Below are 229,195 nucleotides of genomic sequence, written 5' to 3'. Positions count from 1 at the left end.
GGAAATCCGCGGCCACGTCGCCGAGATCGGCCATGGTCTCCACGTCGAGCCAGATTTCCGGCACGGCGACCACGACATCCGCCTGGCCGAAACCCAGGCGGGCGCAGAACTCCACGCGTTGATCGGCGCCTGCCATCCCCTCGCGGACCAAGTCCTCGCCGGTGACGCCGAAATCCACCGCGCCGCTTGCGAGTTCCCGCGCAATCTCGGAGGCCGACAGGTAGGCGATCTCGACGCCGTCCATTCCTTCAATGCGGCCGCGATAGGAGCGGTCGTTGCCAACGGCGGAAATCGCAAGTCCGGCGCGATCGAAAATCGCGGCGGTGTCTTCCTTGATGCGGCCCTTGGACGGCAGGGCAATCGTAATGACGCTCATTGTTTCGCCCTCACAGCTTCGATCCGGTCGAGCCAGAGCGAGAAGCCGACGGCCGGGATATGATCCTTCGCCCCGAGCAGGGTCAGCAGCCGGTCGAAGCGGCCGCCGCCGGCCAGAACGGCGGGCGAGCCCGCTTCGGTCACCTCGAAGACGAGGCCGGTATAATAGTCGAGCGGACGGCCGAAGGCGGCGCGATAGGTCATGGCCGAAAGATCGGCGCCGGCATTGGCGAGCGCCGCCAGACGCGCGTCGAAAAGTGCTGCCGCCGGCCCGAGCTTCAGGCCTGCGGCATCGGCGAAGCCGGCAAGCGCCGCCGGCGCGTCGGCGAGCGGAAGCTGAAGCGTCAGGAATTCGCGCAGCAGCAGCAGCGCCGTGCCGTCGAGCCGGGTCTCGGCCAGTTCCAGCTTTTCCTTGAGTCGCCTCGCGATCTCGGCCGGCGAGCGGCTGGCATTGGTGGAATAGCCGGTTTCCTGCATGGTGCGGTCGATGCGCGACACCAGTTCCGCCTCGTTGCCGGAGGCAAGGAGCCCGGCGATCTCAGGATAGAGACCGGTGACCGGCTGCGGCCGGGCAAGCCGTTCCAGCAGCGCTTCGAGATGCGCCATGTCGCCGAAGGCATGGATCAGCCGTCGCTGCCAGCCGAACGGCAGGCCGAGCGCGCTCACCACCGCCTCGAATACCGCCTGGTCGCCCAGCGTCACCCCGAGTTTACGGCCGGGCAGCAGCGCCTTCAAGATGCCGATCGCGTCCCCGATGACGCGGGCATCGGCGCTGGCGATGTCCTTGTCGCCGAGGTCTTCAATGCCGGCCTGGTAGAATTCATAGGCGCCTTCACGGCGCTGACGGAACACCTCGCCGAGATAGGAATAACGCTTCGGCGTGCCGGTGGCCGTCTCGATATGGCGAAGGCAGACCGGAATGGTGAATTCCGGACGTAGGCAGAGGTTCGCGCCGGTCTCGCTCTCGGTCAAAAAGATGCGGCGGCGCAGGTCCTCGCCGGCCATGTCGAGAAAAGGTTCTGCCGGCTGGATGACCGGCGTGTTCACCCGCTCGGTGCGGCGAGCGGCGAATTCGGCGAGGAGATCGCCGGAAAACTCCGGCATGTCGATCAGGGGCATGGCTACAGCGCCCTTCTGCGATCCTCGGCCTGGGCGGCAAGGATTTCCTTCACCTTGGTGACGAGATCGGCCTCGGCAACCGTTTCCTGGGCCACGCGGGCCTCGCGCCAGGTCGCATTGTCCTCGATCTCGCCGGAAAGGCGCTTGCCCTCGATCAGGTCCTTGATCTGCACCACACCCTCGGCGCGCTCATCGCCACCCTGGATGAGGGCGATCGGGCAGCCGCGGCGGTCGGCATATTTCAGCTGGTTGCCGAACTTCTTCCAGTTGCCCTGGTACATTTCGGCACGGATGCCGGCATTGCGCAGGTCCTGCGTGAAGCGCTGGTAGCGGCCCATGCTTTCCACATCGCCGTCCATGACGGTGACCAGAACCGGCGCGACCGCCTCGTCCTGGCCGAGCTTGCCGAGGTTCTTCAGCGCCGTCATCAGACGGGAGACGCCGATCGAAAAACCGGTCGCCGGGACCGGCTGGCCCATGAAGCGCGAGACAAGCCCATCATAACGCCCGCCGCCGCCGACCGAGCCGAACACGACCTTCTCGCCCTTCTCGTTGGTCACGTCGAAGGTGAGCTCGGCTTCGAAGACCGGGCCGGTGTAATATTCGAGGCCGCGGACGACGGAGGGGTCGATGCGAACTCGTTTTGAGCCATAGCGAGCAGCACCTGCGAGCGTGGCTATAGTGTTGAGTTCTTCGATCCCTTCAAGCGCTGTGACGTTGTTTCCGGCGATGCTGCGAAGTCCTTCCACAGTATCCCAATTGTCTGTGAAATACTTCTTTCCACCGATTTCGTAAACTTGCATGTCCGAGAGATCGCGACCCGCTGCCGCCTCAACTGGAGTGCCGTGTATGGTACCTGCAGCTGTGAGTGAAACGAAGCGGGAGAGCCTGTCTATCTGCTCCGCGTCGAGCCCCGCGCCCTTGGTGAAGTCACCGGATTCATCCTTACGCCCCTCGCCCAAGAGCAGGCGCACTCCTTCGATCCCAAACTTGTCGAGCTTATCGATGGCGCGCAGCACGGCGAGGCGCTGGCCGGCTTTGTCGTCGCCGCCGAGGCCGATCGCCTCCAGAACGCCATCCAGAACCTTGCGGTTGTTGACGCGGATCACATAGTCGCCGCGCTTGATGCCCAGCGCTTCCATGGTGTCGGCCATCATCATGCACATTTCGGCATCGGCCTGGACGCCCGCCGCGCCGACCGTATCGGCATCGAACTGCATGAACTGGCGGAAGCGGCCAGGACCCGGCTTCTCGTTGCGGAAGACGTAGCCGGCACGATAGGTGCGGTAGGGAAGCTGGATCTCGTTGAAATTCTCCGCGACGTGGCGGGCGAGCGGCGCCGTCAGGTCATAACGCAGGCTCATCCACTGGTCGTCGTCGTCCTGCAGCGAAAACACGCCTTCGTTCGGGCGGTCGGCATCCGGCAGGAATTTTCCAAGCGCATCGGTATATTCGAACATCGGCGTCTCGACCGGGTCGAAACCGTAGCGCTCGTAGACCTCGCGAATCTTCTCGATCATCTCGTTGGTGGCATGGATATCGGCACTGGTGCGATCGACGAAGCCGCGCGGCAGGCGGGCTTTGAGTTTCTGCGGTTTTTGTCTCTTGTCGCTCATGATCGAAATTCCATTGCCGTCGGCCGGAAAGGCCGGATTTGTGAGCGGTTTCTTAGAGGATAGAGGCACCAGCGGCAAGGGCGGCGGCTGGTGAAGAATCATCCGGACTGATATCGAATGCGCCATGCTCCTCGAAGCCCTGCAATATGCCGCGACCTATGCGGTCACGCCGAAAGCGTTTCGTCCCTTCATCCGCTCCTCCGTCAGTCTCTGGTCGCGGGCCGGACGATGCGCGAAAGCCTGGGCGCCGCATGAGGAGAACTGCAAGGCCTTCATTCGGGAAACGATAGACAGCATGAAGCAGAAGCGGACCGCAGTCGTACTCGGCTCGGGCCTGCTGCGCGACGTGCCGATCAAAGAATTGTCGAGACAATTCGACACGGTCGTGCTGGTCGACCTCGTGCATCCGGCGAGCGTCAGAGCATGGCTGATTGCCGAGCGCTTCAAGAACATCCGGCTGATTTCCCGGGATCTCTCGGGGTTCGAGGATGCAGTTGCAGGCAAGCCGGTCGAGCCGCTCGCCTTCCTCAGGCAAGTGCCGTATCTCGACCTTGTCGTCTCGGCAAACATCCTGTCACAGATCGGGGTCGGGGCGAAACGGCGGCTGGAGAGGGAAAACCGGCCGGGCAAAGATGAAATCGTGAGAGCATTGATCCGTGCCCATCTCGATGGCCTGACCGCCCTGCCCTGCAGGACAGCGCTCCTGACCGACACCAGCTATCGCGTCACCGATCGCAAAGAAATCGTGCGCGAAGAGGCCGACCTGCTCTGCGGCGTGCCGGCGCCGACTGCGAAACGGAAATGGACCTGGCCGGTCGCGCCTTACGGCGAACTCAGCCGCGATTGCCAGGCGATCCATGAGGTCATCGCCCGGTCGTCATCATAGCGTGATCTTCACATGGTTGATTTCCATGCCGGCAATCTTAGATCTAAACCCATGTCGCGTATCGCCGCCGTTTTCATGTTCTTCGCCTGGCTCCTCTATGGGGCCATGCCCGCCATGGCGACGTCTTCGGTGCTCGTATCGGGAAAGCAGCCTGCTACGATCGCGCATGACCATTCGCAACATCGCGGCCATGGCCAGCACAAGCACGACAGGACGGTGGAAGCGGCCCAGACCGCGCATATGCACGGCGATACCACGCAACCCTGCCTGCATGGGGCAAAGGCCTGCGCGGCACCCTTCTGCGCCGTATGCGTGACGCTCCTGCCGAATGCTGCAACCGGCGATGCTGGCCGTATCATCCATGCCTATCCCGCGCCGGCCGTCGAACAGACACTCGTCTCGCCTGTTCCCGCGCCGCTGACACCCCCTCCCCGCGCCTGATCGAATATCGGATCACTTCATCTTCAATTTCCATCGGACACGGGAAAGGAAATACCATGTCTCAGAAAGCCATATTCATCGCCGCCGCTCTTGCGGTTCTGGTCTCAAGTCCGCTCGCAGCCCAGCAGATGATGGACCACTCCAACATGAAGAACATGCCGATGGCGGGTTCCGGCACAGCTGCCGAAACGCCTGCCACCAAGGGCTACGCGGCCGCCAACGAGAAGATGCACCAGGATATGGCGGTCGAATATTCCGGCGATGCGGATGTCGATTTCGTACGTAGCATGATCCCGCACCACCAGGGCGCGATCGACATGGCCAAGGTCGAGCTCGAACACGGCAAGGATCCGGAAATCCGCAAGCTCGCCGAAGCGGTCATCAAGGCGCAGGAGGCGGAAATCGCCGAAATGCAGGCCTGGCTGAAAGCACACGGCAAGTAACAACGTCTAACAACACCGCGCCGGGCGCGCCGAACCGCTTGCCCGGCGTCTTCTTTTTCGCCATATCAACGCATGGAGGCAATGGACCCATGCGCCCGATTACCGCGATCGGCTTCGATGCCGACGATACGCTCTGGCAGAACGAACAATATTACCGGCTGACGGAAGAGCATTTCCAGAAGCTGCTCGGCGATTTCGCCGAGGGGCCGCATATTTCCGAGCGCCTGCTCGAGGCGGAAAAACGCAACCTCGCCCAATACGGATTCGGCATCAAGGGTTTCACCTTGTCGATGATCGAGACGGCGATCGAGATCACCGACGGCAAGGTGCCCACCCGGACGATCGGCGAAATCCTCGATATCGGCCGCGGCCTCCTCAGCCATCCCGTCGAGACCCTGCCGCATGTGGAAGAGACGCTTGAGGCGCTGAACGGCGAATACCTTCTGGTGCTGATCACCAAGGGCGACCTTTTCGACCAGGAGCGCAAGCTCGCCCAATCCGGCCTCGGCGATTTCTTCGATGCGGTGGAGATCGTCAGCGACAAGAACGCCACGACCTATCGCCGCATCTTCTCCAAGGTGGCGGACGGGCCGGAACGGGCGATGATGGTCGGTAATTCGCTGAAGTCAGACATCGTGCCGGCGATCGCCGCCGGCTCCTACGGCGTCTTCGTGCCGCATGCGCTGACATGGACCCTGGAGCATGTGGACGCGCCGGTCGAAGCGCCGCGCTTCCGCCAGATCGAACATCTCGGCGAGCTTTCGGCGACACTCGCCAAAATCACGGGCGCTTGAACTTCAGCCGCAGGTCCTCGACCTCGCGCTGACAAAAACAGCCGTCGAGATGGTCGTTCACGAGGCCCATGGCCTGCATGAAGGCGTAAACGGTGGTCGGGCCGACGAAAGTCCAGCCGCGTTTCTTCAAGGCTTTCGACAATGTCACCGAGACCGGCGTGGTGGGATTGGCGCGCAGCGTTTCGAGATCCATCGCTTCGGGCCGCTCGTGGGAGCCCGGCTCGAAGCTCCAGAAGAATTTCGCGAGCGAACCGAATTCGTCACGCAATTCGATGGCGCGGGCGGCGTTATTGATCGTCGAGACGATCTTACCGCGGTGGCGGACGATGCCGGTATCGGCAAGCAGCCGTGCGACATCCTCCTCGCCGAAGCGCGCCACTTTCTCGAAGTCAAAGCCCGCAAAGGCGGCGCGGAAATTCTCGCGCTTCCTCAGGATGGTCAGCCAGGACAGGCCGGACTGGAAACCCTCGAGGCAGATTTTCTCGAACAGGCGGAAATCGTCGGTGACCGGACGACCCCATTCCTCGTCGTGGTAGCGGCGGTAGTCCTCCAGCCCGCCATGCCAGAAACAGCGGCCCCTGCCGTCGTCGCCGATGATGATTCCCGCCTTTTCCATTCCCGATTCCCTGCCGTTAACCGCTTTTGTCATCGCTTTAGCACTGGTCAACCATGTTTCCAAACCGGTCGGTAACCCTGCCAAAAGGTTTATGGGCTGCGTGCGTTTCGGTGCGCCACCCGTTTACCATTCGCTTTCACCTCGCGCCCACCATGAGCGCCAACGCGGGCGTTCTTTTTTCGAGAGATTCGCCCGGTCGGTGATTTGTAACGCGTGGACCCGATCATGAAGAAAACCCTGTTCCTGGCCTTTGGCCTTGCAGCCGCCCTGTGCGGCAATGCCTTCGCAAACGACCGATATCGCGAGCGCCCGCCCGTCATCGTCAGCCCCGATCTCGCGGCCCCATGGGTGATGCAGCTTGCGGGACCGAATGCCCGGCCGGTCGTCTATCCGCGTCAGGCGGCTCAGCCGCGTGTCATCTACCGGCAGCGCGAAGCGCGACCTGTGCAGCGGCGCGGCATCTTCGACCAGGGTCGTGCACAACCGGTCGCCATGCGGCCGCAACCGATCCGTGGCCGGATCGAACCTCAGTTCCTGCCGCAAATGGTCGCCTACGAGACCAGAGAGAAGCCCGGCACGATCGTCATCGACACGAATAACCGCTTCCTCTACCTCGTGACAGGCAACGGCCAGGCTCGCCGCTACGGCGTCGGCGTCGGCAAGCCGGGGTTCGAATGGGCCGGAGCGCATAGAATCACACGGAAGGCCGAATGGCCGAACTGGACGCCGCCGAAGGAGATGATCCAGCGCGAAGCCGCCAAGGGCCATTACCTGCCGGCGCGCATGGACGGCGGGCCGGAAAACCCGCTCGGCGCGCGTGCCATGTATCTCGGCTCGACCCTCTACCGTATCCACGGCACCAACGCCCCCTGGACGATCGGTAGCGCGGTTTCTTCCGGCTGCATCCGCATGCGCAACGAGGACGTCGTCGACCTCTACGAGCGCGTCAACGTCGGAACCAAAGTCATCGTGATGTGACCTCCTGACGGCGGAAAGTGAGGCGGCGAAGACACAGCCCAGCCGCCTTCTGGCCATCACATCTTCTTTATTCGACCTGCGGCGTCTTGCTTTGGCGATGGAGTCGGCTAGCCTCCCTCATCCTGAAATTGAAGAGGACGAGGGAATGAGGAGAGGCAGGATCCTCGCAATGGCCATGGGGATGGCCGGCGCGATTTTTTTCACCGCTCAGAATGCAAGTGCGATCGGGCCGGCCGCACTGCATGCCGAACGCCCGGCAAGCGACGTCACCCTGGTGGTGCAGCGCAAGGAACTGCCGGAGAAATACAAGCGCCGCGTGGTGCGATTCTCGACAACAGAAAAGCCCGGCACAATCATCGTCGATACCAACAACAAGTTCCTTTATTATATCGAGGGTCCCAATCGCGCGACCCGCTATGGCATCGGCGTGGGCCGCGACGGTTTCGGCTGGTCGGGGGTCGTGAATGTCGGCCGCAAGGCGGAATGGCCCTCCTGGACGCCGCCGGCGGAAATGCGTGCCCGCGAACGTCGTGCCGGTCGCATCCTGCCGGCCGTACAGGAAGGCGGTATCGACAACCCGCTCGGCGCCCGTGCACTCTATCTCTACAAAGGCGGTCGCGACACCATCTTCCGCATCCACGGCACCAATCAGCCGTGGACAATCGGTCTCAACATGTCGTCGGGTTGCATCCGCATGATGAACAAGGACGTGGAGCATCTCTACGCCCGCGCCGACATCGGCACCAGGGTCATCGTCATCGGCCCCGGCAACCGCCATGGCAAAGTGGATTACGAAGATCGCGGCATCGACATTTTCCGCACTATTTTCGGCGGCTGACAATTTGCCGACATCACAAAAAGGGCGGCTTGCCGCCCTTTTTTCATGCGCTCAGGTTTCGTTAACCATAACCCGCCTAGGTTCGTCGCCAACTGGTGCAAAAAAAGCACAGACCACCGCCGCTTCCGCAGCTAAAGTGCGTCGACAAAAGCCAATATCTTTTCTGCAGGCCGATTCATGCGCAAACTTCTTTCGCTTTCCCTGGTTTCCACGGCTCTGACCGCGGTCGCTGCTTTCGCACCGGCTCATGCAGCCGATCCCGCAGTCGCCGAAGCACCCTATGTCGCTCCGGTTCAGACAAGCAGCGGCGGCTGGGAAATCTCCGCCTACGGCGGCTACCAGTTCTCGCCCCACTCGGATGTCGATGTTTCCGACCAGGCCGACTTCACGGCCGGGTGGGATACGAAGCCGTTCAACATGCCGCCCTATTGGGGTATCCGCGGCACCTACTGGTTCGAAGGCGGCGCGCTCTCGAACTGGGGCGTCTCGCTCGACTATACCCATGCCAAGGTCTATGCCGACGACGAGACGTTCACCAAGTCCGGCGGCTGGACCGTTTTCGAATTCACCGACGGCCTCAATCTTCTGACGCTGAACGCGCTCTACAAGTTCCCGATCGAGGGCAGCAAGTGGACGCCCTATGTCGGCGCCGGCGTCGGCATCAACGTTCCGCATGTGGAAGTCACCCGCGCAAGCGGCCGCACGTTCGACTACCAGTTTGGCGGCGCGACCATCCAGGCCCAGGCCGGCGTCCGTTACCAGTTCACTGAGAACTGGTCCGCCTTCGCCGAATACAAGGGCAACTATTCCTGGATCGACGTGGATATCGACAGCGGCGCTTCGCTGCAGACCAATATCCTCACCCACGCGATCAACTTCGGCGTGTCCTACAAGTTCTGAGGTCTGAGACCTGCGAACTAGAAAGCCGGCGAAGTTGCCGGCTTTTTTATTTGAACAGACTTATTTCGTCGGCAGCTTTTCCGGCTTGGGGCCGCCATAGGCCCAATCGAGCAGTTCGACCGTGTGAAGGATCGGGATTTCCGTGCCGGTGGCGATCTGGGTGATGCAGCCGATATTGCCGGTGGCGATAACATCGGGTTTGGTGGCCTCGATGTTTCTCACCTTGCGCGCCTTCAACTGCGCCGATATCTCCGACTGCAGGATGTTATACGTGCCGGCAGAACCGCAGCAAAGATGCCCTTCCGCCGGATCACGAACAGTGAAGCCGGCCACCTTCAGGAGGTTCTTCGGAAGAGCCGTGATCTTCTGGCCGTGCTGCATCGAACAGGCCGAATGATAGGCAACGTTGAGCCGCTTCGGCTCCAGCTTCGGCAGATCGAGTGTCGCAAGATATTCGGTGATGTCCTTGGCAAGCGCCGACACCCTTGCCGCCTTTTCGGCGTAGGCCGGATCGAGGCGCAGCATATGACCGTAGTCCTTGATCGTCGTGCCGCAGCCCGATGCGGTGATGATGATGGCGTCGAGTCCACCCCTATCGATCTCGCGGGTCCAGACATCGACATTGCGGCGGGCGAAATCGAGCGCCTCATTTTCCCGGCCCATATGATGCACCAGTGCGCCGCAGCAGCCTTCTCCCTCCGGCACTACGACGTCGATGCCAAGCCGGGCCAGCAGCCGCAGCGTCGCATCATTGATGCCGGGATCGAGCACCGGCTGGGCGCAGCCGGATAGGATCGCGACACGGCCGCGTTTCTCCGCTTGCGCCGGATGCGTCCCTCGCCTTGTCGCGTCGGAAGCCTTCGCAGCAGCCTTCGGTGCAAGATCCAGCATGGCGCCGAGCGGCTTCAGGGCCGATACGCGCTTCAGCATCGGCGCAAGCGGGCGACCGAGCTTCGCGAGGATGAGGGCCGCGCGAAAACGCTGCGGATAAGGCAGAACGGCCGCAAGAAGGTTGCGGATCAGCCGATCAATCAACGGACGCCTGTAGGTATTCTCGATGTGGATGCGGGCATGATCGACTAGATGCATGTAATCGACGCCCGAGGGACAGGTGGTCACGCAGGCAAGACAGGAAAGACAGCGATCGATATGGGTAACGACTTCCTGATCGGCGGGCCGGCCGTTTTCCAGCATGTCCTTGATGAGGTAGATGCGCCCGCGCGGGCTGTCGAGTTCGTTGCCAAGCGTCACATAGGTGGGACAGGTGGCGGTGCAGAAGCCGCAATGCACGCAGCGGCGCAGGATCTTTTCAGATTCGGCCACATGCGGATCGGCAAGCTGTTCGGGCGTGAAGGAGGTTTGCATTAGAAAACACCTTCCCGGCAGGCCAGAGAGGGGTAAACAGGCACAGTTATCATTCTATCTCACCACCCCATCTTGCCCGCACTAAAAATACCGGCCGGATCGAGTTTCTGCTTTACGCGAGCCGAAAGCGCCGCCACCGCGTCCGGCAGCGGCTCGAAGGCCGGTGTCTCGGCCCGCACCGCATCGGAAGCGCGCATGAGCGTCGCATGGCCGCCGCCAAGTGCGCGGATATAACGACGCAATAACTCTGCCTCCGGATCGGCCTCCATGCGCATCCAGATCAACCCTCCCTGCCAGTCGTAGAAGGCATCGACGCCGGCTTCCAGCCGGAGTGCCGCGACAAGCTGATGACCCGCTGATGGCGCGACCGAAACGTGCCAGAGCGGCTTTTGCGTACCGTCGGCATAGGGGTGGACGTCGCGAATTTCGTGCCAGAGCTTTTGACTTTCCTCCATGCCGAGCCGCGTAATCGGGCCTAAGGCCTCCATGACGGCGGCGAGCTTTTCCGCACGCACGGAAACGGAAGCCAAAAGCCCTTCGAGGCGCAGCACGGTCGCTTCCCCTTCCGGCAGCGCGCCGCCGATGAATCGATCCCGGACGGTTTGCGGCAGATGCGCCGCACCCGAAACCTCGACCGGCAGCGCCATGGCCGCGGCCATGGCCTTCGCGGCTGCCGCATCGTCCAGTCCGGAAATGACGATCGTCTCCACCGCCTGCGGCACCGGCAGGACCCGGAAGGTCACCTCGGTCAGAAAACCCAGCGTGCCGTGCGAGCCGGCGAGCAGCTTCACCAGATCGAGGCCGGTGACGTTCTTCATCACCCGACCGCCGGCGCGGATCGCTTCTCCCTTGCCGTTGATGAAACGGATGCCGAGCAGGCTGTCGCGTGCCGCTCCCGCTACGAAGCGACGCGGCCCGGAGACGTTGGCAGCAAAGACGCCGCCAATTGTCGGCTCGCCGGTCGTGCCCATGATGCCGCGATGATCCATCGGCTCAAAGGCCATCATCTGCCTGTTTGCCGCGAGCACCGCCTCGATTTCTGCGACAGACGTGCCGGCTTTCGCCGTCATGACCATTTCCGCAGGCTCGTAATCGACGATACCGGACAGTCCCCGGGCGCTCAGCATCTCATCGCTCGAAACGGGGTTGCCGAATCCGCTCCGGGTATTGCCTCCGCAGAGCGCGAGCCTGGTGCCCTGAGCCGCGGCATTGCGGACAACATAGACCGCGTCCGTTTCGTTATGCGGTATCAGTGTCATGCGACGGGCCGCCCTTCCAGCGGAAAGACTTTCGACGGATTGAGGATCCAGTCTTCATCAAAGGCAGAGCGCACCGCCATCTGCTGGGCAAGCTCGGCATCCGAGTATTGATGCCGCATCAGGTCGCGCTTCTCGATGCCAACGCCGTGTTCGCCGGTCAGGCAACCGCCGGCGTCGACGCAGAGCTTAAGGATTTCGTTGCCGGCTTCTTCAGCTCTTGCCGCATCCTCCGGATCGTTGGCGTTGAACAGGATCAGCGGATGCATGTTGCCGTCGCCGGCATGGAAGACGTTGGCGACCCTCAGCCCGAACCGCTCAATGATCTCGGACGTCTTGTTGAGCACGTAGGAGAGTTTCCCAAGCGGCACGGTGCCATCCATGCAGATATAGTCGGCGATACGGCCGGTCGCACCGAAGGCCGATTTGCGGCCTTTCCAAATGAGTGCCGCTTCCATCGCCGACTGGCACTCGCGCACGGTTTTCACATCATGGCGGCGGGCAATCTCGACGATGCCTGCCAGCATCGTATCCATCTCGGCTTCAGAGCCCTCGACTTCGACGATCAGGAGCGCCCCAACATCAAGCGGGTAACCCGCCTGGGCGAATGCCTCGCAGATCTCGATCGCCGGCTTGTCCATGAATTCGATCGCAACCGGAATGATGCCCGCGCCGATGATGTCCGCCACGCAAGCACCCGCCGCCTCCGAAGTCTCGAAACCGAAGAGCACAGGCCGCGCACCTTCCGGCTTGGCGATCAACCTCACCGCGGCTTCCGTAACGATACCGAGCTGGCCTTCCGAACCGCAGACGAGACCGAGCAGATCGTAGCCCGCCGCGTCCAGATGCTTGCCGCCGAGCTCGATCACCGTGCCATCGACCAGTACCATCTTGACGCCGAGCAGGTTATTGGTCGTGACACCGTATTTCAGACAGTGCGCGCCGCCGGAGTTCATGCCTATATTGCCGCCGATTGTGCAGGCGAGCTGCGAGCTCGGGTCCGGCGCATAAAAGAAGCCGTCGACGCCGACGGTCTCGGAAATGCTCAAATTCGTGACACCCGCCTGCACAATGGCAGTGCGGTTGGCATAGTCCACTTCCAGGATGCGCGACATCCTGGACAAGCCGAGCACGACGGCATCCTCCTGCGGGATTGCCCCGCCCGAAAGCGAGGTGCCCGCACCGCGCGGCACGACCGGAATGCCATAACGATGACAATATCTCATGACGGCGGCCACTTGCGCCGTTGTCCTCGGCAGGACCACCGCCAGGGGCAGACGCCGATAAGAGATGAAGGCATCGGTCTCAAACGGAACCAACTCGCGCGGCTCATGCACGAGACAGTCTGCCGGCAGGAGATCGGTGAGATCGGCGATAATGGCCGCCCGCCGCGAAAGGACCGCCGGACGTGGCGGCAGAAAGCGAATAGCTTCGGACACGGAAACCTCCCTTTGCAATTCAAGCCGCCTGTTCTTTTCTCCCATCCTATTTCACGATCAGGCCGCTGCTTCAACTTTCTTCGTCGTATTTGTCGCAATCACGCCATGCAGATCCACGATGCCGTTATAAAGTGAACAGGTGTGCAATTTATCAGTTGACCTTAAACAAGGCGGGCCTGAAAATAATCTTCATATTAGCGAACCTTCCGCCATGATTCTTGTTCAAAACGGTTGTGCTCAGCTCGTTAAGCTCCGGGCAATCCCTATATTAGTAAAATGTCGTTCACTCGGAGGTATCGCAGAAATTGGGCTTTATGAATCAGGTTACCGGCAATCTTCGGTTGATGCTGCAGCGGCCGCCGCGGCAGCAGTATGCCGCGCTGTGCTACCGGATGAAGAAGAAGCAGGGACAGCTTGAAGTCCTCGTTGCCACAAGCCGCGATACCGGCCGCTGGGTCATCCCCAAGGGCTGGCCGATGACAGGCAAGAAAGCCTATCAGGTTGCCGAACGCGAAGCCTTCGAAGAGGTCGGCGTCAAGGGCAAGATAGGGAAGGAACCACTCGGCTACTATACCTATCGAAAGACGCTCACCAACGGTCTGAAGGTACCTGTCCAGGTACAAGTCCATGCGCTGGAAGTGACCGAATGCCTCAAGAGCTTTCCCGAAAAGGGTTCGCGAACCCTGGAATGGGTTTCCTGCGAGGAAGCCGCCAATCGCGTCAACGAGCCGGAACTGAAGATTCTCTTCCTGCAGTTCGCCGAAAAAATGCAGCCGCGCATTCCGCCGCTGCCGACCAAGGCGGCGAGCTAAGCTCCGCACTTTCCAATATTGCCTTCATGAGCCATTGCCATTAGGCGATGGGCTACGATTGCTTCGCGAGGTGGAGAATGGCCGGGCCACCGTTTTAAACCTCACGTATCACCCAGGGATGATTAAATGGGCCAAAGGCGGCCGCGTCTGGCGAAGCCGACGCTCGACAAGGATCTGGAAAAGTTATCCTCGGTGGAGGAAGCCGCGCGGCAGACGTCGCGCCGGCTTGCCGCACCGGGTACGGCACTGCTTTTCATCGTCCTCGTCGCAATCTTTGCCGCATCCTACGTGACGGGCAAGCCCGGTGCCGTGGTCGTCATCGCCGCATCCGGAATTGCCGCCTACATGGCGATGAATATCGGCGCCAACGATGTGACGAACAATATCGGCGCCGCGGTCGGCGCACGTGCGATGAGCATGGCCTTCGGCCTTGGCCTTGCCGCCGTCTTCGAGGTGGCTGGGGCGGTGATCGCGGGCCGGGGTGTCGCCAACACGGTCGCCAACAACATCATGCAAGGCAGCATGATAGCCAGCCCGGAAATCCTGATCTGGGCCATGATGGCGGCTCTGCTCTCCGCAGCCATCCTTATCAATGTCGCAACCTGGTTCGGCGCTCCGGTCTCCACCACGCATTCCATCGTCGGTGGCGTCATGGGCGCGGGAATAGCGGCCGCCGGCCTTTCGGCGATCAACTGGGGAACAATCGCCGGCATCACCGCCAGCTGGGTTTTCTTACCAATCCTCGGGGCGGTCGTCGCCGCAGCCCTGCTCTTCCTCATAAAGGAAACCATCATCTACCAGGAGGACAAGATAGCCTCAGCCAAGAAATGGGTGCCGGTGCTGATCGGCCTCATGACGGGGGCTTTCGCAGGTTTCCTCTCGCTGATCGGATTGGGCCAGCTCGTGCATGTATCGGTTCCGGTCGCAACACTGATTGCGGTGGCGACCGGCCTGGCTGCATGGCAGCTCCTGATCCCGGTGATTGCCCGGCAGGCCGAAGGGCTAGAAAACCGTAATCAATCACTCAGGAAACTTTTCCGCGTCCCCCTCGTCTTTTCCGCTGCGCTCATGTCTTTTGCGCACGGCGCCAATGACGTCTCCAACGCGATCGGGCCGCTTGCGGCCATTGTCGCGGCGGCGCAACGCGGCGTCACCGGAAGCGTCCACGTCCCGCTCTGGGAGCTGGTGATCGGCGGGCTCGGGATCTCTCTCGGGCTGCTGCTGTTCGGACCGAAACTGGTCAGGCTGGTCGGCACAGAGATCACTAGACTCAATCCGATGCGCGCCTATTGCGTGTCGCTCTCGACCGCGCTGACGGTGATCATCGCCTCGTGGGTCGGACTGCCGGTATCTTCGACGCATATTGCCGTGGGCGCTGTGTTCGGCGTCGGCTTCTTCCGCGAGTGGTATACGCGCTATTCCCGCCGTCGTCTCGACTATATACGGATGCGCTCCGGCAAGGAGCTCGACATGACCGAGCCCTTCGAACGCAATGACGAAGAGTTGAAACGGCGTTTTCTGGTGCGGCGCTCGCATCTGCTGACCATCGTCGCCGCATGGGTGATCACGCTTCCTGCCGCAGCCACCCTTGCGGCAATGCTCGCGACGGCTATGTTCGCGCTGTTTATCTGACCAGGACGGACGGAATATCCATGCGCGCCAACTTCCGCATGCAAAGGCTGTTCATCGACGCGCCGCTCGGGACTGGCGTCCGGCATGAAGTATCGGCCGAGCAGTTCAACTATCTCGCCAACGTGCTCAGAATGGCCGAAGGGGCGGAAATTCTCGTCTTCAACGGCCGTGACGGCGAATGGAAGGCGAAGCTCACCTTTCCGACGCGCAAGAGGATCATGCTGGAAGCGCTCGAACAGACCCGGCCGCAGCCGCCTGCGCCTGACCTGTATTACCTGTTCGCGCCGCTGAAGGTCGGCCGGCTGGACTATATCGTCCAGAAAGCGGTGGAGATGGGCGCGGGGCTCCTGCAACCCGTCATGACCCAGCACGTGCAGGGCAAGATCAACAGTCTGGACCGGCTTCAGGCAAATGTGATCGAGGCGGCGGAACAGTGCGGCATATTGTCGATCCCCGACGTGACACCGCCGAAGAAGCTCGGGGACCTTCTGGAAAAATGGCCGGCGGACCGCCGCATCATCTTCTGCGACGAGGGCGACGAAGGACAGAACCCGCTGCCGATTCTTTCCACCGTCAAGGAGGCGAAACTGGCGTTGCTGGTCGGCCCGGAAGGCGGATTTTCCGAGGAGGAAAGGACAGCGCTGCGGTCCTTGCCCTTCGTCACGGCCATCCCGCTCGGGCCGCGGATTTTACGCGCGGATACCGCAGCGGTGGCCGCGCTTGCGGTCATCCAGGCGGTGATCGGCGACTGGCGGTGACCCGCTTGACACAGTGGCTTTGAAATTCTGAATCTATCTTGAAAGAAATTCACTTGCACCGCACATCAATCCGGTCCAAGCAGCCGGCATTCGTACGATTTTGGCGTCCAGATCCGGCATTCCGAACAAGGTAATTTTCATGGCGCGTGACACCACCGACCAGACACCGCTCTCCTCGGTGTCCGAGCTTTCCGCCTACCTGGCCAAGGGACCGCGGGCGAAGGAAGACTTCCGCATCGGTACGGAGCACGAGAAATTCGCCTTTTTCCAGGCGGATCACCGCCCTGTTCCCTATTTTGGCGATGCCAGCATCTCCGCACTCCTGAAGGGCATGGAGGCGAAGCTCGGCTGGGAGCCGATCATGGATGGCGAGAACATCATCGGGCTCGGCGAGCATTCAGGCATGGGTGCCATCTCGATCGAACCGGGCGGCCAGTTCGAGCTTTCGGGCGCACCGCTCGAGACCATCCACCAGACCTGTCGCGAATCAAACCAGCATCTGGCCCTCCTCAAGGAGATCGCCGAACCGATGGGCATCCGCTTCCTCGGCATGGGCGGCAGCCCGAAATGGTCGTTTGCGGAAACGCCGCGCATGCCGAAATCTCGCTACGGGATCATGACGCGCTACATGCCGAAGGTCGGCTCGCAAGGCCTCGACATGATGTACCGCACCTGCACGATCCAGGTGAACCTCGACTTCTCCTCCGAAGAGGACATGGCCCGGAAGATGCGGGTTTCGATGAAGCTCCAGTCGATCGCGACCGCGCTTTTCGCCTCCTCCCCCTTTACCGAAGGAAAGCCGAACGGCCTGCTTTCCTGGCGCGGCGACATCTGGCGTGACACCGACAATCGGCGTGCCGGCATATTGCCTTTCGTCTTCAAGCCGGATTTCGGTTTCGCTGACTATGTCGAATGGGCGCTCGACGTGCCGATGTATTTCGTCGTCCGGGACGGCAGATATCACGACTGCACGCATGTCACCTTCCGCCAGTTCATGAACGGCGCCCTGAAAGGCGAAATCAGGGACTGGGAGCCCACGATGGGCGACTGGACCAACCATCTCTCCACTCTTTTCCCGGAGGTGCGGCTGAAGCGCTTCCTCGAAATGCGCGGTGCCGATGGCGGTCCTTGGCGGCGCATCTGCGCGCTGCCGGCCTTCTGGGTCGGCCTGCTTTACGACGACACCGCGCTTGCCGATGCCGAAGTTCTGACGCAAGACTGGACCGTCGAGGACGTCACCGCCATGCGTGATACGGTGCCAGCGAAGGCGCTCAAGGCCGAGATCAAGGGCAGACCTATTCTGGACGTCGCGCGCGAGGTCGTCGCCATTTCCAAGGCCGGCCTGAAGGCGCGCAACCGGCTGAACGGCGAAGGCCAGGACGAAAGCATATTTCTGCAGCCGATCGAGGAAGTGCTCGCTAAGAAGGCGACGATGGCTGAAGACATGCTGGCACTCTATCACGGTCGCTGGAACGGCTCCGTGGATCCTGTTTTCGAGGAATATCAGTATTGAGCAACTGAGACCGGTTCTAAAAACCGGTTTCCGCTTACACTTTTCCGGCTATAGTGTTCGTTACACGCAAGCGGAAAGGATTCTTCATGCTGCCACTGTTCGATATGATGCTCAGGGCTCAGAACGGCGAAGGCATGGAGGCAATCGCCAAACAATTCAATCTGGCGCAGGAGCAGGCGACCCAGGCCATGGCCGCGCTGATGCCCGCCTTCTCTTCCGGTCTCAAGCGCAGCGCGACCAACCCCTATGATCTCACCGCGCTGATGAGCAGTATGTTCTCGGGCTCCTATACCAAATATTTCGAGGACATGACGAAGGCCTTCACGCCCCAGGGCGTCGCGGACGGCAATGCGGTTCTCGAAAAAATCTTCGGCTCGAAGGAGGTTTCCCGCGCCATCGCCGCGCAGGCGGAGCAGTTCACCGGCATTGCGCAGGACACGTTCAAGAGGATGATGCCGGTCATGGCCGATACGCTGATGGGCGGGCTGTTCAAGCAGATGACAGGTCAGATGCCCGCCGCCAACGAGGCCTTTGCCGCCTCGCCGATCGGCCAGATGACGCAGCAATGGCTCGAAAGCATGGGGCTGCAGCCGAAGACCAAGCCTCAGGCGGCCATCAATCCTTTCGACAATCCCTTCACGCAGGCCATGCGTTCGATGTGGGGGCTGGACAAGCCGGAACAGCCGCAACCTCCAAGCAGCGGCAATCCGTTCGCCGACAACCCGTTCGCCAAGGCGTTCCAGGATATGATGGCCGGCGCTTTCCCGTCCCCGGCTCCGGCCGCGTCTGCACCCGAAAAGCCGAAAGAAAAGCCGGCGCCCGAGGCTAATCCCTATCGCGATGTTCTGAACAACATGTTCGACAGCGGGCTTGAAGTGCAGAAGACCTATCAGAAGAACATGGAGGCGATCTTCGCGACGCTCCGCAATGGGGCCAATGACAAGCCGGCGCCTGCCGAGACCACGCCTGGAAAGTAGCGCGCCTGTTCCCGCATGCCGTTGCCCCGAAACCGGCAACCGCTGTCGGGCGGCATGCGTACAAAAAAGCCCGGCGCGGATCGACCGGCCGGGCAAGAGGCAGGGCTATTGGCTATCACCCTGCGGGGAAAGTGTGAGATCAGCGGCTGGCGGACCTCGCAAAGCGGGTGCGTGCCCGTTCCCGGGCCGCGCGCGTCAGAAGGAGCGACGGATCCTCAAGAGCGCCGGACCGGTCGAGCGCCATCACCACATCATGCCGTGTGAGGCCGATATCGTTGAGCTGGCGGTCGTCGAGATCATGGAGGCAATTGGACGCCAGACGATTGCGAAAGGCACGCCATACGGATTGCACTCGCAGCATCGCAAGGGCCAGGCGGCCTTCGGGGATACGCCGTTCGCGGACGAGGTCGAGTTCGGTTCCGTATTTGGTCGTGCTCATCGGACTTTCCTTTCATCAGGCACGAGTTTGGCCGGCCCTTCCGCGGAGGTCCGACGGAAAGGCAGCCTTGGGAGAGCGCCCCAGGGAGAAGGCGCCGTATCGATCGTTGATTTGCGATCTTGTTATCGCTGAAAACCTATTGATCAGTCCAACGAATGTTTCTAATGATTAGCATCAAACACTCTGATGGATACCCCACCATGTCCGCTCCGCTTGATATCGACCAGTTGCATACATTCATTGCTATTGTGGATACCGGCAGTTTCACCAAAGCGGCGGACCGGGTGTTCAAGACCCAGTCGGCCGTTTCGATGCAGATGCGCCGGCTGGAGGAACGGATCGGAAAGCAGCTCTTCGCCAAGGACGGGCGCGGCAACCGGCTGACCGCCGAGGGCGAGAAGCTTTTGAACTATGCGCGGCGCATCATCCGGCTCAACAACGAGGCGATCGCCGCCTTCGACGACAATCGCCTGGAAGGCACGCTGCGCATCGGCACGCCGGACGACTATGCCGACCGCTACATGCCGGAAATCATCGGCCGTTTCGCCAAGACACATCCAAATGTCGAACTCTATATCGTCTGCGAGCCCTCGGTCAGCCTGGCTGAGAAGATGGCACGTGGCGAACTCGACATCGCGCTTGTGACGCACAACCCGCGCCAGCGGATTTCCGACGTGGTGCGGACCGAGCCGCTCTGCTGGGTGGGGTCGGCCAACCATCCCTTGAAGGACGATGCGCCGGTGCCGCTTGCCGTCGGGCGACGCGACTGTCTCTGGCGGCAGCTTGCCTGCTCGGCCCTCGATGCGGACGGCCGTGAATACCAGGTTCTATTCACAAGCTGGTCCTCGACGGTGGTCGCCGCTGCGGTACTTGCCGGCATGGCCGTTTCGGTGCTGCCGGAATCGGCGCTGCGTCCCGGCATGAAGGTGCTGACTGCCGCCGACGGCTTCCCCCCGCTGCCGCCAGTGCAGATCGGCCTCATGAAGCGGCCGGGCCTCTCTCCCTCGCTGATGAACGCCATCACCGACCATATCACCGCCTGCCTCGACAACATCTCGCCCGCAGTCATCCCCGATGACCTCGACGGCGAGGTGAAGACCTTCCCCCGCCTCGCCCGTGCAAGAGCGGGTCAAGCCATGACCGGGTGGTAACTGGCAGCAATCCGGCCTTGCTTTCCTGACAGGCTTCAAGCTAGATCACAGGTGTTCTCAGGGCGGGGCGGAATTCCCCACCGGCGGTATGCGGCGCAAGTCGTGAGCCCGCGAGCGCCTTCCAACGGAAGGGTCAGCAGATCAGGTGCGATGCCTGAGCCGACGGTCATAGTCCGGATGGAAGAGAACGGACGTACAGCACCCGCCATCGCGGGGGCTGATGACGTGCGTGATCGCCTTGGGTGACGTGTCGAGCCAAAGGAGATCACATGACACACACCCGCTTCGCTTTCGTCAAAGCAAACTGGCATTCGGAAATCGTGGAGAAGGCACTTGAGGGCTTTCTCGAACTCATCCCTCGCGAAGAGGTCGACATCTTCGATGTGCCAGGAGCCTTCGAACTACCTCTCGCCACACGCGATCTCGCGGCTACAGGCAGATATGCCGCCGTGATCGCTGCCGCGCTGGTCATCGACGGCGGCATCTACCGGCATGATTTCGTCGCAGCCGCGGTCGTCGATGGGTTGATGCGCGCCAGCCTCGACACCGACATTCCCATCTTGTCGGTATCGCTGACGCCGCACCATTTTCATGAAACCGAACACCACAGGGCTGTATTCACCGCTCATTTCCTGGAAAAGGGGCGCGAAGCCGCGCATGCCGCGATGATGATCGTGAAAACGCGCCAACGGATCGCAGCCTGACATCGGCCTATACCGAAAAGCCGGGACCGCCCCGGCTTTTCGTTGGTCCGGACTGCTCACTGTCCAACGTTCTCGAACTCCACGGTTGAATCTTTCATCCGATATCGATAACTCATGATCGCGCCCTTCAAAAAAAACGATCGGGAAAAGTTATCGTGCTGACTCTGCGCCAGATGCGCTATTTCGATGCGCTCGCCTCCACCCGGCATTTCGGCAGGGCAGCGGCGCAAGTGCATGTGAGCCAGCCGGCTCTTTCCACGCAGATCATGGAAATGGAGGAGCATCTCGGCAGCAAGCTCGTCGAGCGCAGCCGCTCGGGCGTACTCCTCACTCGCAAGGGGATGGAGGTGCTCCAACGCATTCGCATGATATTGACGGAGGTGGAGCGACTGGAGGAAGCGGCACGCGACAGCGGCGGCACTCTCGACGGGCTGGTGCGGATCGGCATCATCCCTACGGTTGCGCCCTATCTCGTGCCTCGACTGGTGCCTTATCTCAGGGAAAGCTATCCGGGCATCGAGATCGAACTCAAGGAGGCGATCACCGATCGCCTGGTTGCCGATCTCATCGATGGACGGCTGGATGCGGTCATTGCGGCCTTGCCGATCGACGCCGAGAATGTCGAAACAAAGGCGCTGTTCTCCGACCGCTTCTTCATGGCCATGACGAACAATGACCGCGAAGTCCTGATGTCGTCGCTCACCGAAAGCCAGGTGGATACGGAAAGGCTTCTGCTGTTGGAGGAGGGTCATTGCCTGCGCGACCAGGCGCTCGCGGTCTGCGGGACGGCGGGAAAACGCAGCCTTGTCAATTTCGGTGCAACCTCCATGGCAACGCTGCTTCAGATGGTATCGCACGACATGGGAATGACGCTGATCCCGGAAATGGCGATCCCCACGGAGACAACACGCAACGATCTCAGGATCGTACCATTCGCCGACCCGGCTCCTTCGCGCGAGATCGGGCTCATATGGCGGAAGTCGAGCGGCCGTGCCGAGGACATGGCCGCCCTGGGACAGGCGGTAACGCTCTGCGCTCCCGCAGGGGGTGTCAAGCCAGGTATTTCTTGAAGAAATCCACCGTGCGGCTCCAGGCGAGGTCCGCGGCCGCCTTGTCATAGCGGGCCGATGACGTGTCGTTGTTGAAGGCATGGTTGGCGCCCTCATATACGAAGATCTCGAAGGTTTTTCCGCCCTTCTCCAACGCCTCCCGGAAGGCGGGGATGCCTGCGTTGATGCGTTCGTCGAGCCCACCATAGTGCAGCATGAGCGGCGCCTTGATGGCCGGCACGTCTTCTGCTTTCGGCTGCGATCCGTAGTACGCAACACCGGCGTTGAGGCTCGGCGACTTCACGGCAAGATTATTGACGGCTCCACCACCCCAGCAGAAGCCGACGGCACCGACCTTGCCGTTCGCGCCGCTGATGCCGGCGAGATAGACGCGGCTTGCCTCGCCATTGGCCGCAACCCCGTCGGCGTCAAGCGACGAGAACATCTGACGCGCCTGATCCTCGTCGGCCGGCGTACCGCCCTGTGGCGACAGGAAATCGACGGCCAGCGCGTTGAAACCCTCAAGCGCCATGCGGCGTGCGACATCCCTGATATGGTTGTTGAGGCCGCGGTTCTCGTGAATGACAATCACTCCGCCCAATGGTCCGGAGGCATTCTTCGGGCGCACGAGATAGGCCTTCATCGTCGCGCCGCCGGCGCCCGGATAGGTAACCTCCTCGGCCGTCAACCGCTCGTCATCGGCAGGAATAATATCCGCCCTGGCGCTGTTGGCGGCAAGCATCGGCGCAACCGCCGCCGCGGCCGCACCTGAACCGGCAAGCTGTGTCAGCTTCTCCATGAAGCGGCGACGGTCGAGGGTGAGATGAGTATACTCATCATAGGCGTTGATCATCGCCTGGGTGATCTTCGGAACTTCATTGTCCATGGCGCTTTCCTCCTAGCGATCGCTCGGAGGAAAGCTAACGCCGGTCGACTGGCTTTCAGATAAAAAAACCTGTGATTTTCGCAGGATGGGCTACACTAGTTCGTGAGTACAAGTTGATCGCAACTGACCTTCTTCCGCTCTGTCAGTTCAGCGCCAGCCAGACGGCGAGCCAAATCCACATCGCCAGCAACGAGAAGAAACCGGCGATAAACAGCGGACGGCGATAACGCAGCCGGTTGCTGGTGAGATGCACATAGGTATGGACATAGCGGGAAAGAACAAAAATCCAGGAGAGAGCGACGGTGCCCCAATTGTCCGCGGTCGAGGCGTAGAGAGCGAGGCAGGCGCCGTGAAACAGGACCGGCAGCTCGAACTGGTTCTTGAGGTTGTTATGAACCAGCAGACTTTCAGGCGGTTCCTGGCGGTTCTCCCGAAACTGCCCTGCCTCGGCGCTGCCTGCCTTTACCGCTTCGGCGCGTTTCCTCGACAAGAGCCAATAAAGGAAGAATACCAGCGCGGCATGCGCGATCATCGGCCAAAGGGTGGCATTGGTGGAAAGCATCAGTCCTCCGGATCATCCGGGAGAAGCAATACAGTTCGTCTGCAGGAGACACAACGCCCCCTCGAAATGAGAATGGCGCCAGTTGGGCGCCATCCGTCTTCAGCCCCTTCGGCCGGAGTTTTACACGCCGGCCCCGGGATAATTCGGGCTCTCGCGGGTGATCGTCACGTCATGGGCATGGCTTTCGCGCAGGCCGGCCCCTGAAATACGCACGAAGGTGGCTCGCTCCTGGAATTCCTTGATCGTGGCGCCGCCGACATAACCCATAGCCGCCTTCAGACCGCCGCCAAGCTGATGCAGCACGCCGGAAACCGATCCCTTGTAGGGTACCTGACCCTCGATGCCTTCGGGCACGAGCTTCAGCGTGTCGCGGACTTCCGCCTGGAAATAACGATCGGCCGAGCCGCGCGCCATGGCGCCTACCGAACCCATGCCGCGATAGGATTTGAAGGACCGCCCCTGGTAGAGATAGACTTCGCCGGGGCTTTCATCCGTGCCGGCCAGCAGCGAACCGACCATAACCGCCGAGGCGCCTGCGGCGATCGCCTTCGCGACATCGCCGGAAAACTTGATGCCGCCATCGGCGATAACAGGAATATTCCGGTCGCGGGCGGCTTCGACAGCCGCCATGATGGCGGCAAGCTGCGGCACACCGACGCCTGCGACAATGCGCGTCGTGCAGATCGATCCCGGCCCGATGCCGACCTTCACCGCATCCGCGCCGGCATCTATCAGTGCTTTGGTGCCATCAGCGGTCGCGACGTTGCCGGCCATGATTCGCACCGAATTGGAGAGCGTCTTGACGCGGGTAACGGCATCGAGCACGCGCTGAGAATGACCATGGGCCGTATCGACCACGAGAAGGTCGACGCCGGCCTCAATCAGCCGTTCGGCGCGCTCGTAACCATCATCGCCGACGCTGATCGCGGCGGCGGCACGCAGCCGTCCCTGCGCATCCTTCGACGCGTTCGGATTGAGCTGCGACTTCTCGATGTCCTTGACGGTGATAAGCCCGACGCAGCGGCCCTCTCCATCGACGACCAGCAGCTTCTCGATGCGGTGCTTGTGGAGAAGGCGCTTGGCTTCCGTCTGATCGACGCTTTCCTTGACCGTGATGAGGTTCTCGCGGGTCATCAGCTCATAGATGCGCTGGGTGGGATCGGAAGCGAAGCGAACGTCGCGGTTGGTCAGGATGCCGACCAGCCGGCCCGCCGTGTGGCCGCCGGAACCACCGTTCTCGACCACCGGAATGCCGGAAATGCCATGCGCCTTCATAAGAGAAAGCGCCTCGGCAAGCGTCGCATCCGGGCCGATCGTCACCGGATTGACGACCATGCCGCTTTCGAACTTCTTGACCTGCCGGACTTCCTCGGCTTGTTCGATGGGGGTCAGGTTGCGGTGGATGACGCCGATGCCGCCCGCCTGCGCCATGGCGATCGCCAACCGGCTTTCGGTCACCGTATCCATGGCCGCCGACAGGATCGGCAGGTTGAGATCGATATCCTGAGCGATGGTCGTGGAGATGTTGGTCTGCCCCGGCATGACCTCGGAATGGCCGGGCTGCAGCAGCACGTCGTCAAAGGTGAGCGCGTCCGCGCCGGTGGCTGTTTCGATGATGCGTGCCATAACCAATTTCCTTCAGTTAATAGAAAATCGTCCCGGCGGGGGAGTGGCCGGAAGCGATCCTCACGGATGGGAAGTTGGCGAGGGCTCGTACCACGTCTTGGTGGCGATGGGAACAGCCTGCGAGGGCAAAAATGCCGACACCGGCATAATTTCATCGCCTCGTCATTCGTCACCAAGGGGCAGATGTCATTTGCGCGAAGCGCAACGCTCAAAAGCATGAAGGTGGTTGTTCTGCGAAGCAGCGCTCAGACGCTCGAACACGGCTGCGATATCGGCGTGGGACGAAACCGCCGGCAGAAGCTCTTTCCGATAGAGATCGCGATTGGCGATCTCCGCCTCCACGCCCATGCGACAGGCTTCCGCCAGTGTGGCCGGGACCTGAATCTTCACGGCAGCGGAGTTCAATTGATCGTTTCGCGGCACATCCAGGCCGTAAATGCGCATCAGGTCGGAAAGCATCGCCGAATGCGTCCTTTCCGATTCAACGATGTTGGAAAACGGCCGGACGCTTCCGAACCTGGCCATGACCGCCTCATAAAATGCCTCCGCATGATATTCGTCGGAGAGTGCGCGGATCAGAGCCTGCGAAGCGGCCTTGTCCAGCGTCGCAGCCGCGAGCGTGGGGCCGGGTGAAGCGATTGCCAGGGCAAGGCTTGCGACAATGGCGGGAATGTATTGCATGACAGTATTTCTCCTGAGTTGACGAGGAGAGACTGCCGTGAGTACAAAAACTTCCGCTTGACCTAAATCAACATTACAAAAATCTAATAATCCTACGATTTCTCAACAAAATATTCCCCCACACGACAGATGTGGGAGAAAGATCATCCATAGCAGAATTCCTGGGTCAAATATCGAACTGATAGCTCTTCGGTACGAAACGGTAGCCGGTCTCCCGCTTCTCGACGAAGCCCACCGCAGGGAACGGCATGTGATAGCCGAGGAAGGCAACCTTGTCGGTGGCGATCATATCGAAGACCTTCTTTCGAGAAGCAGCCGCCTCTGCCTTGTCCATATCGAAACGCACCTCCCAATCGGGACGTTCGAGCGACAGAATGTAATGATTAGCGGTATCGGCCGTCAGAACCAATCGCCTGCCTTCCGACTCGATGTTGAAGATCAGATGACCGGGCGTGTGCCCGGGCGCCAGCAAGGCCGTAATTCCGGAGACGACTTCCCTACCGTCCTGAAGGAAGGTCATCTTGTCCGCATGAGGCTTCACATTGGAAAGTACCGCCTTGTGATTGCCCTCAGCGGGCGTGCCGGCGCGGGCCGTGTCGGTCCAGAAATCGTATTCCGCCTGACCGGTAACATAGCGTGCCTTCGGAAAGGCCGGCTTGCCGTCTTCCATGATGCCGCCGATATGGTCGCCATGCATATGGGTGATGACGATGATCGAGATGTCCTCCGGCATATAGCCGGCGGCCGCAAGCCCCTCTACCAGGCGTCCGCCACCCTGAGCTCGCGCCGCCTTGCCGAGACCGGTGTCGAAAAGGATGACATCGCTGCCGGTATCGATCAGCGTCGGGGAGAAGCTGTTCACGAACTGGTCCTTCGGCAGGAAGTTCTGCGTAAGCAGTTCGCCCACAGTTTCCGGCGACTGGTCGGTCCCGAAGGTTTCGCCCGGATTGCCGGAGGGACGGGCGCCATCCTTGACCACCAGAACCTGAAAGCCGCCGACCTTGAACTGGTGAATATCTGGTGGCGTTACGCGATCGATCTCCAGCGGCTTGTTCTCCTGCGCGAAAACAGGGCTCCTGATGATCGCGGGGGAGGCGATAATTCCCAGGCCGGCGGTGCCAAGCAGCGCACGCCTGCCGATTTCAAAAGACGTCATGATCTTGTTCCCTCTTGTGCCATCGCAGAACCCGCCCCGAATCCGCGGATGGGGAAGAACATAACCGCCGTCTGCGACAGGGAAATCCGATCTCACGCAGACGTGACACAAAATGGCAAAAGGTGAGATTCTGCAATTGGCAGAGGGGATCAACAGGTTTACAGGGAGGCCGTTGCGCTGACCGCTGGCCCCCTCATGAACCGTATCATCCCGCTTATCCTTGCTGTCGCCCTCTTCATGGAGCAGATGGACTCGACCGTCATCGCGACGGCGCTTCCAGCAATCGCCGCCGACCTCAATGTCGGACCGATCACGCTCAAACTGGCCCTGACCTCCTATATGGTCGCACTCGCCATGTTCATTCCGATCAGCGGCTGGATGGCCGACCGCTTCGGTGCAAAAAAGATTTTCCGGCTGGCGATCCTCGTCTTCGTCATAGGCTCGATCTTCTGCGCGGTTTCATCCTCGCTGATCGAATTCGTGCTGTCGCGCTTCCTGCAGGGCATGGGCGGCGCGATGATGACGCCGGTCGGCCGGCTCGTGCTGCTGCGCACGACCAAGCGCAGCGAACTCGTCTCTGCCATGGCATTGCTGACCATTCCCGCGCTCATCGGACCACTCACCGGCCCGCCGATCGGCGGCTTCATCACCACCTATTTCACCTGGCACTGGATCTTCCTGATCAACGTGCCCGTCGGCCTTCTCGGCATATACCTCTCCACCATCTTCCTGCCGGAGGTGGAGGCCACCAATCCGCCGTCGATCGACTGGTGGGGCTTTCTGCTTACCTCGATCACCGCGGCGGGTACCGTCTTCGGGCTCTCCGTCATCAGCCTGCCGGCACTGCCTCCGGCTGTCGGCATCTCGGCCACAGCCATCGGGCTCGCCGCCGGCATCGCCTATTTTGCTCACGCGCGAAACCATCCGGCACCGATCCTCAACTTCAGGCTCTTCCAGAATGAAGCCTTCCGGGCCGCAAGCACCAGCGGCACCCTGTTCCGCATCTCGACAGGCGCCATTCCTTTCCTGATGCCGCTGATGCTGCAGCTCGGCTTCGGCCTCAACCCCTTCCAATCCGGCCTCATCACCTTCGCCGGGGCTCTCGGAGCGCTGATGGTGAAATTCGTCGCTCGCCGCGTGTTCGCACTCACGGGCTTCAAGGTGACGTTGATTGTTTCGGGCATTCTCGGCGCCGCCACGACCGCCGCCAACGGCTTCTTCACACCGGAAACGTCGCACGCGCTCATCGTCGCCTTCCTGCTGATGTCCGGCCTCTGCCGTTCCTTCTTCTTTACCGGCTCCAACGCACTCAGCTATTCGGAAATCAGCGACGAGCAGGCAAGCCAGGCGACGTCGATCGCCTCGGTACTGCAGCAGATCAGCCTCGCGCTCGGCGTCGCCTTCGCGGCCTTCATCCTCGAAGCATCGTCGGCCGTTTCCGGATCGCACCTCCAGCTTGCTGATTTCCACCTCGCCTTCTTCCTGGTGGCAGCCCTTTCGCTTCTTTCGATCGGACCGCTGCTGAGACTCGACCCGATGACGGGTGCGGCCGTTTCCGGCCATCGCTCCGGAAGGATGCAACCGGAAGCGGGCGAATAGATCAGGCTTGCTCGTCGGCGCCGGCGTTTTCCGCTTTGCGACCTTTGAAATGCTTGGCGAGCAGGAACATTTCCACCGATTCAGCGCGCGAGGCGGCGGGCTTCACATGGATGACCTGCCTGAAATTCCGCTTCAGCATGTCGAGCAGTTCGCGCTCCGTGCCACCCTGAAAGGTTTTTGCCAGGAAGTGGCCGCCCTCGCCCAGCACCTCGACCGCAAAATGCGCAGCCACTTCACAGAGATACATGGTGCGAAGATGATCCGTCTTCTGGTGGCCGGTCGTGGGCGCTGCCATATCGGAGATGACGAGGTCCGGCATGCCGCCGATTGCTTCCATCAGAAGCCGCGGAGCCTCGGGATCGAGGAAGTCGAGCTGCAGGACCTTCACACCCGGCAAAGGCGCCATTTCCAGGAAATCGATCGCCGCAACGCGGATATCCTCGTCCGTCGAACTGGTGACGTTTGCCGCGATCTGCGACCAGCTTCCGGGAGCGGCTCCAAGATCGATGATCCGGCGCGCGCCCTTCAGGATGTGATGCTTCTCGTCGATTTCCAGCAGCTTGAAAGCCGCGCGGGCGCGATAACCTTCCAGCTTGGCCCGCTGCACGTAAGGATCGTTGATATGTCGCTCGATCCAGCGGCGGGAAGAGGCCTTGAGCTTGCCCTTTTTGACCTTCTGGCCGAGTTTGCGGCCGGTGCGGTTGCCGGCGCCGGGAGATTTGGAGGGTGGTTTCGTCATCGCCTCGCCCCCGCTTCCTCATGTCCGCCGGTACCCGGCCTGCGCGGCCGCACGCGACGCCAGACGCCGTCATCCGCCATCATATCCGTCAACAGTCCCTCGCGCAGGCCGCGGTCGGCCACCCGCATGCGCGGGCTTGGCCAGCGGCGCCGGATCGCCTCGAGGATGGCACAACCGGCGAGCACCAGATCGGCGCGATCCGGTCCGATGCAAGGATTGGCCGCACGGCCGGCGAAATCCCAGGAAAGAAGCTTTGCCTGCATTGCGGTCACTTCCGCATCGGTCAGCCACAATCCGTCGACCTTGCGGCGGTCATAGCGCGGCAGATCGAGATGCACGCCTGCGAGTGTGGTCACCGTGCCTGACGTACCGATCAGGTGGAAATCTTCAGCGCCCGGACGGTACACCGGACCGAGCGACGGGCAATCGAAATTCGCCAGCATGCCTTCGACTTCCGCCACCATGGCCGAAAAGACTTCCGGCGTCACATCCCGCCCGCCGTGACGTTCCGACAGGGTAACAACACCCACCGGCAGGGATGTCCAATGGGTGATGTGGTTGGCGAGCCGGCTCGAACGATTGTTGCCGATGCGGATGACGGCGATCTCCGACGAGCCGCCGCCGATATCGAAGAGCACGACCGAGCGCGCTTCGCGGCCGACCAGCGACGAGCAGCCGGAAACCGCAAGCCGGGCCTCCGTTTCCCGATCGATGATTTCCAGCTCCAGCCCTGTTTCCACCGTCACCCGGGCGAGAAACTCCTCGCCATTCACGGCAGAGCGGCAAGCCTCGGTGGCGATCAGCCGCATCCGACGGACCGGTTTGTTGGCAAGCTTGGCAGCGCAGATGCGCAAGGCCTCGACTGCCCGATCCATGGCCTCCAGCGACAGCCTGCGGCTCGCTGCAAGCCCCTCGCCTAAGCGAACGATGCGCGAAAAGGCATCCACCACCCGGAACTGGCCGGGCCGTGTCGGCTGGGCGATCAGAAGGCGGCAATTGTTGGTGCCGAGATCCAGTGCAGCATAGAGATCATTGACATAGATAGGCCTGTCGCCCTGCGTATCCGGAGCGGAGGCCTCGCCCCCTGCTCTGCCTCGCATATCCCTGGCTTGTGTCGGCGCCGCTGCAGCAGGCGCCGACGCCCTTACGGCATTCGACACCGCCTTGGTGGGAGCAAGCGGGCGCCCTTGCGGGCCACGACCACCACGATTCTTCTTGCGCCGGTTGCGGGATTTGCCTGAAGGCGGGTGGGCTTCGCTTTGGCCGTGGGCACGCTCTCCCGATACCGGAAATCCGGAGGCATGCGACGCCTCCTGAGAGCCACCGGATTTTGCGCGCCGACGCTTGCGCTTGCGCGCTGGCGGGCCTGTTTCCTGAGTATGGGGACGTCCGGCAGACGCGGCCGAATCGACCGAGTCCAAATGACCGAGCGACGCCGCGTTACGGCGTTTGCCGCCCCGCTTCGCCTTCTTGCGCCGGGAGGATCGCCCCTCTCCATGCGCTGCCGCCGACGCCCCGCCTTCCGGCGGCTTTGCGCCGCTATCGGGGTCCATCACTGTTTAAGTCCATCTTGCCGCGCAAAGCCTCAAAAAGGTATGCCGCTGGCGTCTGATTGTTTCGTTGGCGCAAAGATAACAGCATGATGCGCTTTCGCCAACGGCTTTTTGCTGGCTGTCGCATAGCCTTCGATCCTCGTCTTTTTGGTGCCCGGCGAAGTCGGGCTTCGAAAGCCCGTTCTGGCGCTCAATTTTTTCGAAATCGGTATTTGCAATCCGGCCGCTTTTGTTTATAAGCGCCGCACACCAGCCGAGCCGCTTCATCGGCCGCTTCTGCTGGGGAATAGTTCAATGGTAGAACAGCGGACTCTGACTCCGTCGATCTTGGTTCGAATCCAGGTTCCCCAGCCAATTTAATTTCTTCGTTATTTTTCAAATGCTTAAAGGCTCACGCCTTACAGGAACCGGAACAGTCCTCCGCATCATTTCTCCGGATCATCTCCAAAATTGTAGCGTCGAATTCATCCATCGTATTCAAACGGCGGCCCTCCAGGTTCGGTACGGACGTCAGCGCCTCCGGCAACTTGCTCGGCCCTTAACGGCCTAGGAACCGTTCCGATCCGTTTCCCATCAACAGAAGCTCCCGGCGATGATGGCTGGCACGTGGACGGGAGTTTTGGCCCCGAAAGTCTGGATTTCATGGATTGGCGAGATATCGAGAGCCGAGAACATCCCTGACGTAGTATTGGTGCCACTGTCTCATTTCGGTCTAGCCGACGTGCGACCAATAGCGGTTTGGGATGCTTTCGCCGACGGTAGTTACATGACCGAGCTACATCGTTCAGATGGCTGACCAGGCCTGATGGCCGCTTCCGGCCGATGGTCGCATCCTATGCCATTCCTTTCGCGCCAGAAGCGGACTTTGCGACCGTCGCAAAAGTCGGGAAACAACGCCGGTTTCGCGAATTTTGCGAATCCGTTTTTAGCGGGTTGACTTAGAGTGCGCTCTAACCGGTAGCTTACCATGCGTCGTGACGAAAGAAGTGCGTTTATGAAGATTGGCGAACTGGCAAAGCGTTCGGGATTGTCGGCCTACACCATTCGTTACTATGAACGGATCGGTCTGCTCCCCCATGCCGACAGAGACCAATCGGGCCAACGTGACTATGACGCATCAATCCTGACCTGGATGGAATTTATCGATCGTCTCAAAACGACCGGAATGCCTATTAGGGAAATGCTGCGTTACGCGGCCTTGCGGGAGCGCGGCGTCGATACGGAAGCGGAGCGCGGCGTGTTGCTCGAACAGCACCGCGAGCGTGTACGTGCGCACGTGGCCAAACTAAAAGCCTGCCTTGAAGTCCTCGACACCAAGATTGCCGGATATGCCGGCAAGGAACAAAGGATGAAAGACAATGACGCACCAATCCACGAACGTCGGCGAAAGCCGGCTGGAACGCGGCAAGCGGGCACTCGCTGAAATCGATGGCGACGCCGGCCACAATGTAATTGCCGCTCTGGCTGACATCGCCCCCGACTTCGCAAACTACGTGTTCGAGTTTTCGTTTGGCGACATTTACAGCCGCCCCGGCCTTGATCTGCGCGCCCGTGAGATTGCGACCATCGCGGCACTGACGGCGATGGGAACAGCGACCCCACAATTGAAAGTTCATATTGAGGCGGGTCTGAATGTAGGGTTGACCAGGGACGAAATCACCGAAGTCATCATACAGATGGCGGTTTATGCCGGCTTTCCTGCGGCGCTCAACGGGCTGTTTGCAGCCAAGGAAGTCTTCGCCGCCCGGTTCCGTTAATATCGGGCAACATTGCCGCGGAAACCTTAGAATTTGTGATAGATTTCGCCATTGGTTTATACGGGAAATATCCTTGACAAACCGGCTCGCAAAAGTCGGCCCAAGTGGCCAACCTTTGCGGCGGTCGAATGACCGCTTCTGGGCCGAGGAACGAACCCGCTGCGCGGGAGGGCGTCTGCGGCTGATGTAGAGGAGTCGGGCTCGAGTTTTCGCCCGGATTGAACGTTGCCCAGCAAGGGCAGAGCATGACGAGCTTCTTCAACAAAGGAGCCTGACCATGCACAACCAACCGAGCTAGTGCTTCGCAACCATGTCTGCTGCATCCTGATGGTGACCGAGCGGGACGCCACAGATGTGGCGCTCAACCGCGTTTGGGCCTTCCATATTAAAATGCCTCGATATAAGCACCGAGGAATTGCCGACTGTGGATAGACACAACGGCGACAACGGCATAGATGCGCCTCACTCCAATGCTACCTATAATTGCAAAACTATCTTGCCCTAAAGCAAAAATTTGACACATGATCGTCGATACTGTAAGCAACACTTATCGATGCTTTGTTTGCCGATATTTTGTTTTTGCTGCGCCTCGCGCTTCTTGACGAACTTTCCATCTCAAAAGTCGAAACAACCGTCGTGCGTCGCCCGGCGGTAGGAACAATGTTGCTATGAAAGGGTTCGTCATGACCACTGGCACAGTTAAATGGTTCAACGCCACCAAAGGCTTCGGCTTCATCCAGCCTGACGACGGCAGTGCCGACGTCTTCGTTCACATCTCTGCCGTCGAGCGCGCCGGCATGCGTTCTATCGTCGAAGGCCAGAAGCTCAGCTTCGAACTGGAACGCGATCACAAGTCGGGCAAGATGTCCGCCGGCCAGCTACAGACCGCTTAGAGTTTTGGTTCGTCATGACCGCGGATGTACCGGCATGGCGGCAAAAGTTTGCGAGGGCCAGGCTATTGTCTGGCCTTTTCTGTTAACGGCATGGCCGGCGCGGATATCCGCGTGACTCCCGGCCGGTCTGTATACCGGCCTTTGACGGCCTGTTGACGAGGAAGACAAGATTGAGACACCCGAACGACAACAGCTTTGCGGAACGCCGCAAAACCGCGGCGGATGCCAGGCGGGAGCTTTTGGCGAAATTCGCGTCCGCTCCGAAACCGAGCGATCCCGTGATGCAGGAACGGCGCGCCGCGCGTGAAGCCGTTGTCGCAGCCCGGGAGGCACGCCGTGCCGAACGCGATGCCCTGAAGGCGGCGGAGAGCGAACGCATTCTGATGGAAGCGACGGCCTTGACGGCAGCCGCAGAAGCCCATGAGAAGGCCGAGGCGGAAGCCCGGCAGGCGGAAATCAACGATCGCATTTCTCGCGTCGTCGCCGATGAAGCCGCCCGCAAGGCGGAACGCGATCGCCGCTACGCGGCACGTAAGGCCCGTCAACGCTGACAGATGAAGGATGTGCCGGGAGCGGGCAGGTAAACCCCACTTCGATGGCGCTCACGCCGAGACCAAGAAAAGCGAATGGAATTCCATGAACGCCAATGCCCATGCAATTGACGCGGCTTCCGGAGACGATGCCGGTATCTGGCTGAAGATCCTTTCGAAATACCGGCAGCCGCATTCCGGGCGGAGCGTTTTCGAGCTCCTCGTGACGGTTTTCCCTTTTGCAGCCTTCTGGGCCGGGGCCTATATCTCCGTCTTCCAGGGGTTCTGGCCGGGTCTGATCCTTGTCCTGCCGGCTGCCGCCTTTTTGCTGCGCCTCTTCATGATCCAGCATGATTGCGGACATGGCTCGTTTTTTGGCCGCCGGCGTCTCGATACCTGGACCGGCCGTATCATCGGCGTGCTGACCCTGACGCCCTATGACTACTGGCGGCGGGCGCATGCCGGCCACCATGCCACGGCAGGAAACCTCGATGAACGGGGTGTCGGCGACATCACCACGCTGACTGTCGCCGAATATTATTCTCTTTCCCGGTCGAGACGTCTTGCCTATCGGCTCTATCGACACCCGCTCGTGATGTTCGGCGTCGGACCTGCATGGCTTTTTCTCCTCAAGCAGCGCCTGCCCTTCGGCATGATGAGCTCCGGGGTCATGCCATGGATGTCCACCATGGCAACGAACCTGGCGGTCGCAATTCTGACCGTCCTTATGATATGGGTCGTCGGGCTCATTCCGTTCCTGCTGATCCATCTGCCGGTCGTGCTTATCGCGGGAGCAGCCGGCGTGTGGCTTTTCTACGTCCAGCACCAGTTCGAGGAGACGCACTGGTCGAAGACAGCCGAATGGCAGTTTCCCGAGGCTGCGCTTCATGGCGCCTCCCATTACGACCTGCCGCCGGTGCTCCGCTGGATGACCGGAAATATCGGCGTTCACCACGTCCATCACCTGTCGAGCAGGATTCCCTATTACAGGCTGCCGGAGGTATTGCGCGACCATCCGGAACTGGGGGATATCGGCCGCATAACCCTGTGGCAGAGCCTGCAATGCGTCAGGCTCGTGCTCTGGGACGAAAGGAGCGGCAAGCTGGTTTCGTTCCGGGATGCCGCCAAGGTGGCCAGGCCGTCAGGTTGCGGCCTCAATCCCCGAACACAACCTTAATTAATTGCCGCCACATCTTGTTCTCACCACAGTTGAAGCCTATACGTATCTCATCGACTTTGCTTGTTGAGCTACGTTTCTGCACCGCAGGTGCCCGAGCTGATCTTCCCTCTCAAACTCGATTATGACCGCATTCGGCGATCGGCCGATTGCGAACACTTGTGATTGAAAGGAAGTCGGCATGAACGATGGTATCGTGAAATTCTTCAACACGGCAAAAGGCTTCGGCTTCATTCAGCCCTCCGATGGCTCAAAGGATGTGTTCGTTCACATCTCCGCCGTCGAACGCTCGGGCATGACCTACCTCAGTGAAGGCCAGAAGGTCAGCTATGACCTCGTGACGGACAAGCGCTCGGGCAAAAGCGCGGCCGAAAACCTTCAAACTGCCTAACCCACCAAGCTTCCGGTCTTTGACCATGGATGTACCGGCACAGATCGTCGAAGCCTTGGGAGGCCGGGTTCTCACCCGGCCTTTTGTTTTTCTTTCACGAAAGCGATTTTTATGAAAAAGACAGACGCGCAACAGCAATCGAAGAGAGCCGAACGCCAGGTGGCGAATACCAGCGGAGGCGGGCATCTCGGCGGCACGAATTTCGGCCAAGGTTATGATGCCAAGACATCGTCGGCGAAAGGCAAGCAGGACAAGGGCCGCAGAAATACCGGCAAGAACTGACCGGCTTCCCCGTCACCGATCGGAAGATGAGCCCGCCAGAAATGGCGGGCTTCTTTATCGGCGGATCTGCCCGATCCGTCGAAGCCGTATTCCCTGGCGCTATCACGGCGATAATCCGGGGAAACTTCGCATTGGCGCGACATTTGCCAGACAAACGGCCGCCCCGGCCTTTGTTAAGACTTAATTACGCTTCATCATCGGCAGTCGGCAACAACTGATACGGGCGTTGTCGTAAGGGCGGCCAAAGTGCCCTAGCCCCAATCAAGGAGGACGACATGTCTTCCAGATCCCGACATTTTCTGCACAACTCATATGACATGGTGGCTCCCAGAGCGGTGGCAGGCCTGAGTTTTGCCCTCATCATCTTCATGTTATCCGAGGGATGGCTATGGTGAGAGTTCAAACCAGCCGGCCGGGAGGAAAACCATGCTGCTGACAGCACGATGGATGCCGCCGGTGAAAATCGGAAATGCTTCGATCATCGGCCCGTTGGAGGCTCATCATTTCATGATGAAATCCTGGCCCCATGTAAAAGGGGCGCAGTTTGCGCTGGCGCATATGGCGATACTGGCAGCCCTGGACGGACGCCAGACGCCCCAGGAAGCCCGCGTCTCCTTTGATGGGGCTGTAAGGGAAGCCTGCCTGAATAAGACGCATACCATTTGAACATTTCAAAGACGGGCAGCTCCGCGACCCGTCATATTGGCGACGGCACCATATCAGCGATCAGTTATGGAGAACCCGTGGAATCGGACGTCATACGAATTGAATTTGGAACCCGCTGGAAAGTGCCGGTTTATGTTGCCATCGGAGATGAGCCGACCCGAAAGGTCAGTGGCCCTCAAGATGCCCTTCAATATCTGACCGACAATAGGGCCATCCAGACAGGGTTTCCTTATTGGAGAGCGCGCCATCGTTGTTACGATGCGTTGAAAGGCTTGATCACGCCTGAAGAAATGCGCGACGACTTCATCGCCGCATGCGCGCAGGCGGATTTTCGCCTGAGATAGCCGTAGCGTAACACTTGAATTCGCCGGGTGCGTGCGCGCTTTGCATTTCGGGTAGTCTTGGACCCTCGCAGGGCGGCTCCCGGAGACCGCAAGAGCTAGCCCAGATCCGCAGCTGTGAGCGTATAGGTCGTTCCGCGCTTGGGGTGATAAAGTCTCGTCGCGGCTTCCTGAATGTCGGGACGGGCCGCATCGAAGGCCCTGAGATAGTCAGTCTCCGACATTCCGGCCGACGTCTTTGCAAGCGCGGCCGCCTCCACAAAGAACCGAACCTCGAACATGCCATCATAGCCGAGAAAGCGCACCACCTTGCGCACATCGTCGAAGCTGCGGCTCCTGTTCGGAAATAGAAGGGTCATGACGGGCTCCGCTTCAAGAAATAGGGAACGCCGAAAGACCGGCGCTCTCGATGGATTACTTGTTCTTCAGAAGCCACATCTTGCCAGCCAGGGTAATCCCATGGGCGGCCTCTTGCGTCTTCCCGTCGGGATCGAGACTGCGCAGAAGTCCAAACTCCCGCAACGTGGCCAATGTCGACGATGTGAGAAACTTGATCTTTTGCGGTCGCTCCCGAAACCGGTCGTTCTTTGCATAGGTGACGGAGGCATCAAGGTGCGTCCATCGATCGCCCTCCCGCGGAAACAGGTCCCCTTCCTTGGCGAGTTTCAGGCCCCTGATCTGGGCGGGTGTAAGCGTGATCGTATTCACTGTTCAGTCCTTGCGTGGATAGAAAGATCTTTGAAAATAGTCGCCTATGGTCCCTCTGCCTGCGCTCGGAGAATTATGCGGACATAGCGGTCGGGCAAATCGCATCAGCACCGCGCCTCACGATTTCCGTCGCGCCAGCGGATATGCTTCGGCCTCGTAGAGCTTGCGCATCTGCATGCCATCGAAACGCGCTTCATCGATTTCCAGCACGGACCCTCGAAGAAGAGAGGCCGGCATATCCTCGATCGCAAAGCGAAGAGCTTCGGCGGCGGAATCGAACCTTTTGTAGCGGAGGCGACTCCTTCTGTTGATGGTCTTGCACGGGTAGAGCCCCGCACCTGCATTGTAGTCGAAAGCCGCCATAAGTCCTGTTCCTTGCGATCGGAGGGAGATGGAGATTTTGTCGAGGGCAATCGGGCTTCACCGCTCCTGCGGCATCAACGGAAGAACGAGGTCAGCCCGACGGTGTCCGTGGCGCGTTTTTGGAGACGCTGCTTCATCTCGGCGAGTTTCGTTTCCCGCTTCCGGAGAATTTGTCTGCTGCGAAAATCCTGCAGCTTCGCGGCATCGGATCCCTCTGCGGGATCTGGACGCTTGAACAGGCCTTCGGCGGCATGGCGGGTTGTCTTGATCATGATTGGCATCCTCAGTATGGCTGCCAGACGAGGGCGTCCGGCACAAACCTCTCCTCCAGCCGGGGGGCCAGAGTTCGCAACGTTCGCAAAATCAGGGTTTGCCAAGCAACCGGCGCAGCCGGGAGGATCAGGTAGCCGCAAGGCTGAAAACGTACCTTTTATATAGTGTTGCAGTGCGTCGCTTTCAAGATGCTGCACGAAGGGTCAAAGCCTTGCTTGCCAAAGGCAGAAATGAAGCTCAAGGTATTTTGTCGGCTGCAACTGGTCAGGGCGCTGCCGCCTGAGGGACGGATGTGCCCTAGCCCCGACAAGAGGAGGACGCGATGTCGTCCCGATCCTCGCATGCCAACTTCCTGCTTTATTTTCAGAAAATGCTCCTGAACGCAGACTGCGAAAGCGGGCGAAATCCAGGAAACCGTAAAGTTGGGATAGTCTCTGCCGCGGCTCGCAGGAGGCGGCACCTTCAGGGCCCGCCGCTCGTCGGTCCGATGATATCGCCCAGGCCTGCCGCTGCCCTGGAAACTCCGGAGAAAAAGCCGAAGCTTCGGTAGCCCCGCAATGCCCTTGGCTATTTCCCGCCCGTCCGCGTCGCTTCTCGGACCTTCGGTCTGAGATAGGCGGATACGGCCTATTGGAGACAAACTCATGCGCCAACCATCTTACAGGGCACTGGCCCTGACCATAGCTATCCTCCTGCTTTTTGCATCGATGCTCGGTTCCCAAGCGTTTGGCCAGTCCGCGAAGCCGATGCCTGAAAATGCTCAGGCGAGCCGCTACGGCTCCGGCTGGGACTGCAATCGTGGCTTTCGAAGGCAGGATGATGCCTGTTCTGAGGTGAAGCTTCCGGACAACGCCTTTCTGACGAACACCTCTTACGGCAAAGGCTGGGATTGCCACTACGGCTTTCTCGAAAAGGGTGATCAATGCCTCGCCGTTCAGGTTCCGGAGAATGCCTACCTCGACCCGTATTCCGGCGATCGCTGGAGATGCCTGCGTGGTTACCGTCAAAGCGACATGGGCTGCGACCTTATTAAAGTTCCGGAGAACGCATTCTTGTCGGACACGACCCAGGGATCCGGTTGGGAATGCGAGAGGGGTTATCGGACAACCCAACAGGCATGCATCAGGCTCGAAGTCCCCGCCCACGCCTATCTGACAACCGGCGGAGACGAGTGGAGGTGTGATAGAGGCTTTGAGAAGAAGGAGCAGGCGTGTGTCGCCGTCCGGGTTCCGGAGAACGCTATTTTCGTCGACGCATCCTATGGGCAGAAATGGAAATGCGACCGAGGCTTCGAAATGAGGGCCGATGAATGCTTACGGATCGAGCTTCCTGAGAACGCGCATCTCAACTCGACCGGCAATGGCTGGGACTGTAGTCGTCCCTATCGGCTGCGCGGCGGTGTCTGCGTCATGGATTGAAGAACAGTGGAGGCGCCCTACGGTGCCTCCACCGAATTCATTTGGATTTCTTCCCCAAGCCAAGACCGCTCTGAGCAAGCTTGACTTGTGCCCCTTGGGCCGCAGCCACTGGAGTTGCGCTCTTATCCTTCTTCGGTTTTCGAGCTTCCCGATTGCTGCGTATTTGACCCTTGGCCATTTTAGCCTCTCCTGTGCCGGTGGTATAGGATTGTTTCAGTTCGCGACGATGCATCTGTCGCCTCGATATCGATCGAGGCCTCGTTATAGCAGAGGTCGTGCTGTATCCCTGCGCTCGCCCAGATAGGCAACAATGCCCACGGATCGCGCCTTGCCAAAATCGGCTAAGCGGGACAGCGTTATGCCTGCTCCGGTGACGCCCGCCTGAAAGCCGCTGATGGCAACTTCCGCATGTCGAGCGCGCTCACCGGCTTCCTTGAGTTCGATATTCTCGCGGTATCCCGATCCACCAACCCGAACCAGATTACGCGCGATGTTCTTAGGATGAAGGATGGAAGACATGGCCTCCTCCTTTCATTGGGGCCAGGGTATGGATGCCCTGAAGCAGCAGCGCCCTTTAAACGGCTGCTGAAGTTCGGAGCATGCGCTTGTGTCCGGGCAAAAGCAACGGATAGCGCCCGACACGGAAGCTAAAAGCTCAAGCTCCAGCCGTCAAAGAGGTGTCCTGGTCGCCTTAGCGAAGCTAACACAGCTTGGCAGGCCTGCAGGCAAAAGCAGATATCCCCGGCAACTCATGGCCATGGAGAAACTTCGTCCCGACAAATGAAGCTCAATCAGTCATGCTCTCCGCGGCGCGCGGCATCTTTTGCATTGACAATGGTGCAGTACATTTCAGCCTGCTTTTCGGACAGGTCCACAAGAAACCACGTCGAGGGTTTTGCAGGCAGGCCTGTGAAGACATCATAGACGGTCCAACTACGATCTATTTCTTCACGAACGGCATACCGCACTGTTAGGTCTGCCATCCAATCCCCTTGAAGGATGGCAGCAGCCAGGACGGCATTTGCATCATCGATCATCCTCAAACTAGCATACAAGAAGTCGCGAGTCCTTCTCGTCGCGTTTCTTTTCGCGATTGGTTACGTTCCCGGTATTCCGGGAAAGATTTCTGCCGACCTGGGCATTCTGCGGGCCGAGCACGGCCACGCCAGACGTCTTGGGCTGAAAAGCATGCCTGTCGAGGGCACGAACCAGATAATATTTCTTCTCCTGTGATTATTCGAGATCAGCGTCGATGCGCGTGATGAGCCCATCTGCATTGACCGAGATGTCGAGGAGACCGATCTCGTGACCGAAGTCTCCGGTGAAATCGACCCGCACGCGGGCTTGGGTCTCGCTGATACTCTCGATCGAGAGGAAGCGGGTGACCGTGTGATAACCGATGAAGTATCGCGTGATGTAGTCGTGGATGCCTGGGTGGCCGTCAAAACGGTGGCCGGTCGACGGGTCGTCGATCACCGCTTCCGGGGTGAACAGGGTCAATGCCGCGTCGGGATCGAAGGCGTTGGTAGCGGCGATCAGCGCATCTGCCGTCTCGCGCAGTGTATCTGCGGTCATCGCATCAGCCCCCCTGCTGCCAGCTCTTGAAAACGAATTCGAGGCTGTAACCGTCCGGGTCCCTGACCTGCGCCGCATAGTAGCGGGGATCGTAGTGAAGCTGCGGCCCCGGTAGGTGGATTTCGGCCGCCCCGGCCGCCAAAGCCTCGGCATGCGCGGCATTCACGATTGTCTCGGAACCCGCGATAAAGCCGACATGCGCGGCGCTGGGCGCAACCGTGCCCTCTCTCAGCCAGAAGAACATTCTGCCTCTGGCACCGAAGCCCTTGAGGTCGGGATGCCCCGCCGGGCCTTGGCTGCCGTCATAGTCGTGGCGAGTGGTGAAACCGAGGATCGGGAGCACTCTCTCGTAAAAGACGACCGAGCGCCCGATATCGCTGACCGTGAGGAAGATATGATCGAGCATGAGAGCCTCCTCAGATGATGTAGCCGCCGCCGATTTCGATGTTCTGGGCATTGATCCAGCGGTTCTCGTCCGACAAGAGGCTCGCGACCATGCAACCGACATCGTCCGGTTCACCGACGCGACCGAGCGCGGTCTGCCCGGCGAGCAGTGCCTCGAATTCTTGGCTGAGGCCTCCGCCGAGTTCGGTGCGGATCGGTCCCGGCGCAACGGAGTTGGCGCGGATGCGGCGCTCGCCGAACTCCTTGGCCATGTAGCGGGTCAGCACTTCGAGGCCGCCCTTGAACGAGGCATAGGGCGCAACGCCGGCGGTGGCCACACGGCTGGTCGCGCTCGTCACGTTCACGATGTGACCGCCATCGGCCATAAGGGAAAGCAGTGCCTGCGTGAGGAAGAACGGCCCCTTGAGATGCACGCGGAACAGCCCGTCGAACTCTTCTTCCGTCACCGTCGCGATCGGGTTGTAGAGCCCGTATCCCGCATTGTTGACGAGAAAGTCGAAGGTCTGGGCTTTCCATGTCTTTGCCAGCGCTTCGCCCACTGCGTCGCGAAACCCGGAGAAGGTCGCGCTGTTGCTGACGTCCAGATCAAGAGCGAGGGCCTTGCCGCCGTCTACTTCGATCATGCTGACAACCTTCTCGGCGGCTGTCCTGTTGCTATTGTAAGTGAGGATGACGCCCATGCCGCGCTTGGCGCACTGGATCGCGATGCTGGCTCCAAGGCCGCGGCTTCCACCAGTGACGATGACAATGCTCATTTGGTGCTCCTTCGATCGGATAGCTGAGTGATAGCCGTCTGCCCTCGTGAGCGCTCGCACGATCCTCTTCGAATCTTGCCTATTTCTGCTTTGCCGTTGAATGCGAGCCGCCCGTGTGGAACAACAAACCCATGGACATACGACTTCAGGAACTGAAAAAATTGGCATCCCGGGCGGAGAACCGCCGCACCGAGACAGGCATTCCGCGCGTCGCCATGGTGCAGGGAGAAATCCCCGAACATAAGCTAGCCGCGGTCTACGATCCCATGGTCAATCTGATCCTGACGGGATCGAAGACCATGACGGTCGGCGACCGCACGTTTCGCTACGATCCCGCGACGTATTTCGTGATGTCGGTCGATCTGCCGGCGGTCGGCTCCGTGCACCCGTCGGATGATGGAGATCCCTATCTTGCCATTAGCCTGACGCTCGAGCCTGCGATCATCGCGAACCTGCTGGCGGAGCTGCCCAAACCTGCCGGAGGTGAGCTCTACAGCCCCGGCTTCTCCGTCGCGCCTGTGACGCCGGAACTGCTCGACGCCTGGCTGCGGATGCTGCGCCTGATGGAGCGTCCGAACGAGATCGCCGCTCTTGCTCCCGCCTATGAGCGGGAAATCCTCTTCCGGGTGCTGCAGGGGTCGCAGGGATGGATGCTGCGGGATATCGCGACGCCCGACACCGCTCTTTCGCAGATCGGCATTGCCATCCGATGGATCAGGGAGAACTTCGCCAAGCCGTTGCGCGTCGAGACCCTGGCGGAGATGGCGGCGCTGAGTGTTTCCGCCTTTCACCGTCACTTCAAGGCCGTGACCGCGCTCAGTCCGCTCCAGTACCAGAAGCACGTGCGGTTGCTGCACGCGCGATCCCTCCTCATCGCGGGCGAAGGCAACGCCACATCTATCGCGTTCGGTGTGGGTTACGAAAGCCCGACGCAGTTCAGCCGCGAGTACGCCCGGCAGTTCGGCCTGCCGCCGTCGAGAGACGCGGCGAGACTGCGCGAGAGAAATATTGCGGGTCCGATCATCGATTTCCATCACCGCGATTGACGACATTCTCAACGAAGTCCGCGAATGCCCGTGCCTTCGCACTCGCAAGCCTTCCCGTGGGAAATACGGCCCATAAGCCGACATCCGGAAGCTCCCAATCCTCCAGCACACGACGAACCGCTCCCGTATCAAGCTCGGGCCAAAACATCCAGTCGGAGGCGACCGCAAGTCCCATGTCAGCCAGAACGGCGGTCCGTATTCCTTCTGCGGCGCTGAAGCGGGCCCGACCGCTCACCACGACGGATGCCTCAGTCCCCTGCTTCCGGAAGGTCCAGTCATTGCCGAGCTGGGTGTAGACGACCGCCTGATGCCCAGCGAGATCCGCAGGTGTAGCAGGCACGCCATGTCGTTCGAGATAGGCCGGCGTCGCGATGACAGAACGGCGCCCGGAGGTGAGTCGCCGGGCGACCGCGGAGGAATCTGCAAGGTCGCCCATACGCAGCGCGACGTCGATGCCTTCCGAGATGAGATCGATGACGCGGTCGTCGAGGATCACGTCCACTTCAAGTCCTGGATGCGCTGCCATGAACTTCGGCAGGTGCGGCAGCACCATCAGCCTGGCAAAGGTCGTTGCCGCGCAGACTCGAAGGCGTCCCGAGAGGCCGGCACCGGCGCCTCTGGCCTCCAGTTCGGCCTCGTCGGCCTCCTGGAGCGCCGTCTTTGCGCGTTCGTAGAAGCGAACCCCGGCATCCGTCGGCGTCAAGCCGTGGGTGGAGCGGAGGAGAAGGCGGACCTGAAGCCGATCCTCCAACTGGGCGATCGTCTTCGAGATCGCGGGCTGGCCGACGCCGATCTGCCTCGCCGCGCTCGAAAACGAGCCCGTTTCCACAACCCGCACAAACGCGGTCATCGCCTGTAGCCTGTCCATACCTATTCCCCTTTGGAATAAGCATTATCGCCTCGACACCGCTGCCGCAATAGATTGGGAATGGTCATAACTCCCTCCAACGACAACACAGCCGATGGAGATGAACATGATCGAAGTGCATGCCTTCGCGACACCCAACAGCGTCAAGGTGCCGATTGCTCTGGAGGAGATGGGTCTTGAATACGATCTGAAGCCGGTCAACGTCCGCAAGGGCGAGCAGAGGCAAGCGGCGTTCCTCGCCCTCAATCCGAACGGCAAGGTGCCCGTCCTGGTCGATGACGCCGACGGCGAACGCCTCGTCCTGACGGAAAGTGCCGCGATCCTCGTCCATCTCGCGGAAACGACGGGCAAGCTGCTGCCGACGGATGCAACAGGCCGTGCTCGAGTCTTCGAGCAACTCTTCTTCCACGCCTCGGGCCTGAGCCCCTCCTTCGGCAATGCCGGATTCTTCAAGCGCTCGTCGCCGGAGCCGCAGCCTATCGCGGAAGCCCGCTTCACCGGCGAGGCCGAACGTATCCTCGCGCTGCTTGAGGAGAAGCTCTCTGGCCAGCCTTTCGTCGCGACCAACAGCTTCACCATCGCCGACATCGCCCATTTTGGCTGGCTCTGGCGTCGCCAGTTTCCCGGCCTGGTGCTCGACGGCCTGCCCAACCTGTCCCGCTGGTACGACACGGTCGCATCCCGTCCCGCCGTCCAGCGTGCCCTCTCCCGCATCGAGGCTCTTGTCCCTGCCGCATCCTCATCCCATCAAATAGGAGAATGACCATGTCGAACTTCGATAACTACAGATACGCCTTCCCGAATGCTCGTTTGACCCGCTCCGCAAACGGCATCCTCGAGGTCGTGCTGCACACCGACGGCGGCAAGCTCGTCTTCAACGGCCACACCCACGAGCAGTTCGTCGACCTCTTTCATCAGATCGGCTCCGATCCTGATAACCGCGTCGTCATCCTGACGGGTTCCGGCGACGCCTTCATGGACGCGATCAGCCCCGAGGGCTTCGATTTCTTCTCGCCGCGCGGTTACGACAAGATCTTCCGGGAGGGCAGGAAGGTCCTCATGAACATCCTCGACATCGAGGTGCCGATGATCACGGCGCTGAACGGACCGGTCCTGCTGCATTCGGAATATGCCCTGTTGACGGACATCATTCTCGCAACGCCCGAAACCGTCTTCCAGGACAAGCCGCATTTCGACTTCGGCATCGTGCCCGGCGACGGCGTGAACCTGCTCTGGCCGGAAGTGGTCGGAAGCGTCCGCGGTCGGCATTTCATTCTCACCCGGCAGATCCTCGATGCGCAGACCGCCAAGGACTGGGGCGCCGTCAACGAGATCGTGCCGGCCGACAGGCTGCTCGCCCGCGCCCATGAGATCGCCGAGGGGCTTGCAGCCCTGCCGCCGCTGACCAGCCGCTACACCCGCATCGCGCTGACCCAGAAGCTGCGCCGGATCATCGACGAAGGTGCCGGTTATGGCCTCGCGCTCGAAGGCATCAGCGCCGCCGAAGTCGCCCGCTCTCTGGCGGACAACGGCTGACCATTCCCGCGTCCGTCATTCATCCAAACCAAGATTATCAAGGAGATTCCATCATGACCCTGCAATCCAGGCTCGATGCCTTCAAGGCCGATTTCGAAGCCGGCAAACCGCCCTATAACGTGCCTTACTCCGTTATCGAAACCATGCGCCGCGCCACCGCAGAACTGATCGCCTCGGGTGCGGCCCAGCGTGCGCTGAAGGCCGGCGACAAGCTACCGGCCTTCACGCTCTCAGACCCGGAGGGCAACACGGTCTCGTCCGACGATCTCCTGTCGAAGGGACCGCTGGTCATCAGCTTTTACCGCGGTGTCTGGTGCCCCTATTGCAACATGGAACTGCAAGCGCTGCAGGAGGCGCTGCCGCAGTTCCAGGAACTCGGCGCAAGCCTGGTCGCGATCTCGCCACAGAATCCGGTCAACAGCCGCAAGTCCGTCCGGCAGAACAACCTCGCGTTCCCGATCTTGTCGGACCCGCACAACGATGTTGCAGCCGCCTTTGGCCTGCGCTTCGAGATGCAGGATTATCTGATCGAGCTCTACAAGTCGCTGAAGAACGACCTGCCCGCCTTCAACGGCGATCCGAGCTGGACCCTGCCGATGCCGGCCCGCTACGTCGTCGGCCAGAACGGAGTAATCCTCTACGCCGAGGTCAACCCGGACTACACCCGCCGTCCGGAACCTGAAGACATGCTGCCGGCGCTCCGGCGCGCCGCTTCGCTCTCCGCCTGATCGACATCCATTCAACAAGGCCTCGCTGCGGCAAGCGGCGAGGCCGAAAGGACATCCCATGAAAAGAACGTTTCTGATCACCGGGGCCAGCAAAGGCATCGGCCTTGCCCTATCAAAGTGCCTCGCGGATCACGGAGACGCCGTTATTGGTATCGCGCGCCATGCGTCCGAGGGTTTCCCAGGCGAGTTCCATCCTCTCGATCTTGCCGATGCGGCGTCCGGCGACAGGCTCGCGGCAATCGTCCGGGAAGCCAGGGTCGACGGCGTCGTTAACAATGTCGGCCTCGTTCGTGCGGCGCCCCTCGGCAACATCGCGGTCGCGACGCTTGAGGAAGTCATGCGTGTCAACCTCCACCCGGCGTTGTGCGCTACGCAGGCGGCACTTCCGGGCATGCGCTCGCGGGGATGGGGCCGGATCGTCAATATCTCCAGCCTTACGGTGCTTGGTAGCGTCGAGCGAACGAGCTATGCGGCTGCCAAGGCTGCTCTCGTTAGCTTCACCAGAAGCTGGGCGCTCGAGCTTGCCGCGACCGGCATCACAGTCAACGCCGTCTCGCCGGGGCCGACGGAAACCGAGCTGTTCCGGACAAACAACGCCCCCGGCAGCGCCGGTGAGGCGCGTTATCTTGCCGGTGTTCCGATGCGGCGGTTCGGCAAGCCCGAGGAGATCGCCGCCGCCATTGCCTTCCTCCTATCCGACGATGCTGCATTCATCACCGGGCAGTCCCTTCATGTCGACGGTGGAGCATCGATCGGGAAGGCGTCATTATAACCCAGATGTCAGTTTATAGCTAAGCCTTTGCAATTATTTGATAATCTAGCTTCCGATCTAATCCCGATCTTTATCTGCCTATGATCGTGAAAAACGCGTGTGACATCACATTTCGGTGTGTCGCGAGGATGTGTGTAACCAATCGCATCCCGCTTCCGTAAATGTACAGGAAAGCAGAGCTTGGCATCCGAGGCCATGCGCCTGTTCGGATCAGCCCACGCATCCGTTTCGGTTGAGGAGACCGTCATGCAACGCAGATCAAAAATGCCGAGGCTTGCCGGTGCAGCATCCGTTCTGGTGGTTCTGGCGTTTGGTATAGGCAGTGCCTTCGCGCAGGAAGGAATTGCCATCCCTGCGCCGGCGATCGACCATGCGCCAAACACAACCGACATGGAAACGGCGATCTTTGCCGGCGGCTGCTTCTGGGGCGTTCAGGGCGTGTTCCAGCATGTCGAAGGCGTCACGAATGCCGTTTCCGGCTATGCCGGAGGCACCAAGGAGACGGCCCATTACGAGATGGTCGGATATGGCAGGACGGGTCATGCGGAATCCGTCAAGGTGACCTTCGATCCGAAGAGAGTAAGCTACGGACATCTCCTGCAGATCTATTTCTCGGTGGCGCACGACCCGACCCAGATCGACCGGCAGGGACCGGATGTCGGCCCGCAATATCGCTCGGCCATCTTCCCGGTAAATGACGAACAGGCGCGCATTGCCAAGGCCTATATCGACCAGCTCGACAAGGCAAAACTCTACGATACGACAATCGCAACGACAATCGAACCGGACAAGGCCTTCTATCCAGCCGAAGACTATCACCAGGATTTTCTGGCCAACAACCCGACCTATCCCTATATCGTCTTCAACGATCTGCCGAAGCTTTCCAACCTCCGGAAACTGTTCCCGAAGGATTATCGCGCCGATCCTATTTTGGTCGCGGAAGCAGGTGTCGCGAATTAAGTGCCCAGAAGCGTCTGCCGCCAAGCTGGCAGGATGTGGTGTTCGGTGAGCTCCGCCAGGACAATGTCGGCTGGATCGAGCGGCGATATCCAGCGGATTTCCTCGATCTCAGCGGCTGGGGCAACCATCCTGTCGCCGCTTTCGACGACAAACACATCCGCCGATACGAGATGATCCGGCTCGTTGGCGGCCGTCGCTTCAAACCGTCCGAGCAACCGGAACTGTTCCGGGGAGGCCAGCAAACCGATTTCCTCTTCAAGTTCACGGGCCAGCGCGGCGGCCGGGCTTTCGTCCGGCTCCATCTTGCCGCCGGGCTGCATGAAGGCAGTCGTACCGCGCTTGCGAACGAGAAGTATCTTTCCGTCGGCACGGACGATCAGAGCGGCGGAGATCCGGATGATCCTCATGCGCTTCCCTGGGCGTCGAGGACGGCGAAATCCTCGTCGGACAGCACGATGTTCACCGCAGCGAGGTTTTCCTCCAGATGCTTCACCTTTGACGTGCCGGGAATCGGCAACATGACCGGGCTGCGCTTGAGCACCCAGGCAAGCGCGATCTGACTTGGCGCAGCATTATGCTTCTTCGCGAGCGTGCCGAGAACCGAGCCGGGCCTGGCGAGATTGCCGGCCGCCAGAGGATGCCATGGAATGAAGCCGATGCCGTGTTTTTCGCTGTATTCCAGCACGGCCTCGCTCTTGCGGTCGACGAGGTTGTACTGGTTCTGGACGGTCGCGACCTTGAAATATTTCGAGGCCTCCTCGATCTGGGCGACCGAGACTTCGCTGAGCCCCGCGTGACGGATCACTTTCGCATCGATCAGCGATTTGACCGCGTCGAACTGTTCAGCCGCGGGAACCTTCGGATCAATGCGGTGAAGCTGCCAGAGATCGATCTGCTCGACACCGAGCCGGCGCAGGCTTTTGTAAGCCTGCTGGATCAGGTATTCTGGACGGCCGAGCGGAATCCAGCGATCGGGGCCGATGCGGGTCAGGCCGCCCTTGGTGGCGACAACGATCTTGCCATACGGATGGAGCGCCTCCCGGATCAGTTCTTCCGAGACGTCGGGGCCGTAGGAATCCGCCGTGTCGATGAAATTTATGCCGAGTTCCGGCACGCGCTTCAGCGTGCGGATCGCCTCATTGCGATCGGCGGGTTCCCCCCAGATACCCCTGCCGGTAATGCGCATAGCGCCGAAGCCGAGCCGGTTGATCTCAAGCTCCCCGCCAATCCTGAACGTGCCGGACGTGGCCGCATTTAAATCAGACATGATTTCCATCTCCCTTTCCGGGTCCAATTTGCCAATCGACTTTTCATCGCCCGCAACTCATCGGGCCACCTTGAAAGAAACCGCTCCTTGAAGCTCAACCTTCCCGCACGGCTTCAGCCCGCCGTATGACGCCCGGCACGTAAAGGCAGGCGAGGATGATCAGGGCTGCAATAAGGAACATGACGACAAAGGTCAGGTGAAGGGCGTTCTGCAGCACCAGCCGGATCGACGATTGAGCGGCAAGCGCCGTCCCCGTGCCGTCCAGAAGGCCGCGCAACTGATCCGGCGTGACGGCATCGGCTCCGCCGGAATTGGCAAGACCGTAGCTCAGCACCGCGCCAAGGACCGCAGCTCCAAGCGTACTGCCGAGATTGCGCGCAAAGATGTTCGATGCCGTAGCACTTCCGCGCCCCGACCAGCCGACACTTTCCTGGATGATGACCAGCGAGCAGATGCTGATGAGGCCCATGCCGAAGCCCATGACGAGCGAGCCGGCGCCGGCTTGAATGGGCGAGCTGCCGGGCATCAACAGGACCAGCAGAAAGGCGCCTAAGGGAATACAGACGCTGCCGAAGATCATGATCCGGCGCAAGCCGAAACGCGGGAACAAGCGGGAGGCGAGCGTTGCCGCCGCCGGCCATCCTATCAGGAGCATGGTCAGCGCGAAGCCTGCCACGACCGCCGACCGGTTCAATACCGTCTGCACATACATAGGCAGGAAGGTCGTAAGTCCCATGATCGCCATGCTGGCGAGAAAGGTTGCCACATTGGCGGCAGCTATCGGCCTCTGCCGCCAGAGGTCGAGTGAAACCATCGGCGCTTCGGCACGACGCTCCTGCCTCAGGAAAAGCATAAGACTGACGACGAAGATCGCGACAGCGAGCATTGTATGTGCCGCTGTGGCTCCCTCGGCTTCCGTCAAAGCGATCATCAGGGCCGCGATGGAAACGGCAAAAAGACCCGCACCAAGGATGTCCACCGAAGCGCCGCGAGATCGTTTCTCCTCATGAAGGAAAACGACAAACCCGAGAGCCGCTGCAAGTCCGATCGGGACATTGATCCAGAATATCCAGGCCCAGGGCAGATTGTGGACGATGACGCTGCCCAGCAGAGGCCCAACCACCGCCGAAAGCGCCCAGACGCTGGCGAGATAACCCTGGACTTTGCCGCGTTCAGCCCCGGGAAAAAGATCCCCCACGACCGTCATCGTGACCGGTTGAATAGCGCCGGCGCCAATGCCCTGCAGCAGCCGGAAGGCGATCATCGAAGGCATGGACCAGGCGAAGCCCGCAAGGACCGAGGCGGCGAGAAAGATCGCGATGCCGAGCAGGATGATCGGCTTCCGGCCGTAGATGTCGGAGAGCTTGCCGAAGATCACCGTTGTCGCAGTCTGCGCCAGCAGGAAGGACGAGAAAACCCAGCTATAGAGATTCAACTGGCCAAGCTGGGCAGCGATCTGCGGCATGGCCGTTGAAACGATCGTCGCCTCGATGGCGATCATCGCCATGCTTGCCATCACGGCCGCGATGACAAGCGCCCGATTCGAGCCTGGGTGAGTCATGATGTCTTACCTGAGAACGCTGCTCGGCGAACACGATGGGAATGGACGTTCGGCGGTCGGATGGCCGTCGGTGCGGGATGGTTTTAAGTATCCCCATGGCGAGCCGCGTCAAGAGGCAAGATTTGACACTTGTCAAATCAGCGCCGCGCCGGAAACGCAGTAGCCGTGCGCTGTCACGGTCATGCCTCCGGCGGGCAGAGCCTGACATAGACTTCTTCCGGACTTGCCGCCCGGCGGATTGCCGCAACGGTCTCCTCCTCGCGCATGCGCCGGGCGATGCAGGAGAGGATGTTCAGGTGCTCCGGACGGCTTTCGGGATTCAGAAGCAGGAAGACGAGATCGACGGGCTGATCGTCCACCGCCTCGAAGTCTACCGGCCTCACCAGCCGCGCGAAGAGGCAGAAATGCCGGTCGATGCCTTTGACAACCGCATGCGGAATGGCAACACCGGCGCCGATGCCCGTCGAACCAAGGTTTTCCCGATTGATCAACACTTCGGAGATCTCGCTTGCGTCAAGCGAAAGCCTTCCGGCAGCGAGTTCGGAAAGCTGCTTGATCAGCATGCCCTTGGACGGCGCCCCAAGGTCGAGCACGATATTCCCCGGCAGGAGATAATCACGGAGTTTCATGGCAGTGTCCATCGATTGAGGCAGACGCCTATTGACCTTCCTGCAGCCGATAGCCGACCCCGGTCTCGGTGAGGATATACTGTGGCTGGTCGGGCGTCTTTTCGATCTTCTGACGAAGCTGGCGCACATAGACACGCAGATACTGCACGTCCGTCAGCCCGTCCCAGACATGTTCCAGCAGGAAACGGTGGGTCAGCACCTTGCCGGCATGCTGCACCAGGATGCGGAGGATGTCATACTCCTTCGGCGAGAGCTTGACTTCCTTGCCGGCCACCTTGACGATGCGCTTGACGAGATCGACGGAAAGATCGCCGGTCTTGAAAACAGGCTTCTCGCCCTGGCTCTGCAGGCGGTGGCGGAGCGCCACGCGGATGCGCGCGACGAGCTCGTTCATGCCGAAAGGCTTGGTGATGTAGTCGTCCGCGCCGAGTTCGAGCGCCTTGACGATGCCGCCCTCATCCGTGCGGCTCGAGAGGATGACGATCGGCAGGTCGAGCCCCTCCCCCCGCCACCTGGCGAGCAGATCATGGCCGGGTATGTCCGGCAGGCCGAGATCGAGGATGACCAGATCGGGCTTTTCGGTCCTGACAAGCTCCATCGCAACCTTGGCATTCATCGCCTCGCTGACGGAATATCCCTGTGTGGAAAGTCCGACGCGAAGCAGCTTGCGGATCGGCGGCTCATCCTCGACGATGAGTATATGCACAGCGGTATTGGTCATTCGTCTTCTCCCAGAAGGGGCATCTCGGCAGGCACCGGCATGCGGATCGTGAAGACCGCCCCCGAACGGTCGGACCGATTGGCCGCCCTGATGGTGCCGCCCATGGCCTCGATAAAGCCACGGCAGATGGAAAGACCGAGCCCGGTGCCGGCCCGGACGTGATCCCCCTTCCGGACACGATAAAAGCTGTCGAAGATACGCTCCACGTCGTTGGCCGGGATGCCGGGCCCTTCGTCCATGACGGACAGCAGGACTGCATCTCCATCCCGAAAGCCGCGGATATCGATCACGGTCTCATCGGGCGCATATTTGGCAGCGTTGTCGATGAGATTGAAGAGGACCTGCTCAAACAGAACCGGATCGATCTTCAGCATCGGCAGGTCGGCAGGAATGTTCACCTTCACCCTGTGCCGGGCGGCGATCTTCGCCGCCCGGCTGAGCGCCGTGCCGACGATGTCGCCCAGGAAATGGAAAGCGTAGTTCGGCTCCATGGCGCCCGAGCCGATGCGGGTCATGTCGAGCAGATTGGAGATGAAGCGGTTGAGCCGTTCCGACTCGTCCACGATGCTCGTCAACAATTCGGCCCGCGCCTCTTCCGGGATATCGGCTCCGAAATCCTTGAGCATGCCGGCGGAGCCCATGATCGCCGCAAGCGGGGTCTTCAGATCATGCGAGATCGACGTCAGAAGCGCGGTGCGCAGCCGGTCGGTCTCGGCCGCGAGCTTGGCCTTGTCGACATCCGAGACAAGCTGGACGCGCTCGATCGCCAACGCCGCCTGATCCGCCAATGCATCGAAGAGCCGCTGCTGCTCGGGTGTCAGGAGGGGGCCCTGCTTGTCGTTGTCGAGGCCGATGACCCCAACCGGCTCGCGGCCGGTCCGCATCGGCAGGTAGAGACGCTTGGCGCCGGGCAGCGTATCGGCGGCGCGGCCGGCAGGACGATTGTGCTCCCAGGCCCATTTGGCGGCGGCGATATCCGCATCCACCAGCGTGTCGTCCGGGGGATAACCGGCCTTCACGGCGATGGAGCCATTTTCCGGCAGCAGGATTACGACACGGACCTTCAGCATCGAGGCAATCTGGAAGGCCGTCGCCCAGAGTACATCGTCAAGCGTGCCCGTTCCCGCCAGTTTCTTCGAGAAGAGATAGAGGTCTTCGGTGGTTCGCGCCCTTTGCCGGGCGGCCGCGGCCTGCCGCTGCACGGCCGCCGTGAGGTTCGACGCGACAAGGGCGACACCAAGATAGAAGAACAAGGCGACCAGGCTTTCCGGGTCGCGCACGGTCAAGGTGTAGCGCGGCTCCAGGAAGAAGAAGTTGAAGGAAAGGGCACCGAGCAGAGAGGCGTACAGCCCCGGCCCCAAGCCGCCACGCACTGCGGCGGCCAGCACGGCCATCAGGAAAACCAGAGCCAGATTGCGGACGTCGAGCGTCTGGTCGAGGGCGATGCCGGCAATGATCGCCAGCCCTATGAAAACGGTGCTGTGAAGGTAGGGCTTGATGCGGAAGGCTTTGAGCGGCTGAGCGGTCTTCACCCCGCGCTGCGGCTCGCTCTCCTTCGCATCGCCGGAAATCACATGGACGCTGATATCGCCGGCGTAGCGGATCAGGTCATGGGTGACGGAGCCCTGCCAGAACTGCCGCCAGCGCGACTTGCTCGGCCGGCCGACGATGATATGCGTGAAATTGTTGGCATTCGCATAGGCAATGATCTCGCGCGAGCGATGGAGCGCCGGCAGTGTCACCGTCTCGGCGCCGAGCTGCTGGGCAAGCCGCATATTGGCGGCAAGCCTGTCCTTGTCCTCATCCGAGAGGTTGAGCGATTGCGGCGTTTCAAGATGCAGTGTCATCCAGGGCGCCCGCAGGCGATCGGCCTGACGGCGGGCATAGCGGACGAGGCTTGCGCCACCACGGCTGTGATCCAGGCAGACCAGCACCCGGTCGCCCGCCGCCCAGGGACCGGAAATCGCATGCGCCTGCATGTGGTTGAGCAACTGCTCATCGACCCGCTGGGCCGTACGGCGGAGTGCAAGCTCGCGGAGCGCCGTCAGGTTGCCGGGTGAAAAATAGTTCTCGATCGCCCGCCGAGCAGTCGTCGGCACATAGACCTTGCCGTCCTTCAGCCGCTTGATGAGGTCGTCGGGCGTAAGATCGATGATCTCGACATCGTCCGCCCGGTCGATGATCGAGTCGGGAACGGTTTCACGAACCCGAATGCGGGTGATCTGCGCCACGACATCGTTCAGGCTTTCAACATGCTGGATATTGAGTGTCGAATAGACGTCGATCCCCCGGGCGAGAATCTCCTGCACATCCATATAGCGCTTCGGATGTCGGCTGCCGGCGACATTCGTATGCGCCAGCTCGTCGACGAGGACCAGTTCCGGGCGCCTCGCCAGAATGGCGTCGATATCCATTTCCTCAAGGGACTGGCCGCGATAGTCGATCCGCTTTCGAGGTGTGGTCTCGAACCCCTCGACCAGCGCCTCGGTCTCCTGCCGGCCATGGGTTTCGACGACCCCGATCACCACATCGACGCCATCGGCCTTGCGGGCGCGGCCGGACATCAGCATTTCATAGGTCTTGCCGACGCCGGGCGCCGCGCCGAGAAATATCTTCAGACGCCCACGCCCCTCGCGCTCGGCATGCTCCAAAAGTGCATCCGGCGATGGCCTGTTCTCGATCTCACGACTGACGTCGGGCATCTACTACCTGTCTCCCGTCCGGGAAAGCGGCGGCCCTCCCTCAAGTGGCCACAACCATTTCAGTTTATGGGAGAGCCTCGTCAAGCGCCAAACTGAGCGCGAACACACGTGGTTGACACCATCCGGGTTCGGAGCCGTAGGCGAGACCGGAAAACGGCGCCTCGCGCTTTTCGACCCGGACATGTTCTTGAACGATGACACCTACGACAATATGCGGCGCGATCGCATATAGGTTCGAGAGCGCCGGCAGGGGAAAGAAATAAAAATCCTATAGGAATTTTACCTCATAGGAGCCTTGTTGATTTTTCATTTGCGCTGCAACATCGAGGGCGGCATGTTCGAAATCTTCGAACTATAAAAGAATGGGAATGGAAATCAGATCATGACAGCGGATGCGATCGTGCTGGGGGCCGGCATCATCGGCGTTTCAACGGCATTGCAATTGGCGCGGCGCGGTAAATCGGTGGTGCTCGTCGACCGGAAGGAACCGGGCCTGGAAACCTCTTACGGCAATGCCGGTCTCATCCAGCGCGAGGGTGTCGTGCCTTACGGCTTCCCGCAGCAGTTCGGCCTGATCCTGCGCTATGCATTGAACAATCGCATCGATGCGCATTACCACTGGAGCGCGCTGCCGTCCGTCTCGTCCTTCCTGGCAAAATACTGGTGGCACTCCAACCTGACGCGGCATCAGCTCATTGCGCGGGCTTATGCGCCCCTGATCGAACATTCGATCTCGACCCATAACGAATTGATCGAGGAAGCGGGGGCACAGGACCTGATCGCCAAGAACGGCTGGACGGAAGTTTTCCGAACCCGCGCGAAACATGATGGGGAGATCAGGGAAGCAGAACGGCTTAAGGCCGAATACGGCGTGGCATTCAGTGAGCTGTCGCCTTCCGAGATCGCGGCCCAAGAACCCAACCTTTCGAACGATTTCGTCGGCGGGCTGAAATGGGAAGATCCCTGGTCGGTCAGAGATCCGCTTGCGCTGACGCGCGCCTATGTGGCGCTCTTCGAAAAGCTCGGCGGACGGGTGCTGAAGGGTGACGCGAAGAGCCTGTCGAAGACAGCGACCGGCTGGCGCGTCGTTGCCGGAGACGGAACCGTTGAAGCGAAGGACGTTGTCGTGGCGCTCGGGCCTTGGTCGGACACCGTCACCAAGCCGCTCGGCTACAATTTCCTGGTGGGCGTCAAGCGCGGCTATCACATGCACTATGGCACAAAGGGCAATGCCAAGCTCAACGGCTGGACCATGGATGCCGAGCGCGGCTATTTCCTGGCTCCCATGAACCAGGGCATAAGGCTGACGACGGGAGCGGAATTTGCTCGACGCGACGCACCGAAAACGCCGGTCCAGGTGGAACGTGCCGAAGCGGTCGCCCGCACTGTCTTCCCGCTTGGCGAGCGCCTCGACAAGGAACCGTGGATGGGCGCCCGCCCCTGCACGCCGGACATGATGCCGGTGATCGGCAAGGCGCCGCGACACGAGGGCCTATGGTTCGCCTTCGGACACGCACATCACGGCCTCACTCTCGGGCCGGTGACGGGGCGGGTCATCGCCGAAGCAATTACAGGCGAGAAGACGCTGATCGACATTTCAGCCTATCGCCCGGAGCGTTTCAACGCCTAGCCCTGCTCAAGAGAGTGGGCTATCTGATATCGTATGGATGATATCAGCACCGCCCAGATCTTTTTCGAGAGCAATCCGGACATCGAGGTTCTCGAGGCCTTCGTCGTCGACGTGAATGGCGTGCCGCGCGGAAAGTGGATTCCGCGCGAGCGCGCGCTGGATGTGCTGGCCAAGGGCATGGCGATGCCGCGCTCGGTCTATGCGCTCGATGTCTGGGGCCGCGACGTGAACGCCGCCGGACTAGCCGAAGGTACGGGCGATCCGGACGGCATCTGCTTTCCAACCCCCGGGACACTTTCGCGTGTCACCTGGCTCCAGCGACCGACGGCACAGGTGCTGCTCGGCATGCGGGAGTCGGATGGCAGCGGATTTTACGGCGACCCACGCCAGGTATTGGCCAATGTGCTCACGGGATTTTCCAGGCTTGGGCTGACGCCGGTCGTTGCAACCGAACTCGAATTCTATCTGATCGACCCGGTACGCTCGGCGCTCGATCCGGTGCGCCCGCCCAATTCGCGCGAAGGCCGCTGGCACACGGGGCAGACACAAGTTCTCTCGATCTCCGAACTGCAGGATTTCGAAGAGGTCTTCCACGGAATTGCAGGCGCTGCCCGCGCGCAAGGCATCCCCGCCGATACTACACTGCGTGAAAACGGTCCCGGCCAATACGAGATCAACCTCAACCACGTGCCGGATGCGCTGAAAGCCGCCGATTACGCCGTTCTGCTGAAGCGTATCGTCAAGGGCGTGGCGCGTGCGAACGATCTCGATGCCACCTTCATGGCCAAGCCCTACGGCACCCAGGCGGGCAGCGGCATGCACGTGCATTTTTCGCTGATCGACGAAACAGGCCGCAACGTCTATGTCGATGAGGACGGGCCATCGGAAATGCTGCTCCATTCCGTCGGGGGGCTGTTGGAGAACATGGGCGAGAGCATGGCGATCTTCGCCCCGCATGCCAATTCCTATCGCAGGCTCAGGCCAAGCGAGCACGCGCCGACCTACGCCTCCTGGGGTTTCGACAACCGATCGGCGGCGGTGCGCGTCATCACCGCCTCGAAGCCCGCAACCCGCATCGAACATCGCGTCGCGGGAGCGGATACGAACCCCTATCTGGTGCTGGCGATGATCCTCAATGCAGCGCTTTCCGGCATCAAGGAAAAGCGCAATCCCGGCGGCGCGATTACCGGCGACAAGCATGCGATCAGCCACGAGCCGCTGCCGACCAATTGGGACTATGCGCTCCAGCAATTCTCCCGCTCGACTTTCGCCTATGCAACGCTCGGGCCGAAATACCGAGCGCTCTACACAGCCTGCAAGCAACAAGAAATTTCGGAATTTGCGCTGCGCGTTACCGACGTGGAATACGACGCCTATATCCGGACGGTGTGAGATGACCTTCAAGACGAGCGACAACCCTCGGCACACGGATTCCTGGTATGCCGCATCCGCGAAAGACAGGCGCATCCGCCCTCCCCTCGAAGGCGAGGTGGAGGCTGACGTCTGCGTGATTGGCGCCGGCTTCACCGGCATCTCGGCGGCACTCGAACTTGCCGAACGCGGATATTCCGTGGTTGTCCTGGAGGCCGAACGCATCGGCTTCGGCGCCTCCGGACGCAATGGCGGTCAGATCGTCAACGGCTACAGCCGCGACCTCGAAACCATCGCCGCACGCTACGGCCGCGACAAAGCCGTGAAGCTTGGCGAGATGTCGCTTGAAGGCGGCGAGATCATACGCGGACGCGTCACCACATACGGTATCGACTGCGATCTCGTGCATGGCGGCTTTTTTGCCGCCTTCACGGAAAAACAGATCCGGGAAATGGAAGCCCACAAGGCGCATTGGGAAGAGCACGGCCATACCGGGCTCGAAATGGTCTCGAAGGCAGATGTCGGCAAATACGTGAAGACCGAGCGTTATGCCGGCGGCATGATCGACAGGTTCGGCGGCCATATCCATCCGCTCAACCTCGTGCTCGGCGAGGCGGCGGCGGTCGAATCCCTTCACGGGCGCATTTTCGAAGGCTCGCGGGTGACCGGCGTCGACACGGGCGAAAAGCCGATAGTTCGAACTGACAGGGGCTCGGTCAGGGCGTCCTACGTGCTCGTCTGCGGCAATGCCTATCTGGCACCCCAGTTTCCGGAAATCAGTGGCCGGATGATGCCGGTCTCCAGCCAGGTCATGGCGACCGAGCCGCTCGAACCGACGCTGATCGAGCGCCTGCTGCCGGCCAACTACTGTGTCGAAGACGCAAATTATATTCTCGATTACTACCGCCGGACCTCGGACAACAGGCTGCTGTATGGCGGCGGCATCGGCTACGGCGGCCATGACCCGAAGGACCTGACCGGCGTCATCCGTCCCAACATGCTGAAGACCTTCCCGCAGTTGGCGGACGTAAAGATCGACTATGCCTGGAGCGGCAATTTCGCCCTGACGCTAACGCGTATCCCACATATGGGCCGGCTTTCCGACAAGATTTACTTCTCGCACGGCGATAGCGGCCATGGCGTCACGACCACGCATCTCCTGGGCAAAATCCTCGGCGAGGCGGTTGCAGGGCATGCGGAACGTTTCGATATATGGGCATCGCTGCCCAACCTGCCCTTCCCCGGCGGCCGGACGTTCCGCGTGCCGCTTACCGTGCTCGGCGCATGGTGGTACGGGCTTCGTGACCGGTTTGGTTTTTAATCGGAAAGATCAGGCGGTGGCGGGAAAGCTCCCGGTGAAATAGTAGGTCGTTTGGGTGCGAATGATGGACTTGAACTGCGTCATGATCTGCCTTGCCTCGCCGTCCGGCACCGAGAGAGCCAGACGGAGCGTCGCACCGGCCATGTGGAACATCACGAGCAGCGCGCGCGAATAGTTCTCCCGAAGAGCTTCGCTCACGAATTGCTCCGTCGCCTTGTAGAAGGCTTCCACCTGAAGGCGTGTTTCCGTTATATCCGGATTGCCAAGAGCCTTGTCCGCCTGGATGGCGTTCAGAAGGTCCTGGGTCGACGGTTCTCGACGGATCTTATAGTAATAGAGATCGAAGAGGCTCTCCGTCGCATCCAAGGCGTCTTCCGCCGTGGCGATCTTTTCGATCTGCTCAACCGCGAACGAACGCACTTCCTCGACATAACGCTCGTAGAGCATCACAATGATGGCGGATTTGTTCGGAAAATATTGATAGACCGACGCGATCGGCCCGCCGGAAAGAGCGGCGATTTCCTTCATGGTCACTGAATCGATGCCTTTCCGGCCGATCAGTTCCATGGATACCTTCAATATTTCATCTATACGCTCACGACTTCTTTCCTGCTTCGGTATCCGGCGAAGGGAGCCCCGCCTCGGCCCTTGCGTCGAATCTGGCATCCGCAAACCGTCTCCTCAAACACCTGCCACTCGATGCGTTCACGGAGACCCCGGCAATTTTCCGCGGTCCTCATGAAATTGCATAGACACAAAAAGTGTTTCTTCATACGGCGGCCGAAGAGCTTCGGATCATAAGCCACTAAATTTTTTTAAGAATACTTCCCTGCTGACGCCCAAGACATGGAGTCGAGAAAATGTGATCATGAATCGCATTATTGACGCGCATCATATCTTTGCGAGTTGGTCCAAAGCCTTGTCGACGATGGCGTCCAGACTTGCATCGATATCAACCGTCACCACTCCCGGCTCCCCTTTCGGGCTTTCCAAAGTCGCAAGCTGGCTCTGAAGCAGCGACGCAGGCATGAAATGGCCCGTGCGGGCGCCCATCCGCTCTTCGAGCACCTTCGGATCGCCAGTGAGGAAAACGAAACAGAGAGAGCCGCCACTCGCCTGCCTCAACCGGTCCCGATAGGCCCTCTTCAGCGACGAACATGTGGCCACGACACTTTCACTGCGGCTTCGTGCTTCGGCAAGTTCCTTGCCGACCAGATCGAGCCAGGGCCACCGGTCATCATCGGTGAGCGGAATGCCCTCAGCCATTTTCGCGACGTTCGCTGCGGGATGCAGCCGATCCCCCTCCACGAAGGTGCAATCAAGCCGCTTGGCGAGCAGTTCGCCGACCGAAGTCTTTCCCGATCCGCTGACGCCCATGACCACGATGGCTGTCGGTTCTTTCAAGCTCATGGATTGATGCACTCTTCTCATATTTCAGGATCAATAACGGATATCCGGCTTTGCCGATACGTCACAAGCCCCTGGCGTGCGAATTCCGCACTCTCAGCGCTGCCGGGCCTCCTTGCCGAGTACCAGAGGCATCAGCACCGAGAGGAACATCAACCGCAGGACATGGTGAGCACCGACATAGGTCGGGTCCGCGTGCAGCATTACCGCCATGGCCGCCATGGTTTCCAGCCCGCCAGGTGCGAAAGCGATCAAGGCAGCATCTAGCGGCACGCCGGTGAGATAGGAAACGCCACCGGCGATTGCCGCGGCCAGCACGGTCACCACGACCGTCACGACACCGCCGGCCACGAACGCAACGCGCAGCTCGCCGACCGACACGCCACAGAAGCGCGTGCCGATGACCGAACCGAGGATGACATAGGTAGGAATCAACAGCCAGTTCGGTACACCGCCACTGACAAACCCCGTTATATGCGTACTGATCGAAACCGCCACGCCACCGAGAAGCAGCGCCGCCGGCAATCTCCAGCGCAGGAAAAGCATTCCGAGAAGAGCCGACACCGCAAGCGTCGCAATGAGGACGGGCACACTCATGACATGGGGCGGCAGGGCAGGCTCGGCGCCGACAAGACCGAAGATTTCCACAATCAGTGGGGTAGTGATCGTCAACGCCAACACCCGTACGCTCTGAGCAATGCTGACAGTCCGCAGGTCGCAATGGGTTTCGGCCGCGAGGCTCAGCACATAGCTCAGATGACCCGGAGAGGACGCCAGAAGCGCTGTAACTCGATCATAGCGGAAGAATCTCTGCAGCATCCAGCTACTGACGTAAAGCAGGATGACGACCGCAACCGGGACCATGACGAAACTCGCCGGCCAGGTGCGGGCCGCGACAATCACCTCGGGTGTCACGCTGGCGCCCATCGACACGCCGATAATGACAAAACAGACATTGCGGACCTCAGCCGGTACCGTCAGCCGCAAACCGGCAAGTCCGGCAACGGTGATGGCGACAGCAGGCCCGATCAGATAGGGAGCCGGAAAGGCGACGGCAATCGCGACCAATGCGCCGGCGGTTCCGATCAGCGCAGTCAGCGCAGATGCGCGCAGTTCCGAAAACGACATTCCGAAAATCCTGAAGGCGCCACAGGAAAGAAGGCAAAGAGGGTCAAACGCCTCGCTTCTTCTATTGCAATTGCGAAGAAGGTCAACCTCGGGAGAGCCCAAATCAAAAGGCGCCGCTCTAGGAGACGGCGCCTCAAGAATTGATCTTGCCTGGATCAGGCGGCCGGTGCGGCCAGCTTTGGCATGTGCAGATTGTCAAGACCGAGCAGGAAATTGATCTGCGGACGCGCCTTGACGAGATCATCGATCGTGTATTCCGCAAGCACGTCGAAGAAAGCGTTGAGCGCCTTTCGGAGAGCCGAATTCAGTCCGCAGCTATCGACAAGCGGGCATTCCGCGACGCCATCCTCGAAGCATTCCGCCATCGCGAAACTATCTTCCGTGACCTTCACGACATCGAAAAGCGTTATGCGATCAGCGCTGCGGCCAAGCCTCACGCCGCCGTTGCGGCCCCGTACAGTCTCCACCAGACCGGCCTTGGTGAGTGGCTGGAGGATCTTGAAGAGGAACAGTTCCGAAACTCCATAGGCCCTGGCAATCTCGGGAATGCGGCTCAGATGGCCTTCATTGGCAGCGCAATACATCAGCATCCGCACTGCGTAATTAGTCTGTTTGGTCAAACGCATGCTGGTCTCCCGAGTGTCGTACCAACCCTATATAGAGGCTTAGCTAGTTTTGAACAATTCCAAAATAGAAATTTGTGATCAAGTTTTCCGCCTTCCTGAGGGCGTGACCATTGACGCCGAATTCAAATCATGAATTTGTCCATCAACATAAAAGCAACCCAAGGAGGATTTTCGATGTCCATTTTTCCGATCATTCGGCTTTCTGCACTCTTAGGTATGTCTTCGCTGGCAGCAGCGACGACCGCATTGGCTGACGGTGAAGTCAACATCTATTCCTACCGGCAGCCGGACCTGATCAAACCGGTACTGGACGCCTTCACCAAAGAGACCGGAATCAAGACCAATGTTCTCTTCCTCGACAAGGGCCTTGTCGAACGCGTTCAGGCGGAAGGCGCCAATTCTCCGGCCGACGTGATCATGACGGTCGATATCGCGCGACTCATGGAAGCGAAGGACGGCGGCGTCACCCAGCCGGTGACGAACAACGACACCATCAACAAGGACGTGCCGGCGAACTTCCGCGATCCACAGGGCGAATGGTTTGGCCTGACAACCCGTGGCCGCGTCGTCTACGCCTCCAAGGAACGTGTTTCGGAGGATGCCATCACCTATGAAGAGCTTGCCGATCCGAAGTGGAAGGGCAAGATCTGCATCCGCGACGGCCAGCATTCCTACAATATCGGCCTCTTTGCCTCGATGATCGCCGCTCATGGCGAGGATTATACCGAGAAGTGGCTGACCGATCTCAAGAACAACCTCGCTCACAAGCCAAGCGGCGGTGACCGTGACCAGGCCAAAGCCATCCTGGCGGGCGAATGCGACATTGCACTCGGCAACACCTACTATGTCGGCCTGATGCAGACCAACGAGAAGGAACCGGAGCAGAAGGATTGGGCTGCTGCTATCAAGATCCTCTTTCCCAATGCTGCCGATCGCGGAACCCATGTAAACATTTCCGGCATGGCACTCGCCAAGAATGCGCCGAACAAGGACAATGCGCTCAAGCTGATGGAATTCCTGGCTTCCGGCGACGCGCAGAAGATCTATGCCGAGCAGGTCTACGAATATCCGGTCATGCCGGACGCAGAGCCTTCCGATGTCGTCAAAGCCTGGGGGCCGATCAAGCCCGACACGCTGCCGCTCTCCGACATCGCCGGCAACCGCAAGAAGGCTTCGGAACTGGTCGACAAGGTCGGCTTCAATGAAGGTCCGGAAACCTGAGGAACGCCTCGCACCCGGAAGCCGTCGGGTGGCCGATTTACCGTGAACCTTACGGCCGGCGCTATCACAGCGCCGGCTTTTTCGTAGCGTGACGCCGGTTTGGAGTAACTGCATATTTACCGGATCAGCGTGGCCGCTACCCACACCGGAATTGCGGTGACGCATGCAAGGATCAGGAAACCAAAACCTTTTCTGATCCAGTAGGCGCGCCGGGCGCGCTTCTCATCCCACTCGTAAACCATGGCACTCCCCGTCCCAGCCGAACGCTAAATTAGGACAGAGAAATTAAACGTCAACGGTGGAACGCAAACGGGCTCCCGAAGGAGCCCGCATAGGAGGAAACTGCAATACCCGCCTCGCCTACTTCATCACCGGCATCACGAACTCCGCACCGTCCTTGATGCCGGATGGCCAGCGCGCCGTGATCGTCTTGGTCCTGGTCCAGAACTTGATCGAATCCGTGCCGTGCTGGTTCAGATCGCCGAAGCTCGAGGCCTTCCAGCCGCCGAAAGAATGATAGGCGAGCGGTACCGGAATCGGCACATTGATGCCGATCATGCCGATGTTGATACGGCTTGCGAAATCGCGGGCGGCATCGCCGTCGCGGGTGTAGATCGCAACGCCGTTGCCATATTCGTGCTTCATCGGCAGCGACAGCGCTTCCTCATAGCTGTGGGCGCGTACGACCGAGAGGACGGGGCCGAAGATTTCGGTCTTGTAGATCTCCATCTCGGGGGTGACGTTGTCAAACAGCGTACCGCCGACGAAGAAGCCGTTTTCATAACCCTGCAGCTTGAAGCCGCGGCCATCGACCACCAGCTTGGCACCTTCTTCGACGCCCTTGCCAATCAGGCTGTTGACACGGGCATAGGCCTCCTTCGTGACCAGCGGCCCCATGTCGGCCTTCTCATCGGTATAGGGGCCGATGCGCAGCGACTCGATCTTCGGAGTCAGCTTCTCAACGAGGCGGTTTGCGGTTTCTTCACCGACCGGAACGGCAACCGAGATCGCCATGCAGCGCTCGCCGGCCGAACCGTAGCCCGCACCCATCAGCGCGTTGACGGCCTGGTCCATATCGGCATCGGGCATGATGATCATATGGTTCTTGGCGCCGCCGAAGCACTGGGCGCGCTTGCCGTTCATCGCCGCCGTGCCATAGACGTAACGGGCGATCGGGGTGGAGCCGACGAAGGAGACCGCACCGATATCCGGGTCGGTCAGGATCGCGTCGACGGCGGCCTTATCGCCGTTGACGACGTTGAGGACGCCGGCAGGCAGGCCCGCCTCGATCATCAGTTCGGCAAGCCGCAGCGGCACGGACGGATCGCGTTCGGAAGGCTTCAGAATGAAGGCATTACCACAGGCGATCGCCGGCGCGAACATCCACATCGGGATCATGGCCGGGAAGTTGAACGGCGTGATGCCGGCGCCGACGCCGACCGGCTGGCGCATGGAATACATGTCGATCTGCGGACCCGCGCCCTCAGTGAACTCACCCTTCTGCAGATGCGGAATGCCGCAGACAAATTCGCAGACTTCCAGACCACGGACGATATCGCCCTTGGAATCCTCGACCGTCTTGCCGTGTTCGCTCGAAAGAAGCGTCGCAAGCTCATCCATATGCTGGTTCAGCAAATCGACGAACTTGAAGAAGACGCGGGCGCGGCGCTGCGGATTGGTGGCTGCCCATTTGACTTGCGCCGCCTTGGCGTTCTCGACCGCCGCGCGGATTTCCGAAACATCGGCCAGCGCGACCTTGGCCTGGACCTCGCCGGTCGCCGGGTTGAACACATCGGCCGTACGGCCGCTGGTACCGGCGACACGCTCGCCGCCGATGAAATGTCCGATCTCACGCATGGTGGTTCCTCCGATCTGTTCTGACCTTGGAGGATACCCCCGGAATTACACAAGGCAACGCCGTAGTTCACGCATCCGTTGTGCAAATTTCGACATCATGGCGGTCAGTTTCACTCCACAACCAGCGACCGATGCGCATTGACGCCGGCCCGGACACCCGCTGCGCTGGCCAGCGTCCCGTTGTGCATCGGGCTTGCGGCATCCCCCGCCGCAAACAATCCGTCGATGCTGGTCGCACCCCATTCGTCGGTGCGGATATATGGCCCCTGCGGCCCCTCCTCCATCGCCGCCCCGAGCATCTCGGCGAGCGGCGAGGCAGGCGTCACTCGGGTCTGCACGAACAGCGCCTTGACCGGAACAGAGCGGCCATCGGCAAGCTCGGCAGCTTTCAGCGCCCCGCCTTCGGAGACGAGCCGAACCAGTTTCGAGTGCTCCAGTTTCGCTCCTCGACCTTCGATCGCCCGGAGATCATCGGCGGAAAACTCCACGCCCGGCTCGACGAATACGGTCGTCTCGCCCCAGTCGGGAAGCAGCATCGCCTGATGCTGGGCGAGCACCGAGGATGCCAGGAGGCCAATCGGCCCGCCGCCGATCTCGTAGCCATGGCAATAGGGGCAATGCAAGACATACCTGCCCCAGAGCGAGGTGAGACCGTCAACTTCCGGCAGGATATCCTCAACGCCGATGGCAAGGATCAGGCGGCGAGCGCGATATGTCCGGCCGTCTTCCAGCGTCACCCGGAAGCCGCCGGTACTCCGCTCCGCTGCCCTTGCCACGCCGGTAATCTCGCTAAAGGCCGGATACCGTCGCAATTGCATGAGCGCGGTCTGCCGGATTGCCGCTGGTGGAGCCCCGTCCTGCCCGAGAAAACCATGCGAGGCCTCGGCGAAACGGTTTCGCGGCTTGCCCGCGTCGATCAAAAGCATCCTGCGGCGAGCACGCACGAGTTGCATGGCAGCCGACAGGCCGGCAAAACTGCCGCCGATAACAATCACATCAAAATCCATGACGGTCCCTTTCGATTTCATGTATCTTTTTATGTTACGATTCTTCCATTGACGCAAGACATGTAACAAAACTTGTTGCGAGATCGATATTCACGTAGAAAAGCAGGCGACGCTCGAAAGGACGGAAAATGAGAGGCGACAGCCGATTATCGCGCATGCTGCACGTGCTGATTCATCTGGAACGGGGTGGCGGCCCGATGACATCCGAAATGATCGGCCGCATGCTGAACACCAATCCGGTCGTGGTGCGCCGGACGATGGCGGGCTTGCGTGAACGGGGCTACGTGCAGTCCGAAAAGGGCCATGGCGGCGGCTGGACGCTCGCCCGCCCCTTGGACAAGATTACCCTGCTTGACGTCTACGAGGCGCTCGACCGGCCGGAATTGTTCTGCCTCGTGCCCTCCTCGGACCATGCCGAGTGCCTGGTGGAGATCGCCGTCAACGACGCCCTGGACAAGACCCGCCGCGAGGCGGAGGAACTGCTTCTCAGCCGCTTTGCAACCATCAGGCTCTCACAGATCGCCGACGACTTCGAGACAAAGGTGGCGGCTCTCGCACGCTGATCCAGCTTGCCCTCCTTCCGGCTGCTGCTAAAACAGTTGTGCAAAATTCGACATCCGGAGGCCGATTTGAACTGGGATGATGTGCGTATGTTCCTGGCGGTAGCGCGTAGTGGCCAAATTCTGGCCGCCTCGCGCCGGCTCGGCATCAACCATGCGACGCTCGGGCGCCGGGTGACTGCACTGGAGGAAGACCTCCGCACGCGGCTCCTCGTCCGCCGCACGAACGGCTGCGAATTGACGGCCGAGGGCGAGATCTTCTTCCGCGCCGCCGAGCGGATGGAGACCGAAATGCTGGCCGCCCAGGCTTCGACCGGTCGGATCGACACGGCGATTGCCGGGACGGTGAGGATCGGCGCCCCGGACGGTTTCGGCGTCTCCTTCCTCGCTTCACGGCTGGGGCGGCTTACGCGCCGGCATCCGGAACTGAAACTGCAACTCGTGCCGGTGCCACGGTCCTTTTCGCTTTCCCAGCGCGAGGCGGATATCGCAATCACCATCGAGCGCCCCGAACAGGGACGACTCGTCTCATCCAAACTTACCGACTACACGCTCGGGCTCTACGCCTCAAACGCCTATCTCGACCAGGCAGGCATGCCTCATAACGTCGAGGATCTCAAAGGCCATCCGCGCATCGGCTATGTCGAGGATCTGATTTTTTCACCCTCACTTAATTTCACCGGTGAGGTGATGCGCGACTGGGATGCTGGTTTCGAGATATCAAGCGCCATTGGCCAGACGGAAGCAGTGCGTTCCGGCGCCGGTATCGGCATCCTGCACGATTACGTGGCGCGGCAGTATCCGGAACTGATCCGCGTGCTGCCGGAGATCGTCATCCGGCGATCCTACTGGACCACCTACCACGAAACGACGCGCGATTTGATGCGGCTGCGCACCGTCGTGGCGTTTCTGAGGGAACTGGTGGACAAGGAAAGGTCTATTTTCGTGTGACCGGGAAGCAGAGGAATGCCTATGGGGCAGGCCCGCCGTCACCGGGAGCCGCTGCGGCAAAAGGGGGCCGGCCGCCGACGCGGCCGGAAAACCTGAAAATCAGACAGGCAGAAATTTGGAAACAGGAACCTGCAGGGCTGCCGCGATGCGCCTCAACTTGGCCGGATCGGCATCCATGCCGTTCTCGATGCGGACGATCTCGTCACCGATGAGACCGGTCGTAATGGCGAGTTCCTCGATACTGTAGCCCACGGCACGGCGCGCTTCGGCAACGGCGGCGGCAATATGCTGAGGAGAAAGCTGGGTTCCGTTCGCGGAGGCGAAATTATTGATAGAAATCGTCATGCTGGTGACTCTCCTTCTGGAAAGACCTGCCGGATAAACCGGGCAGGTGAAGGGGGCGGCTGCCCAAGACGCAAGTGTCCAAAAATTTAGGCACCCGCTGGCGCATAGATAGGCATGCTGGCGATCTTGACAAGATCTTATACTGCACTGCACAAAAATGTGTTCGATTTTGGCTTAAAAGATGGCGACGAGAGAAAAAGCGCCAAATTCACAACGGGTATAAAGATAAAAATGGTACGGTTGGGTGGAGTTGAACCACCGACCTCAGGTGCCACAAACCTGCGCTCTAACCAACTGAGCTACAACCGCACAAGAAGCCGCCGAAGCGGTATTGCGGGTCACATACGGCCATCGAGTTCTTTTTGCAAGCCCCCTTCCGCAAATAGAAGAGGCCGGAGTGGGCTCCGGCCTCTTCTTGAAAAACCAATTCGAACATCAAGCAGCCTTGAAGGTTGCCATGACCTTTTCGGCAGCGTCCTTGCCCGGCTTCGCAACGTCTTCGGCGAGTTTGCGGGTGGCGTCCTGCAGGGACTTGGCCTGCTCGACGGTGACTTCAGCCTGCTTGCGGATGTAAGCTGTCTGCAGTTCGATCAATTCGGAAACGGACTTCACGCCAAGCAGCGCTTCCATATGCGAGAGCGACATGTCGGCATTGGTGCGCATTACGTCGATGGCCTTGAGGCCAAGTTCGACAGAGCCTGCCTGGGCCGACTGCAATGTGGTTTCCACCGTTTTGGTGGCTTCCTCGGCAGCCGTCTTCATCTTAGCATAAGCTTCGCGAGACTGGGTGGCGCCCTTTTCAGCAAATTCACGTAAGCCTTCAGTCAGCCTAGCCGGATCGAAAGCGGAGAAAGAAAAGATGTCGTCGGTCTTGTATGCCATCGTTTCAGGTCCTCGTTGGCGTTTTCTTCGGCAGAACCGAAGCTCTCATGCCTCTTATATAGCCGATGCCATTGTGCATTGCAATATCATTGTGCGCTGCACAATTAACAATTTCCGAAATTAACCCTATCGCAGGTTTGGGTATCGCCGCTCTCGACCCGAATGCGGCGGGGGGTTATTAACAATCTGTTAAATTCCGCAGAAATACGGTCACAAACGCCCTATAGGTTTCGCTCATGTCCGCAGTTCAATACCCGTTCATTGATATTGCCGTGCATGAACGCGTGCGCGATCGCTTTGCGGCGGGCGAAGCGATCGTGCTGTTCTCCCCCGACATGAAGAGCCCGCTCTGGGCCAATGGTCGGGGTGCCGATCTTTTCGGCTTCGACTCCATCTACGACTTCCTCGACCAAGGCCCGAACCGCGTCGACATCGCCTTCCGCCAGACGGAAGTGGCGGCGCGGCAGCTTGGCATGGTCGGCGATATCCGTCATTTCACCATCCGTGTCCCCTCAGGCTTCCAACGCGTTCCAGTACAGGCCGTCTGCGAGCTTATCCAGGTCCAGGGCGAAACGGCGGTCTTGTTCAGCGCGCCGTTGGAAAAGGGGCAACTGTCACCGCTGTCCTGCGCCGCCCGCATGATCGAGGGCTTCGACGACCCCGACACCCATATCGCGGTCATCGACGAGAATGGTGACGTCCTTGCCGCATCCGCCGAGTTTGCTGGTCTCGGCGTCACAACCCAGACAGCAAGGATGCTGACCATCATGGCAGGCAGCGATCCCGGCCGTCTCGTCAAGCGGCCGATCCCCACCGTGAAGGGCTATTTGCCGGCCGCCATCGGTAAACTCTCCGACAAGCCGGCTCTGCACCTCCTCTTCACCGTCGAGACCGCGCATGGCCGATCCGCGACAGAAACCGGCTATGAGCCGAGAGAGGCGGCACCGGCTATCCCGGCCGTTGATGCAGCTACGGAAAGCATGACTGATCCTGCCGCCCCCGAGGAACTTGCTCCTTCCGTCGCCGTCGAGCAGAACGATGATTTCACGGTTGAGGCAGTGCCAATCGATGCCTATGAGGAAGCGATTGCCGCCGTTTCCGAGATCGAAGACCCAGAGGAACCGGAAGAGGAAATCTCGCTGGAAACCGGTGGAGATCTGCAAGCCTCTCAGCCGGCGCCTGCCCATCAGGAGCCCGTGATACAGGCCGCCCAGGAGACGACCGACGAGACCTTATCCACTGCATCCGCCGATGGAACGGCAGACATGGTGGAACCGACGGAGGAACTCGTTCCGGACACGGAGACTACAGAGGTCGTTGCGGTCGAACAGCCTGCACCCGCAGAGGCAATCGATGCCGTGTCCGCATCGAGAACGCCTGTGATCCGCACTCATGCACCCGAACCGTCGGCCTTCGCCTTCCACCGCGACGGCCGCGCCACCCGTTTTGTCTGGAAGATCGATGCGGAAGGCCGGTTCAGCGAGGTTTCGAGCGAATTCGCTGATGCGGTCGGCCCGCATGCGGCTGATATCAACGGCATGGCCTTTACCGATCTCGCCGCGCTCTTCCATCTCGATCCGGACGGAAAGATCGCAGAGCTGCTCAACAAGCGCGATACCTGGTCCGGCAAGACCATCTGGTGGCCGGTCGAGGGAACATCGCTCATGGTGCCGGTCGATCTTGCCGCCTTGCCGACTTATACGCGCACCCGCGAGTTCGACGGTTTCCGGGGTTTCGGCATCGTTCGGATCGGCGACGCGACCGAGGACCCGAACGCAATCGGCCTCACGCTGACCCGCACCGTACCGGAGGATGCCGTCGGGCCGGAGACAGATACGACCGCAGAACCGATTGAGACTTTGCAGGAAGCGCCTGAATTGCAGGCGGAGGAGATCACCCTACAGCCTGAGGAAGAAAACGGCGCCGAAGAGCGCTCTTCGGATCGGCCATCGGAGGAGGCTCAAACGCCCGCGACTGGCGGGCAGGCTTCCTCTGCACTCGACTGGCCGGAGGGGGAACGCCCTGCGCTGAAGATCGTGGAAAATCCTGGCCGCCGCCATTCCGACAAGGTGATCCAGCTCGAAGAGCGGCGCTCCAACCGCCGCGATGGACTGACGCCCGGCGAGCAGGCGGCATTTCGCGAGATTGCCCGCCAGCTTGACGATTTCGTCGGCCGACGCGACGAGGAAACGTCCAAAACTCCGGCTGAACCGGAAACGCCCGCCGTGGAGCGGATCGAACCGGTTGCGAAGGGAGCCAAAACGCCGCAGGGCGAAGGCTCCAACCTTACAGCTCCCGAAGCGGTTGACGATACTTCGCTGGAAAGCCTGATCGAGGCGCAGGACGCATCGGAAGAGCGGGCCGCTCTCGAAGAAGAAATTTCCGACGCCGAGGCGGCGGCTTTCGCGGAGGCAGCGAACGAGGCTTTGGCCGATATTCCGGACGGGCCAGCCGAGGACAGTGAGACGGCTGCCGAAGAGCCGGCTGCCCTGCAACCGGAGTTTTCCGACCGCGAGATCCTGAACCGGATGATCCCGGTGCGGGAAAGGATCAGTTTTTCCGCCGAGATTATCGACCAGATGCCGGTGGCGCTTCTGATACATAGCGGCGACCGGCTGATCCACGGCAATCCGGAATTCCTACGGCTCACTGGCTATGCGTCTATCGATGCACTGGTGGAGGTCGGCGGCCTTGATGCGCTCCTGCAGCGCCAGGATTTGGAAGGCAAGACGACGGAGGCTGGCGGCATGGTCGTCGTGCGGGCCGACGACGTCATCGTACCCGTGACGGCCCGCCTGCAGTCCGTCCGCTTTGACGACACAACCGCACTTATGCTGGCCCTGATGCCAGTCTCCGCCGAAAGTTCGACAATATCCGAGAGCGGCGAAGCGAGCGAGGTCATCCCGATTCGGCCCCTGCGACCCGCCGACCAACTGGCAAGGCTCCAGGTCGAAGTGGAGGAACTGCGCGCCATCCTGGAAACGGCGACCGATGGTGTCGTGATCATCGGTGCGGAAGGCGATATCCGTTCCCTGAACAGGGCGGCGAGCGCGCTCTTCAACTACGACAATGAAGAAATCAACGGCAAACCCTTCGTCACGCTCTTCGCACATGAAAGCCAACGGGCCATTCTGGATTACCTCAGCGGGCTTTCGGGCCACGGTGTCGCAAGCGTGCTGAACGACGGCCGGGAAGTGATCGGCCGCGAGGCATCGGGCGGGTTCCTGCCGCTCTTCATGACGATCGGCAAGCTCACCTCCTCCAACGGCTACTGCGCCGTCATCCGCGACATCACCCAGTGGAAACGCACGGAAGACGAATTGCGCACCGCCAAGCGGGCCGCCGAAACGGCGAATGCCCACAAGAGCGAGTTCCTCGCCCATGTAAGCCATGAGATCCGTACGCCGCTCAACGCGATCATCGGCTTCGCCGACATGATGGCGACCGAGCGCTTCGGGCCGATCGGCCACCCGCGCTACGTCGAATATGCCAACGACATCGGCCGCTCGGGCCGGCATGTACTCGACATCGTCAACGACCTGCTCGATATTTCCAAGATCGAGGCGGGCGAGATGGAACTCGATTTCGTCTCCGTCGGCCTCAACGAGACTGTTTCGGAAGCCGTCTCGCTGGTGCAACCGCAGGCAAACAGCCAGCGGGTGATCATCCGCACCGCGCTGTCGCATGCCGTGCCACCTGTCGTCGCCGATCTTCGCTCGATCAAGCAGATCGTGCTCAACATCCTGTCGAACGCCATCCGCTTCACGCCTTCGGGGGGGCAGATCGTCGTCTCGACGGCCTACGAGCCGAACGGCAACGTGGTACTGCGCATCCGCGACACGGGTATCGGCATGACCCGCTCGGAACTCGAGCTTGCCATGAAGCCGTTCCGGCAAGTGGCAGGCAGTTCCCGCAGGCGTGGCGACGGCACCGGGCTTGGCCTGCCGCTCACCAAGGCGATGGTGGATGCGAACCGGGCCGCCTTTGCGATCACGTCCGCGCCGAACGAAGGCACGCTGGTGGAAATCAGCTTCCCCTCGCCAAGGGTGCTTGCGAACTGAGCCGGCGCGCTTTAGCACTCCTCCTATAAAGAGGAGTAGAGTTTGCAGGTTTCAGTATCTTCCGTCGCGGCGCCAAAAGCGCGTCAGCCACGCCGATCGTTGTCCTTGATCGCGATGGGGATAGCGGTCATCGTCGCGATGCCGATCCTGGCCATCATCTGGATTGCCGCATCGGGCGGCGACGACACTTGGCAGCATGTGATCGCCAACGTCGTGCCACGCGCCACTGGCAGGACCATCCGGTTGCTGTTCTTCACCGGAATGGTGACCGCCATTTTCGGCATTCTTACAGCCTGGCTGGTAACGAGCTTCGAGTTTCCCGGTCGCCGGCTGCTCTCCGCGGCCCTGGTGCTGCCGCTTGCGATCCCTTCCTATCTCGCCGCCTACGCTTTCGGAGAATTCCTGGATTTCACAGGACCAATGCAGACCTGGTACCGGCAGATCTTTGCTTACCGGACAGCCCGCGACTATTGGTTTCCGGATATCCGCTCGCTCGGCGGAGCGGTGCTCGTGCTTTCTTCCGTGCTTTACCCCTATGTCTATCTCGCCTGCCGATCGATGTTCATGATGCAAGGACGCGCGGCCGCCGATGTCGCGCGCACGCTCGGTGCCGGACCGCTTCGCGTATTCCTCAAGGTGCAGATACCGATGGCACGGCCGGCGATCATGATCGGCCTGACGCTGGTGATGATGGAGACGCTAAACGATATCGGCGCGGTGGAATTCCTCGGCGTCAATACGCTGACCTTTGCGATCTATGATACCTGGCTCAACCGCGGCAGTCTTTCCGGCGCCGCGCAGATCGCTGCCATCCTGCTGCTCTTCGTCGCTGTGGTGATACTCATCGAGCGCACCGCCCGCCGCCAGCAACGTTTTGCAGGCAACAGGACGACCGCGCCTGCCAGTGGCGTCACCCGGCCGCAGCTTCCCCGAACAAGGGCCTGGCTCGCGACCGCCTTCTGCGCCCTGCCTGTGGCGATCGGCTTCCTCATCCCGTTCCTGGTCATGGGCCGTTTTGCAGTCGCACGCATCGAGGACTTTGCCGATCCGCGGCTGATCAATGCATTCTGGAACAGCGTCGCCGTCTCGGCGGCGGCGGCTCTTTGTGCGGTCTGCCTTGGCTTCGTCCTCTCTTATGCCGCCCGTAGCGAACGATCCACCTTGACGGGCTTTGCCGGACGGGCTGCTTCTCTCGGCTACGGAGTTCCGGGTACGGTGCTGGCAATCGGCGTTCTCATTCCGCTTGCCGGCTTCGACAATGCCGTCGACGGCCTCCTGCGGACCAGCTTTGGAATTTCGACCGGACTTCTGCTTTCGGGCACCGGATTTGCGATCGTCTATGCCTGCACAGTAAGGTTCATGACCATGGCGGAGGGCAATCTCGATGCCGGCTTTCAGAAACTTTCGCCGCATCTCGACATGGCGGCTCGTGCGCTTGGTCGGAACCGCCGCCAGACGCTGTGGTCGGTGCTTCTGCCCAATATGCGCCCCGCACTGCTGACCGCTGCACTCTTCGTCTTCATCGAAACGATGAAGGAACTGTCCGCGACGATCCTGCTTCGCCCGTTCAACTTCAACACCCTTGCGACCCTCGTCTACGAAGACGCCTCGCGAGCGAGGATCGAAGATTCGTCTGTCGCCTCAATCATCATCGTCCTGGCCGGACTCATTCCCGTAGTGCTGGTTTCGCGATCCCTGGATAAATTGCATTAAATGGCTAAGCAATCTAAGGGTGTATTTCATTTTAAAAGAAAGGCAGCCAAAGCTGCCTTTAAAGTTAAATGCTGTCCAACGAGGGTCGGTGGAGACATCATGTCTATGAAAGCTCGCGGCTACGCGCCTTCCATACACCGGATGAGTCCATGTTGCGCCACTTTTGATCAATGCGGCTTAACGGGAGGTTAACGGTGCCCATTTTTGGGAATTTCCCTCCGGGATGCCTCACCCTGACACACCTTGATGCCGGGATTCAGCTCTTCAATTCGGCAAGGCCGGCGAACAGGTCGAGCGCTTCCGGGTTGGCGAGAGCTTCCTTGTTCTTGACCGGCCGGCCATGCACCACATCCCGGACCGCCAGTTCGACGATCTTGCCCGACTTGGTGCGCGGAATATCGGTAACCTGGATGACTTTGGCCGGCACGTGACGGGGCGAGGCGCCGGTGCGGATGCGGCTCTTGATCGCTTTGACGAGATCATCATCGAGCGTGAGGTCACGGGCAAGGCGGACGAAGAGAATGACGCGCACGTCATCGTCCCAATCCTGGCCGATGCAGATCGCTTCCGCGACCTCTTCCATCTGCTCCACCTGATTGTAGATCTCGGCCGTGCCGATGCGCACGCCGCCGGGATTGAGCGTCGCGTCCGAGCGGCCATGGATGACGATGCCGCCATGCTCTGTCCATTCGGCGAAATCGCCGTGGCACCAGACGTTGTCGAAACGCTCGAAATAGGCTGCGCGATATTTCTTTCCGTCCGGGTCGTTCCAGAACATAACCGGCATGGAAGGGAAGGCCTTGGTGCAGACGAGCTCGCCCTTCTCTCCCCGTACCGGTTTGCCGTCGTCGTTCCAGACATCGACGGCCAGACCGAGACCAGGCCCCTGGATCTCGCCGCGCCAGACGGGCTTCAGCGGATTGCCGAGTACGAAACAGGAAACGATATCGGTCCCCCCCGAGATCGAGGCGAGATGCACATCGCTCTTGATGCCTTCGTAGACAAAGGAAAAGCCTTCTGGCGAGAGCGGCGAACCCGTTGAGGTCATCAGCCGAAGCGCCGAAAGATCATGGCTCTCTTTCGGCACGACACCACCCTTGCGGACGGCATCGATATATTTTGCCGATGTGCCGAACACCGCAAACCGCTCATCCTGCGCATAGTCGAACAGCACATTGCCGTCCGGTGCGAAAGGCGAGCCATCAAACAGGCAGAGCGTGGCGCCGACCGCAAGGCCGGAGACCAGCCAGTTCCACATCATCCAGCCGCAGGTGGTGAAATAGAAGAGCTTTTCGCCCGGCTCGATACTGCAATGGAAACGATGTTCCTTCAGGTGCTGCAGGAGCGTGCCGCCGGCCGAATGGACGATGCATTTCGGCACCCCCGTCGTGCCGGAGGAAAAGAGAATGTAGAGCGGATGCGAGAAGGGCAGCGGCTCGAATTCGATCGCCTTCGCCTCGAAGGGCGCCGTGAAATCTGCAAGCGTCCGGCCATCGGCAAGCGAGGCGGCCAGCGCCGGCGCATCGCCGGCATAGGGCACGACCAGGACCGGCGCGTTCAGGACCGCGGAAACCGCCTTCACCTTGGCGGCGACATCCTGAAGTTTGCCGTTGTACCAGTAGGCATCGCAGGTGATGAACAGCTTCGGACCGATCTGGCCGAAACGGTCGAGCACGCCCTGCTCGCCGAAATCGGGCGAACAGGAGGACCAGATCGCGCCGATCGACGCGGTGGCGAGCATGCAGGCGATCGTCTCCGGCATGTTGGGCATCATAGCGGTGACACGATCGCCCTTTTCGATGCCGAGCGCCCTGAAAGCCTGCTGCAGGCGAGAGACTTCCTCGCGCAGCCTGTCCCAGGACCATCGGTAGTTCACTTTGTCCTCACCCCGGAAGATCAGCGCGTCACCCGCGCCATTTCCGGTCAGAAGGTTTTCGGCGAAGTTCAACCTCGCATCGGGAAAGAAACGGGCGGCGAGCATATCCCCACCGTTGATCAGCGCGCGATCCCCCCGCTCGCCTCTGACGCCACCGAAATCCCAAACCGCCGACCAGAAATCGCTGCGCTCCACGATCGACCACGTGTAAAAAGAATCGTAATCCGGAAAGCTCTTTCCATAGCGCTCCGCACACCATTCCATGAAGTGGAAAAGCGGCGTCTTCTGCTGCGCTTCCTTCGAGGGACTCCATAGCGGCTGTTCGTTGCCCATTCCCAATCCTCCTCCCATCCGTGTACTGCGAGCGCGAAGCCCAAGCGTCGGCCTGTATAGCATGTTGCACCGCATGATAAAGAGGACAGCAGCAGGACGTGGCGCGGATTTGCGCAGGGTCGTCATTTCCTATATTCGCGTGGAACATGCACACCAACGGGTTTGGAAATCTCTTGAAAAACCTGCGCCGCCCGCTTGGCCGGCGGTGGCGACGCTTGCTGATGACCGCCCTCTTCGTACTGAGCCTTTTTGCGCTTTTTCAACTCGTCGCGCCATTCCTCATCTCCTCAACCGCCGTGCGGGAGGGCATGGAGCGGGCGGTTGCCCAATGGACAGGCCACAATGTCACGATCGAGGGGCAACCGGACATCCGGTTCTGGCCGAAACCGCGCATCACGCTGAGAGACATCACAATCCGCAAGCCGACAGAGAGCGGCGAGCGGGTACTCGGGCGGGTGTCGCGGCTTTCCGCTTCATTCGATCTTTTCGAAGCCGTGATGGGCAAGCCAGAGTTCCAGGATTTTCGCCTCACCCATCCGGAAATCTACGTTTTACGGGATGCGAGCGGGCGACTTGATTGGGCAAATGACGGACTGCTTAGTCGTGCTGTTCGGGACGCCAAGGCGGACGGCAATGGTCAGGCACTCGCTTCCGATGACGACGCCCAAATGGGCGAGGTCCGCATCACCAACGGGATTCTGGAAATTTCCGATGTTTCGAGCGGCCACGTCACGCATTTCTCGGCCATCAATGGTATGCTGCAATGGCCCTGGCTTTCCCGGCGCCTTGAGATAATAGCCGATGCGGAATTCAACGGTCGCAGGCTGAGCCTGGACATGAGTTCAACGCAACCCCTGCTGCTGCTCTCCGGCAAAAGCGGCAATGCATCCGGCACAATCCGGTCCGATCTATTCCACGGTCGCTTCGATGGCGTCGCCAACCTTGCCGTTCACGGTTTCCTTTCCGGCGAGGCCGATTTTACGGTTCCCGATCTTCCCGCGCTCATGGACTGGGCCGGCGTAAGACTCGCCGGTGCTGAACGGTTGAAAAGCCTTTCGTTCAATGCCCGGCTGGTGACCAATGACGATTTCCTGCGCTTCGAGAACCTGTCCCTCGGCCTCAATGACGCGAAGGCGACGGGCATCCTCGATCTTCTGCTTCCGTCGAACCGATTGCCGAGACTGACCGGCACACTCGCATTCGACTGGATGGATCTTTCCGGGATTCTTGATGCGATCGCCCCCTCGGGCATGAAAGATGCCAATAGCAACGTTGATCTGCACAATGGCCTTGAACTCGACCTCAGACTTTCCGCACAGCAGGCGAGGCTCGGTCCCTTCCACCTCTCCGAGGCGGCCATCAGCGTGATGAAGACCGCAGACCAGTCTCGTATCGATATTGCCGACAGCGATTTCGAAACCGGGCGCCTCACTGGCCGGATCGCCACAGCGAAAGGCGAAGGGCCGGGAGGCGTCGCCTTGCGGCTTTCCGTTCAGAATGCCGATTTCGGCAATATCGTCCGAGAACTCGGGTTGGCCGGACCGCTACCCATAGCGCGCGGATCGCTGGAACTGTCGCTTGATACCGACCGGCCACTGACTGCCACAACGTGGAGAGACGGAAAGGGAAGCATCCGCTTGCGCACGGAACGTGGTTTCTTGCCGGGCGTCAATCTCGCGGGAGTCCGGCAGCTGGCGACGCAGAAACCTTATTTCCCTCTCAGCGAGGCCGGCAGCGGCAATTTCGAGTTCGACAGCATCGCTATATCGGCCAATCTTGAAGGCGGTTCGGCCGATATTCTGGACGGCAAAGTCATTAGCGGCGGAGAAACGCTCACACTTTCCGGCGTCATTCCCTATGCCAGCAACAGTCTGGCGCTCTCCGCCAGCATCGAGCCAACGACGCCGACCCCGAACGTCACGCCGTTCATTGTCTTCGTCGGCGGCTCATGGCCGAACCCGGTCATCTGGGCGATTTCGCAAACTCCAGCCAAGCCCGCTCAATAAACGGTCTGCTGCACTTGCCCCATCAGGTCACCCCGCGCAGCGCGACATGCTCGTCGCGGATGCGACGCAGTTCCGCCCGCTTGGTGCTGATCGAGGCGGCGATGACGCCCAGCGTGACCAAGCCGATGAGAATGGTACAGATGGCGTTGATTTCCGGCGTCACGCCCAACCTCACCTGGGAATAGATCTTGATCGGCAGGGTCGTCGCGCCGGGGCCGGTCGTGAAACTCGCGATCACCAGATCATCAAGCGACAGCGTGAAAGCGAGCATCCAGCCGGCAATCACCGCCGGCATGATCAACGGCAGAGTGATCCTGAAGAAAGTCTTGACCGGCGGGCAGCCGAGATCGAGCGCCGCCTCCTCCAGGCTGCGGTCGAAGGTCATGAGGCGTGACTGCACGACGATCGCCACATAACACATAGTGAACGTCGTGTGCGCGATGACGACCGTCCAGAAGCCGCGGTCGATCCCAACCGCCACGAACAACAGCAGCAATGACAGGCCGGTGATGACCTCCGGCATAACGAGCGGCGCATAGATCATGCCCGAAAACAGCATCCGGCCCGGAAAGCGGGAAAAACGCACGAGCGAAAGGGCAGCAAGCGTGCCGAGAACGGTACCGATCGTGGCGCTAAGGACACCGACCCGTGCCGTAATCCAGGCGGCGTCCATCAGGCCCTGGTTCGACCACATCGTGCGGTACCATTGAAACGAAAAGCCGCCCCAGACGGTCACCAGACGGGAAGCATTGAAGGAATAGATCACCAGGATGATGATCGGGATATAGAGGAAGGCGAAACCCAGCGTGAGGACCGTGGCGTCGAAACGAGACGATTTCATTTCAGGCCACCTTCTTCTGCTGGTTCTGGAAGATCGCGATCGGCACGACCAGCAGGATCAAGAGGATTACCGCCACGGCCGATGCGAGCGGCCAGTCGCGGTTGCCGAAAAACTCCGTCCAGAGCGTCTTGCCGATCATCAGCGTATCGGCGCCGCCCAAAAGGTCCGGGATGACAAATTCGCCGGTAATCGGAATGAAGCAGATCAGCGAGCCGGCGACGACGCCCGGCAGCGACAGCGGGAACGTGATCTTCCAGAATGCCTTCAGCGGCGGGCAGCCGAGATCGCTGGCGGCTTCCAGCAGCGTATTGTCCATCTTCTCCAGCGCCGAATAGAGCGGCAGGACCATGAAGGGCAGATAGGAATAGACGATACCGATGAAGACGGCGATATCGGTGCGGAATATCTGCACCTGCTCGTTCGGCCCCATGAGGCCGATCGTCTGAAAGAGCAGCGTCAGAAGGCCGTCCGGCTTCAGGATGCCGATCCAAGCATAGACCCGGATCAGGAACGAGGTCCAGAACGGCAGAATGACGAGCATCACCAGGGTCGGCCTGAGCGACGAAGGTGCGCGCGCCATGGCGAGCGCCATCGGGTAACCGATCAGCAGCAGCAGGAGGGTGGAGATCAGCGCGATGCGGAGCGACGACAGGTAGGACCTGATGTAGAGCGGGTCCTCCGTTAGAAAAAGATAATTCTCGAAATCCAACCTGGAGATGAAATCCCCGATCGCCCCCTGGAAGACCGGTACATAGGGCGGCATGGCGATCGCCGTATCCGACAGCGAGATCTTCAAGATTATCAAAAAGGGCCCTGCGAAGAAGAGCAACAGCCAGAAATAGGGCACCAAGACCACAAGCCAGCGGGCGGGGCCAGGCTTGTTGGCGGCATGGGTTTCGGAAACGCTCGCCATATCCGTTCTCCCCGCTCAGCGTGTCAGAACAAGGCCAGCATCGAGCGGCCAGGTGAGCCAGACCATGTCGCCGAAGGTTATCGGCCGGTCGACAAGGCGCGAGACGTTGGCCTGGGCGGCGCGAACGATACGATCGTCGGCAAGCTTGACCAGAAAGATGGAAAAATCCCCGAGATAGCCGATGTCCCAGACCTCACCGTAAACGGCGTTGACGGAGGTATCGGACGGCTGGTCAGGCGAGATACGCACCTTTTCCGGCCGGATCGCGAAGGTCACCCTGTCGCCCTTCACCGCCTGACATTCCTGCTCAACGGCGACCGTGATGCCATCGCAATCGATCCGCACAGCCCCCGGCGCGCCAAGCGCGCTTTCCGTCGATGAGACGGTGCCTTCGAAAATGTTGATGTCGCCGATGAAATCCGCGACGTAACGGCTGTTCGGCGCCTCGTAAATTTCCGCCGGCGTCGCCACCTGCATGATGACGCCCTTGTCCATCACCGCGATGCGGTCGGACACAGTCATCGCCTCCTCCTGGTCATGGGTGACGATCAGGAAGGTGAGGCCGAGATTCGTCTGGATGTCCATCAGTTCAAACTGCGTCTCTTCACGCAGCTTCCTGTCGAGCGCACCGAGCGGTTCGTCGAGAAGCAGCACTTTCGGACGCTTGGCCAGCGAACGGGCGAGCGCGACGCGCTGACGCTGGCCACCCGAAAGCTGCGCCGGCTTGCGCCTGGCGAAGGGCTCGAGCTTGACGAGCTTCAGCATTTCCTCGACGCGCGCGGCGATCTCCACTTTCGAGAGACCGTCCTGTTCGAGGCCGAAGGCTATGTTTTTCTCAACCGTCATGTGTGGGAAGAGCGCGTAGCTCTGGAACATCATGTTGGTGGGCCGGCGATAGGGCGGCACGCCGGAAATATCCTTGCCTTGCAGCAGGATGCGCCCCTCCGTCGGCTCCTCGAAGCCGGCCAGCATGCGCATCAGCGTCGTCTTGCCGCAACCGGAAGGGCCGAGCAGCGAGAAGAATTCCCGCTCGTAGATATCCAGGGTCAGATTGTCGACGGCAGTGAAATCACCGTAGCGCTTGGTGATATTCTCGAAACGGATGAAAGGAACGGCCGAGGGATCGGTCCAGGGAGAGAATTTGCGCTTTACCGGTCCAAGAGATTTCGCCATGCCTTGCCCCATTTCGCCCTATCACAGCCTGAAAGCATTCGGGGCAGACGTTTCCGCCTGCCCCGCCTTTGTTCAGCTTCCGGTCTTGATCTGCGTCCAGACCCGGTTCAGCACGCGCTGCTCTTTAGGCCCGTAGGGCGAGATGGTGAAAAGTTTCGAAACCACGTCTTCCGGCGGATAGACGGACGGGTTTTCGAGCACTTCCTTGTCGATAAATTTCTGGGAAGCAAGATTGCCGTTGGCGTACTGCACGTAGTTCGAGGCCTTGGCGATGACTTCCGGCTTCATCAGATAATTGATGAAGGCATGCGCCTCTTCGACGTTCTTCGCATCCGCGGGGATCGCGAGGTTGTCGAACCACATATAGGTGCCTTCCTTGGGAATCACGTATTCGACATTGACGCCATTGTTGGCTTCCTCGGCGCGGCTCTTCGCCTGAAGGATATCGCCCGACCAGCCGATCGTGACGCAAATGTCGCCATTGGCGAGTTCATCGATATAGGCTGAAGCGTTGAACGACCTGACGTTGGGCCGAATTTTCTTATAGACCTCGCCACCCGCTTCCAGATCGGCCGTCTCCTTGCTGTCAGGGTTCTTGCCGAGATAATTGAGCGCGATCGCAAAGGTTTCGTCGGAAGCGTCGAGGATGTTGATGCCGCAGGATTTCAGCTTCTCGGCATTCTCCGGCTTGAACAGCACATCCCAGCTATCGACAGGCACGTCGCCAAGGGCGGCCTTCACCTTGTCTACATTGTAGCCGATGCCAGTGGTGCCCCACATGTAGTTGACGGCATATTCATTGCCGGGGTCGTATTTGGCGAGACGTTCCGTGACCTGCGGCCACATATTGGAAAGGTTCGGCAGCTTGGACTTGTCAAGTTTCTGGAAAACTCCGGCCTGAATCTGGCGCGCGAGGAAGGGAGCTGTCGGAACGACGACGTCGTAACCCGAACCGCCGGCCAGCAGCTTGGTTTCGACAAGATCGTTGCTGTCAAAGACGTCGTAAACGACCTTGATGCCCGTCTCCTTGGTGAAGTCCTCCAAGATCGATTCATCGATGTAATCAGACCAGTTGTAGACATGGACTTCCCGCTCCTGCGCCATGACAGCATTCGCGGAAAAAGCCGACGCGGCCAAGGCTGCGGCGAGGCTGAGCAAACGGTTTTTCATGATCTCTCCAGTTCCAGTTTTTCCGCGCGGTTATGGAGCCGTGCGCAAATTCCCTTATCGTTTTTGCGAGAGTAGAAAGGAATTTTTCTCCCCACAAGGGGGAATGTGCAGTGCCGAAAAGGTCACTGGAAATCAAAGGCACTCAAGCCGGTTACCATTTCGTCAAGTCCGAGCGGTCGGGTAACCGGCGGCTCGGCGCGCGAAAGACAGCCCTGCCGCTCGCAAAGACGGCAGGCCGTGCCGGCAAGTACAGTACCGGTCGCTCCGGGAAGCGCCTCGCCGTAAACGGTGTCACCTGCGCTCGAAAGATCACAACCGAGCAGGACCGCGGTGCGGCGGATGCGCTCACCGAACCCCGCCTGCGGCCCTTCGAGCGTGCGCGAGAGTGTCAGAAACGCACTCCCGTCGGGCATCTCGACGCGATCGGCAAGGATCTGGCCCGGCTGAGCAAAAGCGGAATGAATGCCGAGCTTCGGACAAAGGCCGCCGAAACGGGCCTGCGGAAATCCTTGCGCGCCGGCCCGCCGGATCACATTGCCCGCATGATCGAGTTCGAGAAGGAAGAACGGTATTCCACCGGCATCCGTACGGACCAACGTGGTCAACCGGTTGGCGGTCTGTTCAAAGGAAACCTCGAAGCGCGAACGCAGCACCTCAAGGTCATAGCGGGCACGGTGGGCTGCCGCGAGAAACGCGCCATAAGGCATCATCAGTGCATGGGCTGCATAGCGGGCAAGTTCAAAACGGCCGATGCGCCGCGCCTCGTTGGTGGAGAAGGAGAGCTCGTCGAGCTCCGCCGCAATCTCTTGCCCCAGAGCCAGAAGCGCCGCTTCCATGGCCAGTTCCCGAGTGCGATCGAATGGCGACAGCCGCTCGGAGAGGAACAGTCGCATCGAATGGCGGTCGTAGCGACGGCGCAGATTCGGCATGGCATGGACGGGAAGCGTGCGCACGACAATGCCATGCTCGCTCTTCAGCCAGGCCTTCAAGGCGCCAGGCAATTCGTCACCCGTTCCAAGTCTCGCTGAGAAAGCCTCCGCAGCATCCTCGATGCGCGCGAAGAAATTCGGCCGCCGCTCCAGGGCCTCACGTACCTCGTCGATCGGCAGGCGCGTGCCGGCAATCGAGGTTTCATGCCCTTCGCGCGCCAGAAGATCGGAAAGGTCCGAAAGCCGGGCCGCCTGTTCGCGATAGGCGCGATAGAGCTTCATCATGCCAAGCGCTGCGTTCGGTGCAGCCTCGGCGACCTCGATGATTTCCTGATCGCCCGGGATTTCGCCAGCCAGCAGCGGATCGGCGAACACTTCGCGAAGCTGGCTCGCCAGACCGCCGCCCTCGCCCTGCAGCGCATCGAGATCGACCTTATAGACGGAGGCGAGCTTCAAGAGGAGCTGGACAGTCAGCGGCCGCTGGTTGCGCTCGATCAGGTTCAGGTAGGAAGGCGAGATGCCGAGCGCCTCGGCCATCGCCGTCTGCGTCAGCCCGAGACCCAGTCGCACCCGCCGCACGCGCGGGCCTGCAAAAATCTTCCGCTCGGCCATTTGTCACCATTTTTACAAATTCGAGTCATCGCCCGATTTTACAGTTTTGACATTTTCACCGATACTTTTGTGAAAGGCAAGACATCCTAACTCCTTTCTCAATCTCTATTTCGCTTATTTTCTGGCAGTGCAGCATTCTTCTATGTAAATTCAGTCACACAAAAATCAGATTGGCTACGCCGCCGATTTTACATGGGAGAAAGAAATGACAGATTTTTACACGTTGGTTCCTGGGGCATCCAAAGGCCGTTTCGACGGTATTGAGCGCCCCTATGGCGCCGAAGAGGTCAAGCGACTGCGCGGATCGGTCGAGATCCGGTATTCGCTGGCCGAAATGGGTGCGAACCGGCTCTGGAAGCTCATCAACGAGGAAAACTTCGTCAACGCGCTGGGCGCGCTCTCCGGCAACCAGGCCATGCAGATGGTGCGTGCCGGACTGAAGGCGATCTATCTCTCGGGCTGGCAGGTCGCAGCAGATGCCAACACGGCGTCCGCCATGTATCCGGACCAGTCGCTCTATCCGGCCAATGCCGCGCCTGAGCTTGCCAAGCGCATCAACCGGACGCTCCAGCGCGCCGACCAGATCGAGACAGCGGAAGGCAAGGGCCTTTCGGTCGAAACCTGGTTCGCGCCGATCGTAGCGGATGCGGAAGCAGGCTTCGGCGGACCGCTCAACGCCTTCGAGATCATGAAAGCCTTCATCGAAGCAGGCGCCGCAGGCGTCCACTACGAAGACCAGTTGGCCTCGGAGAAGAAGTGCGGCCATCTCGGCGGCAAGGTCCTGATCCCCACCGCGGCGCATATCCGCAACCTGACGGCCGCGCGGCTTGCCGCCGACGTCATGGGCGTTCCGACGCTGGTCATCGCCCGTACGGATGCGGAAGCGGCAAAGCTCCTGACCTCCGACATCGACGAACGCGACCGCCCGTTTGTCGACTACGACGCTGGCCGCACGGTCGAAGGCTTCTACCAGGTCAAGAACGGGCTTGAGCCTTGCATTGCCCGTGCCGTCGCCTACGCCCCCTATTGCGACCTAATCTGGTGCGAAACCTCGAAGCCGGATCTCGAACAGGCGCGGAAATTCGCCGAAGGCGTGCACAAGGCGCATCCGGGCAAGAAGCTCGCCTACAACTGCTCGCCCTCGTTCAACTGGAAGAAAAACCTGGACGATGCGACGATCGCCAAGTTCCAGCGAGAACTCGGCGCGATGGGCTACAAATTCCAGTTCATCACGCTCGCGGGCTTCCATCAGTTGAACTACGGCATGTTCGAATTGGCCCGCGGCTACAAGGACCGGCAGATGGCAGCCTATTCGGAACTGCAGGAAGCGGAATTCGCCGCCGAGGCCAACGGCTACACGGCGACCAAGCACCAGCGCGAAGTCGGCACCGGTTACTTCGATGCGGTCTCGCTCGCCATTACCGGCGGCCAGTCTTCGACAACCGCCATGAAGGAATCGACCGAGCACGACCAGTTCCGCCCGGCCGCGGAGTAATAGCGTTGCCTCCCGGCCCGCCCCCCGCTTTCCTTCCGGAAGCGGGGGACGGAGAGGACCGGACCCTATTCAAGAACCCCGACCAAAAAGAGAGGAGAAATACCATGAACGTCCAGACCCGCGTCAAGGAACGCGCAGAAGAACAAGCAAGCAGCATGACCGCCGAGCAACAGGCAGCCATCCGAACGCTCGCCAATGACCTGCATCGCCTCAACCACGCTGTCATGAAGGCGGTCGAAGCGGGCGTCTCGGTTGAGCTCGTCCGCTCCGCCCGGCATCACGGCGGCGACGGACACTGGGGCGACCTGATGATCCCCGTCATCGTCACCAACCGCACCGTGAATTAAGGCCTGCGCCCGGCAAAGAGCTCGGCATGGCCCCTGATGAACTTCACCATGCGATCGACCACCGTGCGGATTTCCCGGCGGTGGCGATCGTCGTTGTTCATTACGATCCACTGACTATGGCGGAGGCCGGCGATCTCCTCGCCCACGCGCTCCAGCCGCATGTCCTGATCACCTACGAAGCACGGCAATACCGCCGTGCCGGCGCCTGCGAGCGCAAGATCGCGTAGCGAACGGGGCCGATTGACGGTGACGACCACCTGATCCGTCCGGTTCTCATGCGGCCATCGCAGGTAGGCGGAAATGGCATCCTCCTCCGAAACCGCGAGCCATCGGTCTGCAATGGACGGATGGGCGCTGCGGGCGCGATAAGCAGCATAGGCGACTTCACCCAGTTTGACTGCCGCCAGGTTGGGCTCCTGGGGTTCAAAGGCCCTGATACCGATATCGCTTTCCCGATGTGCGAGGCTCGCACGCCGCTCGGCGATATAGAAATCCAGGCGGAAACGATCCTGCTCCGTGCGGACAACCGAGAAGTTCCGGGCGAACATCCAGGCGAGCCACGTGCCGCAGGCGACCCTTACGAGCGGCGAACCCGTGCCTTCGCGCTTCCAGCTTTCGATGCGGCGAGCCGCCCCCTCCATTTCCAGAATCTGGGCAAACAAGGCCGAACCCTCGGCGGTGAGCCGATAGCCCGTGCGGCTGCGAAGGAAGAGCGGGCGACCGATCGCTTCCTCCAGGTCAAGCATGCGGCGGCCGATCGTGGCAGGGCTTAATCCCGTGACGATCGCCCCGCCCGAGAGCCCGCCATGGCGCGCAACCTGCATGAAGAGTTCGTAGGCATCCCAATTGATGTTTTTCATGGATGAAAAACATAGCCGGATTTATTCCGTACAAGAAGCAGATTTTTATCTATAGAAAAGGAGACGGCTTTTTTCGAACGGAGATTTCCGATGTATGAGAATGTCGTCGCCATCCATCTTGCCAGGCAATACCGTGCAAGGAGTGAGATCTACCGCCGCCAGGCGGAAGATCGCTTTTATGAGCAGTTTAGCGAACCGTTGCCGCGCTGGCTCACCGGTCCAATCCTATTCCTGAGCGGACGAAGAACGGCAAGAAACGGCATCGCTGCCGCTCCTTGCCATCCTGTTGACGGTCCTCAGGCCACGCGAGAGGCCTGCCGGCGCGCCGACCTTTCTTCGTTGATACGGAACTGCTGCACAAGCTGAAGCAGCGCATCCGCCTCGTCCGCCAGGCATCGGCTCGCCTCACTGGTTTCGCCGACCATGGCACCGTTCTGCTGAGTCATCTGGTCCATGCGGTTGACCGAATTATTGATGTCCTGTAGCGCCGCCGACTGGTCCTGGCTGGCGGTGGCGATCATTTCCACATGCTGGCTGATGCCGGTGATCTGCTGGCTGATCGACGCGAGTACCTCACCGGCCTGCTGGACGAGCGAAGCACCGGAACCGACCTCGGCACTCGACTGGTTGATGAGTTCCTTGATCTCCTTGGCCGCACCGGCGGAGCGTTGCGCCAGTTCCCGCACTTCCTGAGCCACGACGGCGAAGCCTTTGCCGGCTTCACCGGCGCGTGCTGCCTCGATACCGGCATTGAGAGCAAGCAGGTTGGTCTGGAAGGCGATGTCGTCGATAACCTCGATGATGAGCTCGATCTTCTGCGAGGCTTCCTCGATCCGGCCCATCGCATCTATGGCATTGCTGACGACCGTCCCGGAACTGTCGGCACTCTTCCTCGTCAGTACGACCGCATTGTTGGCTTCGTGCGCCCGCTCGGCGGAGGAGCGGACCGTTGCCGTAATCTCCTCCACAGCGGCCGCCGTCTCTTCCAACGAGGCAGCCTGGGTCTCGGTGCGGCGGGCCAGTTCCGACGACGAATGGCTGAGATCGGCGCTACTCTTCTGGATGGCGAGCGTGCTTTCCCGAATATGGGAAAGAGTATCGCGCAGCCGGACGATGGAGCCGTTGAAATCGGTCCGTAATTGTTCCAGCCGGCCGGAGAATTCCGTTTCGATGGTGCTGGAAAGGTCACCCTGCGACAACCGCGCGAGCGCGGCACCCAACTCATTCACAGCGACGTCGATCTGCCGGTCGACACGCTGCTTTTCCATGTCGTTGCGATTGCGTTCGGCCTCCGCCTCGGCGCGCTCCTGCGCACTACGGCTTTCGATCTGCAGCTTCTCCCGCGCATTGTCCCGAAATATCTCCAGCGCGCGAGCGATATTGCCGAATTCATTGTGTCGCTCGATATACGGTATTTCGACAGTATCGTTTCCGCCGGAGAGCGTGTGAACCGTACCCGTCAGCACGGCGAGCGGACGGAGCAGCACCCTGAGGGTAAAGAAGCTCACCAGGCCGACCAGAATCAGAGCGGCGAGCGACGTGCCGATCACGACGTAGCCCGAAGCAGCAATATGTTCGAAATAGACTTCCATCGGGATGCCGATGAAGAGGAGCCCGGTCACCGCGTTGGAGGCATCGGTGATCGGGAAATAGCCGGTCATGAAATCCCTGCCGAACAGGACTGCAGGCCCGAAATAGGCCTCGCCGCGCGCCAGGATGGGCTGCGCCGGGTGATCGGCGGAGAGCTTCGTGCCGACCGCACGTTCGCCCTTCTCGGTCTTCACATTGGTGGAGACGCGGACATAGTCGCTACCGCGCTTTTCGAAAACGGTCGCAACGCCTCCGATTGCGCTCGCGGTACGGTCGACCATCCCATGATCGTTCAGATTGCCCTCACCCTGGGTGACGCGAACCAGAGCCCCGTTCTTGATTTCACTCCCCGAACCCGGCAGTTCCAGATCATAGAACAGGCTCATGGTGCGCATGGCGTTGCGGGCGTCGGCTCTTGCCGTCTCCATGATGTCACTGCGCAGATAGGCATAGGCAAGACCGCCCACTGCCATCACCGCGATGAAGATCATGAACAGACAGAGGACTACGATCCGCGATACGACGGACGTCGGCAGCAATCTCGGCATGACTAGCCTTCCCCAATATGACCAGCTAATCGTTTGAATATTGGAGATATACGTAAAGATTTACTGAATTTGAATGTAATCTCTGCGTGCCGCCTCAAGCAGATATGTATCAGACAGCGATATGATGTTTGCCTTGAAGGGCTGCATTCGATCGGATGGAAGCAGACGGTGCCTTAGTGGAAAAGCGCCGCAACCGACAAAAGCGCTGCGGTGGCGCCGATCGCGATTGCCAAAAGCCTGAACCGCTTCATCTTTGCGTCGTCCTGGACCAGAGCGATGGCAATTGCACGGGCACGGCGGGTTTTCTGCATAGGTCTTGAACCCCAAAACACTGTTGCTCTTGGCGTCCTGCGGCGAGCCGACAGGCAGCGCATGCCAATACTAAATCGCAGAATTTAGCTGGCATTAAGGCAGGATGGCGAAGGCACATTAAGAAGTGCTGAATCGCGCGATACTACAAAGCCTCCCCACAAACATGGCCCGAGGCCCAGGCCCACTGGAAATTATAGCCGCCGAGCCAACCCGTCACGTCGACGCACTCGCCGATGAAATAAAGCCCTGCTACCGCCTTCGCCTGCATAGTCTTTGAATCCAGTTCGAACGTATCTATGCCACCCAGTGTGACCTCTGCCGTGCGGTAACCCTCCGAGCCGGCAGGCCGGATCGTCCAGCTCTGGATAGAGGCGGCAAGCCCATCGATCGCCTTGTCGGAAAGATCTGCGAGGTGAGTATTCTGCAGACCGCGACTTTCAGAGAAAAACTGCGCCAGGCGCTTCGGCAATGTCTCGGCAAGCACGGTCTGCGCCGCCTGTCGGCCATTTGTCTTGCGGGCCGCCCTAAGGATCGCCGCGATGTTGAGATCCGGTTCGATAACGAGCGTAATATCGTCCCCCTCGCACCAATAGGAGGAGATCTGCAGGATCGAGGGACCGCTGAGGCCGCGGTGAGTGAAGAGGAGCGCTTCGCGAAAACCCGTCTTCCGGTGACGGACCTCGGCCGGTGCGGCAATGCCGGAAAGCGGCGCGAGCTTTTCCAGCAGATGCGGGTCTAGCGTCAGCGGCACCAGTGCCGGGCGCGGCTCTACGAGCTTGAGGCCGAATTGTCTGGCGATCTCATAGGCAAAACCGGTTGCCCCCATTTTCGGTATGGACTTGCCGCCGGTCGCGACCACCAGCGATCGGGCTTCGATCACCCCATCGGACGTGGCGATGCGAAAGCCATCCGGTGCTTTCTCCACCGCCGTGATCTGCTTCTGCAGTTCGAGAACGACGTTTGCCGCCTTCATCTCGGAAAGCAGCATGCGGATGATGTCCCTGGCGCTCCCATCGCAGAAAAGCTGACCGAGCGTCTTCTCGTGCCAGGCGATCCTATGCGCTTCCACCATGTCGAGAAAATCGCGCGGTGTAAAACGCGCGAGCGCAGACTTGGCGAAGTGTGGATTGGCGGAGAGAAAGTTCCTCGGGCTCGCGTGGATATTGGTGAAGTTGCAGCGGCCGCCGCCGGAGATACGAATCTTTTCGCCCGGCGCCTTGGCATGATCGAGCAGAAGTACGGAACGGCTTCGCAGGCCTGCACGGATCGCGCACATCATCCCCGCCGCGCCTGCACCCAGGATCACCACATCGAATTTCCGCGCCACTCGCCGCTCCTTGACTTCTTCCGCTCCGCTCTTTGCGATCCTTCGTTCAAAGTCAATGCCGCCCCCTCGCCAATCGCCAATCCGTGGTTATGATGGGAACTCCGATCAACCCTACCGGTGTCTCATGCCGCGCAAGAAATCCAATCCCGCTCCCGAAACAGGCAAGGTGCTGAAGGCAGCCACGTCCCAACCGACACTCACCTCGCTTCGAGGCGTGTCGGGCTGGCGGGAGGCTACTGCGTGGCTTAGGGCGCGCGGGATCGAGGACGTGGAGTGCATCACGCCCGATCTGGCCGGTGTTCCGCGCGGCAAGATGATGCCGTCCTCCAAGTTCACCTCCAACACGTCGCTGGCACTGCCGTCCGCCCTCTACCGGCATACGATCTCAGGTGAATATCCGGAGGAAACCGACACTTTCCGCTACGAGCCTCGCGATAGCGATCTCAAACTGATGCCGGATCTTTCCACCCTCTCGGTTGTGCCCTGGGAAACCGACCCGACGGCGCAAGTGATCTGCGATATCATTGATACGAATGGCAAGGCCGTCTCCTACACGCCGCGCAACGTTTTGAAGAACGTCGTCAGACTCTACAATGAGCGCGGCTGGAAACCCGTCGTGGCGCCGGAAATCGAATTCTACCTCGTCGCCAAGAACGATGACCCTGACTATCCGCTGCATCCACCGAAGGGCAGGTCCGGGCGCTCCATCCTCGGCGGCCAGGGCTATTCGATCGCCGGCATCAACGAATTCGACGAACTGATCGACGACATCTATCATTTCTCCGAAAAGCAAGGGCTGGAGATCGACACTCTGATTCATGAGGAAGGTCCGGCGCAGCTCGAGATAAACCTGCGGCATGGCGATCCGGTCGAGCTTGCGGACCAGGTCTTCCTGTTCAAGCGCACCATCCGCGAGGCGGCGATGAAGCACGGCATCTATGCCACCTTCATGGCGAAGCCAATGCAGGGCCAGCCGGGTTCGGCCATGCATATCCACCAGTCCGTCGTCGACATCGAGACCAGGAAAAACATCTTCTCCAATCCGGATGGCTCGGCCTCGAAGGCCTTCTTCCACTTCATCGGCGGCATGCAGACCTATGTGCCCAAAACACTGGCGATGATGGCGCCTTACGTGAACTCCTACCGCCGCCTGACGCCGGACATGTCCGCTCCTGTCAACAATGCCTGGGGATACGACAACAGAACAACGGCCTTCCGCGTGCCGGTCTCCGACGCAGCGGCCCGCCGGGTCGAGAACCGGCTGCCGAGTTCGGACGCCAATCCCTATCTCGCGCTTGCCGCCTCGCTCGGCTGCGGACTGCTCGGCATCCTCAACGAAGTGGAACCGGAGCCGCCGACGGAAGACACCGCAAATGAAGGATCGATAGACCTGCCCCGCGGCTTGCTCGAAGCCGTCTCCCTGCTCGAATCCGAGCCGGCTCTGGCGGAAGTCTTCAGTCCCGAGTTCATCGGCATCTATGCCGGCGTCAAACGCGGCGAATTCGAGACCTTCATGCAGGTGATCAGCCCGTGGGAGCGGGAATTCCTGCTTCTCAACGTGTGAGGACCAAGGCCTTGGATTCGTGGCAGAGCCCGATCGCACCGGGAATTTCCTGGTATCAGGCAACCGTTGGCGAGCGGGCGGCCTATCCGGCTCTCGACGGGTCGAAAACCGTCGATGTGGCCATTGTCGGCGGCGGCTATACCGGCCTCCAGGCGGCCTGCAACCTTGCCAAATCGGGTGTTTCGGTCGCCTTGATCGAAGCGCATCGTTTCGGCGACGGGGCCTCGGGCCGCAACGGCGGCCAGATGGGCACTGGACAGCGCTGGTGGCCGGAGGACCTGGAAAAGGAACTGGGCTACGAACGTTCCAAGGCGCTGTTCGATATGGCGGAAGATGCCAAGCGTTATCTTCTCGACTTTGCCAAAATCCACGGCATCGAGATGGATTATATGCCGGGGCAGATGAACGTTTCCCATAAGCCCGGGCATGACAAGGAGTATCGCGCGAACGCCGAGATCGCAGCGGAGCGCTACGACTATCCGCACATCTCCTTCATGGACCGGCAGGAGACCGCAGAGCGGCTCGGCACGAAGGACTATTATTGCGGTGTCCGCGATACGGGTACCGGCCATATCCATCCGCTGAAGCTACTGGTCGGTCTCGCCCGTGCGGCACAGGAAGCCGGCGCGCAGCTTTATGAGATGACGAAGGCGACCGCCATTCGACGCACCCGGAATGGGCCGGACGGCAAGATCGTAATCGAGACACCTTCAGGTGTGCTGACGACTGATCGCGCGCTCGTCGCCACCAATGCCTATGTCGGCAACCTCGAACCGGCCACTGCCGCGCATATCATGCCAATCGGCTCCTTCATCGCCGCCACAGCGCCGCTCGATGATTTCCCAGACGTTATTCCGGGCGGCGAGGCCGTAGCCGATTCGCGCTTCGTGGTGCGCTATTTCCGCAAATCGCGCGACAATCGCCTGCTGTTCGGCGGGCGGGAGGTCTATTCCTCACGCGACCCGAAGGACACGGCCAATGCCATCCGCACACAGATCGTCGCCACCTATCCCGCATTGAAAAATGTCGAAATCACCCATGCCTGGGGCGGCAATGTCGGCATCACCATGCCGCGCCAGCCCTTCGTGAAGGAGGTCATGCCAGGTGTCACCTCGATCGGCGGCTATTCCGGCCATGGTGTGATGCTGTCAAACTATTGTGGCAAACTCTATGCTGATATGGTCGCCGGTAAGGCAACGGGACTCGATCACCTCGCGGCGCTCGACATTCCGGCCTTCCCGGGTGGTCTGCGCCTGCGGACCCCGCTGCTTTTCCTTGCCTTGACGTGGTTTGCGCTGCGCGACAGGCTTTGGTGACGCACCCGCCTAGTAATCCGCCCGAAGCCATTTCGGGCTAGCCATTTTAAATCGATTAGATTAAACATGCCCCCAACCATGCGAGATGAAAGAACAGCGATGAGCAGCCAGATCATCCCAGTCGAACCTTTTGATTGTATCGTCTTCGGCGGAACCGGCGACCTTGCCGAGCGAAAGCTTCTGCCGGCGCTCTATCACCGTCAGGTCGAGGGCCAGTTCACCGAGCCGACCCGCATCATCGGCGCCTCCCGCAGCAACCTTTCGCATGAGGATTACCGCAAGTTCGCCGAGGATGCCCTGAAGGAGCATCTGAAGAAGGGCGAATATGATGAGACCGAGGTCAAGAAATTCTGCGAGCGGCTCTATTACGTCTCCGTCGACGCGAAGGCGGATCAGGGCTGGGACGAACTTAAAAAGCTGCTCGACGACGGCAAGGAACGCGTTCGCGTCTTTTATCTCGCTGTAGCGCCCGGCATTTTCGGCGCAATCTCGGACAAGATCCGCGACCACAAGCTGATCACCAGGGCGACCCGCATCGTCGTCGAAAAGCCGATCGGCCGTGACCTCGCCTCGGCGCTCGAACTCAACGACACGATCGGCAAGGTCTTCCGCGAAGAGCAGATTTTCCGCATCGACCATTATCTCGGCAAGGAGACGGTGCAGAACCTGATGGCGCTGCGTTTTGCCAACGCCCTCTACGAACCGCTCTGGAATGCCGAACACATAGACCACGTGCAGATCACGGTCGCCGAGGCAGTCGGCCTCGAAGGCCGGGCCGGCTATTACGACACGGCCGGCGCATTGCGCGACATGGTGCAGAACCATATCCTCCAGCTTCTCTGCCTCGTCGCCATGGAAGTGCCCTCCTCCATGTATTCCGAGGCCGTGCGCGACGAGAAGCTCAAGGTCCTTCGCGCTCTGAAGCCGATTACCGAAGCCAATGTCGAGCAGATGACCGTTCGCGGCCAGTATCGCGCCGGCGCTTCCGCGGGCGGCCCGGTCAAGGGCTATCTGGAAGAGCTGGAAGGGGGTGTTTCCAACACCGAGACCTTCGTCGCCATCAAGGCCGAGATCGGCAACTGGCGCTGGGCGGGGGTGCCCTTCTACATCCGCACCGGCAAGCGGCTTGCCAACCGCGTTTCGGAGATCGTCATCACCTTCAAGCCGATCCCGCACAACATCTTCGATTCCTCTGCCGGCCGCATCGCCGCAAACCAACTCATCATCCGCCTGCAGCCGGATGAAGGCGTCAAGCAGTCGCTGATGATCAAGGACCCCGGCCCAGGCGGCATGCGTCTGCGCGAAGTCTCGCTCGACATGAGCTTTGCCGAAGCCTTCAGCGTGCGCAATCCAGACGCCTATGAGCGGCTTCTCACCGATACGATCCGTTCCAACCAGACGCTGTTCATGCGCCGCGACGAAGTGGAGGCCGCATGGCGCTGGGTCGATCCGATCCTGAAAGGCTGGGAGGAAACCGGCCAGCAGGTGCAGGGCTATACTGCCGGCACCTGGGGTCCGAGCCAGGCCATCGCCCTCATCGAGCGCGACGGCCGCACCTGGCATGAAGGTTGAGACGATGGCTGCCAACCTTCATGAATTTTCCGAGGCCGCAACGCTCGCCACCGCTCTGGCGGACGAGGTCGCGGCACGTCTTGCCGCGGCAATCCGCGAAAGGGGCTCCGCCTCGATCGCGGTTTCCGGCGGCTCGACGCCGAAGCGCTTCTTCGAAACGCTTTCCACCCGCGATATCGACTGGGGCAAAGTCACGGTGACATTGGTGGACGAACGATTCGTGCCGGCCGACAACCCACGCTCCAACCACCTTCTGGTCGCAACCCATCTCCTGAAGGACAGGGCGGCAGCAGCGAAATTCATCCCACTCTATTACGACTGCTCCTCGATCGATGAGGCGGCCGGGATCGCGACAGAGAAGGCCGCCCGCATCGGCAAGCCCTTCGATGTGGTTATCCTTGGCATGGGAACGGATGGCCATACCGCCTCGTTCTTCCCGCATGGCACCAATCTGGGACAAGCGCTCGACCTTTCCGGTCCGCGCGGCGTGCTGACGATGGAGGCGGAGGGAGCGGGAGAAGAACGGCTGACCTTTTCCTTCGCGAGCCTTTCGGATGCGCGCTTCCTCGCCCTTCATATCGAAGGCCAGGGCAAGAAGGACGTGCTGGACAAAGCGAAGGCCGGCTCCGACGAAACCGAGATGCCGATCCGCGCCGTGCTCAACCGCGCTCAATCGCCGCTCGAAATCTACTGGGCGCCTTGAACGCCCGCATTTTTTAACAGGAGCAATCCCGGTCGGCTTTCGCCACTCCCAAGCCGGGGTTGACGACAGAGGACAAGACCATGGCCGCCCATTCCAGCATCGAGGCGATCACCGCCCGCATCGTCGAACGATCGAAGCCGCTTCGCGAAGCCTATCTCGACCGCGTGCGGCGGGCGGGCTCCGGGGGTCCTCACCGCGCCGTTCTTTCCTGCGGCAACCTCGCGCATGGCTTCGCGGTCTGTTCCCCCGCCGAGAAGACGGCGCTCGCGGGAGACGTCGTTCCGAATCTCGGCATCATCACCGCCTATAACGACATGCTCTCGGCCCACCAACCGTATGAAACCTTCCCGCCGATCATCCGGGAAGCGGCAAGGGAGGCCGGCGGCATCGCCCAGGTCGCCGGCGGTGTGCCGGCCATGTGCGACGGTGTCACTCAGGGTCAGCCCGGCATGGAGCTTTCGCTCTTCTCGCGCGATGCGATCGCCATGGCGGCCGGCATCGGCCTCTCGCACAACATGTTCGATGCGGCCGTCTTCCTCGGCATCTGCGACAAGATCGTGCCGGGTCTGGTGATCGCAGCCTTGAGCTTCGGCCACCTGCCTTCTGTCTTCATTCCGGCAGGTCCGATGACCTCCGGCCTGCCGAATGACGAGAAATCGCGCATCCGCCAGCTTTATGCGGAAGGCAAGGTCGGCCGCGCGGAACTCCTTGACGCCGAATCCAAGTCCTACCACGGACCGGGCACCTGCACCTTTTACGGCACGGCCAATTCCAACCAGATGCTGATGGAGATCATGGGCTTCCACATGCCCGGCGCATCCTTCGTCAATCCCGGTACGCCGCTGCGCGATGCGCTGACGAAGGAAGCCGCCAAGCGGGCGCTCGCTATCACTGCGCTCGGCAACGAATTCACGCCGGCCGGCGAGATGATCGACGAACGCTCGATCGTCAACGGGGTCGTCGGCCTGCATGCGACGGGAGGCTCGACCAATCATACGCTCCATCTCGTCGCCATGGCGCGCGCCGCCGGGATTCTGCTTACCTGGCAGGACATTTCCGACCTTTCCGATGTCGTGCCGCTGCTCGCTCGCGTCTATCCAAACGGACTTGCGGACGTGAACCACTTCCATGCGGCCGGCGGTATGGGTTTCCTCATCAAGCAGCTCCTGAAACAGGGCCTGCTGCATGACGACGTCCGCACTGTCTTCGGCCAGGGCCTGGAAGCCTACACGATCGAGGCGAAGCTCGATGCCAATGGCCGGGTCGTGCGCGAACCGGCCCCGGAAGAGAGCGGTGACAAGAAGGTGCTTGCCTTGATCGAAACGCCTTTCCAGTCGAACGGCGGGTTGAAGATGCTGACGGGACATCTCGGCAAGGCGGTCATCAAGATTTCCGCGGTCAAGCCGGAACGGCACATTATCGAGGCACCGGCAATCGTCTTCCATGACCAGCAGGAGCTGCAGGATGCCTTCAAGCGCTGCGAGCTCAACAGGGATTTCGTCGCCGTCGTGCGCTTCCAGGGTCCCAAGGCAAACGGCATGCCGGAACTGCATCGGCTGACCCCGCCGCTCGGCGTGTTGCAGGACCGCGGTTTCAAGGTCGCGCTCGTCACCGACGGACGCATGTCCGGCGCATCCGGCAAGGTGCCTGCGGCAATCCATATCACGCCGGAAGCCTCCGATGGCGGGCCGATCGCCAAGATCAAGGATGGCGATATCATCCGCCTCGATGCGATCGCCGGAACGCTGGAGGTACTGGTGGATGCGGCGGAATTCGCCGCGCGCACGCCGGTCGTTGCCGATCTTTCCGACAACGAGTTCGGCATGGGCCGCGAGCTCTTCGCCGCCTTCCGCCGCAATGTCGGTCATGCGGACCAGGGGGCGAGCGTCTTCGCTTGAACGAAAGGGCGGCTCATGACCGCCCCTTGTCACAAATATCGATGCGGTTCACCAGGCGCGGATATCGAGCGTCCGGTCGCGGTGGTTCGGGTGGGTCGAGAAGACGAAGATGCGATCAAGCTCCTTTTGCGACAGCAGCCGCAAGAAACGGACCTCGACCGTGTTGTTGGCGAAGGTCTTCATCAACAGGCAGCCGACCTTGGTGATGCGCGCGTCCGGAATATCGAGATAGAACTGCTGCGGCAACGTATATTGCGTGAGGATGCCGAGAATGGCCCCGCTTTGGGAGATGCGCAGCACGTCGCAGCGGCGCTGCGCCATGTTCATCACACCCTTTTCGGTATACTCGATGCGCGCGGCATTCATGGTGTCTTCCATCTTGAACCGGGCCTCCCGGTCGTACATGAAAGATTCTTCCTTGTTCAAAAAATGATTTTTGGTCGGAGCGGCACTCACGACAAACCTCCTATTCTTCAATAGGAAAAGACTAGCCGGTGAAGTTTAACAGAAGGTTTGGAAGTCCCGCCCTGGAACAACTGTGCGCAGAGACTACAACAACATGGTAAACACCCCTTCACTCACGCAGTGCGATAAGTCTTACCCTGCGCGTCAAAAAGATGCAGTTTCTTCGGATCGGCCGAAAAGCGCATCGCTTCACCCTTGTGCACATTGAGGATGCCGGGAATTTTGACGATAATCGGCTCCTGATCGGCAAGGCCCTCGATATAAAGCAAGGTCACTTCGCCAAGCGCCTCGACGATCGAGACCTGTCCTTCAAAAAGATAATCGTCACCGGTTGCGACCGAAAGGTCCTCCGGGCGGACACCAAAACTTGCCGTCTTACCGGCTTCCGACGCGGCGGTGGCTACCGGCACATGCACGGCCTTGCCACCCTTCAGGGCTATGGTCGTCACGTCGCCTGTCTTCTTTACGGTCGCGGGAATAATGTTCATCGCCGGCGAGCCGATGAAGCGGGCAACGAAGAGGTTCTCCGGAGATTCGTAGAGTTCAAGCGGCGCGCCGACCTGCTCGATCCGGCCGGCCGAGAGCACGACAATACGATCGGCAAGCGTCATCGCCTCCACCTGGTCGTGGGTCACGTAAATCATCGTCGTGTCCGGCATCTGCTCCTTGAGCCTGGCGATCTCAATGCGGGTCGCGACGCGAAGTGCCGCATCAAGGTTCGACAGAGGTTCATCGAACAGGAAGACCTTCGGATCACGGCAAATAGCGCGTCCGATCGCGACACGCTGGCGCTGGCCGCCTGAAAGGGCCTTCGGAAGACGATCGAGATAGGGCGTCAGCTGCAGGATTTCCGCCGCCGAACGAACACGGCGGTCGATCTCCTGCTTGCTCTCGCGGGCGATCCGCATGCCGAAGGCCATGTTGTCGTAAACCGTCATATGCGGATAGAGCGCATAGGACTGGAAGACCATGGCAATACCGCGCCGCGAAGGCGGCACCTCGTTCACGAGCTGGCCATCGATATACATCTCCCCACCGGTGATGCTCTCCAGGCCGGAAATCATCCGCAGCAGCGTGGACTTGCCGCAACCAGAGGGGCCTACGAAGACCACGAACTCGCCCTGGCTGATGTCCAGGTCGATGCCATGCAAAACCTTCACCTGTCCATAGGCCTTGCGGATATCCTTCAGAACGACGCCAGCCATGATCTCCTCCCCTTTTTGTCAGGCTTGACGGGCAAAAAACGCGCCCCAAGCCGGTAACTCCACTCGTCTGTCTTCCAGGCTGCTTTCAAACCCGTGACCGGTCAGAACTTCCCATTCGCCGACCGGAAGTTCCGTTGCTGCTGCGGCCGCACTCATATTGAAAACGCAGAGCACGATTTCGTTGCCATAGCGCCGCTCGTATCCCAGGACTGTACCGTCTTCCGGCAGGAAAAGGATATCGCCCTTGGTAAAAGCCGGATGCTGTTTGCGGAACGCGAGGAAACGCCGGTACTGCTCCAGCACCGAAGCCGGATCGCCATATTGGGCACCCACAGCCCGAAGCTGATGCTCGACAGGAATCGGCAACCAGGTCTTCTCGGCCGTAGAGAACCCCGCTTGCAGCGCCTGGGAATCCCAGACCATCGGCGTACGGCAGCCATCGCGGCCCTTGAACTCCGGCCAGAACTGAATGCCGTAGGGATCCTGGAGATCCGCGTAAGCGATATCCGCCTCGGTAAGCCCCAATTCCTCGCCCTGATAAATGCAGACCGAGCCGCGCTGCGTCATCAGGATGGCGGAGGTCATCTTGGCATAAGCATCCCGGTCGAGAATATCGTGGCCCCAGCGCGTGACGTGGCGCACGACATCATGGTTCGAGAAGGCCCAGCAGGCCCAGCCATCGGGTGCCGCCAGGGAAAACGCATCCTGGACCGCGACAACGCGAGCCGGCGTCAGAGGATCGGGTGCCAGGAACTCGAAAGCATAGCACATATGCATCTTGTCGTTGCCGGACGTATATTCCCCGACGATCTCCAATCCCCGCTGGCTGTCGCCGACTTCGCCGACTGCGGCGATCGCAGGGAATTCATCGAGCACCGCACGAAAGCGCCTCAGGAACTCCAGGTTTTCCGGCCGATTCTTGTCGTAGAGATGTTCCTGGAAGTTGTAGGGGTTCACCGCCGGCGCGGTGGAGGCGTTGCGCCGCGACGGTTCCAATGCCGGGTTGTCGCGCAGTTCCTTGTCGTGGAAGTAGAAGTTGATCGTGTCGAGGCGGAAACCGTCGACGCCGCGCTGCAGCCAGAAGCGGGTCATGTCCAGTAGAGCGTCCTGCACTTCCGGGTTGTGGAGATTCAGATCCGGTTGCGAGGTCAGGAAGTTGTGCATGTAATACTGCATGCGGGTCGGGTCCCATGCCCAGGCCGATCCGCCGAAGATCGACAGCCAGTTATTGGGCGGCGTGCCATCCGGCTTTGCATCAGCCCAGACATACCAATCCGCCTTCGGGTTGAAACGGCTGGACCGGCTTTCAATGAACCAGTGATGCTGGTCCGAGCTGTGCGACATCACCAGGTCGATCATCACCTTGATGCCGAGCCGGTGTGCCTCGGCGATCAATCCATCGAAATCCGAGAGTGCGCCGAACATCGGATCGACATCGGTATAGTTCGACACGTCGTAACCGAAATCCTTCATCGGCGACGGGAAGAAGGGTGAAATCCAGACAGCATCGGCCCCAAGCGCGGCCACGTGCGGCAGGCGTGCCGTGATCCCCTTCAAATCACCGATGCCATCGCCGTTCGAATCCTGAAAGGAACGCGGATAGATTTGGTAAATCACGGCTCCGCGCCACCAGTCCCTGTCGGGTGTTGCGGAAGTTTCTGCCGAAATTGTCATTCAATATCCTGTTGTTGTCAGATGAAATATCGGCTCAGCCGCCCTTGACCGAACCAGCAAGCAAGCCGCGCACGAGGTAACGCTGCAACGCGAAGAAGACAATTATCGGCACGAGGATGGAGATGAAAGCAGAAGCCGTCAGGATTTCCCACCTTCCACCCATCGAGCCCAAAAGCGCGTTCAGAGCACCGGTCAGGACGAGTTGCTCCCTGTTGGTTCCGAGGAAGACCATGGCGACCAGGAGATCGTTCCAGGTCCAGAGGAACTGGAAGATCGAGAAGGATGCAAGGGCCGGGAACGATAGGGGAAGCACAATCCTGATGAAAATCTCGAAATCGCTTGCGCCGTCCACCCGGGCCGATTCTATGATCTCCTTCGGCAGCCCGGCGATATAGTTGCGCAGGAGATAAATGGCGAGTGGCATGCCGAAAGCGGAATGCGCCAGCCAGATACCTGCGTAACTTCTCGACGGCACGCCGAAGAACGTGCCGATCTCGTTGTACATCCGCAGCAGCGGAATGAGCGACATCTGCAACGGTACGACGATCAACCCCACGACCATTGCGATAATCAACGCACGGCCGGGAAACTCCATCCAGGAAAGCGCATAGGCGGCAAAGGCAGCGATCAGGATGGGTATGATCGTCGAGGGAACGGCAACCGTTAGCGAATTGACGAAAGACTGCCCGATCCCCTGGGAGGTGAGCACGGTATTGTAATTCTGCGTGGTGAAGGTCGGCGGCGTAGCGATCGTGAGGTACACGCGTCGTCCACGCTCGCTCTCGAATGGGCCGTTCTTCGTGTAGACGTAGCTGCCATCCTCATTGACGATCAGCGTCTCCCCTTCTCCGAGATCTGCCGGCTGACCGGCCTGGAACTCCGCTGGAGCAGCGACACGCGTGCCGAAAGCCCGCACGGTTCCGCCCTGCCCCGCCTCGAAAACCGAGCCGGTGATGACATAGTTCGCCCCTTCCTGCCGTGCGGCAGACGGGTCTGCCAATCGCGACGCTGTGGTTTGCGAGGCGCTACTGAAGGCAGTCCACCACCCCGACGATGTGATCTGCGCCGGATCGCGGAAGGAGGTGACGAGGATACCGAGCGTCGGGATCAGCCAGATGATACAGATCAGGAGCACCGACAGGTGAACGATGAGACGGGGAAGTCCGATACGGCGAAGGCCGGCGACAGCGTTCATCTCAATGACCTCCCGTTTCCTTGTTCGCCTGGCGGATATTCCAGATCATGATCGGTGTCACGGCCGCCATGATGACAAGTGCGATGACTGCACTTCGACCGGAATCGCCTCCGCCCCGGAACATCCAGTCGAACATCAGGTTCGCGAGTACCATCGTGTTCCACTGGCCGTTGGTCATGGTCAGCACGATGTCGAAAACCTTCAGCACCAGAATGGTGATGGTCGTCCAGACGACGGCGATCGTGCCCCAGATCTGCGGCACCATGATCTTCCAGAAAATCTGCCAGCCGTTGGCGCCATCGATGACCGCCGCCTCGATCGTCTCCTCGGGAATGCCACGCAGCGCCGCCGACAGGATGACCATGGCAAAGCCGGTCTGTATCCAGATGAGGATGACCATGAGGAAGAAATTGTTCCAGAAGGGCATCGCTATCCAGACCTGCGGATTGCCGCCGAAGAACTGTACGACGGAGTTCAGGAGGCCGATCTGAGTCTCGTTGCCGCCGCGATACTCGTAGATGAATTTCCAGATGACCGAGGCGCCGACGAAGGAGATCGCCATCGGCATGAAGACGAGGCTCTTGGCGATATTGCCCCACCAGATGCGGTCGGTCAGGACGGCGATGACAAGGCCGAAGAAGGTGCAGGCCGCCGGAACGACGGCGAGCCAGAGGATGTTGTTGAAGATCGACTGGCGAAACTGATCATCGAAGAGCGCCCATCGGTAATTCGCAAAACCAACGAAACTTTCGCCGGACCGGTCATAGAAGGACAGGATGAAGGTCGCGACGACCGGATAGACCAGATAGACCCCAAGCAGGATCAGCGCCGGCCCCAGGAACAACCAGGGACGGACGACGGCCCGGCGATTGAGATTGACAGACGCCGTCCGGACATTCTCCTTCGGCACCGGAAAGACGATCTGGAGCAGCTTGTCGGAGAGCCAGTAATAGAGCGCACACGCAAAAACGCCGGCGATTACCACGCCGACGGCCGAGACGATCTGCGATACCATGTCCCCTCCTTGTGGCCAGCATCGCAGGAGGATGCTGGTTTTTGTTGGCGGCTATCCGCCCGCTGTTATGGTCGAAGAACAGTCAATCTTTTGGAAATCAATCTGTTGGAAGCCACGCCGGTCTAGCCGGCGCGGCAAGATGCAGATTTACTTCAGGCCGTCCCATGCCTTCTGAATGTCGGACGCGACCGTCTTGGCGTCCTTGCCGCCGACATAGTCAACCATGCCGGTCCAGAAGGCACCGGCGCCGATCTTGCCCGGCATAAGGTCGGACGCGTCGAAGCGGAAGGTCGTGGCAGTGGTCAGGGCCTCGCCCTGCTTCTTCAGGACCTCATTGGCATAGGCATCGGGATTGGCACCCTTGAATGGCGTCAAGAACGATGACTGCGCCATCCAGACCTCATGCGCGATCGGCGTCTTCAGGAATTCGATGAAGGCCTTGGCGGTTGGCGAATCCTTGGTGATCGCGAACATCGTGCCCGCGCCGAGGACCGGCGTTCCCAGTTCCGGCTTCGAAGCATAGGTGGGCAGGTAGAAGAAGTCGGCATCAGTGCCGAGCTTCGTATCGGGCGGGAAAAAGGACGGAACGAAGGAGGCCTGGTGATGCAGGTAGCATTTCGGTGGAATGCCGAAGAGACCCTTGGGGCTGTCGCGGAAATCGGTGGAAGCCACTGCCGCCACGCCGCCGCTGACATATTTCTCATTTTTTGCGAACTTGCCAAATTCCTCAATCGCGCCAACGACGGCCGGGTCATCGAACTTGACCTCGTTACTAACCCACTTGTCATAGACCTCCGGCTTCTGGGTCCGCAGCATCAGGTCCTCGACCCAGTCGGTCGCCGGCCAGCCGGTCGCGCCGCCCGAACCGAGGCCGATGCACCATGGAACGCCACCATCCTCAACGATCTGGTCGCTGAGCTTGAAGAGGTCCTCCATGGTCTTCGGGACCTCGTAGCCCGCTTCCTCGAAGTTTTCCGGCACGTACCAGACCATGGACTTGAAGTCCGCCTTGAAGGGGAAGCCGAAATAGGCCTCCTTGCCATCCTTGCCCTTGTAGGTGCCGTAGCGGATCCAGTCGGCGCCCGAGCCATAATTGCTCTTGACCCAGTCGGAATTCTCCTGGCCGAGCGGGGTCAGGAAGCCCTTGGCGGCGAGATCGGCCAGCAGACCCGGCTGCGGAATGATGGCGATATTCGGAGGGGAGCCGGCCTGCGTATCGATGACGATCTGCTGCTCGTAATTTTCCGAGGAGGAATAACGGCCGTCAATGCCGGTTGCGGCATTGAAATAAGCGAGAACGCTGTTGAACAGGACCTCGTCTTCGCCACGCCAAGGGCCGAACAGCGTGAGGCTCTGTCCTTTCAGATCCGAGTGAGCGGCCTTGAAATCCTCATAGCTCTTCCAATTGAAGCGCGAATCCTCGCCCGGTGCGAACTTAAGTTCCTGGGCGGCTGCACTGCCTGCAAGGAGTGTCGCAAGCGCCGCGCCGATCCAAAATGATGTCTTCATAAAATCATCCTCCCATTGCCCCGGCTTTTGCTACCCTGCCGGGAGTTCCCAAAACATAGGAAGAGATTTAACGCTCTGGCGACGGAGTCAACCCCTCCGCCGACAGCATGTCGAAGATCGCAAACCCTCGATGCTACCCTAAAACTTCGGCGCCGGCTTTCCCGCGGCGCGATAGGCGGCGATTACGGTGTTGGCCATCAGCATGGCGATAGTCATAGGGCCGACGCCACCGGGAACCGGCGTAATCGCGCCAGCGATCTCAACGGCTTCGGCATAAGCAACGTCACCGACAAGCCGGGTCTTGCCCTCGCCCTTGTCCGGAGCCGGTACGCGGTTGATACCGACGTCGATGACCGTTGCGCCAGGTTTCACCCAGTCCGCCCTGACCATCTGCGGACGTCCGACCGCAGCGACGAGGATATCCGCGTTGCGGCAGATCGCGGCGAGATCCCTGGTCTTCGAATGCGCCATGGTGACGGTTGCATTGGCGGCGAGCAGCAGCAGCGCCATCGGCTTGCCAAACAGATTGGAGCGGCCGATGACGACGGCATTGAGGCCTGAAAGGTCACGGCCATGTATACGGTTGACGAGCAACATGGCACCGGCCGGCGTGCAGGAAATGAGACCGGTATCGAGATCGCCGGTGGCAATCTTGCCGGCATTGACGACGTGCAGGCCGTCGACATCCTTTTCCGGCGAGATGGACAGGATCACCGGCTCGGCATTCAGATGCTTCGGCAATGGGAGCTGAACCAGGATACCGTGGATGGCCGGATCGGCGTTAAGCTCGGCAACAAGCTTTTCCAGTTCTTCCTGCTTCGTCTCTTCCGGCAAGCTGTGCTGGATCGAGTTGAAGCCGCACTGCTTGGCCATCTTGCTCTTGGAATTGACGTAGGCATGGCTCGCCGGATCGTTACCGACGATGACGACCGCCAAGCCCGGCTGGACGCCTGTTTCCCTTTCGAGCGAGGCAGCCGCTTCGGTCACGGCCGCAATGACGGACGCTGCCGCCTCTTTCCCATCAATCACCACAGTCACGCGCACCTCCCGCTTGAACCGTTGCCAATGTATACACGGGCACGTATTAAATTTGCACGCCAACGCCTATGCTGGTCGCAGACGGCAAATGCAAGAGGATTCGATGTCGCGGGGTCTTATCTTGCGGATGCGTTCCGGTGGGCCGAGTGCAACTGCACACGCTCTCGTAGCTCGGTCATGTGACGGCGCAGCTCACGAACCTCTTCAGCCCTGCGAATATCCTGTTGAGAAACAAGCGGCGTCGCATGGCCCGATTCTTCCGCGAGGCGGGCGGACGTAATGGCCGAGACCAGCGGCGGAAGGCCGGCCTCCTGCACCAGCCTCCGGTTAGCCATCAATACGTCGCGGATATGATCGACGAGCGGGCGATCATTGGCGGGAGCCGGATAATGCAGGCGCCGAGAGTGTTGCGGCTCATGGAAAGGATCATCGTAGGGCGGGTCATGGAGTTCTTTGAGAGCATTTTCCTGCTCGGGAACGTCCTCCCGCCAGTCCGGTTCAACTGTCAGCTCTGGTTCAGTTGTAAATTCTGCTTCAGCATCATCTGCCGCAACCTCGACCGGTTTGCGACGCGTAAAAAAGACGAGCATCAAGCCGAGGCAGAAGCCGGCCAATGCACCTGCACCCGATATCTCAGCGACCGACAGGCCGCGCGCTTTCACCTTCCCTACCGTTGCCGGAACAAGAACCTCAACCCTCGCTGCCGCAGTTTTCGGGTGCGTCTCGCCGCGCTGAAGCGCATCGAGATAGTTCCTGCGCGCCTCACCGACCGCGGCTTCGAGACCTGCGAGCCGCGTGGCGGACTCGACGATCTCCTTGTCACCCGGCTTTTTCGATTTCGCCGCCTTGAGTTCGGCCAGATGTATGGCAGCCGCCTTCTCCTGCTGGCCAAGTGAAGTCGAAAGCTGTTTCAGAGCCGTCTGAATCCCGGAACGCGCATCCTCGAGCGCCGCTCGGGCTGCGAGCAAGCGCGGGTGGCGAGGGCCGAGATCGCCTGCAAGCCGATCGACGGCGAGCTTTGCTTCGATATATCTCTGCCGCTGATAGTCGAGGCCGGTATATTCCAGGCTATCCGGCAACGGTTTGCTCAGAATATCGTCGAATTTCATTTCGGACGCCTGCATGGCCTTCTGCTTCAGCTCTGCAAGCTGAGCTTCTGCGCCAGAGATCTCCGCAATCAGTTGTTGTTCTTCGCTTTCCGCCCGGCGAATTTGGGCAAGCTTTTGCTGGTCCGTTTTCGCGATGAAGCCGGAAAGCGATGCCTCGGCACGCTCGAGCGTCTGGCGTAGCTTTTCCACCAACGGCTCAGACGCGCCGCCCCCCGAAATGGCGATCTCGTCACTCAACGTGTCACCGAGCATGTTGGCGATTTTCACCGCCTGGTCCGCTTCCGCGGCGGTGACGGAAATCGTGAGTTCGCCTGCCTGGCGATGGTAGCTGGTTAAAATCGCCTGCGAGAGCCGGTCACGCAGCCGGCTCTCGGCCTGTGATACCGTCATTGCCTCGCCGGAGACGATATCGGAGGCCACACTTAGGAGGCTCGAACGATTGACGGCGAATTCGCTGCCGCCTCCCAGGTTGAGGGCGCGGATCAGATTGTCGAGGCTCCGCTTCGAATGCAGCGCCGCGGCGGCATCGTTGATCGCGCTTTCGCTTGCCGCTTCGATCTTCAGCCGGGTTTCGGCTTCGAACTTCTGCGGAACCAATGCAGCCATGGGAAACGCCAAGGCGGCACCAGCCAATGTGATGACACTGATCTTGAGGAAAGTGAAGCGCATCGGGATACGCATCGACCGGACGTCGGCGGGTATGGCCGACATCTCCGGATTCCGGTCTTCTACGGTTTTCGCCGACTGATACATGGATGACCACATAAACCCATGCCGCCGGCATCCTCGCAGGCAGCCTTTGATTAAGGCAGTCTAAATTTGTATGGCAAAGAAAGGGTTAACTTGTCAGGCGAAAGACGCTTTGGCCGGCGTCGACCCAACTTTCGCCTCGACCCGAGTCGGCCTGTCTTCGATGAGGCCGGATAGGCCAGATGCCGCCATGACGACCAGACCAGCGGGAACCGACGATAGACGCCGCTCCATCCGCCTTTCCGCGGCAGGGTTTGTTGCGTCGACGACGATGAGATCGCAACGCTGCACGATCTCATCGTCGCGAGCGATCGTCACGATATCGTGCCAAGGGGCATGGCGGGCAAAATGGCTCCGCAAAGCGTCGATACGGGCGATGTCCTCACCGGCGATACCGATCCGGCAACCCTTTTCCAGGAACGTCAGCAGCGCGGGGACGAATGTACCCGCTGAGAACCGGACGGGCGTGGGCTTTGCCTGCAGAGCATTTGCCAACAGGCTGAAAATACGGCTTCCGCCCGGCAACAGTAGTCGACGGCTCAGCTGATCCCGATAAAGGGCATCGACAACCTGACGCAGAACCGTTCGCTCATCCAGAAATGCAAGCGTCGTGCGGTTGCCGCGCAATGAAATCAGCCCCTCCGCGAGACCGAGCGCCGCATTCCACCCGAGGTCGCAGGTGCGCAGTCCGAACAAAGTTCGAGATGACGCGGATACCAGAAATTCTCCCGATGCATTCATCGGTGCGCTCCACGATGAGGGACAAACAATCCCATCGACCCCTAAGGGAGCGCGCTGAAATTCCACTTAAACCAATTGTTAAAATTCGAGTGACCCGTGCATTTCCGGGACTGCTCATGAACGAGCAGGACCCATAAGGCGACCCCACCAGGTATCGCCTGCATCAATGGCCTGAGGACTGCGGCGCCTCGATTTTCACGCCTTCGACGATCTTCCGACCCGGATTCGGATTCTTGTTACCGCGCGAAGCATTGTTGCGAATATCCTCCTTCGAAAGATAATCGAGCTGTTCGACCAGCACTTCTGCCACGAGGCCCTCGCCGAGCTTCCTGTTCATGCCATCCTTGATGCTGGAACGGAACTTTTCGAGATCGAAGGCGCCGGGCTTGCTGAGATCTACCATCTTGTTGCCGATCAGCAGGGTGAAGAGCTCATCGGTCGTCACTTCCGTTATCGGGAGCTTGACGCCCGTGATCTTCTGCTTATCCATCATGAAGGAAACGCGACCCAGAAAATAGCCGGTGATCGCGCCATCCGAAATCACCGGAATGGTGATCGATTCCCCAGGTACCAGTTCGAGAAGCTCCTTCTTCTTGGCCTCCTCATCCACCGGCGTCGGCGCAGCAGACATCTGCACGGAGAAATATACTGCTCCGAGCGTTACGACGCAGACCCAGAGACCTGTGAGAAGGAGCTTGATCATCAGACCTCGCCGTAGGTGAACTGTTCCTGGGTGTAGGTACCATCACCGTCGGCATCGCGAGCAGCGTTCTTCAGGAGATCAGCGACCGCGCGCACGGCATGCAGATGCGCCTCGACCCGGCGAGCGTTGAGGGCAAGTTTGTCCTTCAAGCCATGCATCTGGTCGACATAACCGACAGCGATTTCCCTGGGGTCTGTGCCGCGGAAGAGCATGGTCAATTCATAGAGGCATCGGCTCTTGTGGGCATTCGAGACCTTCAGATCAAATTCCGGGTCGCGGCCGATCCGCTGGTTTTCATTGTCGATTATCATCTCCAACCGGCCGAGCACGGTCTTGATACGATAATCATTCGAAACGACTTCCATATTTTCTGCCCCAGTCTGAGTCATGTCAGGCCTCATTGCTCTTGTCGACGCCGAGAACCTGACGTTCAAAATCGGTAATCATGCTCATCGCGCGGCTGCGATCATTCTCGTCGGTGGTGGTGTTGACCGTCCCGTGCCGTTCAGCCCGTGCGAGTGCCTGTGAATACATCTGCTCGGCGATGCCGATGCCACCCTTCTCGGACATCTCATCGGCAATCTTTTCGGCCATCATGCTCTTCCAGAACTCACCCGCCGAGCCCTTGCCGTAAACCTCCTCGGTTTCCTTGGGAAGCATGGAATTCACGAAAGTCTGCAGCACCGAAGCTTCAAACTTGCGGTATTCATCCGGCATTTCGGCGACCTCTTTCGGCATGACCGGGTTGCCGAGACCTGCTTTCGTCGCCGGAGTGTCGATGATGTTCATGGCGGCGCCGAAACCCTTGCCGACTTCCGCGAGACTCGTCGCAGCAAAAGCCGCCTTGCTCGCCTTCAGCTTCGCCTGCGCCTCTTGTACGGCGGCAGGGTCGGCGGCACGGACGACATCCAAAACCAGATCGCTTGGAGGTGAAATCGCCACGTCAGTTCCTTTCAATGAATGCCGTGAACTGCATCCAGGAAAGGCGCAGGGCACAGCAGCAAGTTTGCAACGGCACATGATCCCATCGGAAATCCGATTCGCATCGGGTGATCTGCGCAATGAGGGGACTATGGCGTCCGAAGCTTGCTGGAGGCTGGCGAGTCTATTTGATCATCTGCACGCCCAAGGTGATCTCGATGAGCTCACTTATGGCGTCATCAGCGGCCTCGCGGTCTTCGTGATCGCGGGCTTCCTTCATGTTCTCCTCCAAGCGATCGGCCTTGGTACGCTCCTTGAGAACCTTCATCTCCTGAAGTTGCTGGATGCCCGCAAGCTGACGCTCCTTCATGGTCAGGCGACCGAAGCGCTCGGCATAATGCTGCGAGAATTGCCGATGGATGGGTTCCATCGAGCCGATAGCCCCGATCACGTCCTCCATCGACTGATTGACTTCGGCCCGGTGGCGGGTCGTCGCGGCAAGCTCGTTTTCGGCCATCTTCTCCATATGCCGTTGAACCGCCACCAGGCGCTTGAGCTTATCCGACCTCTTTGCTGGACCTGCCATTTTCGCCTCTCCTAGAAGGATGTGAAGATCGGCACGAAGCCATCCACGTAGAGGCGAACGAAGGCGGCGATCGAGAGGTAAAGAAGGAAAAGCCCACCCATCAGCAGAAAGGGCGTGGAAATAAAATAAACTGGAATCTGGGGTGCGAGCTTGTTGATGAAACCGATTGCGACGTTGAACATCAGACCGTAGATCAGGAACGGGCTTGCCAGCCGCAGCATGATCATGGTCGAGGCACGCAACGTATCCGTCAACGTAATCAGAATCCTCTGTGAATCGATCACAGCCCCCACAGGCGTTGCCGCGTAGGAATCGACGAGGGCACGGAAAACGATGTGATGAAAATCCATCATGAACAAAAGCAGCAGACCGCTCAACGTCAGCAGGTTGGTCAACTGGTTTTCCGAAGCATCTTCCAGAATGTCCTGGCCGCCTGGCGCAGTAAACCCGATCGACATGGTCAGAATCGCGCCGGCGAACTGCATGCTGAGGGTGTAGAGCCGAGCGATCAGGCCATAGCCAATGCCGATCAAGGCTTCGGTAAAGATCAGGCCGATATAGGTGGCATCCGGTGAAGACGCCTTCGGATAGATCATATCCCAGAGAACCGGCAGTATTGCCATGGAAAGAGCGACGGCCAGGAAGAGCCTGACCTGTGCCGGAACGCGAGCACTTCCAAAGCCCGGCAGGACCATGATGCACCCGCCCATGCGGCAAAACGCAAGGAAGAGTGCGAGAATGGTCCCCTGCGGGTCGGTAATCATAAAAAGTCCCTTAGGCCCCAGAGGCCAGCGGTCACGAGATCGCACCCAGAATCTTGATCTCGAGGCCTTTCGCCAGTTCCACATGCGACAGAACCGGCAATGTTGCGAAGAGTCGTTCGATGATCATGCGAACATAGGAGCGTGTTTCCGGGGACGTGACAAGCACGAAGGGCAGACCCCGATCCATGAATTCACGGATAACTTTGGTCGCCTGCTCACTGAATTCCTCAAGCGTGCGCGGATCGATGTCGAATTCGACCACTTCTCCCTTGGCATCTCGCTTGAGAGCCTGATGGAAAAGCATGTCCCACTTGTTACCGAGGCGCAGCACGCGCAGCACGCCGTTGTCGGCAAGGTCACCGCAGAGCTGCTGCGCCATGCGCACGCGCACATGCTCGACGATCTGTTCCGTCTTGCGGACATGCGGCGCCAGTTCCGCCACCGCTTCCAGGATGAGATGCAGGTTGCGGATCGAGACGCGTTCGGCCAGCAACAGTTTCAGCACCGCCTGCAGACCGGAATAGGACATGTGCGATGAGCAGATTTCGTCAGCAAGCTTCTTGTATTCCGGATCAAGACGGTCAATCAGGATCTTGACGTCCTTATAGGAGAGAAGCTGCGGCAGGTTGTTGCGGATGACTTCCGAGAGATGGGTCAGGACAACCGAAACGTTGTCGATGGGATGGAACCCCTCGCGCTTCAGGTCTTCCGCGAAAGTTTCAAGGATCGACACCGCGGGCATCCCAAAGGCGGGTTCGCGGATTTCGTCGCCGGGAATGCTCGGCTTACGGCCAGACCCGGTCACGACAAGTACATCGCCGACGCGCAATACGTTGGAAGCGATCGTCGTGCCATGGATCCGGATCTGGTAGGACTTTTCAGGGATGGCGATGTCGTCGCAGACCTTGATTTCCGGCACGACAAAGCCGTACTGGGTCGCAAACTTCTTGCGCATCTTGCCGACGCGGAAAGCAAGTTCCTGGTGCTGGCCGAGCAGTCGTGTCGAGACCTGCTTGCCGAGCGCAAGCTCGATTTCTGCGGTCTTGAGGACCGATTTGACCGATTCCTTCTCGGCTTCCTTGCTCTGGACGACCTTCTTTTCCTCGTCTTCCCGGCGGGCCTTGTTCTCCGCCTCGACGCGGCGCGGCACCAGCCAGGCACCGAAACCCAGAACCCCACCCAGGGCAACGAAAGGCAAGAGGGGCAGTCCAGGCACGATAGCAAGCAGGCCCATCAACGCAGCGGACATGGAAAGGGCGCGCGGATAGCCGCTCAATTGGTCGACGACAGCCTTGTCGGTGGACCCGGCCGTGCCGCCGCGGGTCACAAGGAGGCCGGCCGCGAGTGAGACGATAAGTGCGGGAATCTGTGAGACGATGCCATCGCCGACGGAAAGCTTGACGAAAACATCCGCCGCCTCGCCGATCGGCAAGCCGTGGCGGAAGTAACCGATGATGATGCCACCGAAAACATTGATAGCGGTGATGATGAGACCTGCAATCGCGTCACCGCGAACGAATTTCGACGCACCGTCCATCGCCCCGAAGAAGGAGCTTTCCTCTTCAAGCTCGGAGCGGCGGCGCTGGGCCTCCTTCTCGTCGATAATGCCTGCCGACAGGTCCGCGTCGATCGACATCTGCTTGCCGGGGATGGCATCGAGGGTGAAGCGGGCGCCGACTTCCGCGATACGCGTCGCGCCCTTTGTGATGACGATGAAATTCACCGTGACGAGGATCATGAAGACAATCACGCCGATCACGAAGTCGCCGGACATGACCAGGCCGGAAAATCCCTGGATCACGTTGCCCGCGGCGCCGTGGCCTTCGTGGCCACGCGAGAGGATCACGCGCGTCGTTGCGATGTTGAGCGACAAGCGCACCATGGTCGCGATCAGCAAAACAGTCGGAAACGACGAAAAATCGAGCGGGCGCTGAATCCACAGTGCCACCATCAGGATCAGCACCGAAAATGCGATTGAGAAGGCAAGGCCGATATCGATGAGGAAAGGCGGTATCGGCAGGAAAAGGATGCAGAGGATGGCGACGATGCCGAGAGCAAAGCCGATGTCCCGGCCGCTCGGAGCTACCTTCGGTATGGATAATGCAGGTGGTTGCGCCATGGATTTCCCGTCTCTTCATGAGATGGCGGCAGGACATTCTCCTACCAGTTCACATCCTGACTAACGGGTGAAGCTTGCGCGAAGGTGGGGCGGGAAAAGCAAAAGGGCCGGGCAACCGGTCAAAAACCCGACTGCACCCGCGAAAATACCAGATTGGCGAAAAGATTGATCTGACCGCCGATAAAAGGCGCCGTCACGCCGATCGTAATCATGATCGCGACGATCTTCGGCACGAAAGTCAGCGTCATTTCCTGAATTTGCGTCAGCGCCTGGAGAAAGGCGATGGTAACGCCCACGATCATGGCGACGATGACCGCAGGACCTGAGGCAACCAGGACTGTCCAGATCGCCGCCTGCATGATGTCCAGGGCATCGGCCTCATTCATCGCGCTTATCCTGATTCGCAGCTATTTCGATCAGGTATCTGTAGCGCCGTCGTCGGTATCAGTCGAGCCATCCCCGGCCGGGAACGGCTCATCCGAGAATACGACGCCGGCCTGCAGCAGAATCTTGTTGTCGTCTTCCGTGATGGCGACGACGCCGTCGGAATAGACCTCGACTTCCTTGACCTTGCCGGTGAGCGTATCGTCGGCGCTCTTGACATATTTGCCGATCAGATCACTCGCACGCGTCAACGCCTCTGCCTGCAACATGCTCTTCAGATGCGTGTTCGTCTGGATCGACTGCTCGACCTGCGAGAACGTCGCGAGCTGAGAGATCTGCTCGCTCGCATCCATGGGATCGGTCGGATCCTGGTACTTCATCTGCGCTATGAGAAGCTGCAGGAAGTTATTGTAGTTGAGACTGGCGTTATTCGCCGCATCGCTCGATGCACCGGCATTCGCCCAGGGGTTGGCCGCTGCCGATGTAACCGGATCTACCGCCATGGCGCGATCTCCCTGCGGATGCGCTCGACGGTCGCGGGCGCAATTTCCTGGTTATTGAGAATGCGGTCTTCCACCGGATAAAGCGCTCGGATCGCCTTGAGTGCATCGAAGGCCCGACCAGAAGCAACCATTCCGTCAATCCGCTTCAATTCCGCCAGAACCTCATCGTCATTGAAGCAGGTGAGCAGCATGGCGACAGACTTGCGGAACAACGTCATCGACTGTTCCCGGCCGTCCGGGTTGATAAGCATCATCTGAGCGATGAAGTAGAGCTGACGAAGCGGTGTGGTCGCATCTTCCGGCTGAAGAACATGGTTTTCCAAAAGGAATGTGACGTCGTTGAGGAATTCCAGCGCGACCTTGCGATCAACGCGCAACACGGCGCCGTTGATGAAGATCCGCTCGCCGGATTTCAAGGAGATGCGAAGCGTACTTTTCATTTAAGTCCATCCCTGATGATGGTGGTCACGTCTATAACGCCCTGGAAATTGGCTGATTCGCGTTTTCTGATCTTCTCGCATTCCTTCAAGATCCAGATGGCAATGGAGATCAGATCCGCCCGCAATTCAGTAGCCAACTCGTTATCGGGTTGCCTCAAGTCTTCGATGAACCGGATCCAGACACGACGGGTATAAAACAGAGCCTCGATCGCGGCGCGCGAATAACTTCCTTCATCGCGAGCCGCGATCAGAAGCTCGATGGAACGATCAAGGGCCTGCCGCTCGCGATCCTTGGCGTCCGCGACGCCATCCTCCATGATCTCGGCGTATGAAAACTGGTACATTCATGTATCCTTCATCTTCACGACCTTCCTTTTAGTCATCAAAGGAAGTTGGCGAGGCTCAGCTGCTGTATTTTAGCCGTCACTGTATATGCAGTTTCGAGAAGTGTCTTCATCGTATTGAGACGAGTAGCGGCCTCCTCCGGATCGACATTCTCCATGTATCCCAGACTTTTCGTCAGAATATCTTCTTGCGCCTGCAACCTTTCCTCAACCTTGGAAACCCTTTCGGTGGAGATACCAATCGTCGTCCGCTGCTGATTGATGCTGTCTACGCCGTTCATCGCCTTGTTGATGACAGCGTTGGTCCGCGAGCTTACGGCTTCACGGGCTTCCTGGCTTACGCTCGTCTGCAGGAGCTCCATCGAGACGATCGATGCGAACGCGAAATTGCGCATGCCGGCGCTGTTGGCATTCGTCGAGCTGTCGATGACCTCGGTCGGGCTGATACGGCTCTTCATGTTCTCGTCGCTTGCGCTGGAGAAGAAGGTTGTCCAGAGATCCTGGCCCGCCAACGCTGCCGGATGCGGCGGATTCGTGAGGGGAGCCGTCCCGTTAAACTTCGCCTCGAGGTCATCGAGGAAGTCGTTCATCTGATCTTCCGTCATCGCCGACAGGCTCGGGATGGGCGGAACCTGCGACGACATGTAATAATTGAGTTCGGTGTCGAAGGCCGCCTTCGCCGGTGATCCCGGTGCAAAGTAATCCTCCATCGGCTTCACGTCGGTATTGATGCCGGCAAAGATATATTCGCCCTTGACGGAAGTATTTGCGAAATCCGTGAAGGCGGCAAGCGAGGCAGACATTGTCTGGCGTGCCGTCGCAAGGCTCGTCTCGTCGGTCGAACTGCCCAGCGTCAGAATTGCGCTCTGAATATCAAGACCGAGCTTGTTCATGTTGTCGAGCGAGAGTTCCGCGCTTTCCAATCGTGTGGTCGCAAGCGAGGCGGTATTGAGCAAAGATTCGATACGGCTGATTTCGCGCGAAAGGTCGAGCGCGCGCGATGTGCTGGCGCCCAAGGTAACACCGAGGTCCGCGTGCTTCATGGTCACGGCCTCCTGATTGGCCTTCACCATTTCGCGCTGCACGCCGGCGATCGAATTTCGCATCGTGGTCTGGACGGACAATGTGGAAATGAAAGAGGTCTTCATGATCAGCTCGCAATATCCAATAGGGCCTGCATCATCTCATCGACCGTCGCCATCAGCTTGGTACCGGCCTTATACGATTGCTCTATATCGAGAAGCAGCGACAATTCTTCGTCGAGACTGACGCCGGTGTTGCTGGAATAGGCATCAAGGGTTCGGGTCAGCATGGCCGTTTTCGACTCGTCGGCCGCAGTCGCCGTACTGCGAAGCTGTTCCAGCCAACCCATGGAATCGGATGCAAAAGATAGAAGGTCCGGAGCGTCGGCGATTTCCGTCAATGGGTCGAAGGTCATCGGAGCTTCGAGATTTTCATTATACTTGTCGAGCAGATCACCATAGCTGCTGCCGCCTGTGTTGACGACGTAGGCGGCTCCGTTGATGCCGCCATCGCGCAGCTTGTCAGGCGTACCCGCCGGGGGAACCACCACCGGATTGACGAAGATCCGCGAGGCAAGGCCGGGCACGACCGCGCCAGAAGCAGGAATTGCCGTCTGCTGGACGCCGGAGCTATCCTTATACGCAAAAAGACCGGTCATCGGCGCTAGAGCACCGGTTGGCCCTGTTTCCGCAAAAGCCGTGATGAGACCGCGGGCAATCTCGTCGAGTTGGCTCTGGAAGGTCGGCGCGACTGTGTCGCGAAGCTGCAGCAACGCCTGGATCGAACCTTTGGCGCTCGTGTTGGCGGCCTCACCGGCTTTGAGAGCCACGCCATCAATGTAAACACCATTGCCGTTGGTCGACGCGTCGAAAGCAGCCGTCGGCTGGAACGTCACCTTGCGGGGAACGGTCTCGAACAGCGTCACCCCGTCGGAGGTATAAAGCACCAGGTCGTTGTTTTCGCGAATATAAGACGTTACGCCGACGATTTCGGAAATCTGCTTTACGAGAGCTTCGCGCTCGTCGAGCGCGTCATTGGCGTCGGCGCCGCTTGCCGCTGCATTCTTGACCTGATTGTTGACGCTTTCCAGTTTGGAAAGCAGCGAGTTCAGGTTATCGACATCCTGCTTGATCTGGTCGTCAGCATCCTTGCGGATCTGCTGGAGTTTGTCGGCAGCCGTATTCAGGCCCGTCGCTAGGTCTTGCGCACTGGAGATGACGGAAATGCCCAGGCCGGTATCGTTGGCGGTTGAGGCAAATGCATCCAGATTGTTGCGGAAGGCCGTAATCAGCTTGGCGGGAGACAGCTCGTTGGAGTTCCCTCCCATCAGGTTCTTGATCTCTTCGAGGCCATCCAGGAGCGTCCGCTGGCCGCTTGCAACCGACGAGCTTTCAATCGTCTGACGCAGGAGCGGCGCATTCTGAGAGCGGACGATATCGCCGATCATCGCCCCGTTTCCACCGGTCACCACCACTGCAGAACGACGGACATAATCCGGGTTCTGTGCGTTGGCGATGTTCTTCGAAACCACGGCCGATTGCGTGCCGGAGTTGTTGAAAATGGATTGAGCCGTGGACAATGCTGACGAAAGCGACATTCTTTACTAGCCTCTTGAGATTTATTCTCTCGACTGTCCTGTCCGCTTACCTCTTCAGGTTGATGAGGACGTCCATCAAGTCTGAGCCGGTCTGAAAGACCTTGGAATTTGCGGTATAGACGCGCTGGGATTCGATCATCTCGGTCAGCTCGTTGGCGATATCGACGTTGGAGGTCTCCAGCGCGCTGGAATAGATCTCACCAAAAGAGCCGCTCTGCGGGAAACCGATGGTGACGACGCCGGAATCATTGGTCGGCAGATAAACGTTGCCGTTCCGCGGCAGCAGCTTGTCGATCGCCGGCACCGTTGCCAGTGCGAGCTGATAGATCGCGCGGCGCCCGCCATCCTGATAGACTGCAGTGACGACACCATCGCCGCCGATTTCAACATCGGTGATCGGGCTTGGCGCGTTGCCGTCGATGATGCCCTTGCCCGGCGTGAAGTCGCTTGCGAACTGTGTCATGTCGGAAAGGTCAATCGTGATCGTCTGCGCGGGCGTTGCACCGTCGTTCGGATCGGTGATTACAATGTCCGTCGGAGAACCCGACGCCAGCTTGTTGGTGTTGGGATCGAAGGTCAACGTCACCGTTTGCTGGACGAGGGTAGCCGGTGCCGTTGCAGCGTAAGGGAACCCACCGTTTGTGGACTGATCCTGACGGTAGACGCTGACCTCCCAAGTATTCGTCCCGGTCTTGGTGTAGTAGAAATCGTAAAGCACCTTGGAACCGGCATGGTCGTATCCAGTCAGCGAGCTCTTATTCGTGTATGTGCTGGTCGCGACGTTGTCGCTCGGGCGGCTACCGGCCGCAACCACGTCCGCTTCCTTGTCCAGGTTGGCAGGGAAGCTGCCCTGGCTCGAAGGTGAAGACACCAGACCGAAGTCATTGATGTTGATGGCCTCGAGACCGTTGAAGCCGTTGACGACAGCGGCTGGCGGGTTCGAGCCATAAGGATAGCCCATGAGCTGATAGCCGGCCGTATTGACGAGATAACCGTTAGGATCCTTCTGGAAGGCACCGGCGCGCGTGAGATAGGGCGAACCGTTCGCATCACTGACGATGAAGAAGCCTTCACCCTGGATCGCAAGATCGGTGTTCGATGTCGTGTACTGGATGCCGCCCTGCTCGGAGATGCTGTAGCGAACGTTGGTTTCGACACCGCCCGAAGAGTAGGAGCCCTGGCTGGACGGAAGCACCAGCGAAGAGAATGCTGTCGATGCCCGCTTATAACCGACCGTGCTCGAGTTGGCGATGTTGTCGCCGACGGTGCCGAGACGATTAGCCTGAGCATTCATACCCGAGACGGCCGTTTTCATCGTGCCGAAAATACTCATAGGAAATCTCCGTTGTGTCTTGATGGAGAGAGTAGGTGGTGGGCCTTGCGTGAAGCTGTCTGCTTTCCCGTACCCGCCGAAAATAAGCGGCAAGGCCCTGCTGAAAATCAGTTCCAGTCGATGCAATAGCCAAGGAAACGCTTGGAATCGACAGGATCGAAGCCGAGCTTCTTGCGCAGTTTCTTGCGCAGCTTGCTGATGTGGCTTTCGACAACGTTTTCTTCGACTTCCTCGTCGAAGATGCCGTAGATCGCGTTGAAAATCTGAGTCTTCGAGACACGCCGGCCGCGGTTGGCGACCAAATATTCGAGAATGCGACGCTCGCGGCGCGGCAACGGGAAAACGTCGCCGTCGATCTCCGGATCCCGGCCATCGGAGAAGACGCGAATCGAACCGATGTCGGTGTAATTCGAGATCGCTTTCAACCGGCGACGGATCGCGGCGGCACGCGCCAGGATCTCGCGGGGGTGGACAGGTTTGCGTACGACATCATCGACGCCGCTGTCGAAAAAGGCCAGCGTAGCCTCCAGGGAGGGCTGGTCGCTGACTGCGATCACCGGCGCCATGGAACGGTCCCGGATCGCCCGCGGCAGTTCGAGCGCGCAATCGCCCTGACCGATCAGGAAGGCTTCCACCGCGGCGATATCCATGTCCGCCGCCGTATTCACCCATTCGCCGAATTCTTTTGGATCAAACCCCGTGGAAGGAATTCCTTCCCGCCCGAAGAGAGAGGTGTACCCATCTTTCACGAGCTCGCGCTCATCAACCACTACGATCATTCGTCCGCCTCCGAATCAGTTGTGGTGTTTCGATAGGCCTATGGGTACGAATCGGCGGAATCGGTGGCAAGCTACGTGAAATTAACCAAACAAATTAATAGTTGATTAACACATGCTCCCTGATTTGCACTAGATATAGTATGCCGCACTCAATCAGGCACAATTCTCCAGTGGAAAAATTAACGCATCGTAAAAGAAGACTTGCGCTGCCACATTTGCCACATATGTGGCAGCGCTGCAATTTTGCGATTCTTTGATTTATGAATTCAATCCAGGATTGCTTATCCGCCGCAAAATCCGGAAGCCGTCGGCGTCCATTTTCCGTAGCCCGTTGCGACAAGATTGCTGATGACACGACAGACATATCTCTTCTGAGCGGGGTCGTTATTGGGTCCCGCGTGGTATCGTGCCACCGCCATCGTCCAGGTTTCATGCCTGTCATGAAGGTTGCGAAGGAATTTCGCTGCATATTCCACGTTGCGGCGCGGATCGAACATATCCTCCGGTGACGCGAAATTCTCCCCGTGAAAATAATGATTGATCTGCATGCAGCCCATGTCGATCAGCTTTGCGCCCTGCCGCTTCGCGTCGTGGAATTTCGTCATGGCCACCTCAGCTGACGGCAGGAAATAGGCCTTCCCTTCGATGTTCATTGCATAGGGGCTAAGGCTCCCCTTTCGGCCAGTTTCCGTCAGGCCGACGGAATAGAGGATACCTTCCGGTATGCCGTATTTGGCCGCCGCACTCTGAATCTCGCGCTCGCAGACACCCGGATTGACGGGCACAGGCAACGGCGACGTGGCTGCAGATGCAGATCGAACCGCGGCAGGTGCGGAAGCCGGCTTCGCCACGGCTTGGTCAGGCCCTCCCCATCCACCGGAACTGAACAGCGAACCGCCATATGCATCAGAGGTAAAGCTGACCAGGGCGAGCGTTACCAGAACCCGAAAGCTGGGTGTTCTCCGATACCGCTTCATTCGAATTCCTCGTTTGCCCCGCAGTTGCACGCTCTTGACCGCGGCCAGCCTCATGCCCGTGCCTTCCGCCCTCTGCCATTGCCTGTTGCCCCGTCTGACCGGCCTGGCCCTGCTGACCACCTGCCGCATCCGAAGCTGACGTCGGCATTGGCGCAATGCTGATCGTCACCCGATCCACGGCAAAGCCCTGGGCACGGAGCGCATCCAGAATTCCGCCGCTGTCCTCGCTGAGCTGTCTGTAGGCGGCACGCGTTTCGACGGTGAGATGGACGTTCAGTTCATCGCCATGCAGACGCAATGTGGCCGTCACCATGCCGAGCTCGTGCGGATTCATCTGCAGCTTGAGCATGTTCACGACGGTGCCGGTGCTGCTTTGCGCGGCCGCATTCGAAAGGGCTGAACTCGGATGCGCAGCGGCGGTCCATTCCGGATCACCCGTCAGCATCGCAGTCAGGTTGGCCCCGTTGGAATTGGGAGCAAGCCCGAGGAACCGACGCGAGTCGAGGACTGCAACATTTTCGGCTGCACCACTCGAAGGCGATCGGAATTCCACCGTGGAATTCTCGTCTCGGCCTTTACTGACTGCCATATCGACCTTCTGACCTTCACCCCGCGCATTGCTGAAGCGAAACAGGCTGGTCTCCTCCGCACCCCCATCCGGGCCGCCAGGCGCCGACGGCAACTGATCTTCTCCCGCTCCGGTCAATTTGAAACGCTTTGGATCATTGACGGCAAGGGCGTCCACATCGTTGGACCGGGCATCTCCATCCTTGGCGCGCTTCACCTGCGCGCCTGCAATGTTCTTCGGCATCATAGCGTTCAGTTCGCCGGACTTGGCCTCGCTGCCGATCAGGAGCGAGAACACCTCGGCGATCTTGGCATCGTCCGCGTCAAGCATGGACGTATCCAGAGTTGCGTCCTCGTCTGGCGGGTCGATCTTATCGGCAGCCACGCGCTTCTCCGTGGCGCCCTTCTCATGAAGTTCGTCGGATTTGCGCGCCAAGGCCTTTGCAGCCGCAAGAGCGTCACGAAGTTTCTTTTCAGCCGGCGTCATCTGCCGTTCTTCGGCTTTCCCCGGTCGTTCCTGCCCCGGAAATTCAACATTATTCTTCAATTCGTCCGGAGGGCGACGAAGGGATTCCGGCCTAATGTCAATGATCGGTTTTGACGTGGCGGATTTCACCTCGGCAGCCATCCGATCCCCAAGAGAGGATGGCGTGCTCTCATTCTCCAGGGCATCGTCATCCGATTGCTGCGGGGGCAGATCGCGATCAAGACCCGAAAGAGCGTCAGAGAAGCTGTTCGAAGATGCGTCGGTATCCTTACGACCCGCGATCGCCTGTTTTGCGGACGAAGCCGCATCGGCCTTACCACCCAGAATGTCTGTAATCATTTGGACGGATTCTCCTCCTTCAGCATTTCATCGATAGCATTCAATTTCGAACGACCACTATCGACATATGTCTGGAAGGCCGGATCGAATTTGGCAGCTGCGCCGGCCGTCGGATCTTCCGTGGTGGCAGCAGGCCCAGCGATCTCATTTCTGGGCGACGCGACTGGGGATTTTGCGTCTTCTGTATTAGTCATATTGATTGGCTTTTCTTGTGCGAGGCTTTCGGCTGTCGGCCAGCCAACGACTTGCTCCGCCACAACTTTTGCCGCCTCACGCAAGGCCCGATCGCGCGGCGAAAGCGTCTCTTCGGGGATATCGGATATCGCCTGCATGGCTGCTCGAATGTCATTCGTCGGAATATCGGCAAGGCCGCCATAGAGCCGCGCAAGTGCTTCAGGCGTCGGATTCCCGGAAAGCACTTCCACTTTTGCAGAGGCCAGACGAGCAAGGTCATTCTTGCCGGCGATGGCGGCTGCACGTGCAACACGGAGGAAGACCTCGCGGCGGCGGTCGACGTCCATGAATTCGAGTGCTCCGTCGATATCCTCTTCCGTAATCTCGCCGAAATGCCCCACGACAAGCTGCACGAAGAAATCGGCAAACTGGCTGGCATAAGGCGAATGTATGAAGCGTCGGGCATATTTGCGCGCGTAAGAAAGCGCCTGCTCGACCATGTCGGCATCCACGGTGATCGCAACCGAACGACGCAATGCGGCTTCCTCGATGATGGTACCAGGCGCCGTCAGCCGCGCCCAATCGTAAAAGACCAGCGCATCCTTCGGATCCGTCGCCACCATCACATTGCCACTGACCAGCGAGAGATAGGGGCCGATCTTCTCGTCTCGGTATTCCTTGGCCATTTCACCCAGACTTTTTGCAACCAGGGTGCCCTTGCCGCTCAGATATTTCCTGAGCGCATCGGCAATGCGGCTGTCGAAATTTCCGGCAATGTCGCGCGAGGCGAGGAATTCGAGCGTGGCGGGATTGCCGCCGCTCATGGCATAGATCAACGCGGCGTCGACATTGCGCGGATCCTCAAAGATCGACGGATTTGCCGCCCTAAACCTTTGGTCGACCTTCTCCAGCATGAAACGCTGCATCTCCGAGGCCGAGTGATCACCGAGCACGACGGAATCCTGCACGAATTGCAGCGAGCGAAGCATGACGTAGGGCGCAAGCTCGCCATGATCCTGGGCGGATGCCGGACATGCAAAGGCGGCCCCGAAAACGAGCGTAGTCGCCAACAGAGACCGTATGCCCGCAAGGACCATTTTATCCCTCATCCGCCTGGATCAGGATCTCGATACGGCGGTTCGCCGCGGCAAAGGGATCATTCGGCACCTGCAGACGCCTGTCGGCGAAGCCTGAGACCTGCTTGATGCGATCTTCCCCCAGACCGCCATGCACCAGCATATAGTAGGCGCTGTGAGCGCGGGCCATGGAAAGCCGCCAGTTGTCGTTCTGCGTGCCTTTGAACTGGCGGCCGTCCGTGTGACCTCGCAGGATGACGCTTCCCTTGCGTTCCTTGAGGATCTGGCCGATCTTCTCCATCGCCAGCACCATTTCGCGGCGCGGTACGGCCGAGCCGATATTAAACATCGGATCATCCGTCTGATCGGAGATCATTACCAGCAAACCGCCTTCGGCAGGCGTGACGACCAGGCCTTCGGCGAGTTTGCCCGCAACGCCGGAAATCTGTCGCTCGATTTCCTTGCGCAAATCGTCCGCCGCCTTCTGCTCCGCTTTGGCTTCATCTTCCGCCTTGCGCCCGTCGATATCCGCCGACCTGCCTGCCTGCGTATCCGGCTGGTTCTGTGTCTTGTCCAATTGTGTCGGATCAGGACGCGGCATAGGAGCGGCGGTCGCCATCTGCGTGACCTGCTGCTGCGGCTGACCCTCTGTCGATTGTGGTGCCTGTGGAGATTGACCGATTTGCGCCTGCGGATCGTCACTCGGGACCGCTTTTACAGCCTGCTCAGGACCGTCAGCGCGCGTCACCTGAACCTGCCTGGTCCAAAAATCAGGATCGAAGGGATCGCGATAGGCTTGCCCGCCATCTGCTCCGGTCGCGGGACCGGATTCGCTTGCTCCCCCTTCCCCCTTTGCGCTTACATTGGCTTGCTGCCCCACCTCCTGCGCAATCTCGGCAAGAACGGAATAGGGGTTCTCAAAGAAATCCGCCTCGGAGTAATTGGGTTCGTCGCCGGAGGTCGACGTCATATCCTCGCCGGTCGCCGCAGCCGAACCTTGCACGTCGGCATCCGCTTTGACCCGCGAGCGCTCGCCGTCTTCCTGGCCCTCCGCGGCGTCGACAGGCTTCTCAAGGCCCTTCTCGGCCGGTGTCTCATCGGAAAGTTTGATCGGGTTGAAATAGCTCGCCATCGAGGCCTTGGTTTCCTCGTTGGCTGCGTTGACCAGCCACATCACGAGGAAGAATGCCATCATCGCAGTCATGAAGTCGGCATAGGCGATTTTCCAGGCACCGCCATGATGGCCATCATCGTGCCCGCCGCCATGTCGTTTGACGATGACAACCTCATTCTTGCCGTGATGATGGTTCTCGCCCTCGCTCATCCCAGTACCTTCTTCAGACTCGCGGACCACGCGGACATGCGGGTCACAAGAGCGGTTTCACCTATATCGACTGCGATATCGAGGTCGGGCGCTTCGACATGGCGCAGGAGCGGTGTGGGGTCTCCAAGCGCTTCCTGCAATTTTTCAAACAGATGCAGCGGACCACGCACCGTCAGCGTCCCAAGATCGCCCTCGATCATGGCCCCGCGAATGATATCCGCCATATCGGATACCGCCTTCTGGGCAAGCGCGTCATCGAGCAGCGGTGCCAGAATTCCCGCCGTCTGATCGCTGACCGCCTGCGCCGTCAATCCGGCAATTTCCTGAAGCCGGGTCGCGATCATTGCTGCCGCCTCGGTTTCATATCTTTCGCGCAGTGCTGCCATTTCCTCAGCATGGGCGGAGAAAATTGCCTGGCGCTCTTCCTCGAAACGCCGCTGCAGTTCCTCGGAGGCGGCATCATAGCCCTTCGAATAGGCTTCGGCGCGTTCCGCCTCCACATCGACCGCGCTCTCGACCACGGAAGGGAGTGCCAGATCGTCGTCGAAACCCTGAGTTAAGCTGTCCGCCATCAACGGTAACGGAATGGCTTGCGGTTCACTGAAGTCCTTCAGATAGCGGGCGAGCGAGGCACTCATCGGATACCCCGCCCTTCCGTGCCCACTTGCCGGGTACTCGTTACGAGCTCGCCGAAGGAGCGAAGTTCCGCTGCTGCAATCATCGCATCATTCCGATAAGGTTTTCATTCGTTCGTCGGTGGCGAGATGGCAATTTTCGCCAGACCACAGCGATACGGTAGGAAGTCAAACTTGCGCGAGGATGAAGATGCGGCAACAGCGCACCAGAGCATAAGGGCAGGTTCAACGGCATGCCGCACGGCAGTCGAGAAAAGTGCGGCACGGGGAAGGCAATCAATCTATACGTGTTATTGTCGGAAGAGCTGAAGGATGTTTTCGGCGTTGGTATTGGCGATCTGAAGCGACTGAATACCAAGCTGTTGTTGCGTCTGGAGCGCTTTCAGTCGCGTTGATTCCTCGTTCATGTCGGCATCAACCAATCGACCCACACCCTTGTCGATCACGTCGGTCAGCGAAGCGACAAAACTCTCTTGAAGATCGATGCGTTTCTGAATGGAGCCGAGGCTGGAAGCGGCACTCGTCATCATCTGCAGTTGCTTGTCGACGAAACGCTCCATCATATCCAGCACTGCATCGTTGTCCGGCGCAGAACCCGGAACCAACGCGTTCATCTGCGCCGCCGCCTCATCCAGCTTGTCTATGTCAAGTGTCGAGACGGAAATATCGAGCTTACGGTTGTCCAGGTTATCGCCAACACTCGTATCGAGATAGTAATTCGTCGCGCCAATCTGGTGAAGCGGGGTCGTCACGACCGGCGCAGTGGCGGGGTCAACCGTGGTTACCTGCACCCACTGACCTTCAGCGACCTTCATATAGAGAGTGCCGGCGAGATCATAGATACGCGAATCGACTGCAGTTGCACCAATCAGATCGGTTTCGGTGTAGAAAGGAACGGCATAGCTCGCGCTCGTCGGTGCCTGGGTGCCATTCGCAGTGGTAACGGTCACCGCCGCTTCGCCTTCAGCCACAAACTCGACCGGCGAATCCAGAATGCCGAGATTACCGCCGCTGAGATCGAAAAGAACGGTCTTGGAGTCCAGCGTGTAATCGACGGTCTTGACGGCGACCTCGCCCGAGGCGGTGCGCGTGAACGACGCTACAACCTGCTTGATAACCGGCTTCTCGTCCGCATTGGTGCCGCCGTTGCTGATATAATCCTGCAGCCAGTTCTCACCCGAAAACGTAGCGGATTCGGCAATGCTCTTGAGCTGCTCCTGGAGCTGCGTGATTTCTTCCTGGATCTTGTTACGGTTGGCACCGACCCCGTAAGCAGCAACGATCTTGGATTTGATCTCCATGACGGTGTCGATAGCGCTTTCCATGGCGGCATAAGCGGTATCCACCTTTGCCGCGCCGAGACCAAGAGCATCCTGGATCGTCGACAGCGCGTGATTATCGGAACGCATCGTCGTGGCGATCGACCAATAAGCCGCATTATCCGCGGCTGTCTGGACACGCATGCCGGAGGAGACCCTCGCCTGGGTTATCTCCATGTTGCGGTCGATCGAGCGCAAGGTCTGCAGAGCAGCCATAGCGGCAGCGTTGGTAAGGATACTGGTCATTGGCCGTGCCTCGGTCAGATAATCTGAACAATCCGGAGTGCATCACCGGAAACGACGAGAGGCATCATGCTTACCGCCCCCTCTGCATCGCGGATGCGGGCGGCCTGTCGTTCTTAACAAATCGTTAATACGACAGTTATCAAAGGCAATCGTGGATTGGCAAGTTGTTAATGAGGTCTGAATGCCCGAACGCGACGCCCGTGCAGGCTTCGCGCAAGCCACGCAGCCAATATGAAAAACCGCGCCCCTTGCGAGACGCGGTTTTCTCTCCTGAATATTGCCGTCGTGTCAGAGCGGGACGAACCGCTCCTAGCCAAGAGCGCCGCTTACTGACGGAAGAGCGACAGAATATTCTCGGAACTGGTGTTGGCGATCGAGAGCGACTGGATCGCAAGCTGCTGCTGGGTCTGCAGCGCCTTGAGTTTCGTCGACTCCTCGTTCATGTCTGCGTCGACCAGGCGGCCGATGCCGCTATCGATCGAGTCGGTCAGCTTGGAGACGAAATCCTCCTGCATCTCGATACGCATCGAGATCGAACCAAGCTTGGCAGTCGAACTGGTGAGCGCTTCGAGCTGCGTATCCACAAAGGAGAGAAGCGCTGCCATGATGTCTTCGTCACTGACATTGGTACCGCCCATGCCCAGATCGCTAGTGCCGCCGTTGCGGTAGTCATCGAGCTTGGTGATGTCCAGTTCGGCGACGGAAACATTCAGCGAATACGATGCACCGGCAGTGGCCGTCGCACCAGCCGAGAAATCGTACCCCTTGGTGGTGTAGACGGCATCGATATAAGCACCGCCGACCTTGATGAGGTAGGTGCCGCTTGCGCCGGTCGTGAAGACGCCGTTGGTGTCGCCCTTCATGAAGACGCCGCCACCGATGTCCTTCCACTGGGCGCTGGTGTCATACAGGGCAGTTGTATTGACCACGCCATAATACTGGACATGATTGGTCGTGCCGTCGTCGTAGCTAATGGCGCGCGAACCCTTCATCATGTTCATGTCGAGAAGGCCGGCATTGCCACCCGAAAGGTCGAAAAGGACATTCGTCTCGTCGAGCTTAACGTCGACCGTCTGGACCGCGATATTACCGTCGGCACCGCGAATGAACGAAGCAACCACCTGTTTGGTGACAGCATCCCCTGCCTGGATAATGCCATTCGCATTCGAAGCGCCGCCGATATCGGCCTGCAGCCAGTTTTCACCGGAGAAGGAGGCGGAGGAGGCGATGCTGCGGAGCTGATCCTGCAGTTGCGTAATCTCTTCCTGGATCTTGGCCTTGTCGACGCCGGCCTCGGTCGCGGCAACGAGCTTGCTCTTGATTTCCTTGACGACGTCAACGACGGTTTCCATGGCAGCGTAGGCAGTGTCGACCTTGGCGGCGCCGAGACCGAGAGCGTCCTGAACAGCGGAAAGAGCCGCGTTGTCGGAACGCATGGTCGTTGCGATCGACCAGTAGGCGGCATTATCGGAAGCGGTGCCGACACGTAGGCCGGTCGAAACGCGGCTCTGCGTTTTCTCAAGATCGGAGCCGATCTGGCGCAGAGTCTGAAGAGCAGCCATAGCTGCGATATTGGTAAGAATGCTGGTCATTGTGAGTGCCCCTTGATTGGCTAGATGAAAGGGACATTCCGGGATTGCACCGGCAAGCGATGGCTTGGCTTGATGCCCGTTAACCTCTTCTTCGTCTTGGTTAACCCATCGTTTCGATGAGCCCATCTAAGGGAGAAATGGTTAACAAAGGTTAAACTGCCATTTACGAAAGTTAATAAAAAAATGACGGGCACAAAAAAAGGCCGCGCCCGTCGAGCGCGGCCTCCTGGTTGAGGCTCTATGACTTTCCGGATTAACGGAAGAGCGAGAGGATGTTCTGCGAGTCGGAGTTGGCGATCGAGAGCGACTGGATCGCAAGCTGCTGCTGGGTCTGCAGCGCCTTCAGTTTCGTCGACTCCTCGTTCATCTCCGCATCGACCAGGCGGCCAACACCGCTGTCGATCGAGTCGGAGAGCTTGCTGACAAAGTCCTCCTGCATCTGAACGCGGCTCGAAACCGCACCGAGTTTCGCAGCAGCGCTGGTCATCAGTTCCAGCTGGCCGTCGACGAACGAGGTCAGAGCAGCCATGATGTCTTCATCGCTGACATTCGTGCCGCCCATGCCCAGATCGCTGTTGCCGCCGTTGCGGTAGTCGTCGAGCTTGGTGATGTCCAGTTCCGAGACGGAGACGTTCAGCGAGTATGCCGCACCGGTCGTGGCCGTCGCACCAGCCGAGAAATCGTACCCCTTGGTGGTGTAGACGGCATCGATATAAGCACCGCCGACCTTGATGAGGTAGGTGCCGCTTGCGCCGGTCGTGAAGACGCCGTTGGTGTCGCCCTTCATGAAGACGCCGCCACCGATGTCCTTCCACTCAGCGTTGGTGTCGTAGATGGCAGTCGTGTTGATCTGGCCGTAATACTGGACGGAGTTGGTCGTGCCATCGTCATAGTCGATCGCGCGCGAACCCTTGAGCATGTTCATGTCGAGAAGGCCGGCATTGCCGCCCGAAAGATCGAACAGGACGTTCGATTCATCGAGTTCGACGTTGACCGTCTTAACCGAAACATTGCCATCGGCGTCACGGATGAAGGAACCAACAATCTGTTTGGTGACTGCGCTGCCGGCTTCGATGACGCCGGTGGTCGCGTTGGCCGCGCCGCCGATTTCGGTCTGCAGCCAGTTTTCACCGGAGAAGGAGGCGGAGGAAGCGATGCTCTTCAGCTGATCCTGGAGCTGAGTGATTTCTTCCTGGACCTTCGCCTTGTCGACGCCGGGTTCGGTTGCGGCTACGAGCTTGTTCTTGATTTCCTGAACAACGTCGATTGCCGATTCCATGGCAGCGTAGGCCGTATCGACCTTAGCGGCGCCGAGACCGAGGGCGTCCTGAACGGCAGAGAGAGCACCATTGTCGGAACGCATGGTGGTTGCGATCGACCAGTAGGCAGCGTTGTCGGAAGCGGTGCCGACGCGCATGCCGGTCGAAACGCGGCCCTGCGTGGTTTCCATGTCCTGGCCGAGTTGACGCAGGGTCTGGAGAGCAGCCATGGCTGCGATGTTGGTAAGAATGCTTGTCATTCTGAGTGCCCCTTGAGTGGCTGATTACGAAAAGGGACATTCCGGATTCCACCGGGAACAGCGGTCAGCATCATGCTTGCTAACCAGTTAATTTTTCTGGTTAACTCGCCGTTTCGATGGGCTTAGGTAACCTTAATATAGTTAATGAAGATTGAAGCACGGACGAAAAATTAAAAGGCCGCGCCCCCGGTAAGGGCGCGGCCTTCAATACCCCCTTGGCGCGGTCAGCCTCCGCGCCAATTGCCCGTGTTCCGATTAACGGAAGAGCGAGAGGATGTTCTGCGAGTCGGAGTTGGCGATCGAGAGCGACTGGATCGCAAGCTGCTGCTGGGTCTGCAGGGCCTTGAGCTTCGTCGACTCCTCGTTCATGTCCGCGTCGACAAGACGACCCACGCCCTTGTCGAGCGTGTCGGAGAGCTTGCTGACAAAGTCCTGCTGCATCTCGATGCGCTGCGAGACCGCACCGAGCTTGGCTGCAGCGCTGGTCATCAGTTCCAGCTGACCGTCGACGAACGAGGTCAGGGCCGCGATGACATCCTCGTCGCTGACATTCGTGCCGCCCATGCCCAGATCGCTGTTGCCGCCGTTGCGGTAGTCGTCGAGCTTGGTGATGTCCAGTTCCGACACGGAGACATTCAGCGAATAGGAAACGCCGCTGGTGGCTGTCGCACCGGCCGAGAAGTCGTAGCCTTCGGTCGTGTAGACGGCATCGATGTAAGCACCGCCAACCTTGATGAGGTAGGTGCCGCTTGCGCCGGTCGTAAAGACGCCGTTGGTGTCGCCCTTCATGAAGACGCCGCCGCCGACATCCTTCCACTGAGCGGTGGTGTCGTAGATGGCAGTCGTGTTGACGGTACCGTAGTACTGGACGGAGTTGGTCGTGCCGTCGTCATAGTCGATCGCGCGCATACCCTTCATCATGTTCGCGTCGAGAAGGCCGGCATTGCCGCCCGAAAGATCGAACAGGACGTTCGATTCATCGAGTTCTACGTCGACAGTCTTGACCGCGACATTGCCGTCGGCATCGCGCGTGAAGGAACCAACGATCTGCTTGGTGATCGCGCTGCCGGCTTCGACAACGCCCGTGGTCGCGTTCGCAGCGCCGCCGATTTCGGCCTGCAGCCAGTTTTCGCCGGAGAAGGAGGCGGAGGAAGCGATGCTCTTCAGCTGATCCTGGAGCTGGGAGATTTCTTCCTGAATCTTCGTCTTGTCGGCGCTGCCTTCGGCGGCTGTAACGAGCTTGTTCTTGATTTCCTGGACAACGTCGATTGCAGCTTCCATGCCGGAATAGGCTGTGTCGACCTTGGCTGCGCCGAGGCCCATCGCATCCTGGACGGACGAAAGAGCCGCGTTGTCGGAACGCATGGTGGTTGCGATCGACCAGTAGGCAGCGTTATCGGAAGCAGTGCCGACGCGCATGCCAGTCGAAATACGGTCCTGCGTCGTCTCCATGTCGGAGCTGATGCTCCGCAGCGTCTGGAGAGCCGCCATCGCGTTGATGTTGGTAAGAATGCTAGCCATGATTTGATTGTCCCTTTGAACGAAATACTTTTGGGGGGACATACCGGACTGGATGTTTTACCGGTCACTTCGGTCCGGCATCATGCCAACTCGGTTCCTTCGCTCGGAAGGGATACCAAACCCGTCGTGTGCGGAAAATCTCGCAGCCAATCCTTGCCAAGTCCTTTAAGCGAAGCCGGTACGAAGAGCGTGTTGGCGGACGTAGTTAATCATTGGTTTATATCGACGGGAATTTGCCGAAGTCGGCTTCATGCAAGCTTGGCCTGCCACGATGGGTGAAAGCGGGCCTGTCGCGATGCCCGGCACAGCTATGATTTGGAGTGGGACGGTTGAACAGCATTAAGTTGAAACGGCAGTATCTCAATGCCCAAAGATATTTCGACAAAGCCCAATATCATGATGTCCTGGCCATCCTGAACAGGCTGCTGGATGTTCAAAAGGATCCAAGGCACTACGCGCTATTGGGTGCAACGCTCGTAAAGCTCAAGATGAAGGCCGAAGCTGCCCAGGCGTTTCAGCTTGCCGGGGAACAGAACTCTCCCCATCGGATCAAGTACCTGCGTGAAGCCATGAGACTTCATCTGTCGAACGGCGACGACATAAGCCTGCTTCGCCTCGGCAAACGGATTCTCAATGAAGCGCTCGCCGATCCGGACATGGCGCTCATGATGTCGGCCGCGCTGATGCGACAAAACCTGGAAGGCACGGAAGCCTTCCGGAAGACTCTCGGTGAAAGCACGGAACGGCCCCACCGGCAGCTTGCGGTGCGCTCGATCAAGCTCCAGGATCGCAGCGACGAGGAAAATCAGTTCATTCTGGATGTCTTCGCAAAAGACCGCGACGACAAGATCGTCCGCAATTTCTATCTCTCTGTCATTCGCGACAGCCTTAACTACGAAGTGCTCGCGGAATATGAACCGATCCTCAAGCAGGAGATTGCAGCCGGCGACTTTGAAGCGATCCTGGACGAGGTATCGCTCTACAACATCCGCTGGTGCGATGACGAAAAGGCAAACTCCATGGCGGGCGCCGGTCGCGGCGAAAGAAAGCCCTGGCATGGGCCTGCGAAAAGGCTCTCAATGCCTCACCAATGGGGCGATAAGCTCCGCATCGGCTATCTCTCTGCCGACCTTTGGACAGAACACGCGGTTATGAAAGCCTTCCGCGGCGTTCTCGAAGCGCATGACAAGGATCGTTTCGAGATCACGATCTTCTGCAATGCCGACCCGGAGCATCTTCGCGACCATAACAAGGCTAATCGCGACGAATGGGGCAAGATCGTCAGAATTCGCGACATGACGGACGACGAGGCAGCCGACGCCGTCAAGGCCGAGAATATCGATATTCTCGTCGACCTGCACGGCCATACGGCCGAGAACCGGGTGTGGGTGATGAACCGCTTTACCGCGCCTGTGCACGCCACCTGGCTCGGCTACCCCGGCACAGTCTGCAACGTCGATATCGACTATCTGATTTGCGACCACACGGTGGTGCCCGAAACTTCGATCTCCAATTATTATGAAAAGCTCTGCTGGATGCCGGAGACCTTCTTTCCGAACGACGCGATCCATCGGCCACTTCCGCGGTCGATCGATCGGGCAGTCTGCAAGATGCCGAAGGACGCCTTCATCTTCTCCTGCTTCCACAGCCATTGGAAGTTCACCCGCGCAACCGTCGATCTTTGGATACGCATCCTCACGGAGGCTCCGGAAAGCTACTTCTTCCTCATCTGCCGGGAACGGTTTGGAGCGCGCAAGAATTTGCTCAAGGCTTTTACCGATGCAGGCATTTCCGCCGACCGCATCCTGTTCGGGGATCGCGTAAACGATTATGCGGCATATATCGATCGCGTCGCGCTAACAGATCTCGGCCTGGATACCTATCCTTACAACGGCCATACGACGACCTCGGAAAAGCTATGGGCCGGCCTGCCAATGCTGACCCACAAGGGCGTCAACTTCGCTTCCCGGGTCAGCGAAAGCCTGCTGAATGCCCTGGGCCTGCCGGAAATGATCGCCGACGATGCCGACGACTACGTCCGTCGCGCAGTCCATTATTACAACAACAGGGAAGAGCTCGCACAGATCAGAAAGCGGCTGGAAGCCAACCGTTTCACGCATCCGCTTTTTGATGCCGAGCGCTTCTGCCGTCACCTCGAAACGGCATACACGATGATGGCGGATCGCGCGAAGGCAAAGTTGCCGCCCGATCACTTCGACGTGCCCGTATTGCCACCACGGAACGGCCCGTTCATCTCACGCGAAGCCTGACGCAAGCTCGAAACGGCCGGGAAACACCCGGCCGTTTCCTTTCGAAGGACCTTGCAGTCAGTTGAATGAGCGAATCAGACTGCCGACCAACAGGTTCCAGCCGTCGATCAGCACAAAGAAAAGAATCTTGAAGGGCAATGAGATCGACGTCGGCGGCAGCATCATCATCCCCATCGCCATGGTGATCGCCGCAACAATCATGTCGATCACCAGGAACGGCAAGATGATCAAGAAGCCGATTTCGAACCCGCGACGAATCTCCGACAGCATGAAAGCCGGGATCAATACCCGATAGTCGATCGCTTCAGGCGTTCCGACGGATTGACTACGCTCCCGGGCAATCTCGACAAAGAGCTCCAGATCCTTGTCACGGGTATTCGCAGACATGAAGGCACGGAAAGGTTCGGCAATCCGCTGCACGGCCTCAGCCTCCGTCACCTGATTTTGCAGAAGCGGCTGAACGCCTTCATTCCAGGCGCGATCGAAGGTTGGCGACATGACATAAAAGGTCATGAACAGAGCCATCGAGACCAGCACCATGTTGGAAGGCGCCGTCGCAAGCCCCATGCCGGATCGAAGAATTGAAAAGGCGATCACGAAGCGTGGAAAGCTTGTGACCATGATCAGGATGCCCGGAGCAACCGACAGGACAGTCAGCAGGCCGAAAGTGCGAATGATCCACGCGGCAGCGGAGCCGTCGACCGGCAGATTGAGAAGGTCCGCAGGCGATTGCTGGGCAAGCGCAAGCCCGGGTGTCGCGATCAACGCGACGAATAGATAGATCAACCGAATCATGCGATCACGAAGGTCCTCGATGTCATCTTCGATAGCCACCCTCGCGGACGCAGGTCAACACTCAAAGGCCGGACGCCGAAGGTCGTGAACAGGAAGATGGTCCTGTCTGCGCCTCCCCTGCTGAGCGCACCGTCTCCATTCGCATTGGCCGAACATGCGCTTCAGTTTTGCGCAAGTCTCAATCGTTAGCGTCAGCTCAGCAATCTCACAATGGCGCCGGGAGCCTGAATGCGAGCAACACGTGGTGCATCTGGACAAACGACTTTGCCGGGAGGGACGCCGGCACCGGAGGAACCTGCATCGCATCAACATGGCCGAGTTGCTCTCGACGAATGCAAGCCCTGCCGCCTGGCAAACTCCTGTCGAAGGAAATATCAGTGAATTCGATCAAGCTCAGCATCTGCATTCCGACGTATAACCGAGCTCAGCATCTCCGCTCGTGTCTGGAACGCATCAAGGGGTTCGGTTTCGAATTCCCTTACGAGATCGTTATCTCCGATAACGCGTCAACGGATAACACCACCGAAATCGCCCGGGAATTCGCCTCGCAACTTCCGATCAACTATTATGTAAGAGCCGAAAATCACGGCGCGGTCGTCAACGTGAACGCCGCCTTTCGGCGAGCGCGCGGCGAGTATGCCGTTTATCTGGCCGATGATGATCGCCTCGTTCACGAAGGCCTCCTCAATGCCATGAAGTTTCTCGATGAACACCCGAATGTGCTTGTCTGCCATGCTCCCTGGTATCTCTATGACGGGATTCTGGAGGCCGATACCGGGAAATTCTACGACATAAAGGAAGACGTCGTCTTCGAACGCCGGAGTTTTGGCCAAGTCTTCAACTTCATGGTCAAAGGGCATATTTTCCCGGAGATCGCCATCTTCCGCACCCAGGCATTAAGGACCACATGGGTGCCGCGCGATGTCTGCTTCTATGCTTTCCCCATGCTGGCGCATCTGCTCGACCAGGGGGACGTCGCGTTTCTGAAAGAGCCTTTCTACAAGCAGGTCGGCCGGTCCGAGCATGGCCGGGACAGACGCCAAGGGGGCCACGACATTGCGATGTCCGGCTGGGACCAGTATCGCGGCGGGCTGGAATACTTCCTCTATTTCGGCATGAAACGAGGTCAGATTTCGCGCGACGCGGAGGACCGCGCAACGCAGGAACAGATGTGTCGAACGTTCACTTTGTTGCGCATGACGGTCGCGTTGCGATTGCTCATTAGCTTCAGAGAATTCGTCAAGGCCTACGAGGTATATACACGATTGTGTTTTGGCGGCTTCGATGATTTTCCGGAAGTCGTTGCGGCACGGGAAGGGCTTCTGATTGCAGCTGCTCTCGAAACGCTGGCCTGGCAGGTCAATGCCGCGGCGGAAATCGATCACCTCATCGTTCACGGCTTCCCAGACCCGCAAACCGTTAAAGAGCGTATCGCCAAGGTCAATTTCCCTGAACGAATCAAAGTCATCGACGAACCAGTCGAGCATACGCCGGATTTTGCAAACAAGACGGCAGTCCTCGTCGCACTGCCCAAACAGCGCGAGCAGTTCCTGGAACTCGGCCATCCCCCGAATCTCGTTTTTGCCCAGGATGACCTCATACAGACCATCCTGCTGTAGGACTGCAAATCATCCCAATAGATGGGATAGGGACAATATGGGACTTCCAAGACAAGAGACCCGCCCCTGAGGGCTGAGAGAGAAAGAAGTGAAAGCTGTTATTCTGGCCGGCGGGCTCGGGACCCGCATCTCCGAGGAAACCCACCTGAGGCCGAAGCCGATGATCGAGATCGGCGGCCGACCGATCCTCTGGCACATCATGAAGCTCTATTCCGCCCACGGCGTGAACGAGTTCATCATCTGCTGCGGATATAAGGGCTATGTCATCAAGGAGTATTTCGCGAACTACTTCCTGCATATGTCAGATATCACCTTCGACATGGCCTATAACGAGATGCAGGTTCACCGCCGCACGGCCGAACCGTGGAAGGTCACGCTGATCGATACCGGAGAAGCAACGATGACCGGCGGCCGCCTAAGACGCGTCGCAGATTATCTGCGCTACGAGGATTGCTTCTGCTTCACCTATGGCGACGGGTTGAGCGATGTGAACATTACCGAAGTGATCAAGTTCCATCGCGCCCATGGCAGGCTGGCAACGGTAACGGCCGTTCATCCGCCTGGTCGCTACGGTGCCCTGGAGCGCGACGGCAGCCAAGTCACTGGCTTCGTGGAAAAGCCGCGTGGTGACGGCGGCATGATCAACGGCGGCTTTTTCGTCCTGTCTCCCAAGTCCATCGATCTCATCGACGCCGACAGCACGCCGTGGGAAGCCGCGCCGATGACATCTCTCGCCGCCATGAGCGAGCTGATGGCCTACGAGCACGAGGGCTTCTGGCAGCCGATGGACACGTTGCGCGAAAAGAACCTGCTCGAGGATCTCTGGGCATCGGGACAAGCACCGTGGAAGATCTGGCCGTGACAGCTTGTGTTCGGCCAAACTCCGATTTCTGGGCGGGCAAGCGTGTTCTGCTGACCGGACATACCGGCTTCAAGGGAACCTGGCTCTCCATCTGGCTTGCGCGCCTCGGCGCAAGCGTCACCGGCATTTCGCTGCCGCCGGAAACCGAGCCGAACCTGTTTACGCTCGCACGGCCGGAACTTGCGGCAAGCCATTTCCAGGATATCCGCGACGCGGCAAGGCTGGCCGAACTCGTCCGGATGGCCTCGCCCCAGATCGTGCTGCATCTTGCCGCGCAGGCCCTGGTGCGGCCGAGTTATCAGGACCCGCTCGGCACGTTCGCGACGAATGTGCTCGGCACGGCGAACCTGCTTGAAGCCGTTCGTTCGGTCCCGTCGGCGCGCGTCGTCGTGGCAATCACGACAGACAAGGTCTACCGGAACCTCGAACATGCCTTCCCTTACCGGGAAACGGACCAGATCGGCGGTCATGATCCCTACAGCGCCAGCAAGGCGGCGGCAGAGATCACCATTTCAAGCTATCGCGACTCCTTTCTGCGCGAGCAAGGCGTCGCTGTCGCCAGCGCCCGTGCCGGCAACGTGATCGGCGGCGGCGACTGGTCCACGGACCGGCTGCTGCCGGATGCGGCGCGCGCATGGCAGTCCGGCAAGGCCCTGCATGTCCGGCGGCCGGAGGCGAAACGCCCGTGGCAGCACGTGCTGGAGCCGCTCTCAGCCTATCTCGTACTCGCGGAACGGCTCTGCAACGATCCGACCCTTGCTCAGGCATATAACTTCGGACCGGTGAGCCACGAGGCGGCATCCGTGCGTCAGGTGATCGAGATCGCCCGAGCCTCCTACGGCTCAGGAGACGTCCAATATGGCGATGGCACCGAGGGGCCGCACGAAGCGGGTTGGCTTGCGCTGGAAACGGCCAAGGCGCGGCACATGTTGAATATCGAACCGCGCTGGCCGCTTAAGGAAGCCGTCGACCGGACCATGAGATGGTATCGCGCACAGCACGGCGGCGCCGATGCACGTGCGCTCTGCGAAGCCGAAATCACCGATTACGAGGCATGTCCTTGAGCCGCTTCGCAATTACCGATCTGCCGCTTACCGGCCTGAAGCTCATCGAACGCCAGAACATTGGCGATTCACGTGGCTTCCTGTCGCGCATGTTCTGCGCAGGGGAACTCGCTGTGGCAGGCTGGGCCAAGCCGGTCGCGCAGATCAACCTTACGATGACGGCGCATAAAGGCACGGTGCGCGGCATGCATTTTCAGCATCCGCCACATTCCGAAATGAAGCTGGTCAACTGCATCCGCGGCGCGGTCTGGGATGTCGCCGTCGATCTGAGGGCCGATTCGTCAACCTACCTCAGATGGCATGCGGAAGAGCTTTCCGCAGACAATCGACGGTCGCTGCTGATACCAGAGGGCTTTGCGCACGGTTTTCAGACACTCACCGATGACTGCGAACTCCTCTATCTGCATTCGGTGCCCTACGTGCCAGGCGCAGAAGGAGCAATGAATGCGCAGGATGAGGCGCTTGGAATTAGCTGGCCGCTGGAGATCACCGAAATGTCCGAGCGGGATCGTCGCCATCCATACCTGACAGAAGAATTTACGGGACTGACGCCATGAAGTGCCGGCATTGCGGCAGCGCTCTTCGCTGCAACTTCCTCGACCTTGGCTTCGCGCCACCGTCCAACGCCTATCTCACCGCTGCGGACCTCTCCAAGCCGGAAGTCTATTTCCCGCTGAGGCTGAAGGTTTGCGAGGAATGCTGGCTCGTACAGACAGAGGACTACGCCTCCGCGGAATCGCTTTTCAGTGCCGAATATGCCTACTTCTCCAGTGCATCGAGGAGCTGGCTCGCCCATGCGGCCCGCTATGTCGAGACGATCACCACACGACTTGGCCTTGGTCAGGAAAGCATGGTCATCGAAGTCGCCTCGAACGATGGTTACCTTCTGAAGAATTTCGTCGCGTCCAACATTCCCTGCCTCGGGGTCGAGCCCACAGCGAGCACGGCCGAGGCTGCAGAGGTATTGGGTATCCCGGTGCTCCGGGAATTCTTCGGTGAAGCCCTCGGCAAGACGCTCGCCGATGAAGGCAGGAGCGCCGACCTCATTCTCGGCAACAATGTCTATGCCCATGTTCCGGATATCAATGATTTCACACGGGGCCTGAAGGCGGCGCTCAAGCCCGGCGGTACGATCACACTGGAATTCCCGCATCTCATGCGGCTGATCGAGCAGAACCAGTTCGACACCGTTTATCACGAGCATTTCTCCTATCTTTCCCTCTTCACCGTTGGGAAGATCTTCGAAAATGCAGGCTTGCGGGTCTTCGATGTCGAGGAACTTCCGACGCATGGCGGAAGCCTTCGGGTTTACGGCTGCCACACGGATGATCCGAGGCAGACGACCAATGCGGTCGGTCTGCTGCTCAGCGAGGAGGAATATCAAGGCCTGCGGACAGCCGCGACTTATGCCGAATTCCAGGTCAAGGCGGAGCAGGCCAAGAACGACGCGCTAGCCTTCCTGCTGCAGGCGAAGCGCGAGGGAAAAACAGTGGCAGCCTATGGAGCTGCGGCGAAGGGCAACACGCTCCTGAACTTCGCGGGCGTCAAGCCCGACCTCCTGTCCTTCGTCTGCGATGCCGCTGCCGCCAAACAGGACAAGTTCATGCCCGGCAGCCATATTCCCATCCTGCACCCGGACGTCATTTTCGAACGCCGGCCGGATTATGTAATGATCCTGCCCTGGAACATCGCAGCAGAAGTCCGTCAGCAGCTCGCCTCTTTGTCCGAGCAAGGAACGAAATTCGTGACTGCGGTTCCGCATTTGGAAATCAGATAATGTGAACCGCGACCACGGTCGAAGGCCCCTCAAGAAGGCAGCCGATGCATTTTGCTATTCCATGCGGAAGAAAATTGGCTGCGGCTTAGCCGGTCGCGTAAGCCCAGGGATAAAGTCGACGGAAACGTTCTGCCGATATTTCCATCCGCAGGTAGTCGAAACCGGCCGCCGAGCCGTGGTCGGTCTGCGTGGTGTAGCGGATCATATCCGGCTCATCGATGCGCCGGAGCGGCGTGCGCTCGACTTCCTCGAAACCCAGACGGTCATAGAGCCTGATCGCCCCCGTATTGAGCGAGAGCACGTGCAGTTGCGTAACCGGCACCCGAAGCGTTTCGAATATCCAGGCGATCAGCGCCACGCTGCTGTAGAACATCATGCGCCTTTCACCGGAAAGGCGCCCACGCATGACGTTATCGATCTCGGCCTTCTCGTCAGAGATGTTGCTGATCCCGATATGACCGATGCGTTCGCCGCCGGTGCTCCTGACGATGAACAGGATACGATCGGGAGCAGCGAGAACAACATTCCGGAGCCATGTGGCCGTTCTATCAGGCCTTGCCTCGAACTGCGTCAGGAATGACGTTCCGGCGGCGTTGCGCCAATCCGTCAGCTCCTCGACCAGGCCGGTCTCGCTTGCCAGGGCTTTGTCCAGACATTGCAGCTCTCCGAGCAAGCGGCCCGTCTCGTCGCGGATGGCGACGGCAAGCCGTGTGCTCGGATCGGCATTGTTCTTGAACAGAAGCATATCGGAAAGCATCATCCGACGATGTCCTTCTGGCGGAGGGGCCTCTTTCGCCTTACTTCGTGCTCTTGCGGACGCAATAGCCGCCCGGTGAAGAGGACAGGACAAGTTTGCCGTTCAGCACCGGATCGACTTCGAAGAGGTCGCTTTCGGCCATGTAGTCCTTGAGGGCCTGCAACGGCTCGTCACCCTGCAGCCAGACTTTCGAGCGCTTCGTGAAGGCCTGTTCGGGCGTCAGATGACCGATGAGAGTATCGGCCACGACCAGGTAACATCCCTCCGTCACCAGCGGGCCGTAGGCGCGGCATTCAGCAAGAACATGATTACGTGAGTGGTCGCTATCCAGCACCACCATCACACGCGCACCGGCAGGAATTTCGGCTTTCACTGCCTCAAGGATATCCGCATCCACCGAACCACCCTGGATCATCGTGATGTGGCGGGAGAGCGGATGGGATTCGATCGCTTCACGATTATGCGCGCGAATGTCGATATCGACGCCGATCACCTTTCCGTCGGTTTTGCCCATCGCCGCGAAGAGCGACGCCATGAAGATCAACGAACCGCCGCGGGCAATGCCGGTCTCGATGATCACATCCGGCTTGGTGTTCCAAATCACTTCCTGGGTCGCCATGATATCCGCCGGCGTCTGGATGATCGGCAGTCCCATCCAGGACCAGAGATAGAAGTAATCGTGTTTGTCGAGCGTGATGAGGGTATCCAGCGACTGCCGGAAAGCGGCCTCATCCTTGCCCAAAGCCAGAGACATCTGCCTCTTGTGCTCTTCAAATTCGAGGCGATCATCCTTGGTGGTCATCTGATTCCAAAGCCCTGTCTTTAGGTGGATTATTCATTTCTTTCCGGCAACTGACCGGGATTGGCGGCTGTGGACCGCGAGGAGATCAAGAAGTGTATTCGCCACTCGGTTGAGGTCCTCTTCCGTCATGTCATGGTAGCTAGGAAGATTGATGGCACGCTGCGGAATACTCCAGGCGTTCACATTATAGACATTTCCTGCGTGCCGCTGTTCCTCGAACATCGGCAAGCTCGACAGAGGGTGAAAGAAGACGCGCGCGTCGATATCCGCGGCGTGGAAGGCCTTCTGGAGATCGTCGCTGGTTATTCCCCATGTCTCGGAGAATACGACCGTCGGCATCCAGGCGCCGTTGACGGTCCCTTCGTGTTCCGGATTGAGCGCGATGCCGGAAATGCCGGAGAGCTTCGCCTTATATATATTCAGGATGTCGCGCTTGCGCGCGGCCAGTTCCTCTATGCGTTCGAGCTGCCCGCAGCCTATGGCGGCCTGAACATTCGACATCTTGTACTTGAAGCCGATCATATCCGGCCAGAACTGCTTGGTCTGGCCTCGTGCCCTGCCGTGATTGCTGAGGGTGAGGACACGTTCGTAAAGATCGGCATCGTTGGTGACGAACATGCCGCCCTCGCCGGTCGTCACCGTTTTCGTGCCATGGAAGGAAAAGGTACCGAAGCGACCCATCGAACCGGCCCGCCTGCCGTTTATGGCCGAACCCAATGCCTCCGCCGCATCCTCGACAACCGCGACACCATGTCTTTCCCCGATCGCGAGCAGCGCCTCCATATCACACAGATTGCCGTAGATATGGGTTGCAACGATCGCCTTCGTCCGGGGGGTGATATGCCGTTCGACCTGAACCGGATCCAGACACCAGGTGTCGGGGAGAATATCGACGAACACCGGCGTGGCGCCGAGGTGTACGATCGGCGCTGCGGTTGCGATCCAGTTCGTATCGGCCAGGATCACTTCGTCGCCCGGGCCGACATCCAGCGCCGCAAGGCCCATATGCATGGCGCCGGTGCAACTCGATGTCGCGATCGCGTAGCGCACGCCCAGATGTTCGCAAAAAGTCCGCTCGAACCGGTTAATGTAGTCGTAGCACTTCGCACCCCAGCCGGTCGCCACCGCATCCGCCGCATAGCGCATTTCCAGTTCGGTTATGGAGGGCTTTGTGTAGAAGATTCTGGTGGTCATCTTGCGGTACGGTTCCGGAGTTTCAAGGCTGAACTAAGCAGCCCACACTTGCACGGGGCTTGTGGTGTTCATATGGCTTTCCGTCCCAGCGACCGAATACGACTGACATGCCCAGTTGCGCTTTCCCGGACTGACGAAACGGCAACCATCATTCGATCACGAACGTTCGGAACATCACCTTGGCAACCTTGCCCTGCGAGCGCAGGTCGATGCGCTCCTGGATATCGTCCTTGAGATACTGAAAGCCACGCGGCCCCTCGATCTGCTGCAGCGAAACAGTACGCATATAGGCAAGGATGTCCTGATGGATATTCTCCGCGAGGGGCAGTTCCGGCGGCCCCTTGAAAGCAAGCGCCACTTCAAGCCGTATCCAGTTTTCAGACGGATAGGCGAGATTGGTCGTGATCGGCTCCAGAAGGACGACGCCATTCTCCGGCGTGGAGATATGCGGAAGCCCTTCGTCCTTCTTGCCTTCGCCATGCTCGCCGCCTGCAGCAGCGGCCTCCTGCTGAGCCTCGGGGCCTGGTTCCTTCGGCGCGATCATTCCGCCGACAACCCAGCCGCCGGCGGCGCCAACCAGCGTCAGGATCGCGACACCCGCAAGCACCATCACGGTATTCTTCTTGCTGCCGGCTTCGGCTGCCTGTGTTTCTTCCGCCATGGTCTTCAACCTTCAAATCAAGAGACCCTCATCCGTATCCATCAGAAGGGCGAGAACAGATCGACGACCTGCTGCCCCACCGGAGGCTGCTGGACCTCCATCAGGCGACCTCGGCCACCGTAGGAGATGCGGGCTTCGGCGATTTTCTCATAAGAGATCATGTTGTTGGAATCGACATCCTGCGGGCGAACGATACCGGCGACGTTGAGGATGCGGATTTCGTGATTGACGCGGACCTCCTGAGAGCCGCTGATCAACAGATTGCCGTTCTCAAGGATGCCGGTGACGACCGCTGCCACGAGTAGCTTCAGCCGCTCGGAGCGTTCCGTCGAGCCCTTACCGTGTGAATCCGTATTGGAATCGGAACCGAGATCGCCAGTCGCCTCCGCCTCCGGCGTCCAGCCGAAAAGATTGCTCACACCAAGTTGCCAGGAAAGCCCCGTGGCATTCTTGCGGGTGCGCTCCGTCTCGTTGTCAAAGGAGGCACGGTCGTTGATCTGGATATCGACGGTCAGAATATCGCCAACGTTCAGCGCGCGGGCATCCTTGAAGAGCGCCGCCTGACTGTCACTCCAAAGCGAATAGCCGCTTGCAAGCTGCCGCGGCTGCTTCGGGTAGGACGACATCTGCGGCGTCTGCGCATATTGCAGACCGCTGCCGATCGGGCTCATCGCCGGCGCATTGCCGATCTCCTTGATGGTCTGGCTGTTGCAGCCTGCCAGAAGGAGACAAGCCATGATGGCGGGAATGCGTTTCGTCATGAGGGCGCTTTCGGAGTATTGGGAGGTGTTTTCGACGTATTCGGATCGGAAGCGCTGGAAATGATCGTCGAGATCATGCCGGCCTTTTGCGGGTCCATCTCGCTCAGGAACAGGGCGGACTGGCGCGCCGGAAGCTGCATGATGATCGCCGCGGCGATCTCCATCCGCATCTCTTCGAGCTGCGGCGCGGCGGCGTCCGGCTTCATCGTCTTGAAGATGTCGACCAGGCCGGCCTCGGCGCGTGCCAGGAAATCGTTGCGGCGCTTCAGCCAGTCCTGATATTCAGCCGTGCGGTCTTCAAGCGTCCTGATACGCTCGTCGACATCCGACTGCAGCTTCTCCAACTCCTGCTTCTGCAGGAGGTAGCGCTGGTCGCGCGCCGCATCTGCAATATTGGTGCAGAATTTCTGAATCTCGTCGCCGGTCGAGGTTTCGGAAACCGTCGCCGGCTGTTGTGCTCCCACCTGGGAGACCAGCGTCAGGACGGTCGCGGCGGCGAGAACGCGGCGAGCCAGCGTTCTTGATACGGAAACGGTGAAGAGGGTCTCGGTCATTGCAGGACGAGCTCCGCTTGAAGGGCGCCAGCGGACTTGATGCCCTGCAGGATGGCGATGATGCCGTCCGGCTTGACGCCGATGCTGTTGAGGCCCGCGACAAGCGTGCGCAGATCCGGTCCGTTCAGGATCGCGACCTGACCACCGTCCTTCATGGCCATGATATCCGTTTGAGGCTGTACCGCCGTCTGACCCCGGGAGAACGGCTCCGGCTGGATCACCTGCGGGGTCTCCGTAACCTGCACCGTCAGCGTGCCGTAGCTCACTGCGACGCGCGATATCTTCACGTCCGAACCGATGACGATCGTACCGGTGCGCTCGTTGACGACGACCTTGGCTGGGGTATCGGTTTCGACCACCAGATTTTCAATCTCGGCCATCAGCCGGGTGAGGTCGGCGGTCTTCGGCTTGGCGATGATTACCTCCTGGCTATCGCGCGGATCGGCAATCGGTCCGCCATAACGGCGCGCCGCAAAAGCATTGACGGCATCGGACACACGCACCGCCGTCGAGAAGTCCGGATTGCGAAGCTGCAGAACCAGGTTGACGGAATCCTTGAACCTGGAAGGCAGCTCCCGTTCGATGATGGCGCCGTTCGGAACTCGGCCTGCCGTCGTAACACCTTCCGTCAGCGTTGCCGCCTGGCCCTGCGCCGAGAAACCAGACACGACCAGCGCACCCTGGGCCACCGCATAGATCTGCCCATCCGCACCCGAAAGTGACGTCATGACCAGCGTGCCGCCGCGCAGCGACGTCGCGTCGCCGAGCGAACTGGCAGTTACGTCGATGCGGCTGCCGGGGCTCGCGAAAGGCGGCAGGTTGGCCGTGACCATGACAGCCGCGACGTTCTTGGCGTTGGACTGGCTGCCCTGCATCGAAATGCCGAGATTCTGCAACATGGCCCGCATGGACTGGTCGGTGAAAGGCGACGAGCGCAAGCTGTCGCCGGTGCCTTGCAGGCCGACGACAAGACCATAGCCAATGAGCTGGTTGTCGCGGCCCGATTGCAACGATGCGATATCCTTGATGCGCGCGGCGATGGGTGCGTTCTGGGTCGCAGCCGGTGCAGCGCCCAGAAGAGAGCCGACGAGGGCAAGAATGGCGAGGAGGCAGTTCTTTCTCATTTCGCCATCACCTGGATCGTACCGTCGGCCATAACGGTACCACTCACCGTAACGCCCGAATCGATGTTGCGAACGCGGATGACATCACCAATCGCAGCATTCTCAAGCGGCGTTCCGGAGGCGGAAATGTTCAAGTTGCCGATCGTAAACACCAGCCGGACAGATGAGCCGCGGGTCACAGCAAAAGCTTCGCGAAGTGCCGATGGCGGGATGGTGCGGCCTGGCAGCAGGGTCCGCTTCGCCACCATGCCGACGACTTCCCTGGACTCTCGCGCATATTCGCCGGAGAGATTCGGATTGGTGACATCGACCTCTTCGACGCTGCCCCTGCTGATCTCTTCGCCGGGATAAATGGTCCGGATCGGCACAACGGCCGTGCCCATCTGGGCCAGGACCGGTGTCCCCGCCCCGGCAAGAAGTGCGGCCAGAATGGGCACAGCCAACCCGGCGCCAATCGCATTTTTCCGGCGAAACCTCATGTCTGCCTGCCTCCTGTTTTATTTCAGGTTCTTGCTGACGATCTGCGCCATCTCATCTGCGGTAGTGATGACCTTGGAATTCATCTCGTAAGCGCGCTGGGCGGAGATCAGATCGGTGATCTCCTTGACCGCGTCGACGTTGGAGCTTTCCAGATAACCCTGCTTCAGATAACCGAAGCCCGGATCCTCGGGCACCGCAACGATCGGCTCGCCGGATGCGGCAGTCTGCGCGAACAGATTGTCACCGAGCGGCTGGAGACCAGCCTCGTTGACAAAATTGGCGATGGTGAGCTGACCGATTTCGGTGAAATCAGTGGAATTACCGATGCGAACCATGACCTGACCCGTGCGGGTGATCTGCGTTTCGCTCACATCCGCGGGGAAGGTAATGTTGGGAACGACCGCATAACCGTCGATCGTGACCATTTGGCCCTCGGCATTCTTGTTGAAGGCGCCGGCGCGGCTGTAGAGCGTCGTCCCATCCGGAGCCTGGATCTGATACCAGCCTCGACCGACGATTGCGACGTCCAGATCGTTTTCGGTGTGCGCCAGTTCACCCTGTGTATGGATGTTGCGCACCGCAGACGTCTGCACACCTAGGCCGATATTGGCGCCTTCCGGCACGATCGCCTGATTGGCGCGGTTCGGCACGCCCTGCGCGCGCTCGCTTTGATAGAGCAGATCGGAGAACTCTGCGCGAGCACGCTTGTAGCCCGTCGTATTGATGTTGGCGATATTGTTCGCAATGACTTCGAGATTGGTCTGCTGGGCATCCATGCCCGTTGCGGCGACGGAAAGCGCTCTCATGTCTTCGTCCTCAAAGCTTTAAATCGGCATTTTCGTGATTTCGAGATAGGCGGAGACGATCTTGTCCCGCAGCGCCATGGCCGTCTGAAGCGACTGCTGGGCCTCCAGCACCGCATCCACGACCTCGCGCGTATTCGCCTTGCCCTGAATGGCCTTGAAGGACATCGCTTCGGCACCCTTCAGGCTGTTCATCGTGTCGGTTGCCATGTCGCCAAGGACTTGTGCGAAGTTCATGCCCGTGTTCTGACCGGGCGTGAGCGCGGTCGATCCGAGCACGGAATTCTTCTCGGAAGAGATCTCCTCAATCCCGTTGGAGAGCGAAAGGGAGCTTACGTTCTGAATCTTATCGATCATTGTCCGGCCTTCAGAAGGTCAATCGTCGCGGCGATCAGCTCACGCGTCTGCTTGATGGTCTGGAGATTGGCATCGTATGAACGGTTCGCTTCCCGCATATCGGCCATCTCGATGAGCATGTTGACGTTTGGCAGCTTGACCATGCCCTTCTCGTCGGCGGCCGGATGGTCAGGGTCATATTCCTCGACGAATTTGGACTGGTCGACGCCCAACTTCTTGACCGCGACCACGTCTACGCCGCTCGCCCGGTCCAGTTCGGCACCGAAGGTGATGAGCTTGCGGCGATAGGGGTCCGCACCCGGCGTATCGCCGGTGGAGCGGGCATTGGCGATATTTTCGGAAACGATGCGGAGGCGCGTGGCCTGGGCCTCCATTCCCGATCCAGCGATCTTCAGGGAGGCTGAAAGCGGATCCATTTGCTTACCTCTTTACTGTCAGCAGCATCATGCTGTGAAACGACTTCACCAGACCTGTGCTCAGTTCGTATTGACGCTTGATTTCGCCCGTCTTCGACAGCTCTTCCGCAAGCGAGACGGTATTGCCGGATTCCTGCACGCCGATTTCTTCGTTCAGTTCCGATTCCTTGAGCTCGACCTCTTCGCTGAGATCGTTCGAGGCGATATGGCCGGGATGGGTGCGGGCCATGGGAATATATGCCTTATCGAGAACGGCCTCGAACGGCGTTACGTCCTTCGCCTTGTATTTGGGCGTGTTGGCATTGGCGATGTTGCCCGCAACAACTTCCTGGCGCACCGAGAGCCAATCGGCCTGACGTGCTGCCATTTCGAACAGTTGAATCGGTTGCATAGGCTTCTCTCCATCTTTTATCCGAAGCCTAGGCCGGTAACCTTGCGTCGGACTTACGGACCGGCCGCACCTGTGTCCTGATAGACGTCTCCTGTGGACGTGATGATCACCCAGCGGCCGTCACGCTGCTCCAGCGCGGCAAGCTTGCTGTTGTCGGGCAGGCTCGAACCGACCCGAACCATGTACATGCCGGAACCGTCCTCGATCAGCGCTCGACCGTTGGCTACATGCAGCAGCCGGAAATCGCCCCTTCCGGGGAGCGGCTGTTCCTCTCGAAAGGTTCCGTTTTCGCGAGTCTCACCCAGCGAGGACGTGGTGGCCGTGGTCAGCGCATCAGCCGACCCGATCGGAACGGGCCAGTCATCCTTGGAGCTGTCGGTCATGGCAAGTGGCGAGACGCTGACCACCGGCCGCCCTATGCCCGGAGGCAGGTCACGCGTGCGGCCAAGCGATTCGGTCCGGATTCCGAATTTGTCCGCGTTCAGGAAAACGTACCAGGGAAAGAAGGCGGACGCTGCAGCAAGTGCGATACCCGTCGCGGCCAACATCCTGTCGCCCATCCGCGACGACGATCCTGCTGTTTCCCTGTTCCTGTCACCGCTCATCATATCACCTTCTTGCTATGGCGGAGGGCGGATTGCCCTGCCCTGCCGCAGCCCTGAGCGCGGTTGCGAGATCCGTATAGGCGTCGAGAGCAGGCTTCTCTCCCGGTGTCTGCTTCAGGACCTCATAGATGACCGGGACCTGCTTGATCGCCATGTCCAGGTCAGGATCGCTGCCGGCCCGATAGCCGCCGATCAGACGCAGGTCGCGCGTTTCCTCGTAGCGATGCACCAGCGACTTCAGCCGCGACACCAGCTTTTCCTGGTCGTCCGTCCAGGCCTTGCGGGCAAGGCGCGAGATCGAGGCGAGCGGATTGATCGGTGGATAGCGCCCTTCCTCGGCAAGCGAGCGGTCGAGGACGATATGCCCGTCCAGAATACCGCGCGTCGAATCGGCGATCGGATCATTGTGGTTATCGCCGTCGACGAGGATCGAGATGATCGCCGTGATCGTGCCGGTACCCTCGACGCCCGGACCGGCCCGTTCAAGCAGGCGCGGCAGTTCGGTGAAAACCGAGGCGGGGTAACCGCGGGCGATCGGCGGCTCGCCGGATGCGACCGCCACCTCGCGGATCGCGTGGGCAAAGCGGGTGATGCTGTCGGCGATGAAGAGGACATTGTCCCCCTGGTCGCGGAAATGTTCTGCGATAGTGATTGCCACCAGTGGCGCCATCTTGCGCAGCATCGGACTCTCATCGCTGGTCGCGACGACCGCGATCGACTTCGCCATGTTGTCGCCCAACGTATCCTCGATGAATTCGCGCACTTCGCGACCGCGTTCGCCGACCAGGGCGATCACCACTTTGTCGAAGGCGTCGGCCCTGGCGAGCATCGACAGAAGCGTCGACTTGCCGACGCCGGAGCCGGCAAAAATGCCAAGGCGCTGGCCGAGGCAGAGTGGCGAAAATATATCGACTGCCCTCACCCCGGTCTTGAAGCCCTTTTCGACGCGGCTGCGCGACATGGACGGCGGCGCGGTATTGGCGATCGAACGCGGAGCAAGACCGCGCGCAAGCGGCCCCTTTCCGTCAATCGGCTCCCCGAGCGAATTGATCGTCCGGCCGCACCAGCTATTGTCCGGTGCAACGCGAAACGCGCCCTTGCGGATGACCGTGTCGCCGATGCCGATCGGCTCTCCCGGTTCGATCGGGCAGACGAAGACCACATCCGGCTCGACGCGCACCACCTCGCCCAGGTGAATGCCGGTCGCACTGCGGTGCGCGACGAATTCCCCAAGCCGCACATGTTTCGAAAGGCCGGCGACCGTGTAATGTCCCGCCGCGATGGTCCTGACATGACCACCATGGGCGACGGAGAACACAGGATCTGCATAACGCGCGGAAAGGCCCGCAAGCTGTGCCAGCTTGCCGCCGTTGACTGCATTGAGGATAGCCGCTTCCATCATGGCGGGCCTATTTTCCTGTTGTTAGCTGTTGGAGCCGCCGAGCGTCCTGATGGCATCGTTCATCGAAGATTCGCTGTCGCGCATCAGTGCCGAGATGCTCTCGAAAGCCCGGTTGACCTGGATGAGTTCCGTCATCTCGCCGATACCGTTGACGTTGGACTGTTCGACGTAGCCCTGGACCACCGAGTTCTCCATTCCTTCCAGAACCGGCTGCGGGTTATCCACGAAGATGACGCCTGAATTCTCGTAACGGTTGAACCCCTTGGAAAGGTCGGCCGTGAAGAGACCGATGGTGGCAACCGGCTGGTCGTTCTGCAAGATGATGCCATCAGCACCCACCGTCGGCGGGCCGGCTTCGCGGTTGAGCTGGATCGGTGCGCCCCCCGCATCGAGAACCGGAAAACCCTGGCTGGAGCGAAGCTGCCCGGTCTCGTCCATGGTGAAGCGACCGTCGCGGGTCAGCACTTGGCCGGCCGGGGTGTCGATCGCGAACCAGGCATTGCCCTTGATGGCGAAATCCAGCGGATTACCTGTTCTCTGGAGTTCGCCGGTGCGGGTCGACAGGTAATCATTGCCCTGGGTGACGAAGGCAATCTTCGCGCTGATATCATTCTGGGTTTTGCTCAAGACCTCGTCGAACTTGACTTCCGTCGAACGGAAACCAACGGTGTTCATGTTGGCCATGTTGTCGGCGATCGTGTTCAAGCGGCGCTCGAGCGCGATTTGCGAAGAAATGCCGACGTAAAGTCCGGACTGCATATCATTTGCCTCCGAGTTTCAGATTATTGATCGAGATCAGAAGGTCCGTTGAAATCCCGTTCGAGGGAGCATTGAATGGCGCCAGGGGGTCAGACGTGTCGGACGGATTTTCGAGTTCCCACATGGCGGTGAACCGCTCCAGGAATTTGCCGACCTTCGCCGGATCCTGAAAATCCTCGATGCTGACGGCATCTTCGATATACTCGGCCTGGCGGTCGAGATCGGCGCCAATGATCTCGTCCGGGAGCTGCAATGTGGTACGCACCACTTCCGAGAGCGCATCGTCGGCGAGGATTTCCATGCCGGACTTGATCGTCGGCGCCATGCGTTCAAAATAAAGGGCAAGGCGAACGCCCATGTTGTCCTCGCCCGCCTCCTCCTCCAGCGTCTGGCGCTGGAACTTGTCGACAACGCCTTTCTGCGCTTTGTCAAAGGATGTGGCTGTCGATCCGTAGGCGGCGAAATTCAGAGATTCGACCAGCGACGCATAACGGCTGTCGGAGAGCTTGTTGGCAAAGGCGTTCTCATCGGTCGTGCCTTCCGTCAGCACCTTTCGGATGAAGGCCTTGGCATAGGCCATGTCCTCGAGGCCATGAGCCTTTAGCGCGTAGTTGTAGACGCGCGTATCGGCCATGAAATCGTCGATCGTCTTGATGCTGGCGATCCTGGAAAGGTAATACTCCGTCTCACGCGCAACATCCGGCTTCTCTGCAATGCGGGCCAGCGACTTCGGCAAGTCGCGGCTGATCATCGTGTAGCTGGTATAGGTCGTGATCACGATGGCTCTCTACCCCAGGTCCGCGGAGCGGCGGACGGCGCTGCGGAGCGGGCAATCCGATCCGATCATGGCGAGAACTATGCGCGAAGACTTGTGCGAAGCTGTTCCTGTCCCCTTCGAATTTGCGATTCCTCAACCAGCCTCACGCAAGCCAGAAGCCGTATCCCGAAACCATACGAAAACGATCGGGCACAGGTACGCGATGAATATTATTATCGGATTTGTCATCTCCGTTGGCTGTATTCTCGGTGGCTTCATGGCCATGGGCGGCCATGTCGACGTGCTCGTTCAGCCCTTCGAGCTCATGATCATCGGTGGCGCAGGCGTAGGCGCCTTCATCATGGGCAATCCGATGAAGGTGGTGAAGGATTCCGGCAAGGCGATGGGCGAAGCCTTCAAGAACGCCGTTCCCAAAGAGCGCGATTACCTCGACGTTCTCGGCGTACTCTATTCCTTGATGCGCGACCTCAGGACCAAGTCGCGCAACGAAATCGAAGCGCATATCGACAATCCGGACGAATCTTCGATCTTCCAGACCGCTCCGACCGTGCTGAAAAACAAGGAACTCACCGCATTCATCTGCGACTATGTGCGGCTGATCATCATCGGCAACGCTCGCTCCCATGAGATCGAGGCCCTGATGGACGAAGAGCTCGACACGATGCTCCAGGACAAGATGAAGCCCTATCACGCGATCATCGCAATCGGAGATTCCTTTCCGGCAATCGGTATCATCGCGGCCGTCCTCGGCGTCATCAAAGCAATGAGCAAGATCAATGAATCGCCTGAAGTCCTCGGCGGCCTCATCGGCGCGGCGCTCGTCGGCACCATGCTCGGCATCTTCCTGTCCTACTGCGTCTGCAACCCGCTTTGCTCGCAGATCAAGATCGTCCGCAACAAGCAGCAGCGGCTCTACATCATCGTCAAGCAGACCTTGCTTGCCTACATGAACGGCTCCGTGCCGCAGGTCGCGCTCGAATACGGACGCAAGACGATTTCCAACAAGGAACGACCCTCCATCGACTCGGTCGAGCAGGAAATGATGAATCCTGGTGGTGAAAAGGCGGCATGATGACGACCAATCAAACGACCCAGCCAACTGCGCAGGGGATGGACCTGGCGCTTCTCGCAAAGCTGACCGGCGGCCTCGGCGACAAGAAGACGATCGAAAGCATCAGCAGCGAATTCGCACAACTGTATATCGAGTTCCTGCCGGACGTCTTTCACAGCGAAACCGGCATACGGATCGGCGTCTCCTACGTGAGCTGCACGTCGGGCCTGATGAACGACCTGATTGCCGATCTCGGCGACGGTTTCGCCCTATCCGATGGGAGCCTTCGCAACTGGTCTCCGAATTTTGTACTCGCCTGCGGCAACGGTTTCGTCATCGCGCTGATGGAATTGATGCTGGGCGCCGCCGCCGACACGGTCACGCAGCCCATAGACCGCCCGCTTTCCGATATCGAACTCGATCTTGCGGTGATGGTTTTCGAACGGATCGCCAATGTGCTTCGTTCCGGCGTCAACGCGCCGGGCGGTTTCGAAGCCAGCCTGGAGCGCCCCCACAACGCAGAAGACAGACCGAAGCCTGAAGAAATTGACCGTCCCGAGTTTGGCGTAGCGATCCGCATGGCACTCGAACTTGGAGCAATTACCTCGGAATTCGCGCTCATCATCCCGCAGCGCGCATTTCTCAAGACAAAGGTTGTGGCACCGAAAGCCAAGGGACAGGTGTCGAAGGCCAGGCAGGAGTGGACGGATCGCATGAACGAGCAGGTTCGCCGCTCGCATGTGACCCTCGAGGCCCGCATCCGCTTGCAGAAGCTGACGCTTGGCACGATCGCACGGCTCGCTGCCGGCGACGTGATCGCCTTCCAGGACAAGGGGGATGTCCGTGCCCAGGTCAGCGCCAACGGCAAGGATATGTATTCGTGCGAATTTGGACGATCCGGCGAGCGTTATACAGTCCGTGTAAAGGATAATATCAGTACCGACGACGAAATTTTAAGGCACCTGATAGGCTAGACCCGGTTCCGTCCGCGCCATGACAAGGCAGGCTGACGCAAGTTTCAACAGGAATAATGATCGCATGGCTACGAAGAAGACATCTTTCACCGACGACCCGCTGATGCCTGTCGGCAATGAGGCCGAACTGGATCAGGCAATCGATGATCTGCGCGGCGTCCTGAAATCTGACGCCGACGGCGGAGTGCCAGGCTTCGATGCCGATTTCAGCGCGTCCGGCACCAGCGATTTTTCAGCCGATGCTCCGTCGTTTGGTGGCGGCTTCGAAACCCAGGCTGCAAGTTTCGGCGAAGATGCGGATTTCGGCAGCGGCGATTTCGGCGGTAACGAGTTCGGCGGCAATGCGTTCGACAGCTCATCAACCGATTCCACGTATCAGGAGCCGGGCAGTGCCCTCGATGCCAACCTCGACCTGATCATGGATATCCCGATCGACGTTGAAATCGTGCTCGGAACAAGCCGCATGCAGGTCTCCGGCCTGATGAGCCTTGAAGAAGGCGCCACGATCGCACTCGACAAGAAGATCGGCGAGCCTGTGGAAATCGTGGTCAATGGCCGCCGCATCGGCAAGGGTGAGATCACCATCCTGGAGAATGATGACACCCGCTTTGGCGTGAGGCTGACGGAAGTGCTGAGCACGAGAAGAACCTGATCCCTGTTCGGGACAGAGAAGGAAGACCATGATGGACTTTGAGGATTTCGGCGGTAGCGCACTTTCTACGAAACCGCTGTCCCAAGCCGAAAAAGCGGCTGCAGTTCTTCTCGCCATGGGCAAGGGCGTCGCCGGCAAACTTCTCAAATATTTCACCCAGAGCGAGTTGCAGAATATCATTGCTTCGGCACAGGCGCTCCGCGCGATCCCGCCCGATGAACTTCTTCAGGTCGTGAACGAATTCGAGGACCTGTTCACCGAGGGTACCGGCCTCATGGACAATGCGGCAGCGATCGAGGGCATTCTCGAAGCTGGCCTGACCCCGGAAGAGGTGGATGGGCTGCTCGGCCGCCGCGCCGCCTTCGAGGCCTACCAAGCCAATATCTGGGACCGGCTGCAAGATGCCGAGCCCGCGTTCGTGGGCAAGTTCCTGTCGCGCGAACATCCGCAGACCATTGCCTACATCCTTTCGCAGATGCCCTCCAGTTTCGGTGCGAAAGTCCTGCTTCAGCTCCCCGAGAGCCGTCGTGCCGACATCATGAACCGTGCCGTCAACATGAAGGAAGTCAGCCCCAAGGCAGCGCAGATCATCGAAAACCGGGTGATCGAGCTGATCGCCGCAATCGACGCGGAGCGCAACGCCAACGGCTCGAACAAGGTTGCCGAGCTCATGAACGAACTCGAGAAGAACCAGGTCGATACCCTGCTCAACTCGCTCGAAACGATCAGCAAGGAATCGGTCAACAAGGTCCGCCCGAAAATCTTCCTCTTCGAAGACCTCCTGTACATGCCGCAACGCAGCCGCGTCATGCTGCTCAACGACGTGGCGGCAGACATTCTCACCATGGCACTGCGCGGCTCGAACAACGAGATCAGGGAATGCGTACTTTCGGCGATCAGCCCGCGTCAGCGCCGCATGATCGAAAGCGATCTCGCCGTCCAGGCTCCGAACCTCAATCCGCGCGAAGTGGCGATCGCCCGCCGCGCCGTCGCACAGGAAGCAATCCGGCTCGCCAACTCCGGCCAGATTCTTCTCAAGGAAGAAAAGAAGGACGAAGAAAAGCCGGCGGAAGCCGCCTGATACGGAATGATGCACGAGGAAGGGAAACGGGGTGGGGGCGATCCTCACTCCGTTTTCGTTGCGGCTGGCATTGCCATCAATCCCGCAACCCACAGTCTTTTTGTTGACTCGATTAGCGGGTAGCCGGCGATGCGATAACATCGCTGGCGGCGGCGGCCGATTCGTTTGAGCCACGTCCCCGCAACCCAAGATCGATTGGTCCAGCGCCGTGTCGGATGAAGACAAGGACAGCAAAACAGAAAACCCCACCGCCAAACGAATGACCGAGGCGGCGGAAAAGGGTAACATACCCTTTTCACGGGAAGTGCCGCTCTTTGCCTCCATCCTCGCCTTTTATGTCTTCCTCGTCTTCTTCCTTCCGTCAGGGATAATGCGGGTCGGCGAAACGCTGAAAGACCTTTTCGAGCAACCGGATCAATGGCGGCTGGAGAACACGCCGGACGTCGTCTCGCTTGGTGTCCACCTTGCCTGGGCGATCGCGGCCTTGCTGGTTCCCGCCATGCTGCTCTTTGTTGTATTCGGGCTGGCTTCGTCGTTTGCGCAGAACATGCCGTCGTTGGTGCTCGAACGTGTGCGGCCACAGATTTCCCGGCTTTCGCCGATGAAGGGTTTTGGCCGAATCTACAGCATTCCGGGGTTGGTGGAATTCGGGAAGTCACTCTTCAAGATCCTGATTGTCTCGATCATCATGTATTTCACGTTGCGGGGCGAGTTTTTCGCCTCGCTGGATGCGATGTTCTCTGATCCTCAGGTCATTCTCGTCAAGCTGGACACGATTATCAGGAAGATGGTGATCGTCGTCATCCTTTCCGCCGGCTTCCTGGCGGTCGTCGACGTCCTGTGGACCCGTCATCACTGGTACAACCAACTCAAGATGACCAAACAGGAGGTCAAGGACGAATATAAGCAGGCGCAGGGCGACCCGATCGTCAAGTCACGCCAGAAATCGGTGGCTCGCGACCGAGCCCGCCGCCGCATGATCAACAATGTGCCTCGCGCCACACTCGTCATCGCCAATCCGACTCACTATGCCGTCGCCTTGCGATACGTGCGCGAGGAGAACGACGCACCCGTGGTCGTGGCCAAGGGACAGGACCTGATCGCCCTCAAGATCCGTGAAATAGCCGAAGCCAACGGCATCCCTGTTTTCGAAGATCCGCCCCTGGCACGCTCCATGTTTGCGCAAGTCTCAGTGGATAGTGTCATTCCACCAGCCTTCTACAAGGCTGTGGCAGAACTTGTGCACCGGGTCTACGCATCCCGGTCTCTAAAAAAACGGGCACGCTGAGCGTCATGAAAAAATGCACCTATTCCATCGAACGGGAAAAAATCGTCGCACAAGCAATCAGTCCGGTGGCTTCCGAGCTTCGCCTGCTCGATGCAGGCGACCTCATCTCGCTTTTGCGCCTGGAGTGCTACGGCAGCCTCGCCGATCTCGTATCGTCCGCTGCCGAACTTTATTTTCATCCCGGTACGGTGAGCTTTGGCGCTGGTGGCGATTACAAGCTCGAATGGGATGGTGCGCCGGAGGTCGTCCTTGATCTCGAAATCAAGCCGCGCGGCGTTTCGGTTTATGCACGCTTGACGCTGGCCTACAGCAAGGCGGGCCTGGAGATCGACCACATCTCCTTCCAGGAGCCCATGGATAATCCGGACGACAATACCGCGTTCCTGGCGAGAAGCCTGCAGGAAGCCAAGTTCGCGAGAACCAGCGCATCCTCCATGTGAGGGACGTTACCGGGCGGCATCCGGGCCGCGCTCTGTTTCCGGAAAATCAGTGGATATAACCGAGCCGAATGGCCTTGGCGATCGCCTGGATACGATTGACTGAATCGAGCTTTATGGTCGCCGAACCCAGATAGGCATTCACGGTATGGACGGACAGGCCGAGCTTCTCGGCGATCTCCTCGCTGATCCGGCCGTCGCCAGCGAGTTGAAGGCAGGCAATCTCGCGTTCGCTCAACGACTCGGCAGGCACGCTGCGGCGCTCATCGAGCGCCAGCAGATCCATCATGACCTGGCAGCTTCTGACATGCTGATCGATGATGGCGTCACTCGATAACTCCATGGATGTGGCGACAAATGTCACATACCCGTTCCCGAGAGCTCCAAGTCGCACCGGGAACGCAATCCCCGAAAAGGGCACGACATTGGAAGGCAGCCGGCGCGTCAGTGGGGAAAATTCGCCGGCGTCGGCAAAACTGGTATTCTCCGATCCATTCCAAATCAGCGGCAGCAGGGAAATTTCGATATGGTCGAGCAGGATCTCCCCATAACCGCTGATCAGTTGGTTGCCGCTTTCGACCATGCCGGCCGCCCAGTTGTCCAATTCGCAGACGAGCTTGCGCTTGTTGGGCAGACCGGCGCCGGCGATGCGGAAAACCGCAAAATTGCGCGCCTTCAGATTCTTCTGCATGGCGGTGAGCTTGGGAAAGATATCCGACCGGCTCGAAGCGCGTTGGAGGCGAAGATACTGGATGCTTCCAGGTCCGTCTGCCGTGCCGCTGCGCGAATAACCCATTGAAAATCAGCCCCTACACCAGATTGTTCCGTACCGCGTAGGCAATCGCCTCGGAACGGGTTTTTGTTGCGGTCTTGCGCATCACGCTTGTGATGTAATTGTTGATGGTGTTGCGCGATATGCCCAGGATCACGGCAATCTCGTCACTGGTCTTTCCCTCTGCGATCCAGAAAAGACACTCCAGTTCCCGCTCCGTCAGCTCGAATTCCCGCTCTGTCCTGACGTCAGCATTCTCGGCAAAACTTGCGCCATAAGCGGCCAGCAGCCCCACTTCCCTCAGACGCTCCTGCGACAGGATGGTGCCTTCCAGGAAAAGCAGCATCAGCGAGAACCGCGTTCTGCCAACGCAGAACGTCAATGAGCAGTATTGGCGACTGATGTCGTCAGGCGGTGTCACATCGTCCGGCAAAAGCGCGAAACTCGGCGTCAGCAGGGAAAGGCATTTCTCAAGCTCGGTGGAGCGCGCATAACCGCTGGCGAGTTCCGAGCCCAGACGCCGAACGAGATCGAACGGCCAATTCGACGTGACGATAAAATCGAGGCCCTGTTCCTGGATCAAATCATAGCGGGCAAGAAGGAAGTGGGAAGCGCCGACATAATCCGCCAGCAGGCGCATCACCCCTTGAACATTGTTCGAACTCGTCACCACTGCGAGGCGGCGAGCCAGTTGCTCACGCGACAGGACCCTGGAGCCGGCAGCCTCTCTCAGGGAGAGCCCTTCCGTTGTCTTGTCTACCCCCGATAACTCCATCCGTTATCTACTCCCCGCCACGTCACGCATTTCCTGATGAATACGCGCATCGCGGCACTTCTGACTGACGCACAACCGTCCCAACGCCGAAACGATCCCGAATTTCCGGACGAATCACCCAAAAGGACCGTGTTCATAGCCGCTTCTGCTTTTTCGCCCGTAGCTGGATAGCGCGGCAGGTCCACCCTCCTCGGACCCTCAGAACTCACCGTGCGAATCAAGGTCATTGTAGGAGAGACGTCATCAATTACCATCGTCCGAGGGCAGGATTTCCCCAGTTGCCCCCCTCGTCCACTGATTCGCGATTCAGAAGAATTGGCCAAGTGTGTGGCACCACTGAAAAGAAAGGGGCCGGAATGTATCCGGCCCCGCACGATCATATTTTCGTGATAGTTTGTCAGGCAGCTTTTTCGATAGCCCATTTGCGAAGAATCTTTGCGGCGCGCTCTTCGGAAATCTCGACCATCCGGGCAAGACGTTTCTCCGGGCCTTCCTTGACGCGACGGTTGAAGCCTTCGCCTTCGCCACTGCCCAGAATATCGTCCGAACTGTCGAAGCCGAAATCTGCGCCGAACCCTTCCATAAGCGACGGACTGCCGCCGGCCGGAGAGAAATCCGGCAATTCGAGCCCGGCGCCTTCGGTCGCAACTTCGCCCGCCACGCCGGTGCCGCTGACGGTGCGGATGAGCGGGCGCAGACCGAGCCAGACCACCAGGAAGGCAACGACGACAAAGGCGAGCGAATTGATGATGCCACCCACGTTGCGTGTCAGCGTCTCCATGAAACCCGGGCCGCTGGCAGCCTCTTCCAGAAGCTGATTCTCAAGGAAGTCCATGGCGGTCAATGTTACGACATCGCCGCGCTCTGAACTGATGCCGGCAGCCGAAGAGACGATCTTCTGCATTTCGGCGAGATAGGCATCGATCTTGGCCTGATCGACCGGTTCGCCGACCATCCTCTCGATGCGCCCCTTGTTGACGACGACTGCCACCGAGACCTTTTCGATCTGATAACTGTTGCGCGTCGTGGCGACGGTCCTCTGATTGATTTCGTAATTGGTCTGCTCTTCCCGCTTGTCGGACTGATCGGAAGATTGCGGTCCTGCCGGGCCTCCCTGCTGAGGAGCCGCCTGCGGTACGTTCTGCTCAACGGTTGCAGCGTTGTCATTCTGCATCTGCTGCGACTTCGCCGCTTCCTTGGTGGTGCGGACCGAACGCTCGACCCGGGAATTCGGATCATAGATCGTTTCCTGGATCTGCTGGCTGTCCGTGTTGAGCGTGGCCGTCACGCTGGAGCGGAAATTGTCCATGCCGAGGAAAGGAGCAAGGGCCTTGTCGATACTGTTTTCAATTTCCTGCTGCACATTCTGGACGATGCCCAATGACTTGTTCAGTGCACCGCCGGTCTCGTCACCGGAAGCAAGCAGCTGACCAGTGGAATCAAGAATGGTCACATCATCCACATCGAGGCCGGGGACCGCAGATGCGACCAGATGACGAATCGATGAAGCGGCCTTGCGGCCGGCTGTTGCACTCGCCCGGATCATCACCGAGGCGGTCGGCTTTTGCTCACCTCTGCGGAAGTTTCCGACATCCGGCATTACGATATGAACACGGGCGGCGGTAACGCCGTTGATCTGCTGGATCGAGCGAGAGATCTCCCCTTCGAGGGCACGAACGCGAGTCACCTCCTGCATGAAAGAGGTGAGCCCCAACGAACCAACGTTGTCGAAGAGTTCATAGCCGGCATTGGTGCTGTTGGGCAGGCCACGTTCGGCGAGCAGCAACCGGGCTCTGCTTGTGCTGCCGACCGGAACCTGGATGCTCGAGCCATCCGTGCCGACTTCGAACGCCATGTTCGCTTCAGCCAACGCCATGCTGACCTGATTCAGGTCGGTGGTGTCCAGGTTGACATACAGCGTCTCGTAGGCGGGCTTGTTCACAAAGATGGCCGCAGCAAGAACGATCGCAATCGAAACGACGCCGACGGCGCCTAAAGCAATAAGTCGAGTCTGGCCGAGATTGGCCAGATTTTTAACGACTTGTGAAAATTGAGCTAACAGATTCATTCTGTTCCCACATCGCCAAACACGGATATAGAGCTTCTGCCTAGGCGCACCCTAGAAAGCGAAGCTTGTGCGAGCGTTTCGTAGGCAAGAAGCCTTTGACGATTACGGATGGGATTTGAAGAAGGCTTCCGAGCTTCGATAGCCGGAAGAAAATGCGTCAGAAGAAATCAAAATCTCCAGCCGCCTTGCTCAGCGGTTGAGAATGACCGTGACGCAGGCCGTTTGCCAGTGCCTTCTGCATGTCGGCAAGCTTGACAAGGCTGAGTGCAGTGGAAACATCGACTGTCCAGTCGTCCGGAATCGTGCCGGTGATCGTGTCGATGAATTCGGCGATGCCGCGGGTCTTCTGGACCGCAAGGTCGATGCCCTGGAGAACCTTCATGCTGTCCGGCGACTGCAGGATGTCCTGACCGCCGATCTCTATCAGTTGAGGTTCGACCCGCTCGATCAGATAAGCGATGTCATGGAGTTCGGACACCAGCCGCATCAGGATTTCGGGAAGGGATTCCTCGAGGGAAGCAATAGGCGGCGTGGCGATATCGTTCATGGCTTCCTCGTGATCAAAAGAATTCGATAGAGCTTTCGACCGGCTTTGGTGGCATGCGTATGGGACGCTCTTCCATAGCCACGGTCCTTTGGGTTTCAGCACCCGTCAGCGGATATTGACGAGCCCGGCCGCTGACTGGCCAGAACTCGAGCTTGCGCCCGTGCTCCCCGCCCGTCGAGGAACCGACCACCGGGATACCTTCGTCCTTGAGAAACTGCATGGCGAATGCGGCATTCTGCTCGCCGACATTCGAGAAACTGGCAATCGTCTTGGCACCGCCGAAAATCTTCGCTTCCAAGCGGTCCCGCCGCGCCCCCTGCTTCAGAAGGCCGTTGATCAAAAGTTCCATCAGATGCACGCCGTAGCGTGTCGCATCACCGCCCGATGCCATGGAACCTCCGGAGCCCGGAAGCAGGAAGTGGTTCATGCCGCCGACACCGGCGACAGGATCGCGAAGACAGGCAGCCACGCATGAGCCCAGGATCGTTGACAGGACGACGTTCGGATCGTTTACGACCTTGTACTCTCCCTGAATAATATGGACACGCCTGGCTGCAGCCGCGTCATTCATTTCAATGCTCCAAACACCGCTTCGATGGCGGCCTTCATCTTTTCGATGGTGAACGGCTTGGCGAGAACGTTGTTCGCGCCGAGCTGAGCCGCTTTCTGAACCAGGGCACGGTCGCCCTGGGCCGTCAGGATGATGAAAGCGGCCTTCTTGGTGTTCGGATTGCTGCGAACGGCCTGCAGGAAGCCGATGCCGTCCATCTTCGGCATGTTGAAATCCGAAATCACCAGATGATGGGGCTGTTCGGCCATGATCTTCATGCCCTGCTCGCCGTCGCCGGCCGCAGTGATCTGTTTGAAGCCGAGCTGTGTCAGAGCATCGCTGAGCAGCAGGCGGCTGGTCACCTGATCATCGACGATCAGAACTTTGATTTTTTCAGCGAGAGACATTATTCGGTACCTTCTTTTCGGGCGGCAGTTAACTTCAACACTTCTTCTCCAATGGAGCCCAGCGGCAGTTGCTGCTCGACGGCCCCCATTTCATGGGCGACCCTCGGCATGCCGTAGACCACACAGGTCTTTTCGTTCTGTCCGATGGTGCGCGCACCTGCGCTACGCATCTTCAGCAGACCGGCGGCTCCGTCGCGTCCCATGCCGGTCAGGATAACCCCGACCGCATTGCGGCCCGCCAGATCAGCGACTGAATCGAAAAGGACATCCACCGAGGGCCTATGCCCGTTCACGGGTTCCTTTTCGATCAGTCGGCAACAAGGCGCCGACGGATTGACTACCTGCAGATGCCGGTCACCACCGGGCGCGAGATAGATCCTGCCGATCTCCAGCCGCGCGCCATCGGTTGCTTCCTGCACCACAGGAGCGCAGATACGATTAAGCCTGTCGGCAAAACTTTTCGTAAACGTCGAAGGCATATGTTGAGTAATCACTGTCGGCGGGCAATTTTTCGGGAACTTTTGCAGTACCGCAATGAGAGCCTCCACGCCCCCGGTCGATGATCCGATCGCCACGACCTTGCGGCCGACGCGATATTCGGCTGCAGGAGCAGCAACCGGAGCCGGAGCCGGGCCGTTCCTGCGGTGACCGGACCGGGCAGCAGCCTTCACCTTTTCGGCGAGGTCCATGAAAGGACGCACGTCGCCGGGAGCCGGCTTGCCGACACAATCGAAGGCACCGATCTCCAGCGCCGCGAGCGTCGCGTTGGCTCCCTGATGGGTCATGGCTGAGACCATGATGACCGGCATCGGACGCAGGCGCATGATCTTTTCAAGGAAGTCCAGCCCGTTCATGTTGGGCATTTCGATGTCTAGGGTAACAACATCGGGGTTGAGCTGCTTGATCGCCGCACGCGCCTCCAGTGCGTCGCCGGCCTGCCCCACGACACTGACCTCCGGATCGGAATTCAGGACTGCTGTGATCAATCCCCGCATGGTGGGCGAATCGTCGACGACCAGGACTCGTGCCGGAGCGCTCATGCTTTCCTCCCCGCGTTCTGACCGGCATATCGATAAGTTGTTATGCCGATGTTATCGAACAGGTTTTTCGCGTCGCCAGAGACGCGTTCGGAATGGCCTATATAAAGATGTCCGCCTTCGGCCAGCAGCGAGGCGAAGCGCGACCAGATCTTCATCTGCGTCGGCTCATCGAAATAGATGACCACGTTGCGGCAGAAGATAACATCGAAATTGCCCTTGAATGGCCACTGCGCCATCAGGTTCAATTCGTTGAAAGTGATGAGTTTCTTGACGCGCTCATCGATCTGGAACTTGCGGCGGCCGTTCACCTCGACTTCGCGGAACCATTGCTTGCGCATAGCCGGCGTCATGGTTTCGAGCGCATTCTCGTCGTATATGCCGGCCTTGGCTGCCGCGAGGATTTTCGGATCTATATCCGTCGCGAGAATACGGAAATCGTAATCCGCGGCATTGGGCAAGAGCGAGAGCACTGTGAGTGCGATCGAATAGGGCTCCTGACCGTCCGAACAGGCGGCCGACCAGATGCGCACGCGGCCGCCGCTCTTGGCGCGATTGATCAGCCCCGGCAGGACCTCGTCGCGCAGATGCTCGAAATGGTGGTTTTCCCGGAAGAAGCGGGTGAAATTGGTCGTCAGGTGCGAAAGCATCTCGCGGCGAGCGGCGGCGCCGTCCGGCGAAGCCACCAGTGCACAATAGTCCCTGAATCCGCGCAACCCGAGCGCCCGGATATGCTTCGACAGACGCGAATAGACAAGCGAAGCCTTGGAATCGTTGAGATAGATTCCGGCATCCGAATAGATCATCGCCGCAATATCGGACAGGTCGCGGCGCGTCAGCGGATATTCTCCGCTCGCGAGCACGTCGTCCGGCGACTGCCGGCTTTCTACGGCGCCCAAAGGCTTCATGCAGCTTCGCTTTCCTTTTCCGGGAAGAGGGCATCAAGCTCAATCATGCAGATCATCCGCTTTTCGATCGCGAGAATTCCTCGGGCATATTGTTTCTCAAGGTCGGAAGAGACTTCCGGCACCGGCTGGATATTCTCTTCGGTAATCGTAAGAATATCGGAAACGGCTTCGACGAGCAGACCGACAACGCGGGTCTTCACCTGTGCCACGATGATCACGTGGCGCGCGGTTGGTTCCGCGTCCTTCATGCCGAGCCGGGCCGACAGGTCGACAATCGGCAGAACCGCGCCACGCAGATTGATGACGCCCATCACGTAGGGCGGCGCATGCGGCATCGGTGTTGCCGGCGTCCAGCCGCGGATTTCGCGGACGGACATGATGTTCACGCAGAATTCCTGATCACCGATACGGAAGGCGATCAGTTCCCGACTTCCCTGAGTAAGGTTCTTCACGGCATACGACATAACCAACTGACCCGTCTTAACCCGTGGCGGCGAGTGACATTTCAGGCTTCAGTGCCATTTCTGGTTTAAGAGATTGGCCGCGCGAGGCCGCGACGACCGCATCGACATCGAGGATGAGCGCGACGCGACCATCACCCAGGATGGTGGCTGCGGCGATACCTGGCACATGGGTGTAGTTCGCTTCGAGCGACTTGATGACCACCTGGCGCTGGCCCTGGATCGCGTCGACCATCAGGGCGCGCTGACCGCCTCCTTCCGATTCCACCAATAGCGCGACACCATCGACCGGGTTCGCCTGGATGGCGCGGAAGTTCAGGATGCGGCCGACATCGACGAGCGGGCAGAAGGAGTTGCGGATCGAAATGAGCCGCTGGTTCGCACCGAAGGAATGGATTGCGGACGCTTCCGGCTGCAGCGTCTCGACGATTGCGGTGAGCGGCACGACCAGGGTCTGGCCGGCGACCGTCACGACCATGCCATCGAGAACCGCGAGCGTCAGCGGCAGGCTCATCGTGAACGTGGACCCGTGACCGGGCCGCGATGAGATCGAGATGCGGCCACCGAGCGCCTGGATCGACCGCTTCACCACATCCATGCCGACGCCACGGCCGGAGATGTCGGAGATCTTGTCGGCAGTCGAGAAGCCCGGCATGAAGATCAGATTGTCGATCTCGTCGTCCGAGAGATTGGCATCGGCAGCAATGAGATCGTTGTCGATCGCCTTCTGGCGAACACGTTCGCGATTGATGCCGGCGCCGTCATCCTGAAGCTCGATCAGGATGCGGCCCGACCGATGTTTCGCCGACAGCTTGACGGTGCCTTCCGGATTTTTGCCGGCGGCTTCGCGCTTCTCGGGTGTCTCGATGCCATGGTCGACCGCGTTGCGGATCATGTGAGTCAGCGGCTCGGCGAGCTTGTCGATGACCGTCTTGTCGACTTCGGTATTTTCACCTTCGGTGACCAGACGGATCTGCTTGCCGACCATGTCAGCCACTTCGCGGACGATACGCGACATGCGCTGGAAAACCGGCTTCACCGGCTGCGCGCGGATCGCCATGACCGAGTCCTGGATCTCGCGGGTGAGCTGCTGCAGCTCTTCGAGACCCATGTTGATCGAGGACGTGCCGTTCGTGTCGTTTTCGATGACGCTTTGGGACAGCATCGCCTGGTTGATGACGAGCTCGCCCACCAGGTTGATCAGGCGGTCGACGCGGTCGAGATCGACACGGATCGTCTGACCGGCTGCAGCGGCAGCCGCCGCGGCGTTGTTCTGTGCGGCTGCAGCGGCAGAAGAGGCAGCATCCTTCTTTTCGGCGACGCGAGCGGCCGCGTCGGCGGCCTTCACGATACCTGTCGCCACCTTGGCAGCCGAGACAGCCGCAGCCGCGGTTTCTTCGACAGCAGACGGCTCCACGGCCTTGTCCTCTTCCTCGGCGGCAGAGGCGTCATCGAGGATCGACAGATCGAACGGAACCGGGATCATCGGCAGTTCTTCATCCGTCGATGCTTCCTCGGCAAGCTTCACTTCGAGATCGCAATCCCACTCGGCAAATTCGAAGACCGTGCGGATGTCGTCCTCGCCCTTGTTGGTCTTCAGCGAAATTTTCCAGCTGAAATAGGAGGCTTCCGGATCCATCTTGTCGAGAGCAGGCAGCTCGTCCATGTCGCAGGCGATGCTCATCTCGCCGATACGGGACAGATCGCGCAGCAGGAGCGCCGCCTCATTGCCCTTGGAATAGAGTTCGCGGCGCGGCTTGAAGGTCACCTCGTAGATCGAGCCTTCGAACACCGGCTCCTCATCGTCGAAACCATCGAAGGAGAAGGGGATCGGCTGGAAACCGCTCTCATCCGTGGGCTTGGGAGTTTCCTCCTGCGGGGCGGCGGAGGCGGCCTTCGCAGCCGGCTTCGGTGCCTCGTGACCTGATGCGGACGGCAGCTCGCCGTTGGCAAGCGCTTCAAGTTCCTTGACCAGGCCACGGGTTCTCGACTCGTCGACGCTGCCACCGTCGCGCGAAGCGCTGACGAGATCGGCGAGTACGTCCGCTGATTTCAGCATGACCTTCAGCACATCCTGGCCGGGCTCCAGCTTGCCGGAGCGCACACAGTCGAGGGTTGTCTCGAAAACGTGGGCGAAGGAAACCAGATCGTCCAGACCGAAGGCGCCAGCGCCACCCTTGATGGAATGAACGGCTCGGAAAACGGCGTTCACCGTTTCGGGGTCGCGGTCCCCGTCGTTCAGCTTGAGAAGACCCGACTCCAGTTCAGCGAGTTGCTCCTCGCATTCCTGAAAGAAGATCTCTTTGATTTCGTTCATATCCATCGGAGAAATTCCCGGCTCAGGCAGTTACACGCTCGATCGCATCAATCAGTTTGGCAGGATCGAAGGGCTTGACGATCCAACCCGTCGCACCGGCCTGCCGGGCCCTATTCTTCTTTTCCTGATCGCTTTCCGTCGTCAGGACGAGGATCGGAACGGCGCGATATTTTTCGTTGCGGCGGACGCCTTCGATGAAGCCAAAGCCATCGAGACGCGGCATGTTGATATCGGTGACGATGACATCCGGATTGGCGTCTTCGAGAACTTCGAGCCCTTCGACGCCGTCTTCCGCCTGAATGGTCTCGAAACCCGCGTTGTTCAGGGTCACCAGCAGCATGTTCCGGATCGTGCGTGAATCATCCACGGTCAGTACTTTTTTCTTCATTGCTAGATCTCCTTAGCAATCAAATTATCGGTATCGATGCCGATGAGTTGCATCGTCTTCTGAAATGCATCCGAGGCCTTTTCGACAAGGAAGGATTTCTTGTCCTCCTTCCAGGCCATGACACCGGCGACGAGAACCTGGGCGCACTGCACGCCGACCCGCTCGACGCCCGAGGCATCGATGACGAGATCGCTGCCGCGCATGGACATCAGCTTTCCGTGCAGAACGGAAGCCTCGTTGAGGTCCAGCACTGCCGACAGCTTCAAACTTCCGGGTCCAGCCTTCTTTGCTGCCATCAGCTTATTCCTTGCCGTTTCTGAATGAGGTATTCGTTATAGGCTACCGGTTCTGCAACAGCCGGCACCGAGACGGGCGCTGACTGACTGCGTGGCGGTGCCGGGTGATGCTTTTCCGGGTAACGGCCCTGCCGCTCAATCCGGAACTGGCGGACCGTGCGGCCGAGTTCCAGAATCACGGTATGAAGTTCATCGGCCCCCTCTCCGGCCCGGCTTGCCAGGCTCGCGTTCGAGGCCACGCGTTCGCTTACAGAGCCGATCTCGGCGGTCAGACGATCAAGGCCATGAGCGTGGTCGCCGGTATCGCGGGCAATGCCGGCGATCGCGTCATTGATTTCAGAGACCTGCCGGACGATGCCGCCGATCGCGTCCTGTGTGCGATGGACCATCTCGACACCCGCATCCACCTGCGATTTCGTGCCGGTGACCAGCGTCTTGATCTCGCGGGCGGCTTCGGCGGAACGCTGGGCAAGTGCGCGCACTTCCTGCGCGACGACGGCGAAGCCGCGGCCTGTCTCACCGGCGCGGGCAGCCTCGATGCCGGCATTCAGGGCCAGAAGATTGGTCTGGAAGGCAATGTCGTCGATAACGCCGATGATCTGGCCGATCTTCTCGGCCGAAGATTCGATATCGGCCATGGCGCTGATCGCGCGGCCGACAACCTCGCCGCTTGCCTCGACCGAACGGCGTGTCTCGGCAGCAGCCTTTTCGGCCTCAGTCGTTCCGGCGGCGGTTTCCTTGACCTTCGTGGCGATGTCGACAAGTGCCCGCGTCGCGTCCTGAAGGCGCTCTGATTGCTCCCCGGAGGTGGTTGCAAAGGAACGCGCGTCCTCGGAAAGTGAGTGCGTCAGCGCGCCGGCCTTCTCGCGATGGGCATCGGCGGTCTCGACCGAGGAACGCATGCCCGCGATTGCCCGGTCCAGAAGATCGGCGAGGTCGCGATAAGCCTCCGGCACGTCTGTCGGGAGACAGGCCGTCAGGTCGTGATCGGCAAGCGCCGCTATGACATCCGAGAACGTCTCGACGGCCTCGGCATGATCGGCTTCACGCTGCTCGGCGAGCGCCCGCTGATGCCGCTGGCGCAATTCATTGAAACGCAGCGAAACGGCGATCTCGGCGTCAACCATCACGAGGCGCACGATCGCACCAACCAGATCGAGCAGTTCCTGCTCGCGCTTGCGACCGCCCGGCAGCAGCGGTTTCGGAGCAAGATCGGCGATCGCACCCGCGATCAGGTGTTCCAGCATCACCGCGTGGCCGGCAATGTGCCAGCGCGGATCGAGCCCCATGCGGCTCTCGGTATCGGAGAGCAGTTTCACCCGTTCGGCGTAAAGCGCATCGAAACGGGCATCCGTCAGCACGCCCCAATGGGAGGCTTGCAGGTCATGCAGCCGCTCGATCTGCTGCTCGCTCTCGAAATTGCGGGCGGCTTCCGGAAAGGATTGAAAGCGATGGAAGAGGTCACGCAGGCCGGTCTTCAAATGCCGGTCGAGCTGCGGACGGCAGCGGCGCAGAAGATCGCGCAGTTCGCCGTCAAGGCCGGCGAATGCCAGTCTCTCGCCCAGGCTGCCTGCCTGGCCCCGTCGCGCCTGATCCGATGGCGTTTCCTGCACCAAAACCGTCCCCAATATTCATCTAACCAATCCCCAGGGATTGGCGGCATGCGGCTCCTGTCCGCCAGGCACCGGAGATGAATAGGAGATGCTCGCCAGAGCGGATCAATATCCGCCGGCACGGGCAACACGGTCACCACAGGCTATCCTGGATTTTCATGAGCGGATACCGGACTGTCACCGGTACGGCTTTGCGGCTTCATGCCTGGTGGGAGACCCCGGTCATCCCATTTCGCCGTGCATTTCAATATGTATGGTTAATTCCTTGCCCGAAGGTTAATAGAAGGTGCAGGAACACCGGTTTTAGTTTGGATAAGACACAGGTTACGCAGTTGAGTGGGAGCGAACTTAATCCGGCCGGTCCGCCCCGCGGTTTTGCCCCGGCACCCTCCACAAGCTCGGCCCGGAAGCTCCAATGACCTTGTGGCCTATACGGCAAGGCCGCCTTTTCCGGCGAATTTCCTGCTGACATGCAGTGAACCGGAAAGCCCGAAACGCCACGGCAGATCGACCGCCTGCGAAATGCCGATCCGCCGGCCGGTGACGACCAGTGGCGGCGTTTGCGGACGCGCCAACTCGAACGGCGGCTGGCCCAAGGGCAAGCCGTTGTGCTCAATGGTTACACCGAGAGCCTGACAGACGCGGCCCGGACCGGAACATAGAAGCAGCGGATCGGAACGACCGCGACGTCTTTCCATTTCATCAACGCCTCTGACGGGCTGCAACGCCCTGAGCAGCACGGCGCTACCTGGCCGACAGACAAAATTCAAGCACCAGTGAATGCCGTAGGAGCGATAGACATAGGCATGCCCCGGCGGCCCGAACATGACCGCATTCCTGGGCGTAGGTCCCCGAAAGCTGTGGGAAGCAGGATCATCCGGCTCATAGGCCTCGGTTTCGACGATAACGCCGCCAACGCCCTCGACATCAAACTCGACGCCGATCAGATCGCATGCGACTTCGACCGCGCTTCTGTCGAAAAACTGCTGGTCCATACGGATATCCCGAGTCGACTGACAAAATGCCGGTAAATCCATAAAGACCGCATTGGGATTTGTCTCCCCGCCTGCCTTGCCGGCGGCTGTGCCACATCAACCCAAAACCTGGCGCTACCGATCATTAATCAGCGATTTAAAGGGATTAATGGTGCCCGGAGGCGGATTTGAACCACCGACACGCGGATTTTCAATCCGCTGCTCTACCAACTGAGCTATCCGGGCATCGAGGCTTCATCAAAGCCTTCCGGCCGAGGCCGGCGGGGGTCACGCCCCCGGAAGCGAGCGGGGTTATAACATCTTGTTCGGCCATGTCCAGCGCTACCGTCCACTTTTTTGACAGGTTTGCGAAAATCGCAAATTCCCGAACAAAAACAGCAAGGCAAGCAGCCCGATAGCCCGGCTCCCCTATTCGCGCTCGTCCGAGCGGTCCGCTCTGGTTTCATCTTCCGCCACAGGAATGGCGTAGGAGCCGTTCAGCCAGCGTGACAGGTCAAGCGTCCGGCAACGGTCGGAGCAGAAGGGATAATGTTCGCGCGAGGACGGCTTGCCGCATTCCGGGCAGGGTCTCGCCTTCCTGAGCGGCTCAACCTTGCCGCCGGTCTTGATCGGTTCGGATGCCATTGTGTTGCAACACTCCTGTATCTTGCGCGGAACCGCCAGCGCAAAAGCCGGCCTCCGACACATCCGCCGAAGGCCTCAGCCCTCCGGCCAGGTCGCCGCTACGTCGAAACCTTCCCCCGCAAGCAGCGCCGTCACTTCGTAAAGCGGCAGTCCGACGACATTCGTATAGGAGCCGACAAGCTTCTGTACAAAGGCGCCGGCAATGCCCTGGATCGCATAGGCTCCCGCCTTGCCGCGCCACTCGCCCGAGGCGATATAGTTCTCGATTTCGCGGGTGGAAAGGCGCTTGAAGCGCACCTTAGTCTGCACGACCTTCTGGCGGAACTGGCCGCCCGGGGTCACCAGGCAGATGCCGGTATAGACCCAATGGCCGCGCCCCGAGAGCAGATGAAGGGCGGAAGACGCCTCTTCCGTGTATTCGGTCTTCTCCAGAATGCGGCGCCCGACCGCCACCACCGTATCGGCCGAGAGAATGTAGCTATGCCGCCATGCCGGATCGCCCTTGACGGCAGCGAAGGCCGCTTCGGCCTTCTCCGTCGAGAGCCTGCGGGCAAGCGAACGCGGATGCTCGGACTTCTTCGGCGCCTCATCGATATCCATCGGCATCAGCCGCACAGGCTTGATACCGGCCTGATTGAGAAGATCGAGACGGCGCGGAGAACCGGAGGCCAGTATCAGCTTTTGTTCAAGCGCCATGAAAGACCGCCGCAGATTAGGAACAATTATTTGAAGCGGTAGGTGATGCGGCCCTTGGTGAGGTCGTAGGGCGTCATTTCGACAAGCACCTTGTCGCCGGCAAGAACACGGATACGGTTCTTGCGCATGCGGCCAGCGGTGTGGGCAATGATTTCGTGTTCGTTTTCAAGCTTCACGCGGAACGTCGCGTTGGGCAGAAGCTCGGTCACGACGCCCGGGAATTCGAGGACTTCTTCTTTAGCCATATAGAGGTTTTCTTCCTGTTGTTGAATTCGGGCTGCGGCAAAATGTGCGCTCACCCGGAAATGTGCGCGGAACCTACACAATCATGTCCGCTTTGTGAACCTCGCTTGAAAGCGATTCTCAATGTCTTTCAGGCCGTCTCGGCCGGATGCCGGCTCATTCCCGAAAGGCGTTCATCGATCAGCCTCCAGAGATGATCGCGCACCTCGCGATAGGCGTGGAGCTTTTGCTCGCGCGTACCCGTCGCGGCGGTCGGATCCATGGTCGGCCAATAGACGACATCAACGGCATTGGCGCGGGTGAGTTCCAGCGCGGCATGATGGGCTTCGGGCGTCAGCGTGACGATCAGATCGAAGAAATCATCCTCGAGTTCCTCCAGCGTCCGAGGCTGATGCCGGCCGAGCGACAGCCCGACCTCTTGCAACACCACATCCACGAAAGGATCCCGCTCGCCGGAGCGCACCCCCGCCGATTGCACATAGATATCGGGTGGCAGCAGCCGTTTTGCAATGGCTTCGGCCATCGGCGAGCGGATGACGTTCCAACCGCATAGGAAGAGGATGGCACCCGGTCGTTTGACGCTTGTCTCGGGCAAGGTGACGCTTTCCATGATCAGCCGCGCCAATAGAGCACGCAGACCAGGGTGAAAAGCCGCCGCGCTGTATCGAAATCGACGCGGATCTTGCCATTCAGCCGATCCATGAGCGTCTGGGAACCCTCGTTGTGGATGCCGCGACGGCCCATGTCGATGGCCTCGATCCGGCTCGGGGAGGAGGAACGGATCGCTTCGTAATAGCTCTCGCAGATCATGAAATAGTCCTTGATGATCCGCCGAAAGGGGGTGAGCGAGAGGATATGGGTGGCGACTTCCTCGCCCTTTTCCGTGGTGATGCCGAGCACGAGCTTGGAATCGACCAGAGAGAGCCTGAGCTTGTAGGGACCGCCGGCATGGCCTACCGGCTCGAAGGAGTTTTCCTCGACGAGATCGAAGATGGCGACAGCCCGCTCATGTTCCACATCCGGCGTCGAGCGCCCGATCGAGTCGTCCAGAACGACATCCGAGAGCCGGAAGTCCCCTCGCCCCATCCGTCAGCCCCCATCATTGAGAGGGACGGCGTTCAGGCGGATCGAGACCGACCGGGCATGGGCGTCGAGCCCTTCGGAATGGGCAAGCGTGATCGCGGCCGGCGCGAGTTGACCAAGCTGATCCGGCCCTAAACGCAGAATCGAGGTTCGCTTGACAAAATCGAGCACCGAGAGGCCCGAGGAAAAGCGCGCTGAACGCGCCGTTGGCAACACATGGTTGGAACCGCCGACATAATCGCCGATCACTTCCGGCGTATGGCGGCCGATGAATATCGCGCCGGCATTGCGGATGCCCGGCATCAACGCGTCGGGATCGGCGACGGCGAGTTCCAGATGCTCGGCAGCAATACGATTCGCGAGTGGCAGGGCGGCTTTCAGATCCGGCACGAGGATGATCGCGCCGAAATCCCGCCAGCTTGCGGCAGCGGTCTCCGAACGCGACAGGGTTTTGAGCTGCCGCTCGACGGCCGCTTCCACCGCCTTGCCGAGGCCGGCATCGTCGGTGACGAGAATTGACTGGGCACCGGGATCGTGCTCCGCCTGGGCAAGCAGATCGGCAGCCAGCCAGGCCGGATCGTTTTCCCCGTCGGCGATGACGAGAACCTCGGAAGGACCCGCGATCATGTCGATGCCGACCGTGCCGAAGACCTGGCGCTTGGCCGCCGCGACATAGGCATTGCCGGGACCGACGATCTTGGCAACCGGCGCAATGGTCTCGGTACCATAGGCAAGTGCAGCTACGGCCTGGGCGCCGCCGATCCGGTAGATCTCCGTGACGCCGGCGATGCGGGCCGCTGCCAGTACGGCCGGATTGATCTTCCCGCCGCCCGCCGGCACGACCATCACGAGGCGCGGCACGCCTGCGACCCTGGCCGGCACGGCATTCATCAGCACGGAGCTCGGATAGCTCGCCGTGCCGCCCGGCACATAAAGGCCAACCGCCTCGATCGCCGTCCAGCGGGAGCCGAGGCCGACACCGATCGCATCCTCGTAGATATCGTCCTTCGGCATCTGTCGGGCATGGTGTCTTTCGATACGCTCGGCAGCGAACTTGAGCGCGTCGAAAACCTTGGGATCGGTCTCGGCGACGGCAGCGTCGATATCCGCGTCGCTCACGCGGATGCCGGCCTTGGCGAGATCAATGCCGTCGAAACGGGCGGAATAGTCGATCAGCGCCGCATCACCGCGGGCACGCACGTCATCGATGATGGCACGCACCACCGCGTTCACATCTTCCGAAACCTCGCGTTTGGTCGAGAGAAAAGCAGAAAACCTCGCCTCAAAATCCTGCGATGCCTGCTCCAGCCAGATTGCCAAGCGGATATTCCTTCCAACTCAAGATGATGTTCTATCACAATCAGGGCGGTCCCGATCAGGGATGGCGGGGCCTCACCGCCGTTTCCCACGCGCCGCCGATATCCGCAAGAGCAACTTCGATGCATTCGACATCAAGCGCAATCGTGGCCGTGCCGGAAAGCACCAGTTCCACCGTGCCTTCCGGCCCCTCGCCCTTGCGTGTGAAGGTGATCGCGAGAAGCGAGAGCACATCGTCCGTCCTGTTGCGGTCGATGCCGGTGGAGCGCACCGCTTCAACGCGTTTGAACACCAGGGCAGCGCGGTGCCGCTCGAAACCCTTGCGCTTCTCGCCGGCCTTCTCCCAGACGAAACGGTTGGCGGCGAGGGAAAAATTTCTTTCCGGCGGCGACCAGCGGACGTCGCCCACCTTGAAGACGGCGTCCTGCATATGGGCGGAAATGATGCCTAAATCGTCCGTGTCGAGGGCAAGCAGCTTCAGCTCGGTCATCGCTTTCAAATATCCACTCAAAGGTTGCGTTTTCACGCGAAAGTTTCTTGTCTGGAGATAGGATGTGAAAGCGAAAGAAGCAACTGGCCGCTATTGCGGGAAATCCGCGCCGAGGCTGATATCCTTGAGAGCCTCGATCTGGGACCGACGCTCGCCGAGCTTCCGCGTGATATTGTCATAGGCAAAAGCGCCCAACACGAGATGCCGCGGCGCATTCTCCGTCTGCGTGATACGGATCATCGCCTCGCCTGCTCTGACAGGATCGCCCGGCTGCCTGCCGCTATATCCGGATGTCGTGGCCATTCGCGCACCCGCGGTTTCGGCATAGTCGGCGATCCTGCTCGGCGTCTGCCTCAATGAACGGCCTGCCCAATCAGTGCGGAAGGGGCCTGGCTCAACGCAGGTCACCTTGATACCGAGTGGAGCCGTTTCCAGGGCGAGCGCATCGGAGAAACCCTCGACCGCATGCTTGGTGGCCGCGTAATAACCGGAGCCCGGCAATCCCATGAAGCCGGCGAGCGAGGTGATGTTGAGGATGTGGCCCTTGCGGCGGGCGCGCATGCCCGGAAGCACGGCGCGCGTCATGGCAAAGAGGCCGAAGACATTGGCATCGAACATGGCGCGGATCTCGTCTTCCTCGCCCTCCTCGATCGCCGCCTGATAGCCGTAGCCGGCATTGTTCACCAGTACGTCTATGCGGCCGAACTTTTCCTCCGCAGCCTTCACGGCGTTGATGATTTGGCCGGTATCGGTGACGTCGAGATCGAGCGCCAGCGCATTGTCCCTGCCCTCGGCCAGATCGGCGACGCGGCTTTTGTCGCGAGCAGTTACGACCGTCGGCCAGCCGCGATCGAGGGTGAGCTTGGCAAGCTCGCGGCCGAAGCCGGTCGAACAGCCGGTAATGAACCATACGGGAGCGGAAACATCAGCCATGGGAGATCTCCATAAGACGCTGTATCAGAAATATGAGGCGGGGAAGAACACAGGATACCTCCGACACATAGGGATGCAAAAAAGGACGGCAAGGGCAGTACCCTTGCCGTCCTTCATCACGTTTTCGATTCCTGGAACCCGGTCAGTCGCTGACGCGTTCGACGACGGCACCGCAGCGGGTGAGTTTTTCCTCCAGCCGCTCGAAACCCCGATCGAGATGATAGACACGATTGACCGTGGTTTCTCCTTCCGCAGCAAGGCCGGCGATCACCAGCGAAACGGAAGCGCGCAGGTCGGTCGCCATGACAGGCGCGCCCTTCAGCCGGGGGACACCTTCCACCCTCGCCGTCTGGCCGGAAAGCGAGATTTTCGCGCCCAGGCGTGCAAGCTCCTGCACATGCATGAAGCGGTTTTCGAAAATCGTCTCGGTGATGTTGGAAACGCCCGATGACCGCGTCATCAGCGCCATGAACTGCGCCTGCAGGTCGGTCGGGAAACCTGGGAACGGCTCGGTTGTCACGTCGACCGGCTGAATGCCGTTGCCGTTGCGCACGACCCGAAGGCCGCTCTCCGTCTCGGTGATATGGGCACCCGCCATGCGCAGCGTGTCCAATGCGTTTTCAAGCAGCGCGGCCTGCGTGCCTTCGAGGATCACGTCGCCGCCGGTCATGGCGACCGCCATGGCGTAGGTGCCGGTCTCGATACGGTCGGGCAGGACACGGTGGCGGGCGCCGGACAGCGAGGTGACGCCTTCGACGGTGATAGTCCTGGTGCCGGCGCCGGAGATTTTCGCCCCCATGGCGTTGAGGCATTTCGCCAGATCGGCGATTTCCGGTTCGCGGGCCGCGTTCTCGATGACCGTCGTACCCTTGGCAAGCGTCGCGGCCATCATCATGACATGCGTGGCGCCAACCGAAACCTTCGGGAAAACATAGCGGGCGCCGACGAGGCCGCCCTTCGGCGCCGTGACGTTGACATAGCCGCCGTCGATCTCGATCTCCGCGCCGAGTGCCTGCAGGGCTTCGAGGAAGAGGTCGACCGGCCGCGTACCGATGGCGCAGCCGCCCGGCAGCGAGACGCGGGCCCTGCCCTCGCGGGCGACGAGCGGGCCGATCACCCAGAAACTGGCGCGCATCTTGGAAACCAGCTCATAGGGGGCGGTCGTATCGACAATGGTTCGGCAGGTGAAATGAATGGTCCGGGAATAGCCGTCTTCCTGCCGTTCGCGCCGTCCGTTGACGGCGATATCGACGCCGTGATTGCCGAGGATGCGCATCAGGAGCTCGACATCGGCGAGATGCGGCACATTTTCGAGCGTCAGCGTATCGCTCGTCAAAAGGGACGCGATCATCAAAGGCAGCGCGGCGTTCTTTGCGCCGGAAATCGGAATGGTGCCCCTGAGCTCGTTGCCGCCGGAGATTCTGATGCGATCCATAAGTTGTCACTCTTCCTTCTTAGAGCGCGAAAGGACGCGTCGTTAGACGAGATCCGCCGCCGCTTCAATGTCTGCTGAAATTGCCAAAGCCCGTCCGCCCAGCATAGATCAGGATGATTCGTCCGTTTTTGCGGCAGGCAGTCCATGGGTCGGATCAGCCTCGCCGGCCCGGCGCGCGCGCGCCTGTGACTTGCGGCGCATCAGATTTTCCCGAAGCTTGGCGGCTGCGCGCGCTTTCCGCTCGGCAACCCGCTCACCTGCCGCCGCACGCGCGCGGTCGCCGCGGGTTTCCTTCATCTCTCCAGCCTGCGAATCGGGCAATTCTTCGTCATTCGCCATGGTTCTCCATAACCAAAAAGCCGGTTCAACAAAAGCGAAAGCGATGTTTTCCCTCCATGCCGACGAAAGAACTTGGAATTTGCGGCTTGCGCTCCCGATGAAGCTATGGCAATAGGCCCCTCGCCGACGACGCGATGATTTTGCGGCGGCTATAAGCTGCTATAGCTCAGGGGTAGAGCACTCCCTTGGTAAGGGAGAGGCCGAGAGTTCAAATCTCTCTAGCAGCACCATTTTTCTTCCGGAAAACATAACCTCCGCCGTTTGTCGTACCGGCATGCAGATGACTTGTTTTCGACCGAGTGTCTCGCCACAGCCACGCCACGGAATATTATTACCGGCTCATGCAACGAGTTGGCACCCTCATGCGTTGCCGGGCATCCGCTCGCACTGTGCGAGCTTTGGGAACAACTAATTGACGCCTGTTTGATGCCACTCCGCGGAATTCTCGATCGCTGGAACAATCAATCGCTTGCCCGGCAGTTCCTGATCGCCGGCGGGCTGGTTTCGCTTGCAGCCATGATACTCGTCGGGGCGTATGTGACGACGCTCATCGAAGCTGCGGTCACCCGCAATTCCGCAGCATCGACTGCGCTCTACGTCGACAGCATTATCGCGCCGCTGCTCCCCGACATGAAGACCAGCCAGCGGCTCGACGACGTTACGACCCGAGCGCTCGACGAGACCTTCGGCCAGGGTGCGCTCGGCGGCAAGGTCGTCTCATTCAGGCTCTGGCGGAAGGATGGAACCGTCCTCTACGCCACTCCCGACAAGAGCATTGTGGGCAAACGGCTCGATCCAGGCGAGGACCTCCTGACGGCGTTCTCCGGACAGATGGTCGCGCAGTTCGGCTCTGCGGATCCGCAAGACGAGTCCGAACGATCGAGGGACGATCCGCTCCTCGAAATCTACAACCCCATCCTGCAACCCTGGTCGGGCGAGGTTGTCGCGGTCTCGGAATTCTATGAAGTCGCAGACGAATTCCAGCAGAGCCTCCACCAGGCGCAGCTTAGAAGCTGGCTTGCGGTTTTCGGTGTCACGCTTGCCTTTTTCCTGCTTCTGTCGGCAATCGTCTTCCGCGGCAGCCGCATCATCGACAATCAGCGGCAGGCGCTGACCCAGCGTGTTACCGAACTCTCCGAACTGCTCTCGCAGAACAAGGCGCTGCATGCCAGGGCCCAGCGTGCCTCGCTGCGCGCGACAGCGCTTAACGAAAGCTATCTGCGCCGGCTCGGTGCCGACCTGCATGACGGCCCGGCCCAGCTCGTCGCCTATGCCGCCCTGCGCGTGGACAGCCGGCTCCTTACGGATCCCCGCACGCCGCACCAGGCGCGCGAGAAGGAAGTCTCCACGATCAAAGCCCGATTGGACGAGGCGATGGACGAGATCCGCAGCATATGCAGCGGGCTCGTGTTGCCGCAGATCGAGACCGCCGAACTCCCGGATGTCCTGAAGCGCGCCGTCGATGCCCATCGCCAGCGAACGGGACTCGATGTCGCATTGTCGATGACCAACGGCTCCAAATCTCTCCCTCCTTCCGCCAAGATCTGCATCTACCGCTTCGTGCAGGAAGCCCTCAACAACGGTTTCCGGCATGGTGGCGGCGTAGACCAGAGCGTCCGCCAGACTTTCGACAATGGCAATGTCGTGATTGAAGTGGCCGACCACGGACCGGGTTTCGATCCCGCTTCGATTGGTCCGGGCGGCTTGGGGCTTGCCGGGCTCAGGGAACGGATCGAGAGCCTTGGCGGCACATTCAATATTTTCACATCGAAGAGCGGAACCACGGTCAGGATGTCCCTGAACATGCAGGAAATGGAGCAGGCTTGATGACAGCAGTCAAAATCGCGGTCGTTGATGATCACCCCTTGTTCCGGGAGGGCGTTACGCGCAGCTTCAGCGAGATCGAGGATTTCGAGATTGTCGGGGAAGGCGGATCGCGGGACGATGCGATCCGCATCGCGCGGGAATTCTGCCCGGACGTCATGCTGATCGACATCTCGATGCCCGGAAGCGGCCTCGAGACCATAGCCGATGCACTCGAACACTGTCCCACTCTGAAGATCGTCATGTTGACTGTCTCGGAAGCAAGCGACGACATCACCAAGGCGCTCAAGCTCGGCGCGAAAGGCTATGTTCTCAAGGGGATCGGTTCGCGAGGACTTGCCGAAGTCGTCAGGACCATTGCGGCAGGGGGGAGTTATGTCTCGCCGGCCCTTTCGGCCCAGTTGATCGCCGGACTTTCAGCATCCGCTGAAGCCGTCGAACAGCCCGATCCGATGGCGGAACTCACCGAGCGGGAACAGGAGGTGCTGAACCTCGTCGCATCGGGCCTCAGCAACAAACGTGTCGCACGGGAACTCGATCTTCACGAAAAGACGGTCAAGCACCACATGACCCGCATCTTCTCGAAGCTGAAGGTCTCCAACCGTACGGAAGCGGCGCTGGCCCTTCGCGACGCCACCGTTCAACGTTCAACGACCGAACGACCGCAATCGTGACGTGTCGGAAGGAGTGGCCTGCCGGTTGACGATCGTCCGCGACCGCGAGTCGCGCATCTCGTAGCGCCCTTGGGAAATCCGTTCCGTCGCGCCGTTACTGTGGCGTACGGTAATCGAATTTTCCCGAACGTCGACTTTGACATCCGGTTTGGAACTGGCCGCCGGTGCCGCCGGCTGCGTTGGCGAACGCCGCCCCGTTGTCTGGCTGTCGGCATCAGGTTTGTCGGCCTTGTCCGAAGCGCTCTTGTCTGTACTTGTGCCGGCGCCAGTGCCGGAGCCACTTCCGCTGCTGCCGTCATTTTGTGATTTGTCGGAAGCAGAGTTACCGGCATCTGTGCTGGTGTCGTTCGTGCCGTCACCCGCATCACCGTCGTCGGCAGTGCCTTCGCCGCCGCCGTCATTCCCGTCATTGCCTTTGCCGGAGCTGTTCCCGCTCCCGCCGCTGCCAGCGCCCCCATTATCACCATTCCCCCCGCTGCCGTTATCACCGCCGTTGCCGTTGCCGTCTCCGCTGTCGCTGTTCCCGTCGCGTGCGGCAGCGGACGAGGAGGCTAGGCAAGGCACGCCATTCGCGTCAACGACAAGCTTGAAGGGCATGGCTGCGGCAAGAATCGCAGCGAGCGCACCACTTAAAACAAACATTCTACGCGTAGACATGTCCGACTCCCGGTTCCATCGTTCCCTGCATTCGCGGCATCGGCCCTCCTCAAGGAAACCGAACATCTCTCCTGATGGTTCCGCTCCGGTCAAAGGACCCGCCGATCGCTCACGGCGATCGGCGGGCAAGGTTCTGCGCTGAAAGGGACCGATGATCGCGCAGGAATCCGGCTTCCATAAGTCATAAGGCCGCGAACGTTTCGGTGGCAGCAATGAAGTCCTCTGCCACAGACGTGAAAACCTCCGTGCCTGGCCCTGTGTCCGTGACGGAACCTCCTGAAAAAGCTTCAGGATCAACCTCATTCTACGAGCACTGCTCCGCGATTTCAGCCCCCTTGGACCTTTGCGCCAACCTATCGGACCAAAGACCTAAACGGCATCGGGACTGAAGTCCGACCTTAGGGCCGACTGAAGCCCAAAAGGCGGAACGCACAGTCCCAGGCCTCGTTGAAAGAAGGCATTGCGGCTCATGCAGAGCCTCGCAGGCGACATGAAAACAATAGAGGAAACACCCATGAAAACGTTGATAAAGCATACGCTCGCAATGGCGCTCCTTGCTGGGTCCACGCTTCCTGCGGTGCCGGCAATCGCACAGACTGAATCTCCCTCCGCAGGACAGAGTGGCGGAGGTTCCGGTGCCCCCATCCTGCCCCGCCGAGGGACTTCCGGCGACCAGGGCTCGTCCGGCACGATGACGCCGGGTGCTCCAAGCCAGGCGCAACCATCGCAGGACATGCAGGGCTCCGCGCAGCAGCAGCCTAATCCGGGTACGGGCAACGGTTCGACAAGTGCCCAAAGCCAGGGTACGGATCAGCGCCCGAACACGCAGGGCAGCGATACCGCACAACAGCCGACAGACCAGCCTGGCGAGACGGATAGCTCGACAACGGCCAAGAGCGGCTCCGGTTCGGAAACCCGCACGCCTGCAACGAGCGATAGCGCTGACCGGAACGGCGGCGCAGAACAGCAGGACCCGGATCGAGCTGCCACCGATCGCCCGTCAAGCGAAACCACCGGCAGCATCGACATCTCGACCGAACAGAAAACCGAGATCCGCAATGTCCTCGTTGAGAGCAGGGTCAAACCTGCTGATATCGACGTCGATGTGAGTGTCGGGGTGGCCGTGCCGCAGACCGTGGAACTCCATCCTCTGCCGCCGCGCATCGTAGAAATCGTCCCGGCTTACCTCGGCTACGAATATTTCGTTCTTGCCGATGGCCGGATCATCATCGTGGAACCGGCAACCCAGGAGGTTGTCTACATCCTTACTGGCTGACGCCCGGAATCACGGGAGAAGGACAATGAATGACGGAGAACTGGCAGCGATCCACACAAGTCGCGTGAGCCTGCCAAGGATCGAGACACCCGAACCCGTCACAAACTAACCGGTCTCGACCAAACCCGGAGACTGAGCGCGAACCGCGGTCGTCTCTCAAACTCAAAGGAGAATACCATGAAAACCAAGATCATCGTTCTTTCCGCCGCGGTACTGGCTATCCTCGCCCCTGCCGCATCCGCCCAGCAGGGCACCGTCAATGGTGCGGCGGGCGGCGCCGTCACCGGCGCGATCGTGGGCGGCCCGGTTGGCGCTGCTGTTGGCGGGGTCGTAGGCGCGATTGCCGGCACGGCCATCGATCCGCCGCCGCCGCGCGTCGTCACCTATGTCGAACAGGCACCGGTTCCGGCAGATCCGGTCGTCATCCAGGAGAAGATCGTGGTCGGCAAGCCCATCCCACAGACCGTTGTCCTGACTCCGGTCCCGGATGCGCCGCAGTATGCGTACGCGGTCGTCAACGAGGAGCGCGTGATCGTCGATCCGCAGACGCGCACTGTCGTCCAGGTAATCCGCTGATCAGGATCACGGACAGCCGATATCTGGGAGGGCTGGGAACAGCCCTCCCCTTTTGCTCTTCCCGGATCGGTTCAGCGATCCGGCATCTGCAACACATGACCATCCGGCGATTCTGAGCCCATCACTGCGTCGTATCGTCGTCGCCGATGTCGTCCACGTCCGAAAGGCGCACGAACTCCACACCTTTCCGCTTGAGTGCAAGAAGCGCACGGGCCACGCCCTCACCCGCCGCATGAGTCGGCTGGTTGATATGGGCGATCACGACATCGCCATCCTTTGCCGCAGCGATACGCTTTTCCGCGGCGGCGGCGCCAAGCAGCGATCCGTCATCGCCGTTCACCGAATAGCCGGCAATCCTGTATCCCATGTCGCGGATCTGACGGATTGCGGAGAGATCGTATTTCGCGGTCGAACCGCGGAACCATTTTGGCGCAGGCAAGCCGGCGGCCAGCATGGCTTCTGCCCCGCCGGCCACTTCCCGCCGGACGGCCTCCGGCGAGCCGGCAGCGGCGATGCCATAGATCAAAGCGGGCGTATCGACTGCTGGTACGTGGTTCTGGCCGTGGTTCGCCAGTTCGAAGAGATCGAGGTTCTGCAGGAAGATGCCGACCGCCTGCGGGTTTCTCTTGAGCCAGCGGGCCGTGACGAAAATCGTTGCCGGAATTCTTTCCCGGACGAGCACCGAAAGAATCCGCTCGTCCGCCTGTCTCATGCAGGCATCGAAGGTCAGGGCTAATCTCGCACGGTTCAAATTGCGCGAACGCGCCAGATGCAGATGCGGCTCGACCAGTTTGGGAGCGCGCAGGGCTACATTGTCAGCGGGAATATCTTCAGCGCTCGCGGCGAAAGACAGAAGCACAAAAGCGGTAGAGAAGAGAAGACGTCGCATGGAACACCGGAATGGGGACGCCTTCCGCTTATCCCCGAGACCTCAAGAACGCCATGCGACCGATTGGCCGACGTGCGTCGATGGCGATCTGCCGAAACAACGCCGCCAAGTCGGGGAGTTAACGTAAGCCTTTCTGTATTTACGAACAGAAAGAATAAAGACTGCCACTAAGACGTTCGAATACTGGCTTCGCTCCTGGCACCGTACGTTAACAGATCTGGAAATTTTATTCGGCGCTGCACTCTTGAGGAATCAACCCGAAATTGGTCGTATTAGCATCGAGCACTGAAGACGGATGAAGGCGCATTTCGTTTGCGCCTGTCGATCTTCAGGCCATGTATCCTTGACGTGCGCGTGCTGAAGATGATCTTTGAGTCTCGATCAGAACTTCGGCGTGGTTTTTTGCGCCATGCGCCGCGAGGCTGCCACAGAGACAATGGACACCGATGTTGCCGTGACTGACAACGAGACCCTCCAGCATCTTCCGGAGCGCAAGCAGCGAGAGTTGGCACGCGCCTTGAAAATCATCTTCGAGGAATTCGAGGCGGCTCAGCAGTCGAAGCTTTCCGAAAAGAAGAGAGCCGGGCGGATATTGAAGGTCATCCTCTTTGGTTCGCACGCCCGCGGCGACTGGGTGGACGATCGCAAGAGCGGCTACCGCTCCGACTACGACATTCTCGTTGTCGTCAACCTGAAGAGCGTCGGGGAAGACAATGATCTATGGCACGATGTGTCCGATCATTTCCTGCGCGAGCTGACGATCACCAAGGAAATCGAGACCCCGGTCAACATCATCGTTCACACGCTGCAGGACGTGAACGACCAGCTGGCACGTGGAAGACCGTTTTTTATCGACCTCATCCACGACGGCATCATGCTGTATGAGAAGGAAGGCCATCCGTTCGTGGCACCCAAGCCGCTGGATCAAGAAGATGCGAAGATAGAGGCAAGGGGATATTTCGATCATTGGTATCCAAGTGCGGACGCTTTTAAAGCATCGGCAGAATTTTTACTGCAAAGAGGCAATGTGAATGAGGCCACCTTCAATTTCCACCAAGCCGCTGAACGCCTCTATCACTGCGTCCTGCTTGTCCTGACTCTCTACTCGCCAAAGTCGCATCGCCTGAAATTCTTGCGCTCTTCGGCCGAACGGATCGAGCCGCGCCTGATCGAGGCATGGCCCCGAGATACCAAATTCGCCCGCCGCTGTTTCGAACGGCTCGATCGCGCCTACGTCGATGCGCGATATTCGCCGCATTACGAGATAACAGAAGAAGAGCTTCGCTGGATCATCGAACGTATTCAGGTGCTTCAGGAGCTTGTCGAGCAAACCTGCCGGGAAAAACTTGCGCATTAGGTGAGCGTTTCGTGCTCCTAGCCGCCTCATTGATCAATTATAGGTCGATCTGAGCCCACAGCGAAGACGTGCCCTCCTCGCAGAGTGGAAGTCGTCACGGCTACGCCGGTTCTCTTCAGGTAAAAATAACTAGAACCGGGCCGAGGCAAGACGATGCTGCAGTGACCGCAAATCGCCGGCCTTGCGCGCGGCCAACCCCTTTTCCCAGGCAATGGCGGTCTCAACGATGAGATCGAGATCGTCATGGCGTGGCTTCCAGTCGAGCAACCGGCGCGCCAGCGTCGAATTGGCGACAACGCTTGCCGCATCACCCGGCCGGCGAGGCCCGTAGCGGATCTCAAACTTGCGGCCGCCGGCACGCATGACCGCTTCCAGCACTTCGAGAACGGAATAACCGCGGCCGTAGCCGCAGTTGGCGATCAGCGGCTCCCCGCCGCGGCGGAGATAGCTCAGCGCCTTCAGATGCGCGTCCACCAGATCGGAGACGTGGATATAGTCGCGAATGCCGGTCCCGTCCGGCGTGGGATAGTCGGTACCGTAGATATCGACCCCACGCCGCTTGGCGAGTTCGGCCTCGCAGGCGATCTTGATGAGATGCGTCGCGCCCTCGGTCGACAGGCCTGCCCGCCCCAGCGGGTCTGCCCCGGCAACATTGAAGTAGCGCAGCGCCACGAAACGGAAGTCATGGGCGGCGGCGGCATCCCGAAGCATCATTTCGGACATCAGCTTGGACTGGCCATAGGGGTTCTTCGGATTGAGCGGGGCGTTTTCCAGCACCGGCGTGTCGTCCCTCTGGTCGCCATAGACGGCAGCGGTCGAAGAGAAGACGAAGTGGCGGATGCCGGCGTCGATCGCCGCCGCCGCCAGAAGGCGCGTGTTGCCGGTATTGTTTTCGTAATAGTCCAGCGGATGGGCTACCGACTGCGGCACGACGATCGAGCCGGCGAAATGCAGGATGGCGTCGATATCATTCTCGGCAAAGATCTGCCTGAGGATGGCGCGATCGCCGACATCGCCGAGATAGAATCGCGCGTCATCAGGCACTGCCCAGCGGAAGCCCGTCGAAAGCCGGTCGAGGACGACGACGTCCTCCCCGGCGTCGAGCAAAGCCCAAACCATGTGGCTGCCGATATAACCTGCACCGCCCGTTACCAGAACCGCCATGTTCTTCTTCCCTGCCTTTTATCTTTGGCAGGAGCAAACCATGGCCGATCTTCAGCAATGCTTACCCGGCGATAGGTCTGCCGGGTTTATCTTCCGTCAGGGCAAATCCACCCTTGAGCAATTCGCTCGAATTTTAACGAACTGTCTCAGAGGCGCTTGATGTAATCGGAAAGGCGTGCAGCGGCTTCCTCGATCTGCCTCGGATCGCGCAGGAAGCAGGCGCGCAGGAAAAGCTCCCCGCCCTTGCCGAAGGCCGAGCCCGGCGCCAGCGCCACGCCAATCTTGTCGACGATGTCGAGCGCCGCCTTGCGGCTGTCGGTAATGCCGTCCACCTTCACGAAGGCATAGAGCGCGCCATCGGGCTTCAGGGTCTCGACTCGGTTGGTGGCGATCAGGGCATCGCAGAGGATATCGCGCGCCTTGGTCGCGCGGTCGATATTCGCCCGGACGAACGCATCGCCCTCATTGAGCGCCACGACCGCGCCGCGCTGCAGGAACTGCGCGACGCCGGAATTGGAATACTGCACCAGGTTCTCGATGACCTGGCCCATTTCCGGGGGGGCCACCAGCCAGCCGACGCGCCAACCGGTCATCGACCAGTTCTTGGAAAAGGAATTGGCGAAGATGATCCGGTCACCCCCTTCCATGAAGTCGAGGAAAGACGGAGCACGGGCCGCGCCGCCATAATAGTAGCGGGCATAGATCTCGTCGGCGATGATCCAGAGCCCATGCTTGCGGGCGAGCGCCAGAATGTCCTTCAGATCTTCGAGCGTCGCGGTCCAGCCGGTCGGGTTGGCGGGCGTGTTGATGAAGAGGCCTCTGGTCTTCGGCGTGATCCTCGCTTCCAGCTTGGCAAGATCGAGCGACCAGCGGCCGCCCGCGAAGTCGAGCGGCAAGCCAACCGAATGCGCGCCAGAAATATCGATCGCCGAGATGATGTTCGGCCAGGTCGGCGAGAGGTAGATCACTTCGTCGCCCGGCGACGCGATGGCCTGCACGGCAAGCATGATCGCATGCATGCCGGAACCGGTCACATAGAAATGCTCCATCGGCAGCGTCACGGAAAAATGCCTGGCATAATAGTCCGACAGCGCCTGGCGAAGTTCGGGGATGCCGCGCTGCCAGGTATAGAAGGTCTCGCCGGCCATCAGCGCTTCGGTTGCCGCCCGGTTGATGAAGTCCGGGCTCGGCAGATCCCCTTCGCCGGCCCAGAGCGGAATGAGGCCCTCCCGGCCGCGAGCATGATTGATGATCTCGACGATCCCGCTTTCAGGCGCGGAGACGGCGCGAGGACTGAGACTGGCAATAATCGACATCGGATTTCCTTGACCTGTTTCCCTTTCTCTAACTCAGGGAGGTCAGAAAATCCCATGATAATCCGTGAGCCGGCAATCGATTCCGATGATGATTCCTGAAAATGTGATCAAAAGATCACTTTGTTTTCAGGATATCGCGAATCTCCGTCAGAAGCTGGACGTCGGCCGGCGGCGGGGCGGGCGCGGCTTCAGCCGGCTTCTTCTCTTCCATCAGGCGCACTCTGTTCACGCCCTTGACCATAAGGAAGATGACCCAGGCAAGGATCAGGAAGTTGATCAGCACGGTGATGAAGCTGCCATAGGCAAAGACGGCGCCCTGTTCGCGCGCGGCTGCGAGGTTCGGAGCCGTCACCGCGCTCGACAGCGGCAGGAAATAATTGGAGAAGTCGAAACCGCCGCCCGTGATGGCCCCCACGATCGGCATCACGACGTCGTTCACCAGCGAATTGACGATGCCGGTGAAGGCGCCACCGATGATGATGCCGATGGCGAGATCCATCACGTTGCCCTTGGCGATGAAGGAACGGAATTCGCTGATCATTGACATGCTTCTATACCCCCGGTTTCCAGGTTGCGACGATACACAACATAGCGCAAACGCCCGACCTGAAAAGATGCGGATGTCCAAGGGCTTAATCATGAGCGTCTATTGGACTTTTTGCCGATGGCGCCGCTGATTTCCAAGCGCATGCTTTTCCCCTAATGTTCAGACCACCGCAATTTCCGCGGGGAGGAGCCATGCTTCCAGGCTGGGTCATTTTTGTTTCGGCTTTCGCCTATGTCCTGCTGCTTTTCGCAGTGGCCAGTTTTGGGGACCGGCGAAGCCGTCTCTTCGGCGTGCCGAAAAACGGACGGCCGGTCGTCTATGCGCTCAGCCTTGCGATCTACTGCACGTCCTGGACCTATTTCGGCGGTGTGGGGCTTGCCTCGCAAAGAGGGCTGGAATTCACCGGCATCTATATCGGCCCAATCCTGGCCTTCACGCTCGGCATGCCGGTGCTGAAACGCATCATCGATCTCGCCAAAGCCGAGAAACTCACATCGGTCGCGGATTTCATCGCCGCCCGCTACGGCAAGAATTCCACCGTTGCGATGATCGTCGCGGTGATCGCGCTCGTCGGCGCCATTCCCTATATCGCGCTTCAGCTCAAGGCGGTGTCGAGTTCGGTCGCAGTTATGGTCAACCCATCAGACTACGGGCTGGGCAGCGGCAATCTCTATTTCGTCGATCTCGCACTGATCGTGACAATCCTCATGGCCTGCTTTGCGGTCATGTTCGGCACCCGGCACACGGATGCGACGGAGCATCAGGACGGGTTGATCCTGGCGGTCGCCATGGAATCGGTCGTCAAGCTGCTCGCCTTTGCGACGGTCGGCATTTCCGTCCTCTTGATCCTGTTCGACGGGCCTGCCGATCTCTTCACCAAGGCGTCGGAAAACCTTCTGGTCAGCTCGTCGCTTTCCTATCAGACGCCGCTCAGCCGGTGGCTCGTCCTGATCGCGCTCTCCGCCTTCGCGATCATCCTGCTGCCGCGGCAGTTCCATGTCACGGTGGTCGAGAACCGAACAGCCCGAGAGCGACGGGTCGCCGGTACCCTTCTGCCCCTCTATCTCATCGCGATCAATCTCTTTGTGCTGCCCGCGGCGATGGCGGGACTGATTACCTTCGGCGGCATCGGCGATGCTGATCTCTATCTGCTCACCCTGCCTCTGGCCGGCGAACTCAAGGTCATTTCCCTCATCGCCTTCATCGGTGGCTTTTCGGCTGCCACTGCCATGGTGATCGTCGAATCGGTGGCGCTCTCGATCATGGTGTCGAACGACATCATCATTCCGATCTTCCTCCGGCAGAAGCTGATGGCAGCGCGCTCCGGCCAGCGCTCGGATTTCACCCGCACGCTCCTCAACATCCGCCGTTTGGCGATCTTCGCGGTGTTGATCCTCGGTTATGGATATTACCGCATGGCGGACAGCCAGTCGGGCCTCTCCTCGATCGGTCTGCTGGCCTTCGCGGCGATTGCCCAGGTCGCGCCTGCGCTCTTCGGCGGGCTGATCTGGCGACGAGCGAACGCCCGGGGAGCAATCCTCGGCATGTCGTTCGGCTTCCTTGCCTGGGCGTATCTGCTCTTCCTGCCCAGCCTCGGCGGCCAGGACAATTCCTACGTGGCCTCGGCCGTCCTCAACTTCCTGTTTCCGGGCACCGGCATCTTCTCCGGACCCGAGACCGACCCGCTGGTCAATGCCACAATCTTCAGTCTGACACTCAATACGCTTGCCTTCGTGCTTGGATCAATGTCGCGTAACCCGCGGCCGGTCGAGCGCATCCAGGCCGGCATCTTCGTCAAGCGGCACGTACGCTCGCAATTCGCCACGCGCGGCTGGAAGACCCGCGTCAGCGTCGGAGACCTCAAAGCTGCGATCGCCCGTTATCTCGGCGAGGAGCGCATGCGGCGATCCTTCACCAATTACGAGCAAACAGCCGGACGGACGTTCAGCGACGACCAGCCGGCCGACATGGCGATGATCCATTTCTCCGAGCAATTGCTCGGCAGTGCGATCGGCTCCTCCTCCGCGCGGCTCGTGCTGTCGCTCATCCTGCAAAAGGCCGAGGACACCAATGCCGACACCGCCTGGCTGCTCGACCAGGCGAGCGAAGCGCTGCAATATAACCAGGACATGCTGCAGACCGCCCTTTCGCAGATGGACCAGGGCATCGCCGTCTTCGACAGTTCCGAACGGCTCACCATATGGAACCGGCGCTTCCGCAATCTGCTCGACCTGCCGGAACAGGTGGGCCAGGTGGGGTTCCCCCTCGCGGACATCGTCGCCATCCTCTCGGACCGCGGCGACATTCCAGCCTCCGACCAGACGGAGGTGATTCGTCAGTTCCAGACGCTCGATGCACCTTTCTCCCTCGTTCTCAATGGTGGGGGCCGGATCATCGAAGTGCGCTCGAATGCCATGCCTGACAAGGGCATCGTTGCAACCTTTACCGATATCTCCGAACGTGTCGCCGCCGACAGAGCGTTGAAACAAGCGAACGAGACGCTGGAACAGCGCGTCGGCGAGCGCACGGCCGAGCTGATGCGGGTAAATCATGAACTTGCCGAGGCCCGGGCTTCTGCCGAGGAAGCCAATATCGGCAAAACCCGCTTCTTCGCCGCCGCCGGCCACGATATCCTTCAGCCGCTCAATGCCGCCCGGCTTTATTCCTCCGCACTGGTCGAGCGGCTCGGCGCTTCCGACTCAAACGGTGTGCTGGTCCACAACATCGATTCCGCCCTGGAATCGGTCGAGTCGATCCTCGGAGCGGTGCTCGACATTTCCCGGCTGGATACGGGCGCGATGAAGCCGCGCTTCACATCCGTGCCGCTCGAGGATCTCTTCCGTCGCATTGAGACGGACTACGCACCCATGGCGCGCGAGAAGAACCTGCAATTTGTTGTTGTTCCGACGTCGCTGCGGGTTCGGTCGGACGCCAATCTTCTGCGCCGTCTGGTGCAAAACCTCGTCTCCAACGCGATCAAATACACGATCAGCGGCAAAGTTCTCGTCGGCGCACGCCGGCGGGGTGACCAGGTGGTCATTGAAATTCTGGATTCGGGCATCGGCATTCCCCCTTCGAAATTCCGCACTGTCTTCAAGGAATTCGCGCGGCTGGATGAAGGCGCAAGGACGGCGGGAGGGCTCGGGCTTGGCCTGTCGATCGTCGATCGCATCTCCCGCGTCTTGGACCATCCCGTCCGACTTGCCTCGACGCCCGGTCGCGGCACGATATTTCGCGTTCAGGTGCCTATGGATCTCTTGGTGCAGCAGACAGCCCGCGCCGCCGCTCAACCCGAACGTCGCAAGCGCTCGCAGCCGCTCAACGGCCTCCGTGTCCTCTGCATCGACAACGAACCGAGAATTCTTGAAGGCATGGCATTGCTCATCACCGGCTGGGGCTGCACGGTCGGCCAGGCGGTTTCGATTGCCGCCCTGGACGACATCGTCGACCATCGTGAACCGCCGCCTGAAGTGATCATCGCCGATTACCATCTCGACGATGGAGATGGCATCGACGCGATTCTGAGACTGCGTGCCCTCTATCAGGCCGAAATCCCTGCATTGCTCATCACCGCCGACCGGACGCTGGAAGTCCGGGCCGAAGCGGAGAGGCACGACATCAGCGTGCAACATAAGCCGGTCAAGCCCGCCGCCTTGCGCGCCTACCTCACACAGGTTGCAGGCCTGAAACGCGTCGCCGCCGAATAGACCTGAACATCGGCCAACCTTCCGTTCATCGCAGGGTCATCACGCACAGTTTACGCTCGATCCTGCTTAAACTGTCTAGAAGAACCGTGCTTACCGATTTGCAGACGGAACCCTCAGGCTTTTTTCGACGTTTAGGCGGGTAAGTTCCCGGCCCGGAGAGGCCTTACGGACCGACCGGCGCCAGCCATCGGGACCGGCAAAGACGGAGACCGCGACCGATGAAACGCTTTGATATAATTGACGGAATGCGAGGATATTTCCTCGTTTTCATGCTGATCAATCACCTGATCTTCGCCGGCGGCTATTTCCTGGTGAAAATCAACCACAACCAGCTTGCTTTCGTGGAAGATGCGCAAGGCTTCGTCTTCCTGTCCGGCCTGCTGATCGGCATGGTCTATGCCAAGAAGATGATGAGAAATGGCTATGCTGCCGGCCGCGCCGCCATCTACACCAGGGCCTTCGAGCTTTATCGTTATGCGATGGGCATCGTTCTGGTTGTACTGGTCGCGCAGATGCTGCTGCCCGGCGCCTATACGATCTGGTTCAACTGGCTCGGCTACACGAACTTCGATGATCCGCTGCGTCTCGCCGCGATCGCCTCCTTCCTGTATCAGCCGACCTTCATGGATATCCTGCCGCAATACATCGTCTACATGCTCTTTGCGCCGATGCTCGTGAAACTCGTGCTGGAAGACAAGTGGCATTATGTCATCGCCGGCTCGATCATCCTCTGGATGACCGCGCAGCTCGGTCTGCAACAGATCGTCACGACACCGCTCAATGACCTGGTTATGGGCGCGGACGACCAGGGTGTCCGCGTGTCGTTCAACCTGCTCGGCTGGCAGATTGTCTTCTATTCGGCTCTGGTGCTCGGTGCGCTGACCTCGGCAGGCAAGATCGACTGGAAGAAGATCCTTTCGCCGGACAACACCTTCATCCCCAAAGTGGCGCTGGTGCTGGTGCTGTTTTTCCTGCCGCTGCGCCTCATCACGGCACATGAGCTGATGCCGCCGCACATGATCGGCAAGTTCGCCTCAATGGAAATCCGCGCCGATTTCGGCCCGGTCTATCTCCTGAACTTTGCCGCCGTGGCCCTGCTCGTCACCTGGCTGATCGTCGCGGGTCCGAAGCACAAGGCTGCGTGGGTTCGCCGTATCGCGGGCGCTCTCACCTGGGTCTTCTCGCTGAAATACCTGCAGCTTCTCGGCCGCCATTCGCTCTATGTCTATGTTTGGCACGTCGCGATCGTCTATTTCGTCTATTACTTCGACGGGCGTTCGCCGGAGCTCGACGAGCTGACGAAGACTGCGATCGCCTTTGTCTCGATCGCCCTCCTGTCGATCCCGGCGCTGTGGCGCGAGCGCGACCGGTTCTTCGGCACCCCAGCCCCGCAGACAGTCCAGGCCCAACAGCAGAAGCCGGCCGGATCGCGGTAGGCCCTCATCCGGTAAGACAATCCTCGGGGCGGCGGCTCAGGTCACCGCCCCGACCTGCCACGGCACAAATTCATTGTCGCCATAGTCGTAGATTTCGCTCAGCGTCTTCTTGCCCGAAGCCACAGCGATCACATCCTCGAAAATGCGAACTCCTGCCTCCTCGATCGTCTCCTCGCCGGTGACGATGCCGCCGCAGTTCAGGTCCATGTCCTCCTTCATGTGCTCGTACATTTCGGAGTTGGTTGCGATCTTGATGCAGGGCGCCGGCTTGAAGCCCGAGACCGAGCCGCGGCCGGTGGTGAAACAGATGACATTGCAGCCACCCGCGACCTGGCCCGTCACCGCCACCGGGTCGTAACCCGGCGTATCCATGAAGACAAACCCCCGATCGGTGACGGTCTCCGCGAATTCGTAGACCGCCTTCAGCGGCATGGAACCACCCTTGGCGACCGCCCCGAGCGACTTTTCAAGAATGGTGGTCAGGCCGCCCAGCTTGTTACCGTGCGAGGGGTTGTTGTTCAGTTCGTCGCCGTTGCGGGCGGTGTAATCCCGCCACCAGTCGATCCGCCGGAGAAGCTTTTGTGCCACTTCGGGCGTCACCGCACGCCGCGTCAGCAGATGTTCGGCGCCATAGATTTCCGGGGTTTCCGAAAGCACGGTCGTCCCGCCGTTGCGGACGATGAGATCGGAAGCATGGCCAAGCGCCGGGTTGGCGGAGATGCCGGAATAACCATCCGAGCCGCCACATTCCAGCGCAAGCTTCAGTTTCGAAAGCGGCTGCGGCGTGCGTTTCGCCGCATTCACACCTGGCAGCATCTCCTTGATGATGGCGATCGCCGCGTCGATGGTCTTCCTCGTTCCGCCATGCTGCTGGATCGTCATGGTCCTGAGCCGGTCACCCTCCTCCATGCGATAATGTTCAAGAATCGGCGCAATCTGGTTCGTCTCACAGCCCAGCCCGATCATCAGGATGCCACCGAAATTCGGGTGTTTTGCATAACCCTGGATGGTGCGGATCAAGAGCCGGTAGCCTTCCGACTTGGTATTCAATGCACAGCCGCCGCCGTGGGTGAGCGCCACCACGCCGTCGACGTTCGGGAACCCGTCCAGTCCCCCCATTCGATTGAAGTAGTCGGCGATGTAGCGCGACACGGTGGCGGAACAGTTCACCGAGGAAATGATGCCGATGAAGTTGCGCGTGCCGGCGCCGCCCAAACCCCGGTCGTAGCCGAGGAAAGTGCGCCGCTCCGCTTCCGGCAGCATGCCCCTTTCCTCGATATCGACGCTGAACTGATGCTCGTGCTCTGAGGGCAGCATGGCGAGATTGTGCAGATGCACGTGACTGCCTGGCTCGATATCCTGCGTCGCGACACCGATCACCTGGCCGTATTTCTTCACTTCGCGACCGGCCGGGATCGGCCTGATCGCCACCTTATGGCCGCGGCCGATCAGCTCGCGTGCCACGAGATCGGCGTAACCGGTCGATCCGCCCGCCGGGAGAGACCGCCGCGCGACCCCCACATCGTCGGCCGGATTCAAAATGATGATCGGCGAAACCGCCTCGTTCATGCCTGTCTCCTCCCCAGGCCGGCGCAAATATCACCGGGCCTCATTGTTCATCCAGCGCTGTTTGGATTCCTCCAGATGCGCATGCATCATCGCCTGGGCAAGCAGCGGATTGCGCGCCTCCAGCGCCGCATAGATCGCCTCGTGTTCGGCAAGCGCGAAACCCCAGGTCTCGGGCGATTCGAAACGGACGCGGATCTGCGCCGAGAGCGGGCTGTGTCGTTCGTCGAAAAGATCACCCACGATATGCGCCAGCACGGAATTTCCCGACTGGCCGGCGATCGTCAGATGGAAAAGCCGGTCGAGATCGAGCGGCTTGCGGCCTTCGGCGATCTCCGCTCGCATCTGGTCGAGCGTCTGGCGCAAGGACTTAAGTCCATCCGGCGTGATCTTCGCCGCCGCCAGAAGGATGACCGCGCCTTCAACGGCGGCGCGCGCCTGCATCAATTCCAGCGGGCTCTCTCCCATCGAGCCGGTCTGCCACGGGCGCCTATCCGGCTCGGCCGTTACATAGATGCCGGAGCCCATGCGGATTTCGACGCTGCCGTCGATTTCGAGCGCGATCAGCGCCTCACGCAGGGATGGACGCGACACGCCGAGTTGCTGGGCCAGTTCCCGCTCCGCCGGCAGGCGCGCACCGGCCGGAAACTGTCCCGCCTGAATGAGGGATCGGATCTGGTCGGCAATCTGCTGATACAGTCGCCGCGGCTCAGCCGCCTTGATGGATTCGTTCATGGATTTCGTCATCCCGAGTATTTGGCCTTACCATAGGCCCAGGAGCCGAACAGAGCAAGGCGCAAATCATATAGCTGAAATACCGTAACTTTTCCTGTCTTCAGGCCAGCACCCCCCATCAGCTCGCAACCATTCCGCTGCTCGAATAAAAATTGGCTTGACCACTTTTCCACTGAGGGTTACCCATTAAGCAACGCCAGCGGGAGGAGCCGAAGGCGGATCGGGCCATCCAGCCCCGGGAGGAGATCATGGAAAGCAGGCCCGCCGAGCCACGCCAGAGCGCCCATAGGCCCGCCATGACGGCGGGGCCTGCGCTTTCGGCTTCCGGCGAGCCGCTGCTCCGCCTCGACAATATCAGTAAGGAATTTCCCGGCGTCCGGGCGCTCTCCAACGTGCATTTCGATCTCCGGCGCGGCGAGGTGCATGCCGTGTGCGGCGAGAACGGCGCCGGCAAATCGACGCTCATGAAGATCATCAGCGGCGTCTACCAGCCGAGCGCCGGAACGATCATCTACAAGGGCGCGGAACGACACTTCTCCTCCACTCGTGACTCCGAAGCCGCCGGCATCGCCATCATTCACCAAGAACTCAATCTCGTTCCGCATCTTTCGGTCGCCGAGAACATCTATCTCGCCCGCGAACCCCGCCTCGGTTTCATGGGGCGCGGCTTTCTGGTCGACCGGAAAAAGCTGCGGGCAGATGCCAAACGCTGTCTCGACCGGCTCGGCGTCGACATCGATCCGGGCCGACCGGTGCGCGGGCTCTCCGTTGCGCAGTGCCAGATGGTCGAAATCGCCAAGTCGCTTTCTCTCGACGCAGAGGTCCTGATCATGGACGAGCCGACCTCCTCGCTCACCGAGCAGGAGACGCGGCTTCTTTTCAAGGTCATCCGCGACCTGAAGGCTTCCGGCGTCGGCATCGTCTACATCTCGCACCGGCTCGACGAGATGGCCGAGATCGTCGACCGGGTCACGGTGCTGCGCGACGGGCGCTACATTTCCACCGACGATTTCGCCGACACCACCGTCGATGCGATCGTCTCGAAAATGGTCGGCCGGTCGCTGGACGAAAAATTCCCGGACCGAACCTCGACCCCGAGCGACGAGATCGTCCTCAGCGCCGAGGGCCTCAGCCGCGCCGGCACCTTCCGCGACGTCTCCTTCACACTCCGCCGCGGCGAGATCCTGGGTTTTGCGGGATTGATGGGCGCCGGCCGCACGGAAGTCGCCCGCGCCATCTTCGGCGCCGACCCGCTCGATGCCGGCACGGTGACGCTGCACGGCCGGACGCTCTCGATTACCTCGCCGCGCGACGCGATCGCGGCCGGCATCGCCTATCTCTCCGAAGACCGCAAGGCGCAGGGGCTGGCGATCAAGATGCCGGTCGACGCCAATATGACACTTGCGAACATGGAAGACGTCTCCAACCGTTTCGGGCTGATCGACTTCGCAAAGCAGGCCAAGGCGGCGAACGACTATGTCAACCTTCTCAACATCCGCACGCCCTCGATCAAGCAGCCGGTGCGGCTGCTCTCCGGCGGCAACCAGCAGAAAATCATCATCGGCAAGTGGCTGTTTCGCAAATCGAAAGTGCTGTTCTTCGACGAACCGACGCGCGGTATCGACGTCGGTGCGAAACTATCGATCTACCGCATCATGGACGCGCTCGCGGCCGAAGGCATCGGCGTCGTGCTGATCAGTTCCGAACTGCCGGAAATCCTCGGCATGACGGACCGCGTCGCGGTCTTCCACCAGGGCCGCATCACCGGGGTGCTTGAGACGAAGAAGACGACCCAGGAAGAAATCATGCGATATGCCTCCGGCTACGCGCGGTCGGCAGGATGAGGGACGACATGGCCGAAATCACCGAAGTTTCCAAGCAGAAGGGCGTCTCGCTCAGCGACCGGCAGAAGGACATCATCCAGAAGTTCGCCGCACTCGGCAGCCTGTTTGTGCTGATTGCCGTCTTTTCGCTGACGAGCAGCGCCTTCTTCACCCTCAACAACGGCATGACGATCGCACTGCAGGTGACGTCGATCGCACTGCTCGGCATCGGCGCCACCTGCGTCATCATCACCGGCGGCATCGATCTTTCCGTCGGCTCGGTGCTGGCGCTGTCCGGCGTCGTCGCGGCGCTGGCGGTCAAGGATTTCGGCATGCCCGTCTGGCTCGGCATGATCGCCGGCATCCTGACCGGAACGATCTGTGGCTTCATCAACGGCATGCTCGTCACGAAGATGAGGCTTCCGCCTTTCATTGCGACCCTCGGCATGATGCTGATCGCCCGCGGCGTTGCGCTGCAGATCACCGGCGCCCGCGCGGTTTCCGGCCTTGGCGAATCCTTCGGCGAACTCGGCAACGGCTCTTTCCTGCGCGTGGTCAATATCGGCGACGACGGGTTTCCGACCGTCGTCTTTCCGGGCATCCCTTATCCCGTCATCCTGATGGTGGTGATTGCGATCGCTGTTTCCCTCATGCTGAACCGCTCGGTGCTCGGTCGGCATATCTATGCCGTCGGCTCGAACCCGGATGCCGCGCGGCTTTCCGGCGTCAACGTCACCCGCATCGTCAGTTTCACCTATGTGCTTTCCGGAACGCTTGCGGGCCTCACCGGCTGCGTATTGATGTCGCGCCTCGTCACGGCCCAGCCGAACGAAGGCGTCATGTACGAACTCGATGCCATCGCCAGCGCCGTCATCGGCGGCACCTCGCTTATCGGAGGAGTCGGCACGATTTCCGGCACCGCCATAGGCGCCTTCGTCATCGGCATCCTGCGCAACGGATTGAACATGAACGGCGTCTCCGCCTTCACGCAGCAGATCATCATCGGCCTCGTCATCCTGGTCACCGTGTGGATCGACCAGCTTCGAAATCGCCGTTGAGAGAGGGGGGCGGACCCGTTTCCGCAAGACTTCAGGGAGTGAGGAGCTCTCTCGAAAACCGGCCGGTCAGGCCACGAAGAGGAGGAAGAAAATGAAAAAGCTTGCTGCCGCATTGCTGACATCCGCGATTGCGCTCGCCACCATTCCGGCCCAGGCCGGCGAAATCGCGGTCATCGTCAAGACCGTCAATTCCACGTTCTGGCAGAACGTCCAGAAAGGCGCCGATGCCGCCATGAAGGCCGGTGGCGGCGACAACACCATGACTTTCCAGGGGCCGGCCGCGGAATCGGCCATCGCCGACCAGGTGAACATGGTCGAGAACGCCGTCAACCGCAAAGTCTCCGGCATCGTGCTGGCGCCTTCCGATCCGGATGCGCTCGTCCCCGCCGTCAAGAAGGCCTGGGAAGCCCGCATCCCGGTCGTGATCGTCGACTCGATGCTCTCCAAGGATGCCGAGCAATATTACCAATCCTTCCTCGCCACCGACAACAAGAAGGCGGGTGAGCTTGCCGCACAGGCGCTGATCGACAAGGTCGGCACCGAAGGCAAGATCGCGGTCATGTCCTATGTGGCGGGCGCCGGCTCCGAAATCGGCCGCGTCGGCGGTTTCACCGACTATATCAAGGCGCATTCCAAGCTTCAGATCGTCGGCCCGTTCTATTCGCAGTCCCAGATGGCGACGGCGCTCAACCAGACGACCGACGTCCTGGCCGCCAATTCCGACCTCAAGGGCATCTTCGGCGCCAACGAACCGACCGCAATCGGCATGGGCCGCGCGCTGAAGCAATCCGGCAAGGCCGGAAAGGTCGTGGCGATCGGCTTCGACGGAAACCAGGATCTGCAGGAATTCGTCAAGGACGGCACGCTTGCCGCAATCGCCGTCCAGGGCTCGTTCCAGATGGGTGAACTCGGCATCCAGACCGTGCTCAAGGTCATGAACAAGGAGAAGGTCGAGAAATTCGTCGATACCGGCGTCGTGGTGGTCACAAAGGACAATATCGACAAGCCGGAAGCCAAGAACGTCCTCTACTGAGCCGCCTCCTGCGGACACGCATCGTCAATGATGCGTGTCCCTCATTGCTTATCCAGGGATTACGCCAATGCACGTCGCCGACCGCCGAAAGCTACCCAACGCCCCCGTCGAACTGACCGTCATGGGGCTCGGCTGCGCGCAGATGGGCAATCTTTACCGCAAGACCTCCTACGAAGAGTCCGCCGGCGCGTTCAAGGCGGCCTGGGGTGCCGGCATCCGCTACTACGATACGGCGCCCTTCTACGGCTACACGCGTTCGGAACGCCGGCTCGGTACCATGCTGACCGACCTCGATCGCGGCGACTACGTGCTCAGCACCAAGGTCGGCCGTATCATGGTGCCGGACGAAACAGTCGGCCCGGAAGAAGATGGCTATATCGCGCCTCTGCCTTTCCGTCCGGTCTACGACTACACCCGTGACGGCATCATGCGCTCCTTTGAGGCGAGCCAGCAGCGGCTCGGCATCCTGAAGCCCGATATCCTCTATGTGCACGACATCGGCAGCATGACACACGGGGATCGGCACCTGCATTATTGGGAGCAACTGACCGACGGCGGCGGCTTCCAGGCGCTGCGCAAATTGCGTGAGCAGAAGCTCACCAAGGCCATCGGCCTTGGCGTCAACGAATGGGAGATCATTCGCGACGCCATGAGGGTTTGCGACATCGACGTCGCGATGCTCGCCGGGCGCTACACGCTTCTCGAACAGCGAAGCCTTGCCTTCATAGACGAATGCGCCCAGCGGGGCGTCGGCATCGTCGTTGCCGGTCCCTTCAATTCCGGCCTGCTCGCCGGCAACCGCAAATTCAACTACACGGACGCGCCAGCCGAAATCCTGGCGCAACTCGACACCCTCAACACTGTCTGCGAAGAGGAAGGCGTGACGCTGCAAGCGGCTGCGCTGCAATTTCCTCTCGCCCATCCCGCTGTAATGACCATCGTCTCCGGCGCCCGCACCGCTGAACAGATCAAATCCAATATCGACTGGTTCTCCGAAAGCATTCCGGCATCGTTCTGGGTTCGACTGAAAGAGCACGGGCTTATCGCCGAAGGGGCTCCCATTCCCCGGGAGGAGGCCTGAGCGATGCGGATAGACGCTCACCAGCATTTCTGGCGAATCGCTGACCGGGCCGGTCAATGGCCGCCACCGAAGCTTGCCGCCATCCATCGGGACTTCATGCCGGAAGATATGCGGCCGCTTCTTGCCAACGCCGATGTAGACGGCACCGTTCTGGTCCAGACAATGGAGAACGAGGCCGACACCGCTTTCATGCTGGACCTTGCGGACAAGACGGCCTTCATCCTCGGCGTTGTCGGCTGGACCGACATGAAGGCTTCGGATGCACCTGCAAAAATCACCCGGCTGGCGCGGCATCCGAAGCTGAAAGGCCTTCGCCCGATGCTGCAGGATATTTCGGACGACCGCTGGATCGACGATCCGCGCCTCGATCCAGCGGTCGTCGCGATGACCGAACACGGCCTGGTCTTTGATGCGCTGGTGCTGCCGTGTCATCTCGAACCGCTCACCCACTTCGCCCGTCGACATCCCGGCCTGCCGATCGTCATCGACCACGGCGCCAAGCCGCCGATCGCGGAGGGATGGTTCATCGACTGGCATGCACGGATGAAAACGCTTGCCGAACTGCCGCACGTCCATTGCAAGCTCTCCGGCCTCTTGACCGAAGCAGGCGACCAGAGACCGCAAGCGGTGCGGCCTTACGCGGAAGCCATTCTCGATCTGTTCGGTCCGGAGCGAGTGATCTGGGGCAGCGACTGGCCGGTGCTTCGACTCGCAGGAGATTATCGCGCCTGGCTCGGCCAGTGCCTCGATATGGTGCCGTCCGAGCACCACGCGGCCGTCTTCGGCGGCAATGCCCAACGTTTCTACAGACTCGGAGCGTAAGCACATGCTGACAATCATCTGCGATGCGCCTGGCAAGCTCAGCGCCATCGACCGTCCGAAGCCTGCCCGCAGCGAAGGCGAGGTGCTGGTGAAGCTCCGCCGCATCGGGGTTTGCGGCACGGACCTGCATATCTTCACCGGCAACCAGCCCTATCTTTCCTATCCGCGGGTCATGGGACACGAGCTTGCGGCGACCGTCGAGGAAGCGCCCCCCGGCAGCCACCTTTCGCCGGGCGATACCGTTTCGATCATTCCCTATATTTCCTGTGGCCGCTGCCACGCCTGCCTGAAAGGCAGGACCAATTGCTGCCGAACCCTTGGCGTGCTCGGCGTCCATCGCGACGGCGGCATGAGCGAATATCTCAGCCTGCCGCAGGAATTCGTCTTGAAGGCCGACGGGCTTTCGTTCGACCAGGCCGCCATGGTGGAATTTCTGGCGATCGGCGCGCATGCCGTCGCCCGCGCCCGGGTCGAACCCGGCCAGAAGATTCTGGTGACCGGCGCCGGACCGATCGGCCTCGCCGTGGCGATCTTCGCGTTGCTCGACGGCGGCGACGTGACGCTGCTCGACAGCCGGACCGATCGGCTCGACTTCGCCCGCCGGCATCTCGGAATCACCTCGACCGTACAGCTCGGCGCCGAAGACGAGGCTCGGCTTTCGGCCGCAACCGATGGCGATTTCTTCGATGTGGTCTTCGACGCCACCGGCAACCCCAAGGCGATCGAACGGGGTTTCGGCTTCGTCGGTCATGGCGGTACCTATGTGCTGGTCTCCATCGTTTCGAGCGACATCACCTTCTCCGATCCGGAATTCCACAAGCGCGAGACCTCCCTGCTCGGCAGCCGCAATGCGACACGAGTGGATTTCGAGCGCGTCATGCAGGCCATGCGGGAAGGCAGGATCCCCGCGGCGCTGATCACCCATAGAATGACGCTGGCGGATGTGCCGGAACGTTTTCCGGGGCTGACCGATCCGGCGGCCGGGGTGGTCAAGGCGCTGGTGGAAGTCTGAGGAGGAAGTGATGCGGCGAATGGGCATGGTGATCGGCGTCGAGCCGCATATGATCGCTGAATACAAACGTCTGCATGCGGCCGTCTGGCCGGAAATTCTCGATCTCATCAGCCGCTGCAACATCAGGAACTACACAATCTTCCTGCGAGAGCCGGAGAACCTGCTGTTCGGAACCTGGGAATATCACGGCACCGATTTCGAAGCCGACATGGCGAAAATGGCGGCCGATCCCAAAAATCAGGAATGGTGGTCCTTCACCATCCCTTGCCAGAGACCGCTTGCGAGTCGCAAAGAGGGTGAATGGTGGGCGATGATGGAAGAGGTCTTTCATCATGACTGACCGGCCAGGCCAGAAACCGAGGACATGACATGACGACCAGACTGGATGGAAAGACCGTGCTTGTAACCGCCGCCGGTCAAGGCATTGGGCGAGCGACGGCGCTTGCCTTTGCGGAGGCGGGCGCTCAGGTCTACGCGACCGATATCAACGACAAGGCGCTCGCCGAGGTCCCGAATATCGGTCATCTTGCGACCGCCCGGCTGGATGTGCTCGACGATGCGGCCATCCGGGCTTTCGTCGAAAGGATCGGCAGGGTCGACATCCTCTTCAACTGCGCGGGCGTGGTACATGGCGGCTCGATCCTAGAGATGAAGGACAGCGACCTCGAATTCGCTTTCGACCTCAACGTGAAGGCAATGATCCGCACCATCCGCGCGGTGCTGCCCGGCATGCTGGAGCGCAAGGACGGGGCGATCATCAACATGTCGTCTGTCGCATCCAGCATCAAGGGGGTGCCGAACCGGTTTGCCTACGGCGTCACCAAGGCGGCCGTCATCGGGCTCACCAAATCGGTCGCCGCCGACTATGTGACGCAGGGCATCCGCTGCAATTGCATCTGCCCCGGCACGGTCGAAAGCCCCTCGCTGCAGGACCGCATGAAGGCGCAAGGCGACTACGAGACCGCCAGGGCCGCCTTCATCGCCCGCCAGCCGATGGGCCGGCTCGGGACGCCGGAGGAAATCGCCGACCTCGCCGTCTACATCGCCGGCGCGACCTATACGTCCGGGCAGGCCTTTGCCATCGACGGCGGCTGGACCATCTGACCTCAAAGAGAAGCCCATGACCCGCATCACCGATCTCCGCGTCTTCGATCTGCGTTTCCCGACCTCGCAAAGCCTCGACGGCTCCGATGCGATGAACCCGGATCCGGACTATTCGGCAGCCTACGTCATCCTCGACACCGATCGCGACGGTCTTGCCGGCCATGGCCTGACCTTCACGATCGGCCGCGGCAACGACATCTGCTGCATGGCGATCAAGGCGATGCGGCATCTGGTGGTCGGCCAGGAGCTCGAAAGTTTTGCTGAGGCGCCCGGCAAATTCTGGCGGCACCTGACAAGCGACAGCCAGTTGCGCTGGATCGGACCCGACAAGGGGGCCATGCACCTTGCCACCGGCGCAGTCGTCAACGCCTTCTGGGATCTTTATGCCAAACAGCAGGGCAAGCCGGTGTGGCAGCTCGTTTCAGAACTGCCGGCCGAAAAGATCGCCGACATCATCGACTACCGCTACCTCACCGACGTGCTCACCCGCGAGGAAGCGCTGGCGACCCTGAAAAGGGCCGAAGCCGGCAAGGCGGAGCGGATCGGGACGCTGAAGCGCGAAGGCTATGCCTGCTACACGACCTCCGCCGGCTGGCTGGGATATCCGGAGGAGAAGCTGCGCCGCCTCTGCCAGGAAGCCGTCGATGCCGGCTTCAATCACGTCAAGATGAAGGTCGGCCGCGATCTCGAAGACGATATCCGGCGGCTGACCATCGCCCGCGAGGTGATCGGCCCGGACCGCTTCCTGATGATCGACGCCAACCAGGTCTGGGAAGTCGGGCAGGCGATCGATTGGGTGAAGAAGCTCGCCTTCGCCACCCCCTTCTTCATCGAGGAGCCGACCAGCCCGGACGACATCGCCGGCCACCGCAAGATCCGCGAGGCGATCGGCCCGGTCAAGGTCGCGACCGGCGAGATGTGCCAGAACCGCATCATGTTCAAGCAGTTCATCGCGGAAGGCGCAATCGACATCGTGCAGATCGATTCATGCCGCATGGGCGGTCTGAACGAGGTGCTCGCCGTGCTGCTGATCGCTGCGAAATACGGCCTGCCCGTCTGGCCCCATGCCGGCGGCGTGGGCCTTTGCGAATATGTGCAGCATCTGTCGATGATCGACTATATCGCCGTTTCCGGCACCAAGGACGGAAGGGTGATCGAATATGTCGATCACCTGCACGAACATTTCGTCGATCCCTGCGTCATCAAAAATGCCGCCTACATGCCGCCGGTGCGGCCCGGCTTCTCGATCGAGATGAAGCCGCAGTCGATCGCCGATTACACATTCCGGGGTTAGAGCTTTTCGAGCTCCGCGTTCACCAGCGCACGCCAGGCGCGGTTCTCGACCAGCGCCTGCGGGAAAAGGCCCGGAACCTCGAAGAACGGCGCCGAAGGATCATTCGGCATCGATTTCGCGGCCGCGGCCTTGAGTTCGGCAGCACGCGGATCGTTGATGTCGCTTATCTTCATCAGATAGGCCATCCAGACCGCCGATACGTAAGCGAATGCCGACGCATCCTTGCCTTTAGCAAGCTCTTCCACGGCCGGCACCATGATCCGCTGCGGCAGTTTCTGCGATCCGTCCATGGCGACCTGGCGCGTCAGATGGGCGATGCCCGGATTGGAGAAGCGCTCGATGAGTTCGTCCTGATAGGCGGAGAGATCGATGCCGGGAACCGGATCGAGTGTTTCCAGAACCGCCGCCATGTGCCGCCGGACTCTTTCACGATATTCCGGCACGGCGATCACGTCGCGGATATAGGTGAGGCCGTGAAGCTGGCCGAGATAGGCCATCATGGAATGGGAGCCGTTCAGGAGCCGGAGCTTCATCTTCTCGTAAGGCTCGACATCGCTGACGAAAAGCGCGCCGCCCGCCTCCCATTTCGGCCGGCCGGAGACGAAGCGGTCTTCGATGACCCATTGCAGGAACGGTTCGGTATCCAGCGCCAGCCTGTCTTCCGCGCCGAGCAGCTTTTCAGCGCGGGTGCGGGTTTCTTCCGTTGCGGCGGGGACGATACGGTCGACCATGCTGCAGGGGAAGGCGCCCTCGCCGGCGATCCAGGTGGCGAGCGCAGGATCGCGGCTGCCGGCCATCTCGATCGTGAGCCGCCGGACGATGCGGCCGTTGGTCGGCAGATTGTCGCAGCAGAGAACCGTGAACGGCGGCAGGCCGGCGGCATGGCGGCGCGCCAGACCTTCGACGATATAGCCGATCACCCCGACGGGGGCGGTGGGATTGGCGAGATCCGCCGCGACCGAGGGATGGTTGCGGTCCAGACCGCCGGAGACCGGATCGTAGCCATAGGCCTTTTCCGTCACCGTCATGGTGACGATGCTGATCGCCGGATCGGCCATCAGCGACAGGATTTCCTCCCGGTCCTCCGTGCCCGACAGCCCCTTCACCACCGAACCGACGACCCGGGCGCTGTCTCCCGCGGCACTGCGGGCGATGACCGTATAAAGCCCGTCCTGCGCCCTCAGGTCATGGACGATATCGACCGAGCGTAAGCTGACGCCGACAATACCCCAGTGCCCGAATTCCTCGCCAAGCGCCGCATCCGTATAGACCGCCTGATGCGCCCGGTGGAAAGCGCCAAGCCCTATATGGACTATACCGGGCCTTAGCGAAGCACGGTCATAGGCAGGCCTTATAACATGGGCCGGAAGGGGGGTGGACGCGGTAAGACGCTGCATTTTTGATCAATGATGCCCGAGACTTCGCGGCATCCTCCCGTTTTGGAACCGAAGCAGTGATAGCCTCCCCCGGACGGGAGGGTCAACGTCATACTTGCGACATTGCGGACCTTTTGTCCTTCCATGCCCCGGTGCTTGAGAAAGCCACCGGCGACCTTATTTCAAATGATGCAGCTTCTCACCCGCAGGAGACGAAAATGACCGCGCCGCACCCTTCCAAGACGCATATCGGCAACCACAAGCTCCATCCCGAAACGCAGATGCTGAACTACGGCTACGATCCGGAGCTTTCCGAAGGGGCGGTCAAGCCGCCGGTCTTCCTCACCTCCACCTTCGTGTTCAAATCGGCGGAAGAGGGCCGCGACTTCTTCGACTTCGTCTCCGGCCGCCGCGAGCCGCCGCCCGGCACCGGCGCGGGCCTTGTCTATTCCCGCTTCAACCATCCGAACAGCGAGATCGTCGAGGACCGGCTGGCGGTCTACGAGCAGACGGAAAGCTGCGCGCTCTTTTCCTCCGGCATGTCGGCGATCGCCACGACGCTGCTGGCCTTCGTCAAGCCGGGTGACAGCATCCTCCATTCGCAGCCGCTCTATGGCGGCACCGAAACGCTGCTTGCGAAAACCTTCCTCAACCTCGGCGTCGCGGCGGTCGGATTTGCCGACGGGGTCAACGGGTCGTCGGTCACCGCCGCGGCCGAAGAGGCTATGGCGAAAGGCCGCGTCTCGGTGATCCTGATCGAAACGCCGGCCAACCCGACCAACAGCCTGGTCGATATCCCGCTGATGCGGAGCGTGGCGGAGGCGATCGGCAAACGGCAGGGCCACACGCCGATGATCGCCTGCGACAACACGCTGCTCGGCCCGGTCTTCCAGCGGCCGATCGAGCACGGGGCCGATATCTCGCTCTATTCGCTCACCAAATATGTCGGCGGCCATTCGGACCTGATCGCCGGCGCGGCGCTCGGCTCCAAGGCGGTGATGAAGCAGGTGAAGGCGCTGCGCGGGGCGATCGGCACGCAGCTCGACCCGCATTCCTGCTGGATGCTCGGCCGTTCGCTCGAGACGCTGTCGATCCGCATGGAAAAGGCGAATGCCAATGCGGCCGCGATCGCCGAATTCCTGCGCAGCCATCCACGGGTGGAAAAGCTGCACTACCTGCCCTTCGACGACCCGCAATCGCCGACCGGAAAGGTCTTTTCGCGGCAATGCAGCGGCGGCGGCTCGACCTTCTCCTTCGATATCAAAGGCGGGCAGCCGGCCTCGTTCCGGTTCCTCAACGCCTTGCAGATCTTCAAGCTGGCCGTCAGCCTCGGCGGCACGGAATCGCTTGCCAGCCATCCGGCGACCATGACCCATTCCGGCGTGCCGGCCGATGTGCGCGAGCGGATCGGCGTGCTCGACTCGACCATCCGGCTTTCGATCGGAATCGAGCACCCGGACGACCTGATCGCGGACCTCACGATCGCGCTCGACAAGGCGTGAGCGGGGGGCGGCGCGGACGCTCGACCGGGCCTGTCATGCGTCATCTCTTTCCGTCCGCTGCCTGCCATCATATTTGGGCTCGTCGTCCTCCGTCCCGCCGCCGAGCTGCCTCATGGCCTCCAGCACCTCCTGCTGGTGTGCCCCGCCGGGTCCGACACAGGGCGGAAAGCTGGTTTGGTAACCCGGCTCGGCGCGATACTGCGCCTCCGTGAGAAAACCCTTGCAGGCTTTGGCGCGGCGGCAGGATGAAAGATCGCAGGTCTTCCAGAAGCCGAGATAGGTCGTGAAATACTGGGTGAGCTTTTGCCATTCGCGCGATTTCTGGCGCTCGGAGAGCCGGTCGAATTCACGATGGGTCATCCAGGGCAATTTGAGCGAATTCTGCTCCTCTTCCCATAACCGGTGTTTTTCTTCCTCACTCATCCGCATGGCTTCCAGCCTCCTTCAGGCACGGGGCTGCGTTCACGCAGCCGGCTTCGGCCCTCGTGCTCAACTTCAAATCTCGCTATTCCCGGCGAACCGGGCCTGCCCTTGTCCAATCGGAGAGCCCACACGAATGCGGAACCTCAATTGATTTTAGTATGTGGCTCCGCATTCGCGTGGCCTTCGGCGTTCTTTCGGGGTGTCCAGCCCCTACAGGTGATCATCTCGCCTCGCTGCATGGTCTTGTTCAGGCCACTTGCACGGCTCAACCGAACCTGGCCCGGCGGCCAGGGGGAGGCTTGATAGGAGAGCCTGCCTTTCGGCACACGCTCCATGGCTTTCACCTCTTCCACCCTTCCCGCACGTTACGGTTAGAATGGAAGCGCCGGCTCCCGCCTGCCCGCGAACGTCTCGCGAAACACTCCGGCGACGGAAGCGAGGAGATTGTAGGCATGGGTTCGGAGGGCGAGGAAAATCGGAGGCACGACGCCGACCTCTCCCCTTGCGGGAGAGGAAGAAAAATCAGCATCTTAGCTGATAAGCCAAGTGCCAGGTTTTTCAGGAGAGGGGCAAATTCGTCCCCACCCTGCGCCCCCCTCACAAACAAAATCTATGACTTAGCTGCGCTAAGATCATGATTGCCTTCGCGCAAGGATGCGCTCAGGCCTTTGTACGCTGAAATCGACTTCATCGATTTCTGGCCTTTGGCCACCGCTTCAAAGCCTCTCCCGCCAAGGGAGAGGTAGGGTGCCACGATCCTCCGTCGCCATTCGACTGAGAGAGAACAGAAACCGGAGGCCTCAATCGCTGCCGCTGCGCACCTGCTCGACGGCGAGCGAATCCTCCGGGAGGGGGCGCAACAGTTCGCTTTCCGGCTTCGTCAGATGCAGCCAGTGGCGCCAGTCTTCGGGCCTGAGCACCACGACCTGGCGGTTGTGGATGGGTGCCACATCCGGACCCGGCGCGGTGGTCAGCATGGTGAAGGCGGGCGGCTGGTTGCCCTGCCCTTCCCGCCAGAGGCCGGCAATACAGAGAAAGGGCGCATCGTTCAGCGTGAAGCGGTGTTTCGCCTTCGGATATTTCGTGCCGGTGAATTCGAAGAAGGCGGAGGCCGGGATGAGGCAGCGGCGGCTTGCCGCAAAGCTGCGGCCCTCGGAACGGAAGTTGAAGACCGGCCCGCCTTTTCTTTTTCCCCCTTGGGCTTCCGGTGGCGGAAAACCGAAAGTCATCGGGAAAAGCTCGACCGCCTCGCCCTCCGCCGACCGCATCACCGGGCCGGTATCGCCGATGCGGATGTCATCGGCCTCGGGCAGCGCGAGTTCGGTCTCCTGCGGCGGCACGCGGAGATCGATCGCCTCCATGGCCTTGCGGTATTCGGCGTACGTGACGCGCTGTTCGTAGTCGTTGCACATGGGGAGAAGGTAGGGCGGGGGTGGGGGAAGAGCGAGGGTGGACTTTTCCAGAAGAGTGTGTCGCACGCCCCGTGCTTGTGTCTGGATCCTCGGGTCACCCTCGGGCCTGACCCGAGGGCCGAGGTTTCTAAACGGTGCGGCGAGCGGAAGTGCCCCAAGCGGGCTGCTCTATGCAGCCACGGATTTTGGCTTGTGTCTGGATCCTCGGGTCAAGCCCGAGGATACGACGGCGAAGATAATTTTGCCTACAGCAGATCAGCCTCACTGTGATACCGCATTACAAAATCCTGGCTCCTTCCAACGCTCGTCTGGACGGGCACGGCTGTGCGCCATGCGTCTTCTGTCAACATTTGATTGGGATCGGATTGCCATTCTCTGCCTTATGTTCTTCAAATGTTCATATTCTCTCTTAGAATTCGCAGAGCGCTTGGCAACCCTCTTGAATTGGCTCATCTCTGTCTTTCCGTCTAGGAGTAAGAATCATGGCAAGCCCTATTATCGAAGCCGCAAAAAAAGAGGAAGAAGCTCTAACCAAAGAGCTTGAGGATCTCCCTGTCTTTCAGAAACTTCAACAGGTCCGTAGATTGATTGCTCTCTATGAAGCCATAGAAGAAAGAGAGCCGGCAAAGTCAATCAGCCACGTACGTATACTGCCAACGACCACAAGTCCCCGCGCTGGAACGAAGGCCGCGCAAGTGGATGAGGTGGTGACAAAATTCCTTACCGAGCGAGGAACTAGAGCTTCGTCGGGCGAACTTCTGCCAGTGGTTCAAGCGGCAGGAATAGAATTGAGCGGGCAGATACCTGCTAAGACCCTTTCTGCTTTTTTGACAAACTCCACGCGCTTTAACAACGTAAAACGGCACGGTTATGGATTGACAGAATGGGGTGATGGTCTCGGTCCGCGGGGGGCAAAGGCAGACAATCCCTCTAGAGCACTCCAACTTGATGATGACAAACCAGAGCCAGAGACTTTGGATGACTTGCTTGGACCCGACGCGAAAAAGGCGAAACCCGATGTTTTCGAGTGACGGAAGAACAAATTGCGTTTGCTCCTCCGTCATAACATCAACCCAGCGAGAGAAAGGAGGCTGGATATGGCTAATGCCCATCGACCGTACTAGCGGTCTAAAATGGACCCGCATCGAAAGCTACCAACAATCGATGCGGGCTTTGTATGACCTACCCGATTAGGGGAGCCACACGAGAACTACTTTCCTAGTCGGTCATTCTAACATCAACGCGCGAAAGGAACACCATGCGCGAACATATGAGTGACCATTTCCCATGCACTCACGCTAAAGCGTGTAACGTACTGTGGGCAGTCAAAGTGGAGGGATGGTCGCAAACCAAAACGGCTATCGTCTTCGGACTTAACGTTGGAACCGTAAATCACGTGGTCCACGGTCAACGTTTCAAAGACGCGTCGCCTATCCCTCCAAACGACAGATCGTTTGACTAAAGCCTACATGAGCTACGAGGCATCATCAAGCTAGATGATGCCTCTAGCATTAACACAAGCACTCACGCCGCCTCCCTCACCTTCCCATACGGATCAAACCTTCCGTAAAACGTCTCGCCCTTCGCCGCCATGTCCTTCAGGAGCTCCGTCGGCTTGAAGTGCGGGCCGTAGCTCGCCGCCAACTTTTCGCAGAGCGCGACAAAGTTCTTCACGCCCATGCCGTCGATGTAGGAGAGCGTGCCGCCGGTATAGGGGGCGAAGCCGAAGCCCAGGATGGAGCCGACGTCGGCTTCGCGCGGGTCGGTGACGATGCCTTCTTCCATGGTGCGGGCGGCTTCGAGCGCGATCGTCACCAAGAGGCGCTGCTTCAGGACGTTGACGTCAACCTCCTCGGCTTTTTTCTGCGGGTAGAGCGTCTTCAGCTCCGGCCAGAGATATTTTTTCGCGGGCTTGGCCGGGTATTCGTAGAAACCCTTGCCGTTCTTGCGGCCGCGGCGGTCGAAGACATCGACCATCTGGTCGATGAGCGCCATATGCTCCGGCTTGACGGCGTTGGGGCCGAGATCGGCGATCGATGCCTTCATGATCTTCTGGGAGAGATCGACGGCGACCTCGTCGTTGAGCGACAGCGGGCCGACCGGCATGCCGGCCATTTTCGCGGCGTTCTCGATCATCGCCGCCGGCACGCCCTCGATCAGCATGTCATAGGCTTCGTTGATGTAACGGAAGACGCAGCGGTTGACATAAAAGCCGCGGGTGTCGTTGACGACGATCGGGGTCTTCTTGATCGCCGCGACGTAATCCAGCGCCACGGCGAGCGCCCTGTCGCCCGATTGTTCGCCGAGGATCACCTCGGTCAGCATCATCTTTTCCACCGGCGAGAAGAAATGCACGCCGATGAACTGGTCGGGGCGCTTCGAATTTTCCGCCAGGCCGGTGATCGGCAGGGTCGAGGTGTTGGAGGCGAAGACGGTGGTTTCCGGGATCACCGCTTCCACCTGCTCGATGACCGCCTTCTTGACGGCGCGGTCCTCGAAGACCGCCTCGACGACGAGCGAAGCATCGGAAAGTGCAGCATAATCCGGCGTGGGCGTGATCAGCGACAGCAGCTTTACGCCTTCTTCCTTCGTCATCCTTCCCTTACCGATGGAATCCGCCACCAGCTTTTCGGAGACGGCCTTGCCCTTGTTCGCGGCTTCCTGGTCGCGGTCGATGAGGGTGACGGGAATGCCGGCGGCGGCCGTCACATAGGCGATCGAGGCACCCATGAAGCCCGCGCCGACGACGCCGATCTTCTTGAACTCCGTCTTCGGGATACCGGCAGGACGACGGGCGCCCTTGCCGAGCTCTTGCATGGAGACGAAGAGCGAGCGGATCATCGAAAAGGCTTCGGTGGTCTGCAGGATCTCGGTGAAATAACGCTGCTCGACCTTCAGGCCCAGATCGAAGGGAAGCTGCAGGCCCTCGTAGACGCATTTGAGGATCGCCAGCGCCGCCGGATAGTTGCCGGCCGTCTCGCGGCGCAGGATGGCCGGGGCCGCCGGCCAGAGCTGGGCCGATGCCGGCGTCCAGATGCCGCCGCCCGGCACCTTGAAACCTTTTTCATCCCAGGGCGCGACGGGCTTCAGGCCGTCCTTGATCATTTGCTTGGCGGCGGTGATGAGCTCGCCCGGCTCGACCACCTGGTGGACGAGGCCTATGGCCTTGGCGCGCTGGGGGGTGAGCGTCTGGCCGGTCGTCATCATCTGCAGGGCATCCTGCGTGTTGGCGAGGCGGGAGACGCGCTGGGTGCCGCCCGCTCCGGGGAAGATGCCGACCTTGACTTCCGGCAGCGCGAGCTTGACCGATTTCGAACTGGCGGCGACGCGGCCGTGGCAGGACAGAGCAAGCTCGAAGGCGCCGCCCATGCAGGTGCCGTTGATCGCCGAGACCCAGGGCTTGCCGCAGGTCTCGACCTTGCGCCAGAGCCAGGACATGCGGCCGGCGGCATCGAAGAGCTTTTGCGCGGCGGCTTGCGGGTCCCTCGCCTTTTCCTCGGCGAGCATGGAGAACATCGACTTGATCATGGTGAGATCGGCGCCGCCGGAGAAGGACGATTTTCCGGAGGTGAAGACGACGCCCTTGACGGCGCTATCCGCAACCGTGGCGTCGACGATCTGTTCGATCTCGTCCATCACCTCCTGGGTGAAGACGTTCATCGACTTTTCCGGCATGTCCCAGGTGACGAGCGTAATGCCGTCTGCGTCGGTTTCGACGGTGAAGTTCGTGTAGGTCATCGTCATCCTCCCTCAGACGCGTTCGATGATGGTGGCGGTGCCCATGCCGGCGCCGATGCAGAGTGTCACCAGCGCGGTGTTGAGATCGCGCCGTTCCAGCTCGTCCAGAACCGTGCCGAGGATCATCGCGCCGGTGGCGCCGAGCGGATGGCCCATGGCGATCGCGCCGCCGTTGACGTTGATCCGGTCATGGCTGATCCCGAAAGCCTGCATATAGCGCAGCACGACGGCGGCGAACGCTTCATTGAGTTCGAAAAGGTCGATATCGGAAAGCTGCATGCCGGAACGCTTCAGAAGCTTTTCCGTGACGTCGACCGGGCCGGTCAGCATCAGCGCCGGTTCGGAGCCGATATTGGCGAAAGCGCGGATGCGGGCACGGGGCTTGAGGTTCATGCTCTCGCCGCCCGCCCTGGAGCCGAGGAGGACGGCCGCGGCGCCATCGACGATGCCCGACGAATTGCCGGCGTGGTGGACGTAGTTGATGCGCTCGACTTCCGGATGGGCCTGGATGCCGACGGCTTCGAAACCGCCCATCTCACCCGGCATCTGGAAGGACGGATTGAGGGAGGCCAGCGCCTGCATGTCGGTTTCCGGGCGCATGTGCTCGTCGCGGTCGAGGATCGTGAGCCCGTTCTGGTCCTTCACCGGGATGACCGACCTGGAGAAATAGCCGTTCTTCCAGGCGTGCCCGGCGCGCTTCTGGCTTTCGACCGCATAGGCGTCCACATCGTCGCGGGTAAAGCCGTATTTCGTGGCGATGAGATCGGCCGAGACGCCCTGCGGCATGAAATAGGCGGGGAAGTTGACGGAAGGGTCCATGTACCAGGAGCCGCCGGACATGCCCATGCCGACGCGCGACATGCTCTCCACCCCGCCGGCGATCACGATGTCGTCGGAACCGGCGATGATCTTGCCGGCGGCGAGGTTCACCGCGTCGAGCGCGGAGGCGCAGAAGCGGGAAATCTGCATGCCGGGCGCCCTGAAGGAGTAGCCGGCCTCGAAGGCGGCGGCCTTGGGGATGACGGCGCCGGCATCCATGACCGGATCGACGCAGCCCATGATGATGTCGTCGACCTTGGTCGTGTCGAGGCCGTTACGGTCGCGCAGCGCTTCCAGCGTCTTGGCGGCGAGGCGGACGGAGGGCACTTCGTGAAGGCTGCCATCCTTCTTGCCGCGCCCGCGCGGCGTGCGCACATGGTCGTAGATAAAGGCTTCGGTCATGGTGTCATCTCCCGTATTACCCCTTTGGGGTAGCGCCGAAGCGCCTTGTTCTCAGAATGCTTCCGCGGCGAGTTCCATCACGCTGTCGGCGCCCGCCTCGATCCGGGCCTTGCGCAGCGCCGTTTCCGGCATGACCTTTTCCATGAAGAATTTCGCCGTGACCAGCTTGTTCTTCAGGTAATCGGCGCGGGCATCGCCGGCGGAAAGCCTCTCCTGCGCGGTCTTCGCCATCTTCGCCCACATGTAGCCGAGCGTCACGAGGCCGAAGAGATGCATATAATCGGTCGCGCCGGCACCGGCATTGTCGGGTTTGGCCATGGCGTTCTGCATGAACCACATGGTCGCCGCCTGCAGGTCGTTCAAGCCCTTCTTGAGAGCCTTGGTGAACAGGACCATGTTCTCGTCGGCGCGGTTCTCCTCGCAGAAATCGCCGATTTCCTTGAACATCGCCATGGCGGCGCGGCCGCCGTTCAGCGCCAGCTTGCGGCCGACCAGATCGAGGGCCTGGATGCCGTTCGCCCCCTCATAGATCATGGTGATGCGGGCATCGCGCACATACTGGCTCATGCCGTGCTCTTCGATATAGCCATGACCGCCGAAGACCTGCTGGGCCATGACGGCATGCTCGAAGCCCTTGTCGGTCAGGACGCCCTTGAGGATGGGGGTGGCGAGGCCGAGCAGGTCGTCGGCGTTCTGGCGTTCCTTCTCGTCTTCCGAGCGGTGGGCGATGTCGGATTTCAGCGCGGTCCACAGCAGGAAGGCGCGGCCGGCCTCGTTGAAGGCGCGGATGGTCATCAGCGTGCGGCGGATATCGGCATGCACGATGATCGGGTCGGCCTTGCCGGCAGGGTTCTTCGGGCCGGAGAGCGAGCGGCCCTGAAGACGCTCGTTGGCATAGGCGACGGCGTTCTGGTAGGCCGTCTCGGCGACCGCCAGCCCCTGGAGACCGACACCGAGGCGGGCCTCGTTCATCATCACGAACATGGCGGCGAGGCCCTTGTTTTCCGCGCCGATCAGGTAGCCCACCGCATTGTCGTAGTTCATGACGCAGGTGGCATTGCCGTGAATGCCCATCTTGCGCTCGATCGCGCCGCAGGCAACCCCGTTGCGATCACCAAGAGAACCGTCCCCCTTGACCAGGAATTTCGGTACGATGAAGAGCGAAATGCCCTTGGTGCCCTCCGGCGCGCCTTCGATGCGGGCGAGAACCAGATGCACGATATTGTCGGTCATGCCGTGTTCGCCGGCGGAGATGAAGATCTTCTGGCCAGAGATCCTGTAGGAGCCATCACCCTGAGGCACCGCCTTGGTGCGCAGCAGGCCGAGATCGGTGCCGCAATGGGGTTCGGTCAGGTTCATCGTCCCCGACCACGTGCCCTCCACCATCTTCGGCAGATAAGTCTGCTTCTGCTCATCGGAACCGTGCACGAGGATAGCAGCGATGGCGCCCTGGGTCAGGCCCGGATACATCATCAGCGACATGTTGGCCGACGACATGTATTCGCCGACGGCGGCATGCAGTGTATAGGGCAGGCCCTGGCCGCCGAATTCCGGCGGTACGGCAAGGCCGATCCAGCCGGACTGGCAATACTGGTCATAGGCCTCCTTGAAGCCCTCCGGCACGGAAACGGTGCCGTCGTCGTGGCGGGTACAGCCTTCCTGATCTCCGGAGAGATTGAGCGGAAAAAGCACGTCTTCCGCGACCTTGGCGGCCTCTCCGACGATCGCTTCCAGCATGTCCGGCGAAGCATCGGCAAAGCCCGGCAGATTGCCGTAGCGTTCCAGCCCCAGCACATCGTTCAAGATGAAAAGCGTGTCGTTCACCGGCGCCTTGTATACTGGCATGGTCGAGCTTCCTCCTATCCTCGTCTGAAATCTCGCTCGGGTGCCTTCGGCTCAGCGGCAAGATCCGTATCCTGCTCTCATGAATAATTGACGTTTGCGTAAACGTCAAATGTGCTGGAAACGAAATTTCCCGTCCACCGGCCGCCTCTTCTTCTCCGTTCAAGCCGACACATCAACATGCGGAAGAGATCCAAGGCTCAAGAGAAGCGGGAAGAGTGCGCTCGCCAATCGAAGGTCATGACACATAAGCGCTAGAACCTGCCGGAAAAGGTTAAAATTTTCACTCCGGTTAACGACTTGTTTACCACGTTTCGAGAAATAGTGGGGCCTGGAGCGACGCGGAGCATTTACTTCAGAAATGCCGCGCCCGCCGGAAATGGCAAGTCTTGTGTAGGGGTATCCCAATAAACGGCTAATTTTGCGGGAGAAGCAGGCTCTCTCAACGTGGCCTTGGACGAGAGCCTACGGGACCAACGTCGAAACGAGCGAGCAAATGAACGGATCACGATCGACCCCTTACCGTCATGGCGACCGCTCTTCCCTGGATGCGCTGAACCGCACCATCGAAGGTCTCGAGGCGCGGATCGAGGGACTGATGTCGGGCGCCAGCCGCGAAGCTCGTCCGAGCGATCAGCGTCACGAACGCCGCGCCGTGCCGGCGGCAGGCGCTCATCGCGTTACCGATTTCTCCACCGATCCGCTTGCCGAGATTCGGGAGCGTCAACGCGTGCTGGACTCCGACCGCAACACGCGAACCGAACCTTCGCGCATATCCGAGATGCGTCGAGAGCCGCGTTACGGGGAATCCCGCCGCAGCGACGTGCGCCCGCCGGAAGCCTTGAAGCCAGAGGAACGCCCGGTCCCGTCTCACGTTGAAACGCCCCGTTACGCAGACGCCCGCCGCACTGCGCCGCACCGCGAAGACCTCCGCCGTCCGGTGATGCAGCCACACTTGCAGGCACCTCAGCCTCCGCAGCCCGACAGCGGCGTGCAGGACATAGCCATGGCGCTGGTAAACCTGCGCCAGGAGCTGAAGCAGGACATTTCCGAAGGTGTGGCGAGAGAGATGAACGCGCTGCGCGCGGAAATCCGTTCGATCAAGTCGATTGCCGAGGACCAGCGCTTCACCGACGACCTGCGCAGCGATCTTGCCCGCCTCGCCGAAGGCATCGACCAGCTCGGCCATCAATCGACGCCGGAAGCGGCCGGCCTGCGCGCCGACTTCGAGGAATTGCGCGTCGCCATGGACGGCCTTGCGCGGGAAGATTCCGTGCAGCGCATGGAAAGCCGGTGGCAGGGCCTGGCAGAACGGATGGGTGACCTCGATTCGGCGGCGCTGCGTGAAGAACTCGTCTCGCTCGCCTACCGCATCGACGAGATCAAGAGCCAGCTCGGCGAGATGAGCGACAGCCCCGTCATCCGGGCGCTCGAACAGAAGCTGATCGCCGTCGCCAGCGCCATGGAACAGCTCGGCTCGCGCATGCAGCCGAACGATGCAGCCATCGCTGAGCAGTTTGCGACCCTCGACCACCGGCTGGATGAAATCAGCCGGGCGATCGCCGCCGGCAGCCGCGCCGCCGCCTCGGCCTCGCTCGACCAGTCATTCCTGCAAAGGCTGGAAGGCCGGATCGGCGTGCTTGCCGACCAGATCGAGGCCATGAGCCAGGCAACCCATCGACAAATCGATCCGACGGAGGCGCTATCGGCTCGCATCGAAGCCCTCACAGGCCGCATCGAGGAGCTGACCGACGAACAGGCAGCCATGCGCCTGGAAGAGCGGCTGGAACAGCTCTCGCTGATCCTCGAACAGGCTCAGAAGCCTGTTCCGCAATCCGACCTCTCCGACCATCTCGCCGACATTTCCCGCAAGATCGACGGGCTTGAACATGGTGCGGTCAATGACCTGCTCGCCGAGCGCCTCGACTATCTTGCCCGGCGGATCGACGAGATGGATTTCCAGCCGCCTATCCAGCCGGTCATCGACCAGAACGCCTTCGGCCGCATCGAGGACCGCCTTGGCGATATCGCCACCCGCCTGGACGAGGCAGCGGCAGCACCGCGCAGCGACGAAAGCGCATTGCGCAACCTGGAAGACCAGATCGCGCATCTTTCGACCCTGATCAGCCAGCCGCAGCCAGCGGCCAGCTCGCTCCCCGCCGAATTCGAAAGCCGCATGACGGCGATCGAGAACTATATGGCGACCAATGACGAATACATCATCGAAGCGGCCCGCCAGGCGGCTGAAGCGGTGGTCGAGGCCTATTCCCGCGACACAGCCGCCGGCACTCCGGTCGCCGCTGCCGACATGGCGGTGCTTTCCGCGCTCGCCGACGATCTCCGTCATCTCGAAGACCTGACGCGCAGTTCCGAAGAGCGGACGCACCAGACCTTCGAGGCCTTGCACGGCACGCTGGTGAAGATCGCCGATCGTCTCGACGGAATGGAGGGGCGGATCACCGCCTCCGCCCATATCGAGCGCCACTACAGCGAGCCGGAGGGCCAAGAGTTGCATCGTCCGGCCCCTGCCATGCCGGTTGCCGCGCAGCTTTCCGTCTCTTCGCATGGAGAGGCAATGCATGAGGAGAGCGCGGCCCTGGAAGCACCGGTCGCGACGTTCGGCGCCCGCAACGAGCCAGCCGATGCCATGCAGGATACCGCCGAACTGCTTTCGGCAGCCTCTGCCGACACCCAGGCGCGTTCGCGGGCAAAGGTCGCCAAACCCAGCCTTCTCACCGAGCTGTCCCGCCGCTTCCTGCCGGGCGGCAAGGGAGACACGACCGCCAGCCGCACGGTCGTGGAGCCGACGCCGTCGATCGACCCGTCCGACGTGCTGCCGCCCGACCATGAGAACGACCTTCTGGAGCCCGGTTCCGGTGCGCCCGATGTGAAGAAGATTCTGGAGCGGGTCCGTGCCAGCCAGGCGGCCGGCGAATTCGACAGCGACCGGGCAGCGGGAGCGGCGAGAGCGGACTATATCGCTGCCGCGCGCCGTGCCGCCAAGGCGGCCGCCCAGGAAACCGATCCGTCGCAGACCGCCTCGTCGGCGAGGGACATGCGGAAAGCCGCCGCGAAGTCAACCGCCGGCAAGGGCCTCGGCGCCATGCTCTCGAGGCATCGCCGGCCGATCCTGATGGCCGTGGGCGCCGTGCTTCTGGCTCTGATGGCCACGCCGCTTGCCAAGACGCTCATCAGCGGCGAGAAGGCTCCGTCTGCCCCCCCTGCCGCCATCGAAGCACCGGCCGGGCCCTCCGCCCCCCCGGCCGACGAAACCGGCGAGCGCGAAACTCCGGCAATCGACAACCAGGCCGCGACAGACGGCGTCGACAGCAATGCGGACGTGGCAGGCGTGCAGGCTACTCCGCCCGCAGAGCCGCCGAGACAGATCAGCCCCGGCAATCACCTGACCGATCCGACACCGGGCGCAGGCGAAATTTCCGCCATGGAGCCGGCCGGAAGCGCCACCCAGGCTCAGGACGATTTCGTGCCCGCGCAGCAGGTGGATGCCCCTGCCCAGATCACCGTTCCAGCCGGCATCGAGCCAAAATCGCTCGCCGACGCTGCCGCGGCCGGCGATCCGAACGCGCTTTTCGAGATCGGCGCCCGCTTCACCGAGGGGCGCGGTGTGGCACCGGACCTGTCGGAAGCCGCCAACTGGTACAAGCTTGCCGCCGATCGCGGCTTGCCCCCGGCGCAATACCGGCTCGCCAACCTCTTCGAGAAGGGTTCAGGCATCACGCGTGACCTCAGCAAGGCCATGACCTACTATAAACAGGCTGCCGAGGCGGGTAATGCGAGCGCCATGCACAATCTCGCCGTACTCTACGCTTCAGGCGCCGCCGGCCAGCCTGATTACGCCGCCGCCGTCGAATGGTTCGGAAAGGCCGCCGATTTCGGTGTTGCCGACAGCCAGTTCAACCTCGCGATCCTCTATGCCCGCGGCAATGGGGTGAAGCAGGATCTGGAAGAGTCCTACAAGTGGTTTGCGATCGCGGCCAAGAGCGGCGACAAGGACGCCGCGCAGAAACGGGACGAAGTGGCGAACGCCATGCGCAAGGAACAGCTCGAAAGCGCCCGCGCCAAGGTGGATCTCTGGAAACTGAAACCGCTCGACCCGAAGGCCAATTCCATCAACCTGCCGGACGAATGGGCTTCGGGCAAGCCGCTGACCACGGCCTCCGTCGACATGGAAAAGGCGATCCGCAACATCCAGGCGATCCTCAACAAGAACGGTTTCGACGCCGGCCAGCCGGACGGCAGGATGGGCGCCAAGACGATCGGCGCGATCAAGGCCTTCCAGACTTCCGTCGGCCAGGAGCCGACCGGCAAGATCAACGATGCGCTGGTGAAAGAACTGCTCACCCGCAACAAGTAAGTAAGGCGACTTACCCGACCGATATTAGGGAGAAGCGGCATATTAATCACGCCGTCACAAAAAGGGTAAAATCGTCGCTTTATCTGACACTTGCGATTTGACTCGGCAGATGCCCGAGCGCATGACGGTATAACCCTTCATGCCCTGTTCAGGCGGCATGTGAGAATCATTTCCCATCACCGCAGTGGGCGGATCAGAGACATCGCGAACCGCCCGCGACGGTGTCGCTTTTTGCCTTTTTCGGGGTTCGATCGTGACTGTCTACCTGCCGATCGCAGAGCTTTCGGTGAACATCTTCATCATTCTCGGCATGGGTGCGGCCGTCGGCTTCCTGTCCGGCATGTTCGGGGTGGGCGGCGGCTTCCTCATCACGCCTCTGCTGATCTTCTACAACATCCCTCCGGTCGTGGCGGTGGCGACCGGCGCCAACCAGGTCGTCGCCTCCTCGATTTCCGGCGCGATCACCCATTTCCGGCGTGGCACGCTGGATATGAAACTCGGCACCGTCCTGCTGGTCGGCGGTCTGGCGGGCGCCTCGGTCGGCATATGGATCTTCTCCTGGCTGCGCCGTCTCGGACAACTCGACCTCCTCATCTCGATCCTCTACGTCGTGCTGCTCAGCACCATCGGCGCCCTCATGCTGCAGGAAAGCCTGCGCGCCATGCGCCGTGCGAAACAGAACCAGCCGGTGGCGCTGAAGCGCCCGGGACAACACATCTGGGTGCACCGGCTGCCGCTGAAGATGCGGTTCAAGAAATCGAAGATCTATCTCTCCGCCATTCCGGTCGTGGCGCTCGGCTTCGGCATCGGCGTGCTCACCTCGATCATGGGTGTCGGCGGCGGCTTCATCATGGTGCCGGCGATGATCTATCTCCTGCGCATCCCGACGAATGTCGTTGTCGGGACCTCGCTCTTCCAGATCATCTTCGTGACCGCCTATACGACCATGGTGCAGGCGGCGACCAACTATTCCGTCGATATCGTGCTGGCAACGATCCTGATGGTGGCCGGCGTCATCGGCGCGCAATACGGGGTACGCGTCGGGCAGAAGCTGCGCGGCGAGCAGCTCCGTGCACTCCTGGCGCTCCTCGTGCTTGCTGTCGGCATCCGCCTCGCGATCGGGCTTGTGGTGACGCCCGACGACATCTATTCCGTCGCGGTCGGAGGCCTGTCCTACTGATGCGCACGCTCCTCCACACCGTCTCCCTCGCTTTTCTCCTCGGCCTTTGCCAACCGGCCCTGGCGCAGGTGCCGCTCGGGCAGGCCTCAACGGTGAAGGAGGGGCTGGAAATCGGCGCCTCGACTAGTGAAATCGCCATCACCTCGGATTTCCGCGGTGCCGATCTGACGATCTTCGGGGCGCTCAACAACGCAGACGAGCTGTTCCTGGCGATCGGGCAATACGACGTGGTCGTCACGCTCGAAGGCCCGAAAGACTATGCGACGGTTCGCAAGAAGGAGCGGGTCCTCGGCATCTGGATGAACACACAGTCGATGACCTTCGAACAGGTGCCGGAAAGCTATTCGCTGGCCAGTACCCGCCAGATCGACAACATCGACCAGCCCACAAGCCTCAACAATATCGGCGTCGGCATCGATCACCTGGCGCTCAATCCGGTCGGCTACATTCCGAATTCCGGCCTGATCGGCGAATTCCGCGAGGCTTACCGGCGCCTCAAGCTGTCAAACGGGCTTTATCAGCGCGACACGGATGGCGTGCGCTTCGTCTCCACCAGCCTGTTCCGTGCCTCGCTGAGATTGCCCGCCAACATTCCGGACGGCATGCACATGGTGCGCGCCTATCTCTTCAAGAGCGGCCAGCTCATCGTACAGCGGGAACTGCCGCTTCGGGTCGTCAAGACCGGCATCGAGCAGGCGATTACCGATGCCGCCCACGAGCGGCCGATCGCCTACGGTTTCTTCTGCGTGCTGATCGCGGTCATCACCGGCTGGGGGGCCAGCCTGATCTTCCGCAAAGATTGATCACTCGGCTGCGGTTTTATTGCGGGCAACCACTTCCAGATAGGCGGCCCGCAGATGATCGAAAACCGAAGGCTTGGAAGGGTCGCGCGGGACATGCAGATGCAGGACGCGCAATTCCTGCATGAAATCCTCCCAGAGCGGCCGCCCGCCCTCCTCCAACAGCTCGGCGCGGATCGACAGCTCTTCCGAAACCGGCAGGAAGCGGCGTCCCCAGGCCCCCATTTCCGCGAAGATCGGCACCAGCCGGATCGACATTTCCGTCAGGCTGTAGATCGCCTTCTGCTTGTGGCTCGGGTCATCCTCACGGGTGAGCAGGCCCCTTTCCAGAAGCCGCTTCAGGCGGTCGGCGAGGATGTTGGAAGCAATGCCCTCCTCCGAATTCTGCAGGAGTTCGCGGAAGTGGCGGCGGTTGCCGAACATGATGTCGCGGATGACGATCAGGCTCCAGCGGTCGCCCAGGACTTCCAGCGTAAGATTGATCGGGCAACCCGACCGATGCGCATCTTCCATTTTTTTCTCCAAAAACCGCTTGCATTATAAAATCAGTTTCGCTAACTTTCAACTGCTTGTTTATTGCAACTGGTTTTAACGTGATGGAGGATGACATGAGAAAGCTGGTAGCCTGGAACCTGATGACGCTGGACGGTTATTTCGAAGGCGAGAAGCCGTGGGACCTCGACTTCCACAACCATGCCTGGGGGCCGGAGCTTAAAGAACTCTCGGAGCAATTCGGCGAGGAAGGGGACCTGCTGGTCTTCGGCCGCAAGACCTACGAGGGCATGGCCGCCTACTGGCCGACCGCCGAAGGAGAAGGCAAGGTCAAGGACTACATGAACAGCATGGCCAAGATTGCCGTCTCGAAGACGATGAAGGAGGCAGCATGGAACAATACGCGCGTCGTCAGCGATCCGGTCGCGGAACTCAGCAAGCTGAAGGCGGAGGATGGCAAGACGATCCTCATCTTCGGCAGCGCCGAGCTGCTGGCGTCGCTGATGAAGGAAGGCCTGGTCGACGAGTACCGCATCTGCATCGCTCCGGTGCTGCTCGGCTCCGGCAATCCGCTTTTCAAGAAGGCGGCCCAGCAGACGACGCTGAAGCTCATCGATTCCACCATTGCCGCGAATGGCGCGGTGATCCTCACCTATGAGGTGGGCAAGGCGGCCTGAAACCGCTTGCCGAAGGCCAGAAAAACACCGGGGACGGTTGGACTGACAGGGCATTTGCGCTAGACACGCGCTACCCCTCGTTTCCGCAAGATGTCCATGTTCCGCCGGCTCCTTCCCCCTCTGCGCTCCGCCCGCGTTCTCCTCGATCCGGGCCGGCTGCGTGTGCTCATTCGGCGCACGGAATTCGGCCTCATCATCGCCGCTGCGATGGTCGGCATCCTGGCCGGCTTCGCCGTTGCGCTCATGAGCTGGATCTCCCAACAACTGCACCGGTCCATTTTCCGGCTCGATGCCGGCGAAAGGCTGAGTTCGGCCGCCGAGATCGACCGCATCCTGATTCTCACCGCGCCGATTGCCGGCGGTATCCTCATGGGCGCGGTCTTCCTCATCCTGCGGAAATGGCGCAAGAAGCCGATGGTCGACCCGATCGAGGCCAATGCGCTGCACGGCGGCCGGCTCTCGCTGACCGACAGCATCATCGTCGCCATCCAGAACCTCATCTCCAACGGCTTCGGCGCCTCCGTCGGGCTGGAGGCCGGCTACACCCAGCTCTCCTCCGGCCTAGCCTCGAAAATCGGCCTCCTGCTGCAGCTACGCCGTTCCGATCTCAGGATCCTCGTCGGCTGCGGCGCAGCTGGGGCGATCGCCGCCGCCTTCAATGCGCCGCTGACCGGCGCGTTCTACGCATTCGAACTGATCATCGGCACCTATACGATCCTCAGCCTGGCGCCGGTCGTGGTCTCGGCGCTGATCGCCACGATCATCACCCGCCTGTTCGGTGACGCGCCCATGATTGACGTCAGCCAGTTCGGCGCGGTCGTCCCGGCCGACTATGTGCCCGCGATCGTGCTCGGCATATTCTGCGCTTTCGCAGGCATACTTCTCATGCAGGGCGTAACCTTCGTGGAGGAACTGGCGCGCAGGAGCTCGATCTCGCCGGTCTTCAGGCCGGCACTCGGCGGCATCGTCGTCGGCCTGCTCGCACTGGCGGATGCGCAGGTGCTGGGGGCCGGCCATGGCGCACTGCATCTCAATCTCGACCTGAACCTGACCATCCCGGCATTGCTGACGATCCTCGCCTTGAAATTCCTCGCCTCGGCGGTGTCGATCGGCTCCGGCTTTCGCGGCGGGCTCTTCTTCGCGTCGCTGTTCATGGGCGCATTGCTCGGCAAGCTGTTTGCCTTCAGCACGCCCTATATTTTCGCCCACGCCACCGTAACGCCCGTCATCTACGCCGTGGTCGGCATGAGCGCACTTGCGGTCGCCGTCATCGGCGGCCCGCTCACTATGACGTTCCTGGCACTGGAAGTCACCGGCGACTTTCCCATCACCGTTCTTGCGCTGGCTGCCGTCATCACCTCGTCGGTGACGGTGCGCACCACCTTCGGCTATTCGTTTGCAACCTGGCGTTTTCATCTGCGCGGCGAAAGCATCCGCAGCGCCCACGATATCGGCTGGATCCGCAACCTCACCGTCGAGCGGATGATGCGCGCAGACGTGCGGACGGCATCCGCCAGCATGAGCCTCAGCGAGTTCCGTAAGGATTTCCCACTGGGCTCCACCCAGCGGGTCATCCTTACCGACGAGGCCGGAAAATATGCCGGCATCATTCTTCTTCCGGATATCTATGCGGCGCCTCTGGAGGATTCCGCCGAGCCGCGCACCCTCGCCTCCTTCGCGAAGTACCACAACGACGTTTTGCTCGGCACGATGAACGCCAAACAGGCCGCCGCGATCTTCGACAAGCTGGAGGCGGAAGCACTCGCGGTCGTCAACAACCAGATCGAACGCAAGGTCGTCGGGCTCCTGACAGAGAGCCACACGCTGAGGCGCTACAGCGAGGAGCTCGACCGGCGGCGTCGCGAAATGTCCGGTGAAATCTGAGCGTTTCATCTCTCAGTCTTGACGCATGTCAATGACGGCCGACGCTACACGGCAAAGATAGCTGTCAGATACTGGAGGTACCCCATGTACAAGCATATCCTGATCCCGACGGACGGATCGCCCATTTCCACCGAGGCACTCAAAAAAGCCCTGGACTTCGCCCGTGAGATTGGCGCGAAAGCCACGGTATTGGTGGTCATGGAGCCTCTGCAGGTCATGACGCTCAATCCGACCGGGATGGAGGTCGCCTACGCGGAATATGACCGTTTCAACAACGAGGCGGCCGACCGGATTCTTGCCGATGCCAAGGAAGCGGCAAAGCAGCACATGGTCGCCTGCGAGACGGTGAAGCTCGACAGCGGCGACACGGCGAAGACGATCGTCGAGACTGCAGAGAAGAACAATTGCGACCTGATCGCCATGGCCTCCCACGGCCGCTCCGGCTTCAAGGCCTTCATGCTCGGCAGCGTGACCATGAAGGTGCTGGCGAACTCCAAGACGCCGGTGCTGGTCTATCGCTGATCAACCGATAAGATTGCTATAGCGAACGGAATAGATGCGGTCGCGGCCGAGAAGATGCGCGACCAGCTTTTCATGGTCGAAAAGGCCGCGCATCGCCTTGTGGCGAAGGTCGAGGCCGCCTGCCAGAACGCCGAAGGCCGGCATGAGAAGACGCGAACCGTCACTCGCAAAACACGGGCGGCGGACGGATTTTTCCCGGCGGCGGACGGTGGCTGCCGGATGCAGGTGCCCGGCGATCTCGCCCTTTCCGGAAATCAGGCTCGGCTCATGGCGGAAAACAAGACCGCCGTAAAACAGCTCGTCAGTGCAGGTGCCTGGCAGGTCGACGGTGCCATCCGGATCGTGGTTGCCGTTGATCCAGATCCAGTCGCGGCCGCGCGCCATGGCTGTGATCAGCGAGCGCAGCTCTTCCGGTAGATGTTCTGAGCCCTTCCGGTCATGAAAATTGTCGCCGAGCGAGACGACGATCTTCGGATCGTAGCGGTTGATGACGGCCGAGAGGATGTTGAGCGTGGCAATCGTGTCATAGGGCGGCAGCAGCATGCCGCGCCGGGCGAAAGCCGCTCCTTTTTCCAGATGCAGGTCGGAGACGACGAGCATGCCGTTTTCCGGCAGATAGAGGCTGCCCATTGGATCGCAGACCGCGGCGACCCCGTTTACGACGATCTCTTCCGCACCTGTGGCGGCTCCGGTCGTTCCATTGGCACGGGCCGCAAGCCCAAGGCGGTGCATCAATTTCTGCTCGTCCAGTCCTAAAATTCGCATCAGCTCAACGCCTCCGCGATCAGTTTCTCGGCGGCTTCCTTCAGCACCGCGTCCTGCGCCTCGCCCGGCACCGGCTCCTTGCCGATCTCCAGCATGATCGGGATGGCAAGCGGCGAGACGCGGTCGAGATCGCGGTGGGTGATGTGCCCCCTGATTCGCTTCAGCATATCGCCTAACCGGCCGAGATCCAAAAGCCCGGATGCCGCATCCCGCCTCGTCGCCTCCAGAAGCACATGGTCCGGCTCGTGGGTTCTGAGAACATCGTAGATCAGATCGGTCGAGACCGTCACCTGCCTTCCGGTCTTTTCCTTGCCCGGATGGCGGCGCTCGATCAAACCGGAAATCACGGCGCAATTGCGGAACGTGCGTTTCAGCATGTAGCTTTCGTTCAGCCAGGCCTCCAGATCGTCGCCCAGCATGTCCTCGTCGAACAGATCGGAAAGGCTCAGGCGACCGGAACGGATCATCGTGCCCATGTCCTCAAGCCCCCAGACGGCGAGCGAATAATCCGTCGCGACGAAGCCGAGCGGGTGGGCGCCGATGCGATCCAGCCTGCGGGTGAGCAGCATGCCGAGCGTCTGGTGCGCCAGCCTGCCCTCGAAGCAATAGGCGATCAGGAAGAAGCGCTTTCCCCTGGGAAACGTCTCGATCAGAAGTTCGTCCTGCTTCGGCACGATCGAGCGCTCCCGCTGGATGCTCAGCCAGTCGCGCACCTGATCCGGCAGGCCCCGCCAGCGATCCGGATCGGCGAGCATGGAGCGGACCTGGGCGGCCAGATAGGTGGTCAGCGGAAACTTGCCGCCGGCATAGGCGGGAATTTTCGGATCAAGCGAGAAGGCGTTGGAGACGAGGCATTCGTTTTCCCGGATGCCCTCGAAGCGTAGCACCTTGCCGGCGAACAGGAACGTATCGCCCTGCACAAGCTGTTCGAGAAAGTATTCCTCGACCTTGCCGAGGGAGAGCCCTCCCCGCCCGAGCGAACCGTTGTTGTTGCGCCGCACGAGCCGGACGTTGAGTTCGGTCGCTTCGACGATCGTGCCGAGGTTCAGGCGGTATTGCTGCGCGACCTGCGGATTGGAGATACGCCAGCGACCGTCCTTGGTTTTCCTGATTTTCGCATAGCGCTCGTAGGAGCGCAGCGCGTAGCCGCCGGTCGCGACGAAATCGACGATGCGTTCGAACATTTCCCAGGAGAGACCGGCATAGGGCGAAGCGGTGCGGATTTCCTCATAGAGTTCGACCGGATCGAAGGGTTCGGCGCAGGCCATCCCGAGCACGTGCTGGGCGAGCACGTCGAGCGCGCCTTCGCCGACCGGCGGCGTATCCTGCGCGCCGAGATAATTGGCGTCGAGGGCTGCCTGG

General features: G+C 60.2%; 224 protein-coding genes, 4 tRNA genes and 1 riboswitch (2 of these 229 only partly in view). Of the genes, 86 read left to right on the top strand and 142 right to left on the bottom strand.

Going from position 1 to position 229,195, the window contains the following annotated elements:
• The 3 genes in view from hisG to hisS are tightly spaced (at most 2 nt apart) and all read right to left on the bottom strand, a layout consistent with a single transcriptional unit that may run on beyond the window.
• A protein-coding gene (gene hisG / locus J2046_RS02615) for an ATP phosphoribosyltransferase (RefSeq protein ID WP_210049131.1) crosses the window boundary here: on the bottom strand, positions 1-376 show its 5' portion. 323 nt of this gene lie to the left of the window's left edge; 376 of the gene's 699 nt are visible here — the first part of the coding sequence; the start codon lies at positions 374-376; its stop codon lies beyond the left edge, outside the window.
• Positions 373-1,494 carry an ATP phosphoribosyltransferase regulatory subunit gene (locus J2046_RS02610; protein ID WP_210049128.1) on the bottom strand — a complete coding sequence of 374 codons (1,122 nt, stop codon included), beginning with the start codon at positions 1,492-1,494 and terminating at the stop codon, positions 373-375. The genes hisG and J2046_RS02610 overlap by 4 nt, the downstream gene beginning before the upstream one ends.
• 2 nt (positions 1,495-1,496) lie before the next feature.
• On the bottom strand, positions 1,497-3,110 hold the full coding sequence (gene hisS, locus J2046_RS02605; protein ID WP_210049126.1) for a histidine--tRNA ligase: 1,614 nt from the start codon (positions 3,108-3,110) through the stop codon (positions 1,497-1,499).
• 124 nt (positions 3,111-3,234) lie between these two features.
• On the opposite strand from hisS, the gene J2046_RS02600 reads away from it, so the two are divergent.
• The 4 genes from J2046_RS02600 (at position 3,235) to J2046_RS02585 (ending at position 5,674) form a co-directional block, all read left to right on the top strand.
• A complete protein-coding gene (locus J2046_RS02600; protein WP_210049119.1) occupies positions 3,235-3,996 on the top strand; it encodes a hypothetical protein in 762 nt (253 codons plus the stop codon).
• A gap of 51 nt (positions 3,997-4,047) precedes the next feature.
• Positions 4,048-4,437 (top strand): hypothetical protein, encoded by a 390-nt coding sequence (locus J2046_RS02595; RefSeq protein WP_210049117.1) that lies wholly within the window; start codon positions 4,048-4,050, stop codon positions 4,435-4,437.
• A gap of 56 nt (positions 4,438-4,493) precedes the next feature.
• Positions 4,494-4,880 (top strand): CopM family metallochaperone, encoded by a 387-nt coding sequence (copM, locus tag J2046_RS02590; protein ID WP_210049108.1) that lies wholly within the window; start codon positions 4,494-4,496, stop codon positions 4,878-4,880.
• Positions 4,881-4,969: 89 nt separating this feature from the next.
• Complete coding sequence (locus J2046_RS02585; protein ID WP_210049105.1) at positions 4,970-5,674, top strand: HAD family hydrolase; 705 nt, start codon at positions 4,970-4,972, stop codon at positions 5,672-5,674.
• On the opposite strand, the gene J2046_RS02580 is transcribed toward J2046_RS02585, so the two are convergent.
• A complete protein-coding gene (locus tag J2046_RS02580) occupies positions 5,661-6,290 on the bottom strand; it encodes a DNA-3-methyladenine glycosylase I (RefSeq protein WP_210049103.1) in 630 nt (209 codons plus the stop codon). The genes J2046_RS02585 and J2046_RS02580 overlap by 14 nt on opposite strands.
• A 222-nt stretch (positions 6,291-6,512) precedes the next feature.
• Between J2046_RS02580 and J2046_RS02575 the strand changes: the two genes are divergently transcribed.
• The 3 genes from J2046_RS02575 (at position 6,513) to J2046_RS02565 (ending at position 9,006) form a co-directional block, all read left to right on the top strand.
• Complete coding sequence (locus tag J2046_RS02575; RefSeq protein ID WP_210049733.1) at positions 6,513-7,268, top strand: L,D-transpeptidase; 756 nt, start codon at positions 6,513-6,515, stop codon at positions 7,266-7,268.
• A 181-nt stretch (positions 7,269-7,449) separates the two neighbouring features.
• Entirely contained in the window at positions 7,450-8,106 is a 657-nt protein-coding gene (locus J2046_RS02570) for a L,D-transpeptidase (protein ID WP_411828455.1), read from the top strand.
• A 177-nt stretch (positions 8,107-8,283) separates the two neighbouring features.
• Positions 8,284-9,006: an outer membrane protein gene (locus tag J2046_RS02565; protein ID WP_037158452.1), complete on the top strand. Its 723-nt coding sequence runs from the start codon at positions 8,284-8,286 to the stop codon at positions 9,004-9,006.
• A gap of 60 nt (positions 9,007-9,066) precedes the next feature.
• On the opposite strand, the gene glcF is transcribed toward J2046_RS02565, so the two are convergent.
• Genes glcF through J2046_RS02550 form a run of 3 tightly spaced genes read right to left on the bottom strand, consistent with a single transcriptional unit; the run spans position 9,067 to position 13,066 of the window.
• Positions 9,067-10,371 (bottom strand): glycolate oxidase subunit GlcF, encoded by a 1,305-nt coding sequence (glcF, locus tag J2046_RS02560; RefSeq protein WP_210049091.1) that lies wholly within the window; start codon positions 10,369-10,371, stop codon positions 9,067-9,069.
• Positions 10,372-10,430: 59 nt separating this feature from the next.
• Positions 10,431-11,630 (bottom strand): FAD-binding protein, encoded by a 1,200-nt coding sequence (locus J2046_RS02555; RefSeq protein ID WP_210049089.1) that lies wholly within the window; start codon positions 11,628-11,630, stop codon positions 10,431-10,433.
• Positions 11,627-13,066 (bottom strand): FAD-linked oxidase C-terminal domain-containing protein, encoded by a 1,440-nt coding sequence (locus J2046_RS02550; protein ID WP_210049087.1) that lies wholly within the window; start codon positions 13,064-13,066, stop codon positions 11,627-11,629. Before J2046_RS02550 ends, J2046_RS02555 begins: the two co-directional genes overlap by 4 nt.
• 305 nt (positions 13,067-13,371) lie before the next feature.
• Between J2046_RS02550 and J2046_RS02545 the strand changes: the two genes are divergently transcribed.
• The 5 genes from J2046_RS02545 to J2046_RS02525 all read left to right on the top strand — a co-directional run bounded on the left by J2046_RS02545 (position 13,372) and on the right by J2046_RS02525 (position 18,758).
• A complete protein-coding gene (locus J2046_RS02545; RefSeq protein ID WP_210049077.1) occupies positions 13,372-13,878 on the top strand; it encodes an NUDIX hydrolase in 507 nt (168 codons plus the stop codon).
• A 126-nt stretch (positions 13,879-14,004) separates the two neighbouring features.
• A complete protein-coding gene (locus J2046_RS02540; protein ID WP_210049076.1) occupies positions 14,005-15,510 on the top strand; it encodes an inorganic phosphate transporter in 1,506 nt (501 codons plus the stop codon).
• 20 nt (positions 15,511-15,530) lie between these two features.
• Complete coding sequence (locus J2046_RS02535; protein ID WP_210049067.1) at positions 15,531-16,268, top strand: 16S rRNA (uracil(1498)-N(3))-methyltransferase; 738 nt, start codon at positions 15,531-15,533, stop codon at positions 16,266-16,268.
• Between the two features lie 139 nt (positions 16,269-16,407).
• Positions 16,408-17,781 (top strand): glutamate--cysteine ligase, encoded by a 1,374-nt coding sequence (locus tag J2046_RS02530; protein ID WP_210049064.1) that lies wholly within the window; start codon positions 16,408-16,410, stop codon positions 17,779-17,781.
• A gap of 86 nt (positions 17,782-17,867) precedes the next feature.
• Complete coding sequence (locus J2046_RS02525) at positions 17,868-18,758, top strand: DUF937 domain-containing protein (RefSeq protein ID WP_210049062.1); 891 nt, start codon at positions 17,868-17,870, stop codon at positions 18,756-18,758.
• Positions 18,759-18,897: 139 nt separating this feature from the next.
• Here the strand turns inward: J2046_RS02525 and J2046_RS02520 are convergent, their stop codons facing one another.
• Positions 18,898-19,197 carry a DUF1127 domain-containing protein gene (locus J2046_RS02520; RefSeq protein WP_210049059.1) on the bottom strand — a complete coding sequence of 100 codons (300 nt, stop codon included), beginning with the start codon at positions 19,195-19,197 and terminating at the stop codon, positions 18,898-18,900.
• Between the two features lie 200 nt (positions 19,198-19,397).
• Here J2046_RS02520 and J2046_RS02515 point away from each other — a divergent pair, with 200 nt between their 5' ends.
• The 3 genes from J2046_RS02515 (at position 19,398) to J2046_RS02505 (ending at position 22,122) form a co-directional block, all read left to right on the top strand.
• Positions 19,398-20,348 (top strand): LysR substrate-binding domain-containing protein, encoded by a 951-nt coding sequence (locus J2046_RS02515; RefSeq protein ID WP_210049056.1) that lies wholly within the window; start codon positions 19,398-19,400, stop codon positions 20,346-20,348.
• Between the two features lie 49 nt (positions 20,349-20,397).
• Positions 20,398-20,541, top strand: a riboswitch (FMN riboswitch).
• A gap of 76 nt (positions 20,542-20,617) precedes the next feature.
• Positions 20,618-21,052, top strand: coding sequence for a 6,7-dimethyl-8-ribityllumazine synthase (locus J2046_RS02510; RefSeq protein WP_210049043.1), 435 nt, complete (start codon positions 20,618-20,620; stop codon positions 21,050-21,052).
• Positions 21,053-21,207: 155 nt separating this feature from the next.
• Positions 21,208-22,122: a hydrogen peroxide-inducible genes activator gene (locus tag J2046_RS02505; protein WP_210049041.1), complete on the top strand. Its 915-nt coding sequence runs from the start codon at positions 21,208-21,210 to the stop codon at positions 22,120-22,122.
• Here J2046_RS02505 and J2046_RS02500 read toward each other — a convergent pair.
• The 5 genes from J2046_RS02500 to J2046_RS02480 all read right to left on the bottom strand — a co-directional run bounded on the left by J2046_RS02500 (position 22,103) and on the right by J2046_RS02480 (position 27,012).
• On the bottom strand, positions 22,103-22,987 hold the full coding sequence (locus J2046_RS02500; RefSeq protein ID WP_210049040.1) for a dienelactone hydrolase family protein: 885 nt from the start codon (positions 22,985-22,987) through the stop codon (positions 22,103-22,105). The two genes, J2046_RS02505 and J2046_RS02500, sit on opposite strands and share 20 nt — an antisense overlap.
• A gap of 142 nt (positions 22,988-23,129) precedes the next feature.
• The gene (locus J2046_RS02495; RefSeq protein WP_210049038.1) at positions 23,130-23,549 is read right to left on the bottom strand and encodes an MAPEG family protein; all 420 of its coding nucleotides are present in this window, start codon (positions 23,547-23,549) and stop codon (positions 23,130-23,132) included.
• Positions 23,550-23,669: 120 nt separating this feature from the next.
• Positions 23,670-25,175, bottom strand: a complete 1,506-nt coding sequence (gene guaB, locus J2046_RS02490; RefSeq protein WP_210049036.1) for an IMP dehydrogenase — start codon at positions 25,173-25,175, stop codon at positions 23,670-23,672.
• 186 nt (positions 25,176-25,361) lie between these two features.
• Entirely contained in the window at positions 25,362-25,856 is a 495-nt protein-coding gene (locus J2046_RS02485; protein WP_210049025.1) for a ferritin-like domain-containing protein, read from the bottom strand.
• 166 nt (positions 25,857-26,022) lie between these two features.
• Positions 26,023-27,012, bottom strand: coding sequence for an MBL fold metallo-hydrolase (locus J2046_RS02480; RefSeq protein WP_210049023.1), 990 nt, complete (start codon positions 27,010-27,012; stop codon positions 26,023-26,025).
• 195 nt (positions 27,013-27,207) lie between these two features.
• Between J2046_RS02480 and J2046_RS02475 the strand changes: the two genes are divergently transcribed.
• The gene (locus tag J2046_RS02475; RefSeq protein WP_210049021.1) at positions 27,208-28,611 is read left to right on the top strand and encodes an MFS transporter; all 1,404 of its coding nucleotides are present in this window, start codon (positions 27,208-27,210) and stop codon (positions 28,609-28,611) included.
• A gap of 1 nt (position 28,612) precedes the next feature.
• Here J2046_RS02475 and J2046_RS02470 read toward each other — a convergent pair whose 3' ends face one another.
• Genes J2046_RS02470 through J2046_RS02460 form a run of 3 tightly spaced genes read right to left on the bottom strand, consistent with a single transcriptional unit; the run spans position 28,613 to position 31,170 of the window.
• The gene (locus J2046_RS02470) at positions 28,613-29,350 is read right to left on the bottom strand and encodes an RlmE family RNA methyltransferase (protein WP_210049019.1); all 738 of its coding nucleotides are present in this window, start codon (positions 29,348-29,350) and stop codon (positions 28,613-28,615) included.
• Positions 29,347-30,906, bottom strand: coding sequence for a Ppx/GppA phosphatase family protein (locus J2046_RS02465; protein WP_210049017.1), 1,560 nt, complete (start codon positions 30,904-30,906; stop codon positions 29,347-29,349). The genes J2046_RS02470 and J2046_RS02465 overlap by 4 nt, the downstream gene beginning before the upstream one ends.
• Positions 30,907-30,909: 3 nt before the next feature.
• Entirely contained in the window at positions 30,910-31,170 is a 261-nt protein-coding gene (locus J2046_RS02460) for a hypothetical protein (RefSeq protein ID WP_210049015.1), read from the bottom strand.
• A 13-nt stretch (positions 31,171-31,183) separates the two neighbouring features.
• Here J2046_RS02460 and J2046_RS02455 point away from each other — a divergent pair.
• The 10 genes from J2046_RS02455 to J2046_RS02410 all read left to right on the top strand — a co-directional run bounded on the left by J2046_RS02455 (position 31,184) and on the right by J2046_RS02410 (position 36,943).
• Positions 31,184-31,257 (top strand) — tRNA-Gln (locus tag J2046_RS02455).
• A gap of 640 nt (positions 31,258-31,897) precedes the next feature.
• Complete coding sequence (locus tag J2046_RS02450) at positions 31,898-32,326, top strand: MerR family transcriptional regulator (protein ID WP_210049013.1); 429 nt, start codon at positions 31,898-31,900, stop codon at positions 32,324-32,326.
• Positions 32,262-32,660, top strand: a complete 399-nt coding sequence (locus J2046_RS02445) for a carboxymuconolactone decarboxylase family protein (RefSeq protein ID WP_210049011.1) — start codon at positions 32,262-32,264, stop codon at positions 32,658-32,660. The genes J2046_RS02450 and J2046_RS02445 overlap by 65 nt, the downstream gene beginning before the upstream one ends.
• A gap of 683 nt (positions 32,661-33,343) precedes the next feature.
• Positions 33,344-33,553: a cold-shock protein gene (locus tag J2046_RS02440; protein ID WP_210049002.1), complete on the top strand. Its 210-nt coding sequence runs from the start codon at positions 33,344-33,346 to the stop codon at positions 33,551-33,553.
• Between the two features lie 170 nt (positions 33,554-33,723).
• Positions 33,724-34,104: a DUF6481 family protein gene (locus J2046_RS02435; RefSeq protein WP_210049000.1), complete on the top strand. Its 381-nt coding sequence runs from the start codon at positions 33,724-33,726 to the stop codon at positions 34,102-34,104.
• A gap of 85 nt (positions 34,105-34,189) precedes the next feature.
• A complete protein-coding gene (locus tag J2046_RS02430; protein ID WP_210048998.1) occupies positions 34,190-35,260 on the top strand; it encodes a fatty acid desaturase in 1,071 nt (356 codons plus the stop codon).
• 181 nt (positions 35,261-35,441) lie between these two features.
• Positions 35,442-35,651, top strand: coding sequence for a cold-shock protein (locus J2046_RS02425; protein WP_037158507.1), 210 nt, complete (start codon positions 35,442-35,444; stop codon positions 35,649-35,651).
• Positions 35,652-35,762: 111 nt separating this feature from the next.
• Positions 35,763-35,933 carry a hypothetical protein gene (locus J2046_RS02420; protein ID WP_210048996.1) on the top strand — a complete coding sequence of 57 codons (171 nt, stop codon included), beginning with the start codon at positions 35,763-35,765 and terminating at the stop codon, positions 35,931-35,933.
• 426 nt (positions 35,934-36,359) lie between these two features.
• On the top strand, positions 36,360-36,599 hold the full coding sequence (locus J2046_RS02415) for a DUF982 domain-containing protein (protein ID WP_210048987.1): 240 nt from the start codon (positions 36,360-36,362) through the stop codon (positions 36,597-36,599).
• Between the two features lie 77 nt (positions 36,600-36,676).
• On the top strand, positions 36,677-36,943 hold the full coding sequence (locus J2046_RS02410; RefSeq protein WP_210048985.1) for a DUF982 domain-containing protein: 267 nt from the start codon (positions 36,677-36,679) through the stop codon (positions 36,941-36,943).
• 95 nt (positions 36,944-37,038) lie between these two features.
• Here the strand turns inward: J2046_RS02410 and J2046_RS02405 are convergent, their stop codons facing one another.
• From J2046_RS02405 to J2046_RS02390, 4 genes are all read right to left on the bottom strand, one after another.
• Positions 37,039-37,299 (bottom strand): DUF1488 family protein, encoded by a 261-nt coding sequence (locus tag J2046_RS02405; RefSeq protein ID WP_210048983.1) that lies wholly within the window; start codon positions 37,297-37,299, stop codon positions 37,039-37,041.
• A 55-nt stretch (positions 37,300-37,354) separates the two neighbouring features.
• Entirely contained in the window at positions 37,355-37,648 is a 294-nt protein-coding gene (locus J2046_RS02400; RefSeq protein WP_210048981.1) for a hypothetical protein, read from the bottom strand.
• Between the two features lie 117 nt (positions 37,649-37,765).
• Positions 37,766-38,011 (bottom strand): hypothetical protein, encoded by a 246-nt coding sequence (locus J2046_RS02395; protein WP_210048972.1) that lies wholly within the window; start codon positions 38,009-38,011, stop codon positions 37,766-37,768.
• Positions 38,012-38,085: 74 nt separating this feature from the next.
• Positions 38,086-38,283 carry a hypothetical protein gene (locus J2046_RS02390; protein WP_210048970.1) on the bottom strand — a complete coding sequence of 66 codons (198 nt, stop codon included), beginning with the start codon at positions 38,281-38,283 and terminating at the stop codon, positions 38,086-38,088.
• 645 nt (positions 38,284-38,928) lie between these two features.
• Here J2046_RS02390 and J2046_RS02385 point away from each other — a divergent pair.
• Positions 38,929-39,702, top strand: a complete 774-nt coding sequence (locus J2046_RS02385) for a hypothetical protein (RefSeq protein ID WP_210048968.1) — start codon at positions 38,929-38,931, stop codon at positions 39,700-39,702.
• A gap of 261 nt (positions 39,703-39,963) precedes the next feature.
• Here J2046_RS02385 and J2046_RS02380 read toward each other — a convergent pair whose 3' ends face one another.
• From J2046_RS02380 to J2046_RS02360, 5 genes are all read right to left on the bottom strand, one after another.
• The gene (locus tag J2046_RS02380) at positions 39,964-40,221 is read right to left on the bottom strand and encodes a hypothetical protein (RefSeq protein WP_210048961.1); all 258 of its coding nucleotides are present in this window, start codon (positions 40,219-40,221) and stop codon (positions 39,964-39,966) included.
• Positions 40,222-40,493: 272 nt separating this feature from the next.
• On the bottom strand, positions 40,494-40,739 hold the full coding sequence (locus tag J2046_RS02375) for a hypothetical protein (protein WP_210048959.1): 246 nt from the start codon (positions 40,737-40,739) through the stop codon (positions 40,494-40,496).
• Positions 40,740-40,935: 196 nt separating this feature from the next.
• Positions 40,936-41,277, bottom strand: a complete 342-nt coding sequence (locus J2046_RS02370; RefSeq protein ID WP_210048950.1) for a nuclear transport factor 2 family protein — start codon at positions 41,275-41,277, stop codon at positions 40,936-40,938.
• Between the two features lie 4 nt (positions 41,278-41,281).
• A complete protein-coding gene (locus J2046_RS02365) occupies positions 41,282-41,683 on the bottom strand; it encodes a VOC family protein (protein WP_210048948.1) in 402 nt (133 codons plus the stop codon).
• Between the two features lie 10 nt (positions 41,684-41,693).
• Positions 41,694-42,437 (bottom strand): SDR family NAD(P)-dependent oxidoreductase, encoded by a 744-nt coding sequence (locus J2046_RS02360; protein WP_210048940.1) that lies wholly within the window; start codon positions 42,435-42,437, stop codon positions 41,694-41,696.
• A gap of 131 nt (positions 42,438-42,568) precedes the next feature.
• On the opposite strand from J2046_RS02360, the gene J2046_RS02355 reads away from it, so the two are divergent.
• Positions 42,569-43,483, top strand: a complete 915-nt coding sequence (locus J2046_RS02355) for an AraC family transcriptional regulator (RefSeq protein WP_210048938.1) — start codon at positions 42,569-42,571, stop codon at positions 43,481-43,483.
• Here J2046_RS02355 and J2046_RS02350 read toward each other — a convergent pair.
• On the bottom strand, positions 43,458-44,351 hold the full coding sequence (locus J2046_RS02350) for a LysR family transcriptional regulator (protein ID WP_210048933.1): 894 nt from the start codon (positions 44,349-44,351) through the stop codon (positions 43,458-43,460). The genes J2046_RS02355 and J2046_RS02350 overlap by 26 nt on opposite strands.
• Positions 44,352-44,457: 106 nt before the next feature.
• Between J2046_RS02350 and J2046_RS02345 the strand changes: the two genes are divergently transcribed.
• The 5 genes from J2046_RS02345 (at position 44,458) to msrA (ending at position 48,347) form a co-directional block, all read left to right on the top strand.
• Positions 44,458-45,114 (top strand): glutathione S-transferase family protein, encoded by a 657-nt coding sequence (locus tag J2046_RS02345; RefSeq protein ID WP_210048931.1) that lies wholly within the window; start codon positions 44,458-44,460, stop codon positions 45,112-45,114.
• Positions 45,115-45,116: 2 nt separating this feature from the next.
• Positions 45,117-45,887: an enoyl-CoA hydratase/isomerase family protein gene (locus J2046_RS02340; protein WP_210048929.1), complete on the top strand. Its 771-nt coding sequence runs from the start codon at positions 45,117-45,119 to the stop codon at positions 45,885-45,887.
• Positions 45,888-45,940: 53 nt separating this feature from the next.
• On the top strand, positions 45,941-46,615 hold the full coding sequence (locus tag J2046_RS02335; RefSeq protein ID WP_210048927.1) for a peroxiredoxin-like family protein: 675 nt from the start codon (positions 45,941-45,943) through the stop codon (positions 46,613-46,615).
• Positions 46,616-46,673: 58 nt separating this feature from the next.
• A complete protein-coding gene (locus J2046_RS02330) occupies positions 46,674-47,387 on the top strand; it encodes an SDR family oxidoreductase (RefSeq protein ID WP_210048925.1) in 714 nt (237 codons plus the stop codon).
• Positions 47,388-47,633: 246 nt separating this feature from the next.
• Positions 47,634-48,347, top strand: coding sequence for a peptide-methionine (S)-S-oxide reductase MsrA (gene msrA, locus J2046_RS02325; protein WP_210048923.1), 714 nt, complete (start codon positions 47,634-47,636; stop codon positions 48,345-48,347).
• Here the strand turns inward: msrA and J2046_RS02320 are convergent.
• The 6 genes from J2046_RS02320 to J2046_RS02295 all read right to left on the bottom strand — a co-directional run bounded on the left by J2046_RS02320 (position 48,344) and on the right by J2046_RS02295 (position 55,227).
• Positions 48,344-48,754, bottom strand: a complete 411-nt coding sequence (locus tag J2046_RS02320) for an NUDIX hydrolase (RefSeq protein WP_210048921.1) — start codon at positions 48,752-48,754, stop codon at positions 48,344-48,346. The genes msrA and J2046_RS02320 overlap by 4 nt on opposite strands.
• Positions 48,751-49,614 carry an aldo/keto reductase gene (locus J2046_RS02315; protein WP_210048919.1) on the bottom strand — a complete coding sequence of 288 codons (864 nt, stop codon included), beginning with the start codon at positions 49,612-49,614 and terminating at the stop codon, positions 48,751-48,753. The genes J2046_RS02320 and J2046_RS02315 overlap by 4 nt, the downstream gene beginning before the upstream one ends.
• A gap of 94 nt (positions 49,615-49,708) precedes the next feature.
• Positions 49,709-51,175 (bottom strand): MFS transporter, encoded by a 1,467-nt coding sequence (locus J2046_RS02310; RefSeq protein WP_210048918.1) that lies wholly within the window; start codon positions 51,173-51,175, stop codon positions 49,709-49,711.
• A 179-nt stretch (positions 51,176-51,354) separates the two neighbouring features.
• The gene (locus J2046_RS02305; RefSeq protein ID WP_210048909.1) at positions 51,355-51,804 is read right to left on the bottom strand and encodes a PTS sugar transporter subunit IIA; all 450 of its coding nucleotides are present in this window, start codon (positions 51,802-51,804) and stop codon (positions 51,355-51,357) included.
• 28 nt (positions 51,805-51,832) lie between these two features.
• Positions 51,833-52,525, bottom strand: coding sequence for a response regulator transcription factor (locus J2046_RS02300; RefSeq protein WP_210048907.1), 693 nt, complete (start codon positions 52,523-52,525; stop codon positions 51,833-51,835).
• A complete protein-coding gene (locus J2046_RS02295) occupies positions 52,522-55,227 on the bottom strand; it encodes a sensor histidine kinase (RefSeq protein ID WP_210048905.1) in 2,706 nt (901 codons plus the stop codon). The genes J2046_RS02300 and J2046_RS02295 overlap by 4 nt, the downstream gene beginning before the upstream one ends.
• Before the next feature lie 382 nt (positions 55,228-55,609).
• On the opposite strand from J2046_RS02295, the gene J2046_RS02290 reads away from it, so the two are divergent.
• The 3 genes from J2046_RS02290 to J2046_RS02280 are packed head-to-tail and all read left to right on the top strand — an operon-like array spanning position 55,610 to position 59,549.
• Entirely contained in the window at positions 55,610-56,857 is a 1,248-nt protein-coding gene (locus J2046_RS02290) for an NAD(P)/FAD-dependent oxidoreductase (RefSeq protein WP_210048903.1), read from the top strand.
• Positions 56,858-56,890: 33 nt separating this feature from the next.
• Positions 56,891-58,249, top strand: coding sequence for a glutamine synthetase family protein (locus J2046_RS02285; RefSeq protein ID WP_210048901.1), 1,359 nt, complete (start codon positions 56,891-56,893; stop codon positions 58,247-58,249).
• A 1-nt stretch (position 58,250) separates the two neighbouring features.
• Positions 58,251-59,549 (top strand): NAD(P)/FAD-dependent oxidoreductase, encoded by a 1,299-nt coding sequence (locus J2046_RS02280; protein ID WP_210048899.1) that lies wholly within the window; start codon positions 58,251-58,253, stop codon positions 59,547-59,549.
• A 9-nt stretch (positions 59,550-59,558) separates the two neighbouring features.
• Here the strand turns inward: J2046_RS02280 and J2046_RS02275 are convergent, their stop codons facing one another.
• From J2046_RS02275 to rirA, 4 genes are all read right to left on the bottom strand, one after another.
• Positions 59,559-60,215 (bottom strand): TetR/AcrR family transcriptional regulator, encoded by a 657-nt coding sequence (locus J2046_RS02275; protein ID WP_210048891.1) that lies wholly within the window; start codon positions 60,213-60,215, stop codon positions 59,559-59,561.
• 225 nt (positions 60,216-60,440) lie between these two features.
• Complete coding sequence (locus J2046_RS02270) at positions 60,441-60,959, bottom strand: gluconokinase (protein ID WP_210048888.1); 519 nt, start codon at positions 60,957-60,959, stop codon at positions 60,441-60,443.
• 93 nt (positions 60,960-61,052) lie between these two features.
• Positions 61,053-62,084 (bottom strand): AbrB family transcriptional regulator, encoded by a 1,032-nt coding sequence (locus J2046_RS02265; RefSeq protein WP_210048885.1) that lies wholly within the window; start codon positions 62,082-62,084, stop codon positions 61,053-61,055.
• A gap of 155 nt (positions 62,085-62,239) precedes the next feature.
• Positions 62,240-62,710, bottom strand: coding sequence for an iron-responsive transcriptional regulator RirA (gene rirA / locus J2046_RS02260; protein ID WP_037158592.1), 471 nt, complete (start codon positions 62,708-62,710; stop codon positions 62,240-62,242).
• 174 nt (positions 62,711-62,884) lie between these two features.
• On the opposite strand from rirA, the gene J2046_RS02255 reads away from it, so the two are divergent.
• Positions 62,885-63,931, top strand: coding sequence for a Fe(3+) ABC transporter substrate-binding protein (locus J2046_RS02255; RefSeq protein WP_233469469.1), 1,047 nt, complete (start codon positions 62,885-62,887; stop codon positions 63,929-63,931).
• Positions 63,932-64,047: 116 nt separating this feature from the next.
• Here J2046_RS02255 and J2046_RS34105 read toward each other — a convergent pair whose 3' ends face one another.
• The 3 genes from J2046_RS34105 to J2046_RS02245 all read right to left on the bottom strand — a co-directional run bounded on the left by J2046_RS34105 (position 64,048) and on the right by J2046_RS02245 (position 66,795).
• A complete protein-coding gene (locus J2046_RS34105) occupies positions 64,048-64,173 on the bottom strand; it encodes a hypothetical protein (RefSeq protein WP_267950823.1) in 126 nt (41 codons plus the stop codon).
• Between the two features lie 118 nt (positions 64,174-64,291).
• Entirely contained in the window at positions 64,292-65,788 is a 1,497-nt protein-coding gene (locus tag J2046_RS02250) for a CoA-acylating methylmalonate-semialdehyde dehydrogenase (RefSeq protein ID WP_210048883.1), read from the bottom strand.
• A gap of 110 nt (positions 65,789-65,898) precedes the next feature.
• Positions 65,899-66,795 (bottom strand): NAD(P)/FAD-dependent oxidoreductase, encoded by an 897-nt coding sequence (locus J2046_RS02245; protein ID WP_210049729.1) that lies wholly within the window; start codon positions 66,793-66,795, stop codon positions 65,899-65,901.
• Between the two features lie 128 nt (positions 66,796-66,923).
• Here J2046_RS02245 and J2046_RS02240 point away from each other — a divergent pair, with 128 nt between their 5' ends.
• A complete protein-coding gene (locus tag J2046_RS02240) occupies positions 66,924-67,358 on the top strand; it encodes an Rrf2 family transcriptional regulator (protein WP_210048876.1) in 435 nt (144 codons plus the stop codon).
• A 66-nt stretch (positions 67,359-67,424) separates the two neighbouring features.
• Positions 67,425-68,306: a LysR family transcriptional regulator gene (locus J2046_RS02235; protein WP_210048874.1), complete on the top strand. Its 882-nt coding sequence runs from the start codon at positions 67,425-67,427 to the stop codon at positions 68,304-68,306.
• A 99-nt stretch (positions 68,307-68,405) separates the two neighbouring features.
• On the opposite strand, the gene J2046_RS02230 is transcribed toward J2046_RS02235, so the two are convergent.
• The 3 genes from J2046_RS02230 to J2046_RS02220 form a co-directional block, all read right to left on the bottom strand.
• Positions 68,406-68,651 carry a helix-turn-helix domain-containing protein gene (locus J2046_RS02230; protein ID WP_210048872.1) on the bottom strand — a complete coding sequence of 82 codons (246 nt, stop codon included), beginning with the start codon at positions 68,649-68,651 and terminating at the stop codon, positions 68,406-68,408.
• Positions 68,652-68,883: 232 nt separating this feature from the next.
• Positions 68,884-68,960, bottom strand: a tRNA-His gene (locus J2046_RS02225).
• Between the two features lie 126 nt (positions 68,961-69,086).
• The gene (locus J2046_RS02220) at positions 69,087-69,533 is read right to left on the bottom strand and encodes a phasin (RefSeq protein ID WP_210048870.1); all 447 of its coding nucleotides are present in this window, start codon (positions 69,531-69,533) and stop codon (positions 69,087-69,089) included.
• 236 nt (positions 69,534-69,769) lie between these two features.
• Between J2046_RS02220 and J2046_RS02215 the strand changes: the two genes are divergently transcribed.
• A complete protein-coding gene (locus tag J2046_RS02215) occupies positions 69,770-73,594 on the top strand; it encodes an ATP-binding protein (RefSeq protein WP_210048862.1) in 3,825 nt (1,274 codons plus the stop codon).
• A gap of 114 nt (positions 73,595-73,708) precedes the next feature.
• Positions 73,709-75,307, top strand: coding sequence for an ABC transporter permease (locus J2046_RS02210; protein ID WP_210049728.1), 1,599 nt, complete (start codon positions 73,709-73,711; stop codon positions 75,305-75,307).
• A 256-nt stretch (positions 75,308-75,563) separates the two neighbouring features.
• Here the strand turns inward: J2046_RS02210 and J2046_RS02205 are convergent, their stop codons facing one another.
• Complete coding sequence (locus J2046_RS02205; RefSeq protein ID WP_210048860.1) at positions 75,564-77,516, bottom strand: acetoacetate--CoA ligase; 1,953 nt, start codon at positions 77,514-77,516, stop codon at positions 75,564-75,566.
• 221 nt (positions 77,517-77,737) lie between these two features.
• On the opposite strand from J2046_RS02205, the gene J2046_RS02200 reads away from it, so the two are divergent.
• Entirely contained in the window at positions 77,738-79,522 is a 1,785-nt protein-coding gene (locus J2046_RS02200; RefSeq protein WP_210048858.1) for an AsmA family protein, read from the top strand.
• A 22-nt stretch (positions 79,523-79,544) separates the two neighbouring features.
• On the opposite strand, the gene J2046_RS02195 is transcribed toward J2046_RS02200, so the two are convergent.
• From J2046_RS02195 to J2046_RS02175, 5 genes are all read right to left on the bottom strand, one after another.
• Entirely contained in the window at positions 79,545-80,363 is an 819-nt protein-coding gene (locus J2046_RS02195) for an ABC transporter permease (RefSeq protein WP_210048856.1), read from the bottom strand.
• 1 nt (position 80,364) lies between these two features.
• On the bottom strand, positions 80,365-81,276 hold the full coding sequence (locus tag J2046_RS02190; protein ID WP_210048854.1) for an ABC transporter permease subunit: 912 nt from the start codon (positions 81,274-81,276) through the stop codon (positions 80,365-80,367).
• Between the two features lie 15 nt (positions 81,277-81,291).
• Positions 81,292-82,449, bottom strand: a complete 1,158-nt coding sequence (locus J2046_RS02185) for an ABC transporter ATP-binding protein (protein ID WP_210048852.1) — start codon at positions 82,447-82,449, stop codon at positions 81,292-81,294.
• Positions 82,450-82,521: 72 nt separating this feature from the next.
• Complete coding sequence (locus J2046_RS02180) at positions 82,522-83,619, bottom strand: polyamine ABC transporter substrate-binding protein (RefSeq protein WP_210048850.1); 1,098 nt, start codon at positions 83,617-83,619, stop codon at positions 82,522-82,524.
• Positions 83,620-83,741: 122 nt separating this feature from the next.
• Positions 83,742-85,160: a helix-turn-helix domain-containing protein gene (locus J2046_RS02175; RefSeq protein ID WP_210048848.1), complete on the bottom strand. Its 1,419-nt coding sequence runs from the start codon at positions 85,158-85,160 to the stop codon at positions 83,742-83,744.
• 205 nt (positions 85,161-85,365) lie between these two features.
• Here J2046_RS02175 and aceA point away from each other — a divergent pair, with 205 nt between their 5' ends.
• Positions 85,366-86,655 carry an isocitrate lyase gene (gene aceA, locus J2046_RS02170; RefSeq protein ID WP_210048846.1) on the top strand — a complete coding sequence of 430 codons (1,290 nt, stop codon included), beginning with the start codon at positions 85,366-85,368 and terminating at the stop codon, positions 86,653-86,655.
• Positions 86,656-86,759: 104 nt separating this feature from the next.
• Positions 86,760-87,002: an SMc00767 family acetate metabolism repressor gene (locus J2046_RS02165; RefSeq protein WP_037158634.1), complete on the top strand. Its 243-nt coding sequence runs from the start codon at positions 86,760-86,762 to the stop codon at positions 87,000-87,002.
• On the opposite strand, the gene J2046_RS02160 is transcribed toward J2046_RS02165, so the two are convergent.
• The 4 genes from J2046_RS02160 to J2046_RS02145 form a co-directional block, all read right to left on the bottom strand.
• A complete protein-coding gene (locus J2046_RS02160; RefSeq protein WP_210048844.1) occupies positions 86,999-87,862 on the bottom strand; it encodes a LysR family transcriptional regulator in 864 nt (287 codons plus the stop codon). The two genes, J2046_RS02165 and J2046_RS02160, sit on opposite strands and share 4 nt — an antisense overlap.
• A gap of 296 nt (positions 87,863-88,158) precedes the next feature.
• Entirely contained in the window at positions 88,159-90,000 is a 1,842-nt protein-coding gene (locus J2046_RS02155; protein WP_210048842.1) for a methyl-accepting chemotaxis protein, read from the bottom strand.
• A 173-nt stretch (positions 90,001-90,173) separates the two neighbouring features.
• Positions 90,174-90,311 (bottom strand): hypothetical protein, encoded by a 138-nt coding sequence (locus J2046_RS02150; protein WP_210048833.1) that lies wholly within the window; start codon positions 90,309-90,311, stop codon positions 90,174-90,176.
• Positions 90,312-90,454: 143 nt separating this feature from the next.
• Positions 90,455-91,639 carry a BaiN/RdsA family NAD(P)/FAD-dependent oxidoreductase gene (locus J2046_RS02145; RefSeq protein WP_210048832.1) on the bottom strand — a complete coding sequence of 395 codons (1,185 nt, stop codon included), beginning with the start codon at positions 91,637-91,639 and terminating at the stop codon, positions 90,455-90,457.
• 124 nt (positions 91,640-91,763) lie between these two features.
• Between J2046_RS02145 and J2046_RS02140 the strand changes: the two genes are divergently transcribed.
• The 5 genes from J2046_RS02140 to edd all read left to right on the top strand — a co-directional run bounded on the left by J2046_RS02140 (position 91,764) and on the right by edd (position 98,692).
• Entirely contained in the window at positions 91,764-93,203 is a 1,440-nt protein-coding gene (locus J2046_RS02140; RefSeq protein ID WP_037158645.1) for a glutamine synthetase family protein, read from the top strand.
• An 11-nt stretch (positions 93,204-93,214) separates the two neighbouring features.
• Positions 93,215-94,519, top strand: coding sequence for an NAD(P)/FAD-dependent oxidoreductase (locus J2046_RS02135; RefSeq protein WP_210048830.1), 1,305 nt, complete (start codon positions 93,215-93,217; stop codon positions 94,517-94,519).
• Between the two features lie 99 nt (positions 94,520-94,618).
• A complete protein-coding gene (gene zwf, locus J2046_RS02130) occupies positions 94,619-96,091 on the top strand; it encodes a glucose-6-phosphate dehydrogenase (RefSeq protein WP_210048828.1) in 1,473 nt (490 codons plus the stop codon).
• A gap of 4 nt (positions 96,092-96,095) precedes the next feature.
• The gene (gene pgl / locus J2046_RS02125; RefSeq protein WP_210048826.1) at positions 96,096-96,794 is read left to right on the top strand and encodes a 6-phosphogluconolactonase; all 699 of its coding nucleotides are present in this window, start codon (positions 96,096-96,098) and stop codon (positions 96,792-96,794) included.
• 80 nt (positions 96,795-96,874) lie between these two features.
• On the top strand, positions 96,875-98,692 hold the full coding sequence (edd, locus tag J2046_RS02120) for a phosphogluconate dehydratase (protein WP_210048824.1): 1,818 nt from the start codon (positions 96,875-96,877) through the stop codon (positions 98,690-98,692).
• A gap of 48 nt (positions 98,693-98,740) precedes the next feature.
• Here edd and J2046_RS02115 read toward each other — a convergent pair whose 3' ends face one another.
• The 32 genes from J2046_RS02115 to J2046_RS01960 all read right to left on the bottom strand — a co-directional run bounded on the left by J2046_RS02115 (position 98,741) and on the right by J2046_RS01960 (position 132,665).
• The gene (locus tag J2046_RS02115) at positions 98,741-99,097 is read right to left on the bottom strand and encodes a hypothetical protein (RefSeq protein WP_210048822.1); all 357 of its coding nucleotides are present in this window, start codon (positions 99,095-99,097) and stop codon (positions 98,741-98,743) included.
• Positions 99,098-99,270: 173 nt separating this feature from the next.
• Positions 99,271-100,362: an ABC transporter ATP-binding protein gene (locus J2046_RS02110; RefSeq protein WP_210048820.1), complete on the bottom strand. Its 1,092-nt coding sequence runs from the start codon at positions 100,360-100,362 to the stop codon at positions 99,271-99,273.
• An 18-nt stretch (positions 100,363-100,380) separates the two neighbouring features.
• Positions 100,381-102,036 (bottom strand): beta-galactosidase BglA, encoded by a 1,656-nt coding sequence (gene bglA, locus J2046_RS02105; protein ID WP_210048818.1) that lies wholly within the window; start codon positions 102,034-102,036, stop codon positions 100,381-100,383.
• A 34-nt stretch (positions 102,037-102,070) separates the two neighbouring features.
• Positions 102,071-103,231, bottom strand: a complete 1,161-nt coding sequence (locus J2046_RS02100; protein ID WP_210048816.1) for a carbohydrate ABC transporter permease — start codon at positions 103,229-103,231, stop codon at positions 102,071-102,073.
• 1 nt (position 103,232) lies between these two features.
• Entirely contained in the window at positions 103,233-104,246 is a 1,014-nt protein-coding gene (locus J2046_RS02095; RefSeq protein WP_210048814.1) for a carbohydrate ABC transporter permease, read from the bottom strand.
• Between the two features lie 147 nt (positions 104,247-104,393).
• On the bottom strand, positions 104,394-105,755 hold the full coding sequence (locus J2046_RS02090) for an ABC transporter substrate-binding protein (RefSeq protein WP_210048812.1): 1,362 nt from the start codon (positions 105,753-105,755) through the stop codon (positions 104,394-104,396).
• 138 nt (positions 105,756-105,893) lie between these two features.
• Positions 105,894-106,793: a bifunctional methylenetetrahydrofolate dehydrogenase/methenyltetrahydrofolate cyclohydrolase FolD gene (gene folD, locus J2046_RS02085; RefSeq protein WP_210048810.1), complete on the bottom strand. Its 900-nt coding sequence runs from the start codon at positions 106,791-106,793 to the stop codon at positions 105,894-105,896.
• 116 nt (positions 106,794-106,909) lie between these two features.
• Complete coding sequence (locus tag J2046_RS02080) at positions 106,910-108,613, bottom strand: GumC domain-containing protein (protein WP_210048808.1); 1,704 nt, start codon at positions 108,611-108,613, stop codon at positions 106,910-106,912.
• Between the two features lie 135 nt (positions 108,614-108,748).
• Positions 108,749-109,393, bottom strand: a complete 645-nt coding sequence (locus J2046_RS02075) for a hypothetical protein (RefSeq protein ID WP_210048806.1) — start codon at positions 109,391-109,393, stop codon at positions 108,749-108,751.
• Between the two features lie 163 nt (positions 109,394-109,556).
• Positions 109,557-110,096: a hypothetical protein gene (locus tag J2046_RS02070; RefSeq protein WP_210048804.1), complete on the bottom strand. Its 540-nt coding sequence runs from the start codon at positions 110,094-110,096 to the stop codon at positions 109,557-109,559.
• The gene (locus J2046_RS02065) at positions 110,096-110,461 is read right to left on the bottom strand and encodes a hypothetical protein (protein ID WP_210049726.1); all 366 of its coding nucleotides are present in this window, start codon (positions 110,459-110,461) and stop codon (positions 110,096-110,098) included. Before J2046_RS02065 ends, J2046_RS02070 begins: the two co-directional genes overlap by 1 nt.
• A gap of 25 nt (positions 110,462-110,486) precedes the next feature.
• Complete coding sequence (locus J2046_RS02060) at positions 110,487-111,038, bottom strand: rod-binding protein (protein WP_210048802.1); 552 nt, start codon at positions 111,036-111,038, stop codon at positions 110,487-110,489.
• A 163-nt stretch (positions 111,039-111,201) separates the two neighbouring features.
• The gene (locus tag J2046_RS02055) at positions 111,202-111,603 is read right to left on the bottom strand and encodes a hypothetical protein (RefSeq protein WP_210048800.1); all 402 of its coding nucleotides are present in this window, start codon (positions 111,601-111,603) and stop codon (positions 111,202-111,204) included.
• A gap of 11 nt (positions 111,604-111,614) precedes the next feature.
• Complete coding sequence (fliR, locus tag J2046_RS02050; protein ID WP_210048798.1) at positions 111,615-112,367, bottom strand: flagellar biosynthetic protein FliR; 753 nt, start codon at positions 112,365-112,367, stop codon at positions 111,615-111,617.
• A 31-nt stretch (positions 112,368-112,398) separates the two neighbouring features.
• Entirely contained in the window at positions 112,399-114,486 is a 2,088-nt protein-coding gene (flhA, locus tag J2046_RS02045) for a flagellar biosynthesis protein FlhA (RefSeq protein ID WP_210048796.1), read from the bottom strand.
• Between the two features lie 119 nt (positions 114,487-114,605).
• Positions 114,606-114,872, bottom strand: coding sequence for a flagellar biosynthesis protein FliQ (gene fliQ / locus J2046_RS02040; protein WP_210048787.1), 267 nt, complete (start codon positions 114,870-114,872; stop codon positions 114,606-114,608).
• 30 nt (positions 114,873-114,902) lie between these two features.
• On the bottom strand, positions 114,903-115,373 hold the full coding sequence (gene flgD, locus J2046_RS02035; RefSeq protein WP_210048785.1) for a flagellar hook assembly protein FlgD: 471 nt from the start codon (positions 115,371-115,373) through the stop codon (positions 114,903-114,905).
• Entirely contained in the window at positions 115,364-115,813 is a 450-nt protein-coding gene (gene flbT / locus J2046_RS02030; protein ID WP_210048783.1) for a flagellar biosynthesis repressor FlbT, read from the bottom strand. Before flbT ends, flgD begins: the two co-directional genes overlap by 10 nt.
• Entirely contained in the window at positions 115,810-116,157 is a 348-nt protein-coding gene (gene flaF, locus J2046_RS02025) for a flagellar biosynthesis regulator FlaF (protein WP_210048781.1), read from the bottom strand. The genes flbT and flaF overlap by 4 nt, the downstream gene beginning before the upstream one ends.
• A gap of 38 nt (positions 116,158-116,195) precedes the next feature.
• On the bottom strand, positions 116,196-117,305 hold the full coding sequence (locus J2046_RS02020; RefSeq protein WP_210048779.1) for a flagellar hook-associated family protein: 1,110 nt from the start codon (positions 117,303-117,305) through the stop codon (positions 116,196-116,198).
• Between the two features lie 2 nt (positions 117,306-117,307).
• Complete coding sequence (gene flgK / locus J2046_RS02015; RefSeq protein ID WP_210048777.1) at positions 117,308-118,777, bottom strand: flagellar hook-associated protein FlgK; 1,470 nt, start codon at positions 118,775-118,777, stop codon at positions 117,308-117,310.
• 46 nt (positions 118,778-118,823) lie between these two features.
• On the bottom strand, positions 118,824-120,110 hold the full coding sequence (locus J2046_RS02010) for a flagellar hook protein FlgE (RefSeq protein WP_210048775.1): 1,287 nt from the start codon (positions 120,108-120,110) through the stop codon (positions 118,824-118,826).
• A 107-nt stretch (positions 120,111-120,217) separates the two neighbouring features.
• On the bottom strand, positions 120,218-120,889 hold the full coding sequence (gene rem, locus J2046_RS02005; RefSeq protein ID WP_210048767.1) for a transcriptional activator Rem: 672 nt from the start codon (positions 120,887-120,889) through the stop codon (positions 120,218-120,220).
• A 281-nt stretch (positions 120,890-121,170) separates the two neighbouring features.
• Positions 121,171-121,866 (bottom strand): transglycosylase SLT domain-containing protein, encoded by a 696-nt coding sequence (locus J2046_RS02000; protein ID WP_210048765.1) that lies wholly within the window; start codon positions 121,864-121,866, stop codon positions 121,171-121,173.
• Positions 121,796-123,259 (bottom strand): flagellar hook-length control protein FliK, encoded by a 1,464-nt coding sequence (gene fliK / locus J2046_RS01995; protein ID WP_210048756.1) that lies wholly within the window; start codon positions 123,257-123,259, stop codon positions 121,796-121,798. The genes J2046_RS02000 and fliK overlap by 71 nt, the downstream gene beginning before the upstream one ends.
• Positions 123,256-124,530: a chemotaxis protein MotC gene (gene motC, locus J2046_RS01990; RefSeq protein ID WP_210048753.1), complete on the bottom strand. Its 1,275-nt coding sequence runs from the start codon at positions 124,528-124,530 to the stop codon at positions 123,256-123,258. Before motC ends, fliK begins: the two co-directional genes overlap by 4 nt.
• A 1-nt stretch (position 124,531) precedes the next feature.
• Positions 124,532-125,833 carry a MotB family protein gene (locus tag J2046_RS01985; RefSeq protein WP_210048751.1) on the bottom strand — a complete coding sequence of 434 codons (1,302 nt, stop codon included), beginning with the start codon at positions 125,831-125,833 and terminating at the stop codon, positions 124,532-124,534.
• The gene (locus J2046_RS01980; RefSeq protein WP_210048749.1) at positions 125,830-126,471 is read right to left on the bottom strand and encodes a hypothetical protein; all 642 of its coding nucleotides are present in this window, start codon (positions 126,469-126,471) and stop codon (positions 125,830-125,832) included. Before J2046_RS01980 ends, J2046_RS01985 begins: the two co-directional genes overlap by 4 nt.
• 287 nt (positions 126,472-126,758) lie before the next feature.
• Positions 126,759-128,033 (bottom strand): flagellin N-terminal helical domain-containing protein, encoded by a 1,275-nt coding sequence (locus J2046_RS01975; RefSeq protein ID WP_210048747.1) that lies wholly within the window; start codon positions 128,031-128,033, stop codon positions 126,759-126,761.
• 326 nt (positions 128,034-128,359) lie between these two features.
• The gene (locus J2046_RS01970; protein WP_210048739.1) at positions 128,360-129,625 is read right to left on the bottom strand and encodes a flagellin N-terminal helical domain-containing protein; all 1,266 of its coding nucleotides are present in this window, start codon (positions 129,623-129,625) and stop codon (positions 128,360-128,362) included.
• Between the two features lie 253 nt (positions 129,626-129,878).
• Positions 129,879-131,144 carry a flagellin N-terminal helical domain-containing protein gene (locus J2046_RS01965; protein WP_210048737.1) on the bottom strand — a complete coding sequence of 422 codons (1,266 nt, stop codon included), beginning with the start codon at positions 131,142-131,144 and terminating at the stop codon, positions 129,879-129,881.
• Positions 131,145-131,399: 255 nt separating this feature from the next.
• Entirely contained in the window at positions 131,400-132,665 is a 1,266-nt protein-coding gene (locus J2046_RS01960) for a flagellin N-terminal helical domain-containing protein (RefSeq protein ID WP_210048735.1), read from the bottom strand.
• A gap of 329 nt (positions 132,666-132,994) precedes the next feature.
• Between J2046_RS01960 and J2046_RS01955 the strand changes: the two genes are divergently transcribed.
• A complete protein-coding gene (locus J2046_RS01955; RefSeq protein ID WP_210048733.1) occupies positions 132,995-134,935 on the top strand; it encodes an O-linked N-acetylglucosamine transferase, SPINDLY family protein in 1,941 nt (646 codons plus the stop codon).
• Positions 134,936-134,992: 57 nt separating this feature from the next.
• On the opposite strand, the gene fliP is transcribed toward J2046_RS01955, so the two are convergent.
• Positions 134,993-135,730, bottom strand: coding sequence for a flagellar type III secretion system pore protein FliP (gene fliP, locus J2046_RS01950; protein ID WP_210048731.1), 738 nt, complete (start codon positions 135,728-135,730; stop codon positions 134,993-134,995).
• A 377-nt stretch (positions 135,731-136,107) separates the two neighbouring features.
• On the opposite strand from fliP, the gene J2046_RS01945 reads away from it, so the two are divergent.
• The 5 genes from J2046_RS01945 to J2046_RS01925 all read left to right on the top strand — a co-directional run bounded on the left by J2046_RS01945 (position 136,108) and on the right by J2046_RS01925 (position 141,052).
• Positions 136,108-137,349 carry a glycosyltransferase family 2 protein gene (locus J2046_RS01945; RefSeq protein ID WP_210048635.1) on the top strand — a complete coding sequence of 414 codons (1,242 nt, stop codon included), beginning with the start codon at positions 136,108-136,110 and terminating at the stop codon, positions 137,347-137,349.
• A gap of 88 nt (positions 137,350-137,437) precedes the next feature.
• Positions 137,438-138,211 (top strand): glucose-1-phosphate cytidylyltransferase, encoded by a 774-nt coding sequence (rfbF, locus tag J2046_RS01940; RefSeq protein ID WP_037158745.1) that lies wholly within the window; start codon positions 137,438-137,440, stop codon positions 138,209-138,211.
• Positions 138,193-139,275 (top strand): CDP-glucose 4,6-dehydratase, encoded by a 1,083-nt coding sequence (gene rfbG, locus J2046_RS01935; RefSeq protein WP_210048633.1) that lies wholly within the window; start codon positions 138,193-138,195, stop codon positions 139,273-139,275. Before rfbF ends, rfbG begins: the two co-directional genes overlap by 19 nt.
• Positions 139,272-139,832 carry a dTDP-4-dehydrorhamnose 3,5-epimerase family protein gene (locus J2046_RS01930; RefSeq protein ID WP_411828448.1) on the top strand — a complete coding sequence of 187 codons (561 nt, stop codon included), beginning with the start codon at positions 139,272-139,274 and terminating at the stop codon, positions 139,830-139,832. The genes rfbG and J2046_RS01930 overlap by 4 nt, the downstream gene beginning before the upstream one ends.
• On the top strand, positions 139,829-141,052 hold the full coding sequence (locus J2046_RS01925; RefSeq protein WP_210048629.1) for a class I SAM-dependent methyltransferase: 1,224 nt from the start codon (positions 139,829-139,831) through the stop codon (positions 141,050-141,052). Before J2046_RS01930 ends, J2046_RS01925 begins: the two co-directional genes overlap by 4 nt.
• An 85-nt stretch (positions 141,053-141,137) precedes the next feature.
• Here the strand turns inward: J2046_RS01925 and J2046_RS01920 are convergent, their stop codons facing one another.
• The 16 genes from J2046_RS01920 to J2046_RS01845 all read right to left on the bottom strand — a co-directional run bounded on the left by J2046_RS01920 (position 141,138) and on the right by J2046_RS01845 (position 152,896).
• Positions 141,138-141,812 carry a GNAT family N-acetyltransferase gene (locus J2046_RS01920; protein WP_210048628.1) on the bottom strand — a complete coding sequence of 225 codons (675 nt, stop codon included), beginning with the start codon at positions 141,810-141,812 and terminating at the stop codon, positions 141,138-141,140.
• A gap of 37 nt (positions 141,813-141,849) precedes the next feature.
• Positions 141,850-142,611 (bottom strand): cephalosporin hydroxylase family protein, encoded by a 762-nt coding sequence (locus tag J2046_RS01915; RefSeq protein WP_210048626.1) that lies wholly within the window; start codon positions 142,609-142,611, stop codon positions 141,850-141,852.
• Positions 142,612-142,644: 33 nt separating this feature from the next.
• On the bottom strand, positions 142,645-143,805 hold the full coding sequence (locus tag J2046_RS01910; protein ID WP_210048624.1) for a DegT/DnrJ/EryC1/StrS family aminotransferase: 1,161 nt from the start codon (positions 143,803-143,805) through the stop codon (positions 142,645-142,647).
• Positions 143,806-143,953: 148 nt separating this feature from the next.
• On the bottom strand, positions 143,954-144,466 hold the full coding sequence (locus J2046_RS01905; RefSeq protein WP_210048622.1) for a flagellar basal body-associated FliL family protein: 513 nt from the start codon (positions 144,464-144,466) through the stop codon (positions 143,954-143,956).
• 41 nt (positions 144,467-144,507) lie between these two features.
• Positions 144,508-145,227, bottom strand: coding sequence for a flagellar basal body L-ring protein FlgH (flgH, locus tag J2046_RS01900; protein ID WP_210048620.1), 720 nt, complete (start codon positions 145,225-145,227; stop codon positions 144,508-144,510).
• Positions 145,224-145,781, bottom strand: a complete 558-nt coding sequence (locus J2046_RS01895; RefSeq protein WP_210048618.1) for a MotE family protein — start codon at positions 145,779-145,781, stop codon at positions 145,224-145,226. Before J2046_RS01895 ends, flgH begins: the two co-directional genes overlap by 4 nt.
• Entirely contained in the window at positions 145,778-146,905 is a 1,128-nt protein-coding gene (locus tag J2046_RS01890) for a flagellar basal body P-ring protein FlgI (protein WP_210048616.1), read from the bottom strand. The genes J2046_RS01895 and J2046_RS01890 overlap by 4 nt, the downstream gene beginning before the upstream one ends.
• Positions 146,902-147,384 (bottom strand): flagellar basal body P-ring formation chaperone FlgA, encoded by a 483-nt coding sequence (flgA, locus tag J2046_RS01885; RefSeq protein WP_210048608.1) that lies wholly within the window; start codon positions 147,382-147,384, stop codon positions 146,902-146,904. The genes J2046_RS01890 and flgA overlap by 4 nt, the downstream gene beginning before the upstream one ends.
• 18 nt (positions 147,385-147,402) lie before the next feature.
• Positions 147,403-148,191 carry a flagellar basal-body rod protein FlgG gene (gene flgG / locus J2046_RS01880; RefSeq protein ID WP_210048606.1) on the bottom strand — a complete coding sequence of 263 codons (789 nt, stop codon included), beginning with the start codon at positions 148,189-148,191 and terminating at the stop codon, positions 147,403-147,405.
• A gap of 18 nt (positions 148,192-148,209) precedes the next feature.
• A complete protein-coding gene (locus J2046_RS01875) occupies positions 148,210-148,545 on the bottom strand; it encodes a flagellar hook-basal body complex protein FliE (protein WP_210048604.1) in 336 nt (111 codons plus the stop codon).
• A complete protein-coding gene (flgC, locus tag J2046_RS01870; protein ID WP_210048602.1) occupies positions 148,542-148,961 on the bottom strand; it encodes a flagellar basal body rod protein FlgC in 420 nt (139 codons plus the stop codon). Before flgC ends, J2046_RS01875 begins: the two co-directional genes overlap by 4 nt.
• Positions 148,962-148,965: 4 nt before the next feature.
• Entirely contained in the window at positions 148,966-149,352 is a 387-nt protein-coding gene (gene flgB / locus J2046_RS01865) for a flagellar basal body rod protein FlgB (RefSeq protein WP_210048594.1), read from the bottom strand.
• Positions 149,353-149,405: 53 nt separating this feature from the next.
• A complete protein-coding gene (locus J2046_RS01860; RefSeq protein ID WP_411828447.1) occupies positions 149,406-149,957 on the bottom strand; it encodes a flagellar protein in 552 nt (183 codons plus the stop codon).
• Positions 149,958-149,961: 4 nt separating this feature from the next.
• Complete coding sequence (gene fliI / locus J2046_RS01855; RefSeq protein ID WP_152601296.1) at positions 149,962-151,359, bottom strand: flagellar protein export ATPase FliI; 1,398 nt, start codon at positions 151,357-151,359, stop codon at positions 149,962-149,964.
• Between the two features lie 21 nt (positions 151,360-151,380).
• Positions 151,381-152,118: a flagellar basal-body rod protein FlgF gene (flgF, locus tag J2046_RS01850; protein ID WP_210048589.1), complete on the bottom strand. Its 738-nt coding sequence runs from the start codon at positions 152,116-152,118 to the stop codon at positions 151,381-151,383.
• Between the two features lies 1 nt (position 152,119).
• On the bottom strand, positions 152,120-152,896 hold the full coding sequence (locus J2046_RS01845) for a DUF1217 domain-containing protein (protein WP_210048579.1): 777 nt from the start codon (positions 152,894-152,896) through the stop codon (positions 152,120-152,122).
• 202 nt (positions 152,897-153,098) lie between these two features.
• Here J2046_RS01845 and motA point away from each other — a divergent pair, with 202 nt between their 5' ends.
• The 6 genes from motA to J2046_RS01815 all read left to right on the top strand — a co-directional run bounded on the left by motA (position 153,099) and on the right by J2046_RS01815 (position 158,382).
• The gene (gene motA, locus J2046_RS01840; protein ID WP_037158790.1) at positions 153,099-153,968 is read left to right on the top strand and encodes a flagellar motor stator protein MotA; all 870 of its coding nucleotides are present in this window, start codon (positions 153,099-153,101) and stop codon (positions 153,966-153,968) included.
• Positions 153,968-154,921 carry a FliM/FliN family flagellar motor switch protein gene (locus J2046_RS01835; protein WP_411828446.1) on the top strand — a complete coding sequence of 318 codons (954 nt, stop codon included), beginning with the start codon at positions 153,968-153,970 and terminating at the stop codon, positions 154,919-154,921. The genes motA and J2046_RS01835 overlap by 1 nt, the downstream gene beginning before the upstream one ends.
• A gap of 64 nt (positions 154,922-154,985) precedes the next feature.
• Positions 154,986-155,573 (top strand): flagellar motor switch protein FliN, encoded by a 588-nt coding sequence (gene fliN, locus J2046_RS01830; protein ID WP_210048575.1) that lies wholly within the window; start codon positions 154,986-154,988, stop codon positions 155,571-155,573.
• Between the two features lie 28 nt (positions 155,574-155,601).
• A complete protein-coding gene (gene fliG, locus J2046_RS01825; RefSeq protein WP_210048573.1) occupies positions 155,602-156,654 on the top strand; it encodes a flagellar motor switch protein FliG in 1,053 nt (350 codons plus the stop codon).
• Positions 156,655-156,862: 208 nt separating this feature from the next.
• Positions 156,863-157,942, top strand: a complete 1,080-nt coding sequence (gene flhB / locus J2046_RS01820) for a flagellar biosynthesis protein FlhB (RefSeq protein WP_210048571.1) — start codon at positions 156,863-156,865, stop codon at positions 157,940-157,942.
• A 5-nt stretch (positions 157,943-157,947) separates the two neighbouring features.
• Entirely contained in the window at positions 157,948-158,382 is a 435-nt protein-coding gene (locus J2046_RS01815; RefSeq protein ID WP_210048569.1) for a hypothetical protein, read from the top strand.
• Positions 158,383-158,428: 46 nt separating this feature from the next.
• On the opposite strand, the gene visR is transcribed toward J2046_RS01815, so the two are convergent.
• The 25 genes from visR to J2046_RS01690 all read right to left on the bottom strand — a co-directional run bounded on the left by visR (position 158,429) and on the right by J2046_RS01690 (position 178,631).
• On the bottom strand, positions 158,429-159,175 hold the full coding sequence (gene visR, locus J2046_RS01810) for a transcriptional regulator VisR (protein WP_210048567.1): 747 nt from the start codon (positions 159,173-159,175) through the stop codon (positions 158,429-158,431).
• A gap of 13 nt (positions 159,176-159,188) precedes the next feature.
• Complete coding sequence (visN, locus tag J2046_RS01805; protein WP_210048559.1) at positions 159,189-159,926, bottom strand: transcriptional regulator VisN; 738 nt, start codon at positions 159,924-159,926, stop codon at positions 159,189-159,191.
• A gap of 397 nt (positions 159,927-160,323) precedes the next feature.
• Positions 160,324-161,994, bottom strand: coding sequence for a flagellar basal-body MS-ring/collar protein FliF (gene fliF / locus J2046_RS01800; RefSeq protein ID WP_210048557.1), 1,671 nt, complete (start codon positions 161,992-161,994; stop codon positions 160,324-160,326).
• Positions 161,995-162,151: 157 nt separating this feature from the next.
• Complete coding sequence (gene cheT / locus J2046_RS01795; protein WP_210048555.1) at positions 162,152-162,541, bottom strand: chemotaxis protein CheT; 390 nt, start codon at positions 162,539-162,541, stop codon at positions 162,152-162,154.
• Between the two features lie 13 nt (positions 162,542-162,554).
• Positions 162,555-163,112, bottom strand: coding sequence for a chemoreceptor glutamine deamidase CheD (gene cheD / locus J2046_RS01790; protein ID WP_210048553.1), 558 nt, complete (start codon positions 163,110-163,112; stop codon positions 162,555-162,557).
• On the bottom strand, positions 163,109-163,498 hold the full coding sequence (locus tag J2046_RS01785) for a response regulator (protein ID WP_037158816.1): 390 nt from the start codon (positions 163,496-163,498) through the stop codon (positions 163,109-163,111). The genes cheD and J2046_RS01785 overlap by 4 nt, the downstream gene beginning before the upstream one ends.
• Complete coding sequence (gene cheB, locus J2046_RS01780; protein WP_210048552.1) at positions 163,498-164,538, bottom strand: protein-glutamate O-methylesterase CheB; 1,041 nt, start codon at positions 164,536-164,538, stop codon at positions 163,498-163,500. Before cheB ends, J2046_RS01785 begins: the two co-directional genes overlap by 1 nt.
• Positions 164,535-165,443, bottom strand: coding sequence for a protein-glutamate O-methyltransferase CheR (cheR, locus tag J2046_RS01775; protein WP_210048549.1), 909 nt, complete (start codon positions 165,441-165,443; stop codon positions 164,535-164,537). Before cheR ends, cheB begins: the two co-directional genes overlap by 4 nt.
• The gene (locus J2046_RS01770; protein WP_210048547.1) at positions 165,440-165,907 is read right to left on the bottom strand and encodes a chemotaxis protein CheW; all 468 of its coding nucleotides are present in this window, start codon (positions 165,905-165,907) and stop codon (positions 165,440-165,442) included. The genes cheR and J2046_RS01770 overlap by 4 nt, the downstream gene beginning before the upstream one ends.
• Before the next feature lie 16 nt (positions 165,908-165,923).
• Positions 165,924-168,227, bottom strand: coding sequence for a chemotaxis protein CheA (locus J2046_RS01765; protein ID WP_210048545.1), 2,304 nt, complete (start codon positions 168,225-168,227; stop codon positions 165,924-165,926).
• A 16-nt stretch (positions 168,228-168,243) separates the two neighbouring features.
• The gene (gene cheY1 / locus J2046_RS01760; RefSeq protein WP_037158833.1) at positions 168,244-168,609 is read right to left on the bottom strand and encodes a chemotaxis response regulator CheY1; all 366 of its coding nucleotides are present in this window, start codon (positions 168,607-168,609) and stop codon (positions 168,244-168,246) included.
• Between the two features lie 2 nt (positions 168,610-168,611).
• A complete protein-coding gene (locus tag J2046_RS01755; protein WP_210048543.1) occupies positions 168,612-168,905 on the bottom strand; it encodes an STAS domain-containing protein in 294 nt (97 codons plus the stop codon).
• A complete protein-coding gene (locus J2046_RS01750; RefSeq protein WP_210048541.1) occupies positions 168,905-170,521 on the bottom strand; it encodes a globin-coupled sensor protein in 1,617 nt (538 codons plus the stop codon). The genes J2046_RS01755 and J2046_RS01750 overlap by 1 nt, the downstream gene beginning before the upstream one ends.
• Positions 170,522-170,946: 425 nt before the next feature.
• Positions 170,947-171,513 (bottom strand): DNA-3-methyladenine glycosylase, encoded by a 567-nt coding sequence (locus J2046_RS01745; RefSeq protein WP_210048539.1) that lies wholly within the window; start codon positions 171,511-171,513, stop codon positions 170,947-170,949.
• A gap of 149 nt (positions 171,514-171,662) precedes the next feature.
• A tRNA-Phe gene (locus J2046_RS01740) sits at positions 171,663-171,738 on the bottom strand.
• A 183-nt stretch (positions 171,739-171,921) separates the two neighbouring features.
• Positions 171,922-172,137 (bottom strand): DNA gyrase inhibitor YacG, encoded by a 216-nt coding sequence (gene yacG, locus J2046_RS01735; protein WP_210048531.1) that lies wholly within the window; start codon positions 172,135-172,137, stop codon positions 171,922-171,924.
• 75 nt (positions 172,138-172,212) lie between these two features.
• Positions 172,213-172,833, bottom strand: coding sequence for a Maf-like protein (locus tag J2046_RS01730; protein WP_037158844.1), 621 nt, complete (start codon positions 172,831-172,833; stop codon positions 172,213-172,215).
• Positions 172,834-172,859: 26 nt separating this feature from the next.
• On the bottom strand, positions 172,860-173,078 hold the full coding sequence (infA, locus tag J2046_RS01725) for a translation initiation factor IF-1 (RefSeq protein WP_004435948.1): 219 nt from the start codon (positions 173,076-173,078) through the stop codon (positions 172,860-172,862).
• 128 nt (positions 173,079-173,206) lie between these two features.
• Positions 173,207-173,686, bottom strand: a complete 480-nt coding sequence (locus J2046_RS01720) for an arsenate-mycothiol transferase ArsC (protein WP_210048528.1) — start codon at positions 173,684-173,686, stop codon at positions 173,207-173,209.
• A gap of 2 nt (positions 173,687-173,688) precedes the next feature.
• The gene (locus J2046_RS01715) at positions 173,689-174,162 is read right to left on the bottom strand and encodes a UPF0262 family protein (protein ID WP_037158850.1); all 474 of its coding nucleotides are present in this window, start codon (positions 174,160-174,162) and stop codon (positions 173,689-173,691) included.
• A 3-nt stretch (positions 174,163-174,165) separates the two neighbouring features.
• Positions 174,166-175,479, bottom strand: a complete 1,314-nt coding sequence (gene hisD / locus J2046_RS01710) for a histidinol dehydrogenase (RefSeq protein WP_210048526.1) — start codon at positions 175,477-175,479, stop codon at positions 174,166-174,168.
• 55 nt (positions 175,480-175,534) lie between these two features.
• Positions 175,535-175,966, bottom strand: a complete 432-nt coding sequence (locus tag J2046_RS01705; RefSeq protein ID WP_037158855.1) for a DUF2948 family protein — start codon at positions 175,964-175,966, stop codon at positions 175,535-175,537.
• 90 nt (positions 175,967-176,056) lie between these two features.
• On the bottom strand, positions 176,057-176,899 hold the full coding sequence (locus J2046_RS01700) for an oxidoreductase (RefSeq protein ID WP_210048525.1): 843 nt from the start codon (positions 176,897-176,899) through the stop codon (positions 176,057-176,059).
• A gap of 142 nt (positions 176,900-177,041) precedes the next feature.
• A complete protein-coding gene (murA, locus tag J2046_RS01695) occupies positions 177,042-178,334 on the bottom strand; it encodes a UDP-N-acetylglucosamine 1-carboxyvinyltransferase (RefSeq protein WP_037158860.1) in 1,293 nt (430 codons plus the stop codon).
• A gap of 108 nt (positions 178,335-178,442) precedes the next feature.
• Complete coding sequence (locus J2046_RS01690; protein WP_210049725.1) at positions 178,443-178,631, bottom strand: hypothetical protein; 189 nt, start codon at positions 178,629-178,631, stop codon at positions 178,443-178,445.
• A 197-nt stretch (positions 178,632-178,828) separates the two neighbouring features.
• Here J2046_RS01690 and J2046_RS01685 point away from each other — a divergent pair.
• From J2046_RS01685 to J2046_RS01675, 3 genes are all read left to right on the top strand, one after another.
• Positions 178,829-178,903: transfer RNA gene (locus J2046_RS01685), tRNA-Thr, on the top strand.
• Between the two features lie 196 nt (positions 178,904-179,099).
• Positions 179,100-180,500, top strand: a complete 1,401-nt coding sequence (locus tag J2046_RS01680) for a sensor histidine kinase (protein ID WP_210048522.1) — start codon at positions 179,100-179,102, stop codon at positions 180,498-180,500.
• Complete coding sequence (locus J2046_RS01675; RefSeq protein WP_210048520.1) at positions 180,497-181,171, top strand: LuxR C-terminal-related transcriptional regulator; 675 nt, start codon at positions 180,497-180,499, stop codon at positions 181,169-181,171. Before J2046_RS01680 ends, J2046_RS01675 begins: the two co-directional genes overlap by 4 nt.
• On the opposite strand, the gene J2046_RS01670 is transcribed toward J2046_RS01675, so the two are convergent.
• A complete protein-coding gene (locus J2046_RS01670; protein WP_210048518.1) occupies positions 181,145-181,828 on the bottom strand; it encodes a hypothetical protein in 684 nt (227 codons plus the stop codon). The two genes, J2046_RS01675 and J2046_RS01670, sit on opposite strands and share 27 nt — an antisense overlap.
• Before the next feature lie 514 nt (positions 181,829-182,342).
• Here J2046_RS01670 and J2046_RS01665 point away from each other — a divergent pair.
• Complete coding sequence (locus J2046_RS01665; RefSeq protein WP_210048516.1) at positions 182,343-183,104, top strand: DUF1236 domain-containing protein; 762 nt, start codon at positions 182,343-182,345, stop codon at positions 183,102-183,104.
• A gap of 177 nt (positions 183,105-183,281) precedes the next feature.
• Entirely contained in the window at positions 183,282-183,680 is a 399-nt protein-coding gene (locus J2046_RS01660) for a DUF1236 domain-containing protein (protein WP_210048514.1), read from the top strand.
• A 121-nt stretch (positions 183,681-183,801) separates the two neighbouring features.
• On the opposite strand, the gene J2046_RS01655 is transcribed toward J2046_RS01660, so the two are convergent.
• Complete coding sequence (locus J2046_RS01655; protein WP_210048512.1) at positions 183,802-184,569, bottom strand: polysaccharide deacetylase family protein; 768 nt, start codon at positions 184,567-184,569, stop codon at positions 183,802-183,804.
• A gap of 592 nt (positions 184,570-185,161) precedes the next feature.
• On the opposite strand from J2046_RS01655, the gene J2046_RS01650 reads away from it, so the two are divergent.
• A complete protein-coding gene (locus tag J2046_RS01650) occupies positions 185,162-185,926 on the top strand; it encodes a HEPN domain-containing protein (RefSeq protein WP_325169719.1) in 765 nt (254 codons plus the stop codon).
• 129 nt (positions 185,927-186,055) lie between these two features.
• Here the strand turns inward: J2046_RS01650 and galE are convergent, their stop codons facing one another.
• From galE to mscL, 3 genes are all read right to left on the bottom strand, one after another.
• On the bottom strand, positions 186,056-187,090 hold the full coding sequence (gene galE / locus J2046_RS01645) for a UDP-glucose 4-epimerase GalE (RefSeq protein ID WP_210048501.1): 1,035 nt from the start codon (positions 187,088-187,090) through the stop codon (positions 186,056-186,058).
• A 146-nt stretch (positions 187,091-187,236) separates the two neighbouring features.
• Entirely contained in the window at positions 187,237-188,406 is a 1,170-nt protein-coding gene (locus J2046_RS01640; RefSeq protein WP_210048498.1) for a pyridoxal phosphate-dependent aminotransferase, read from the bottom strand.
• A gap of 115 nt (positions 188,407-188,521) precedes the next feature.
• Positions 188,522-188,947 carry a large conductance mechanosensitive channel protein MscL gene (gene mscL / locus J2046_RS01635; protein WP_210048496.1) on the bottom strand — a complete coding sequence of 142 codons (426 nt, stop codon included), beginning with the start codon at positions 188,945-188,947 and terminating at the stop codon, positions 188,522-188,524.
• Between the two features lie 197 nt (positions 188,948-189,144).
• On the opposite strand from mscL, the gene J2046_RS01630 reads away from it, so the two are divergent.
• Together J2046_RS01630 and J2046_RS01625 are read left to right on the top strand one after the other, a co-directional pair.
• A complete protein-coding gene (locus J2046_RS01630) occupies positions 189,145-192,660 on the top strand; it encodes a PAS domain-containing hybrid sensor histidine kinase/response regulator (RefSeq protein ID WP_210048489.1) in 3,516 nt (1,171 codons plus the stop codon).
• A 218-nt stretch (positions 192,661-192,878) separates the two neighbouring features.
• Positions 192,879-194,096, top strand: a complete 1,218-nt coding sequence (locus tag J2046_RS01625) for an OpgC family protein (protein ID WP_210048480.1) — start codon at positions 192,879-192,881, stop codon at positions 194,094-194,096.
• Between the two features lie 36 nt (positions 194,097-194,132).
• Here J2046_RS01625 and J2046_RS01620 read toward each other — a convergent pair whose 3' ends face one another.
• Positions 194,133-195,665, bottom strand: coding sequence for a UxaA family hydrolase (locus J2046_RS01620; protein WP_210048478.1), 1,533 nt, complete (start codon positions 195,663-195,665; stop codon positions 194,133-194,135).
• A gap of 30 nt (positions 195,666-195,695) precedes the next feature.
• Positions 195,696-196,397, bottom strand: coding sequence for a FadR/GntR family transcriptional regulator (locus J2046_RS01615; protein WP_210048470.1), 702 nt, complete (start codon positions 196,395-196,397; stop codon positions 195,696-195,698).
• Positions 196,398-196,693: 296 nt separating this feature from the next.
• On the opposite strand from J2046_RS01615, the gene J2046_RS01610 reads away from it, so the two are divergent.
• The 9 genes from J2046_RS01610 (at position 196,694) to J2046_RS01570 (ending at position 205,624) form a co-directional block, all read left to right on the top strand.
• Positions 196,694-198,241 (top strand): sugar ABC transporter ATP-binding protein, encoded by a 1,548-nt coding sequence (locus tag J2046_RS01610; RefSeq protein WP_233469508.1) that lies wholly within the window; start codon positions 196,694-196,696, stop codon positions 198,239-198,241.
• Positions 198,242-198,249: 8 nt separating this feature from the next.
• Entirely contained in the window at positions 198,250-199,278 is a 1,029-nt protein-coding gene (locus J2046_RS01605) for an ABC transporter permease (protein WP_210048466.1), read from the top strand.
• Between the two features lie 91 nt (positions 199,279-199,369).
• Positions 199,370-200,311, top strand: a complete 942-nt coding sequence (locus J2046_RS01600; RefSeq protein WP_210048452.1) for an ABC transporter substrate-binding protein — start codon at positions 199,370-199,372, stop codon at positions 200,309-200,311.
• A gap of 67 nt (positions 200,312-200,378) precedes the next feature.
• Positions 200,379-201,392 carry an aldo/keto reductase gene (locus tag J2046_RS01595; protein WP_210048450.1) on the top strand — a complete coding sequence of 338 codons (1,014 nt, stop codon included), beginning with the start codon at positions 200,379-200,381 and terminating at the stop codon, positions 201,390-201,392.
• A 3-nt stretch (positions 201,393-201,395) separates the two neighbouring features.
• The gene (locus tag J2046_RS01590; RefSeq protein ID WP_210048448.1) at positions 201,396-202,214 is read left to right on the top strand and encodes an amidohydrolase family protein; all 819 of its coding nucleotides are present in this window, start codon (positions 201,396-201,398) and stop codon (positions 202,212-202,214) included.
• A gap of 4 nt (positions 202,215-202,218) precedes the next feature.
• A complete protein-coding gene (locus J2046_RS01585) occupies positions 202,219-203,226 on the top strand; it encodes a zinc-binding alcohol dehydrogenase family protein (protein ID WP_210048446.1) in 1,008 nt (335 codons plus the stop codon).
• A 10-nt stretch (positions 203,227-203,236) separates the two neighbouring features.
• Positions 203,237-203,566 carry an L-rhamnose mutarotase gene (locus J2046_RS01580; RefSeq protein WP_210048444.1) on the top strand — a complete coding sequence of 110 codons (330 nt, stop codon included), beginning with the start codon at positions 203,237-203,239 and terminating at the stop codon, positions 203,564-203,566.
• A 29-nt stretch (positions 203,567-203,595) separates the two neighbouring features.
• A complete protein-coding gene (locus tag J2046_RS01575; RefSeq protein ID WP_210048442.1) occupies positions 203,596-204,330 on the top strand; it encodes an SDR family oxidoreductase in 735 nt (244 codons plus the stop codon).
• 16 nt (positions 204,331-204,346) lie between these two features.
• Positions 204,347-205,624 (top strand): L-fuconate dehydratase, encoded by a 1,278-nt coding sequence (locus tag J2046_RS01570; RefSeq protein WP_210048440.1) that lies wholly within the window; start codon positions 204,347-204,349, stop codon positions 205,622-205,624.
• Here J2046_RS01570 and J2046_RS01565 read toward each other — a convergent pair.
• Positions 205,621-207,021, bottom strand: coding sequence for a mannitol dehydrogenase family protein (locus J2046_RS01565; protein WP_210048438.1), 1,401 nt, complete (start codon positions 207,019-207,021; stop codon positions 205,621-205,623). The genes J2046_RS01570 and J2046_RS01565 overlap by 4 nt on opposite strands.
• Before the next feature lie 197 nt (positions 207,022-207,218).
• Here J2046_RS01565 and J2046_RS01560 point away from each other — a divergent pair, with 197 nt between their 5' ends.
• Positions 207,219-208,502: a cystathionine gamma-synthase family protein gene (locus J2046_RS01560; RefSeq protein ID WP_210048436.1), complete on the top strand. Its 1,284-nt coding sequence runs from the start codon at positions 207,219-207,221 to the stop codon at positions 208,500-208,502.
• 33 nt (positions 208,503-208,535) lie between these two features.
• On the opposite strand, the gene J2046_RS01555 is transcribed toward J2046_RS01560, so the two are convergent.
• Both J2046_RS01555 and J2046_RS01550 read right to left on the bottom strand, forming a co-directional pair.
• Positions 208,536-208,925 carry a hypothetical protein gene (locus J2046_RS01555; protein WP_210048434.1) on the bottom strand — a complete coding sequence of 130 codons (390 nt, stop codon included), beginning with the start codon at positions 208,923-208,925 and terminating at the stop codon, positions 208,536-208,538.
• Between the two features lie 800 nt (positions 208,926-209,725).
• Positions 209,726-210,337 (bottom strand): SOS response-associated peptidase, encoded by a 612-nt coding sequence (locus tag J2046_RS01550; protein WP_210049721.1) that lies wholly within the window; start codon positions 210,335-210,337, stop codon positions 209,726-209,728.
• Positions 210,338-210,819: 482 nt separating this feature from the next.
• Between J2046_RS01550 and J2046_RS01545 the strand changes: the two genes are divergently transcribed.
• Positions 210,820-211,368, top strand: coding sequence for a hypothetical protein (locus J2046_RS01545; protein ID WP_210048433.1), 549 nt, complete (start codon positions 210,820-210,822; stop codon positions 211,366-211,368).
• Positions 211,369-211,861: 493 nt separating this feature from the next.
• On the opposite strand, the gene J2046_RS01540 is transcribed toward J2046_RS01545, so the two are convergent.
• From J2046_RS01540 to J2046_RS01530, 3 genes are read right to left on the bottom strand one after another with little or no spacing between them, the layout of a single operon-like run.
• Positions 211,862-214,075 carry a 3-hydroxyacyl-CoA dehydrogenase NAD-binding domain-containing protein gene (locus J2046_RS01540; protein ID WP_210048431.1) on the bottom strand — a complete coding sequence of 738 codons (2,214 nt, stop codon included), beginning with the start codon at positions 214,073-214,075 and terminating at the stop codon, positions 211,862-211,864.
• 12 nt (positions 214,076-214,087) lie between these two features.
• Positions 214,088-215,296 carry an acetyl-CoA C-acetyltransferase gene (locus tag J2046_RS01535; RefSeq protein WP_210048428.1) on the bottom strand — a complete coding sequence of 403 codons (1,209 nt, stop codon included), beginning with the start codon at positions 215,294-215,296 and terminating at the stop codon, positions 214,088-214,090.
• Positions 215,297-215,347: 51 nt separating this feature from the next.
• A complete protein-coding gene (locus J2046_RS01530) occupies positions 215,348-217,141 on the bottom strand; it encodes an acyl-CoA dehydrogenase C-terminal domain-containing protein (protein ID WP_210048426.1) in 1,794 nt (597 codons plus the stop codon).
• Positions 217,142-217,634: 493 nt separating this feature from the next.
• Between J2046_RS01530 and J2046_RS01525 the strand changes: the two genes are divergently transcribed.
• The 3 genes from J2046_RS01525 to J2046_RS01515 all read left to right on the top strand — a co-directional run bounded on the left by J2046_RS01525 (position 217,635) and on the right by J2046_RS01515 (position 223,496).
• Positions 217,635-221,513 carry an SEL1-like repeat protein gene (locus tag J2046_RS01525; RefSeq protein WP_210048425.1) on the top strand — a complete coding sequence of 1,293 codons (3,879 nt, stop codon included), beginning with the start codon at positions 217,635-217,637 and terminating at the stop codon, positions 221,511-221,513.
• A 253-nt stretch (positions 221,514-221,766) separates the two neighbouring features.
• Positions 221,767-222,693, top strand: a complete 927-nt coding sequence (locus tag J2046_RS01520) for a sulfite exporter TauE/SafE family protein (RefSeq protein ID WP_210048416.1) — start codon at positions 221,767-221,769, stop codon at positions 222,691-222,693.
• Positions 222,693-223,496, top strand: coding sequence for a TIGR02186 family protein (locus tag J2046_RS01515; RefSeq protein WP_210048414.1), 804 nt, complete (start codon positions 222,693-222,695; stop codon positions 223,494-223,496). Before J2046_RS01520 ends, J2046_RS01515 begins: the two co-directional genes overlap by 1 nt.
• On the opposite strand, the gene J2046_RS01510 is transcribed toward J2046_RS01515, so the two are convergent.
• A complete protein-coding gene (locus tag J2046_RS01510) occupies positions 223,497-224,006 on the bottom strand; it encodes a winged helix-turn-helix transcriptional regulator (protein WP_210048412.1) in 510 nt (169 codons plus the stop codon).
• A 95-nt stretch (positions 224,007-224,101) separates the two neighbouring features.
• On the opposite strand from J2046_RS01510, the gene J2046_RS01505 reads away from it, so the two are divergent.
• From J2046_RS01505 to J2046_RS01495, 3 genes are all read left to right on the top strand, one after another.
• A complete protein-coding gene (locus J2046_RS01505) occupies positions 224,102-224,662 on the top strand; it encodes a dihydrofolate reductase family protein (RefSeq protein WP_210048410.1) in 561 nt (186 codons plus the stop codon).
• A gap of 96 nt (positions 224,663-224,758) precedes the next feature.
• Positions 224,759-226,546, top strand: a complete 1,788-nt coding sequence (locus tag J2046_RS01500; RefSeq protein ID WP_210048408.1) for a chloride channel protein — start codon at positions 224,759-224,761, stop codon at positions 226,544-226,546.
• 84 nt (positions 226,547-226,630) lie between these two features.
• Complete coding sequence (locus J2046_RS01495) at positions 226,631-227,068, top strand: universal stress protein (RefSeq protein WP_210048399.1); 438 nt, start codon at positions 226,631-226,633, stop codon at positions 227,066-227,068.
• Here J2046_RS01495 and pdeM read toward each other — a convergent pair whose 3' ends face one another.
• On the bottom strand, positions 227,069-227,803 hold the full coding sequence (gene pdeM, locus J2046_RS01490; RefSeq protein ID WP_411828454.1) for a ligase-associated DNA damage response endonuclease PdeM: 735 nt from the start codon (positions 227,801-227,803) through the stop codon (positions 227,069-227,071).
• Between the two features lie 29 nt (positions 227,804-227,832).
• Positions 227,833-229,195 carry the 3' portion of a ligase-associated DNA damage response DEXH box helicase gene (locus tag J2046_RS01485; RefSeq protein ID WP_210048397.1) on the bottom strand. It continues 1,160 nt past the right edge of the window, so only the last 1,363 of its 2,523 coding nucleotides appear in the window; the start codon falls outside the window, past its right edge — the gene reads right to left on this strand; the stop codon is at positions 227,833-227,835.

This window comes from Neorhizobium petrolearium, assembly GCF_017873175.1.
Classification (GTDB): domain Bacteria; phylum Pseudomonadota; class Alphaproteobacteria; order Rhizobiales; family Rhizobiaceae; genus Neorhizobium; species Neorhizobium petrolearium.
Note: the sequence above shows the minus strand (reverse complement) of the source record. Positions and strands in the feature narration are given on the sequence as shown.

Coding starts and splice junctions, on each gene's coding strand:
- cheT (WP_210048555.1), bottom strand. CDS start 162,541: ATGAACGATATCGCCACGCCGCCTATTGCTTCCCTCGAGGAATCCCTT.
- J2046_RS02450 (WP_210049013.1), top strand. CDS start 31,898: ATGAAGATTGGCGAACTGGCAAAGCGTTCGGGATTGTCGGCCTACACC.
- J2046_RS02495 (WP_210049038.1), bottom strand. CDS start 23,549: ATGCTTTCCACCAATGCCACCCTTTGGCCGATGATCGCGCATGCCGCG.
- J2046_RS02365 (WP_210048948.1), bottom strand. CDS start 41,683: ATGCTCGATCATATCTTCCTCACGGTCAGCGATATCGGGCGCTCGGTC.
- J2046_RS01515 (WP_210048414.1), top strand. CDS start 222,693: ATGCGCACGCTCCTCCACACCGTCTCCCTCGCTTTTCTCCTCGGCCTT.
- J2046_RS02420 (WP_210048996.1), top strand. CDS start 35,763: ATGAAAAAGACAGACGCGCAACAGCAATCGAAGAGAGCCGAACGCCAG.
- J2046_RS02080 (WP_210048808.1), bottom strand. CDS start 108,613: ATGTCGGCCATACCCGCCGACGTCCGGTCGATGCGTATCCCGATGCGC.
- J2046_RS02460 (WP_210049015.1), bottom strand. CDS start 31,170: ATGAAGCGGCTCGGCTGGTGTGCGGCGCTTATAAACAAAAGCGGCCGG.
- J2046_RS01540 (WP_210048431.1), bottom strand. CDS start 214,075: ATGACCTACACGAACTTCACCGTCGAAACCGACGCAGACGGCATTACG.
- J2046_RS02375 (WP_210048959.1), bottom strand. CDS start 40,739: ATGATCGATGATGCAAATGCCGTCCTGGCTGCTGCCATCCTTCAAGGG.
- J2046_RS01655 (WP_210048512.1), bottom strand. CDS start 184,569: ATGCGACGTCTTCTCTTCTCTACCGCTTTTGTGCTTCTGTCTTTCGCC.
- J2046_RS01905 (WP_210048622.1), bottom strand. CDS start 144,466: ATGGCGGAAGAAACACAGGCAGCCGAAGCCGGCAGCAAGAAGAATACC.
- J2046_RS02305 (WP_210048909.1), bottom strand. CDS start 51,804: ATGAAACTCCGTGATTATCTCCTGCCGGGGAATATCGTGCTCGACCTT.
- hisS (WP_210049126.1), bottom strand. CDS start 3,110: ATGAGCGACAAGAGACAAAAACCGCAGAAACTCAAAGCCCGCCTGCCG.
- J2046_RS02335 (WP_210048927.1), top strand. CDS start 45,941: ATGACCCTGCAATCCAGGCTCGATGCCTTCAAGGCCGATTTCGAAGCC.
- J2046_RS02380 (WP_210048961.1), bottom strand. CDS start 40,221: ATGTCTTCCATCCTTCATCCTAAGAACATCGCGCGTAATCTGGTTCGG.
- flgA (WP_210048608.1), bottom strand. CDS start 147,384: ATGAGGTTTCGCCGGAAAAATGCGATTGGCGCCGGGTTGGCTGTGCCC.
- J2046_RS02555 (WP_210049089.1), bottom strand. CDS start 11,630: ATGACACTGATACCGCATAACGAAACGGACGCGGTCTATGTTGTCCGC.
- J2046_RS02140 (WP_037158645.1), top strand. CDS start 91,764: ATGCCGCGCAAGAAATCCAATCCCGCTCCCGAAACAGGCAAGGTGCTG.
- J2046_RS01605 (WP_210048466.1), top strand. CDS start 198,250: ATGGCCGAAATCACCGAAGTTTCCAAGCAGAAGGGCGTCTCGCTCAGC.
- J2046_RS01575 (WP_210048442.1), top strand. CDS start 203,596: ATGACGACCAGACTGGATGGAAAGACCGTGCTTGTAACCGCCGCCGGT.
- J2046_RS02565 (WP_037158452.1), top strand. CDS start 8,284: ATGCGCAAACTTCTTTCGCTTTCCCTGGTTTCCACGGCTCTGACCGCG.
- J2046_RS02485 (WP_210049025.1), bottom strand. CDS start 25,856: ATGCAATACATTCCCGCCATTGTCGCAAGCCTTGCCCTGGCAATCGCT.
- flbT (WP_210048783.1), bottom strand. CDS start 115,813: ATGAAAAGTACGCTTCGCATCTCCTTGAAATCCGGCGAGCGGATCTTC.
- J2046_RS01755 (WP_210048543.1), bottom strand. CDS start 168,905: ATGGCAGCAAAGAAGGCTGGACCCGGAAGTTTGAAGCTGTCGGCAGTG.
- J2046_RS02210 (WP_210049728.1), top strand. CDS start 73,709: ATGGGGATAGCGGTCATCGTCGCGATGCCGATCCTGGCCATCATCTGG.
- pgl (WP_210048826.1), top strand. CDS start 96,096: ATGGCTGCCAACCTTCATGAATTTTCCGAGGCCGCAACGCTCGCCACC.
- J2046_RS02270 (WP_210048888.1), bottom strand. CDS start 60,959: ATGAGCTTGAAAGAACCGACAGCCATCGTGGTCATGGGCGTCAGCGGA.
- motA (WP_037158790.1), top strand. CDS start 153,099: ATGAATATTATTATCGGATTTGTCATCTCCGTTGGCTGTATTCTCGGT.
- J2046_RS02315 (WP_210048919.1), bottom strand. CDS start 49,614: ATGTCTGATTTAAATGCGGCCACGTCCGGCACGTTCAGGATTGGCGGG.
- J2046_RS01590 (WP_210048448.1), top strand. CDS start 201,396: ATGCGGATAGACGCTCACCAGCATTTCTGGCGAATCGCTGACCGGGCC.
- J2046_RS02310 (WP_210048918.1), bottom strand. CDS start 51,175: ATGACTCACCCAGGCTCGAATCGGGCGCTTGTCATCGCGGCCGTGATG.
- J2046_RS01705 (WP_037158855.1), bottom strand. CDS start 175,966: ATGACCGAGCTGAAGCTGCTTGCCCTCGACACGGACGATTTAGGCATC.
- J2046_RS01555 (WP_210048434.1), bottom strand. CDS start 208,925: ATGAGTGAGGAAGAAAAACACCGGTTATGGGAAGAGGAGCAGAATTCG.
- edd (WP_210048824.1), top strand. CDS start 96,875: ATGGCCGCCCATTCCAGCATCGAGGCGATCACCGCCCGCATCGTCGAA.
- J2046_RS01610 (WP_233469508.1), top strand. CDS start 196,694: ATGACGGCGGGGCCTGCGCTTTCGGCTTCCGGCGAGCCGCTGCTCCGC.
- J2046_RS02160 (WP_210048844.1), bottom strand. CDS start 87,862: ATGAAAAACATCAATTGGGATGCCTACGAACTCTTCATGCAGGTTGCG.
- J2046_RS01915 (WP_210048626.1), bottom strand. CDS start 142,611: ATGACCACCAAGGATGATCGCCTCGAATTTGAAGAGCACAAGAGGCAG.
- J2046_RS01965 (WP_210048737.1), bottom strand. CDS start 131,144: ATGACAAGCATTCTTACCAACATCGCAGCCATGGCTGCTCTCCAGACC.
- J2046_RS01640 (WP_210048498.1), bottom strand. CDS start 188,406: ATGTCGATTATTGCCAGTCTCAGTCCTCGCGCCGTCTCCGCGCCTGAA.
- galE (WP_210048501.1), bottom strand. CDS start 187,090: ATGGCGGTTCTGGTAACGGGCGGTGCAGGTTATATCGGCAGCCACATG.
- J2046_RS02610 (WP_210049128.1), bottom strand. CDS start 1,494: ATGCCCCTGATCGACATGCCGGAGTTTTCCGGCGATCTCCTCGCCGAA.
- fliK (WP_210048756.1), bottom strand. CDS start 123,259: ATGATTACAGACATTCTGGGTGGTAAGGCCGATGCGGCTTCGTCCGCA.
- J2046_RS02155 (WP_210048842.1), bottom strand. CDS start 90,000: ATGCCGAGATTGCTGCCGACGTCCGTCGTATCGCGGATCGTAGTCCTC.
- murA (WP_037158860.1), bottom strand. CDS start 178,334: ATGGATCGCATCAGAATCTCCGGCGGCAACGAGCTCAGGGGCACCATT.
- J2046_RS01495 (WP_210048399.1), top strand. CDS start 226,631: ATGTACAAGCATATCCTGATCCCGACGGACGGATCGCCCATTTCCACC.
- J2046_RS02525 (WP_210049062.1), top strand. CDS start 17,868: ATGCTGCCACTGTTCGATATGATGCTCAGGGCTCAGAACGGCGAAGGC.
- J2046_RS01595 (WP_210048450.1), top strand. CDS start 200,379: ATGCACGTCGCCGACCGCCGAAAGCTACCCAACGCCCCCGTCGAACTG.
- J2046_RS01890 (WP_210048616.1), bottom strand. CDS start 146,905: ATGAGAAAGAACTGCCTCCTCGCCATTCTTGCCCTCGTCGGCTCTCTT.
- J2046_RS02570 (WP_411828455.1), top strand. CDS start 7,450: ATGGCCGGCGCGATTTTTTTCACCGCTCAGAATGCAAGTGCGATCGGG.
- J2046_RS02250 (WP_210048883.1), bottom strand. CDS start 65,788: ATGCGTGAGATCGGACATTTCATCGGCGGCGAGCGTGTCGCCGGTACC.
- msrA (WP_210048923.1), top strand. CDS start 47,634: ATGCAACGCAGATCAAAAATGCCGAGGCTTGCCGGTGCAGCATCCGTT.
- copM (WP_210049108.1), top strand. CDS start 4,494: ATGTCTCAGAAAGCCATATTCATCGCCGCCGCTCTTGCGGTTCTGGTC.
- J2046_RS01960 (WP_210048735.1), bottom strand. CDS start 132,665: ATGGCTAGCATTCTTACCAACATCAACGCGATGGCGGCTCTCCAGACG.
- J2046_RS02600 (WP_210049119.1), top strand. CDS start 3,235: ATGCTCCTCGAAGCCCTGCAATATGCCGCGACCTATGCGGTCACGCCG.
- J2046_RS02535 (WP_210049067.1), top strand. CDS start 15,531: ATGCGCGCCAACTTCCGCATGCAAAGGCTGTTCATCGACGCGCCGCTC.
- J2046_RS01660 (WP_210048514.1), top strand. CDS start 183,282: ATGAAAACCAAGATCATCGTTCTTTCCGCCGCGGTACTGGCTATCCTC.
- fliQ (WP_210048787.1), bottom strand. CDS start 114,872: ATGAATGAGGCCGATGCCCTGGACATCATGCAGGCGGCGATCTGGACA.
- J2046_RS01510 (WP_210048412.1), bottom strand. CDS start 224,006: ATGGAAGATGCGCATCGGTCGGGTTGCCCGATCAATCTTACGCTGGAA.
- J2046_RS01620 (WP_210048478.1), bottom strand. CDS start 195,665: ATGAACGAGGCGGTTTCGCCGATCATCATTTTGAATCCGGCCGACGAT.
- flgK (WP_210048777.1), bottom strand. CDS start 118,777: ATGTCGCTTTCGTCAGCATTGTCCACGGCTCAATCCATTTTCAACAAC.
- J2046_RS01600 (WP_210048452.1), top strand. CDS start 199,370: ATGAAAAAGCTTGCTGCCGCATTGCTGACATCCGCGATTGCGCTCGCC.
- J2046_RS01500 (WP_210048408.1), top strand. CDS start 224,759: ATGTTCCGCCGGCTCCTTCCCCCTCTGCGCTCCGCCCGCGTTCTCCTC.
- J2046_RS02255 (WP_233469469.1), top strand. CDS start 62,885: ATGTCCATTTTTCCGATCATTCGGCTTTCTGCACTCTTAGGTATGTCT.
- visR (WP_210048567.1), bottom strand. CDS start 159,175: ATGGGTTATTCGCGCAGCGGCACGGCAGACGGACCTGGAAGCATCCAG.
- J2046_RS01720 (WP_210048528.1), bottom strand. CDS start 173,686: ATGGAAAGCGTCACCTTGCCCGAGACAAGCGTCAAACGACCGGGTGCC.
- J2046_RS02340 (WP_210048929.1), top strand. CDS start 45,117: ATGTCGAACTTCGATAACTACAGATACGCCTTCCCGAATGCTCGTTTG.
- J2046_RS01925 (WP_210048629.1), top strand. CDS start 139,829: ATGAAGTGCCGGCATTGCGGCAGCGCTCTTCGCTGCAACTTCCTCGAC.
- visN (WP_210048559.1), bottom strand. CDS start 159,926: ATGGAGTTATCGGGGGTAGACAAGACAACGGAAGGGCTCTCCCTGAGA.
- J2046_RS02055 (WP_210048800.1), bottom strand. CDS start 111,603: ATGGCAGGTCCAGCAAAGAGGTCGGATAAGCTCAAGCGCCTGGTGGCG.
- J2046_RS01985 (WP_210048751.1), bottom strand. CDS start 125,833: ATGAGCGAGGGCGAGAACCATCATCACGGCAAGAATGAGGTTGTCATC.
- fliN (WP_210048575.1), top strand. CDS start 154,986: ATGGCTACGAAGAAGACATCTTTCACCGACGACCCGCTGATGCCTGTC.
- guaB (WP_210049036.1), bottom strand. CDS start 25,175: ATGGCACGCATCATCGAAACAGCCACCGGCGCGGACGCGCTCACCTTT.
- fliF (WP_210048557.1), bottom strand. CDS start 161,994: ATGAATCTGTTAGCTCAATTTTCACAAGTCGTTAAAAATCTGGCCAAT.
- J2046_RS01765 (WP_210048545.1), bottom strand. CDS start 168,227: ATGGATATGAACGAAATCAAAGAGATCTTCTTTCAGGAATGCGAGGAG.
- flgC (WP_210048602.1), bottom strand. CDS start 148,961: ATGGATCCGCTTTCAGCCTCCCTGAAGATCGCTGGATCGGGAATGGAG.
- cheY1 (WP_037158833.1), bottom strand. CDS start 168,609: ATGAAGAAAAAAGTACTGACCGTGGATGATTCACGCACGATCCGGAAC.
- J2046_RS02245 (WP_210049729.1), bottom strand. CDS start 66,795: ATGGATTTTGATGTGATTGTTATCGGCGGCAGTTTTGCCGGCCTGTCG.
- J2046_RS02075 (WP_210048806.1), bottom strand. CDS start 109,393: ATGAATGCATCGGGAGAATTTCTGGTATCCGCGTCATCTCGAACTTTG.
- fliG (WP_210048573.1), top strand. CDS start 155,602: ATGATGGACTTTGAGGATTTCGGCGGTAGCGCACTTTCTACGAAACCG.
- J2046_RS02430 (WP_210048998.1), top strand. CDS start 34,190: ATGAACGCCAATGCCCATGCAATTGACGCGGCTTCCGGAGACGATGCC.
- J2046_RS02530 (WP_210049064.1), top strand. CDS start 16,408: ATGGCGCGTGACACCACCGACCAGACACCGCTCTCCTCGGTGTCCGAG.
- J2046_RS01570 (WP_210048440.1), top strand. CDS start 204,347: ATGACCCGCATCACCGATCTCCGCGTCTTCGATCTGCGTTTCCCGACC.
- fliR (WP_210048798.1), bottom strand. CDS start 112,367: ATGATTACCGACCCGCAGGGGACCATTCTCGCACTCTTCCTTGCGTTT.
- J2046_RS01565 (WP_210048438.1), bottom strand. CDS start 207,021: ATGCAGCGTCTTACCGCGTCCACCCCCCTTCCGGCCCATGTTATAAGG.
- J2046_RS02195 (WP_210048856.1), bottom strand. CDS start 80,363: ATGAAATCGTCTCGTTTCGACGCCACGGTCCTCACGCTGGGTTTCGCC.
- J2046_RS02585 (WP_210049105.1), top strand. CDS start 4,970: ATGCGCCCGATTACCGCGATCGGCTTCGATGCCGACGATACGCTCTGG.
- J2046_RS02285 (WP_210048901.1), top strand. CDS start 56,891: ATGGATGATATCAGCACCGCCCAGATCTTTTTCGAGAGCAATCCGGAC.
- flgF (WP_210048589.1), bottom strand. CDS start 152,118: ATGCAGTCCGGACTTTACGTCGGCATTTCTTCGCAAATCGCGCTCGAG.
- J2046_RS02290 (WP_210048903.1), top strand. CDS start 55,610: ATGACAGCGGATGCGATCGTGCTGGGGGCCGGCATCATCGGCGTTTCA.
- J2046_RS02445 (WP_210049011.1), top strand. CDS start 32,262: ATGACGCACCAATCCACGAACGTCGGCGAAAGCCGGCTGGAACGCGGC.
- J2046_RS02330 (WP_210048925.1), top strand. CDS start 46,674: ATGAAAAGAACGTTTCTGATCACCGGGGCCAGCAAAGGCATCGGCCTT.
- J2046_RS01980 (WP_210048749.1), bottom strand. CDS start 126,471: ATGAGTGCCTCGCTCGCCCGCTATCTGAAGGACTTCAGTGAACCGCAA.
- J2046_RS02540 (WP_210049076.1), top strand. CDS start 14,005: ATGGGCCAAAGGCGGCCGCGTCTGGCGAAGCCGACGCTCGACAAGGAT.
- zwf (WP_210048828.1), top strand. CDS start 94,619: ATGAGCAGCCAGATCATCCCAGTCGAACCTTTTGATTGTATCGTCTTC.
- J2046_RS01625 (WP_210048480.1), top strand. CDS start 192,879: ATGAAACGCTTTGATATAATTGACGGAATGCGAGGATATTTCCTCGTT.
- J2046_RS02095 (WP_210048814.1), bottom strand. CDS start 104,246: ATGGTATCGCAGATCGTCTCGGCCGTCGGCGTGGTAATCGCCGGCGTT.
- J2046_RS02090 (WP_210048812.1), bottom strand. CDS start 105,755: ATGAAGACATCATTTTGGATCGGCGCGGCGCTTGCGACACTCCTTGCA.
- J2046_RS01815 (WP_210048569.1), top strand. CDS start 157,948: ATGAAAAAATGCACCTATTCCATCGAACGGGAAAAAATCGTCGCACAA.
- infA (WP_004435948.1), bottom strand. CDS start 173,078: ATGGCTAAAGAAGAAGTCCTCGAATTCCCGGGCGTCGTGACCGAGCTT.
- J2046_RS02165 (WP_037158634.1), top strand. CDS start 86,760: ATGAACGTCCAGACCCGCGTCAAGGAACGCGCAGAAGAACAAGCAAGC.
- J2046_RS01665 (WP_210048516.1), top strand. CDS start 182,343: ATGAAAACGTTGATAAAGCATACGCTCGCAATGGCGCTCCTTGCTGGG.
- J2046_RS02355 (WP_210048938.1), top strand. CDS start 42,569: ATGGACATACGACTTCAGGAACTGAAAAAATTGGCATCCCGGGCGGAG.
- J2046_RS01895 (WP_210048618.1), bottom strand. CDS start 145,781: ATGACCGAGACCCTCTTCACCGTTTCCGTATCAAGAACGCTGGCTCGC.
- J2046_RS01970 (WP_210048739.1), bottom strand. CDS start 129,625: ATGACCAGCATTCTTACCAATATCGCAGCTATGGCTGCTCTTCAGACT.
- J2046_RS02020 (WP_210048779.1), bottom strand. CDS start 117,305: ATGAAGACCTCTTTCATTTCCACATTGTCCGTCCAGACCACGATGCGA.
- fliP (WP_210048731.1), bottom strand. CDS start 135,730: ATGATTCGGTTGATCTATCTATTCGTCGCGTTGATCGCGACACCCGGG.
- J2046_RS01910 (WP_210048624.1), bottom strand. CDS start 143,805: ATGACCACCAGAATCTTCTACACAAAGCCCTCCATAACCGAACTGGAA.
- flgD (WP_210048785.1), bottom strand. CDS start 115,373: ATGGCGGTAGATCCGGTTACATCGGCAGCGGCCAACCCCTGGGCGAAT.
- J2046_RS01535 (WP_210048428.1), bottom strand. CDS start 215,296: ATGACCGAAGCCTTTATCTACGACCATGTGCGCACGCCGCGCGGGCGC.
- cheD (WP_210048553.1), bottom strand. CDS start 163,112: ATGAATGACGCGGCTGCAGCCAGGCGTGTCCATATTATTCAGGGAGAG.
- flhA (WP_210048796.1), bottom strand. CDS start 114,486: ATGGCGCAACCACCTGCATTATCCATACCGAAGGTAGCTCCGAGCGGC.
- J2046_RS02440 (WP_210049002.1), top strand. CDS start 33,344: ATGACCACTGGCACAGTTAAATGGTTCAACGCCACCAAAGGCTTCGGC.
- J2046_RS02515 (WP_210049056.1), top strand. CDS start 19,398: ATGTCCGCTCCGCTTGATATCGACCAGTTGCATACATTCATTGCTATT.
- J2046_RS34105 (WP_267950823.1), bottom strand. CDS start 64,173: ATGGTTTACGAGTGGGATGAGAAGCGCGCCCGGCGCGCCTACTGGATC.
- J2046_RS02240 (WP_210048876.1), top strand. CDS start 66,924: ATGAGAGGCGACAGCCGATTATCGCGCATGCTGCACGTGCTGATTCAT.
- J2046_RS02415 (WP_210048987.1), top strand. CDS start 36,360: ATGCTGCTGACAGCACGATGGATGCCGCCGGTGAAAATCGGAAATGCT.
- J2046_RS01545 (WP_210048433.1), top strand. CDS start 210,820: ATGGCAAGCCCTATTATCGAAGCCGCAAAAAAAGAGGAAGAAGCTCTA.
- J2046_RS02200 (WP_210048858.1), top strand. CDS start 77,738: ATGACCGCCCTCTTCGTACTGAGCCTTTTTGCGCTTTTTCAACTCGTC.
- J2046_RS01525 (WP_210048425.1), top strand. CDS start 217,635: ATGAACGGATCACGATCGACCCCTTACCGTCATGGCGACCGCTCTTCC.
- J2046_RS01835 (WP_411828446.1), top strand. CDS start 153,968: ATGACGACCAATCAAACGACCCAGCCAACTGCGCAGGGGATGGACCTG.
- motC (WP_210048753.1), bottom strand. CDS start 124,530: ATGGTCCTTGCGGGCATACGGTCTCTGTTGGCGACTACGCTCGTTTTC.
- J2046_RS01770 (WP_210048547.1), bottom strand. CDS start 165,907: ATGTCGTATGCCGTGAAGAACCTTACTCAGGGAAGTCGGGAACTGATC.
- J2046_RS02110 (WP_210048820.1), bottom strand. CDS start 100,362: ATGGCTGGCGTCGTTCTGAAGGATATCCGCAAGGCCTATGGACAGGTG.
- cheR (WP_210048549.1), bottom strand. CDS start 165,443: ATGAAGCCTTTGGGCGCCGTAGAAAGCCGGCAGTCGCCGGACGACGTG.
- J2046_RS02220 (WP_210048870.1), bottom strand. CDS start 69,533: ATGGCATACAAGACCGACGACATCTTTTCTTTCTCCGCTTTCGATCCG.
- J2046_RS02070 (WP_210048804.1), bottom strand. CDS start 110,096: ATGATCAAGCTCCTTCTCACAGGTCTCTGGGTCTGCGTCGTAACGCTC.
- J2046_RS02205 (WP_210048860.1), bottom strand. CDS start 77,516: ATGGGCAACGAACAGCCGCTATGGAGTCCCTCGAAGGAAGCGCAGCAG.
- aceA (WP_210048846.1), top strand. CDS start 85,366: ATGACAGATTTTTACACGTTGGTTCCTGGGGCATCCAAAGGCCGTTTC.
- J2046_RS02300 (WP_210048907.1), bottom strand. CDS start 52,525: ATGACCAATACCGCTGTGCATATACTCATCGTCGAGGATGAGCCGCCG.
- J2046_RS02180 (WP_210048850.1), bottom strand. CDS start 83,619: ATGAAAAACCGTTTGCTCAGCCTCGCCGCAGCCTTGGCCGCGTCGGCT.
- J2046_RS01560 (WP_210048436.1), top strand. CDS start 207,219: ATGACCGCGCCGCACCCTTCCAAGACGCATATCGGCAACCACAAGCTC.
- J2046_RS02385 (WP_210048968.1), top strand. CDS start 38,929: ATGCGCCAACCATCTTACAGGGCACTGGCCCTGACCATAGCTATCCTC.
- J2046_RS02010 (WP_210048775.1), bottom strand. CDS start 120,110: ATGAGTATTTTCGGCACGATGAAAACGGCCGTCTCGGGTATGAATGCT.
- J2046_RS02345 (WP_210048931.1), top strand. CDS start 44,458: ATGATCGAAGTGCATGCCTTCGCGACACCCAACAGCGTCAAGGTGCCG.
- flgH (WP_210048620.1), bottom strand. CDS start 145,227: ATGACGAAACGCATTCCCGCCATCATGGCTTGTCTCCTTCTGGCAGGC.
- flaF (WP_210048781.1), bottom strand. CDS start 116,157: ATGTACCAGTTTTCATACGCCGAGATCATGGAGGATGGCGTCGCGGAC.
- J2046_RS02360 (WP_210048940.1), bottom strand. CDS start 42,437: ATGAGCATTGTCATCGTCACTGGTGGAAGCCGCGGCCTTGGAGCCAGC.
- glcF (WP_210049091.1), bottom strand. CDS start 10,371: ATGCAAACCTCCTTCACGCCCGAACAGCTTGCCGATCCGCATGTGGCC.
- J2046_RS02510 (WP_210049043.1), top strand. CDS start 20,618: ATGACACACACCCGCTTCGCTTTCGTCAAAGCAAACTGGCATTCGGAA.
- J2046_RS01630 (WP_210048489.1), top strand. CDS start 189,145: ATGCTTCCAGGCTGGGTCATTTTTGTTTCGGCTTTCGCCTATGTCCTG.
- J2046_RS01700 (WP_210048525.1), bottom strand. CDS start 176,899: ATGGCTGATGTTTCCGCTCCCGTATGGTTCATTACCGGCTGTTCGACC.
- J2046_RS02190 (WP_210048854.1), bottom strand. CDS start 81,276: ATGGCGAGCGTTTCCGAAACCCATGCCGCCAACAAGCCTGGCCCCGCC.
- J2046_RS02275 (WP_210048891.1), bottom strand. CDS start 60,215: ATGCCAGATTCGACGCAAGGGCCGAGGCGGGGCTCCCTTCGCCGGATA.
- J2046_RS02185 (WP_210048852.1), bottom strand. CDS start 82,449: ATGGCGAAATCTCTTGGACCGGTAAAGCGCAAATTCTCTCCCTGGACC.
- J2046_RS01615 (WP_210048470.1), bottom strand. CDS start 196,397: ATGAACGAATCCATCAAGGCGGCTGAGCCGCGGCGACTGTATCAGCAG.
- cheB (WP_210048552.1), bottom strand. CDS start 164,538: ATGAGCGCTCCGGCACGAGTCCTGGTCGTCGACGATTCGCCCACCATG.
- rirA (WP_037158592.1), bottom strand. CDS start 62,710: ATGCGTTTGACCAAACAGACTAATTACGCAGTGCGGATGCTGATGTAT.
- J2046_RS02175 (WP_210048848.1), bottom strand. CDS start 85,160: ATGGCCGAGCGGAAGATTTTTGCAGGCCCGCGCGTGCGGCGGGTGCGA.
- J2046_RS01975 (WP_210048747.1), bottom strand. CDS start 128,033: ATGACCAGTATCCTTACCAACGCTGCCGCTATGGCTGCTCTGCAGACC.
- J2046_RS02280 (WP_210048899.1), top strand. CDS start 58,251: ATGACCTTCAAGACGAGCGACAACCCTCGGCACACGGATTCCTGGTAT.
- J2046_RS02265 (WP_210048885.1), bottom strand. CDS start 62,084: ATGTCGTTTTCGGAACTGCGCGCATCTGCGCTGACTGCGCTGATCGGA.
- J2046_RS02475 (WP_210049021.1), top strand. CDS start 27,208: ATGAACCGTATCATCCCGCTTATCCTTGCTGTCGCCCTCTTCATGGAG.
- J2046_RS02425 (WP_037158507.1), top strand. CDS start 35,442: ATGAACGATGGTATCGTGAAATTCTTCAACACGGCAAAAGGCTTCGGC.
- J2046_RS02000 (WP_210048765.1), bottom strand. CDS start 121,866: ATGAAGCGGTATCGGAGAACACCCAGCTTTCGGGTTCTGGTAACGCTC.
- J2046_RS02215 (WP_210048862.1), top strand. CDS start 69,770: ATGTCCGCAGTTCAATACCCGTTCATTGATATTGCCGTGCATGAACGC.
- J2046_RS01875 (WP_210048604.1), bottom strand. CDS start 148,545: ATGATCGATAAGATTCAGAACGTAAGCTCCCTTTCGCTCTCCAACGGG.
- J2046_RS01530 (WP_210048426.1), bottom strand. CDS start 217,141: ATGCCAGTATACAAGGCGCCGGTGAACGACACGCTTTTCATCTTGAAC.
- J2046_RS02115 (WP_210048822.1), bottom strand. CDS start 99,097: ATGTACGACCGGGAGGCCCGGTTCAAGATGGAAGACACCATGAATGCC.
- J2046_RS01580 (WP_210048444.1), top strand. CDS start 203,237: ATGCGGCGAATGGGCATGGTGATCGGCGTCGAGCCGCATATGATCGCT.
- J2046_RS02100 (WP_210048816.1), bottom strand. CDS start 103,231: ATGAACGCTGTCGCCGGCCTTCGCCGTATCGGACTTCCCCGTCTCATC.
- J2046_RS02520 (WP_210049059.1), bottom strand. CDS start 19,197: ATGAGCACGACCAAATACGGAACCGAACTCGACCTCGTCCGCGAACGG.
- flgB (WP_210048594.1), bottom strand. CDS start 149,352: ATGCAACCGATTCAACTGTTCGAAATGGCAGCACGTCAGGCCGATTGG.
- mscL (WP_210048496.1), bottom strand. CDS start 188,947: ATGATCAGCGAATTCCGTTCCTTCATCGCCAAGGGCAACGTGATGGAT.
- flgG (WP_210048606.1), bottom strand. CDS start 148,191: ATGAGAGCGCTTTCCGTCGCCGCAACGGGCATGGATGCCCAGCAGACC.
- J2046_RS02065 (WP_210049726.1), bottom strand. CDS start 110,461: ATGGAAGTCGTTTCGAATGATTATCGTATCAAGACCGTGCTCGGCCGG.
- J2046_RS01860 (WP_411828447.1), bottom strand. CDS start 149,957: ATGAGCGGTGACAGGAACAGGGAAACAGCAGGATCGTCGTCGCGGATG.
- J2046_RS01680 (WP_210048522.1), top strand. CDS start 179,100: ATGCCACTCCGCGGAATTCTCGATCGCTGGAACAATCAATCGCTTGCC.
- J2046_RS01550 (WP_210049721.1), bottom strand. CDS start 210,337: ATGTGCAACGACTACGAACAGCGCGTCACGTACGCCGAATACCGCAAG.
- J2046_RS01785 (WP_037158816.1), bottom strand. CDS start 163,498: ATGTCTCTCGCTGAAAAAATCAAAGTTCTGATCGTCGATGATCAGGTG.
- J2046_RS02480 (WP_210049023.1), bottom strand. CDS start 27,012: ATGACGTCTTTTGAAATCGGCAGGCGTGCGCTGCTTGGCACCGCCGGC.
- J2046_RS02405 (WP_210048983.1), bottom strand. CDS start 37,299: ATGACCCTTCTATTTCCGAACAGGAGCCGCAGCTTCGACGATGTGCGC.
- J2046_RS01730 (WP_037158844.1), bottom strand. CDS start 172,833: ATGGCGCTTGAACAAAAGCTGATACTGGCCTCCGGTTCTCCGCGCCGT.
- J2046_RS02320 (WP_210048921.1), bottom strand. CDS start 48,754: ATGAGGATCATCCGGATCTCCGCCGCTCTGATCGTCCGTGCCGACGGA.
- fliI (WP_152601296.1), bottom strand. CDS start 151,359: ATGATGGAAGCGGCTATCCTCAATGCAGTCAACGGCGGCAAGCTGGCA.
- J2046_RS02500 (WP_210049040.1), bottom strand. CDS start 22,987: ATGGACAATGAAGTTCCGAAGATCACCCAGGCGATGATCAACGCCTAT.
- J2046_RS02580 (WP_210049103.1), bottom strand. CDS start 6,290: ATGGAAAAGGCGGGAATCATCATCGGCGACGACGGCAGGGGCCGCTGT.
- J2046_RS02150 (WP_210048833.1), bottom strand. CDS start 90,311: ATGCAGAAAACCCGCCGTGCCCGTGCAATTGCCATCGCTCTGGTCCAG.
- J2046_RS01670 (WP_210048518.1), bottom strand. CDS start 181,828: ATGTCTACGCGTAGAATGTTTGTTTTAAGTGGTGCGCTCGCTGCGATT.
- J2046_RS02295 (WP_210048905.1), bottom strand. CDS start 55,227: ATGCCCGACGTCAGTCGTGAGATCGAGAACAGGCCATCGCCGGATGCA.
- J2046_RS01585 (WP_210048446.1), top strand. CDS start 202,219: ATGCTGACAATCATCTGCGATGCGCCTGGCAAGCTCAGCGCCATCGAC.
- J2046_RS02370 (WP_210048950.1), bottom strand. CDS start 41,277: ATGACCGCAGATACACTGCGCGAGACGGCAGATGCGCTGATCGCCGCT.
- J2046_RS02595 (WP_210049117.1), top strand. CDS start 4,048: ATGTCGCGTATCGCCGCCGTTTTCATGTTCTTCGCCTGGCTCCTCTAT.
- J2046_RS01745 (WP_210048539.1), bottom strand. CDS start 171,513: ATGGACCAGCAGTTTTTCGACAGAAGCGCGGTCGAAGTCGCATGCGAT.
- J2046_RS02395 (WP_210048972.1), bottom strand. CDS start 38,011: ATGGCGGCTTTCGACTACAATGCAGGTGCGGGGCTCTACCCGTGCAAG.
- J2046_RS01715 (WP_037158850.1), bottom strand. CDS start 174,162: ATGGGGCGAGGGGACTTCCGGCTCTCGGATGTCGTTCTGGACGACTCG.
- J2046_RS02350 (WP_210048933.1), bottom strand. CDS start 44,351: ATGGACAGGCTACAGGCGATGACCGCGTTTGTGCGGGTTGTGGAAACG.
- J2046_RS02230 (WP_210048872.1), bottom strand. CDS start 68,651: ATGACGATTTCTATCAATAATTTCGCCTCCGCGAACGGAACCCAGCTT.
- yacG (WP_210048531.1), bottom strand. CDS start 172,137: ATGGCATCCGAACCGATCAAGACCGGCGGCAAGGTTGAGCCGCTCAGG.
- J2046_RS01505 (WP_210048410.1), top strand. CDS start 224,102: ATGAGAAAGCTGGTAGCCTGGAACCTGATGACGCTGGACGGTTATTTC.
- J2046_RS02390 (WP_210048970.1), bottom strand. CDS start 38,283: ATGATCAAGACAACCCGCCATGCCGCCGAAGGCCTGTTCAAGCGTCCA.
- J2046_RS02470 (WP_210049019.1), bottom strand. CDS start 29,350: ATGACGAAACCACCCTCCAAATCTCCCGGCGCCGGCAACCGCACCGGC.
- J2046_RS01690 (WP_210049725.1), bottom strand. CDS start 178,631: ATGAAGGAAACCCGCGGCGACCGCGCGCGTGCGGCGGCAGGTGAGCGG.
- bglA (WP_210048818.1), bottom strand. CDS start 102,036: ATGACAATTTCGGCAGAAACTTCCGCAACACCCGACAGGGACTGGTGG.
- J2046_RS01920 (WP_210048628.1), bottom strand. CDS start 141,812: ATGATGCTTTCCGATATGCTTCTGTTCAAGAACAATGCCGATCCGAGC.
- rem (WP_210048767.1), bottom strand. CDS start 120,889: ATGATCGTAGTGGTTGATGAGCGCGAGCTCGTGAAAGATGGGTACACC.